The sequence below is a fragment of the Pseudomonas sp. B37(2017) genome (genome assembly GCF_002112885.1).
In the GTDB taxonomy this organism is placed as follows: domain Bacteria; phylum Pseudomonadota; class Gammaproteobacteria; order Pseudomonadales; family Pseudomonadaceae; genus Aquipseudomonas; species Aquipseudomonas paraglycinae.
This window is the reverse complement of the sequence record NZ_NEIX01000009.1, coordinates 57,672-276,315: the sequence shown is the minus strand read 5'-3', so window position 1 is coordinate 276,315 and position 218,644 is coordinate 57,672. Positions and strand designations below refer to the sequence as shown.

At 61.4% G+C, this 218,644-nt stretch carries 173 protein-coding genes, 2 tRNA genes, 2 pseudogenes and 1 riboswitch (1 of these 178 running past the window's edge); of the genes and pseudogenes, 74 read left to right on the top strand and 103 right to left on the bottom strand.

Translation table 11 applies throughout. The features are described 5' to 3' along the window. Positions 1-252: 252 nt before the first annotated feature. Positions 253-1,380, top strand: a complete 1,128-nt coding sequence (locus CAF90_RS22330; RefSeq protein ID WP_085608515.1) for an AGE family epimerase/isomerase — start codon at positions 253-255, stop codon at positions 1,378-1,380. A 38-nt stretch (positions 1,381-1,418) separates the two neighbouring features. On the opposite strand, the gene CAF90_RS22325 is transcribed toward CAF90_RS22330, so the two are convergent. From CAF90_RS22325 to CAF90_RS22280, 9 genes are all read right to left on the bottom strand, one after another. Beyond that, complete coding sequence (locus CAF90_RS22325) at positions 1,419-2,324, bottom strand: cation diffusion facilitator family transporter (protein WP_085608514.1); 906 nt, start codon at positions 2,322-2,324, stop codon at positions 1,419-1,421. A gap of 129 nt (positions 2,325-2,453) precedes the next feature. Then, positions 2,454-3,218 (bottom strand): SDR family oxidoreductase, encoded by a 765-nt coding sequence (locus CAF90_RS22320; protein ID WP_007950653.1) that lies wholly within the window; start codon positions 3,216-3,218, stop codon positions 2,454-2,456. A 739-nt stretch (positions 3,219-3,957) separates the two neighbouring features. Then, positions 3,958-4,674: an ABC transporter ATP-binding protein gene (locus CAF90_RS22310; RefSeq protein ID WP_007950655.1), complete on the bottom strand. Its 717-nt coding sequence runs from the start codon at positions 4,672-4,674 to the stop codon at positions 3,958-3,960. Then, the gene (locus tag CAF90_RS22305) at positions 4,671-5,543 is read right to left on the bottom strand and encodes an ATP-binding cassette domain-containing protein (RefSeq protein WP_007950657.1); all 873 of its coding nucleotides are present in this window, start codon (positions 5,541-5,543) and stop codon (positions 4,671-4,673) included. The genes CAF90_RS22310 and CAF90_RS22305 overlap by 4 nt, the downstream gene beginning before the upstream one ends. Then, positions 5,540-6,841: a high-affinity branched-chain amino acid ABC transporter permease LivM gene (gene livM / locus CAF90_RS22300; RefSeq protein ID WP_085608513.1), complete on the bottom strand. Its 1,302-nt coding sequence runs from the start codon at positions 6,839-6,841 to the stop codon at positions 5,540-5,542. The genes CAF90_RS22305 and livM overlap by 4 nt, the downstream gene beginning before the upstream one ends. Positions 6,842-6,844: 3 nt before the next feature. Beyond that, positions 6,845-7,759, bottom strand: a complete 915-nt coding sequence (locus tag CAF90_RS22295; RefSeq protein WP_007915894.1) for a branched-chain amino acid ABC transporter permease — start codon at positions 7,757-7,759, stop codon at positions 6,845-6,847. A gap of 229 nt (positions 7,760-7,988) precedes the next feature. Beyond that, entirely contained in the window at positions 7,989-9,122 is a 1,134-nt protein-coding gene (locus CAF90_RS22290; protein WP_011332206.1) for an ABC transporter substrate-binding protein, read from the bottom strand. 364 nt (positions 9,123-9,486) lie between these two features. Then, complete coding sequence (locus tag CAF90_RS22285) at positions 9,487-10,770, bottom strand: FAD-binding oxidoreductase (RefSeq protein ID WP_085608512.1); 1,284 nt, start codon at positions 10,768-10,770, stop codon at positions 9,487-9,489. 165 nt (positions 10,771-10,935) lie between these two features. Then, positions 10,936-12,426, bottom strand: a complete 1,491-nt coding sequence (locus CAF90_RS22280) for an aldehyde dehydrogenase family protein (protein WP_085608511.1) — start codon at positions 12,424-12,426, stop codon at positions 10,936-10,938. 161 nt (positions 12,427-12,587) lie between these two features. On the opposite strand from CAF90_RS22280, the gene CAF90_RS22275 reads away from it, so the two are divergent. The 3 genes from CAF90_RS22275 to nadE all read left to right on the top strand — a co-directional run bounded on the left by CAF90_RS22275 (position 12,588) and on the right by nadE (position 15,656). Further along, positions 12,588-13,493 (top strand): LysR family transcriptional regulator, encoded by a 906-nt coding sequence (locus CAF90_RS22275; RefSeq protein ID WP_007950669.1) that lies wholly within the window; start codon positions 12,588-12,590, stop codon positions 13,491-13,493. A gap of 107 nt (positions 13,494-13,600) precedes the next feature. Then, a complete protein-coding gene (gene pncB, locus CAF90_RS22270; protein WP_085608510.1) occupies positions 13,601-14,824 on the top strand; it encodes a nicotinate phosphoribosyltransferase in 1,224 nt (407 codons plus the stop codon). A gap of 4 nt (positions 14,825-14,828) precedes the next feature. Then, a complete protein-coding gene (gene nadE, locus CAF90_RS22265; protein WP_007950678.1) occupies positions 14,829-15,656 on the top strand; it encodes an ammonia-dependent NAD(+) synthetase in 828 nt (275 codons plus the stop codon). Positions 15,657-15,711: 55 nt separating this feature from the next. Here the strand turns inward: nadE and azu are convergent, their stop codons facing one another. Further along, positions 15,712-16,158 (bottom strand): azurin, encoded by a 447-nt coding sequence (gene azu / locus CAF90_RS22260; protein WP_064593127.1) that lies wholly within the window; start codon positions 16,156-16,158, stop codon positions 15,712-15,714. Between the two features lie 341 nt (positions 16,159-16,499). On the opposite strand from azu, the gene CAF90_RS22255 reads away from it, so the two are divergent. Then, positions 16,500-17,087 (top strand): TIGR00730 family Rossman fold protein, encoded by a 588-nt coding sequence (locus tag CAF90_RS22255; RefSeq protein ID WP_039766689.1) that lies wholly within the window; start codon positions 16,500-16,502, stop codon positions 17,085-17,087. A 68-nt stretch (positions 17,088-17,155) separates the two neighbouring features. Next, positions 17,156-17,335, top strand: coding sequence for a hypothetical protein (locus CAF90_RS22250; protein ID WP_007950694.1), 180 nt, complete (start codon positions 17,156-17,158; stop codon positions 17,333-17,335). Between the two features lie 128 nt (positions 17,336-17,463). Here CAF90_RS22250 and CAF90_RS22245 read toward each other — a convergent pair whose 3' ends face one another. The 11 genes from CAF90_RS22245 to rnr all read right to left on the bottom strand — a co-directional run bounded on the left by CAF90_RS22245 (position 17,464) and on the right by rnr (position 34,261). After that, positions 17,464-18,357, bottom strand: a complete 894-nt coding sequence (locus CAF90_RS22245; RefSeq protein ID WP_085608509.1) for a transglutaminase family protein — start codon at positions 18,355-18,357, stop codon at positions 17,464-17,466. Next, positions 18,357-20,843, bottom strand: coding sequence for a circularly permuted type 2 ATP-grasp protein (locus CAF90_RS22240; protein ID WP_085608508.1), 2,487 nt, complete (start codon positions 20,841-20,843; stop codon positions 18,357-18,359). The genes CAF90_RS22245 and CAF90_RS22240 overlap by 1 nt, the downstream gene beginning before the upstream one ends. Before the next feature lie 88 nt (positions 20,844-20,931). Then, complete coding sequence (locus tag CAF90_RS22235) at positions 20,932-24,207, bottom strand: DUF2126 domain-containing protein (RefSeq protein ID WP_085608507.1); 3,276 nt, start codon at positions 24,205-24,207, stop codon at positions 20,932-20,934. A gap of 335 nt (positions 24,208-24,542) precedes the next feature. After that, positions 24,543-26,846, bottom strand: a complete 2,304-nt coding sequence (locus CAF90_RS22230) for a YgiQ family radical SAM protein (RefSeq protein ID WP_085608506.1) — start codon at positions 26,844-26,846, stop codon at positions 24,543-24,545. Between the two features lie 112 nt (positions 26,847-26,958). Beyond that, on the bottom strand, positions 26,959-28,356 hold the full coding sequence (gene dnaB, locus CAF90_RS22225) for a replicative DNA helicase (protein ID WP_007950700.1): 1,398 nt from the start codon (positions 28,354-28,356) through the stop codon (positions 26,959-26,961). Positions 28,357-28,476: 120 nt separating this feature from the next. Further along, positions 28,477-28,923: a 50S ribosomal protein L9 gene (gene rplI / locus CAF90_RS22220; RefSeq protein ID WP_003186385.1), complete on the bottom strand. Its 447-nt coding sequence runs from the start codon at positions 28,921-28,923 to the stop codon at positions 28,477-28,479. 19 nt (positions 28,924-28,942) lie between these two features. Continuing rightward, positions 28,943-29,833, bottom strand: a complete 891-nt coding sequence (locus tag CAF90_RS22215) for a hypothetical protein (RefSeq protein ID WP_085608505.1) — start codon at positions 29,831-29,833, stop codon at positions 28,943-28,945. A gap of 36 nt (positions 29,834-29,869) precedes the next feature. Then, on the bottom strand, positions 29,870-30,100 hold the full coding sequence (gene rpsR, locus CAF90_RS22210; protein WP_002551829.1) for a 30S ribosomal protein S18: 231 nt from the start codon (positions 30,098-30,100) through the stop codon (positions 29,870-29,872). Positions 30,101-30,128: 28 nt separating this feature from the next. After that, complete coding sequence (gene rpsF / locus CAF90_RS22205) at positions 30,129-30,557, bottom strand: 30S ribosomal protein S6 (RefSeq protein WP_007950702.1); 429 nt, start codon at positions 30,555-30,557, stop codon at positions 30,129-30,131. A gap of 309 nt (positions 30,558-30,866) precedes the next feature. Then, on the bottom strand, positions 30,867-31,634 hold the full coding sequence (gene rlmB, locus CAF90_RS22200; RefSeq protein ID WP_085608504.1) for a 23S rRNA (guanosine(2251)-2'-O)-methyltransferase RlmB: 768 nt from the start codon (positions 31,632-31,634) through the stop codon (positions 30,867-30,869). After that, positions 31,631-34,261 (bottom strand): ribonuclease R, encoded by a 2,631-nt coding sequence (rnr, locus tag CAF90_RS22195; RefSeq protein WP_085608503.1) that lies wholly within the window; start codon positions 34,259-34,261, stop codon positions 31,631-31,633. The genes rlmB and rnr overlap by 4 nt, the downstream gene beginning before the upstream one ends. Before the next feature lie 225 nt (positions 34,262-34,486). Here rnr and CAF90_RS22190 point away from each other — a divergent pair. From CAF90_RS22190 to CAF90_RS22175, 4 genes are all read left to right on the top strand, one after another. Further along, positions 34,487-34,573, top strand: a tRNA-Leu gene (locus CAF90_RS22190). Between the two features lie 182 nt (positions 34,574-34,755). Continuing rightward, positions 34,756-34,842 (top strand) — tRNA-Leu (locus CAF90_RS22185). Between the two features lie 192 nt (positions 34,843-35,034). Further along, a complete protein-coding gene (locus tag CAF90_RS22180; protein WP_085608502.1) occupies positions 35,035-36,045 on the top strand; it encodes an extracellular solute-binding protein in 1,011 nt (336 codons plus the stop codon). Then, entirely contained in the window at positions 36,045-37,610 is a 1,566-nt protein-coding gene (locus CAF90_RS22175; RefSeq protein ID WP_085608501.1) for an iron ABC transporter permease, read from the top strand. The genes CAF90_RS22180 and CAF90_RS22175 overlap by 1 nt, the downstream gene beginning before the upstream one ends. A gap of 41 nt (positions 37,611-37,651) precedes the next feature. On the opposite strand, the gene CAF90_RS29985 is transcribed toward CAF90_RS22175, so the two are convergent. The 13 genes and pseudogenes from CAF90_RS29985 to CAF90_RS22115 all read right to left on the bottom strand — a co-directional run bounded on the left by CAF90_RS29985 (position 37,652) and on the right by CAF90_RS22115 (position 52,644). Further along, positions 37,652-38,356: a methyl-accepting chemotaxis protein gene (locus CAF90_RS29985; protein WP_371856503.1), complete on the bottom strand. Its 705-nt coding sequence runs from the start codon at positions 38,354-38,356 to the stop codon at positions 37,652-37,654. Between the two features lie 201 nt (positions 38,357-38,557). Then, a pseudogene (locus tag CAF90_RS29980) lies at positions 38,558-38,611 on the bottom strand (hypothetical protein); the annotation flags it as partial. A 1,115-nt stretch (positions 38,612-39,726) separates the two neighbouring features. Further along, positions 39,727-41,016: an adenylosuccinate synthase gene (locus CAF90_RS22165; protein WP_007950715.1), complete on the bottom strand. Its 1,290-nt coding sequence runs from the start codon at positions 41,014-41,016 to the stop codon at positions 39,727-39,729. 54 nt (positions 41,017-41,070) lie between these two features. Beyond that, the gene (locus CAF90_RS22160; RefSeq protein ID WP_007950716.1) at positions 41,071-42,258 is read right to left on the bottom strand and encodes an ATP phosphoribosyltransferase regulatory subunit; all 1,188 of its coding nucleotides are present in this window, start codon (positions 42,256-42,258) and stop codon (positions 41,071-41,073) included. A gap of 313 nt (positions 42,259-42,571) precedes the next feature. Continuing rightward, on the bottom strand, positions 42,572-43,441 hold the full coding sequence (gene hflC, locus CAF90_RS22155; RefSeq protein ID WP_007950723.1) for a protease modulator HflC: 870 nt from the start codon (positions 43,439-43,441) through the stop codon (positions 42,572-42,574). Continuing rightward, entirely contained in the window at positions 43,441-44,610 is a 1,170-nt protein-coding gene (hflK, locus tag CAF90_RS22150) for an FtsH protease activity modulator HflK (protein WP_085608500.1), read from the bottom strand. Before hflK ends, hflC begins: the two co-directional genes overlap by 1 nt. Positions 44,611-44,706: 96 nt before the next feature. Next, positions 44,707-46,008: a ribosome rescue GTPase HflX gene (hflX, locus tag CAF90_RS22145; protein WP_007950725.1), complete on the bottom strand. Its 1,302-nt coding sequence runs from the start codon at positions 46,006-46,008 to the stop codon at positions 44,707-44,709. 12 nt (positions 46,009-46,020) lie between these two features. Then, positions 46,021-46,281 (bottom strand): RNA chaperone Hfq, encoded by a 261-nt coding sequence (gene hfq / locus CAF90_RS22140; protein ID WP_007902656.1) that lies wholly within the window; start codon positions 46,279-46,281, stop codon positions 46,021-46,023. A 93-nt stretch (positions 46,282-46,374) separates the two neighbouring features. Further along, positions 46,375-47,346, bottom strand: a complete 972-nt coding sequence (gene miaA, locus CAF90_RS22135; RefSeq protein WP_085608499.1) for a tRNA (adenosine(37)-N6)-dimethylallyltransferase MiaA — start codon at positions 47,344-47,346, stop codon at positions 46,375-46,377. Beyond that, positions 47,346-49,253, bottom strand: coding sequence for a DNA mismatch repair endonuclease MutL (gene mutL, locus CAF90_RS22130; RefSeq protein ID WP_085608498.1), 1,908 nt, complete (start codon positions 49,251-49,253; stop codon positions 47,346-47,348). Before mutL ends, miaA begins: the two co-directional genes overlap by 1 nt. Then, positions 49,250-50,635: an N-acetylmuramoyl-L-alanine amidase gene (locus CAF90_RS22125; RefSeq protein WP_371915873.1), complete on the bottom strand. Its 1,386-nt coding sequence runs from the start codon at positions 50,633-50,635 to the stop codon at positions 49,250-49,252. The genes mutL and CAF90_RS22125 overlap by 4 nt, the downstream gene beginning before the upstream one ends. Positions 50,636-50,686: 51 nt before the next feature. Beyond that, a complete protein-coding gene (gene tsaE, locus CAF90_RS22120) occupies positions 50,687-51,157 on the bottom strand; it encodes a tRNA (adenosine(37)-N6)-threonylcarbamoyltransferase complex ATPase subunit type 1 TsaE (protein WP_007950729.1) in 471 nt (156 codons plus the stop codon). Further along, positions 51,145-52,644 (bottom strand): NAD(P)H-hydrate dehydratase, encoded by a 1,500-nt coding sequence (locus CAF90_RS22115; RefSeq protein ID WP_085608497.1) that lies wholly within the window; start codon positions 52,642-52,644, stop codon positions 51,145-51,147. Before CAF90_RS22115 ends, tsaE begins: the two co-directional genes overlap by 13 nt. A gap of 63 nt (positions 52,645-52,707) precedes the next feature. Between CAF90_RS22115 and queG the strand changes: the two genes are divergently transcribed. Further along, entirely contained in the window at positions 52,708-53,778 is a 1,071-nt protein-coding gene (gene queG / locus CAF90_RS22110; RefSeq protein WP_085608496.1) for a tRNA epoxyqueuosine(34) reductase QueG, read from the top strand. Positions 53,779-53,787: 9 nt separating this feature from the next. Here queG and CAF90_RS22105 read toward each other — a convergent pair whose 3' ends face one another. The 5 genes from CAF90_RS22105 to orn all read right to left on the bottom strand — a co-directional run bounded on the left by CAF90_RS22105 (position 53,788) and on the right by orn (position 63,168). Then, positions 53,788-55,278 carry a leucine-rich repeat domain-containing protein gene (locus CAF90_RS22105; protein ID WP_085608495.1) on the bottom strand — a complete coding sequence of 497 codons (1,491 nt, stop codon included), beginning with the start codon at positions 55,276-55,278 and terminating at the stop codon, positions 53,788-53,790. Between the two features lie 338 nt (positions 55,279-55,616). Next, entirely contained in the window at positions 55,617-60,380 is a 4,764-nt protein-coding gene (locus CAF90_RS22100; protein WP_256578507.1) for an RHS repeat-associated core domain-containing protein, read from the bottom strand. A gap of 241 nt (positions 60,381-60,621) precedes the next feature. Beyond that, positions 60,622-61,632 carry a hypothetical protein gene (locus CAF90_RS22095; protein ID WP_085608494.1) on the bottom strand — a complete coding sequence of 337 codons (1,011 nt, stop codon included), beginning with the start codon at positions 61,630-61,632 and terminating at the stop codon, positions 60,622-60,624. A 298-nt stretch (positions 61,633-61,930) separates the two neighbouring features. Then, positions 61,931-62,542, bottom strand: a complete 612-nt coding sequence (locus tag CAF90_RS22090; protein WP_064593093.1) for a trimeric intracellular cation channel family protein — start codon at positions 62,540-62,542, stop codon at positions 61,931-61,933. A gap of 83 nt (positions 62,543-62,625) precedes the next feature. Further along, positions 62,626-63,168 carry an oligoribonuclease gene (orn, locus tag CAF90_RS22085; protein WP_085608493.1) on the bottom strand — a complete coding sequence of 181 codons (543 nt, stop codon included), beginning with the start codon at positions 63,166-63,168 and terminating at the stop codon, positions 62,626-62,628. 107 nt (positions 63,169-63,275) lie between these two features. Here orn and rsgA point away from each other — a divergent pair, with 107 nt between their 5' ends. Continuing rightward, entirely contained in the window at positions 63,276-64,307 is a 1,032-nt protein-coding gene (rsgA, locus tag CAF90_RS22080; RefSeq protein ID WP_085608492.1) for a small ribosomal subunit biogenesis GTPase RsgA, read from the top strand. 56 nt (positions 64,308-64,363) lie between these two features. On the opposite strand, the gene motB is transcribed toward rsgA, so the two are convergent. After that, positions 64,364-65,431, bottom strand: a complete 1,068-nt coding sequence (gene motB / locus CAF90_RS22075; RefSeq protein ID WP_085608491.1) for a flagellar motor protein MotB — start codon at positions 65,429-65,431, stop codon at positions 64,364-64,366. A gap of 3 nt (positions 65,432-65,434) precedes the next feature. Further along, complete coding sequence (motA, locus tag CAF90_RS22070) at positions 65,435-66,286, bottom strand: flagellar motor stator protein MotA (protein ID WP_007952169.1); 852 nt, start codon at positions 66,284-66,286, stop codon at positions 65,435-65,437. A gap of 166 nt (positions 66,287-66,452) precedes the next feature. Here motA and CAF90_RS22065 point away from each other — a divergent pair, with 166 nt between their 5' ends. The 3 genes from CAF90_RS22065 to asd are packed head-to-tail and all read left to right on the top strand — an operon-like array spanning position 66,453 to position 69,725. Continuing rightward, entirely contained in the window at positions 66,453-67,991 is a 1,539-nt protein-coding gene (locus tag CAF90_RS22065; RefSeq protein WP_085608490.1) for an HDOD domain-containing protein, read from the top strand. A gap of 39 nt (positions 67,992-68,030) precedes the next feature. Further along, the gene (locus CAF90_RS22060) at positions 68,031-68,846 is read left to right on the top strand and encodes a rhodanese-like domain-containing protein (RefSeq protein WP_064379082.1); all 816 of its coding nucleotides are present in this window, start codon (positions 68,031-68,033) and stop codon (positions 68,844-68,846) included. Between the two features lie 18 nt (positions 68,847-68,864). Next, on the top strand, positions 68,865-69,725 hold the full coding sequence (gene asd / locus CAF90_RS22055; RefSeq protein ID WP_007952166.1) for an archaetidylserine decarboxylase: 861 nt from the start codon (positions 68,865-68,867) through the stop codon (positions 69,723-69,725). A 60-nt stretch (positions 69,726-69,785) separates the two neighbouring features. Here the strand turns inward: asd and CAF90_RS22050 are convergent, their stop codons facing one another. Continuing rightward, the gene (locus CAF90_RS22050) at positions 69,786-70,187 is read right to left on the bottom strand and encodes a hypothetical protein (RefSeq protein WP_011332171.1); all 402 of its coding nucleotides are present in this window, start codon (positions 70,185-70,187) and stop codon (positions 69,786-69,788) included. 221 nt (positions 70,188-70,408) lie between these two features. Here CAF90_RS22050 and CAF90_RS22045 point away from each other — a divergent pair, with 221 nt between their 5' ends. Continuing rightward, entirely contained in the window at positions 70,409-72,163 is a 1,755-nt protein-coding gene (locus CAF90_RS22045) for a molecular chaperone (RefSeq protein WP_085608489.1), read from the top strand. 118 nt (positions 72,164-72,281) lie between these two features. On the opposite strand, the gene serB is transcribed toward CAF90_RS22045, so the two are convergent. Further along, positions 72,282-73,496 carry a phosphoserine phosphatase SerB gene (gene serB / locus CAF90_RS22040; protein ID WP_085608488.1) on the bottom strand — a complete coding sequence of 405 codons (1,215 nt, stop codon included), beginning with the start codon at positions 73,494-73,496 and terminating at the stop codon, positions 72,282-72,284. 134 nt (positions 73,497-73,630) lie between these two features. On the opposite strand from serB, the gene CAF90_RS22035 reads away from it, so the two are divergent. Beyond that, positions 73,631-75,139 (top strand): AhpA/YtjB family protein, encoded by a 1,509-nt coding sequence (locus tag CAF90_RS22035; RefSeq protein WP_085608487.1) that lies wholly within the window; start codon positions 73,631-73,633, stop codon positions 75,137-75,139. A gap of 380 nt (positions 75,140-75,519) precedes the next feature. Here the strand turns inward: CAF90_RS22035 and CAF90_RS22030 are convergent, their stop codons facing one another. From CAF90_RS22030 to CAF90_RS22005, 6 genes are all read right to left on the bottom strand, one after another. Beyond that, positions 75,520-76,230, bottom strand: coding sequence for a membrane integrity-associated transporter subunit PqiC (locus tag CAF90_RS22030; RefSeq protein WP_007952202.1), 711 nt, complete (start codon positions 76,228-76,230; stop codon positions 75,520-75,522). Between the two features lie 177 nt (positions 76,231-76,407). Continuing rightward, on the bottom strand, positions 76,408-78,672 hold the full coding sequence (gene parC / locus CAF90_RS22025; protein ID WP_085608486.1) for a DNA topoisomerase IV subunit A: 2,265 nt from the start codon (positions 78,670-78,672) through the stop codon (positions 76,408-76,410). A gap of 7 nt (positions 78,673-78,679) precedes the next feature. Continuing rightward, on the bottom strand, positions 78,680-79,204 hold the full coding sequence (locus CAF90_RS22020; RefSeq protein WP_085608485.1) for a TIGR02281 family clan AA aspartic protease: 525 nt from the start codon (positions 79,202-79,204) through the stop codon (positions 78,680-78,682). Continuing rightward, the gene (locus CAF90_RS22015) at positions 79,201-80,190 is read right to left on the bottom strand and encodes an esterase-like activity of phytase family protein (RefSeq protein WP_085608484.1); all 990 of its coding nucleotides are present in this window, start codon (positions 80,188-80,190) and stop codon (positions 79,201-79,203) included. The genes CAF90_RS22020 and CAF90_RS22015 overlap by 4 nt, the downstream gene beginning before the upstream one ends. Then, positions 80,190-82,097, bottom strand: a complete 1,908-nt coding sequence (parE, locus tag CAF90_RS22010) for a DNA topoisomerase IV subunit B (protein WP_085608483.1) — start codon at positions 82,095-82,097, stop codon at positions 80,190-80,192. Before parE ends, CAF90_RS22015 begins: the two co-directional genes overlap by 1 nt. Before the next feature lie 42 nt (positions 82,098-82,139). Next, complete coding sequence (locus CAF90_RS22005) at positions 82,140-82,748, bottom strand: YqiA/YcfP family alpha/beta fold hydrolase (RefSeq protein ID WP_085608482.1); 609 nt, start codon at positions 82,746-82,748, stop codon at positions 82,140-82,142. A gap of 220 nt (positions 82,749-82,968) precedes the next feature. Here CAF90_RS22005 and CAF90_RS22000 point away from each other — a divergent pair, with 220 nt between their 5' ends. Beyond that, positions 82,969-84,066, top strand: coding sequence for a type IV toxin-antitoxin system AbiEi family antitoxin (locus tag CAF90_RS22000; protein WP_085608481.1), 1,098 nt, complete (start codon positions 82,969-82,971; stop codon positions 84,064-84,066). Positions 84,067-84,068: 2 nt separating this feature from the next. Further along, positions 84,069-84,968 carry a hypothetical protein gene (locus CAF90_RS21995; protein ID WP_085608480.1) on the top strand — a complete coding sequence of 300 codons (900 nt, stop codon included), beginning with the start codon at positions 84,069-84,071 and terminating at the stop codon, positions 84,966-84,968. Positions 84,969-84,992: 24 nt separating this feature from the next. On the opposite strand, the gene cpdA is transcribed toward CAF90_RS21995, so the two are convergent. From cpdA to CAF90_RS21980, 3 genes are all read right to left on the bottom strand, one after another. After that, positions 84,993-85,808: a 3',5'-cyclic-AMP phosphodiesterase gene (cpdA, locus tag CAF90_RS21990; protein ID WP_085608479.1), complete on the bottom strand. Its 816-nt coding sequence runs from the start codon at positions 85,806-85,808 to the stop codon at positions 84,993-84,995. Positions 85,809-85,913: 105 nt separating this feature from the next. After that, positions 85,914-86,366 (bottom strand): DUF1249 domain-containing protein, encoded by a 453-nt coding sequence (locus tag CAF90_RS21985; protein ID WP_007952222.1) that lies wholly within the window; start codon positions 86,364-86,366, stop codon positions 85,914-85,916. Beyond that, complete coding sequence (locus CAF90_RS21980; protein ID WP_007952223.1) at positions 86,357-86,974, bottom strand: NUDIX domain-containing protein; 618 nt, start codon at positions 86,972-86,974, stop codon at positions 86,357-86,359. Before CAF90_RS21980 ends, CAF90_RS21985 begins: the two co-directional genes overlap by 10 nt. 221 nt (positions 86,975-87,195) lie before the next feature. Here CAF90_RS21980 and CAF90_RS21975 point away from each other — a divergent pair, with 221 nt between their 5' ends. Then, positions 87,196-87,942 carry an RsiV family protein gene (locus CAF90_RS21975; RefSeq protein ID WP_085608478.1) on the top strand — a complete coding sequence of 249 codons (747 nt, stop codon included), beginning with the start codon at positions 87,196-87,198 and terminating at the stop codon, positions 87,940-87,942. Here CAF90_RS21975 and cytX read toward each other — a convergent pair. Further along, positions 87,911-89,203 carry a putative hydroxymethylpyrimidine transporter CytX gene (cytX, locus tag CAF90_RS21970; protein WP_085608477.1) on the bottom strand — a complete coding sequence of 431 codons (1,293 nt, stop codon included), beginning with the start codon at positions 89,201-89,203 and terminating at the stop codon, positions 87,911-87,913. The genes CAF90_RS21975 and cytX overlap by 32 nt on opposite strands. Before the next feature lie 188 nt (positions 89,204-89,391). Then, a complete protein-coding gene (gene thiC, locus CAF90_RS21965; RefSeq protein WP_085608476.1) occupies positions 89,392-91,281 on the bottom strand; it encodes a phosphomethylpyrimidine synthase ThiC in 1,890 nt (629 codons plus the stop codon). 146 nt (positions 91,282-91,427) lie between these two features. Then, positions 91,428-91,533: riboswitch (TPP riboswitch) on the bottom strand. Positions 91,534-91,729: 196 nt separating this feature from the next. Between thiC and CAF90_RS21960 the strand changes: the two genes are divergently transcribed. Then, positions 91,730-93,163 (top strand): TolC family outer membrane protein, encoded by a 1,434-nt coding sequence (locus tag CAF90_RS21960; protein WP_085608475.1) that lies wholly within the window; start codon positions 91,730-91,732, stop codon positions 93,161-93,163. A gap of 31 nt (positions 93,164-93,194) precedes the next feature. On the opposite strand, the gene waaA is transcribed toward CAF90_RS21960, so the two are convergent. Further along, positions 93,195-94,475: a lipid IV(A) 3-deoxy-D-manno-octulosonic acid transferase gene (waaA, locus tag CAF90_RS21955; RefSeq protein WP_085608474.1), complete on the bottom strand. Its 1,281-nt coding sequence runs from the start codon at positions 94,473-94,475 to the stop codon at positions 93,195-93,197. Between the two features lie 11 nt (positions 94,476-94,486). Continuing rightward, positions 94,487-95,389 carry a LysR family transcriptional regulator gene (locus tag CAF90_RS21950; protein WP_007952236.1) on the bottom strand — a complete coding sequence of 301 codons (903 nt, stop codon included), beginning with the start codon at positions 95,387-95,389 and terminating at the stop codon, positions 94,487-94,489. A 102-nt stretch (positions 95,390-95,491) separates the two neighbouring features. Here CAF90_RS21950 and CAF90_RS21945 point away from each other — a divergent pair, with 102 nt between their 5' ends. The 4 genes from CAF90_RS21945 (at position 95,492) to CAF90_RS21930 (ending at position 98,938) form a co-directional block, all read left to right on the top strand. Beyond that, positions 95,492-95,824 (top strand): multidrug efflux SMR transporter, encoded by a 333-nt coding sequence (locus CAF90_RS21945; RefSeq protein WP_085608473.1) that lies wholly within the window; start codon positions 95,492-95,494, stop codon positions 95,822-95,824. A gap of 129 nt (positions 95,825-95,953) precedes the next feature. Beyond that, the gene (locus CAF90_RS21940; RefSeq protein ID WP_085608472.1) at positions 95,954-97,129 is read left to right on the top strand and encodes an FAD-binding oxidoreductase; all 1,176 of its coding nucleotides are present in this window, start codon (positions 95,954-95,956) and stop codon (positions 97,127-97,129) included. Further along, positions 97,126-97,938, top strand: coding sequence for an aldo/keto reductase (locus CAF90_RS21935; protein WP_085608471.1), 813 nt, complete (start codon positions 97,126-97,128; stop codon positions 97,936-97,938). Before CAF90_RS21940 ends, CAF90_RS21935 begins: the two co-directional genes overlap by 4 nt. 31 nt (positions 97,939-97,969) lie before the next feature. Further along, positions 97,970-98,938, top strand: coding sequence for a hypothetical protein (locus tag CAF90_RS21930; protein WP_007952240.1), 969 nt, complete (start codon positions 97,970-97,972; stop codon positions 98,936-98,938). 66 nt (positions 98,939-99,004) lie between these two features. On the opposite strand, the gene hldE is transcribed toward CAF90_RS21930, so the two are convergent. From hldE to msbA, 4 genes are all read right to left on the bottom strand, one after another. Then, positions 99,005-100,429: a bifunctional D-glycero-beta-D-manno-heptose-7-phosphate kinase/D-glycero-beta-D-manno-heptose 1-phosphate adenylyltransferase HldE gene (gene hldE, locus CAF90_RS21925; RefSeq protein WP_007952241.1), complete on the bottom strand. Its 1,425-nt coding sequence runs from the start codon at positions 100,427-100,429 to the stop codon at positions 99,005-99,007. A 102-nt stretch (positions 100,430-100,531) separates the two neighbouring features. After that, a complete protein-coding gene (cysC, locus tag CAF90_RS21920) occupies positions 100,532-101,143 on the bottom strand; it encodes an adenylyl-sulfate kinase (protein WP_007952244.1) in 612 nt (203 codons plus the stop codon). Continuing rightward, entirely contained in the window at positions 101,136-101,840 is a 705-nt protein-coding gene (locus CAF90_RS21915) for a sulfotransferase family 2 domain-containing protein (RefSeq protein ID WP_007952246.1), read from the bottom strand. Before CAF90_RS21915 ends, cysC begins: the two co-directional genes overlap by 8 nt. Before the next feature lie 165 nt (positions 101,841-102,005). Further along, complete coding sequence (msbA, locus tag CAF90_RS21910; RefSeq protein ID WP_007952248.1) at positions 102,006-103,808, bottom strand: lipid A export permease/ATP-binding protein MsbA; 1,803 nt, start codon at positions 103,806-103,808, stop codon at positions 102,006-102,008. Between the two features lie 154 nt (positions 103,809-103,962). On the opposite strand from msbA, the gene CAF90_RS21905 reads away from it, so the two are divergent. Both CAF90_RS21905 and CAF90_RS21900 read left to right on the top strand, forming a co-directional pair. Next, positions 103,963-105,825, top strand: a complete 1,863-nt coding sequence (locus CAF90_RS21905) for a bifunctional O-antigen ligase/aminoglycoside phosphotransferase family protein (RefSeq protein WP_085608470.1) — start codon at positions 103,963-103,965, stop codon at positions 105,823-105,825. Positions 105,826-105,827: 2 nt separating this feature from the next. Beyond that, positions 105,828-107,051 carry an acyltransferase gene (locus CAF90_RS21900; RefSeq protein ID WP_085608469.1) on the top strand — a complete coding sequence of 408 codons (1,224 nt, stop codon included), beginning with the start codon at positions 105,828-105,830 and terminating at the stop codon, positions 107,049-107,051. 4 nt (positions 107,052-107,055) lie between these two features. Here the strand turns inward: CAF90_RS21900 and CAF90_RS21895 are convergent, their stop codons facing one another. The 16 genes from CAF90_RS21895 to glnE form a co-directional block, all read right to left on the bottom strand. Next, positions 107,056-107,679 (bottom strand): CatB-related O-acetyltransferase, encoded by a 624-nt coding sequence (locus CAF90_RS21895; protein ID WP_085608468.1) that lies wholly within the window; start codon positions 107,677-107,679, stop codon positions 107,056-107,058. Between the two features lie 3 nt (positions 107,680-107,682). Then, a complete protein-coding gene (locus tag CAF90_RS21890; RefSeq protein WP_218191707.1) occupies positions 107,683-108,603 on the bottom strand; it encodes a glycosyltransferase in 921 nt (306 codons plus the stop codon). Positions 108,604-108,617: 14 nt separating this feature from the next. Beyond that, the gene (locus tag CAF90_RS21885) at positions 108,618-109,772 is read right to left on the bottom strand and encodes a glycosyltransferase (RefSeq protein WP_085608467.1); all 1,155 of its coding nucleotides are present in this window, start codon (positions 109,770-109,772) and stop codon (positions 108,618-108,620) included. Continuing rightward, entirely contained in the window at positions 109,769-111,205 is a 1,437-nt protein-coding gene (locus CAF90_RS21880; protein WP_085608466.1) for a PIG-L family deacetylase, read from the bottom strand. Before CAF90_RS21880 ends, CAF90_RS21885 begins: the two co-directional genes overlap by 4 nt. Before the next feature lie 8 nt (positions 111,206-111,213). Next, positions 111,214-112,110, bottom strand: a complete 897-nt coding sequence (locus tag CAF90_RS21875) for an antimicrobial resistance protein Mig-14 (RefSeq protein WP_007952259.1) — start codon at positions 112,108-112,110, stop codon at positions 111,214-111,216. After that, on the bottom strand, positions 112,110-113,240 hold the full coding sequence (locus tag CAF90_RS21870; protein WP_085608465.1) for a glycosyltransferase: 1,131 nt from the start codon (positions 113,238-113,240) through the stop codon (positions 112,110-112,112). The genes CAF90_RS21875 and CAF90_RS21870 overlap by 1 nt, the downstream gene beginning before the upstream one ends. After that, entirely contained in the window at positions 113,224-114,981 is a 1,758-nt protein-coding gene (locus tag CAF90_RS21865; RefSeq protein WP_085608464.1) for a carbamoyltransferase, read from the bottom strand. Before CAF90_RS21865 ends, CAF90_RS21870 begins: the two co-directional genes overlap by 17 nt. 172 nt (positions 114,982-115,153) lie before the next feature. Continuing rightward, a complete protein-coding gene (locus tag CAF90_RS21860; RefSeq protein WP_085608463.1) occupies positions 115,154-115,489 on the bottom strand; it encodes a YceK/YidQ family lipoprotein in 336 nt (111 codons plus the stop codon). A gap of 159 nt (positions 115,490-115,648) precedes the next feature. Continuing rightward, on the bottom strand, positions 115,649-117,100 hold the full coding sequence (locus CAF90_RS21855; protein WP_085608462.1) for a lipopolysaccharide kinase InaA family protein: 1,452 nt from the start codon (positions 117,098-117,100) through the stop codon (positions 115,649-115,651). After that, a complete protein-coding gene (locus CAF90_RS21850; RefSeq protein ID WP_007952279.1) occupies positions 117,100-117,852 on the bottom strand; it encodes a lipopolysaccharide kinase InaA family protein in 753 nt (250 codons plus the stop codon). The genes CAF90_RS21855 and CAF90_RS21850 overlap by 1 nt, the downstream gene beginning before the upstream one ends. After that, on the bottom strand, positions 117,849-118,583 hold the full coding sequence (locus CAF90_RS21845; protein WP_007952281.1) for a lipopolysaccharide kinase InaA family protein: 735 nt from the start codon (positions 118,581-118,583) through the stop codon (positions 117,849-117,851). Before CAF90_RS21845 ends, CAF90_RS21850 begins: the two co-directional genes overlap by 4 nt. After that, positions 118,583-119,389, bottom strand: a complete 807-nt coding sequence (gene rfaP, locus CAF90_RS21840; protein ID WP_085608461.1) for a lipopolysaccharide core heptose(I) kinase RfaP — start codon at positions 119,387-119,389, stop codon at positions 118,583-118,585. The genes CAF90_RS21845 and rfaP overlap by 1 nt, the downstream gene beginning before the upstream one ends. Continuing rightward, positions 119,390-120,511, bottom strand: a complete 1,122-nt coding sequence (locus CAF90_RS21835; RefSeq protein ID WP_007952285.1) for a glycosyltransferase family 4 protein — start codon at positions 120,509-120,511, stop codon at positions 119,390-119,392. Next, positions 120,511-121,572, bottom strand: a complete 1,062-nt coding sequence (waaC, locus tag CAF90_RS21830; RefSeq protein ID WP_085608460.1) for a lipopolysaccharide heptosyltransferase I — start codon at positions 121,570-121,572, stop codon at positions 120,511-120,513. The genes CAF90_RS21835 and waaC overlap by 1 nt, the downstream gene beginning before the upstream one ends. A gap of 1 nt (position 121,573) precedes the next feature. Beyond that, positions 121,574-122,608 (bottom strand): lipopolysaccharide heptosyltransferase II, encoded by a 1,035-nt coding sequence (gene waaF, locus CAF90_RS21825; RefSeq protein ID WP_039766536.1) that lies wholly within the window; start codon positions 122,606-122,608, stop codon positions 121,574-121,576. A 51-nt stretch (positions 122,609-122,659) separates the two neighbouring features. Next, a complete protein-coding gene (glnE, locus tag CAF90_RS21820; RefSeq protein ID WP_085608459.1) occupies positions 122,660-125,599 on the bottom strand; it encodes a bifunctional [glutamate--ammonia ligase]-adenylyl-L-tyrosine phosphorylase/[glutamate--ammonia-ligase] adenylyltransferase in 2,940 nt (979 codons plus the stop codon). A gap of 384 nt (positions 125,600-125,983) precedes the next feature. Here glnE and aceE point away from each other — a divergent pair, with 384 nt between their 5' ends. The 5 genes from aceE (at position 125,984) to msrA (ending at position 135,987) form a co-directional block, all read left to right on the top strand. After that, positions 125,984-128,629, top strand: a complete 2,646-nt coding sequence (gene aceE / locus CAF90_RS21815) for a pyruvate dehydrogenase (acetyl-transferring), homodimeric type (protein ID WP_007952295.1) — start codon at positions 125,984-125,986, stop codon at positions 128,627-128,629. Positions 128,630-128,640: 11 nt separating this feature from the next. Next, complete coding sequence (gene aceF / locus CAF90_RS21810; RefSeq protein WP_085608458.1) at positions 128,641-130,605, top strand: dihydrolipoyllysine-residue acetyltransferase; 1,965 nt, start codon at positions 128,641-128,643, stop codon at positions 130,603-130,605. Positions 130,606-130,883: 278 nt separating this feature from the next. Continuing rightward, positions 130,884-132,281 carry an alkaline phosphatase D family protein gene (locus CAF90_RS21805; RefSeq protein ID WP_085608457.1) on the top strand — a complete coding sequence of 466 codons (1,398 nt, stop codon included), beginning with the start codon at positions 130,884-130,886 and terminating at the stop codon, positions 132,279-132,281. Between the two features lie 238 nt (positions 132,282-132,519). Further along, positions 132,520-135,216, top strand: coding sequence for a bifunctional diguanylate cyclase/phosphodiesterase (locus CAF90_RS21800; protein WP_085608456.1), 2,697 nt, complete (start codon positions 132,520-132,522; stop codon positions 135,214-135,216). 105 nt (positions 135,217-135,321) lie between these two features. Further along, positions 135,322-135,987: a peptide-methionine (S)-S-oxide reductase MsrA gene (gene msrA / locus CAF90_RS21795; protein ID WP_007952303.1), complete on the top strand. Its 666-nt coding sequence runs from the start codon at positions 135,322-135,324 to the stop codon at positions 135,985-135,987. Positions 135,988-136,051: 64 nt separating this feature from the next. Here msrA and CAF90_RS21790 read toward each other — a convergent pair whose 3' ends face one another. The 5 genes from CAF90_RS21790 to putP form a co-directional block, all read right to left on the bottom strand. Beyond that, positions 136,052-136,891, bottom strand: a complete 840-nt coding sequence (locus tag CAF90_RS21790; RefSeq protein WP_007952304.1) for a 23S rRNA (adenine(2030)-N(6))-methyltransferase RlmJ — start codon at positions 136,889-136,891, stop codon at positions 136,052-136,054. A 240-nt stretch (positions 136,892-137,131) separates the two neighbouring features. Next, positions 137,132-137,452, bottom strand: coding sequence for a hypothetical protein (locus CAF90_RS21785; RefSeq protein ID WP_085608455.1), 321 nt, complete (start codon positions 137,450-137,452; stop codon positions 137,132-137,134). Between the two features lie 331 nt (positions 137,453-137,783). Beyond that, positions 137,784-138,491 (bottom strand): DUF4123 domain-containing protein, encoded by a 708-nt coding sequence (locus CAF90_RS21780; protein ID WP_085608454.1) that lies wholly within the window; start codon positions 138,489-138,491, stop codon positions 137,784-137,786. Then, the gene (locus tag CAF90_RS21775) at positions 138,481-140,496 is read right to left on the bottom strand and encodes a type VI secretion system tip protein VgrG (RefSeq protein ID WP_085608453.1); all 2,016 of its coding nucleotides are present in this window, start codon (positions 140,494-140,496) and stop codon (positions 138,481-138,483) included. The genes CAF90_RS21780 and CAF90_RS21775 overlap by 11 nt, the downstream gene beginning before the upstream one ends. A 228-nt stretch (positions 140,497-140,724) precedes the next feature. Beyond that, positions 140,725-142,209, bottom strand: coding sequence for a sodium/proline symporter PutP (gene putP, locus CAF90_RS21770; protein WP_085608452.1), 1,485 nt, complete (start codon positions 142,207-142,209; stop codon positions 140,725-140,727). A 457-nt stretch (positions 142,210-142,666) separates the two neighbouring features. Here putP and putA point away from each other — a divergent pair, with 457 nt between their 5' ends. Further along, positions 142,667-146,620 carry a trifunctional transcriptional regulator/proline dehydrogenase/L-glutamate gamma-semialdehyde dehydrogenase gene (putA, locus tag CAF90_RS21765; protein WP_085608451.1) on the top strand — a complete coding sequence of 1,318 codons (3,954 nt, stop codon included), beginning with the start codon at positions 142,667-142,669 and terminating at the stop codon, positions 146,618-146,620. 296 nt (positions 146,621-146,916) lie between these two features. Then, positions 146,917-148,719 carry an acyl-CoA dehydrogenase gene (locus CAF90_RS21760; RefSeq protein WP_085608450.1) on the top strand — a complete coding sequence of 601 codons (1,803 nt, stop codon included), beginning with the start codon at positions 146,917-146,919 and terminating at the stop codon, positions 148,717-148,719. Between the two features lie 122 nt (positions 148,720-148,841). Here the strand turns inward: CAF90_RS21760 and CAF90_RS21755 are convergent, their stop codons facing one another. The 3 genes from CAF90_RS21755 to CAF90_RS21745 form a co-directional block, all read right to left on the bottom strand. Then, the gene (locus tag CAF90_RS21755) at positions 148,842-150,779 is read right to left on the bottom strand and encodes a methyl-accepting chemotaxis protein (protein WP_085608449.1); all 1,938 of its coding nucleotides are present in this window, start codon (positions 150,777-150,779) and stop codon (positions 148,842-148,844) included. Positions 150,780-150,879: 100 nt separating this feature from the next. Next, entirely contained in the window at positions 150,880-151,182 is a 303-nt protein-coding gene (locus CAF90_RS21750) for a cell division protein ZapA (RefSeq protein WP_007952314.1), read from the bottom strand. Beyond that, entirely contained in the window at positions 151,179-151,409 is a 231-nt protein-coding gene (locus tag CAF90_RS21745; protein ID WP_007952320.1) for a hypothetical protein, read from the bottom strand. The genes CAF90_RS21750 and CAF90_RS21745 overlap by 4 nt, the downstream gene beginning before the upstream one ends. A gap of 172 nt (positions 151,410-151,581) precedes the next feature. On the opposite strand from CAF90_RS21745, the pseudogene CAF90_RS29975 reads away from it, so the two are divergent. The 6 genes and pseudogenes from CAF90_RS29975 to trxC form a co-directional block, all read left to right on the top strand. Then, positions 151,582-152,460: pseudogene (locus tag CAF90_RS29975) on the top strand (MCP four helix bundle domain-containing protein); the annotation flags it as partial. Next, complete coding sequence (locus tag CAF90_RS29970; protein WP_371850982.1) at positions 152,443-153,315, top strand: methyl-accepting chemotaxis protein; 873 nt, start codon at positions 152,443-152,445, stop codon at positions 153,313-153,315. The pseudogene CAF90_RS29975 and the gene CAF90_RS29970, both read left to right, overlap by 18 nt. A gap of 262 nt (positions 153,316-153,577) precedes the next feature. Next, positions 153,578-155,320: a potassium/proton antiporter gene (locus CAF90_RS21730; protein ID WP_085608446.1), complete on the top strand. Its 1,743-nt coding sequence runs from the start codon at positions 153,578-153,580 to the stop codon at positions 155,318-155,320. Between the two features lie 34 nt (positions 155,321-155,354). Continuing rightward, positions 155,355-158,708: a mechanosensitive channel MscK gene (gene mscK / locus CAF90_RS21725; protein WP_085608445.1), complete on the top strand. Its 3,354-nt coding sequence runs from the start codon at positions 155,355-155,357 to the stop codon at positions 158,706-158,708. 48 nt (positions 158,709-158,756) lie between these two features. Then, the gene (gene selO, locus CAF90_RS21720) at positions 158,757-160,220 is read left to right on the top strand and encodes a protein adenylyltransferase SelO (protein ID WP_085608444.1); all 1,464 of its coding nucleotides are present in this window, start codon (positions 158,757-158,759) and stop codon (positions 160,218-160,220) included. 449 nt (positions 160,221-160,669) lie between these two features. After that, positions 160,670-161,104, top strand: a complete 435-nt coding sequence (gene trxC / locus CAF90_RS21710) for a thioredoxin TrxC (protein WP_064592954.1) — start codon at positions 160,670-160,672, stop codon at positions 161,102-161,104. A gap of 7 nt (positions 161,105-161,111) precedes the next feature. Here the strand turns inward: trxC and CAF90_RS21705 are convergent, their stop codons facing one another. Beyond that, positions 161,112-161,882: a ParA family protein gene (locus tag CAF90_RS21705; RefSeq protein WP_085608442.1), complete on the bottom strand. Its 771-nt coding sequence runs from the start codon at positions 161,880-161,882 to the stop codon at positions 161,112-161,114. Positions 161,883-162,251: 369 nt separating this feature from the next. Between CAF90_RS21705 and CAF90_RS21700 the strand changes: the two genes are divergently transcribed. The 21 genes from CAF90_RS21700 to CAF90_RS21600 are packed head-to-tail and all read left to right on the top strand — an operon-like array spanning position 162,252 to position 180,702. Beyond that, positions 162,252-162,977 carry a beta-ketoacyl synthase chain length factor gene (locus CAF90_RS21700; protein WP_085608441.1) on the top strand — a complete coding sequence of 242 codons (726 nt, stop codon included), beginning with the start codon at positions 162,252-162,254 and terminating at the stop codon, positions 162,975-162,977. Next, the gene (locus CAF90_RS21695; RefSeq protein ID WP_007952342.1) at positions 162,953-163,762 is read left to right on the top strand and encodes a 1-acyl-sn-glycerol-3-phosphate acyltransferase; all 810 of its coding nucleotides are present in this window, start codon (positions 162,953-162,955) and stop codon (positions 163,760-163,762) included. The genes CAF90_RS21700 and CAF90_RS21695 overlap by 25 nt, the downstream gene beginning before the upstream one ends. Beyond that, positions 163,743-164,003, top strand: a complete 261-nt coding sequence (locus CAF90_RS21690) for a phosphopantetheine-binding protein (RefSeq protein ID WP_007952344.1) — start codon at positions 163,743-163,745, stop codon at positions 164,001-164,003. The genes CAF90_RS21695 and CAF90_RS21690 overlap by 20 nt, the downstream gene beginning before the upstream one ends. A 9-nt stretch (positions 164,004-164,012) precedes the next feature. Continuing rightward, positions 164,013-164,267, top strand: a complete 255-nt coding sequence (locus CAF90_RS21685; RefSeq protein ID WP_007947135.1) for an acyl carrier protein — start codon at positions 164,013-164,015, stop codon at positions 164,265-164,267. After that, the gene (locus CAF90_RS21680) at positions 164,264-164,809 is read left to right on the top strand and encodes a hypothetical protein (RefSeq protein WP_085608440.1); all 546 of its coding nucleotides are present in this window, start codon (positions 164,264-164,266) and stop codon (positions 164,807-164,809) included. Before CAF90_RS21685 ends, CAF90_RS21680 begins: the two co-directional genes overlap by 4 nt. Next, a complete protein-coding gene (locus CAF90_RS21675; RefSeq protein WP_085608439.1) occupies positions 164,806-166,485 on the top strand; it encodes an acyl-CoA synthetase family protein in 1,680 nt (559 codons plus the stop codon). The genes CAF90_RS21680 and CAF90_RS21675 overlap by 4 nt, the downstream gene beginning before the upstream one ends. Continuing rightward, a complete protein-coding gene (locus tag CAF90_RS21670; protein ID WP_085608438.1) occupies positions 166,478-167,212 on the top strand; it encodes a glycosyltransferase family 2 protein in 735 nt (244 codons plus the stop codon). The genes CAF90_RS21675 and CAF90_RS21670 overlap by 8 nt, the downstream gene beginning before the upstream one ends. Next, on the top strand, positions 167,209-168,156 hold the full coding sequence (locus CAF90_RS21665; protein WP_085608437.1) for a glycosyl transferase: 948 nt from the start codon (positions 167,209-167,211) through the stop codon (positions 168,154-168,156). Before CAF90_RS21670 ends, CAF90_RS21665 begins: the two co-directional genes overlap by 4 nt. Beyond that, positions 168,137-169,681, top strand: coding sequence for a histidine ammonia-lyase (gene hutH, locus CAF90_RS21660; RefSeq protein ID WP_011332101.1), 1,545 nt, complete (start codon positions 168,137-168,139; stop codon positions 169,679-169,681). Before CAF90_RS21665 ends, hutH begins: the two co-directional genes overlap by 20 nt. Then, on the top strand, positions 169,674-170,099 hold the full coding sequence (locus CAF90_RS21655; protein WP_085608436.1) for a thioesterase family protein: 426 nt from the start codon (positions 169,674-169,676) through the stop codon (positions 170,097-170,099). The genes hutH and CAF90_RS21655 overlap by 8 nt, the downstream gene beginning before the upstream one ends. After that, positions 170,096-170,698: an outer membrane lipoprotein carrier protein LolA gene (locus tag CAF90_RS21650; RefSeq protein ID WP_085608435.1), complete on the top strand. Its 603-nt coding sequence runs from the start codon at positions 170,096-170,098 to the stop codon at positions 170,696-170,698. The genes CAF90_RS21655 and CAF90_RS21650 overlap by 4 nt, the downstream gene beginning before the upstream one ends. Continuing rightward, positions 170,682-173,021 carry an MMPL family transporter gene (locus tag CAF90_RS21645; RefSeq protein ID WP_085608434.1) on the top strand — a complete coding sequence of 780 codons (2,340 nt, stop codon included), beginning with the start codon at positions 170,682-170,684 and terminating at the stop codon, positions 173,019-173,021. Before CAF90_RS21650 ends, CAF90_RS21645 begins: the two co-directional genes overlap by 17 nt. Continuing rightward, positions 173,018-174,178 carry a sodium:proton antiporter gene (locus tag CAF90_RS21640; RefSeq protein WP_085608433.1) on the top strand — a complete coding sequence of 387 codons (1,161 nt, stop codon included), beginning with the start codon at positions 173,018-173,020 and terminating at the stop codon, positions 174,176-174,178. The genes CAF90_RS21645 and CAF90_RS21640 overlap by 4 nt, the downstream gene beginning before the upstream one ends. Further along, on the top strand, positions 174,165-175,412 hold the full coding sequence (locus CAF90_RS21635) for an NAD(P)/FAD-dependent oxidoreductase (RefSeq protein ID WP_085608432.1): 1,248 nt from the start codon (positions 174,165-174,167) through the stop codon (positions 175,410-175,412). The genes CAF90_RS21640 and CAF90_RS21635 overlap by 14 nt, the downstream gene beginning before the upstream one ends. Next, on the top strand, positions 175,409-176,134 hold the full coding sequence (locus CAF90_RS21630; RefSeq protein WP_085608431.1) for a class I SAM-dependent methyltransferase: 726 nt from the start codon (positions 175,409-175,411) through the stop codon (positions 176,132-176,134). The genes CAF90_RS21635 and CAF90_RS21630 overlap by 4 nt, the downstream gene beginning before the upstream one ends. After that, positions 176,134-176,616, top strand: coding sequence for a hypothetical protein (locus CAF90_RS21625; RefSeq protein WP_085608430.1), 483 nt, complete (start codon positions 176,134-176,136; stop codon positions 176,614-176,616). The genes CAF90_RS21630 and CAF90_RS21625 overlap by 1 nt, the downstream gene beginning before the upstream one ends. Then, the gene (locus CAF90_RS21620) at positions 176,613-177,809 is read left to right on the top strand and encodes a beta-ketoacyl-[acyl-carrier-protein] synthase family protein (RefSeq protein WP_085608429.1); all 1,197 of its coding nucleotides are present in this window, start codon (positions 176,613-176,615) and stop codon (positions 177,807-177,809) included. The genes CAF90_RS21625 and CAF90_RS21620 overlap by 4 nt, the downstream gene beginning before the upstream one ends. After that, complete coding sequence (locus tag CAF90_RS21615; RefSeq protein ID WP_007952360.1) at positions 177,806-178,285, top strand: hotdog family protein; 480 nt, start codon at positions 177,806-177,808, stop codon at positions 178,283-178,285. The genes CAF90_RS21620 and CAF90_RS21615 overlap by 4 nt, the downstream gene beginning before the upstream one ends. Continuing rightward, a complete protein-coding gene (locus CAF90_RS21610) occupies positions 178,278-179,006 on the top strand; it encodes a 3-ketoacyl-ACP reductase FabG2 (protein ID WP_085608428.1) in 729 nt (242 codons plus the stop codon). The genes CAF90_RS21615 and CAF90_RS21610 overlap by 8 nt, the downstream gene beginning before the upstream one ends. Further along, complete coding sequence (locus tag CAF90_RS21605) at positions 179,006-180,241, top strand: beta-ketoacyl-ACP synthase (protein ID WP_085608427.1); 1,236 nt, start codon at positions 179,006-179,008, stop codon at positions 180,239-180,241. Before CAF90_RS21610 ends, CAF90_RS21605 begins: the two co-directional genes overlap by 1 nt. Before the next feature lie 20 nt (positions 180,242-180,261). Continuing rightward, positions 180,262-180,702, top strand: a complete 441-nt coding sequence (locus CAF90_RS21600; RefSeq protein WP_085608426.1) for an excinuclease — start codon at positions 180,262-180,264, stop codon at positions 180,700-180,702. A 48-nt stretch (positions 180,703-180,750) separates the two neighbouring features. Here the strand turns inward: CAF90_RS21600 and CAF90_RS21595 are convergent, their stop codons facing one another. After that, positions 180,751-181,038, bottom strand: coding sequence for an addiction module antidote protein (locus tag CAF90_RS21595; protein ID WP_011332089.1), 288 nt, complete (start codon positions 181,036-181,038; stop codon positions 180,751-180,753). Continuing rightward, positions 181,035-181,340: a type II toxin-antitoxin system RelE/ParE family toxin gene (locus CAF90_RS21590; RefSeq protein ID WP_085608425.1), complete on the bottom strand. Its 306-nt coding sequence runs from the start codon at positions 181,338-181,340 to the stop codon at positions 181,035-181,037. Before CAF90_RS21590 ends, CAF90_RS21595 begins: the two co-directional genes overlap by 4 nt. Before the next feature lie 118 nt (positions 181,341-181,458). Between CAF90_RS21590 and CAF90_RS21585 the strand changes: the two genes are divergently transcribed. Next, positions 181,459-181,896 (top strand): excinuclease, encoded by a 438-nt coding sequence (locus CAF90_RS21585; protein WP_085608424.1) that lies wholly within the window; start codon positions 181,459-181,461, stop codon positions 181,894-181,896. A 42-nt stretch (positions 181,897-181,938) separates the two neighbouring features. Here CAF90_RS21585 and CAF90_RS21580 read toward each other — a convergent pair whose 3' ends face one another. Further along, positions 181,939-182,382, bottom strand: a complete 444-nt coding sequence (locus CAF90_RS21580; RefSeq protein WP_085608423.1) for a DUF2846 domain-containing protein — start codon at positions 182,380-182,382, stop codon at positions 181,939-181,941. A gap of 67 nt (positions 182,383-182,449) precedes the next feature. After that, complete coding sequence (locus tag CAF90_RS21575) at positions 182,450-183,343, bottom strand: LysR family transcriptional regulator (RefSeq protein WP_085608422.1); 894 nt, start codon at positions 183,341-183,343, stop codon at positions 182,450-182,452. A gap of 118 nt (positions 183,344-183,461) precedes the next feature. Between CAF90_RS21575 and CAF90_RS21570 the strand changes: the two genes are divergently transcribed. From CAF90_RS21570 to CAF90_RS21560, 3 genes are all read left to right on the top strand, one after another. Further along, positions 183,462-184,739, top strand: a complete 1,278-nt coding sequence (locus tag CAF90_RS21570) for an MFS transporter (RefSeq protein ID WP_085608421.1) — start codon at positions 183,462-183,464, stop codon at positions 184,737-184,739. 78 nt (positions 184,740-184,817) lie between these two features. Beyond that, positions 184,818-186,089 (top strand): AAA family ATPase, encoded by a 1,272-nt coding sequence (locus CAF90_RS21565; protein WP_085608420.1) that lies wholly within the window; start codon positions 184,818-184,820, stop codon positions 186,087-186,089. Beyond that, positions 186,086-186,730 carry a retron system putative HNH endonuclease gene (locus tag CAF90_RS21560; protein WP_085608419.1) on the top strand — a complete coding sequence of 215 codons (645 nt, stop codon included), beginning with the start codon at positions 186,086-186,088 and terminating at the stop codon, positions 186,728-186,730. The genes CAF90_RS21565 and CAF90_RS21560 overlap by 4 nt, the downstream gene beginning before the upstream one ends. Before the next feature lie 71 nt (positions 186,731-186,801). On the opposite strand, the gene hemE is transcribed toward CAF90_RS21560, so the two are convergent. The 11 genes from hemE to CAF90_RS21500 all read right to left on the bottom strand — a co-directional run bounded on the left by hemE (position 186,802) and on the right by CAF90_RS21500 (position 202,621). After that, on the bottom strand, positions 186,802-187,869 hold the full coding sequence (hemE, locus tag CAF90_RS21555) for a uroporphyrinogen decarboxylase (RefSeq protein ID WP_007952372.1): 1,068 nt from the start codon (positions 187,867-187,869) through the stop codon (positions 186,802-186,804). Between the two features lie 253 nt (positions 187,870-188,122). Continuing rightward, positions 188,123-189,541: an FAD-dependent oxidoreductase gene (locus CAF90_RS21550; protein WP_007909438.1), complete on the bottom strand. Its 1,419-nt coding sequence runs from the start codon at positions 189,539-189,541 to the stop codon at positions 188,123-188,125. A gap of 33 nt (positions 189,542-189,574) precedes the next feature. Beyond that, on the bottom strand, positions 189,575-194,020 hold the full coding sequence (gene gltB / locus CAF90_RS21545; RefSeq protein WP_085608418.1) for a glutamate synthase large subunit: 4,446 nt from the start codon (positions 194,018-194,020) through the stop codon (positions 189,575-189,577). Between the two features lie 350 nt (positions 194,021-194,370). After that, complete coding sequence (locus CAF90_RS21535) at positions 194,371-195,972, bottom strand: AAA family ATPase (protein WP_085608417.1); 1,602 nt, start codon at positions 195,970-195,972, stop codon at positions 194,371-194,373. A 10-nt stretch (positions 195,973-195,982) separates the two neighbouring features. Continuing rightward, a complete protein-coding gene (aroB, locus tag CAF90_RS21530; protein ID WP_085608416.1) occupies positions 195,983-197,083 on the bottom strand; it encodes a 3-dehydroquinate synthase in 1,101 nt (366 codons plus the stop codon). Positions 197,084-197,233: 150 nt separating this feature from the next. Further along, positions 197,234-197,752, bottom strand: a complete 519-nt coding sequence (aroK, locus tag CAF90_RS21525) for a shikimate kinase AroK (RefSeq protein ID WP_045121685.1) — start codon at positions 197,750-197,752, stop codon at positions 197,234-197,236. Positions 197,753-197,756: 4 nt separating this feature from the next. Then, positions 197,757-199,835 carry a type IV pilus secretin PilQ gene (gene pilQ, locus CAF90_RS21520; protein WP_085608415.1) on the bottom strand — a complete coding sequence of 693 codons (2,079 nt, stop codon included), beginning with the start codon at positions 199,833-199,835 and terminating at the stop codon, positions 197,757-197,759. Between the two features lie 14 nt (positions 199,836-199,849). Continuing rightward, positions 199,850-200,374, bottom strand: coding sequence for a pilus assembly protein PilP (locus CAF90_RS21515; RefSeq protein ID WP_085608414.1), 525 nt, complete (start codon positions 200,372-200,374; stop codon positions 199,850-199,852). Further along, the gene (pilO, locus tag CAF90_RS21510) at positions 200,371-200,994 is read right to left on the bottom strand and encodes a type 4a pilus biogenesis protein PilO (protein ID WP_085608413.1); all 624 of its coding nucleotides are present in this window, start codon (positions 200,992-200,994) and stop codon (positions 200,371-200,373) included. The genes CAF90_RS21515 and pilO overlap by 4 nt, the downstream gene beginning before the upstream one ends. Next, a complete protein-coding gene (locus CAF90_RS21505; protein ID WP_007952387.1) occupies positions 200,991-201,557 on the bottom strand; it encodes a PilN domain-containing protein in 567 nt (188 codons plus the stop codon). Before CAF90_RS21505 ends, pilO begins: the two co-directional genes overlap by 4 nt. Next, entirely contained in the window at positions 201,557-202,621 is a 1,065-nt protein-coding gene (locus tag CAF90_RS21500; protein ID WP_007952389.1) for a pilus assembly protein PilM, read from the bottom strand. The genes CAF90_RS21505 and CAF90_RS21500 overlap by 1 nt, the downstream gene beginning before the upstream one ends. Before the next feature lie 220 nt (positions 202,622-202,841). On the opposite strand from CAF90_RS21500, the gene CAF90_RS21495 reads away from it, so the two are divergent. Further along, positions 202,842-205,286, top strand: a complete 2,445-nt coding sequence (locus tag CAF90_RS21495; protein ID WP_371915874.1) for a penicillin-binding protein 1A — start codon at positions 202,842-202,844, stop codon at positions 205,284-205,286. A gap of 270 nt (positions 205,287-205,556) precedes the next feature. Here the strand turns inward: CAF90_RS21495 and CAF90_RS21490 are convergent, their stop codons facing one another. The 3 genes from CAF90_RS21490 to rpmE form a co-directional block, all read right to left on the bottom strand. After that, positions 205,557-206,825, bottom strand: a complete 1,269-nt coding sequence (locus CAF90_RS21490) for a malic enzyme-like NAD(P)-binding protein (protein ID WP_085608411.1) — start codon at positions 206,823-206,825, stop codon at positions 205,557-205,559. Between the two features lie 184 nt (positions 206,826-207,009). Then, entirely contained in the window at positions 207,010-207,792 is a 783-nt protein-coding gene (locus CAF90_RS21485) for a thermonuclease family protein (RefSeq protein ID WP_085608410.1), read from the bottom strand. 41 nt (positions 207,793-207,833) lie between these two features. After that, on the bottom strand, positions 207,834-208,052 hold the full coding sequence (gene rpmE / locus CAF90_RS21480) for a 50S ribosomal protein L31 (RefSeq protein ID WP_007952398.1): 219 nt from the start codon (positions 208,050-208,052) through the stop codon (positions 207,834-207,836). Between the two features lie 180 nt (positions 208,053-208,232). Between rpmE and CAF90_RS21475 the strand changes: the two genes are divergently transcribed. The 8 genes from CAF90_RS21475 to phaZ form a co-directional block, all read left to right on the top strand. Further along, a complete protein-coding gene (locus CAF90_RS21475; protein ID WP_085608409.1) occupies positions 208,233-210,452 on the top strand; it encodes a primosomal protein N' in 2,220 nt (739 codons plus the stop codon). 210 nt (positions 210,453-210,662) lie between these two features. Beyond that, positions 210,663-212,399: an arginine--tRNA ligase gene (gene argS, locus CAF90_RS21470; RefSeq protein ID WP_007952402.1), complete on the top strand. Its 1,737-nt coding sequence runs from the start codon at positions 210,663-210,665 to the stop codon at positions 212,397-212,399. A 1-nt stretch (position 212,400) separates the two neighbouring features. Beyond that, positions 212,401-213,117: an SPOR domain-containing protein gene (locus CAF90_RS21465; protein WP_011332070.1), complete on the top strand. Its 717-nt coding sequence runs from the start codon at positions 212,401-212,403 to the stop codon at positions 213,115-213,117. Between the two features lie 234 nt (positions 213,118-213,351). Further along, positions 213,352-213,882, top strand: coding sequence for an ATP-dependent protease subunit HslV (hslV, locus tag CAF90_RS21455; protein WP_003196958.1), 531 nt, complete (start codon positions 213,352-213,354; stop codon positions 213,880-213,882). Positions 213,883-213,937: 55 nt separating this feature from the next. Beyond that, the gene (gene hslU / locus CAF90_RS21450) at positions 213,938-215,275 is read left to right on the top strand and encodes an ATP-dependent protease ATPase subunit HslU (RefSeq protein WP_007952406.1); all 1,338 of its coding nucleotides are present in this window, start codon (positions 213,938-213,940) and stop codon (positions 215,273-215,275) included. Between the two features lie 76 nt (positions 215,276-215,351). Continuing rightward, positions 215,352-215,729, top strand: a complete 378-nt coding sequence (locus CAF90_RS21445) for a gamma-butyrobetaine hydroxylase-like domain-containing protein (RefSeq protein ID WP_011332068.1) — start codon at positions 215,352-215,354, stop codon at positions 215,727-215,729. Positions 215,730-215,987: 258 nt separating this feature from the next. Next, on the top strand, positions 215,988-217,667 hold the full coding sequence (gene phaC / locus CAF90_RS21440) for a class II poly(R)-hydroxyalkanoic acid synthase (protein WP_085608407.1): 1,680 nt from the start codon (positions 215,988-215,990) through the stop codon (positions 217,665-217,667). A gap of 155 nt (positions 217,668-217,822) precedes the next feature. Continuing rightward, positions 217,823-218,644: the 5' portion of a poly(3-hydroxyalkanoate) depolymerase gene (gene phaZ / locus CAF90_RS21435; protein WP_007952412.1), read on the top strand. The gene runs 33 nt beyond the window's last position; the window shows 822 of its 855 coding nt (coding positions 1-822); it begins with the start codon at positions 217,823-217,825; its stop codon lies off the right edge, out of view.

Sequence of the window (218,644 nt, the reverse complement as noted above, 5' to 3'; positions counted from 1 at the left end):
TCGCCTGCATGCGGATACTACTGATCAGACTAAATGCCATGCTGCGTGACGGCACCGAATGGCGGTGACGAATGGCAGGGTTAAGACAGTTGCTCCCACAGTTGTTCTGTGTTGTTCACAAGTATTGTGTTCGGCGTGACCATTGTGGGAGCGGGCTTGCTCGCGAAGGCGGACTGACAGACACCGCGTCTCTAAAGGCCGCCGCTCTGCTACCATGTCGCGCAATCGCCCCTGCCGTGACGACGTCCGCCCATGCCCCACGCTTCCCGCTCCACCTCCCTGCCTGAACTGACCGCCCTGTTCGGCGAAGTGCAACAGCACTTTCTGAACGTGATCGTGCCCCTCTGGCAAGGACCGGGCTGGAACGCCGACATGGCGTTGCCTTACGAGGCGCTGGACGCCGCGCATCAGCCGCTGCCACCGCAGCGCTACCGGGCGATGGCCTGCGCACGGCAGCTGTACCTGTTTTCCAGTCTGATCGGGGTTGTGGATAACGCCGAAGCCCGCGCGGCTGCTTTGTTTCGTTCCCTGCAACGGCACTTCCACGATGCCGAACACGGCGGCTGGTTCTACAGCATCGATCCGCAGGGCAAACCGCTGGATCAGCGCAAGGACCTCTACACCCACGCCTTCATCCTGTTCGCCTGCGCCCACTATTGGGACAAGTCTCGCGAACCGTTGGTGGAATCGACGCTCAACGCTGCGCTGGAAGTTATCGGTCGGCGGTTCGCCACCGGTGACGGTCTCTACGAAGCCTGCCTCGACCGCGACTGGATCACGCTGGAAACCGGCCCGTTGCAAAACCCGCTGATGCACCTGGCCGAAGCCTTCCTGGCCACGTTGGCCGTGCGCGAAGATCCCCAGACCCAGCAGGCGCTGAGCGAGTTATGCACAGCCATGCACAAGCGCTTCATTGAACCGCAACAGGGCGTGTTGATGGAAAAGCCGCTGGGGGCTGTGGATAACTGGTTTGAGCCAGGGCATCAGTTTGAATGGTATTTCCTGCTCGAATCCTCGCCGCTGTTGCGCGGGTCGAAGCTGCACGCGGCACTGGATCGTGCGTTTGCCTTCACCGAACAACAGGGCGTAGAAGCCGACACCGGTGCGGTGCTGGCCATGCTCGATCCGCAAGGACACGGGAAGGATTCGACCCAGCGTATCTGGGCCCAGGCCGAATACCTGCGGGCCCTGACGTTGCGTCCGGGCAGTGAAAGCGCGGTGTTGCGCCAGTTGCAGGCGCTGCAACAGCGTTTCCTGCATGTCGGCGGCTGGCACGAGTGCCGTGACGATCAGGGTGAGGTCAGCCGCAAGGACATGCCGTCGACCACGCCGTATCACCTGGCGACCTGCTATCGCGGCATCGCCGACTATCTGAGCTGACAGCTGTGGCGAGGGAGCAGGCTGCCTCGCCGCAAACATCAGGCAATCCACTTCCTGTCGCCGGTGAAGCTGATGGTCAGCCAGCGCGCCGCGTCCGGTTTGCCCAGCTTCGCGGAAATCTCCTCGCGCAGCACATCCAGCTGGCCGACGCTCTGCAGCCGGTAATCCGCCGGCAACACCACATGAATCTCGATGAATCGCGCCCGCCCGTGCTTCTGCACGTAGGACACGTAGTCGTCGAAATCATGCTCGACCTTCGCGGCGTCCATCACCTGGCGCACCTGATCGTCCAGCGTGTCCGGCGCAATGCCGAGCACGTCCCGCAGCGCCGGGCCGAGGATCTTGAACGCCGGCGGCAGCATGGTCAGAGCCAGCACGATGAGAATCAGCGGGTCGACGAACTTCGCCCACTCGCCATAACCCTGGGACTTGAGCAGCAACGCCGCGAGGAAACTGATCAACAGGCCCACCGACAACATCGCGTCCACCAGCCAGCTGATGTTGTCGAACTGGATCAGGCTCGACTTGAGCTTGCGATTGCGGTGGCGGACGTAGAAGAAGTAGGCGAACTCGACAACGGTGAACACCGCCGCGTAGATGATCACCAGCCCCAGTTCGATCTCACGACCGCCATTGATGATGCCGAACACACCGTTGAGAAACGCGTAGATCGCGATCAGCAGCAGGAAACTGCCCTCGATCAAAAGTACCATCGGCTCCAGATGCCAGAAACCGAACTGGAAGCGCTGGTTGCTTTGCTTGGCGATCAGCTTCGCGGTGATCAGCATCAGAACTTTGATGAAGGTTGCGATCAGCGAAAAAAAGCCATCGAACAGGATGGACTGGGAACCCGAAACAAAACCGGTGGCGATCCCGGCGATCGACACGGCCAACATCAGGATGGTCGATTGTTTGAGCAGCGACTGCTCACCTCGGTTACTCACTTTGACTCCTCGAAAACCTTGAAAACCGCTGGGTGCGGTGGGGTTGTTGAGGAGTGAGTCTACCTTACTGCCAGAATTTGGCCGATTTGCCCTCTTCGCCAGCCGGCTGGCGAAGAGGGCAAAATCGCATCAAGCCTTGTTACGCTCGATGGCAAAACCGGCCCAGGTCTGGCTCACCGGCATCAGCTCAAGGCTGTTGATGTTGATGTGCGCCGGCGCATTCAGCACCCAGAAAATCGTCTCGGCGATGTCCTGCGGCTGGATCGGCTCGGCACCGGCGTAGGTCGCGTCGTAACGCGCCTGATCGCCGGCGAAACGCACCAGCGAGAACTCGCTCTCGCACAGGCCCGGCTCGATGTTGCTGACCCGCACGCCAGTGCCCTGCAGGTCGCACCGCAGGTTCAGCGAGAACTGCTTCACGAACGCCTTGGTAGCGCCGTAAACGTGGCTGCCCGGGTACGGATAGTTACCGGCGATGGAACCGAGGTTGACGATGCCGGCGCCACGACCGTGGGCGATCAGGCGTGGCAGCAGCAGACGAGTGCTGTACATCAGGCCTTTGACGTTGGTGTCGACCATGGTGTCCCAATCGTCGAGGTCGCACTTCGGTGCAGGGTCCACGCCCAGCGCCAGCCCGGCGTTGTTGATCAGGCCGCGCAGTTTGGCGAACGACGGCGGCAGGTTGGCAATCGCCTCCTCCATCGCCTTGCGATCACGCACGTCCAGCACCAGGCCATGCACTTCGGTCTGCTTCGACAGCTCGGCGCACAGCGCGTTGAGGCGTTCTTCACGACGACCGGTCAGCACCAGTTTCCAGCCGGCCTCGGCGAAACGACGGGCACAGGCTTCACCAAAACCGGAGGTCGCGCCGGTGATAAACAGGGTGTTGGACATCGTGTTCTCCTTGCTTCGGCCGCCGGGGCAGCCATTGGAATAGAAAATCAGCGGGCAGCATGCCCGGCCCCGCTTTAACCGGCAACCACCGAATCCTGCTCATTAATTGATCAACGGCCGCTACGCCATACACACCGTGGCCTGCAGCCATGTGCACGCACGTTATCCACAAGCCCTTCCACAGTTTCCGGGGGCAAGTGGAAAAGCGCAAAGCCGCGCCACACAAGGCTTTGCGGGCGATCTGGAAAGTTTTTTGCTTGACCCTGAACAACCAGTTGTGCCGGGCAGGGCATTTTGCACGACCGGGCGGTCATGGCCATGATTGCGCGAGGCCAGCAATTACGGCCCTTAGCCGAGTCTTTCCAGAGTTTAATCACAGACTTATCCACAGGATTGACCACAGCGATCCGCGCCTTTTTGCGCCCCCATAAAAAGGTTGACAAACAGGCCTGCCCCTCAGCAAAAACATACTGTTCAAAAAATAACCACAGCGCTGCAAGCCACGGATTCAAAGGCTTTCAGCCAGCTACACCCACGTTATTCACAGCCAGCTCCACAGCAAACGGGGACAAGTCAAAACTGTGGAAAAACAGCCATTTGCAGCGGCTTTATGTCGCGCTTTGGCAGGTTGAGGATTTTGTTTTCCACAATTTCCTAAAAGCACCCGTTTTCAGTGAACGAGCAGACACAAAAAAGCCCCGACACTCACGCTTCGGGGCTTGTGGACAACTTCAAACGATCAGTGACCGCCGAGGTAAGCGTTACGCACCTCCTCGTTCACCAGCAGCTCCTTGCCGGTGCCCGTCAGGCGGATCTCGCCGTTGACCATCACGTACGCCCGGTCGGACAGTTTCAACGCATGGTTGGCGTTCTGCTCGACGAGGAAAATGGTCATGCCGGTTTTCGCCAGTTCCCGCAGGGTGGCGAAGATCTGTTTCACCACGATCGGCGCCAGGCCCAGGCTCGGCTCATCCAGCAGCAACAGCTTGGGCCGGCTCATCAGCGCCCGGGCGATGGCGAGCATCTGCTGCTCGCCGCCGGACATGGTCATCGCGCGCTGCGTGCGGCGCTCTTCGAGCCGCGGGAACAGCTCGAACATGCGCTGCATGTCTTCCTTGGCGTACTTGTCGCCGATCGGAATGGTGCCCATCAGCAGGTTTTCCTCGACGGTCATGTCGGGAAATACCCGCCGCCCTTCCGGCGACTGCGCGATGCCGTTGGAGGCGATGTAGTGCGATGACTTGTGGGTAATGTCCACGCCCTGATAGAGGATCTGCCCGCCCGCCGCCCGTGGCTGGCCGAAGATCGACATCAGCAGGGTGGATTTGCCGGCACCGTTGGAGCCGATCAGGCTGACGGTTTCCCCTTCGTTGATCTGCAGCGAAACGCCTTTGAGGGCCTGGATCGGGCCGTAGAACACGTCCAGATCCTTGAGTTCGAGGATGGGTTGCGTCATACGACTTCCTCTTCGTCGGCGCCCAGGTAGGCAGCGATCACTTTCGGATCGTTACGAATGGCATCCGGTCCGCCCTCGGCGATGACGATGCCGTGGTCCAGCACCACGATGTGATCGGAAATGCTCATTACCATGCCCATGTCGTGTTCGATCAGCACCACGGTCAGATCGTGCTCGTCGCGCAGCAGCCGGATCATCGCGCTCAGCGCTTCGGTTTCCTGAGGGTTGAGGCCGGCGGCCGGTTCGTCGAGGCAGATGATCTGCGGCCGCGTGCACATGGCCCGGGCGATTTCCAGACGGCGTTGCTGGCCGTAGGACAGTTCACCGGCCAGACGGTTGGCGCAGTCCACCAGATCCACCACTTCCAGCCAGTAGAACGCGCAGTCCAGCGCGTCGCTTTCAGCCTTGCGATAGCCCTTGGTGTTGAGGATGCCGGCCAGCATGTTGCGGTTGACCCACATGTGCTGGGCCACCAGCAGGTTTTCCAGCACCGACATTTCCTTGAACAGGCGAATGTTCTGGAACGTCCGGGCCAGGCCCGCGCGGTTCACCAAGTGGGTGCCGCCGAACATCTTGTAATACAGACGGCTGGCAAAGTTTTTCGGCGAGACGAAGTCGGTCGGTTTGAACGACTCGCCCAGCAGCTGGATGACGTTGGTCTGCTGGCCGCGCACGTTGAGTTCGATCTTGCCGCCGGAGGCTTTATAGAAACCGGTCAGGCAGTTGAACACCGTGGTCTTGCCGGCGCCGTTGGGGCCGATCAGGGCGAAGATCGAGTTGCGTTTGACCTTCAGGCTGACGTCGCTCAAGGCCTTGATGCCACCGAAGTGCATCATCAGTTTTTCAACAGAGAGTACGACTTCACTCATGGCGCAGTCCTCTCATAGTGAATGGCACCTTTGCGTGGAGTGACCCCGGTACGGCTGATGCGAATCAGCCCGCGAGGTCGCCAGATCATCATCAACACCATCAGGATCCCGAACAGCAGCACGCGGTATTCGGCGAAGCCGCGCAGCAGTTCCGGAGCGACGGTCAGCACGAACGCTGCGATCACCACACCGATGGTCGAGCCCATGCCGCCGAGCACCACGATGGCGAGGATCAGCGCCGATTCGAAGAAGGTGAACGAGGTCGGGTTGACGAAGCCTTGGTAGGTGGCGAAGAACACACCCGCCAGACCCGCCGTGGACGCACCGATGGTGAACGCCGAGAGCTTGACCAGCACATGGTTCAGGCCCATCGAGCGGCAGGCGATTTCGTCTTCACGCAGGGCTTCCCAGGCGCGGCCGACCGGCATCTTCACCAGACGATGCTTGATGTACAGCACCGCCAGCACCACCAGGAACAGCACCGCATAGATGAAGTAATACTTCACGTCCGGGTTGTAGGCGATGCCAAAGAACTCGTGAAACGGTACCCCGCCATCCTTCGCACGCTTGCCGAACTCCAGACCGAAGAAGGTCGGCAGTGGCGCCGGCATGCCGTTCGGGCCGCCGGTCAGGGACAGCCAGTTGTTGAGCACCAGACGAATGATTTCACCGAAGCCCAGGGTCACGATCGCCAGGTAGTCGCCGTGCAGGCGCAGCACCGGGAAACCGAGGATGCAACCGGCAAGGCCAGCAGTGATCGCCGCCAGCGGCAGCACGGTCCAGAAGCCCAGCCCGAGGTACTGATATCCGAGCGCCAGACCGTAGGCGCCGATGGCGTAGAACGCCACGTAACCCAGGTCGAGCAGGCCGGCCAGACCTACCACGATGTTCAGGCCCAGACCCAGCAGCACGTAGATCAGTCCGAGGATGACCACGCCCAGCAGGTAGGAGTTGGAGAAGAAAGGCAACGCCACGGCGATGGCGATCATCAGCGGGATGATCCAGCGCAGACGCGATTTGTAGTCCGGGGCCAGCACATGCACGCCGGAACCGGTGCTCTCGAATCCGTCGAGAATGCGCAGGCCCTTGGGGGTTTGCAGGAACAGACTGAGGGCAAACCGGCCGGCCATGACGATGGCAATGATCCATGCCACGCGGGTCGGTTCGAGGTTGAAGCTGTAGCCATCGAGTACCACGCCGACGATCGGCCCGAACACGATCAGGGCGATCAGACCGGCGAGAATCGCCTCAACCAGGCTTTTTTTGACATCAATGGATTTTGTAATGGTTGAAGACATCGCTTACACCTTCGACACAAGAGGACGGCCCAGCAGGCCTTGAGGCCGGAAGACCAGAACAAGTACGAGCAGCGAGAAGCTGAACACGTCTTTGTAGTCGGAGTTGACCAGACCCGAGAACAGCGACTCGGATATCCCGAGGATGATCCCGCCGAGCATGGCGCCAGGCAGCGAACCGATCCCGCCCAGTACTGCCGCAGTAAATGCCTTGATGCCGATGATGAAGCCGGCATAGAAGTCGAAGGTGCCGTAGTTCATGGTGATCAGCACGCCGGCCAACGCCGCCATGGCCGCACCGATGATGAACACGTAGGAAATGACCCGGTCGGTGTTGATGCCGAGGATCGAAGCCATTTTGCGGTCTTGCTGGGTCGCACGGCACATGCGCCCGAGTTTGGTGTACTTGATGACGTAGGTCAGCAGGCCCATGCCGACGAATGCGGCCACCAGGATGAAGACTTTGGTGTAGGTCAGTTGCACGAAGCCGGTACCGACTTCGACACGCCATGCACCGGTCAGCAGCGTGGGTACGCCCTGTTGTTTGGCGCCCTGGGCGATCTGTGCGTAGTTTTGCAGAATCAGGGAGATGCCGATGGCGCTGATCAACGGTGCCAGTCGGGTGGAGTTGCGCAGGGGTTTGTAAGCGACTCGCTCGATGACCCAGCCATACACCGCCGTGATCACGATGGTGAATATCAGGGTGCCAAGCATCAGCAGCGGGAAGGATTCAATACCGAAGTAAGCCAGCAGAGCCAGACTGATTGCCGCCAGGTAAGCGGAAATCATGTAAACCTCGCCGTGGGCGAAGTTGATCATGCCGATGATGCCGTAGACCATTGTGTAGCCGATGGCGATCAGGCCATAGACCGACCCGAGGGTCAGGCCGTTGACCAGTTGCTGCAGGAAAATACCATCCATAACGCAATCTCACGCAGTGAGAACCTGCACACCCTGGGGCGCGCGGTTCTTCTAGGAAAAATACAGATTTACGTCGGAGCAATGTCAGACAGGAAACCGCAGCCCCCTTGTGGGAGCTGGCTTGCCAGCGATAGCGGTAGAACATTCAACAAAGTTGTCGACTGTCAGGCCGTCATCGCGGGCAAGCCCGCTCCCACAGGGAATGTGGCGTCCGGTTGATCAGGTGCCGTTATTTCTGTTTTTCCAGCTGGTGATATTTGCCATCCTTGTCCCACTGGTAGACCACGTAGTCGGAGACCTTCAGGTCGCCTTTGGAGTCCCAGGTCTTCTCGCCCATGACGGTCTTGACCGGGTTTTTCTTCAGCCAGGCAGCGGCCTCCTCGCCCTTGTTCGACTTGGCGCCGTTGAAGGCGGCGGCCAGGGCCTGAACCGATGCATAGGCGTACAGGGTGTAGCCTTCAGGCTCGGTGCCAGCCTTGCGGAACGCATCTACCACAGTCTTGCTGTCTGGCAGCAGGCGCGGGTCGGCACCAAACGTCATCAGCACGCCGTCGACGAATTGCGGGCCACCGGCGGTGGTCACCAGTTCGTCGGTCACGATGCCGTCATCGGACATGAACTTGACGTCTTTCAGGCCTTGCTCACGCAGTTGGCGAACCAGCGGGCCGGCTTCCGGGTGCAGGCCACCGAAGTAGACAACATCGGCGCCGGCGCCACGGATCTTGGTGACGATGGTGCTGAAGTCTTTTTCACCACGGGTCAGACCTTCGTACAGCACCGGCTTCACGCCGCGTTTTTCCAGTTGAGCCTTGGTCGCATCGGCCAGACCCTGACCGTAGGTGTCCTTGTCGTGCAGCACGACGACCTTCTTGCCCTTGAGCACGTCGACGATGTAGTCGCCGGCCACAATGCCTTGCTGGTCGTCACGGCCGCACATACGGAACATGGCGCTCAGGCCGCGCTCGGTCACTTGCGGGTTGGTGGAACCCGGGGTGATCGCGATGATGCCGGCTTCGTCGTAGATCTCCGACGCAGGAATGGTGGAGGACGAGCAGAAGTGGCCGACCACACCGGCGACTTTCTGGTTGGTGAGGTCCTTGGCGACCGTCACCGCCTGTTTCGGCTCGCAGGCGTCATCGCCCTTGACCAGGACGATTTTCTCCCCGTTGACGCCGCCCGCCGCGTTGACCGCGTCGGCCGCCGCTTGTGCCCCTTTCATGTACTGTTCGCCAAATGCCGCGTTGGCGCCCGTCATCGGACCCGCCACACCGATTTTCACATCAGCTTGTGCAAACGCAGAAACACCCAGCGCAGTAGCCACTGCGAGGGCCAGAAAGCCTTTCTTGTAAAACGTCTGGGACATGAGGTGGTGCTCCAAGGTTTTTTTTAGTTGGCACTGCGACTTCACTTGAATGCTCAGAGCAAGGGCCGTGCCATCGGTTTTTTATTCTTCAAAAAGTCGCTGCTTTCTTGTTATTTCGACTGTTTCGTTCCCATTTTCATTGGGCGTGCAACCGTCTAAACCGCGGAAGGTGAAACCAATTATTTTTTCAGGCGCAACCCGCACGCGCCATCATTGCAACCGCGGCGCCAAACGACGTGCAACCAGCCTGTAACAGCCCGCGTCACCGAACTGCACACTGCTGGTGCGGGACTGCTACAACCCGCACCATTACAGGCTAGTCGCTACGCGCAAAAGCGCCGCGTTACGCAACAATTTTCAACACTCAAATGACGATCCGCAGGCACTGGCCCGCGTGATACAGCGAGAACCCGGCCTCGTACAGGCAACTGCGCAAGCCCACACCCGCCAGTGGCTGCATCGGTGCGAAGGGAATCGGCAACGCCTGAGGATTTCCGTTACACAGGTAATCGACGAAGGCCTTGCCGACCACGGTGCCGGTGGTCACGCCACGGCCGTTGTAACCGGTGACGGCCACCAGTCCGGGCGCCGGTTCAAACAGGCGCATCAGGTGATCGGGAGTGAAGGCGATGCGCCCGGTCCAGGTGCATTCCCACTCCACGGGTTTGAGGTTGGGGAAGTAATGCTGCTGCACCCGGTCGGCCCAGGCCTTGAGGAACCAGGTCGGTTTCTGATTGCCGTTGCCGAGGCTGCCCAGCAGCAGGCGACCGTCCTTGTCGCGGCGGATGCTGCTCAACACCTGACGGGTATCCCAAGAGCCCTGCCCGCCCGGGAGGATTTCCTGAGCGGCGTCTTCGGTGAGCGGCACCGAGGCGACCTGATAGTAGTAACCGGGGAAGAAGTTGCGCTTGAGTTCGGTCCAGTCGCCTTCGGTGTAGGCGTTGGAGGCGATCACCACTTGTTCGGCGAGCACCGCACCCTGCTCGGTCTGCACCGACCATTTCTGCCCCTGGCGCTCAAGACGCGCGACCGGAGAGTGATCGAACATCTGCCCGCCGAGGCCGATCACAGCGTTGGCCAGCCCGGTGACATAAGCCATCGGATTGAGCGTACCGGCACGCCGGTCGAGCAAAGCGGCGGCAATCTTCTGTGTACCGGTCGCCTGTTCACAGGCCTTGCCGGTCAACAGTTCGACCGGTGCACCGCGGCGTTTCCACTGTTCTTCGCGACTGCGCAGATCCGCCTCGCCCTTGGCGTTGTGCGCCATGTGCAGGGTGCCTTCGCGGCGCAACTGGCAATCGATGTTGTATTTATCCACAAGGCTGAACACCAGCGCCGGCGCCGCACCGAGCATGCGGTTGAGCTGACTGCCGACCGCCTCGCCGAAGCCGGCCTCGATCTCGTCCGGCGCAATCCACATCCCGGCGTTGACCAGCCCGACGTTGCGCCCGGAGCCACCATGCCCGGCGCGATGGGCTTCGAGCACGCAGACGCTTTTGCCCTTCTCCAACAGATGCAGCGCCGCCGACAGCCCGGTAAACCCGGCGCCGATCACGCAGACATCGACTTTGACCTCGCCCCTGAGCGCCGTGTTATCCGGTCGTTGCGGCGTGAGTTTTTCCCACAGACATTCTTCGCGTAACGGCATTGCCAGACTCCAACAGAAACCTGCCAAACACACCTAAAAGATCGTTCCCACGCTCTGCGTGGGAACGCAGTCAGGGACGCTCTGCGTCCCGAAAGCGAACGCGGAGCGTTCGGTGCAGCATTCCCACGCAGAGCGTGGGAACGATCAATAGCTTTGAGAAAACTGTCAGTCGAAGGTAATGCCCTGCGCCAGCGGCAACTCCAGCGAGTAGTTCACGGTGTTGGTCTGCCGGCGCATGTACGCGCGCCATGCATCCGAGCCCGACTCACGACCGCCACCGGTTTCTTTTTCACCGCCAAACGCGCCGCCGATCTCAGCGCCGCTCGGGCCGATGTTGACGTTGGCGATGCCGCAGTCACTGCCGACCGCCGACATGAATTTCTCGGCCTCGCGCACATCGGTGGTGAAGATGCACGACGACAAACCTTGCGGCACGGCGTTGTTCAGGCGCAGCGCCTCTTCGAAATCGCTGTAACCGACCACGTACAGGATCGGAGCGAAAGTCTCGCTGCACACCACGTCACTCTGCTCCGGCATTTCAACAATGGCCGGCGCCACGTAGTAGGCATTCGGGAATTGATCTTCCAGTTGGCGCTTGCCGCCGAACACCCGACCGCCCTCGCTCAGCGCCTGCTCCAGCGCGTCCTGCATGTTTTCGAAGCTGTGCTTGTCGATCAGCGGGCCGATCAGGTTGCCTTCCAGCGGGTGACCGATACGGACTTTGGAGTACGCAGCTTTGAGGCGGGTGACGATCTCTTCTTTCACCGATTCATGGGCAATCAGGCGACGCAACGTGGTGCAACGCTGGCCGGCGGTACCGACGGCGCTGAACAGGATGGCGCGCACGGCCATGTCCAGATCGGCGCTCGGGCCGAGGATCATTGCGTTGTTGCCGCCCAGTTCGAGAATGCTGCGGGCAAAGCGGGCGGCGACTTTCGGCGCCACTTCGCGGCCCATTCGGGTGCTGCCAGTGGCGCTGATCAGCGCGACACGCGGGTCATCGACCAGCGCTTCGCCGGCATCGCGACCGCCGATGATCACCTGGCTCAGGTGCGCCGGGGCGTCGCTGAAATTCTTCAGTACGCGCTCGAACAGCGCCTGACAGGCCAGCGCGGTCAGCGGGGTTTTCTCCGACGGTTTCCACACCACCGGGTTGCCGCAGACCAGCGCCAGCGTGGTGTTCCACGCCCACACTGCGACCGGGAAGTTGAACGCGCTGATCACGCCGACCACACCCAGTGGGTGCCAGGTTTCACGCATGTGGTGGCCCGGGCGCTCGGAGGCGATGGTCAAACCGTAAAGCTGGCGGGACAGGCCGACGGCGAAGTCACAGATGTCGATCATCTCCTGCACTTCACCGAGGCCTTCCTGGGTGATCTTGCCCGCTTCCCAGGACACCAGTTCGCCGAGTTCGGTCTTGTATTCCCGCAGCACTTCGCCGAACTGACGCACCAGTTCGCCGCGACGTGGGGCCGGCACCTTGCGCCAATGTTCGAACGCATGATCTGCGCGACTGATGTGCTGCTCGACTTCAGCCGGGCCTTCCCAGTTCACGGCGCCGATGCGGCTGCCGTCGATGGGCGAATGTACCGGCACTTTGCCGTTCTGGTACAGGGCCGGGTTCACACCTAGACGATCAAGCAATGCGGCAACCATGGGTCACTCCTCAAGCAAAAAACTGAATGTGTGCGGGCGCGTTTTCACGACCGGGCAGACCTTTAGTTGTAGCGTCAGGAAGGCTGTGCAACAAACGACCTTTACGCGAGATATCATTCCGTTTATTCATGCTGCGCAGAAAGACAAGAAAAGGATCGCCCATGCTGAACAAACGCCACTTGCCGTCGATCACCGCGTTGCAGTGCTTCGAGGCCGTGACCCGGCACCTGAGTTTCACCCGGGCCGCCGAGGAACTGAACCTGACCCAGAGCGCTGTCAGCAAACAGGTGGCGCAGCTCGAAGAATTGCTGCAGCACTTGTTGTTTCGTCGGGTACGCCGCCGTTTGCAGATGACCCCGGCCGGCGATCTGTACCTGGTGGAAGTCAGAAAAATCCTGACCCAGGTCGAGATGTCGACCCATTACCTGCGTTCCTACGGCGGCGAAACCGAAGTCCTGCGCGTCTCCACGCCCTCGACCTTCGGCGCCCGCTGGCTGGTGCCGCGCCTCAAGGGCTGGCGCCTGCGTCATCCATCGATTCATCTGGATCTGTGCAACGAGCAAGAGGCCGATGACCTGCTGCAAGGTCGCAGCGACCTGGCGTTCTATTTCGGCCAGGGTTCACGCCCCGGCACCGAATGCCTGAAGCTGTTCGGCGAAGAGCTGGTGCCGGTCTGCGCGCCGAGCAGCCTGCCGGACACTCCGTTGACTGATCCAACGCAACTCACCGATCTGGTCCTGCTGCAGAATGCTTCGCGCCCGCAAGCGTGGCACGACTGGTTCGACAGCCAGGGCTACCAGACCGAACACAGCTACCACGGCCCGCGTTTCGAAACCTTTTATATGTGCATCCGCGCCGCGCAGGTCGGCTGCGGCGTCGCCCTGTTGCCGAGGTTTCTGGTGGAAGAGGAATTGGCCGACGGCAAACTGGTCATTCCCTGGCAGCATGCAATGCCCAGCACCGATGCCTATTACCTGGCCTACCCGGAACACGCGGCAGAAGTGCCCAAGGTGCGGGATTTCGTGAAGTGGATGCTGGAGCAGATCGACAGTCCTGATGCGGTCTGAGGCGCTGCGCCGGGATAAAAATCGCTGGCAATCCCCACCCCGGATATGCGCCACTAGCGCCATTGATTGATACCGCGCCAACGCGCGGCCCGTCTGGAGACCCCGTTATGAGCGAGAGTGTGTTTGCCGATCGCATCGTGCAGAACCTGCTCGACACCGACTTCTACAAACTGACGATGATGCAGGCGGTGCTGCACAACTACCCCAACGTCGAAGTCGAATGGGAGTTCCGTTGCCGTAACAGTGAAGATCTGCGCCCGTATCTGGCGGAGATCCGCTTCCAGGTCGAGCGTCTGGCCGAGTTGAGCCTGAGCGCCGATCAGTTGAGCTTTCTCGAGCGCATCTCGTTCCTCAAGCCGGATTTCCTGCGCTTCCTCGGTCTGTTCCGCTTCAACCTGCGCTACCTGCACACCGGCATCGAGAACGGCGAGCTGTTCATCCGCCTGCGCGGGCCGTGGCTGCATGTGATCCTGTTTGAAGTGCCGCTGCTGGCGATCGTCAGCGAAGTGCGCAACCGCTATCGCTACCGTGAAACAGTGCTGGAACAGGCCCGCGAACAGCTTTACCGCAAGTTCGACTGGCTGACGGCCAACGCCTCGGCCGATGAATTATCTGAACTGCAAGTAGCCGATTTCGGCACGCGCCGACGGTTTTCCTACCGCGTGCAGGAAGAAGTGGTGAACGTGCTCAAGCACGATTTCCCCGGGCGTTTCGTCGGCACCAGCAACGTGCACCTGTCCCGCGAACTGGACATGAAACCGCTGGGCACCATGGCCCACGAATGGATCATGGCGCACCAGCAACTCGGCCCGCGACTGATCGACAGCCAGATCGCCGCCCTCGATTGCTGGGTTCGCGAGTATCGCGGCTTGCTGGGGATCGCCCTGACCGACTGCATCACCACCGACGCGTTCCTCGGCGACTTCGATCTGTTCTTCGCCAAGCTGTTCGACGGTTTGCGCCATGACTCCGGAGATCCGGTGCAGTGGGGCGAAAAATGCATCGCCCACTATCACAAGCTCGGCATCGACCCGATGAGCAAGACCCTGGTCTTCTCCGACAGCCTGACGCTGCCCAAGTCGCTGGAGATCTTCCGGGCGCTGCGCGGCCGGATCAATGTCAGCTTCGGCATCGGCACCAACCTGACCTGTGACATTCCGGGTGTCGAACCGATGAGCATCGTGCTTAAAATGACCGCCTGCAACGGCCAACCGGTGGCGAAGATCTCCGACGAGCCGGGCAAGACCCACTGCAAAGACCCGAATTTCGTCGCCTATTTGCGACACGTTTTCCAGGTTCCTGCCGTTTCCAGCCTTTCTAGCAAGGAGTGAATTCATGCAAGCCGTACAGCGTGAGATTGCTGAACAGCTCAACGTTCAGCCGCCGTTCGCCGATTACCAGGCCCTCGAAGCGGAAGTCGCCCGACGCATCACCTTCATCCAGGATTGCCTGACCAGTTCCGGGCTCAAGACCCTGGTGCTGGGCATCAGCGGCGGGGTCGATTCGCTGACCGCAGGGCTGCTGGCCCAGCGCGCCATGCGTGAACTGCGCGAGCGCACCGGCGACGAGGCCTACAAGTTCATCGCCGTGCGCCTGCCGTACGACGTGCAGTTCGACGAACACGACGCCCAGGCCTCGGTGGACTTCATCGCCCCGGACGAGCGCCACACCGTCAACATCGGCCCGGCAGTGAAATCCCTGGCCAGCGAAGTCGCAGCCTTCGAAGGCAAGCATGCGGTGTCGGTGGATTTCGTGCTCGGCAACACCAAGGCGCGGATGCGCATGGTCGCCCAGTACACCATCGCCGGCGCGGCTCACGGCCTGGTGATCGGCACCGACCACGCGGCGGAAGCGGTGATGGGTTTCTTCACCAAGTTCGGTGACGGCGCCTGCGACCTGGCCCCGCTCAGCGGTCTGGTGAAAAACCAGGTCCGGGCCATCGCCCGCAGCTTCGGCGCACCGGAATCGCTGGTGGAAAAAGTGCCGACGGCGGATCTGGAAGACCTTTCGCCAGGCAAGCCGGACGAGGCGTCCCACGGCGTGACCTACGCCGAGATCGACGCTTTCCTGCACGGCGAGCCGGTGCGTCAGGAGGCGTTCGACATCATCGTCAACACCTACAAAAAGACCCATCACAAACGGGTCATGCCGTTTGCGCCTTGAATCCAGGGCATAAAAAAAGCGTCCTTCGGGACGCTTTTTTTTGACCTTGTGTTGCTTACTTCAGGGTCACGGTGCCTTTCATCATCGAGATGTGGCCCGGGAACGAGCAGAAGAAGCCGTACTTCTCGTCAGCCTTGAGCTTGGACACGTCGAAGGTCACCGAGTCGGTTTCCTTGGCGCCGATGATCTTGGTGTGAGCGATAACGCGCTCGTCACCGTCCTTCAGGTAGTTCTTGTCGATGCCGGCGGCCAGGCCGTCGGTGGCGATCGGCTGCATGTCGGCTTCTTTGCTGATCACCAGGTTATGGCCCATGACGTTCTTCGGCAGGCTGCCGGAGTGGGTCAGCTCGACGGTGAAGGTCTTGCAGCTCTTGTCGATTTCGATGGCCTTGGTGTTGAAGGACATCTGGTCGGTGGAATCAACGGTGGTTTTGCACTCGGCAGCCATCAATTGGCTGCTGGCCAGCGCCAGCAGGGATACCGCAACAACTTTGGAAAACATGGTGAATCTCCAAGGCAGGGTTAACAAAAACACGAATGGTTGGAAGACTGCCTGAAATCTTCGCAAGTTCCTATGACTTGAGTCAAAAATTGTATACAACTTTCAGGCTATGACACTCATCGAAACAATCTAACAGCCAGACGATTGGCCGGGCCGTATCTTCAGGGCTCAACACTCACCTGGAGTATCCGTCATGTCCTTCAACAGCCTGTTGTGCAGTCTGCTCGCCGCCTACGCCTGTGGTGCCAGCGGCACCTATGAAACCCCGAAACGCGAAGTCTAGCCCTTGGATCAAGGCGTGCCAGCCATTACCCTGTGACCGATTGACCCAGGAGGAAGGCATGTCTCTCACATCCGTTTGTGTATTTTGCGGTGCCAACGCTGGCACCACCCCGGCGTACACCGAAGCCGCGATCGCCCTCGGCACGGCTATCGCCGAGCGTAAGCTGACGCTGGTCTACGGCGGTGGCGCCGTCGGCCTGATGGGGATTGTCGCCGACGCCGCGCTGGCGGCCGGTGGCGAAGTGATCGGCATCATCCCGCAGAGCCTGATGGACAAGGAAATCGGTCACAAGAGCCTGACGCGTCTGGAAGTGGTCGACGGCATGCACGCGCGCAAGGCGCGGATGGCTGAACTCAGCGATGCGTTCATCGCCCTGCCCGGTGGCCTTGGCACCCTGGAGGAGCTGTTCGAAGTCTGGACCTGGGGCCAGCTCGGCTACCACGGCAAGCCGCTGGGCCTGCTGGAAGTGAACGGTTTCTACAGCAAACTCACTGCATTTCTCGATCACATCGTCGGCGAAGGCTTCGTTCGTGCGCCGCACCGTGACATGCTGCAAGTGAGTGAATCGCCGCAAACGCTGCTCGAAGCCCTCGACAACTGGAAGCCCACCGTCACCCCAAAATGGGTCGACCAGAAACCCGGTTAACCGCCGGGCACCGATACAGGGCAGAATACGCGCCGCTCAACCTCACCTTCGACCCCAGAGGATCGCCCATGGCCAAACCCAATTACTCCTTCGCCAAACGTCAACGTGATCTGGCCAAGGAACAGAAGAAAGAGGAAAAGCTTCAGCGCAAGAAACAGATGGCTGAAGAAGCGGCACTGAACCCTGATGGTGAAGTGGCGACCGATGATGATGTTGAGGCACCGAAAGACCAGGCACCCGACGCCTGAGCAACACTGCAGGACCACTGAACACAATCCCTGTGGGAGCGGGCTTGCTCGCGAAAGCGTCGTGACATTCACTATGGATGTGACTGACAAATTGCTTTCGCGAGCAAGCCCGCTCCCACATTTGATCTTCACTCCTCCAAGGGCAACACGGTGACGCGGACTTCCGGGTCGTGATTGCCACCACCCAGAATCACCCCGCGCAACGGCGAGACATCGGAAAAATCCCGGCCCCAGGCCAGGGTGATGTGCTCCAGTGCCGGCTGCACGTTGTTTGTCGGATCAAAATCCACCCAGCCCAGCACCGGGCAAAACACCGAAACCCAGGCATGGGACGCATCGGCGCCGATCAACCGTGGCTGCCCCGGTGGCGGTTGAGTCAGCAAGTAGCCGCTGACGTAACGCGCCGCCAACCCGCGTGATCGCACGCAGGCGAGCATCAGGTGCGCGAAGTCCTGACAGACCCCGCGTCGGCGCTCGAGCACTTCCACCAGCGGCGTCGCGACCTGTGTCGCTTCGGCATCGAAGGTGAATTCGCTGAAGATCTTCTGCATCAGGGCCTGCACACCCAACATCAACGGTCTGCCGGCCGGGAAACAACTTTCCGAGAACTCGACGAAACTGCGTTTCAGATGCACGTAAGGCGACTGGAATCGATAGCGACAGGCCTCCAGCAACGAGGCGGACAGCGGCTGGCTGCTGTAGGTCAGCGCGTTACGGGTCAGTTCCCAGGCCGGTGACTGATGGAAATCCACCACGGGCCGCGCCAGCACTTCGACCGTCAGCCGTGCGTTGACCTGCAACTCATCGTGAGGCCGTTCGAAAGCCAGGCGAGTCAGCGGATTGCCGAAGACATCCTGCTCGTCACGGCGGGTGGTCGGCTCTGGACTGATCAGCAGTTGCTGCTCGGTGCAGCGCTGCCACTCGCATTCGCGCGGCCACAGATGCGCCAGTTGCTGGGCCAGGGACACCGGACTGTTGTAGCGATAGCAGGTGTCGTGAAGGATCTGGTAATGGGCGCTCATCAGACGGACACCGTGCGCTGGCTGACATCATCGACATGGGCGAAATGGCGCAGGGCCAGACGATCCGACACCTGACTGCTGGCGTCGGCGATTTCCTGCAGCAAGTCCGCCAGACCGTCGAGGGCCGCGCGCACGCTGGATTCACCGAACAGCGGATTCTCCAGACAGCTCAGGTCGAAACGCGCCAGACGCTCGACCAGCGGCGGCAACCCCACCTCCCTCGGCACACCGAAATCATCATTCAGCCGCTTGAGGGTGCGGGTCACCAGTTTCAACTGGAACAGCACCGCATGAGGGTTCTGCTCGTCCAGCAGCAACAGGTCGAGTACCGGAATCAACTGCGCCACCGCCAGATAACGCGAGCGATAGGTGATGCTGCTGTTACCCAGCTCCAGCAACCATTCAAGCCCCGCTTGATCGAACGCCCCGGCGCCACGCAGGAAACCCGCGAGGCTGCTGCTGAGAAATTGCAGGCGCTCGATCCGCCGGCCGATCATCAGGAAGCGCCAGCCTTCGTCGCGGGTCATGTCGTCGAGGGCAAACCCGGACAACGCCGCCAGCGACATCACCAACCGGTTGAGAAAATCCAGCAGCTCGCCGAAATCCGGCTCGTCGGTGTCCAGCTCCGAAGCCTCTCGCTGCAACTCCACCAGCGCCTGCCAGTTTTCCCGGGACAGCTTGCCGCGCACTTGCGATGCCGCCCACTGCAAGCGTTGCAGGTTGGAACGCAGGCTGAACGACCAGTCCTCGCCGAGCAGTGCCGCGAGCAAACGCTCCGGCAGCTCACCCTCATCCGGCAGCAGCATCAGCCGCTCGCCCAGATCCACGGCGGCCTGCAAGGCTTGCGGGTCATCGCCGTCGACGTAACGCGCGAGCATGATGCGCAACAGCCGCGCGCTGTCGTCGCAACGCTCGCAGTAACGTCCGAACCAGAACAGGTTTTCCACCACCCGCGACGGCAGATACGGATCACGGCGCACCAGATCGGGCACGCCGATGTTGCGCTGGGCTTTCCACTGCTCACCGCTCGGCGGTCGATCCCCCAGCACCCAGGTGTCTTTGCTCGCGCCACCGCGCTGCATCGACACCACTTCGGCATCGGCTTCCGCGGCGACCCGGGTCAGGCCACCGGGCAGCACCCGATAACCATCGTGACTGGCCACTGCGTACATGCGCATGCCGATTGCCCGGGGTTGCAGTTGCCCGTCCTCGGGCTGCCAGATCGGCGCCTGGGACAACTGGGCGAGTTCTTGCGCGACATAGGCATAAGGGCGGGCCTGCATGCGCGCGGCGAGACTTTCACGCTGTTTTTCGCTCAGATCCCGACCAAACACCGGCGCAAAACTTTGCGACGGGAACGCCGGTTTGATCAACAGCTCAGGCAGTTTCTCCAGGGCCTGGGCCAACACCGGCGCTTCGCCGCACCACCACGTGGCGATGGACGGCAGGATCAGCTCTTCGCCGAACAGGTACTGATTGATCTTCGGCAGGAAGCCCAGCAGCCCCGGTGACTCCAGCACGCCGCTGCCCAGGGCGTTGGCCACCAGCACCCGTCCCTGACGTACCACCTCCAGCAATCCCGGAACGCCGAGCGCCGAATCCGTGCGCAGCTCCAGCGGATCACAGAAGTCATCGTCGAGCCGACGCATGATCGCGTGCACCCGGCGCAGGCCGCTGAGGGTTTTCAGGTAGACCGTGGCATCACGCACTGTCAGGTCGCCGCCCTCCACCAGCGGATAACCGAGCTGGCGGGCGAGATAGAGATGCTCGAAATAGCTTTCGTTGAAACGACCTGGGGTCAGCAACACCACCAGGGGCGCGTCATCGTCGCAGGGGGCCTGACGGGCCAGGGTTTCCTGCAAGGTGCGGAAGAAGCCGGCCAGGTGCTGCACTTTCAGATCCCGATACAACTCGGGGAAGGCGCGGGACACGATAGTGCGGTTTTCCAGCGCATAACCGGCGCCCGATGGCGCCTGGGTACGATCCGCCGTCACCCACCAGCGCCCGTCCGGCGTGCGCGCCAGATCCACGGCGTACAGATGCAGAAAGGCCCCGTCCGGTGGCGCAATGCCCTGACAGGGCCAGAGAAAGTTGTTGTGACCGAACACCAGCTCCGCCGGCAGCAGCCCTTCGCTGATCAGCCGCTGCGGGCCGTACAGGTCCGCCAGCACCGCATTGAGCAGCCGCGCACGCTGGGCAATCCCGGCCGACAGCTGTTGCCACTCATCGGCGGCGATTACGTGGGGCAACAGATCCAGCTCCCATGGACGGTCCGCGCCCTTGGGGTCGGCATAGACGTTGTAGGTGACGCCGTTTTCCTGGATCTGCCGGGTCAGCAACGCCTGACGCTGCACCAGTTGCGCCGGGGTGCTGCGCTGCAATTGGTCGACCAGTCGCCGCCAGTGCGGGCGCACCGCCCCGCTGTCGTCGAGCAGTTCGTGATAGGTGCCCGCTGTCAGCGGGTAGCGGTCAAGCAGGTCAGGCATGGAAAGCTCGGCAGCCGGCAAGGAGCGGTCAGACTAACGCAGGCACATGACGCCCGGATATACGAAAAATCCGGGCGTCGTGCCTGATTCAGAAACGTCGTAAATCGAGTGTCATCGGTAGTTCGTCGTTCGCTTCGACATTGGGTATCGGAAGTTTCCCCGGCGTATGTCCGATGCGGAAGAAACGCGCCATGCGTCGACTCTCCGCTTCGTTGGCGTTGACCGGCAGCGTCTCGTAATTGCGCCCGCCCGGGTGCGCGACGTGGTACTGGCAACCGCCCAGCGAGCGCTGCATCCAGGTATCAAGCAAGTCGAACACCAGCGGTGCATGCACCGGGATCGTCGGTTGCAGGCAGTTGGCCGGTTGCCACGCGCGGAAACGCACGCCGGCGACAAACTCGCCCACCCGCCCGCTCGGTTGCAACGGCACCGGGATGCCATTGCAGGTCAGCAGATAACGCTGCGGCGGCAGCCCCGTAAGCTTGACCTGCAATCGCTCCAGCGATGAGTCGACGTAGCGCACCGTACCGCCCGCCGCGCCCTCCTCGCCCAGCACATGCCAGGGTTCAAGGGCCTGACGCAATTCCAGCTCGATACCGTTGACGGCGTAGTCGCCGACCTTGGGGAAACGAAACTCAAGATGCGCCGCGAACCATTCGGCGCGCAGTGGATAACCGGCGTTGTTGAGTTCGACGATGACGTCGGCAAAGTCCTGCTCGATAAAATGCGGCAGCAGGAAGCGGTCGTGCAGTTCCGTGCCCCAGCGCACCAGTTTCGGCGGCGCATAAGGCTCGCGCCAGAACCGCGCCACCAGCGCCCGCAACAACAGCTGCTGAGCCAGGCTCATGCGCGCATGGGGCGGCATCTCGAACGCGCGCAACTCCAGCAGACCGAGGCGCCCGGTGGCGCCATCCGGTGAATACAGCTTGTCGATGCAGAACTCGGCGCGGTGGGTGTTGCCGGTGACGTCGATCAGCAGATTGCGCAACAGCCGATCCACCAGCCATGGCGCGCACTCTTCTCCCGGCGCCGGCATCTGCGCGAAAGCGATTTCCAGCTCATACAGCGCATCGTTGCGCGCTTCATCGACTCGTGGCGCCTGAGAGGTCGGGCCGATGAACAGGCCGGAAAACAGGTAGGACAGCGAAGGATGGTTGTGCCAGTAGCTGATCAGGCTGCGCAGCAGGTCCGGACGGCGCAGAAACGGTGAATCGCCCGGTGTCGCACCGCCGAGCACGAAGTGGTTGCCGCCACCGGTGCCGGTGTGTCGACCGTCGACCATGAATTTCTCGGTGGACAGTCGGGTCTGGCGCGCTTCTTCATACAGAAATTCGGTGCGCTCGACCAACTCGTCCCAAGTCGCCGACGGCTGCACGTTGACCTCGATCACGCCGGGATCCGGGGTGATGCGGAAATTGCTCAGGCGCGGATCGCTCGGCGGCTCGTAGCCTTCCAGCAACACCGGACAGTGCAGCTCCTCGGCGGTGGCTTCGATGGCGGCCACCAGCTCCAGATAATCCTCGACCCGCTCCAGCGGCGGCATGAACAGGTACAACCGGCCTTCCCTGGCCTCGGCGCAGAACGCGGTGCGGGTCAGCCAGTCGGCGGACTCGTCGATCTTCGGCACACGCTCGTCCGCCAGAGCGGGCTCGCCGTGTTCGTTGAGCTGCGATGTTTCGGGCAGTTCGGGGAAGTCCTGATTCGGATCGTTCGGATGAATGAACGGATACTCTGCCGCTTTCACCCAGGGCTGCGAACCCAATGGAAGACGATAGCCGAGCGGCGAATCCCCCGGCACCAGCCGGCAATGCTCATCGCGCAGATACCAGCGCCCGCTCTGCCATTGATCGCCCTTGGCGGTGCGCGCCAGCGGCAGCACCTGGCCGATGACCTTGTCCAGCCCCTGACTGAACACCTTGCGCAGTCGCGCACGTTCCAGCGGTTCCTCCAGGCGCGAGTCTTCGGCGCTGACGTTGCCCGGCAAGGCGCCTTCGCGCCAGAGGTAGTAGAAATTGTCTTCGTAGGCCGGGATTACGAAGCGTGTCGGCAGTTTCAGGCGTTCGGCGACACTCGCCAGAAAGCGCCCGGCCAGTTCACCCGTGGCGCCGTAATCCTGCTGCTCATCGGCGATCAACGCGTTGTTGTGCCAGATCGGCACGCCGTCGCGGCGCCAGTAGCAATTCAGCGACCAGCGCGGCAGTTGCTCGCCCGGATACCACTTGCCCTGGCCGAAATGCACCAGCCCTTTGGGCGCGTAATGCTTGCGCATGCGCTGGAACAGTTCGGCGGAGAGCCGGCGCTTGTCCGGGCCCAGCGCAGCGGTATTCCATTCGGCACCGTCGGGGTCGTCGATGGACACGAAGGTCGGTTCGCCGCCCATGGTCAGGCGCACGTCGCCTTCCAGCAGGTCGGCATCGATCTGCCGGCCCAGCGCCTGGATCGCCAGCCATTGCTCATCGGTGTAGGGCTTGGTGACCCGGGGTGCTTCCCAGATCCGCTCCACGGACATTTCGTGGCTGAACTCGCATTCGCAAGGCTCCACCAGACCGCTGATCGGCGCCGCCGAGGACGGATCGGGACTGCAGGCCAGCGGGATATGCCCTTCACCGGCGAACAACCCCGACGTTGCATCAAGGCCGATCCAGCCGGCGCCGGGCAAATACACCTCGCACCAGGCGTGCAGGTCGGTGAAGTCCACTTCGGTGCCGGACGGGCCGTCGAGGCTTTTCACGTCAGCGGTCAGTTGAATCAGATAACCGGAGACGAAACGCGCCGCCAGTCCGAGATTGCGCAGCAGTTGCACCAGCAGCCACGCCGAATCACGGCAGGAACCGGAGGCGTGTTCAAGGGTGTGTTCCGGGGTTTGTACGCCCGGCTCCATGCGAATCAGGTAATTGATGTCTTCGCTCAGACGCTGGTTGAGCGCCACCAGGAAATCCACGGCCGGCAGCGGCGTACGGTCGATGGCGTCCAGATAGGCCTTGAATTTCGGCGTCAGCGGCAGGGTTTCGAGGTACGGCGCCAACTCCTTGCGTTCATCGGCGGCGTAGGCGAAGGGGATTTTCTCGGCGTAGGGTTCGAGGAAAAAGTCGAACGGGTTGAACACCGCCATTTCGGCCAGCAAATCGACCTCGATCCGCAGTTCGGCGGTTTTTTCGGGGAACACCAGCCGTGCGAGGTAGTTGCCCTGAGGGTCCTGCTGCCAGTTGATGAAGTGCTGCTCGGGAGAGACTTTCAGTGAATAAGACAGAATCCGCGTGCGGCTGTGGGCAGCCGGGCGCAGCCGCACGATCTGCGGGCCGAGTTCGACAGCGCGGTCATAGCGGTAATGCGTGACGTGATGCAATGCGACATGAATCGACACGGCGTGCCTCCTGCGAGCCCAAGCGTATTCGAAAGCGCGCAAGACTTATGCCATGCAGAGGCTTGGGCGCTTTCCCGGAATGCTTAGGGCAGTACAGCACCAAAATCGGGCGATGCGGTGAAATGGTTTGGCACAGTTGCACGCAAATGTTGCGAAGAGCCCCTTCCCCTGACCCTCTCCCGTGATCGTTCCCACGCTCCTGCGTGGGAATGCAGCCCGTGACGCTCTGCGTCACTGGACGCGGAGCGTCCCTAGAGGCATTCCCACGCAGAGCGTGGGAACGATCAGCAAAACGCCAACCCGAAGGTTGGCGTTCTGTTCAGCTCAAGTGCGTTTTAGCGCGGTACGACCGGCTTGCGTGCCGGTTTCGGCCCTTTGCCTTTCGCGGCTTCCTTGCGCTCCTTGGCGGCCTGCTGGTTGCGGGCGAATGCCGCGGCCTTGGCCTGTTCACGCTTGTCCCAAGGATTGCCGCCGTCGCTGGCGCGTGGAGGCAGACCGGTGTGCTGGGTGAGGATCTTGGTGGTCTTCTCTTTCGCGACCTTGTGGCTGCCAGCCGGTGTCGAGTTCTTGCGACGGGCACTCTGGTAGCTGTCGGTGGCCGGCTGGTGCAGCGGGATCAACTGGTTCTTGCCCGGCCCGATCAGGTCGGCGCGGCCCATGCGGGTCAGCGCTTCACGCAGCATCGGCCAGCCTTTCGGGTCGTGATAACGCAAGAACGCCTTGTGCAGACGACGCTGCTCCTCGCTCTTGACGATGGTCACGCCGTCGCTCTTGTAGGTGACCTTGCGCAGCGGGTTCTTGCCGGAGTGGTACATCGCGGTGGCGGTGGCCATCGGCGACGGATAGAACGCCTGCACCTGGTCGGCACGGAAGCCGTTGCCCTTGAGCCACAGGGCCAGGTTCATCATGTCTTCATCGGTGGTGCCCGGGTGCGCGGCGATGAAGTACGGAATCAGGTACTGCTCTTTCCCGGCTTCCTTGGTGTACTTCTCGAACATGCGCTTGAAGCGATCGTAGGTGCCGATCCCCGGCTTCATCATCTGGTTGAGCGGACCTTCCTCGGTGTGTTCCGGGGCGATCTTCAGGTAACCACCGACGTGATGGGTCACCAGTTCCTTGACGTACTCCGGCGACTCGACCGCGAGGTCGTAACGCAGGCCGGAGGCGATCAAAATCTTCTTCACACCCGGCAAGGCACGGGCGCTGCGATACAGCTGAATCAGCGACGAGTGGTCGGTGTTCAGGTTCGGGCAGATGCCCGGGAACACGCACGATGGCTTGCGGCACGCGGATTCGATTTCCGGGCTCTTGCAGGCGATGCGGTACATGTTCGCGGTCGGGCCGCCGAGGTCGGAAATGACGCCGGTGAAACCCGGCACCTTGTCGCGGATCTCTTCGATTTCGCGAATGATCGACTCTTCGGAACGGTTCTGGATGATCCGGCCTTCGTGCTCGGTGATCGAGCAGAAGGTGCAGCCACCGAAGCAGCCACGCATGATGTTCACCGAGAAACGGATCATGTCGTAGGCCGGGATCTTTTCCTTGCCGTACGCAGGGTGCGGAACACGTGCGTAAGGCATGCCGAACACGTAGTCCATTTCTTCAGTGGTCATCGGAATCGGCGGCGGGTTGAACCAGACGTCGATCTCGCCATGCTTCTGCACCAGCGCACGGGCGTTGCCCGGGTTGGTTTCCAGGTGCAGCACGCGGTTGGCGTGGGCGTACAGAACCGGGTCGTTACGCACCTTTTCCATCGACGGCAGGCGAATCACGGTCTTGTCGCGGGTCATTTTCGGGCTGGCCAGGATCTGCACGACCTTGGCTTCTTCCGGATCGTCAATCGGGCCCTTCTCCTGCTCGATCGCGCAAGCCTGAGTGTCCTGGGTGTTGACGTACGGGTTGATGATCTTGTCGATCTTGCCCGGACGGTCGATGCGCGTGGAGTCGACTTCGTACCAGCCCGCCGGCGTGTCGCGACGGATGAACGCGGTGCCGCGCACATCGGTGATGTCTTCGATCTTGTGACCGTAGGACAGACGCTGGGCGACTTCGACAATCGCCCGCTCGGCGTTGCCGTACAGCAGGATGTCGGCGCTGGCGTCGATCAGGATCGAGTTGCGCACGCGATCCTGCCAGTAGTCGTAGTGGGCGATGCGGCGCAGGGATGCTTCGATGCCGCCGAGCACGATCGGCACGTGCTTGTAGGCTTCCTTGCAGCGCTGGCTGTAAACCAGGCTCGCGCGGTCCGGACGTTTGCCGGCCATGCCACCCGGGGTGTAGGCGTCGTCGGAACGGATTTTCTTGTCCGCGGTGTAGCGGTTGATCATCGAGTCCATGTTGCCGGCCGCGACGCCGAAGAACAGGTTCGGCTCGCCAAGCTTCATGAAGTCGTCTTTGGACTGCCAGTTCGGCTGCGCGATGATCCCGACGCGGAAGCCTTGCGACTCCAGCAGCCGGCCGATGATCGCCATGCCGAACGACGGGTGATCGACGTAGGCATCTCCCGTGACAATGATGATGTCGCAGGAATCCCAGCCAAGCTGATCCATCTCCTCCCTGCTCATCGGCAGGAATGGCGCCGGCCCGAAACATTCGGCCCAGTATTTTGGATAGTCAAATAACGGCTTGGCTGCTTGCATGTCGATGACCGGTGTTGAGGTGCAAAATCGCGGGCGCGGAATATAGCACAAAAAATGACCAATTCCGACGGCTGTGGTCGGAAATATCAGGGGCGTTCAGACGACGACAGACTTACTCGTCGTCGTCGAAGTTATAGCTGCCCGGCGCGAGGTTTTCGAAGCGGGTGTACTTGCCGATGAAGGCCAGGCGGATGAAGCCGATCGGGCCGTTCCGCTGCTTGCCGATGATGATCTCGGCGATGCCCTTGTGTTCGGTTTCCGGGTGATACACCTCGTCCCGGTACACGAACATGATCACGTCGGCGTCCTGCTCGATCGCTCCGGATTCCCGCAAGTCGGAGTTCACCGGACGCTTGTTGGGACGTTGTTCCAGGGAGCGGTTGAGCTGCGACAGGGCGACTACCGGGCAGTTGAATTCCTTGGCCAGGGCTTTCAGGGATCGGGAGATCTCGGAAATCTCGTTGGTCCGGTTGTCACCGCTGGAACCCGGGATCTGCATCAGCTGCAGGTAGTCGATCATGATCAGGCCGATGTCGCCGTGCTCGCGCACCAGACGCCGGGTCCGGGCGCGCATTTCCGACGGGCTGATGCCGGCGGTGTCATCAATGAACAGCTTGCGGTCGTTGAGCAAGTTGACCGCTGAGGTCAGGCGCGGCCAGTCGTCGTCTTCCAACTGGCCGGAACGCACCTTGGTCTGGTCGATACGACCGAGGGACGACAGCATACGCATGATCAGCGATTCACCTGGCATCTCGAGGGAGTACACCAGCACCACCTTGTCGCTGCGCAACACGGCGTTTTCCACCAGGTTCATCGCAAAGGTGGTCTTACCCATCGACGGACGGCCGGCGACGATGATCAGGTCGGCCGGTTGCAGGCCGCTGGTCTTCTCGTCGAGGTCGGTGTAGCCGGTGGACAGGCCGGTGATCGAGTCGGCGGTGTTGAACAGGGTGTCGATGCGGTCGATGGCCTTGGTCAACAGGTCATTCACGCCCACCGGGCCGCCGGTTTTTGGCCGGGCCTCGGCAATCGCGAAGATCTGCCGCTCGGCTTCGTCGAGGATTTCCTCGGCGGTGCGACCTTCGGGGTTGAAGGCGCTGTCGGCAATCTCGGTGCTGATACCGATCAACTGACGCAACGTCGCACGCTGGCGGACGATCTGCGCATAGGCCTTGATGTTGGCGACGGATGGCGTGTTTTTCGCCAGCTCGCCAAGGTAACCGAGGCCGCCGACCTGCGAGGTCTGACCTTCCTTGTCCAGTTGCTCGGCAAGGGTCACGACGTCGATCGGCATGTTCTGATCGGCCAGTTTGGCGATCGCACGGAAAATCAGACGGTGGTCATGTCGGTAGAAATCGCCGTCGGAGACTTGATCGAGCACGCGTTCCCAGGCGTTGTTGTCCAGCATCAGACCACCGAGCACGGCCTGTTCGGCCTCGATGGAATGCGGCGGCACCTTCAGCGCGGCGGTTTGCAGATCGTATTGCTCGGGAGCGGAGATTTCGTTCATGGCCACTTTTTAATCAGGAAAAGCAGGGAGTGCAGAAAGACAAAGGGCACGACCTGTAAACAGGATCGTGCCCGATGTTAACCGTCTGACGGACAAGCCGCCAGTCGATCAGGGTGTTGCTTAAGCTGCTACCACGACAACGCGTACGGTGGCTTCAACTTCGGCGTGCAGGTGCACAGCCACGTCGAATTCACCCACGTTGCGGATGGTGCCGTTCGGCAGACGAACTTCGCTTTTCGCAACTTCAACGCCGGAGGCGGTCAGTGCGTCAGCGATGTCGTGAGTACCGATCGAACCGAACAGCTTGCCTTCGTCGCCAGCGGTGGCAGTGATGGTCACTTCCAGCTCGGCCAGTTGGGCAGCACGGCTTTCAGCCGATGCTTTACGGTCTGCGGCGGCTTTTTCCAGCTCAGCGCGACGCTCTTCGAACGCAGCCAGGTTGGCAGCGGTCGCAGCGGTGGCTTTGCCGAAAGGCAGCAGGTAGTTACGGCCGTAACCGGCCTTAACGTTTACTTTGTCGCCCAGGTTGCCCAGGTTGGCGATTTTTTCCAGAAGGATCAGTTGCATGTGGAAATCCTCTTAACTTTTAACCTTCACCGTTCGCGTTATCGGTGTCTTTCGACACCCGACCGCGAAAATCAATCAGGCTGTCGACAATGGCCAGAACCACGAGCAACGGATAGATCAGCTGCATGAACAGCAACAGCGTCACGTACAACCCCACCAGCCAGAAACCGGCCAGTCGCCTTTGCGCCACCAGCCCGTGAATCAGGGCCAGCCCGGCGAACACCAGCGGTACACTGCACAACGGCGTCAACATGGCCATCTGTGCACCGAGATTCGGGCCCAGAAGCATCAACGCCAGCAGTAACATCGCCGGCCCCAGCGGGATCCGGATGGCGCGAAACTCGCGACCAAAACCACCCGGGTTGTACAACAACGCCTGCCAGTAACGCCCGACAATCAGGCTCAGCACGCTGACGATCTGCAACAAAGCCGCAATCAGGCCGGTCAGGACCGGTGCGATCAGCGACGCGAAACGCGCCTGCTCGTCTACCGACAACTGTTGGTAGGCATCACCGAGAAGCGCGGGCATGACCTTTACCAAGGCCTGCGCCAGCATCTCGATCTGGGGCGCAAACGCCGCCCCGAGCACCACTGAAAACACCAGCCCCATGGCTACGCTGACCAGCAGCGTACGGACCCAGGACTCGCTTGCGCGCAACACCAGCGCAAGCCCCGAAGAACCCAGCAGCACGAGAAGTGCCCTTGGGTCATCGGCATACAACCACCAGATCAATGCCGGCAGCAGTCCCAGCGACACGACGCCCAGGGCGTCGGTCAATCCGCGCCGCAGAAGCACCAGGCTCCCGGCGGCAGCACCCAACCAATACAACAACGGCAATGTTGCAAACCCGGCCACTACGAGAGTGGCCTGCATACGGCCGCGCATGATGAACTCAGCTAAGGCACGCATGCATTCAATCCTTTGCTACTTGTCGACTGCCCGGTCTCAGCGGCCGTGGCTGTCGGTGTAGGCCAGCAGGGCCAGGAAGCGGGCGCGCTTGATAGCGGTGGCCAGCTGACGCTGATAACGAGCTTTGGTACCGGTGATGCGGCTTGGAACGATTTTGCCGGTCTCGGATACGTAGGCTTTCAGAGTGTTGAGATCTTTGTAATCGATCTCCTTCACGTCTTCAGCGGTGAAGCGGCAGAATTTACGACGACGGAAGAAACGTGCCATTTGATAGGCTCCTTAAAAGGTCCGTGGATTACTCGTCAGCGTTATCGCTGTTGTCGCTGTCGCTATCGCTGTCATCGCCATCGGCGCTGCCATCGTGCTCAGGACGTTCGCGACGCTCACGGCGCTCACTGCGGTTTTCTTCAGCCTTGAGCATCTCGGACTGGCCGGTAACGGCTTCGTCGCGACGGATGACCAGGTTACGGATCACAGCATCGTTGTAGCGGAAGTTGTCTTCCAGCTCGGCCAGGGCCTTGCCGGTGCACTCAACGTTCAGCATCACGTAGTGAGCCTTGTGAACATTGTTGATTGCGTAGGCCAGTTGACGACGGCCCCAGTCTTCCAGACGGTGGATTTTGCCGCCGTCTTCTTCGATCAGCTTGGTGTAACGCTCAACCATGCCGCCGACTTGCTCGCTCTGGTCAGGGTGGACCAGAAAGATGATTTCGTAATGACGCATGAATGCTCCTTACGGGTTGTAGCCTGCCGCTCAAAAACGGTCAGACAAGGAGTGAATGACACTTATGGACTTGCTGGCGCGGGGCACATGCATGCCTGCCGCCACAGCAAGGGGCGCAATTGTAGAGAAGGGACTGAAGAGGTGCAAGGCAATTGGTGATTATTTGAACAGTCACCAAAATTTTGCCCCGCCATAAAACGCTGTGGGAGCGAGCTTGCTCGCGAAGGGGATACATCAGGCAACATTTTTGTCGACTGACACTCCGCTTTCGCGAGCAAGCCCGCTCCCACATTTGAATCGGCGTAAGGCTTAAGCCTTTTTGACAGTCGCCTTGGCCTTGGCGCCGCGCTGGCGCTGGGCTTCGAACAGGCACACGCCGGTCGCAACAGAAACGTTGAGACTGCTGACGCTACCGGCCATCGGCAGGTGCACCAGGTAATCGCAATGCTCACGGGTCAGGCGACGCATGCCTTTGCCTTCGGCGCCCATGATCAGGATGGTCGGGCCGGTCAGATCCTGGTCATAGATGCTGACCTCGGCCTCACCCGCCGTGCCGACGATCCACAGACCACGCTGCTGGAGCTTTTCCAGGGTGCGCGCAAGGTTGGTGACGGCCACCAGCGGAATCACTTCCGCCGCGCCGCAAGCCACTTTACGCACCACAGGTGTCAGGGTGGCCGACTTGTCTTTTGGCACAATGACCGCCAGCGCACCGGCAGCATCCGCCGAACGCAGGCAGGCGCCCAGGTTATGCGGGTCGGTCACGCCGTCGAGCACCAGCAACAGCGGCGCGCCTTCGGTGCGATCGAGCAGCTCGTCGAGCATCGCTTCACCCCAGACCTGGCTCGGACTGACGTCCGCCACCACGCCCTGGTGCACGCCTTCGACCCAGGCGTCCATTTCGCGGCGCTCGGCCTGACCGATCTGGACCCGGTTTTCGTTGGCCAGTTCGATCAGCGTCTGCACGCGCGGATCGTTGCGGCTTTCAGCCAGCCAGATCTGCTTGACGCGTTTAGGGTGGTGACGCAGCAACGCTTCTACCGCGTGAACGCCGTAGATTTTTTCCAACTGACTCATGACTTCGCCTTCGGTTTACGCGCCCCGCCACTTTTGGCTGGAGCGGAACCCGCTTTCGGCGGGCCTTTACGGTGTTTGCTCGGTTTGGCTGGCTTGCCGCCGGAGGCCTTTTCAGGCGCCGACCGTCCGGTCTTTCCCCCGGACGCCGCTTTACCACCGTTTTTGGCGTCGGCCAGCAAGGCCTTCTTCATTTCACGGCTTTTGCGCAGTTCGGCGTTTTTCGCCACGGCATCGCTTGGACGATAAGCCTCGGAAACCTTTTCCTTGGCCGGGCGACGGCTGGCGGTTTTTGCCGGAGCCTTTTCTTCCACAACCTTCGCTGCTGGAGCGGCTGTCTCGGCGCCACGCTTCTTGCGGCCGATCGGCGCGCTGATGGTTTTTTCAGCCATCTCGAAGTCGATCTTGCGCTCGTCGAGATCGACGCGCATGACGCGCACTTCAACGGTATCGCCAAGACGGAAGCTGCGACCGGTGCGCTCGCCCGCCAGGCGGTGGTGCACAGGGTCGAAGTGGTAGTAGTCGCCCGGCAGTGCGGTGACGTGCACCAGACCTTCGACGTAGATATCGGTCAGTTCGACGAACAGCCCGAAACCGGTCACGGCAGTGATCACGCCCGGGAACGATTCGCCCACGCGGTCCTTCATGAACTCGCACTTGAGCCAGTTCACCACGTCGCGGGTCGCTTCGTCGGCGCGGCGCTCGCTCATCGAGCACTGCTCGCCGAGCTGCTCCAGCGCTGCTTCGTCGTACGGATAGATGCGCGCCTTCGGAATGGTCATCGCACCGGCACGACGAACGTGCGGGGTGTCTTGTTTCGAATGGATCACGCTGCGGATCGCCCGGTGCGTGAGCAAGTCCGGGTAACGACGGATCGGCGAGGTGAAGTGGGTATAGGCTTCGTAATTCAGGCCGAAGTGGCCTTCGTTCTGAGCGCTGTACACCGCCTGGCTCAGGGAGCGCAGCATCACGGTCTGGATCAGGTGGAAATCCGGACGGTCCTTGATGCTGGCCAGCAGGGCCTGATAGTCCTTCGGCGACGGACCATCCTTGCCTTTGTGCAGGGACAGGCCGAGCTCACCGAGGAACGCACGCAGTTTTTCCAGACGCTCCGGTGGCGGGCCGTCGTGGACGCGGTACAACGCAGGGATTTCGTGCTTCTTCAGGAATTCGGCAGTGGCCACGTTGGCCGCCAGCATGCATTCCTCGATCAGCTTGTGCGCGTCGTTACGGGTGGTCGGACGGATTTCGGCAATCTTGCGCTCGGAACCGAAGATGATCCGGGTTTCCTGAGTTTCGAAATCGATCGCGCCGCGCACGTGACGGGCAGCCAGTAATACCTTGTACAGCGCGTATAGCTGCTTGAGGTGCGGCAAGACGTCGGTGTATTCACCGCGCAGCTTGCGACCTTCGGTAGCCTTCGGCGTTTCCAGCATCGCGCTGACCTTGTTGTAGGTCAGACGAGCGTGGGAATGGATCACCGCTTCATAGAAGCAGTAGTCGGTCATTTCGCCGGACTTGGAGATGGTCATCTCGCAAACCATGGCCAGACGATCGACATGCGGGTTCAGCGAGCACAGGCCGTTGGAGAGCTGCTCCGGCAGCATCGGCACCACGCGCTCGGGGAAGTACACCGAGTTGCCGCGCACCTGGGCTTCGTTGTCCAGGGCCGAACCGATCTTCACGTAGCTGGAAACGTCGGCAATCGCCACGTACAACTTCCAGCCGCCGGAGAACAGGCGCAGCTTGCCTGGCTTGGCTTCGCAGTAGACCGCGTCGTCGAAGTCGCGGGCATCTTCGCCGTCGATGGTGACGAACGGCAGATGGCGCAGGTCGACGCGCTTCTCTTTGTCTTTCTCTTCGACTTCCGGCTTGAGCTTGCCGGCTTCCTTCAGAACGGCTTCAGGCCAGACGTGCGGAATGTCGTAGGTGCGCAGGGCGACATCGATTTCCATGCCCGGCGCCATGTAGTTGCCGACGACTTCGATCACGTCACCTTGCGGCTGGAAGCGCGGAGTCGGCCAGTGGGTGATTTTCACCTCGACGAACTGACCGATCTGGGCGTTGGCGTTGCGGCCCGGGGTAACCAGCACTTCCTGCTGGATCTTCGGGTTGTCCGCAACGACGAAGCCGATACCGCCTTCTTCGAAGTAACGGCCGACGATGCTTTCGTGGGCACGGGACACCACTTCGACGATCACGCCTTCGCGACGACCACGACGATCCAGGCCGGACACACGGGCCAGGGCACGGTCGCCATCGAACACCAGACGCATTTGCGCCGGACTCATGAACAGGTCGTCGGAGCCGTCATCCGGCACCAGGAAGCCGAAGCCGTCGCGGTGACCACTGATGCGACCGAGGATCAGGTCGAGCTTGTCCACCGGCGCATACGTGCCACGGCGGGTGTAGATCAGTTGAGCGTCGCGCTCCATGGCGCGCAGGCGGCGGCGCAGGGCTTCGATCTGGTCTTCTGTGGTCAGACCAAACTCTTCGACCAGTTGCTCGCGGGCAGCAGGCGAACCCCGATCAGCAAGGTGCTGAAGGATCAGTTCGCGGCTGGGAATAGGGTTTTCATATTTTTCCGCTTCACGAGCGGCCTCGGGATCGAGGGACTGCCAATCGGCCATTAGAGAGTTTTCACCTTGTCTATATGCGGGTTAGTTTGGCATAGGCGCCATCAAACGGGAAATTTCCGACTATATAAGGCGCGTCTGGAGCCTTGTATCGACGCCTGGAGGGCGTTTTGAACACCGCTGGTAAAAAAAATCATTTTTTTTGCTGGCAGGGGTTTACAGTTAAAAAGGCGCTCCGTATAGTGCGCGCCATCGACGACGTACACACGTTGACGAGATGCCCAGGTGGTGAAATTGGTAGACACGCCAGCTTCAGGTGCTGGTGACCTTACGGTCGTGGAAGTTCGAGTCTTCTCCTGGGCACCAATTTAGAGTTTGAGACTAGATCAGTTTCAAGACTCACACAAAAACCCGCGAAAGCGGGTTTTTTGCATTCTGCGCCCAGGATTTTTTCTGAAATTGATTTATTAAAATCAAATCAGGGGTTTACAGATCAAAAGGCGCTCCGTATAGTGCGCCACATCAACAGCGGCAACGCTGAAGATGAAGCCCAGATGGTGAAATTGGTAGACACGCCAGCTTCAGGTGCTGGTGACCTTACGGTCGTGGAAGTTCGAGTCTTCTTCTGGGCACCAATTCAAATTCAAGGTCACGATCTTGAATCTCACAAAAACCCGCGAAAGCGGGTTTTTGCGTTTCCGGGGTTTGGAAAAGTCTGAGCCCCAACGCCTACCAGACCCACCTCCTCCCCGCAAGGCGCACTTGAGAAACAATATCGTTTATCATTGTTGCAAGTTTTTGCAATGCGACAGTGAGGAACCCTGCGAATGATGTTTCGAAATACCCTGCGCCGCGGCTTGACCTTCACCCTGCTCGGCCTGGCACTCGCCACTCCCCTCACCCAGGCTGCCGACGCAGTTTCCCTGACTCTCTATAACGGTCAACACAAGGAAGTCGGCGACGCGATCGCCAAAGCCTTCGAAGCCAAGACCGGCATTCACGTCAATGTACGCAAGGGCAGCAGCAATCAGCTGGCCAGCCAGATCATCGAAGAAGGCGACCGCTCCCCCGCCGACGTCATCTACACCGAAGAATCCCCGCCGCTGAACAACCTCGGCGAGCAAGGCCTGCTGGCCAAGGCCGACGACGCGACCCTGGCTGTTCTGCCGAAAGAATACGTCGCCGGCAACGGCACGTGGATCGGCGTTACCGCCCGGGTTCGCGTGGTGGCTTTCAACCCGAAACTGATCGACGAAAAGGACCTGCCGAAATCGGTGCTGGATTTCGCCGACCCGCAGTGGCAAGGCAAGGTCGGTTTCGTACCGACCAGCGGCGCGTTCCAGGAACAGGCTGTCGCCATCATCAAAAAACACGGCCGCGAAGCCGCCGAAGAATGGCTGACCGGTCTGCGTGCCTTCGGCAAGACCTATAGCAACAACATGGTCGCCCTCAAGGCTGTGGAAAACGGCGAAGTCGCCACCGTGTTGGTGAACAACTATTACTGGTTCGCCCTGCAACGGGAAAAAGGCCAGCTTGATTCGAAACTGCATTACTTCACCGGCGGTGACGTTGGCGGCCTGATCACCGTGTCCAGCGCAGCCGTGCTGAAATCCAGCAAACATCCAAAAGAAGCCCAGCAATTCCTCGCCTACATGGCCAGCGAAGAAGGCCAGCGCGTGATCACCCAGACCACCGCCGAATACCCGCTGCACAAAGGCATGGAATCGGATCGCGGCCTCAAGCCTTTCAGTGAACTGGAAGCGCCGGACGTCACGCCGGCCGATCTGGGTAATGCCGAGGAAGCGCTGGAGCTGGAACGCGAAGTTGGCCTGAACTGATGACCGCATCGTTATCCGCCCCCGCTACACGCGGGGGTTACGTGCCACGGCGCAAGCGGCCGTCGATCTGGCTGATGCTGCCGGTGTTGTTGCTGGTGGTCATGAGCCTGTTGCCGCTGGCCTACGTCGGGCTCAAAGCCTGGCAGGCGGGCTGGTCCGAGGCGCTGCACTTGCTGTGGCGCCCGTATGTGTTCGGCCTGCTGCGCAATACGCTAGCGCTGATGGTTGGCGTAACCGTGACCTGTGGCCTGATCGGCCTGTCGCTGGCGTGGTTGCTGGAGCGCAGCAATCTGCCGGGCCGACGGCTGTGGGGCGTGATTCTTTGCCTGCCGTTCGCGGTGCCGGCATTTGTCAGCAGCTTCACCTGGGTTTCGCTCAGTGCGCAGTTCGAAGGACTCGGCGGGGCGATCCTGGTGATGAGCCTGTCGAAGTACCCGCTGATCTTTCTGCCAGTGGCCGCCACACTGCGCAATCTTGATCCCTCCCTTGAAGAGTCGGCTCGCACACTGGGACAGAATCGCTGGGGCGTGTTTTTCCGCGTCACCCTGCCCCTGCTCCGGCCTTCGCTGCTGGCCGGCTCGTTGCTGATCGCATTGCACATGCTCGTGGAGTTCGGCGCACTGTCGATCATTGGTCTGCAAACCTTCACCACCGCGATCTATCAGCAATTCGAACTGGAATTCAGCAATGCCAACGCGGCAATGCTGTCGGCAGTGTTGCTGGCGCTGTGCCTGATGCTGTTGTGGCTGGAGTTGCGCGTGCGCGGCAAGGGCCGTCATGTGCGCACTGGCCAGGGAGCGGCGCGTCGGGCTGAACAAGTGCGACTCGGGCCTTGGACGATTGCCGGTCAGCTGTATTGCCTGATGCTGGCGATTGTCGGCAGCGGGATTCCGCTGGGCATGCTGGCCTACTGGCTCGCCGTGGGGTCGTCAGCAGCCTTCCCGGTGGCAGCAATCACCGAAGCATTGCTGTCGTCACTGGCACTATCGCTGGGTGGCGCGGGATTGTGTCTGGTACTGGCGGTGCCGGTCGGGTTGCTGGTGGTGCGCTACAAAGGCCAATTGGCGATCTGGGCCGAGCGCTTGCCCTATCTGCTGCACGCCCTGCCGGGATTAGTGATCGCCCTGACGCTGGTGTATTTCGCCCTGCATTACGTGCCGGCGCTGTACCAGACCTCCGCGCTATTGCTGATCGCTTATGCGCTGCTGTTTCTGCCGCTGGCTCAGGCGCCGATCCGCACGGCTTTGAACAAGGCCGCACCGCAACTCGAAGAAGCCGCCCGCACGCTGGGCGCCTCTTCGTTCACGGCGTTCTGCCGAGTGACCCTGCCGATTATCTTTCCGGCACTTGGCGCGGCGTTTGCGCTGGTGTTTCTGGATGCCATGAAAGAACTGACGGCGACGCTGCTTCTGAGCCCGACCGGGCTCAACACATTGGCGACCGAAGTCTGGGCGCACACCGCGAATGTCGAGTTCGCAGCGGCGGCGCCTTATGCGGCGTTGTTGATTGTGGTGTCCGGGCTGCCGGTGTATCTGCTGACGACCCGAATGTATTTGAGCCGATAAAAAAATCGCAGCCGAGGCTGCGATTTTTTTTGCCCGGACTATCAGGCCCGGAACTGCCCCAGACTCGCCTTGAGCTGCGCCGCCAGACCATCCAGCACCTTGCCGCTGGCCGTGGTCTCGACCACCGCCTGGGCGGCTTTCTCGGCCTGGGCATGAATCGTCTCGACCCGCCCACGTACAGCCTGCGCGCCTTGCGCCTGATGCGCCGCTGCCTGAGTCGCCAGGCCAATCGCCGCATGCACCTGCTCGACCGACGCCTGCACCGACTGCTGCAACCGCGCACTGTCACGCAGCACCAGCAAACCTTCGCTGGCCTGACGCCCGGCCTGGCCGATCGCTTCCACCGCCTCACGGGCACCCTGCTGCAAGGCCACGATGTGCGCCTGAATGTCGCCGGTGGAGCTTTGGGTCTTGCTCGCCAACGCGCGGACTTCATCCGCCACCACTGCAAACCCGCGACCGGTCTCGCCGGCCCGGGCCGCTTCGATGGCCGCGTTGAGCGCCAGCAGGTTGGTCTGCTCGGCGATGCCGTGAATCACGGTCAGCACCACTTCGATCTGCTCGCTCTGCTGCGCCAGCCGTTCGATAACTTTCGCCCCGGTATCGACCTGCCCCGCCAGCGCCTCGATCAGACTGCCGACCTTGGCCGAGGTGCGAGTGTTCTCGTCAGTGGCCTGGCGAATATCCACCACCTGCTTCAGCGCCGCCTGCATCGCATGACTTTCCGATTGCGCTTCGTCGGCCATTTGCGAAAGCGCCCGCAGGCTTTCGGCCACTTCATCACGCTGCATCCCGGCCGCAGCATCGGCACCGGCGTTGCGCAGGGTCATGGCGCCGATTTCCAGACCGGTACGCTGAGCCACATCCCCGGCCTCGCGCACGATCGGCTGCAACTTGTCCACAAAGCGGTTGACCGCCGACGCCATGTCGCCGATTTCGTCCTTGCTGTTGATCTGCACGCGCTTGGTCAGATCGCCCTCGCCTGCTGCCAGATCATCCATGGCGGCGTTGAGCATTTTCAGGCGATTGACCACTCGATGACCGAGCACCACCGCCAGCAGCAACAGCACGCCGGCACCGACCAGCGCCAGGCCCATGCCGATACGCCAACGCAGGGTTGCTGCTGCGTCCTGCACGGTACTGGTGGTGTTGGCCTTCATTTCGGCAGCCGTGGATTGCGCCGATTGCAGGCGCGCACGCATGGCGGTGGCACTGTCGGCAGCGGCGCCCTTGAGGCTGTCGCCGACCAGTTGATCGCTGCTGGCAATCAACGCCGTGAAGCGCTGATCGAGCGCCGCCAGATCGGTTTCAACCGAGGCGGTCGAGACGCCCATCAGCACCTTGCCGATTTCCACGCCATTGGGATTGATCGAGGCTTCGAGGTAGTAGACCGACGGATCGTTCTTCGCCGCATCCAGCACTTTATCCAGCGCCCGCTCACCCTGGCCTTTTTCCAAAAGGGCCTTGTTGATCGGGTTTTCGCGGTTGAGGTAGCGGGTCAGATGTTGGCCGGTGGCGTCGTCATACACCACGAAAAGCACGTTGGGATTGCGCTGGGCCCGGCGGGCGAACTCGGACAGGGTCGGCACGTCGCTGTCCCACATGGCGCGAGGCGCCACCGAGGCCAGCAACTGGGCCATGTCATTGGCCGAATCCTTCAGGTCTTTTTCCAGAGTCGCACGCAGCTGCGCCTGCTCTTCCTTCAGACGCGAGGAAAGGCCGGCGGTAAGACGCTGACGAGTACTTGAGGAGAGGTTGTCGAGGCTCGACGTGACTTCGCGCCCGGCCTGCTCCAGCTCACCGGACAACTTCTGGCTGTCGGCGCCCAGGCGAGTGCCGAGATCGGCTTCCAGTGCGGTGACGGTGCTCCGCGTCAGGGCGACGGCCACCAGCACTTGCACCAAAAGGGCGATACCAAGGGTAACGAACACAGGCCGCAACAAACGGCTTTGTAACAGTGAGAGAACGGCTGACACTTTGAATCCCTCTACTTCTGACGCCATTAATTTGATGGCACTCTTGTAGACAGAATCACAGCAAAGGTCATGCCGTCCAACAGGCATAAACGACAAAGGCCCCGATGAAGGGGCCTTTGTGTTTTTACATCAACGACTTATCAAGCGAACGGATGGCGCAGAACGATGGTTTCGTTGCGGTCCGGGCCCGTCGAAATAATGTCGATCGGCGCGCCGATCAACTCTTCAACGCGTTTGATGTAGGCACGAGCGTTAGCCGGCAGCTCTTCCAGGGTTTTGGCACCCACGGTCGATTCGGTCCAGCCTGGCACTTCTTCGTACACAGGCTGCAGACCTACGTAGCTGTCAGCGTCAGTCGGGGCAACAGCGTTGCCTTGTGCATCCTTGTAGCCGGTGCAGATGTTTATGGTTTCCAGACCGTCGAGTACGTCCAGCTTGGTCAGGCAGATGCCCGAGATGCTGTTCACATCGATAGCGCGACGCAGGATAACGGCGTCGAACCAGCCGCAACGACGGGCACGGCCGGTGGTAGCACCGAACTCGTGACCTTGCTTGGCCAGGTGCGCACCGACTTCGTCGAACAGCTCGGTCGGGAATGGACCCGAACCTACGCGAGTGGTGTAAGCCTTGGTGATGCCCAGGATGTAATCCAGGAACATCGGGCCAACGCCCGAACCGGTCGCAACGCCACCCGCGGTGGTGTTGGAGCTGGTCACGTACGGATAGGTACCGTGGTCGATGTCGAGCAACGAACCCTGGGCGCCTTCGAACATGATGTCTTTGCCGGCGCGACGCAGGTCGTGCAGCTCGGCAGTCACGTCCAGCATCAGCGGCTTGAGCAGCTCGGCGTATTCCTTGCACTCGGCCAGAGTCTTTTCGTACTCGATGGCAGGCTCTTTGTAGTAACCGACCAGCATGAAGTTGTGGTAGTCCACCAGTTCACGCAGCTTGTCTTCAAAGCGCGGCATGTTGAGCAGGTCGCCAACACGCAGGCCACGACGTGCAACCTTGTCTTCGTAAGCCGGGCCGATGCCGCGACCGGTCGTACCGATCTTCAGCTCGCCGCGGGCCTTTTCACGGGCCTGGTCCAGCGCCACGTGGAAGGACAGGATCAGCGGGCAGGAAGGGCTGATGCGCAGGCGCTCGCGCACCGGTACGCCTTTCTCTTCCAGCTTGGTGATCTCGCGCAGCAGGGCGTCAGGTGCAACCACCACGCCGTTGCCGATCAGGCACTGCACGCCTTCGCGCAGCACGCCCGACGGGATCAGGTGCAAGACGGTTTTTTCACCGTCGATCACCAGAGTGTGACCGGCGTTGTGGCCACCCTGGTAGCGCACTACGGCGGCAGCATGTTCGGTCAGCAGATCAACGATCTTGCCTTTGCCCTCATCACCCCATTGGGTGCCCAGGACTACGACATTCTTACCCATAACACTTGTCCTCATTCGCGCAAACTTGGTGCCGGCGTCAGCCGGCAGGAAAACTCAAGAAGCCAGTGGCGATACTTGCCAAAGCCCGTTCTGCTGGATCAATTGCCGGTCGCAGTCCGCATCACGGGCGGCGGCCAAAGGTTGTCCAGGCAACGCCTGAACGACACGCTGACCCTCACTGCGCAACTGGCAAACCTGCTGCCAGAGTGCCGCATCCGTACTGTCAGGCATCCAGATACCGCCAGACGGTAGCTCGATCTCAGCACGCCCCAGGGTCACCAGGGTTTTCAAATCGGTGGAGAAGCCGGTGGCCGGACGGGCGCGACCGAAGTCGGCGCCGATGTCGTCGTAGCGACCGCCCTGGGCGATGGACTGGCCAACACCCGGCACGAACACCGCGAACACCACACCGGTGTGGTAGTGATAACCGCGCAGCTCGCCGAGGTCGAAGTACAGCGGCAGCTCCGGGAAACGCACCGACAGACGCTCGGCAATCGCCAGCAAGTCTTCCAGTGCCGCCAGTACCGGGGCCGGCGCATTGGCCAGACGCTCGCGGGCAGCGGTCAGTACTTCACGACCGCCGCACAGGTCGACCAGCGCACGCAGCATGCCGGACAGATCGGCCGGCAGGCCTTCGGTCAAGGTAATGACCTCGTCGATGGCCTTGCGTTGCAACGCATCGAACAACTGCTGCTCGACTTCACCCGACAGGCCGGCCGCCTGGGCCAGACCGCGGTAGATGCCGACATGTCCGAGGTCCATGTGCACGTCCGGCACGTCGGCCAGTTGCAGCATGGCCAGCATCAGGCTGATGACTTCGACGTCGCTGCTCGGGCTGGCATCGCCGTACAACTCGGCGCCCAACTGGATCGGGCTGCGCGAGGACGACAAGGCACGCGGCTGGGCATGCAGCACACTGCCGGCGTAGCACAGACGGCTCGGGCCTTCGCGACGCAGGGTGTGCGCATCGATGCGCGCCACTTGCGGCGTGATGTCGGCACGGAAACCCATCTGCCGGCCCGATTGCGGGTCGATGACCTTGAAGGTACGCAGATCCAGGTCCTGGCCCGCGCCGGTCAGCAGGGATTCCAGATACTCGATATGGGGAGTCACGACAAACTCGTAACCCCAGCTCTGGAACAGATCCAACACCTGACGACGCGCGACTTCAATGCGCGCCGCTTCCGGTGGCAGTACTTCTTCGATGCCATCTGGCAGCAGCCAGCGGTCTACCGTTGCCATTACGCCATTCCCCTTAGATCCGGGCGGCCAGCCCGAGGGCGAGCCTTGAGTGAAGCAGAAAATGACCGGCCCGTTCAAAACGCACGCGCATGAACGACGCGGCGAAAGGCCTGTTACCGGCTTCGCCCATCACTTTCCTCGAAAAACTGTCGGGCCATTCAACCCGATCTTCTGCAACAAAAACAGCAATCAAACGTGCAGACGCAAAAAAGCCGGGAATTTCCCGGCTGCCGCATCATACACACGTTTTCCCAAAGGATCACCCCGCCCGAGGTTTTAGCCGCCGGGCGGAATGATTCAGGTCAACGTCGTATCAAGGCTTGGACTTTTCCAGGTAACGGAAGAAGTCGCTGCTTGGGTCGAGGACCAGGACGTCGGATTTGTTCGCGAAGCTTTCACGGTAGGCACGCAGGCTACGGTAGAAACCGTAGAACTCCTGATCCTGACCGTAGGCCTTGGAGTAGATCGCAGCGGCCTGGGCGTCGCCGTCACCGCGAATCTCTTCGGATTCACGATAGGCTTCAGCCAGCAGCACGCGGCGTTGACGATCGGCGTCGGCACGGATGCCTTCGGCCAGCTCGTTACCCTTGGCGCGGTGCTCGCGAGCTTCACGCTCACGCTCGGTGCTCATACGCTCGAACACGCTGCGGTTCACTTCTTTCGGCAGATCGATGGCCTTGACCCGGACATCGACCACTTCGATACCCAGCTCTTTTTCCGCCATCTTGTTCAGCGACGCGGTGATGTCAGCCATCAGCGCATCGCGCTCACCGGACACCACTTCGTGCAGGGTGCGCTTACCGAACTGGTCACGCAGGCCCGATTCCAGACGACGGGACAGACGCTCGTCGGCGATCTGCTTGAGGCCGGACGTTGCGGTGTAGAAGCGCTCGGCATCTTTCACGCGCCACTTGGCGTAGGCATCGACCATCACGGCTTTCTTTTCCAGCGTCAGGAAGCGTTGTGTCGGTGCGTCCAGCGTCATCAGACGTGCGTCGAATTTACGCACCTGGTTAACGTAAGGAACCTTCACGTGCAGACCCGGCTGAACGTCAGCCTGAACCACGCGACCGAATTGCAGCAACACCGCGCGCTCGGTCTGAGCAACGATGTAGAAGCAGTTCCAGCCAACCAGTACCACAACAACGCCAACGATCAGGGCGATCAGCGATTTATTGCTCATCAGCGGGTCTCCCTTGTACGCGACTGCGGCAGGTCAGTGACATGCGGCGCAGCATCCGTGTTGTTGCTGACGGCAGCCGAACCGGTGACCGGTGCATTGCTGCCCGAACTGTTCTGAATCATCTTGTCCAGCGGCAGGTAAAGCAGGTTGCTCTGGCCGTTCTTGTTGCCGGTCACGAGTACCTTGCTGGTGCTGCTGAAGACTTCCTGCATGGTGTCCAGGTACAGACGCTGGCGAGTGACCTCGGGCGCCTTGCGATACTCGGCGACCAGTTTGGTGAAGCGATCTGCCTCACCCTTGGCGCGCGAGACCGTTTCGTCACGGTAACCGTTGGCATCTTCGAGGATGCGCTGTGCCTGACCACGGGCTTCCGGCACCACGCCGTTGGCGTAGGTTTCAGCCTGGTTGCGCGAACGCTGCTCGTCTTCACGGGCGCGGATCACGTCATCGAAGGCTTCCTGCACTTCACGCGGTGCCGCTGCGCTCTGTACGTTGACCTGGGTGACGGTGATACCGGTGCGATAGGTATCGAGGAAACGTTGCAGACGCTCCTTGATCTCGCTGGCCATCAGCTCACGACCTTCGGTCAGCACCTGGTCCATCGCGGTGGAACCCACCACATGGCGCAGCGCACTGTCGGTCGCGTGTTGCAGGCTGATTTCCGGCTGGTCGACGTTCAGCACGAAGTCCTGCAGGTTGCTGATCTTGTACTGCACGGTCAGCGGCACTTCGACGATGTTCTCGTCTTCGGTCAGCATCTGGCCCTGCTTGGTGTAGGCACGCTCACGCGTGACGTTCTCCATGTACTTCTTGTCGATCGGCGGGAAGTAGATGTTCAGGCCGGGACCGACAGTCTCGTAGTACTTGCCGAAGCGCAGCACCACGGCCTGCTCCTGCTCGTCCACGACGTACACCGCGCTGTACAGCCAGACGGCCGCCAGCACGACCAGGCCGATGCCGAGCAGGCCGCCGAAGCCGCCGCTCTTGCCCGAGCCACCACCGTCATCACCGCGTTTTTTTCCACCACCGAACAACCCGTTCAGGCTTTCCTGCAGCTTTCGGAAGGCCTCGTCGAGATCCGGCGGTCCCTTGCGGTCGCCGTTGTTGCGACGCTTGCCACCCCAAGGATCCTGATTGTTCGAGTTGCCACCCGGCTCATTCCAAGCCATAGCGCTCTCCATCTGATAAAGCAAAGACGCACCCACGGCGCGCCGACCAATGCTACAGAATGCCTGCCGTTGCGGCACAACCGCTTTGCCAGGCTTTTATTGCAAAGTGTGTTGCTCGATGAACTCCGTCGGCACAACGCCTTCACGACTCACCAGTCGATTGAGCTCCGAGCGTGGCAATCGAACGGCCAGCAAGCTGACCCCTTCTTCGTCGTGTTCTTCTTTCTGTACCGCGCCCAGTTCGAAGAACTGCGCACGCAGACGCGCGAACCGCTGAGGCAGGCGCAAGGTTCCTACGAACAGGTCACTGCCCAACAACTCGGCAATCGCCTGCTCGAGCAATTCCAGACCGGTGCCATCACGCGCCGACAGCCAGACCCGCTGGGGCTTGCCGTTTTCATCGCGCTGGATTTGTGGCTCAACGCCTTCAAGCAAATCGAGTTTGTTATAGACCTCGAGGATCGGCAAGTCCTGGGCACCGATCTCGCCCAGCACCACCATCACCTGCTCGATCTGCAACATGCGATCCGGTTCGGCCGCATCGATCACGTGCAACAGCAGGTCGGAGTTGCTCGACTCTTCGAGCGTAGACCGAAATGCCTCGACCAGTTTGTGCGGCAAGTGGCGGATGAAACCCACCGTGTCGGCCAGGACAATCGGCCCCAGATCGTCCAGATCCAGACGGCGCAGGGTCGGGTCGAGCGTGGCGAACAGCTGGTCAGCCGCGTACACGTCGGACTTGGTCACGTTATTGAACAGCGTGGACTTGCCGGCGTTGGTGTATCCCACCAGAGACACGGTAGGGATATCCGCACGCGAGCGGCCGCGACGCGACTGTTCGCGCTGGCTGCGCACTTTTTCCAGCCGGCCCTTGATCTGGCGCAGGCGTACCCGCAGCAGTCGCCGGTCGGTTTCGAGCTGGGTTTCACCCGGGCCGCGCATGCCGATACCACCACCTTGACGCTCAAGGTGAGTCCAGCCGCGAACCAGCCGGGTGCTCATGTGGTCAAGCTGGGCCAGTTCTACCTGGAGCTTGCCCTCATGGGTACGGGCGCGTTGGGCGAAAATATCGAGAATCAGACCGGTACGGTCGATCACGCGACACTCGAAAACACGTTCGAGGTTACGTTCCTGACTGGGCGTAAGGACGTGATTGAAGATCACCAGATCGGCTTCTTCGGCGTGGACCAGGTCGCGCAATTCCTCGACCTTGCCGCTGCCAATCAGGTATTTGGCGGTTGGCCGATGACGCGGCACGTTAAAAAACGCAACGGTCTCGGCGCCAGCCGAATTTGCCAGTTCCTGAAACTCCTGCGGATCTTCGCGCGCCTCAGGGTCCTGTCCATCCAAGTGAACGAGGATGACTCGTTCACCACCACCGTGGCGCTCAAAGAACAAAGGAGACTCCTATCAGGCGTTACCTGGCTCAGCGTCACCTGCTTCGGATTCGGTTGCGCTTGGCAGACGAATTGGACGAACCGGCACGACTGTAGAGATAGCGTGTTTGTAAACCATCTGGCTGACGGTGTTCTTCAGCAGGATAACGAACTGGTCGAACGACTCGATCGTGCCTTGCAGTTTGATCCCGTTCACCAGGTAGATGGAAACCCCCACTTTCTCTTTACGTAAAGTATTCAAGTAAGGGTCTTGTAGCGAATGCCCTTTTGACATGTGCCGCACTCCTTTAAGGATTCAATATAAAAAATAGGTAAACAGATGGCTTTTGCCGCCACACCCCCAAGGATAGACGGCAATTGCAAGGACTCAGCTCAATATGGAGATCGTCCCAAGGTATTTCAAGGCGCGTGGCAGATTGTCGCAATCCAGACTGTCGAGCCAGTGTAAATCTTTCCAGCTGCGCAGCCAGGTGAACTGGCGTTTGGCCAATTGGCGCGTGGCGATGATGCCCCGCTCATGCATCTCGGCCGACGTCAGCTTGCCATCCAGGAAGTCCCAGACCTGGCGGTAGCCTACAGCACGTATAGACGGCAACCCGGCATGCAGGTCACTTCTATTACGCAGGGCTACGACCTCGTCGATGAATCCCTGTTCCAGCATATTTGTGAATCTTTGTTTAATGCGCTCGTGCAGTACCTGCCGATTAGTTGGAGCAATCGCCAGGTTCGCGACAGTATAGGGCAATTGTTGCAGTCCCGATGCGGCCGCTTCGGTACTTTGTACAGATTGTTTCAGCCGCAGTTCAGTCATGCTCTGACCGCTGACCCGGTAAACTTCCAGCGCACGACTCAGTCGTTGTGGATCGTTCGGATGGATGCGTGCCGCCGACTCCGGATCGATTGCCGCCAGCTGATCGTGCAGGGCTTGCCAGCCAAGGCGTGCGGCCTCTTCTTCAATCTGCGCGCGAACCTCGGGATCGGCCGCCGGCATGTCCGCCAGACCGTCGATCAAAGCCTTGTAATAGAGCATCGTGCCGCCCACCAGCAGCGGAATTTTTCCACGCGCGGTGATCTCGGCCATGGCCTCCAGTGCATCGCGGCGGAAATCCGCTGCCGAATAGGCTTCGGCCGGGTCGAGAATGTCGATCAACCGGTGCGGAAACTCGGCCAGCAGTTCTTTGGACGGTTTGGCGGTGCCGATGTCCATGCCGCGATAGACCAGCGCCGAATCGACGCTGATCAGCTCGCACGGCAGCACCTTGGTCAGCTCGATGGCCAGGTCGGTCTTGCCCGCAGCGGTCGGGCCCATCAGGAAAATCGCTGGAGGAAGCTGGCTCATCAACGACCGCGCAGAAACAGTTTGTCCAGATCGTCCAGGCCCAATTGGGTCCAGGTCGGCCGGCCATGGTTGCATTGACCGCTGCGCTCGGTGTTTTCCATGTCACGCAGCAGGCCGTTCATTTCCGGCAGGGCCAGGCGCCGGTTGGCGCGGATCGCGCCGTGGCAGGCCATGGTGCCGAGCAGTTCGTTCAGATGCGCCTGGATCCGGTCGCTGGTGCCGTATTCCATCAAGTCCGACAGCACATCGCCGACCAGACGGTTGGCTTCGGCCTGTTTGAGCAGGGCCGGGATCTGCCGGATGGCCAGGGTTTCCGGGCCAAGGCGCTGCAATTCAAAACCGAGGCGCTGGAACCAAGCTGCATGTTCTTCAGCGCAATCAGCCTCGCGCTGACTGACCGCCAGCGACTCCGGCACCAGCAGCGGCTGACCGCTCAGGCCTTCGCTGGCCATGGCGACTTTCAGACGTTCGTACATGATGCGCTCGTGAGCGGCGTGCATGTCCACCAAAACCAGGCCTTGGGCGTTCTCGGACAGAATGTAGATGCCCTTGAGCTGCGCCAGCGCGTAGCCAAGCGGCGGAATGTCTTCCTGACCGGCCGGCAGCGCATTGGCGTTCGCTTCGGGCAGCGGCGCAAAAAACTCGCGGTACGCAGCCTGCGCCTCGGCTACCGGCACGGTCGATTGCGGACGCGGCGTGTATTGATATTGATAAGCGCCGCCAGCGCTGGCACCCGACGAGGTATTGAACGCCGGTTGCGCCTGCGGCTGCTCCAGCAGCGCATTGGCCGCCAGACGCATTTCGCCCTGCGGACCGAATTCACCAGCTTCAAGGCCGGTTGGCCGGACGATCGCGGTAGTGACCGATCCGGCAAGCTGATCTTCCGGTCGCACATCGCCGAGGGCACGGTGCAAGGTGCCATACAGGAAGTCATGCACCATGCGTCCGTCACGGAAACGCACTTCGTGTTTGGTCGGGTGCACGTTGACGTCGACCGCTGCCGGATCGACCTCGAAAAACAGCGCGAACGTCGGATGCCGGCCGTTGAACAGCACATCGCGATAAGCCTGACGCACCGCGTGAGCCACCAGTTTGTCACGCACCGCACGGCCGTTGACGAAGAAATACTGCAAGTCCGCCTGACTGCGGTTGAAGGTCGGCAGACCGACCCAGCCCCACAAATGCAGGCCATTGCGCTCGATCTCGATCGGCAGCGCTTGTTCGAGGAAACCCGAACCGCAGATCGCCGCCACACGCCGGGCGCGGGCTGCATCATCGTGGGCCTCGTGCAGGCTGAGGATGGTCTTGCCGTTGTGGCGCAGGTGGAAGGCCACGTCAAAACGCGCCAGCGCCAGACGCTTGATCACTTCTTGCAGGTGATCGAATTCGGTTTTTTCGGTCTTGAGGAATTTGCGGCGTGCCGGGGTGTTGAAGAACAGGTCACGGACTTCCACCGAGGTGCCGACCGGGTGCGCCGCCGGCTGCACGCGGGGCGCCATGTCGCGGCCTTCGGTCTCGACCTGCCAGGCCTGAACGGCATCGCGGGTGCGCGAGGTCAGGGTCAGACGTGCCACGGAGCTGATCGATGCCAAAGCCTCGCCCCGGAAACCCAGGCTCATTACTTGCTCAAGGTCTTCCAGGTTGCGGATCTTGCTGGTGGCGTGACGCGCCAGGGCCAGCGGCAGGTCATCGGCGGAAATACCGCTGCCGTCGTCACGCACTCGCAGCAGTTTGACGCCGCCCTGCTCGACATCGACGTCGATACGTTTGGCGCCGGAGTCGAGGCTGTTTTCCAGCAGCTCCTTGATCACCGAGGCCGGGCGTTCGACCACCTCACCGGCGGCGATCTGGTTCGCCAGCCGCGGGCTGAGCAGTTCGATGCGCGCAGCGTTCAGGACCTGATTCATTCTTTGGACGCCAGTTCGGTGCCGGGAATGGTCAGGTGCTGACCGACTTTCAGATCATCGCTTTTCAGATTGTTGGCACTGCGCAGCGTGGCCGGCGAGATCTGATACCGCACGGCGATCATCGCCACGGTCTCACCCGGGCCGACCCGGTGATCACGCGGCCCCTGAGCGATCTTGCCCGAATCACGCAGCCAGGCGATGTAGGTGCCCGGTGGTGGATTCTGCTGGAAAAACTGGCGCACGCCGCTGCTGATCGAACGCGCCAGCGCCTGCTGGTGGCTCGCTGCCGAAAGCTTGTTCGCTTCGTTGGCGTTGGAGATGAAGCCGGTTTCCACCAGGATCGACGGGATGTCCGGCGACTTCAGCACCATGAACCCGGCCTGCTCCACGCGCTGCTTGTGCAGCGGAGTGACCCGGCCAATGTTAGTCAGGACTTTCTGGCCGACGTTGAGGCTGGAGGTCAGCGAGGCGGTCATCGACAGGTCGAGCAGAACGCCGGCCAGCATCCGGTCCTTGTCGTCGAGGCTGACGTTGCCGGCACCGCCGATCAGGTCGGAACGGTTTTCGCTGTCGGCCAGCCAACGGGCGGTTTCCGAGGTGGCACCACGGTCGGACAGGGCGAACACCGACGCACCGAACGCCGCCGCAGACGGCGCGGCGTCAGCGTGGATCGAGACAAACAGGTCGGCGCCTTTCTTGCGGGCAATCTCGGTACGGCCGCGCAGCGGGATGAAATAGTCGCCAGTACGGGTCAGTTCGGCGCGGAAGCCTTTCATGCCGTTGACCTGACGCTGCAATTCACGGGCGATCTGCAGTACCACGTCTTTCTCGCGCTGACCGCGAGAACCGGACGCACCCGGGTCTTCGCCACCGTGGCCGGCGTCGATGACCACAATGATGTCGCGCTTGCCGGCCGGGGCCGGAGGCAACTTGATCGCAGGCTCGGCCGGGGTGACCGGCACCGCAGGCACGGTCGCAACCGTTGGGGTCGGCGCAGGCGTCGGCGCTGGTGCGGCGTCAGCCGGGTTGTCGAACAGGTCGACGACCAGACGGTTGCCGTACTGCGCATTCGGCGCCAGCGAGAAGCTTTTCGGGGTGACGGCTTTTTTCAGGTCGATGACCACCCGCAGGTCGGTCGGCGTGCGTTGGGCCGAGCGCATGGCGGTGATCGGCGTGTTGGCGGTCTGCACATTCAGCGGCGCGCCGAGGGTGGCGCCGTTGATGTCGATCACCAGACGATCCGGCGCGGTCAGCGTAAAGACGCTGTGCTGCACCGGGCCTGTCAGGTCGAACACCAGTCGCGTGTTGTCCGGCGCCCGCCACAGGCGCACGCTGTTGACCTTCGTCTCGGCCACAGCGTTGACGGTTACTGCCATCAACATCAGTCCAGCGGCAGCCACCAACGCGCGAAAGCGCATACCTAACCCCATCATTCAATTGGTTTCCAATGCCAAAGCGGCACACCAGGCCTCGCCGCGCGAGCCCTGGGATAAAATGGTCAGCGAACGTCCGCTGTCTTGCGGGCTAATGGTAATGGTCAGGTCAGGCTTTGGCAAAAAGCCTGCACCTTTATCGGGCCATTCGATCAGGCACAGGGCGTCGTCTTCGAAATAGTCGCGGATGCCGAGAAACTCCAGCTCCTCCGGATCGACCAGACGATACAGGTCGAAGTGAAACGCCCGGACGTCACCGATCTCGTAGGGCTCGACCAGGGTGAAGGTCGGACTTTTCACCGCCCCCACGTGCCCCAGACCGCGAATGATGCCCCGCGACAGCGTGGTTTTGCCCATCCCGAGATTGCCTTCGAGAAAGATCAGGCCATGGCCCTGGGTGATACGGGCGATGCGTGCGCCAAAGTCGCTCATGGCCTGTTCATCGGCCAGGTACAGGGTTACTTCAGACACGGTGCATGCTCCTCCAACAACTGACGAATGGCTGGAATCAGATCACTGGCCGCCAGCCCACGGCCGAATTTACCTTGTTGCAGACCGGCGTTGGCGTGCAGCCAGACCGCCAGACACGCGGCATCGAAACCGTCCATGCCCTGGGCCAGCAGCGCGCCGATCAGACCGGCCAATACATCGCCAAGACCGGCAGTAGCCATGGCCGGATGGCCTTGATGACACAGCGCCAGACGACCATCGGGATGAGCAATCAGACTGCCTGCACCCTTGAGCACCACCACCGCTGTATATTTTTTGCTCAATGCCAGCGCCGCCGCCGGACGATCGGCCTGCACGTCGGCGGTGCTGATCCCCAGCAGCCGCGCCGCCTCACCCGGATGCGGCGTGATCACGCAATCCTTGGGCAGACTGACGAAACCGGAGGCCAACAGGTTCAGCGCATCGGCATCCCACACCTGCGGCAGCGAGGCATTGGCAGCAGCCGACAGCAGCGCCCTTCCCCAACCGGCCTGACCCAGCCCCGGCCCGACCACCAGCACGGACACCTTTTCCAGCAGCCCCATCAATTGATTGGCCGAAGAAGTGCCCAGCACCATGGCTTCCGGCACCCGGCTTAGCGCCGCCGGCACATGTTCCGGACGAGTCGCCAGCGACACCATACCGGCGCCACTGCGCAAAGCGCTTTCGGTGCTCAACAGAATCGCCCCGCCAAAGCCGTGATCGCCGCCGATCAGCAGCACATGGCCGAAACGCCCCTTGTGCGCCGCCGGCGCGCGAGTAGCCAAACGCGGCAGGTTAACCGCGCTGAGCCGTTGAGCGGTGGCAGGAATGTCACTGAAGTTTTCGGCCGAGGCCTGCAGATCGTTAAACAGCAGTTCGCCGACATGATCCGCGGCCGCGCCCGTGAACAGCCCGAGTTTCAGGCCGATGAATGTCACGGTGAGGTCAGCGTGCACTGCATCACCCAGCGCATGACCGGTATCGGCGCACAATCCAGAAGGGATATCGACCGCCACCACCGGCAGTCCGCTGGCATTGATCGCCGCAATCGCAGCGGCGTAAGGCTCACGCACCTCGCCGCTCAGGCCGGTGCCGAGCAACGCGTCAACGACGATGCCGCGCAACTCGCAGGACAGATCCCACGGGGCAATCGAGACGCCGTCGGCTACGGCTTCGGCGTGCGCCACGGCGGCATCGCCCTTCAAACGCTGCGGCTCGCCGACAGCCAGCACCTGAACCTGCCAACCCGCACGGTGGGCCAGCGCCGCCACCAGATAACCATCGCCGGCGTTGTTGCCGTGCCCGGCCAGCACCGTCATTTCATTCGCGGCCGGCCATTGCCGCACCAGTGCGCGCCACGTCGCATGGGCGGCACGCTGCATCAATTCGAAGCCCGGCGTGCCGGCGGCGATCAGCCGTGCGTCGAGTTCGCGCACCTGTGCGGCACGGTACAGCGCGTCGGGTAATTGATCTTTAGTGTGCGGCATGCGTCTTCGGGCTCCGATGTCTGGCAGAATTATACGCACCTCAGCTCCGGTTTCTCTCGCCTCATGTCCGCCATCACCACAGATCTGCCTGCCCTCGCCCAATCCATCAAGGACTGGGGCCGCGAGCTGGGCTTCCAGCAAGTCGGCATCAGCGGTCTGGATCTGGCCGAGCATGAGCAGCACCTGCAACGCTGGCTCGAGGCCGGCTACCACGGCGAAATGGAGTATATGGGCGCTCACGGCAGCAAACGCTCGCACCCAGAAGAGCTGGTGCCGGGCACCTTGCGCGTGGTGTCGCTGCGCATGGACTACCTGCCGGGCGACACGCAAATGGCGCAATTGCTGGCGAAACCGGAAAAGGCCTATATCTCCCGTTATGCCTTGGGCCGCGATTATCACAAGTTGATCCGTAAACGCGTTCAACAACTGGCGGACAGGATTCAATCCGAGATCGGCCCGTTCGGCTTCCGCGCCTTCGTCGACAGCGCCCCGGTGCTGGAAAAGGCCATCGCCGAACAGGCCGGGCTGGGCTGGATCGGCAAAAACACCCTGGTGCTGAACCGCAAGGCCGGCAGTTACTTCTTTCTCAGCGAACTGTTCGTCGACCTGCCCCTGCCGGTGGATGAACCCCACAGCACCGAGCATTGCGGACGCTGCACCGCGTGCCTCGACATCTGCCCGACCAATGCCTTCGTCGGCCCGTATGTGCTGGACGCGCGACGTTGTATTTCCTACCTGACCATCGAACTGAAGAACGCCATCCCCGAAGACCTGCGACCGCTGATCGGTAACCGGGTGTTCGGCTGCGACGACTGCCAGATCTGCTGCCCGTGGAACCGCTTCGCCCGCCCGTCCGGCGAAAGCGATTTCAAGCCACGGCACAATCTGGACAACGCCGAACTGGCCGAGCTGTTCTTGTGGGATGAAGACAAATTCCTCAGCAGCACCGAGGGTTCGCCGCTGCGCCGTGCCGGTTATGAACGCTGGCTGCGCAATCTGGCGGTGGGGCTGGGAAATGCGCCCTCAACGATTCCGGTGCTGGAAGCATTGCAGGCGCGACGGGATCATCCGTCAGAGTTGGTTAGAGAACATGTCGAATGGGCACTGCGCCAGCATCTGGATAAAAAGCCGTAAAGCTTTCCTTCACGAGCTCTCCACACCACTGTCCTCACCCTCGAATGCTGCAATTTGTGGCTGCATCTGGACTTCTCCATCAACTTGAATCAGGACTTTCCTGTCCAGGCCAGCGGCCTCCATATAGACACTGACTCGCTGCAGCGTAGCCTCATCCAGCGGATTGTTTCGAAAGTTGAAATTGACTTGCCGAACATCCGGCACCTCGAAGAGTTCGTCTGGCAAGTGTGCAATTTCGTTATTGCGCAGATCGGCAAATGCCAGACTTTCGCTTTCAAATAGCCCGACAGGCACCTCGTTCAGCCCTGTATCCGAGAGATAAAGACTGTCCAGGCGCCTCATGAATCTGAGATCGGGCGACAGTCCGAGCGGGTTGTTGCTCAAGTCCAACAGTGTCAGTTGTTCAATGTGGGCAAGGCCTTCAACGCTGGCTTCGCTGAGCCGTATGTCACAGTTGTCCAAGGTCAGCGTCACCAGTTCCCTCATCTGGTACACCTCAGCGGGAAACGATTTCAACGCAAAGCCGGACAGGGTGAGATACCGCACACATGGAAAACTCGCGAGAAAGGTGCTGTCTTCCAACGGGGCAGTGCTGGTCAGACTCAACTCGCGAACATGGCTGAAATCCGCCGACAAACGAGGCAGGCTGCCAAGTACATCGAGATCGTAATCCAGCGTCGATGGAGTGTACGGATTGGCGCTGGTTGCCTTCCGGGACCAATTGTCCTGAAGCTCCTGAGCAAAACGCTCTCGGCTTGCTGTCTGCGCAGCAATTTCGGTATTTGTCAGAGGCAAACCCGTGACCGGGTGCCGGGACGGCACCTGCCCGGTCCACGCGCCAAGATCCTTCACCAGAGTGAAGTGTTGCGCTTCCAGCCGGGCCACTGCCAGCAGCGGATCACCCGTCAATCGCTCGCGGTGCATGGAAGTCCGAGCATCCTGGGCCATGGTCGGAAACAACGTTGCCAGACGCTCATCTACACTGCGCGCCAGCCCCGACGGGGCATCGCCTCGATCCAACGGGCTCCCTGATGCTATAGGGTGCCAGTACCTGCCCTCGGCGTCCGGCTCCATCAGCGGACCGGAAGCCTTGAGTTCTCTGGCGACCGTGGCGCGAAAAAGACCGCTTTCGGCATCCCGAACCACTTGTACGAAATGATCGTCGGAAACAGCCACATACTGGCGGTGTTTGAACTCACGAACGCCCTGCGCATCGACCTCGCCGAGATTTTTTCGGGCGGGCACCCGGTAGTCCGCGAAAGAAGTGGGCGAGGCAACTCCCGCCACTTCATTAATCGCGAAAAGCTCCACGCTCGGCCTGGGATTGGTTATCTGCGCCGTCGTGACAGGATCCGGCAGGAAAAGAGACGGTAGCGGATCCGGGCGATGCGGCAGGGCTGAGGGGGGAGAATCCCCGCTGGGCACCCGATGAGAACCATCGGCAGCGGAGTCATTTATTTTGCTGGAGCCAGGTTTGATCCTGGGTGATTTGTCAGCCATGAAACTCTCATCCTTGAGATTGGGTTGCACTGATAACGGAGTTCTACGCGAACCGTATCGAACGCGCAGGTCAGTCAGCCAAACCTGAATTGTCTGGCCCTCGAGAAAACCATCATACCGCTGCGCTTGCTGCGGGCTGTCGTATGTATGTCTACCGCATGAGCCTGCATGCCCAGACCGCCACCCCGCGGCGCGTTGACTGCCTGACCAGAAAATGAAAAGGCGCCTTCAGCGATTCCTGCTGGAACCGTTGAAGGCGCGACCGGATCATTCCTCAGAATATGTCCGGCAAAAGCACGAGTGAGCGTTGCTCTCCCGGCCATGGCATGCCACGCCCATCAAGCGCCTCTCACGGTATGACCAAACGCATGCATGGTCACCGTACGGGTGTCATGGTTCGCAAAGAAAAACAGGCGCGTGGCCTGGTTAAGTCTGATTTCTGTGTAACCCGTGTCATTGAAGTAACCTGGGTCGCGGAGTTGACGCGGATTGGGAGACTTGAAAGGGACCATCTCATTGTAATAAGTCTTGCCCCCAAGCCCATTGGCAGCTTCGCTTGGAGACTTTCCTGCGTCCTTGATTGCATCCTTGAAACGGAAGAATTTATCCCTTGAAATGTCATCAAGCTCTTCAAAACCGGGAATGGCGCCTCTTCCTGTTTTTTGCCCATCCACCGTCCCCCTGAAGCCCTGGGTCTTGTATGTCCATTTTCGTGCCCCCGCACTCGTTCCTGAAGTGCTTCGCCCCCCCATTCCACTCGCCATGGCTCTGGCGGCCTCGCGCGGATTGTTGCTCAATCCTGACTTGAAAGCCCCCGCCAACCTGCTGGCACCTCTGATAGCCTGACCCGCCAGCCCGGCGCCAAGAGATGCCAACCCAAGCCCCAGGCTGATGTAACCCAGAATGTCGCCAGCCGAAGATTGCGGATCCAGTTCATGCGCCAACTCGCTGGCAATGGCCGTAACGCCCGAGGCGACTCCCAGTCCCACGGCCAGTAATGCCAATGGCGTGGCCGCCCCCAGTGTCGCGATACTTGCAATACTCCCGATAAACCCCAGCGCAATCCCGGCAATCGACTGCCAGGAAACATGCCCCGTGGGATCCACTCGGTTAACCGGATCGCCAAGGCAATACGCGTAAGCATTCAAGCCGCCTGCATCGAGCGGGCTCAGGCTGTCCGGGCTGATGAAGCGCATCAGTGTCGGGCTGTAGGCCCGGTAACCATTGCCCAGCAGATACAGACCGGTGACCTCATCCAGTTGCTCGCCATTGAAACCCGCCTGACTGAACAGGCCTCCCTCGACAGGCCGATGCCCGTAGGGACTGTAGGCGCTGTCGAGCGATTGTTCGCCATGCGAGCGACTCAGCACGCTCTGCTGCTGATCAGCCCCGAAAAGCCGAATGCCCGCACCCGCTCCCAGTTGCTGCTGTCCCAATATCAGACGGCCGTGTCGCAGGACACTGCGTGATTCAGGACCACTGATTTCGCTGCTCACTTTGCCGTGGTGATAAAAGCGCTGCACCGCCGACTTTCCGGATTGCGACAGCTCGACCAGCCGATCGAAGCCGTCGTATCGGTAACCACGCAGGACCTCCCCACGTGAATCGATAACCTGAGTCAGGCGGCCAAACGTGTCGTAGGCCAGAGTACGGCCCTTATCGTCCTTGATCATCCGGCCGTTGGCGTCGTATTCCAGGGTGACCGGTGCCGGATAGTCGGCATGAGAATGTTGAACCCCGACCAACTGGGCCGGATCCTGTTCGCTGAAACTGAACGTCGTCACGTTGACACCCAGAGGGAACGTGGTTTGCAGGGCGAGAATGTTATCCAGCGCATCGAACGTGAATGTTTGCTGGATAATTTCCTTGCCATAAGGGTCTCGCGGTCGCTGGAGCCCTTCACAGTCGTACTGGATGACTCGCCCGCGTGCGTCGTAAGAGAACCGCTCATCGCGCAACACCATGAAGCCGCGTCTGAGAACCTTCTGCGCCAGCTTGCCCGCCACGGTGTAACTGGAGCTCAGTGTTTGCGAGGGCAATCCGTTGACTTCGAAACGGCGGGTCAGCTCACGACCGATATCATCGTAGGTCAGGTGCGTGAAGATATGATGCCCGGACAGGGTATCCCGGGTTTCGATCCGCTCAAGCAAACCAGCCTTGCCATAGAAATATCGAGTTTCCACCGGACCTTGCCTGTGCAAGGTTTCGCGCCCCCAGATGTCGTACTCGGTTTTGTGCCGCGTGCCCACCACGTCCACGTATTCCAGAGGGCGCCCCGCCAGCGAGTAGGTTTGGGAGGTCGTCTGGCGCCGTTCGGCAAAGCGGGTTGTTTCCGACTTCAGGCGCCCGGAAGGAAAGTATTCGAACAGATTCTCACGTCCTTGCTCGACGCAACTTTCCATTCTGCCGTTTCGTTCATCGTAGGTGAAACGGGTAAGCCCTCCGCCTCCTGTTAGCGCTTTGCGCTCAGTCAAGGCGCCACCCGGACCCGATGAATAAACAAACTCGGTCGTTTCCCCTGCCGCACTCGTGTGCGATGCGGGCTGAGTCTTGCCGGCCGAATAAACCGCAACCGACTTGCGCCCGCCCACCGAATGCTCTGTCAGCCGGTTCAAACCATCGAAGACCTGCTGCCCCAACAGTTTCCCGGCGACCCTGATGGCGACCGGCAATGCCTCGGAGCTATGGACGGCAAACTCGGTCTGTACCGCATGCCCGTCAGGCAAAACACTGCGAAACAGACGATCGTACGCATCGTACTCATAACTGGTCTTGTTCCCCGCCGGATCGGTTTGACTGATGGTGCGCCCCAATCCGTCGTACTCAAAGACGGTTTTGCCCAGGCTTTGCGCCTTGAGGTCGAAGACTTCAAGGCTGTCCGGCTTGCCGAAGGCATTGAAGACAGTGACGGTTTTACCCAGGCCTTGCTGCCAATGCTTGCGCTGGCGCTTCACCGGATCGAACTCGTTGTACTCGACTCGTCCGTCGGCATGGCGAGTCTCCTTGACCTGACCCCAGTTATCGTAAAACAGCTGCGACTTCACAGGGCGCGCAACACCGTCCCACCAATCGGTGCGGGTCTGCTCAGTCAATCGTCCGACCTGATCATGGAGCGCGGCATAGAACACTCGCATTGGAAATGCACCTGCCGGATCCGGGTTGTCACAATCCATTTCTTCAACGCCGATGACCCTCCCCAACGCGTCGTAGGTAACTTTTTGCATACCTCCCGACGGATCGGTCAGAACCACCGTGGCCGGCACGTCTACCTTGGCCGTTTCGTGACGCCATTGGTACGACGCGACATGCGCCGTGCCAGAGACAAGCGTCTTGCGGACACGACGCCCGAGCTTGTCGTATTCGAATGTAACCACACTGTCGTCGGCATCGCGCTCTGACAGCGCCAAACCGCTCAGGGTGGAAAGCGTTTGCTCGGTCGAACTCGCGGTACCGTCGAAACCCTGCAAGGTTGTCTTCAGCCTCAGGGAGAAATCGTCAGTCGCGTAGGCATAGTTGATACAAGTCGTCGTGCCGTTACGGGTGACCTTCTGCTGCTTCAAGAGGCCGTGTGTAAGCGGGTTGTCCGGCGTTTCCAGATAAGTCAGCGCAATGGTCGAACGATGGACTTCGCGATCTGCGACCCACTCGAAGAAGTTTTCCTCGACAGGCACCACACTGGCCAGCGTCCCTCCCTCGAGCATGGGGAGTAAGGCATAGCGGTAACGTGTGACGGTGGACGCACCGCCACCCGTCGCGGGGGCCACGGTTTTCTGCTTCAGGAAGCGGACAAACTCCAGCGGATCTGCCGGACAATCCGGAGTCTGGGTCGCCGGATAGTATTCAAACTGCGTTGTCACCCCGTCCACCCCAACCTGTTTGAGCAGGTTGCCGATGGCATCGTATTCAGTGACAGAGGTCTCGGAACGCTTCTCTTTTGTCGTCAGGTCCTCGTAAGTCAGGGTCTGGACTTGAGGCATCCGGAACTGCGCAGGTTGCTGAGTGAAAGGTAGCTTTACGTCACAGTAATATCGGGTTGAAACCGACGTTTGCGCATTACCGCAAGTGGTCACCTCGGAAATCAACAAATGGAACTTGTTGTAGGTTCGCTTGATGCGGGTGTGGACTGTGCTCCCGACAATCAGCCGCTCTTCGCTGGAATACTGATAGCCCCCCACGGCGCGGAAAAGAGGATCGCCATCGTCCTGGGGATCCGCTGCAACGCCGTGCCCAAGGTAATTATGGTCCGAGTAGGTGTAAATCTTGCTGACCTTCGGTTGCCCGTGTCTGGCGTAGATATCGTGGGCAATGACGCACGGCAGGCTTTGATCGCCCTCGACGGTCGGGAAGAGATGGCCGACTTCCTTGTAGCGAATGTTTTCCACGGCACCCAAGGGCGATTCAACTCGGGTCAGATAACCGTCTGCGTACTGCAGTTTCCAGCCCCCACCTTCCGGCAAATCGATGGCGTTGACCTGATCGTTTCTGAGCGTCAGAGCAAACTCAGCGCTGGAGGGCGTATCCGGATGCCGGGTCAGAATCACCCTTGTGTCTTTGCGGGCGATCTTGAGCAACGTTCTTTGGAAGTCGCTGATCTCGATCAGCATCGGCTGCTCACTGAACGTCCTGTACTTCAGGGAAATACTCACGCCATTGGCTGCGAATATCGTCTCGGGAACCGCGATGTTAGTCGCCCCATGGACCCTGAGCACTTCACGTCGACCATCCTTGTATCGGATCTCGTATCGTCCATCAGCAGTTTTCAGAACCTTGGCACTTTCCAGCTTCATTTCCTTGAAATGCAAGGTTCCCCGCGACTCCACAGCTTTGTAGCTCTCGCCGCTGGAAAACGTCATGACTCTGCTGCGCAAGTCATAACGGGTGATCGACAATGACCAGCCAGCGCCATAACCGGCACTGTGTGAATTCAAGGGATTGAAATTCAGCGCAAGATTGAATGAAGGGCCGTTGAGATCGACGGACTGAATAGACCCAAGGGATAACGAACAGGTATAAACGCCGGTTCTGGGATCGACCCCGCCGGCTACAAAATCACCAAAATTGAAAGCATTCGAATGCACGGATTCCGGAGAGTGGTTACTCATAAATAACATCCTGTCATTTGTTTCAAAATCGAATCAATTACGCACAATAAAGAACCGCTTTTCCGCAATCATTTAAAACTGCGAAAAAACGGCTGCATTAACCGTAAAACAAATCGGGCGACATCAGATGTGCGCGCTGCCACGCTCACCATCAACCAATACAGGAGTCGACACCGTTGTATTTTTAATCGGCAAGGTCTCGACGAAAAGAACTCAAGCAGTGACTGCACTCGCCGCGGACTTATCCCCGCTCCAGAAAGAACTCACGCTTTTCAGAGTCGGTCCGAATGGCCAACTTGTGCTCCGTGCCATATTGATCGATTGCGACAAACGGAAACACGCCATCGGCGCTGGAATCTGCCGCAGTGTACGCAAACTCGGAAAGCGCCTGCACGATGGTCAACTCGCCGTGACGATCATTGACTATCACGACATACTCTTTGGTCTTTGACGAAGAATCCAGAGCGTGATCTCGAAATGTATAATTCACAAAAGTATTGTCATTAACAGGTAGCGCCACAGTGATATCAGTCTTGTTCGGCCTTACCATGACTCCCTTCAGATAGTTGGTTTTCCACGCATGTACCCAGTTACCATAGGCAAACATGACATCATCCGTACCTTTTGAAGCAACCCAGTCCACCAGATTGATCTGCTGTCCCTGATAAACAAGTCCGAGATAGTAGTTCCAGATCCGGTTTCCCGGCTCCTCATTGCCGCGCCTGGTGGAAGTCCAGCGAAACTGGTCGACCGAATAGGTAACCGGCACCTGAGCGTCCAAAGTGACACTGCTGTCCTGAAAACCGGAAAGACCGGTTGCATTGCTTCGGATAGTCACTCCGCTCAAAAAAACGCTTGCCGCGATTTGCGTCGAGCCGCTACCCGAGGACGATACCCAGAATGTGCGCACTTGCGGATGGATACCGTTATCCGGCTCATCCTTAATCACTGGCGCTTCCAGCGTATATCGACCTTGATCGATACTGGCACTCCAGCCGTCGCGCAAGGCTCTCCCAGTGTTGTAGTGAATAAGTTCAACCGTATTCGTGACTTCTTCTGGAACCAGAGTGCGATCCCCGTTTTCATCATAACCTGACACCAGCACCTGAACCTTTACTTGCATGCGGCCGTTGCCGTACAGCACTTTATTTCGCGCGGATGAGGAAGAATTCAACTTCACTTTCAAGTCAATACTGTCCAGTCTTCCAGGACCGGCCAACTGATTTCCTGATACTTCGTTAAGCTCACTCATACTTTTACTCCTTGTGCTTGATGTCATTCCATACCTCGCAAAGCAAAAACGAAGCAAGCCATGAATAACATGCAACCCCAAACCGGCAAAAAGTTAAGTGTAAGAACCTGTAGCTAAAACCAATACAGAATCGGCAATTCTAAAAAAGCGGCCATATTAACTTCGAGATACATTCATCATAAAATGTAAATCCAAAGAAAAAAGCTCACGAAGAACGTAACGCGGCCGCCTCGGACAATCCAGATAGCAAAGAAGTCATTTGCTGGCAGACCAGCTATGGGTTCATTTGCGCAAGGTTTCAATGCTCGTCGTTATAGACGAACTTTGGCATTTCCCAATGAAAACGAATCGCCAGCAGGCGCAACAGGAAGCCACCAAACAGCGTGATCAGAATCGCCTGCTCGCTGGGCACGTTCAGGAACAGACAGAGCATGTAGCACCACGCCGCAGCGAACGAGACGCTGGCGTACAGTTCGCGACGGAAGATCAACGGGATGTCGTTGCAGAAGATATCGCGCAGGATGCCGCCGAATACCCCGGTGATCACGCCGCTGACCGAGGCCACCAGCATGCCGTGGCCCATTTCCAGGGCAGTCATGCAGCCGATCAGGGTGAATGCCACCAGACCGACCGCGTCGAGCACCAGAAACAGCGAACGCAGGTGACGCATCCAGCGTGCGGTAAACACAGTGATCATCGCCGCGACAGTCGTCAGCACCAGGTACTCCGGGTGTTTGACCCAGGTCAGCGGATAATGCCCGAGCAGCACATCGCGCACCGAACCGCCGCCCAATGCCGTGACGCAGGCGATCAGCACCACGCCGAACCAGTCCATGCCGCGACGGCCCGCAGACAGGGCGCCGGTCATGGCTTCGGCAGTAATGGCGACGAGGTAGAGCATCAGCAACATGGTGGCGATCCTGGCAGGAAGGCGCGCAGTCTACTCACTTCGCCGAGGCACCAAAAGAGGGCACCTCGGCGTGGGTGCCGATCTCAGAACTTGATGAAATGCTTGCGGTAGTGCTGCAGCTCGGCGATGGATTCGCGGATGTCGTCCAGCGCCAGGTGGGTGCTGCCCTTCTTGAAGCTGTCGCGTACGTCCGGCGCCCAGCGCGCGGCCAGTTCCTTGAGCGTGGAAACGTCGAGGTTGCGGTAGTGGAAGTAGCTTTCCAGCGACTTCATGTGGGTATAAAGGAAGCGGCGATCCTGGCAGATGCTATTGCCACAGATCGGCGACTTGCCCTTCGGCACCCACTGTTCGAGGAAGGCGATGGTTTCGGCTTCGGCCTCGGCCATGCTCACGCGGCTTTCACGCACGCGCTGGGTCAGGCCCGAGTTGCCGTGAGTGCGGGTGTTCCACTCGTCCATGCGGGCGAGGACTTCGTCGCTGTGGTGAATGGCGATCACCGGGCCTTCGGCCAGGGTGTTCAGGTCACTGTCGGTGACGATGGTGGCCATTTCGATGATCACGTCGTTTTCCGGATCCAGACCGGTCATTTCGAGGTCGATCCAGATCAGATTCTGCGGGTTTTGCATATTTCGGCTCCTGAGCAATGCTGCGCAGTTTAGCCTAGGCAGCCTGCCGGGCGTGCTAAACTCGCGGCCGTTTTACCTAATCGCTGCATTCTTCAGACGGAACACCCATGGCCAAACGCCAACTCAATCGTCGTCAAAACTGGCGCATCGAAAAGATTCAGGGCGAGCGCGCCGCCCGCGCCGCCAAACGCGAGTCCTCGGCTGTCGAGGCGCTCGAAGGCGGCGATCTGGGCCCGGAACAGCACGGCCTGGTGATCGCCCACTTCGGCGTGCAGGTCGAGGTCGAGGCCGTTGACGGCGAACTGGCCGGCCAGGTCTTCCGCTGCCACTTGCGGGCCAACCTGCCAGCGCTGGTGACCGGCGACCAGGTGGTCTGGCGCGCCGGCAACCAGGGCATCGGCGTGATCGTCGCGCAACTGCCGCGCACTACTGAACTCTGCCGCCCGGACAGCCGTGGCCAGCTCAAACCGGTGGCCGCCAACGTCGACATGATCGTCATCGTCTTCGCCCCGCTTCCCGAGCCTCATGCGAACCTGATCGACCGTTATCTGGTCGCGGCGGAGCACGCGGGCATCCGCCCGTTGCTGCTGCTGAACAAATTCGACCTGATCGACGATCAGAACGCCCCGGCGCTGAATGCCCTGCTGGCGGTCTATCGCACGCTGGGTTACCCGGTGCTGGAAGTCTCAGCGCACCACGGCAACGGCATGGAGCAATTGCAGCAACAGCTCGACGGGCGCATCAGCGTGTTCGTCGGCCAGTCCGGTGTCGGCAAGTCGTCGCTGGTCAACAGCCTGCTGCCGGAAGTCGAAACCCGCGTCGGCCCGCTGTCCGAGCTGTCCGGCCAGGGCACGCACACCACGACCACCGCACGCCTGTTCCACTTCCCCGGCGGCGGCGAACTGATCGACTCCCCGGGCATCCGTGAATTCGGCCTCGGCCACGTCAGCCGCGCCGACGTCGAAGCCGGTTTCATCGAGTTCAACGACCTGCTCGGCACCTGCCGCTTCCGCGACTGCAAACACGACCGCGAACCGGGATGCGCACTGCTCAAGGCCCTGGAAGACGGCCGCGTGCAGCAGCAGCGAATGAACAGCTACCGCTCGATCATCGCCAGTTTGCCGGAAAACGGCTACTGAACCATTAAGTAGCCAGACACAAAAAAGCCGCGATCATCTCGCGGCTTTTTTGTGGGTCACTGTTTCGGCGCGGGAGCCGGTGCAGCAGGCGCCGGGGCTGGTGCCGCTGCACCCGGTTCCGTCGGTTTCGGCAGCGGGTCGTCGAACAGGTTCAGCCGTTCGCGCAACTCGTGGGCCGGTACCGGCTGCTGATCCGCCGGCAAGGCGTTCGGGTCGACCGGGGTGGCCGGCGCGGCGCCGTTCTGGCCTTGATCTGCCGGTTGCGACGGGTCGGCACCTTGCGAACCTTCGATGGCCGCCTGGGCCTTCTTGGTCAGCACCACGATGTCGATGCGGCGGTTGACCGGGTTGAACGGGTTCTCCTTGTCGAACAGCGCCGACGAGGCGTAACCAACAACCCGCGCCACTTGAGCATCCGGATAACTGCCTGCCACCAGTGCACGCCGGGCGGCGTTGGCACGGTTGGCCGAAAGCTCCCAGTTGCCGAAGTCGCCATTGCCCACGTAAGGCTTGGCATCGGTGTGACCGCTGATGCTGATCTTGTTCGGCACCGCTTTGATGGTGTCGGCCATGGCCAGCAGGATGTCTTCGAAGTACGGTTTCAGGCGTGCAGAACCGGAGTCGAACATCGGCCGGTTCTCGGCGTCCATGATCTGGATGCGCAAGCCGTTCGGCGTGATCTCGAACAGGATCTGGTCCTTGAATTTCTGCAGTTGCGGGTTCTCGTCGACCTTGTTCTGCAGTTCTTGCAGCAGCAGTTCCAGGCGTTCCTTCTCGACCTGCTCGGCCATGCCTTCAACCTGTTCGGTGTCGACCGTGACCTTGTCCGGCTGCGGCTGCGACTTCACTTCAGGGTTGAGGGTGTTTTCCGGCGCGAGGGTCGGCGTACCGCCCAGATCGATGATGTACGGCGTGCCGCTCTCGGAGAAACCGACCGGGTCCTTGAAGTAACCGGCGATGGCGATCTTCTGTTCCGGGGTCGCGGTGGACAGCAGCCACAACACCAGGAAGAACGCCATCATCGCCGTCGCGAAGTCGGCGAAGGCGATCTTCCACGCTCCGCCGTGATGCCCGCCGGCGATGCGCTTGACGCGCTTGATGATTATCGGCTGGTTATTTTCCATGACTTAACGACCGCGAACGGCTTGTTCCAGCTCGGCAAAGCTTGGACGGTGAGCCGGGTACAGAACCTTGCGACCGAACTCGACAGCCAGCGACGGCGGCATACCGGAAGCCGAAGCCACCAGCGAAGCCTTGATGGCTTCGTAGACGTTCAGCTCTTCCTTGGCATCGTGCGCCAGGGAGTGCGCCAGCGGGCCGAAGAAACCGTACGCCGCGAGAATACCGAAGAAGGTACCCACGAGTGCCGCACCTACGTGCAGACCGATGGACTTCTGATCGCCTTCACCCAAGGAGGCCATGGTCACCACGATACCCAGTACCGCCGCGACGATACCGAAACCCGGCATGGCGTCGGCGATGCCGTTCACCGCGTGGGACGGATGCTCGAGGTCTTCCTTCAGGCTGTACAGTTCCATGTCGAACAGGCCTTCCAGCTCGTGGGGAGCCATGTTGCCGGAGGACATGATGCGCAGGTAATCGCAGATGAACGCAGTCATGCGTTCGTCTTTCAGGACCGCCGGGTACTTGGCGAAGATCGGGCTCGCGGCGGCGTCTTCGATGTCGCCTTCGATGGCCATCATGCCTTCGCGGCGGCTCTTGTTGAGGATCTCGTAGATCAGGCCCAGCACTTCCAGATAGAACGTGTGGCTGAAACGCGAACTGAACATGCTCAGGGATTTCTTGAGCACGTGCATCGTCATGTAGCCGGGGTTGGCCTGCAGGAATGCACCGAGTGCAGCACCGCCGATGATCATCACCTCGAAGGGCTGGATCAGAGCGGCAATCTTGCCGTGGGAGAGCACGTATCCGCCGAGCACGCTCGCGAATACGACGATGATGCCGATAATTTTAGCCATAGGTAGAAAGTACTTATTTAAGTCGGGTTCAAGGTCATATTCGGAAGTTAAAAAATCTCTTCTTCTACTTATCGGCAAAACTGCGCCAGACTATAGCCAGTTCAGGCGAAAAGCCAATTTAGCCCATGCCGGGCGCGTCTACAGTCAGTGAATATCTCGTCCAGACATGGCTAATGAAACGAACGTCCCACACGTAAAACCGACCACACTCGATGGCTGGGTGAAGCTGCTCGACAGCGTTCGCCTGCCGGTGCCGCAAGATGCCCATGACCGGGTCTGCCGGGCGATTCGCGATGACCGCAGCTCGCTGCGCGACATCGCCGACCTGATGCAGGACAGTCCGGCGCTGGCCCTGAGCATCATCCGCGAAGCCAACCGCCACACCCACGGCAACATGACCGCGCCTGCGGAAAACCTCGAAGTGGCGATCAATCGTCTCGGCCTTGGCCGTACCGAAGAACTGCTCGCTCGCCTGCCCGCCGAACCTGCCGCACAAATCCCCCAGGCCCTGCGCCAGTTGCAGATGATCAGCCAGCACGCCACGCAACAGGCTAACGGTTTTTTTGCCAGTCGCCTGGCGCGACTGTGGCAGGACATTCATTGGGGCAGCCTGCTGTTTCTGTCGCCGCTGTGGCCGTTGGCGCTGACCTTTCCCAAATTGCTTGAAGAGTGGGAAGTCCGGGTTATCCACAAGGGTGAATCCGCCCGTGCAGTAGAGAAGCAATTGTTCGGCGTACGCCTGCTGAAAATCGGCGAAGCGCTGGTCGAAGCCTGGCGTCTGCCGATCTGGGTGCAGCAAGGTTATCGGCTGCTGCTGACCGAGCAGCGCGAACTGGTCAAGGTCCTGCGTATTGCCCGCGACGTCGATCATCCGTTGCGCCAGCAAAACCGCCTCGACGACGACCCGACCCTGCGCCGCTGGCTCAACCAGCCGGCCAACACCGTGCTGCTGGCCAACGGCCTGGCACTCTCGGCGCAACAGGCCTGGGACAGTCCGCACAGTGAGCGCTGGCAATTCCTGACCAGCCTCTACCTGCAAATCTCGATGGACGAGGTGCAACAGCAGCTGCACCAACAGGCCGCCGTCAGCGCTCGCCATCATTCCATGCCGGACCTGTGGCACCCGGCGGTTTCGCTGCTGTGGCCGTGGGGCACCCGTCGCCTGCCCGCCGGAATGCTCCCGGCTGCGGCGCCTTCCGCTGAAGACCTGACCCAGTGGCGCCGGCAATGCGCCGAGTTGCTGGCTGTGCCAAGCCGCTTCACCAATGCCATGAGCCTGACCGTCGCCGCCCGCGATGCGCTGGTCGCCAGCGGTATGCGCCGGGTGATGATCCTGATGGCCGACCGCAGCCACGCCAATCTGCGCGTCCATCAAACCTCGGGGCTGCCGAAGGAAGCCGCTGCGCTCAATTTCGTCGTCAGCCAGAGTTCGGTGCTGCAACGCTTGCTCGCGCAGCAGGCGCAAGTACGCATCACCCCGGACAACAACGCCCAGTTTTCCGCCCTGCTGCCGCCCTCGCTGCGCACGCTGTTCCGTGGCGAACATCTATTCCTGCGCTCGCTGGTGAACAACGGCCGGGTGATCATGATCGTGGTCGCCGACCAGGGTGGCGGGCCGTTCGCCGACATCACCGTGCAAGCCTTCGGCAAAACCGCGCAGTGCATCGAGAAAGCCCTGCACAGTTTTAGCCAGCGCGGCCAATGACAGCTACAATCCTTCCCCTTTGTGCTCTGGAGACCTCACATGTCTGATTTCTCTGGCCTGGCCCTGGTGATCGAGCCGAGCGACCTGCTGCCGCGCCTCGAATCCCGCGATCTGATTCTGGTGGATCTGACCAGTGCCGCCCGCTACGCCGAGGGACATATTCCCGGCGCACGTTTTGTTGATCCGAAACGCACCCAGCTGGGTCAGGCGCCGGCTCCGGGCCTGTTGCCGAGCAAGGAAAAACTCGAAGAACTGTTCGGTGAGCTGGGCCATCGCAAAGACGCGGTCTACGTGGTCTATGACGACGAAGGCGGTGGCTGGGCCGGGCGCTTCATCTGGCTGCTCGACGTGATCGGTCACGACAAGTATCACTACCTCGACGGCGGTCTGCCGGCGTGGCTGGCGGAAGGTTCGCCGATGTCGATCCAGATTCCTCCGGCGGCGGGCGGCCCGGTTGCCCTGACGCTGCACGAGGAACCGACCGCCACCCGCGAATACCTGCAAAGCCGTCTCGGCGCCGCTGACCTGGCAATCTGGGACGCTCGCGGGCCGCTGGAGTACTCCGGCGAGAAAGTCCTGGCGGCCAAGGGCGGACACATCCCCGGCGCGGTCAATTTCGAATGGACGGCGGGCATGGATCAGGCGCGCCAGTTGCGCATCCGTACCGACATGCCGCAGATCCTCGAAAACCTCGGGATCACCAAAGACAAAGAAATCATTACCCACTGCCAGACCCATCACCGGTCCGGTTTCACTTATCTGGTGGCCAAGGCCCTCGGTTATCCGCGGGTCAAGGGCTACGCCGGTTCCTGGGGCGAATGGGGCAACCACCCCGACACCCCCGTCGAGCTTTAAGGATTTTTAAGGACAGTCATGAAAGAGCGTTTGTTTATCATCAGCCAGTACCTGCTGCCGCATCACTTGCTGTCGCGCCTGGCCGGCTGCGTCGCCGAGTGCCGCGTGCGCTGGTTCAAGAATGCCTTCACCACCTGGTTCGCCAAGCGTTATCAGGTGGACATGTCGCAGGCACTGGTTGAAGACGTCACCGCTTACGAGCACTTCAACGCCTTCTTCACCCGCGCCCTGAAAGACGGCGCACGCCCGCTGGATCAGACCCCGGGCGCGATCCTCAGCCCGGCCGACGGTGCGATCAGCCAGCTCGGCCCGATCGAACACGGTCGCATCTTCCAGGCCAAGGGCCACAGCTTCAGCGTGCTGGAACTGCTGGGTGGCGACGCGGCCAATGCGGCGCCGTTCATGGGCGGTGAATTCGCGACTGTTTACCTGTCGCCAAAGGACTACCACCGCGTGCACATGCCGCTGGCCGGCACCCTGCGCGAAATGGTCTACATCCCGGGCCGGATCTTCTCGGTCAACCAGACAACCGCGGAAAACGTTCCGGAGCTGTTTGCCCGCAACGAGCGCGTGGCGTGCATCTTCGACACCGAGCGCGGGCCGATGGCCGTGGTATTGGTGGGCGCGATGATCGTGGCATCGATCGAAACCGTGTGGGCCGGTCTGGTCACGCCGCCGAAGCGCGAGCTGAAAACCTTCCGTTACGACGAAGCCGCCCGTGCGCCGATTCATCTGGAAAAAGGCGCGGAACTGGGGCGCTTCAAGCTGGGTTCGACCGCGATCGTGCTGTTCGGGCCGGATCAGGTGAAATGGGTTGAAGAATTGAAAGCCGGCTCGCCGGTACAGATGGGTCAGGCCCTGGCACTGTCCAACGCCTGAACCTGTTGATCCGCCCTTTCGCACGTCTGCGAAGGGGCGGACACGACCTGAGTGGCGCCGTTACTCTATCTGCCCACGGAAGCCGATCGGCCCTTCGTTGGCGTAGGTATTGGTGCCGCTGAGGTTTTTCCCTCCGTCACTGGACGTGACGCTCAACGCGATAACGTTCTGGTTATCCCGCCCGCCGATCACCCACTTGCCACCTGGATGCCACGGGGCATCGTTGCCACCCCACTGGTTTTCGACGTTGTACTGGTTCTGGCCAGTGCGCTGAGCCTTGAAGCCAATAGGGCCTTCGCCGGCGTAGGTCATGGTGCCGGTGAAGCTTTTGCCACCGTCGCCGGACTTGATCTCGATCGCGACGACGTTCTGGTTGTCCCGCGCGCCCAGCACCCAGGTTCCACCCGGATGCCAAGGTGCCGAACTACCGCCCCATTGATTTGCCACTGCGTATTTAGACATGAACCTCATCTCCTTGAAGTTTTTCAGAGACCTGCCCGACGTTGCGGCAAGCCGTGCAACCGTGCGTTTCCGATCGCACGCCTGAGAGCCTAGTAGCGCCTGCCGAAATGGCACCAGGCCAGCAGACCAACGGTAAAAAAGCCTGACAATCGCCTGCGAAACAGAGCACAACTGCTAGAGTTTTTGGCATTGCCCTATTCGCCGCCGGAGCTTGTCACGGCATGAGTGAGCCACGATCCCAACCGAAACTGAGTGCCCCGACGCCCACGCAGTTGCGCCTGTCTTTCTGTGAAGCCACCCCGCGCGACCTCAAGCGCTGGATCGCCGGCCTGCCCAAGGCCAACATCGGCGAAACCGCGCGCCTGCTGTATCAAGGCCTCGGCGAACTCAATCAACTGCTGACCCCCAGCGACAATCGCCTGCATCTGCTGGAACTGTTACGCCCCGAGGTTTACTTCGTCTGCCAGCACCTGGAACGGCATTTTCTGCATCAGGCGATCATGCTCGATGAGCGCTCACGCAAGATCAGCAACCTGTGCCAGGCCCTGCAAAGTCAGCTGGCCATCGGTTACAAACAGATCATTGCGCGGATCGCGCCCAAGTATTCCCGGGATCGCGCAGCGCTTGTGAGCGAAGCGCTGCAACGGGCGACTCATGCGTTGAAAGGGCAACTGGTTCGCGCCACGCAGCTGTACAGCGCCGCACCGGAACAGCTGTGGTTCGAACTGCATCAATTGTTTCGCTGTGCCTGCGAGCTGCAACTGCAACATCGCCGGGTGCGCGACGACCTTGCCAGCCTGACCGGCGAGCTGAGTGTCGAACAGACCTACCTTGCGGCCCTGCTGCTGGGCAGCGCCCGTTGCAATCAGTTGCGCCAGAACCAGATCGCGCGTCTGGCCCAAGTAGTGGAACCATGGAGTGCGTGGCTGAAACTGCATCCCGCCCATCCGGGCGAAGGGTTGTTCGCGGTTTCGGCAGAGATCGACGCCGGCCCGCGCTACCGCTCCCAATTCCGTAGCGAGCAACAAGCCAGTCTGCTCGGTTTCGATCCGCAACCGCTGGTGAATGCCATCGAGGCCCACCTGCTGCATCAGGATGCGACCTCGCCGCTGCCCGTGCCGTCCGGCCTGACCCTCGACACCCTGCAACACCTGCACGCCACCTGGGGCGAAGCCGCCGAACGCAGCTTCAAGCGCACCGTCGGCCAGGGCAACCTGACCGTGTGTGTCGGCATGAGCGCCCTGCACTTCTACCTTGGCGGCGAGCGCACCTTCAGCGAACTGCTCAAGCACCCCGGGGCCCGTGCGGCGAATTTCAGCCGCGCGGTGGTTCAGGGCGAAAAGGACAGCTGGAGCCAGGCGTTCGATGCCGCACCACAGAGCACGTCCGATGAATTGTTGCCCTACGAGGAAATCCGCTACGAACCGCTGATCGACGATGAAGGCGACGCCGACAGTCCGCCGCATTACCCGACCTATGCCTTGCCGGTGATCAACCACAGCCCCGGCGGTTATTGCCTTGCTTGGCCAAAGGACGTACCGGCCGAATTGCAGGCTGGGGAAATGGTCGGGATTCAGGACAGCCTCAACCAGGGCTGGAGCATTGCCGTGGTGCGCTGGATCCGCCAGGTGCGCGGCGCCGGCACGCAAATGGGCATCGAACTGGTGGCGCCCCATGCCCGGCCGTGCGGGTTGCAACTGGTGCGTTCGCGGGATGATCACAGCCAGTATCTGCGCGGTTTGCTGTTGCCGGAGATCAGTGCGATCGATTTGCCGGCGACATTACTCGCGCCACGGCTGCCGTTTCAGGAAGGCAATAAAGTGCTGATCAACACCCAGGGCGAAGAGCACCGCGCCGGGCTGGATCGGCGGGTGGCCAGCACTCACAGTTTCAATCAGTTTGCCTATCGCTCGCTGGAGGCGGCCAGGAATGGCGGGAGCGAGGAGGATTTCGACTCGTTGTGGAAGTCCCTTTGAGTGGAGTCTGATAATCCGGGGCGCCCCCTTCGCGAGCAAGCCCGCTCCCACATTTGAAATGCATTCCAATGTGGGAGCGGGCTTGCTCGCGAAGGGGGCAGCTCAGGCGGCAGAGCTTTCAGAGCTGCCCGTCGCGATCCCGGAAGCCCAGCAGGTACAGCACGCCATCCAGACCGAGGGTCGAGATCGCCTGCTTCGCCGACTGCTTGACCAGCGGCTTGGCGCGGAACGCCACGCCCAGACCGGCAATCGCCAGCATCGGCAGGTCATTGGCGCCGTCGCCCACGGCGATGGTCTGCTCCAGACGCAAACCTTCTTTTTCAGCCAACTGCTTCAGCAGATCGGCCTTGCGCTGGGCATCGACGATCGGCTCGATCGCCACGCCGGTGCACTTGCCGTCGACCACTTCCAGTTCGTTGGCGAACACGTAGTCGATGCCGAGTTTGGCCTGCAACTGTTTGGCGAAGTAGGTGAAGCCGCCCGACAGGATCGCGGTCTTGTAGCCCAGACGCTTGAGTTCGGCGAACAGGGATTCGGCACCCTCGGTCAGACGCAGGGAGGCGCCGATCGAGTCGAGCACGCTGACATCCAGCCCCTTGAGCAGCGCCAGACGCTCTTTGAAGCTGGCGCGAAAATCCAGCTCGCCGGCCATTGCCCGCTCGGTGATTTCCGAAACCTGATCGCCGACGCCGGCGGCTTTCGCCAGCTCGTCGATGACTTCGGCTTCGATCAGGGTCGAGTCCATGTCGAACACCGCCAGACGACGGTTGCGACGGAACAGCGAATCTTCCTGGAAGGCGATGTCGACGTTCAGTTCCTGAGCCACGCTGAGGAACTCGGCGCGCAGCGCCTGCGGGTCGGCCGCTTCGCCACGCACGGAGAACTCGATGCAGCCCTTACCCTTGTCAGCCGGGGTGTCCAGCGGCATGCGACCCGACAGACGGTCGATATGGTCGATGTTCAGGCCGTATTTGGCGGTGATCGAGCTCACGGCCTGCAACTGGCCGGCGGTGACCTTGCGGGTCAGCAGGGTAACGATGTGGCGTTTCTTGCCCTGATTGCCCACCCATTGCTGGTAATCCTCTTCGGACACCGGGGTGAAGCGCACCTGCTGGTCGAGCTCATAGCCCTTGAACAGGATGTCCTTGAGCACCGACTTGCCTTGCTCGGAGTCGGGGATTTCCACGAGGATGCCGAACGACAGCATGTCGTGGATCACCGCCTGACCGATGTCGAGGATATTCACACCACCCTGGGCCAGAACACCGGTAATGGCCGCTGTCAGACCCGGACGGTCGACTCCCGTGATGTTAATCAGGACGATTTCGCGCAACGCGCACCCCCGCAACTGGAAAAAAACCGCATTCTACCCACTTTCAGTGACCATCGGGCACCGCCAGCGCTTTGCCGGTCTAGGGCCTGTCGCTATACTGCGCGTCAACTTCACGGACAAAAGAGCCGAGCTCAGTGAACCGGCCCACGCCAGTTAAAACCGATAACTTCTTCCTGCTGATCTTCCGTGCACTGCGCCACCGCCGTGTACCGATTGCATTGCGCATTGCCAGCCATAACGTGATCCTGGTCGCCCTGGCCCTGGTGATCTATGCCTGCGTGATGGGCCTGCAGTTCAAGCAGGCCATGCACGAGCAGGCCGATGCGCTGGGCGAAAGCCTGACCACGCAGACCGCCACCTCCGCCACCGAGCTGCTGGTGTCCAACGACATCCTCAGCCTCAACGTGCTGCTCAACAACCTGACCAAGAACAAGCTGGTGGCCCACGCCGCCATCTACAGCGTGGACAACCGCATCCTCGCCGAGTCCGGTCAGCGGCCCAAGCACGGCCTGCTCGGCGAAGCCGAGGGCATGTACGAGAGCAAGATCACCTTCCAGGACGTGACCGCCGGGCAACTGCGCATCAGCCTGGACATGGATCAGTTCCAGCAGCCGATGACCATCAGCCTGCAAAGCATGGGCATCCTGAGTGCGATCCTGCTGGCACTGTCCCTGGCCCTGAGCCTGCGTCTGGGCCGGCACATTTCCACGCCGCTGCTGCAATTGCGTGTGTGGCTGCGCCGGATCGACGAATACACGCCGGGGATCGAGCGTCAGGACGAGATCGGTGATCTTGCCCGCCAGTTGCACGCCAACTATGCCCCGGAGCCGGCTGAACCGGAGCCCGAGCCGGAACCCGAGTTCGAGGACGACGAGCCGGAATTCGAAGTGCGCAACCTGCGTGATCCGAGTTTCGACGAGAGCCGCCCGATGGCCGCGCAGAAGCCTGCGCCACGCCATGTGGTCAGCACCGTTGAAGACGACGATGACGAAGACCCGTTCGCCGATCTGCGTGACGAATCGCTGGACGAAGCAGCGCAACCGGCAGTGCGCCGACCGACCCCAAGCGTGCCGCAACATACGGCGGTGCTGGCGGTGCAACTGGGTTCGCAGGAACAACTTCGCCGTTTGCCGCGCGCACGTCTGGAAGAGTTGCAGGATCGCTATCGCGACTGCCTGGAACAGGCCGCGTCGCTGTATCAGGGCGAAATCGAAACCCTGAACGACGGCAGTACGCTGATGCTGTTCCACACCGAAGACAGCGGCGACGATTACCTGACCAACGCCATCTGCTGCGGCGAGCTGCTGCGGGCGCTGGGCCACCAGTTGCAGATCGAAGTCGCCGACAGCGGCATCACCCTGCAATTGCAGCTGGGCCTGACCCTCGGCGATGAGCTGTTTGGTCTGAGCCAGATCGACTTGTTGCTGACCGACTCCGCCCAGGACGCCCTGGCCCTGTCGCAACACAGCCGCAACCTGCTGCTGGTGGAACGCAAGATCGGTGACGACGCGCTGATCCGCCAGCGTGCGCGGATCCGGCCGATTGCCAGCCCTGAGGGGGCTTGTTGTGTGGAGCGGTTGATGGAGCCTTATCCGTCGATGCTTGAGCGGCAGCTGGCGCGGATGCATGAGCGTCGGGCTTAAGCCTTAGACCAGTTACAACGAAGCCCGCAGACGAGTGATTGCCTGCGGGCTTTTTTGTGCGTGGCGTTTTCTTGATCGCGCCTGGCCTTGAGAGCCCCCTCACCCTAGCCCTCTCCCATAGGGAGAGGGGACCGATCGGGGGATGCTCGGGATCTACGCCGACCTGAGCGTGCTGTGCCGAATCCATAATCGTAATACCGCACTGCGCAAAATCCATTATCGCCAAGATCTTTCAGGTCGATGTATGACGCCAGACACCTCGGTCGGCTCCCTCTCCCTCCGGGAGAGGGCTGGGGTGAGGGAGCTTTTGATCTTCTACTCAGAACCCCAGACACAACAAAGCCCGCACAAGGCGGGCTCTGTTCTGACTCGTTCCAGCCTTAGAAGCGGAACACTTCCATATCCGTTCGAATCGGCGAAGCCATCGGGATCTTCGGCTGCTTCTCGGCTTCCGCCGCCGGTGCTGCCGGTTTCGGTGCCGGTTTGCGCGGCGCCTCGGCGACCGGTGGCTGATTGGCCAACGGCTTGAGCGCTACCGACAGCTGCTCCGCCAGACGCTGCAACAACACGCCTTGCGCCTGCACCTGCGCGGCGGTAGTGCCGGCATGCTGTTCCTGCAGATGAACAATGCGGTTATCGCGCACCTGACCACGGCGGTCGATCAGGCGCCATTGCGCGTCGAGGATCGCCGGTTGCGACTGACCCGAGTCCAGACGCGTAATGGTCAACAGCACCTGCACGTCCGGGGTGAAGCCCACGGTGGCCGGCGCCAGCACGACGCGCTGACTGTCGAGGTGACCTGCGACCTGACGCAACAGCAACTGATCGATGTCCGAAGACAGGCTGCCAGCCCAGCGGCCATCGACCGAGGCTTGCAGGCTGCCGTCCGGTTGACGCTGCAACAGGGTTTCCCGTTGCAGGTAATCGGCAACGATCACAGGGCCCAGCAAAACTGCCATGCCTGAGCTTTGCGCAGGCTGAGCCGGACTTCCGCTGTCCAGCTGATACAGCGACACCGGCTGGTGAACGCTGCAACCCGCCAGGCCAAGAACGCCGGCGAGCAGGAAAATAAGGGGGCGCAGAGAAGTCATCATCCCGTCCAGGTGGCCGCCACAAGGCTGACCACAGTGAAAATACTCAACAAATATGAAGAACGCTCGGCCACGCCGGCGCTTGGAAAGGCCATATCATCCGTGAATATGCGTTCCGACTCCAGCGCCAAAGCGCCGATCTACGGGTTAAATCGTAGATCCGGCGCTCTAGGACGCTTAATTGAGGTTTTCGACGAGCAGCGCATCCACCCGCTGGAAGCCACGTGGCAGTTTGTTACCACGACGTCCACGTTCACCTTTGTAGTGTTCGAGGTCGTCGGCTTTCAGCGACAAGGTGCGTTTTCCGGCCTGCAGCACCAAAGTGGCGCCTTCCGGAAGAACGGCGATGTCCGTGACATATTCTTCGCGACTGGCCACACGCTCACCGGAAATACCGATGATCTTGTTGCCTTTGCCCTTCCCTAATTGTGGCAGATCGCTGATCTTGAAGATCAGCAGGCGACCCTCGGTCGTCACCGAGGCCAGCCAGTTGTGCTCGCGGTCGGCGACCGGACGCGGCGCGATCACCTTGGCGTTGTTCGGCAGGCTCAACAGGGCCTTGCCGGCCTTGTTCTTGGCTTGCAGGTCTTCGCCTTTCACCACAAAACCGTAGCCGGCATCGGAGGCGATCACGTACAGCGAGTCCTCTTCAGGCATCAGCACGCATTCGAACGTGGCGCCCGGCGGCGGCGTCAGGCGACCGGTCAACGGCTCGCCCTGGCCCCGTGCCGATGGCAGGGTGTGGGTGGCCAGCGAATAACTGCGACCCGTGGAGTCGATGACCACAGCGGACTGGTTCGAACGCCCCGCCGCCGAGGTCTTGAAGCCGTCGCCAGCCTTGTACGACAGGCCGGTCGCATCGATCTCGTGGCCCTTGGCCGAACGGATCCAGCCTTTTTCCGACAGCACAACAGTCACTTTCTCGTTCGGCAGCAGATCGTGCTCGGTCAGCGCCTTGGCTTCAGCGCGCTCGACGATTGGCGACCGACGGTCATCGCCGTAGGTTTCAGCATCTTTCAGCAGCTCGCTGCGAACCAGCTTCTTCAGCTTGGCTTCGCTGCTCAACAGGGCTTGCAGCTTGGCTTGTTCCTTGAGCAGTTCGTCCTGCTCGTCGCGCAGCTTCATCTCTTCCAGTCGCGCCAACTGACGCAGACGGGTGTCGAGGATGTAGTCAGCCTGGATTTCGCTGAGGTCAAAACGCTCGATCAGCCTGGCTTTCGGATGCTCCTCGGTACGGATGATGTGGATCACTTCATCCAGGTTGAGGTAAGCGATCAACAAACCGTCCAACAGGTGCAGGCGACGCTCGACCTTGTCGAGGCGGAATTGCAGGCGGCGACGCACGGTCAGCACGCGGAATTCCAGCCACTCCACCAGCAACGCACGGAGGTTTTTCAGCTGCGGCTTGCCGTCCAGACCGATGATGTTGACGTTGACCCGGTAGGTCGACTCCAGCTCGGTGCTCGCGAACAGGTGCTGCATCAGCGCTTCGTGATCGACGCGGCTGTTGACCGGGATGATCACGATGCGGCACGGGTTTTCGTGGTCGGATTCGTCGCGAAGATCGGCGATCTGCGGCGCTTTCGACGGTTTGGCCTGCATCAGCGCGGCGATCTGCTCCAGCACCTTGGCCCCGGAGACCTGGTGGGGAAGCGCGGTAACGATGATGTCGCCGTCCTCGACGTGGTACACGGCGCGCATGCGCACCGAGCCCTTGCCGGTTTCGTACATTTTCAGCAGGTCGGCGCGCGGGGTGATGATTTCCGCTTCGGTCGGGTAGTCCGGGCCCTGGATGTGTTCGCAGAGCTGTTCGACCGTGGCTTTCGGCTCGTCGAGCAGGCGCACGCACGCAGTGGCAACTTCGCGCAGGTTGTGCGGCGGCACGTCGGTGGCCATGCCCACGGCAATACCGGTGGTGCCGTTAAGCAGGATGTTCGGCAAACGTGCCGGCAACACCAGCGGTTCCTGCAGGGTGCCGTCGAAGTTCGGGCCCCAGTCCGCGGTGCCCTGGCCCAGTTCGCTGAGCAGCACTTCGGAATAACGCGACAGCCGCGCTTCGGTGTAACGCATGGCGGCGAAGGACTTGGGATCATCCGGCGCACCCCAGTTACCCTGGCCGTCCACCAGCGTGTAGCGATAGCTGAACGGCTGGGCCATCAGCACCATCGCCTCGTAGCACGCCGAGTCGCCGTGCGGGTGGAACTTGCCGAGCACGTCGCCGACGGTACGCGCCGACTTCTTGTGCTTGGAATCGGCATCCAGCCCCAGCTCGCTCATGGCGTAGACGATACGCCGCTGTACCGGTTTCAGACCGTCGCCGATATGCGGCAGGGCACGGTCCATGATCACGTACATGGAGTAGTTGAGGTAGGCATTTTCGGTGAAGTCAGCCAGCGACCGGCGTTCTACGCCATCTAAGCTGTCTGCAAGGTTGTCGCTCATGCGGGCCTCATCGGTTCGTTGTCTGGCGCAGCAGCATGGTGCCGCCGCGCTGAGTAAATTCAAGTTTGTTCAGGGCGCTCATGCCGAGCAGCACCTGATCGCCATGCAACCCCGGCGCCACCAGTGCGCGGACGTCCCGCAGCACGATGTCGCCCAGTTGCAGGCGGTCGATACGGGTGCGATAGCCCTGGCTCAGGCCATTGGCCGTGCTCAGGGTCACACCGAAACCTTCTTCCAGCCGGAGGTTTTTCGCCACCTCGGCCGGGATTGCCACGTCGGTCGCGCCGGTGTCGAGCATGAACTCCACCGGCCGACCGTTGATCAGGCCGCTGGCGACAAAATGTCCCTGGGCGTTGCCGATCAGTTTCACTTCGATAAAACCATTGCCCTGCTGCGAAGCCACTTCCACATTGGGATTGCGCTGGCGTTCTTCCCACTGGCCGAAAAACCGCGTGGCCAGAAACAGCGCCGCGCACCACGCCAGAATCATCAGCACCCGACCGGTGCGTTTGCCCGGTGGTTGCTGGCTCATGGCTTGGCGCTCCAGCCACCCTCAGGCGCGGCGAAACGCCAGATGATCGGGCGAACCTCGCCATCGGCGCGCGGGCCAAAATTGTTGTCGACGCCGATCCATGCACCTTGAGCATCGACCACCAGTGCCTCTTCCAGCCCGAAGTTCTGCTCGTAACGACGATTGGCCTGCAACAGCTCGGCCGCATATGACCAGCAGAGCTCGACCTTGGCCGTCTGCGCATCGCGTCGACAGATCTGGTACGCGTTGCGCTCAAGGGTAAACAGCTTGCCGTTGAACAGGGAGATATCGGAAAAATCCCGATTGACCGGACGGGCTTTCGGGAACTGTGGCGGCTGCATTTCCATCCCGCCTTCGCTGAGCAGCACGCAGCGACCGTCACAATCCCACACTGTCTGCTGGCGCTTGATCAGCAACAAGCCACGGCTTTGCCGCTCGGCAGCCAGCCACATCTGATCGCCCGCCGGGTTGATCGCCAGGCCTTCGAATATCGCGTTGAATTGCAGCAGCATCCCGCTGGCCCGCGCCTCGCGAACCATCATCGGCGAGATTTTCAGCCACGACGACGGCCCCTGCGGCGGCACTTGCAGCACGGCCGCGTGGGCTTCGCTGACGATGTAGCGGTTGCCGGCGCTGTCGCAGCTGATGCCTTCGAAATCCAGATCGCCGCCCCGAATGAACGACGCCGCCCAGGTGCGCGAACTGATGCCCCACGGCAAGCCGCTGTCCGGCACTTTCGGCGGATCGATGCGCACGGCCGTGGCCTGCCAGACCCGGTCGCGGATATCGAGACGGTAGATCTGATCATCGTCGCGGTCCGAAACCGTCCACAGGTCATTGCCGCACAAGGCCAGCCCCGACAGGTTGCCGCCGCGCATGCCTTCGACCGGGTGTTCGGCGAGCACGCGCAGCTCTTGCACAGGCTCTGCCGACACCGTCATCGAACCCAGCAGCAACGCACCCGCCAAGGCCCAGCCAAACCGCATCAGGCCAGAACCTCGGCGAGGTTGCCCTTGGATTCAAGCCAGGTCTTGCGGTCGCCGGCGCGTTTCTTCGCCAGCAGCATGTCCATCATTTCCGAGGTCTCGGCGAAGTCGTCCCCGAGGGTCAACTGCACCAGACGGCGGGTGTTCGGGTCCATGGTGGTTTCACGCAGCTGCGGCGGGTTCATTTCACCCAGACCTTTGAATCGGGTGACCTGCGGCTTGCCGCGTTTCTTCTCGGCCACCAGACGGTCAAGGATCCCGTCGCGCTCGGCGTCGTCCAGGGCGTAGAAAATCTCTTTGCCCAGGTCGATGCGGTACAGCGGCGGCATCGCCACGTAGACGTGACCGGCATCCACCAGCGGGCGGAAATGCTGGACGAACAAGGCGCACAACAATGTTGCGATGTGCAGACCGTCGGAGTCGGCGTCGGCGAGGATGCAGATCTTGCCGTAGCGCAGCTGGCTCATGTCCTCGGCGCCCGGATCGACACCGATGGCCACGGCAATGTTGTGCACCTCCTGACTGGCCAGCACTTCGCTGCCGTCGACTTCCCAGGTGTTGAGGATCTTGCCGCGCAACGGCAGGATCGCCTGGAATTCCTTGTCCCGCGCCTGCTTGGCAGAACCGCCGGCGGAATCACCTTCCACCAGGAACAGCTCGGAACGCATCGGATCCTGCCCGGCGCAATCGGCCAGCTTGCCCGGCAATGCCGGCCCCTGGGTGATGCGTTTGCGCTCGACCTTTTTGCTCGCTTTCAGGCGACGGCCGGCGTTGCTGATTGCCAGTTCGGCCAGCGCCAGACCGGTTTCAGGATTGGCGTTGAGCCACAGGCTGAACGCGTCCTTGACCACACCGGAAACGAAAGCCGCTGCTTCACGAGACGACAGACGCTCCTTGGTCTGGCCGGAGAATTGCGGCTCCTGCATCTTCATCGACAGGACGAAAGCAATGCGCTCCCAAACGTCTTCCGGCGCCAGCTTCACGCCGCGCGGCAGCAGGCTGCGGAATTCGCAGAACTCGCGCATCGCGTCGAGCAGGCCCTGACGCAGACCGTTGACGTGGGTGCCGCCCTGCTCCGTCGGGATCAGGTTGACGTAGCTTTCAGTGACCGAAGTGCCGCCCTCCGGCAGCCACAACAGGGCCCACTCGACCGCTTCCTTGGTGCCGGCCAGGTTGCCGCAGAACGGCGCGTCCGGCAGGCGCTCGAATTCGCTCACCGCGTCTACCAGGTAGGAGCGCAGGCCATCTTCGTAATGCCACTCGACCTTTTCGCCGGTGCCTTTGTCTTCGAAGCTGATCAACAGCCCCGGGCACAGAACGGCTTTGGCCTTGAGTACGTGCTTGAGGCGGCTGATGGAGAATTTCGGCGAATCGAAGTACTTCGGATCCGGCGCGAAATACACGCTGGTCCCGGTATTGCGCTTGCCGACGGTGCCGATCACTTGCAGATCGGTGGCCTTGAAGCCGTCGGCGAAGGTCATTTCGTATTCGTTGCCGTCACGTTTGACCCGCACCCGTACCTGGGTCGACAAGGCGTTGACCACCGAAATACCCACCCCGTGCAGACCGCCGGAGAACTGGTAGTTCTTGTTGGAAAACTTGCCGCCCGCATGGAGCTTGGTGAGGATCAGTTCGACGCCCGAAACGCCCTCTTCCGGGTGGATGTCGACCGGCATGCCACGGCCGTCGTCGCAGACTTCCAGCGAGTGATCGGCGTGGAGGATGACCTGGATCGATTTGGCGTGGCCGGCCAGGGCTTCGTCGACGCTGTTGTCGATGACTTCCTGGGCAAGGTGGTTCGGCCGACTGGTGTCGGTGTACATGCCGGGGCGTTTGCGCACCGGGTCGAGGCCCGAGAGGACTTCGATGGCGTCGGCGTTATAGGAGCTAGCGCTGGGAGTGGCCATAGGGTCTCGTCGTCAGTGATTCAATGAAAATGGGGCAAGACTTCACAGTGCGGTGAAATCGATTGCCTGATAGGTATCGGCGCCAATCCCGGCAAAGCTGAGCAATGCCGGCAATTGTGTAACAAATCCTTGGAAACTGTGATCGCCGCCGGCCTGGATGCGCAAGGCACAGGCCCGGTAATACTGCTGGGCAAGGCGATAATCCAGCGTTTCATCCCCGGTCTGCAACCATACCTGATAACGCTGCGGATCCTGCGGCGCCGGCACTTCCAGCTCGGCCAGAGCCGTCACGTGGTCGTGGGTCAGCTCCCAGGTTTCGTCGGTGTACAGGTTTTTCTGGGTGCCCAGGTATCCGTCGAACATCCGGTGCGGACTGACGGCCGGGTTGACCAGCAGGGCTTTCAGGCCATGGCGCTCGGCCAGGTGAGTCGCATAGTAGCCGCCGAGCGAGCTTCCCACCAGCAATGGCCGGCCGAGTTCGGCGATTGCCTGTTCCAGCTGACCGATGGCTTGGCGCGGGTGGTGATGCAGCGCCGGCACACGCAGTTGATCGCTCAAACCCAGCCGCTCCATTACCTCGACCAGCTGACAGGCCTTTTTCGAGGCCGGCGCACTGTTGAAACCATGGATATAGAGAATCGAACCGGACATTTGAGCTCCCTGGGCGTCGGCTGAAGATAGCGGAGTTTACAGGGAGTCTTGGTGGGTTGGGCCAGCTGTCCATTCGTTATCAAAAATAGCCTTGTTAGCTGATCAGATAACAAAGCAAAATTTGATAACAAATAAGGAACTTTCGTTGTTTATCCGTACTGATAACCTATTCTGCATCGATAACCTTGGCTGATCACCCCCGAAAAAATTGGGATCAAGCATGCAAAACAAAGTATCTGATCATCACGAAAAGAGCCTGCTGGCCGGTTTCGTTTCGGCGCTTGAGGAAGCGACCGGTGTTTCGGTCATACGCATCTGCGAGCAGGCTCAAAGCGAAGGAAGCGTGCTGGATGCCGTAGTAGAAGCCACTGCATCTGAAGAACAGTGGCATGTCCCGATCGAGATTCTGAACGAAGGCTATCCCCGCGATGTTCGAGATGCGGCGTGGACACTGGAGGGTTATCGCGCCCGGCTTCGCGCAAATGCTCATGAAAAAAACGTGATACCCATGGTTATTGCGAAACACCTGAGCAAAGGTGCCCGCGAAGAGTTGAAAGTAAGAAACATCGGTTACTACGACTCAAGCGGCTCCATGCATCTACGCCATGATCGGTGGCTGATCCACATCGAGCGCCCTTACGCAGGCAAAAAAGAGGTGGGCACCTTCTCTCTCTTCAGCCGCTCCAGAGAGAAAGTGATACACGCTCTTCTCCACCTGAAGGGAGACTGGTTCACCGGCTATCAGCTTGCTGAGGCATCTGAAACATCCGTCTACTCGGTCTCCGTTGTACTCAAGGAGCTCGAAAAACTCGAATGGCTGGTTACATCCGACGGACGCGGCCGGGACCAGCGCCGTAAACTCAGCCAACCGGGAAAGCTGCTCGACGCCTGGGCTGCCGCCCGCCAGAAATCCAAAGAAACGAAATCTCGCTGGTATCTATTCTCCTCGAGCCCTGAAAATCTCCTCACTCAAGTCTCGCTGACGGCGATGAAGTCAGGCATCCCGGACGACTGGGCAGTGACGGGGGCGACTGCTGCAAACGCACTATCACCTCTTTTGACCGGAGTCGATGTCGCCGAGATCGCAATCCCTTCGGAGTCCGTCAGCGATTTTGTGGCAGCTTTGGCACTGAAACCCGCCGAGAAAGGCTCGAACATCGTACTGATTGAGCGCAGCGGCGCAGAAATGCTGTTCCGCCAAAAGCATGAGGGAACATGGTTTGCCAGCCCCTTTATTCAATACATCGACCTGCTGAATGGTCGCGGAAGAAACAAGGAACTGGCCGCCCGGTTTCGTGCAGACATTCTAAGGATCTGATGATGGCTGTGGCCCCCAAGCCTAAAACCGCTGACGGCTACTCCAGCGACCATACCAATGCTTGCGAGCAGGTTCTCGTCACGCTGCTGGGCGCATTCGGAACCCTTAAAGCAACGATTCGACTGGTTGGCGGCCTCGTCCCGCGTTACCTCACGCCCGAAGCGCCTCCGAACATTCCGCCACATGCAGGCACATCGGATGTAGACGTGGTCCTCAACCTTCAAGTGATCGCCGAGGGCGGAGGCTATGCATCATTGGCCCAGCAGTTGGCCGAACGGGGCTTTGAACGCTTCACGGAAGACAATGGGTGGGCATCCGCCTGGCGCTGGCAACGGCGTATTTCCGACCGGCATGTTGTACTCGTCGAGTTTCTCAGAGGCGCTATCGAGCAAAAACCGTTCTCGACGATATCCATCGATGGTGAAGAGGTTTCCGCCCTCGCTATAGAGCATGCGGAAATCACTCATGACTGGTTCGAAGAAAAACGCGTGACCGCAACGCTGCTGGATGGCAAAGGCATTGCGATTGAAGATGTCCGGTATGCGGATCTGGTAGCGTTCATCATCCTCAAGGCGCTTGCATTCGACAGCCGTGGAGAACCCAAGGACGCAGGCGATCTGATTCACGTCATGCAATACGCCGGCCCTGCGCAATACATATCCGATCAGTTCGTGATCAAGCTCCAAAGTGGCAAACATGCTGATGCTCTGGAAGCAGGCCTGGACGCTCTGCAAAGAAAATTTGCGGAAGGAAATGGTGTGGAAGGATACCTTTTGACCGGCCCGGTGCTGTATGGCCAGTTCATCTACGGCAACGATGAGGAAACTTCAGAGCAGCGCATTCGAGCCCAACGATATGCAGCCGGTCTCGTGACGCAAGTGCTTCGATTGATCCGCACCTGAGGTGAACCCGCACGGACGAAGAAATCAGTAACCGTCGGAGCCGTAATCAACCTGAAAATCGAAACCCGTGACACGCTCTACACCGGTCTCGATCCGCCCATCCGGCAGCAATCGCAACCAGCGATACCCCGGTGCCTGTTCGCCGACCTTGAAGTCTTCGCTGCCTGGCTCGAACTGAATGCAGGTCGACGGCGACGCCATCAGCCTTACGCCGTTGCGTTCGCGGTCGATCTCCTGATGGACATGTCCCCACAGCACCGCACGGGCCTGCGGGAAACGGTCGAGCACTTCGAAAAACGCCTCGGGATTGCGCAAGCCGATCGGCTCCATCCAGGCGCAACCGATCGACACGGGATGATGGTGGAAGCACACCAGATGATGGCGATCCGGCGCTTCGCTCAGGGAGCGGGCGAGCAATTGCAGTTGGTCATCCTGCAAATACCCCGGCACCGATCCGGGCACCGCCGAATCGAGCAGGGTCACGCGCCAGTTGCCGACATCCACCACGGACTCCAGCAGCGCGCTCTTCACAGTCGCCTGAGCCATGATCTGCGGTTCGTCGTGGTTACCGGGGATCCAGCGGGCCGGCGCATCGATCTGTGCCGTCATCTGCCGGAATTGCTGGTAGGACTCCAGCGTACCGTCCTGGGACAGGTCGCCGCTGGCAACGATCAGGTCGATCCGCGGTTGCTGTTCGAGCACCAGCTCGATGACTTTTTGCAGGCTCTCGCGGGTGTTCATGCCCAGCAGCGTTCCGTCCGCCTCGGCGAACAGATGACTGTCAGAGAGTTGCACCAGCAACGCCGTGTCGGCGGTGGTCAAAGTCGATACGCTCGGCAAGGCGTTCTCCCCCGGGATCGCGGGACTGGATAGGTGCGGCAATTATGCGGGGGGACAGCGCAAAGAGAAACCGGCGAACCGGACGCAGTTCACAACTTGCGGCGGTTATCGGACCGCCGCGTATTCGTGTCCGCACGCCAGGCAATGACTCAGCCATTCGCCCAGGAACAGATTGAGCTGGGCCTTTTCGTCCGGCTGATGCATGGCCGCATTCGGGTAAGGATAGACGCCGCGAAAACGTCGCGCATGCTCGGCGCTGATCACCTCGGCCATGCGCGCGTCGTGATAGACCTGCACTTCCAGTTGCGGCACCGGCAGCCACGGCAGGCTGTGTTCCTGACGCACTTGCAGGGTCGTGGTGTACGGACAGGCCTGCAGCACTTCCAGGGTCAGCACGCCGAGCATCTGGTCGCCCTGGGTCACGGCGATGCGCCGTGCCTCCGGGTCGCTGCGCATGTCCGGCAACAGTCGCATCAGGCGCGCGTAGTTCGCCTCGCAGGCGGCTTGCAGGCCCACGAGGTCGACGCGGTAGCGATCGCGCAGCTTGTTTACGACCATAGCCCCCTCACTTCGGCGCGATTGAGCGCCAGCCACTGCAAGGCGATGATGCTCGCCGCATTGGCAATCCGTCCGTCACGTACGGCCTGCAAGGCATCTTCAAAAGCCCAGACCGTGACGCGAATATCTTCAGCTTCTTCCTCCAGCCCATGCAGGCCGCCCGCGCCTTCGGTGCTGCAACGCCCCAGATACAAATGCACGAATTCGTTGCTGCCGCCCGGCGATGGAAAGTATTTGGTCATCGGCCACAGGGCCTTGATGTCCAGCCCAGCTTCCTCCTGTGCCTCGCGGTGAGCAACTTCTTCCGGCTGTTCGTCCTTGTCGATCAGACCGGCGACCAGTTCCACCAGCCAAGGGTTGTCCGCCTTGCCCAGAGCGCCGACGCGAAACTGCTCGATCAGCACCACTTCGTCGCGCTGCGGATCGTAGGGCAGCATGCACACCGCATCGTGGCGCACGAACACTTCACGATTGATTTCGCGGCTCATGCCACCGGCGAACAGTTCGTGGCGCAAGTGCAGACGGTCGAGCTTGTAGAAGCCCTTGTAGCACTGCTCGCGTCGCACGATATCGACGGCGGTCGGAATGGCTTTGGCAAAATCGGTCATGAGCATCCTCTTTACTGCAAATCCAATACGAGGCGCCTTACCTGCGACCTCGACTTCGCGCCATCCTAACGCGCCCGTGACGTTTGATGCAGCCCCTTTACTGTCAGCGGGATGGACGGTGGAGGCGAAACCCACTCTAATTAGCTTAGTGGCGAACTGACCGCTTCGTTGAGAGTCGAAGCGGTAACTTTTTGCCTTCCCCTGCTTCAGAAAGGACGCCCATGTCGCTTTTCAAAATCGCCTCCGTGGCCGCCATCGCCCTGACCCTGGGCGCTTGCGCCAGTCTGTTCCAGCCCAACTACCGCACGCCGCTGGAAACCACCCGCGACGCCTCGGAAACGCTGAAACCCGGTTGCTCCAACCCGGACTGCCCGCTGGTGAACATCGATACGTTGCGCTTCCCGGCAGAACCGGCGCTGGACGGCATCATCGAAAAACGCCTGCTGCAAATGACCCGCACCGCACCGAACGCGCCGGTGGCGCCGACGCTGGCAGCGTATCGCGAGCAGTTCCTGGCCAACGCCGGCCCGCGCAACAGCAGCTATTTGCAGGCGAAAGTACGCGAGCAGCATGACGGTCTGGTGATCATCGAAACCTCGAGCTACCTGGACACCGGCGGTGCCCACGGTACGCCGGGACGCGGTTTCATCAACTATTCGCGTCAGCAGCACAAGGTGCTGACCCTGTCGGACATGCTGCTGCCGGGTCAGGAAGAGGCGTTCTGGAAAGCCGCGCAGGTGGCGCACAACAGCTGGCTGATCAGCACCAAGCTCGATCAGGAACCGGAGTTCGTGAAGAGCTGGCCATTCGTCAAAACCCCGAACGTGGCGCTGACCTACGGCGGCGTGATCCTCAAGTACGACGTGACCACCATCGCGCCGTATGCGCTGGGCCACGTCGAACTGAAGATCCCTTACCCGCGCCTGAACGGCATTCTCAAACCCGAGCTGTTTCCCGGCCGTAACTGAAAGCCCGACCGAGCACGAGTTGCAGCAGCCCTGCCAGCACCAGCGCCGGCAGGGTCGCACCGACATCCGGATACAGATTGGCCAGCAAGTGATAGGTGCTGATGCCACCCAGCCAGGCCAATAGTGCCGGCCAGCGCAACGCGGCGGACGCCACCTGGGCACTGCGCTTGCGCAGGATGAAGTGATCCACCAGCACCACGCCGAACAGCGGCGCAAACACCGAACCGATCAGCAGCAGGAAGTTCTGGTATTGCGCCAATGGCGCAAGCAAGGCGATCAGGGTGCAGATCACGCCGATGGCCAGCGCCAGATGCTCGACTTTCAGGCGCAACAGAATCCCGCTGGAAACCGCGGCCGAGTGAATATCGGCGAAAGCGTTTTCCGACTCGTCCAGCAAAATCAGCAACAGCGGAATGCCCAGACCTGCGCCGGCCAGCGCCAGCAGCAGCGCGTTGACTTCACCGCTCGGCGCGAAGGCCAGGGTGTAGGCCACGCCGAGGCTCATCAGCCAGAAGTTGCCGATGAAGAAACCGATTGCCGTGCCGCCGAATACGTTCTTCGCCCGCTGGCCGAAACGCGAGTAGTCGGCGATCAGTGGCAGCCACGAAAGCGGCATCGCAATCGCAATGTCGAAGCCCACGGCGAGCGGCATCGAGCCATCCCCGGCCTGTGCCCACAAGGCGGCGAGGTCAGCCTTGGCGAACAGGTTCCAGGTCAGCCAGATGCACGCGGCCAGAATCAGCCAGATGCCCCACTTGCGTAGAATCTTGCGCACAAACGTCAATGGCCCGCTGACCGCGAGCAAGGTCGCCAGCGCACCAAAGCACAAAGTCCACAGCATCGGACTGGCCCACAGCGAACCTTCGCTGAACGCACGGGTGCCGAGCAGGCTGGCCGCATCGCGCATGACGATGATTTCGAACGAACCCCAACCGATCAGTTGCAGCAGGTTGAGCAGCGCCGGCAGGCTCGCGCCTTTACTGCCGAGGCTGAGTTTCAGCGCGGCCATCGACGACAGGCCGGTGTCGCTGCCGATCACGCCGACGGCGGCCAGCAACAGGACGCCGACCAGGGTGCCGAGGAAGATCGCCAGCAGCGATCCCGACAGGCCCAGCCCCGGCGCCAGCAGCGCACCGGTCTGCAAAACCATCAGGCCGATGCCGAGGGAAAACCACAGGGAAAACAGATCGCGACCGCCGAACACACGCTGGTTGGCGGGCACGGCGAGGTCGGGGGAATAAGTACCGGGTTGAATGCTCAAGGGTGTTATCTCGGAGGAGTATTTTTTGTCATTGAGATCTTTGGCACCAGTTCTGACGCCTTCGCGAGCAAGCCCGCTCCCACATTCAAATCCCGCTGTTCACAAAATTTGTGTTCACAGGAGATCCAGTGTGGGAGCGGGCTTGCTCGCGAAGAGGCCAGCACAGACGCCGCAGAATTCAGGTCAGATCAAACTTTCTTGTACAGCTGACTGCCTTCCTTCTTGAACCGCTCGGCCTGTTCCGCCAGGCCCTGGGCGACGTCCACGTCGACCGCGTCGATCCGCTGGTTGGCTGCGTATTCGCGGACTTCCTGAGTGATCTTCATCGAGCAGAATTTCGGCCCGCACATCGAACAGAAATGCGCGACCTTCGCCGAATCCTTCGGCAGGGTTTCATCGTGATACGAACGGGCGGTGTCCGGATCCAGACCGAGGTTGAACTGGTCTTCCCAACGGAATTCGAACCGCGCCTTGCTCAAGGCGTTGTCGCGGATCTGCGCGCCCGGATGCCCCTTGGCCAAGTCCGCTGCGTGAGCGGCGATCTTGTAGGTGATGATCCCGGTCTTCACGTCATCCTTGTTCGGCAGACCCAGGTGCTCCTTCGGCGTCACGTAGCAGAGCATCGCGCAACCGAACCAGCCGATCATCGCCGCACCGATACCGGAGGTGATGTGGTCGTAGCCCGGCGCAATGTCGGTGGTCAGCGGGCCGAGGGTATAGAACGGCGCCTCGTCGCAGCACTCCAGTTGCTTGTCCATGTTCTCTTTGATCAACTGCATCGGCACGTGGCCCGGGCCTTCGATCATGCATTGCACGTCGTGCTTCCAGGCGATCTTGGTCAGCTCGCCGAGGGTTTCCAGTTCGCCGAATTGCGCTTCGTCGTTGGCGTCGGCAATCGAGCCCGGACGCAGGCCGTCGCCCAGCGAGAAGCTGACGTCGTAGGCCTTCATGATTTCGCAGATTTCGTCGAAGTGGGTGTAGAGGAAGTTCTCTTTGTGGTGCGCCAGGCACCACTTGGCCATGATCGAACCGCCACGGGAGACGATGCCGGTCACGCGCTTGGCGGTCAGCGGCACGTAGCGCAGCAACACGCCGGCGTGGATGGTGAAGTAGTCGACGCCCTGCTCCGCCTGCTCGATCAGCGTGTCGCGGAACAGCTCCCAGGTCAGGTCTTCGGCCACGCCGTTGACCTTTTCCAGCGCCTGATAAATCGGCACGGTGCCGATCGGCACTGGCGAGTTACGGATGATCCATTCGCGGGTTTCGTGGATGTGTTTGCCGGTGGACAAGTCCATCACGGTGTCCGAGCCCCAGCGAATGCCCCAGGTCAGTTTCGCCACTTCTTCTTCGATGGACGAACCCAGCGCGCTGTTGCCGATATTGCCGTTGATCTTCACCAGGAAGTTACGGCCGATGATCATCGGCTCCAGTTCGACGTGGTTGATGTTGGCCGGAATGATTGCGCGGCCACGGGCGATTTCTTCGCGCACGAACTCAGGAGTGATTTCTTTCGGGATGCTCGCGCCGAAGCTGTGGCCGGCGTGCTGCTGCTTCAACAGACCGGCAGCGCGGGCCTCTTGCAGCTTCATGTTTTCGCGGATGGCGACGTATTCCATCTCGGCGGTGATGATGCCTTTGCGCGCGTAGTGCATCTGGCTGACGTTGGCCCCGGCCTTGGCGCGGCGCGGGTTGTTGACGTGGGCGAAGCGCAGCTTGGTCAGCTCCGGATCGGCCAGACGCTCCTGGCCGAAGTTCGAGCTCAGGCCTGGCAGGCGCTCGGTGTCGCCACGGTCGTCGATCCACGCCGAACGCACGTCGCCCAAGCCTTTGCGCACGTCGATCACCACATTCGGATCGGTGTAAGGGCCGGAGGTGTCGTAGACGGTGACCGGCGCGTTGATTTCGCCGCCGAAGTCGGTCGGGGTCACATCGAGGGTGATTTCGCGCATCGGCACGCGGATGTCCGGGCGGGAGCCCTGAACGTAGACTTTTTGCGAACGGGTGAACGGCTTAACCGACTGCTCGTCGACCTTGGCCGAGTCACTCAGGTTGATCGCGTTTTTAGATTTTGTAGTCATCACGGGCTCTCCAGACAGCATCCAGGCAGTGGATTGTCGGAGCAGAACCTGAAAGGCACGGACGCACCAGGACTGGTGCTGTGCATCGTCGTCGAGCGTTCGATTGTCGAACAATATCCCGGACGAAGCACAAGAGGACTCGCCGGGTGACGAGAAATCTTGTTCCCTACGCAGGCGCTAACCTGATCAGGTTCAACGGGATCCGAAATTATTCGATCTCAGCCTCATAGCAAGGCACCCCGACAAGAACCCGGCCAGTCTAGACACAACCGGCAAAGAACGCCAACACCGCTGCAAACACCATGATGAATGGCGCAATTGGCAGATTGTTGCCTGCCGCCTGCGCAACTACACTCGCTACGCCATGCTGCGCCTTGACGCTGCATGGGCCGCGCCTTACCTTTGGCGCCCGGATTATTTCCATAATATTCATGCTAGGGATCGCCTCATGCTGCGCAAACTCTCACTGGCTGTTGCCGTGTCTTGTGCGTCCACCGCCACGGTCTGGGCAGCAGAAGCGCCTTTATCGACCAAGACTGATCTGGTCAGCGTCTATCAGGAAGCGGTCGATAACAACGCCGACCTGGCCGCCGCCCGCGCCCAGTACGGCGCGCAGAAAGAAGTCGTGCCCCAGGCCCGCGCCGGGCTGCTGCCGAACTTGTCCGGTGGCGCCCAGGTCGCCAATGTGCGCACCGACATCGATCAGCCGTCGGCCGTCGCCAACCGCAGCGCCCAGTCGTATCAGGCGACCTTGGCGCAACCGCTGTTCCGCGCCGATCGCTGGTTCCAGTACCAGGCCGCCAAGGACGTCAACGAGCAGGCCGCGCTGCAACTCTCGGCCACCGAGCAGAACCTGATCCTGCAGACCGCCGAAAGCTACTTCAACGTGCTGCGCAGCCAGGACAACCTGGCCTCGACCAAGGCCGAGGAAGCCGCGTTCAAGCGCCAGCTCGACCAGTCCAACGAGCGCTTCGATGTGGGCCTGTCGGACAAGACCGACGTGCTGCAATCGCAAGCCAGTTACGACACCGCGCGGGCCAACCGGATCGTCGCCCAGCGTCAGGTCGATGATGCGTTCGAAGCGCTGATCACCCTGACCAACCGTCAGTACAACTCGATCCAGGGCATCGTCCACACGTTGCCGATCCTGCCGCCGGCGCCGAACGACGCCAAGGCCTGGGTCGATACCGCCGCGAAACAGAACCTCAATCTGCTGGCCAGCAACTACGCGGTCAGCTCCGCCGAACAGACCTTGAAACAACGCAAGGCCGGCCACCTGCCGACCCTCGACGCCGTGGCGAAGTACGAGAAAGGCGACAACGATTCGTTTGGCTTCAGCAACCCGAATGCTTTCGGCACGCCGTATGGCGGCAACGTCGAACAACGCACCCTGGCGTTGCAGGTGAACATCCCGATCTACAGCGGCGGGCTGACCAGTTCCCAGGTGCGCCAGTCTTACGCGCAACTGGATCAGACCGAACAGCAACGTGAAGGCCTGCGCCGGCAGATCGTCGAGAACACCCGCAACCTGCACCGCGCGGTGAACACCGACGTCGAGCAGGTACAGGCGCGCCGCCAGTCGATCATCTCCAACCAGAGCGCGGTGGAAGCCACGGAAATCGGTTATCAGGTGGGGACGCGCAACATCGTCGACGTACTCGACGCCCAGCGTCAGCTGTACACCTCGGTGCGCAACTACAACAACACCCGCTACGACTACATCCTCGACAACCTGCGCCTGAAGCAGGCGGCGGGGACGTTGAACCCGGGTGACTTGCAGGATCTGACGCGTTATTTGAAAGCTGACTACAACCCGGACAAGGATTTCCTGCCACCGGATCTGGCCAAGGCTGCCGAAGCCCAGCTCAAGGCCCGGCCTTAAACAAAAAACGCAGCCCTGAGGCTGCGTTTTTTTATGGGCGGTCGATCAACCTTCCCAGGCCATCGAGCAAACGTTGCAACGCGCCCTGATTGCGGCGCATCACACTCAGCCCGGCTTCTGCCATGCGCTGTGCATCGCGCGGCAGTTCGAACAGACGCTGCACTTCTGTCGCCAGACCTTCGGCGTCATCGACCTCGGCCAACGCCCCGGCGCTGCGCAATTGCGCGGCGATGTCGAGGAAGTTGAACAGGTGCGGGCCGCTGATCACCGGTTTCGCCAGCGCTGCCGGCTCCAGCAAGTTGTGGCCGCCGTTGGGCACCAGACTGCCGCCGACGAACGCGCTGTCGGCCAGGGCATAGAGAAACAGCAATTCGCCCATGGTGTCGCCGAGCAGCACCGAAGTCTGTGCATCGACGCTTGCGCCAGTGGACCGACGCACCGTGGCAAAACCTTCACGCTGGCACAACTCGAACACCGAGTTGAAACGCTCCGGGTGACGCGGCACCAGAATCAGCAGCGCATCGGGATGGTTGGCCAGCAAACGACGGTGAGCGTTCAGCACCACCTCGTCTTCGCCTTCATGGGTGCTGGCGGCGATCCACACCGGGCGCTCCAGCGCCTGCCATTGGCCGCGCAGTTCAGCAGCGCGTTGCAGCAGTTGCGGGTCGATGGTCAGGTCGAACTTGATCGAGCCGGTGACTTCGACTGTCTCCGCACGCGCACCGAGATCGCGGAAGCGCTGGGCTTCGGCCTCGGTCTGCACGGCGAACAGACTCATCTCGGCGAGCATCGGCGCGGTCAGTTTGCTGAATCGGCCATAGCCTTTGGCCGAACGTTCGGATAGGCGCCCGTTGGCCAGCGCCACCGGAATCCCGCGTTTGGCGCATTGGTGAATGTGGTTGGGCCACAGTTCGGTTTCCATGATCACCGCCAGTTTCGGCTGCACGCGATCCAGAAAACGCGCCGCCGCGCAGGGCAAATCGTAAGGCAAGTAGCAATGCTGGATGCGCGGCTCGTTGGCGAACAGCGCTTGAATGCGTTCCGAACCGGTCGGCGTCATGCAGGTCACGGTGATTGGCAGCTGTGGATAACGTTGCAGCAGCGCGCGAATCATCGGCGCGGCGGCGATGCTTTCGCCCACCGACACGGCGTGAACCCAGATGCCCCCAGGTTGCAGCGTCGGCATGCCGTAGGAGAAACGTTCGCCAATCCGTTTGGCATACGCCGGCGCCTTGCGCGAACGCAGCCACAGCCGAATCGCCACCAATGGCAGCCCCAGGTAAAACAGCGCGGTGTAGAGAGTTCTATTCATGGCGGCGGAGTTTATCGGCTTTTGCCGCCGATCGCCCGCAGGTGTATGGCAAATCGCTCCGCCAGCCAACGGGCGGCCGGCCCGAGGGGTTCGTCGCGGCGCCAGACCAGTTCCACCACCAGCGCCGGCGGCGTCCATTCGCTGTCGAGTTCCACCATCAAACCTTGATACGCCGAGTACTGCACCACGTGGCGTGGCAGCCAGGCCCAGCCGAGGTCACGCACCAGCCATTCGGCCATCACGTAGAAACTGTCGGCGCGCCACACCTGTGGACTGGCCGGTTCGCTGCCGGGATAGACGCTGGTCTGAGTCGACATTAGCAATTGCCGATGCTGAGCAAGCTGCTGGCAGTTGACCCGGGATTGCGCTGCCAGCGGATGATTGACACCGCAGACCGTGACCATTTCCACGCTGCCCAGCACCCGACGCTCCAGCGCTTCGGGGATTTCGTCGTGATAGAACAGCAGCCCGAGATCGGCCCGACGCTCCACCAGTTTGCGCGAGACTTCACCCTGGGCGGCGCTGGTCAGTTGCACCTCCAGACTCGGAAACTGCTCGGCCAGCGCGCCGAAGCTTTCCACCAGCGCCTGATAAGGCATCGCCTCGTCCTGGGCCACCCGCAGTTGCGCTTCCTGCCCGCGCATCATGGCCACGGCCCGACCGTTCAGGCGCTCGCACTGGCGCAACACTTCACGCGCCTCTTCAAGCAAAGCTTCACCCGTTTCGGTAAGACTCGGCTGGCGACCACTGCTACGCTCGAACAGACTGACACCGAGGTCGTCCTCGAGCATGGCAATCGCGCTGCTGATCGCCGACTGCGCCTTGCGTTGCTGACGCGCCACGGCGGAAAACGAACGCTGTTCAGCCACCGCGACAAACACCCGCAATTGCTCCAGATTCCACTGCATGCTCATCGGCCAACCCATCTTGTAAACAGATAGGTAATGACTTTACCCCATCTGGTGAATCACTAGAATGCCGCCTCAGAAAGCAACGCTACACACGAGGATTTGAACATGAACGCTTACGTCTACCTGGCCATCGCCATCTGTGCCGAAGTGATCGCGACCGTTTCGATGAAAGCCGTCAAAGGTTTCAGCACGCCTTTGCCACTGGTGCTGGTCATCGTCGGCTACGCCATCGCGTTCTGGATGCTGACCCTGGTGGTGCGCAGCGTGCCGGTGGGCGTGGCCTACGCGGTGTGGGCCGGCATGGGCATCGTGATGGTCAGCGTCGCGGCGCTTTTCATTTATGGGCAGAAGCTGGATGTCCCGGCAATGCTCGGGATGGCGCTGATCGTGCTCGGCGTGGTGGTGATTCAGCTGTTCTCGAAAACCGCCGGCCATTAATCCTGACCTAAGCCCTTGCAGGCAATCGTGCCGGCAAGGGCTCATGCCTTCCCTCTGTTGATCATCGACAAATCCCCTTTTCCCCGAGTCTGTATACTGCGCCCTCGTCTTGAACACTGAGGTCGTTGCATGCCATCTCCAATTTCCACCGACGTGCTGATTGTCGGCGCGGGTGTCGCCGGTCTCTGGCTGAACGCGCGCCTGCGTCGCCAGGGTTTCTCGACCGTGCTGGTGGAAAGCGCCAGCCTCGGCGGCGGGCAGAGCGTGAAGTCCCAGGGCATCATTCACGGCGGCGCCAAGTACGCGTTGCACGGTGCGCTGACCGGCGCCTCGGAAGCCATCGCCGACATGCCGCGCCGCTGGCGTGAAGCCCTGGCCGGTAACGGCGAACTGGATCTGAGCGGCGTGCGCCTGCTGTCCGAAGCCCATTACCTCTGGTCGCCGGGCACCCTGGCCGGCAACCTCACCAGTTTCTTCGCCAGCAAAGCGGTGCGTGGCCGGGTCGATCAGGTCAAGGGCGATCAACTGCCGCCGGCCCTGCAAGACAAACGCTTCAAGGGCAAGGTCTACCGCCTCGCCGAACTGGTGATCGATGTACCGAGCCTGATCCAGCGTCTGGCCGACCTGTCGGGCGACGGTCTGCTGGCCGGCCAGACCATCGAGCCGCTGCTGGAAAGCGGCGTGCTGGTTGGCCTGAAAGTCGATGGCCGCGAGATCCGCGCCCAGCGCATCGTGCTCAGTGCCGGTGCCGGTACCGCCGACCTGCTGACTGCTTTGGGCCTGACTCATCCGGCCATGCAACGCCGGCCACTGCACATGATCATCGCCAAGGGCCCGGGCCTGAAGCCGCTGTACGCGCACTGCCTCGGTGGCGGCACCAAGCCGCGCATCACCGTGACCACCCACCCGGCCGCCGACGGTCAGTGGGTCTGGTATCTGGGCGGCGACATTGCCGAATCCGAAGGCGTGGCCCGTGAGCCGGCCGAACAGATCGCCACCGCCCAGAAAGAACTCGGTCAGCTATTGCCATGGATCGACCTGAGCACCGTGCAATGGGCGACCCTGCGCGTCGATCGCGCCGAACCACTGCAAACCGGCCTGACCCGTCCGGACAACGCCTTCCTCGCTGAAGAAGGTCGCCTGCTGGTGGGCTGGCCAACCAAACTGGCCCTGGCGCCGGACTTCGCTGACCGGGTGATCGCGTCCCTGCAACGCGACGGCATCCAGCCGAGCCACTCGGCTCCGCTACCAGAATTGCCAAAACCACCGATGGGCGTTCCCGCCTGGGAGCAACTGCTGCCATGAGCCTGCCGACCCTGCACGATCTGCATCGCCCGCTGGGCAGCACCGGCCTGCTGGTTTCGCCGCTGGGCCTGGGCACCGTCAAACTCGGTCGCGACCAGGGCGTGAAATACCCCAACGGCTTCCAGATCCCCGACGACGATGCCGCGCGCATGCTGCTCAAACAGGCGCGGGAGCTGGGTATCAATCTGATCGACACCGCCCCGGCCTACGGCCGCAGCGAAGAACGCCTCGGCCCGCTGCTGCGCGGTCAGCGTCAGGACTGGGTGATCGTCAGCAAGGTCGGCGAAGAATTTGTCGACGGCCAGTCGACCCACGACTTCAGCGCCGCTCACACACGAATGTCGGTGGAGCGCAGCCTGCAAAGTCTTGAAACCGATTTTATTGACCTGGTGCTGGTGCACTCCGACGGTAACGATCTGGCGATCCTCAACGACAGCGAAGTCTACGCAACCCTCGCGGCACTCAAGGCCGAGGGCAAGATTCGCGGCTTCGGCTTTTCCGGCAAAACCGTCGACGGTGGCCTCAAAGCACTGGAGCAAGGCGACTGCGCGATGGTCACCTACAATCTGAACGAACAAAACGAGAAGGCGGTCATTGACTATGCTGCTGCCCACGGCAAAGCCATTCTGGTGAAGAAGGCCCTGGCCAGCGGTCATGTGTGCCTGAGTCCCGGCGTGGATCCGGTACGCGCCAGCTTCGAGTTGCTGTTCGCCCAGCCCGGCGTGGCCAGTGCCATCGTCGGGACAATCAATCCGCTGCACCTCGCCCATAACGTTGCGACCGTTGCCCAGGTCCTTCGTGGTCACTGACGCCGCCTCGCGGCCTTAAGCAGGAGCCGACATGCCGCGTACGCTCATCAGAAAGAACCCGAGCAACTTCAAGACGCTGCCGCTGTTCGTCGAAGCCACGCCGGAAGGCCTGACCTACCAGAGCGTGGGCATGCCGCTGAATTTCGCCCAGACCCTGCAGCGGCGCAAACCGGTCAGCGTGGCCGACGCCGAGCGGTTTGCGCTGGAGCTGGCCAACCTCGGCGTCTCGGTACGCCTGACCCTGCACTGGCAGAATCGCGATTACTGGGTGCTGGTGCGCCAGCGTCGGCAGGATCGCGGCGATGTGGTGCTCAAGTTGATTTCCGGTTACGTACCAGCCCATGAGCTGAACATTCCGCTGCACACGGCGATCCAGGAGATTGCCGAAGAGTGCCTGCTGGAAACCCCGGAAGGCTGGCTCGGCGGGCGCTTCAACGACACCTGGCTGCCGGCGCCGTACGCCTCGGCGCTGCATTATCGCGAGGCCCTGCCCTTTCGCCTGACGCCGCTGTCCGGTTCGGCCCGGCCGGTGCGCTGCGCCAATCTGCAATTGCTCGAACGGCCGAGGGCCTACGTGCATTTGCCGACCGCGTCGCTGCAATTGATCTACGACTTGCGGCTGGACGTGCCCAAGGAAGCCAAGAACCTCAGCCTGTTTCATGTCGATGAACGGCTGGAAGGCGATCAACTGGTCGCCCGGCTCGACCGCAAACGCCCCGATCTGTACTTGATGCCGTTGCAGGACGGCGAACCGCTGCCCGAGCTGTACACGCTGAAGAAAGGTCAGTTGTACCCGGCGGGCACTCGCGGCCTGTACCTGGCGGAAAGTTTCGCCCGGCAGGACGGCTGGCTGGTGCGCGATGAGCGGATTCGCTGGAAGGACTGGCTGCGCCAGCAGGGTTTGACCCCGCCGCCCAAGGACACGGGGCTGGCACGGTTGCGCGGCAAGGCGAAGCAACTGCTGAAGAAGATCGTGCCGCGCAAGAAAGTGAACTCCTGAACGGCAAAAGACCGCGCCTGCGAGTGACTCCAGAGAGTCGTCGCAGGCGCGGTCTTCATGTTTGCATCACTCGGACTTGCGGATTTTTTCCACAATCGCCGTGGTCGAGCTGTTTTCCACCAGCCCCAGCACTTTAACGGTGCCACCGTAGGCTTTGACGATATCGGCGCCGACCACTTGATCGATACCGTAATCGCCGCCCTTCACCAGCACGTCCGGCTTGACCTCGCGCAGCAGGTTTTCCGGGGTGCCCTCGGCGAAGCTGATCACCCAGTCCACCGCACCGAGACCGGCGAGAACCGCCATGCGCCGGTCAACGCTGTTGATCGGCCGGCCCGGCCCTTTCAGGCGGCTGACCGAGGCGTCGTCGTTGATCGCGACGATCAGGCGATCGCCCTGGGCCCGCGCCTGCTCGAGGTAGGTCACGTGGCCGGCGTGCAGGATGTCGAAGCAGCCGTTGGTGAACACGATCTTCTCATTGTGCGCCCGGGCATCGGCGACTGCCAGCAGCAGTTGCTCCAGACCCAGCACGCCACGCTCGGAACCTTCTTCACGCTGAATGGCGCGACGCAGTTCCGGGGCGCTGATCGCCGCGGTACCCAGCTTGCCGACCACGATGCCCGCCGCCAGGTTGGCCAGCGCTACCGCGTGCGGCAGTTCTTCGCCAGCGGCAATCGCAGCCGCCAGAGTGGAAATCACTGTGTCGCCGGCACCGGTCACATCGAACACTTCACGGGCCCGCGCAGGCAAATGCAGCGCCGGATGATCCGGACGCAGCAGGGTCATGCCGTGTTCGCCACGGGTCACCAGCAGTGCGCCGAGATCCAGGTCGTGCATCAGCGTCGCGCCCTTGGTCACCAGCTCGTGCTCATCGGCGCAGCCGCCGACGATGGCCTCGAATTCGCTGAGGTTCGGGGTGATCAGGCTTGCGCCACGGTAGATCGAAAAATCCTTGCCCTTCGGGTCGGCCAGCACCGGAATGCCTTTGGCACGCGCGGCCTGGATCAGCGCCTGATGGTTTTTCAGGGCGCCTTTGCCGTAGTCGGACAGCACCAGCACCTTGATGCCTTCGAGCAGATCATCGACCTGCGCGCCGAGGGCCAGTGCGTCGGTGGCGAACGGTTCTTCGAAGTCGATACGCAGCAATTGCTGGTGCCGGCTCATGACCCGCAGCTTGACGATGGTCGGCTGGTGCGCGATGCGCTGGAACAAGGCTCGCACGCCCGCACCCTTGAGGCTGTTGCTCAGGCTGTCGGCGGCTTCGTCGTCACCGGTCACACCGACCAGCGACGCCGGCGCACCCAGCGCGGCAATGTTCAAGGCAACGTTGGCGGCACCGCCCGGGCGGTCTTCGATTTGCTCGACTTTAACGACAGGAACCGGCGCCTCAGGGGAAATCCGTGAGGTACCACCATGCCAGTAACGGTCGAGCATGACATCGCCGACCACCAAGACAGGGGCTTGATCGAATCGCGGCATGGACAACTTCATGGAGCAACCCACATACAAAATGAACAGGGGCGCGATATTAACACAGGGTTGGCGAAGGCTTGTGCGGCGGCTGCAACAGGATGAAACAGCTGGCTTTTTTGCTCATTTTTTAAGCAGAAAAGCCGCCAACCGCTCACAGGCCTCGCTCGGCTCGACCGCTTCCGTGTCGATCCGGCACTCCGCCGCCAACGGCGCCTCGTAAGGGCTGTCGATGCCAGTGAAATGCTGGATACGACCCTGGCGCACCGCCTGATACAAACCTTTCGGATCACGGCGCTCGCACACCGTGAGCGAAGTGCTCACATGCACTTCGATGAAGTCGCCCTCGGCAAACAGTTGCCGCGCAGCATCCCGCTCGGCCCGAAACGGCGAGATCGCCGCGACGATGACGATCAGCCCCGCATCAACCATCAGCCGGGCGACTTCCGCCATGCGCCGGATGTTTTCCCGGCGACCGGCATCGTCCATGCCCAGGTCCCGGCACAGACCATTGCGCACGTTGTCGCCATCGAGCAGAAAGGTGTGCAACCCGAATTGATGCAGATGCAGCTCCAGCGAATTGGCCAGGGTCGACTTGCCGGCGCCGGACAACCCGGTCAGCCACAGGCAACGCGGCCGCTGTCCCTTGAGCGCGGCTCGCGCCTGGCGGGACAGCGCAAGGCTGTAGGGGCTGATGGCAGGCCGTGTCACCAGACTGTGCAGCGCCTCATTCATAACCGAGCAACTCGTAGTCGCGCTGATAGGCCCGACGCACCAGCCGACGGGTTCGCGCCGAGCAGAACTCCCGCGCCTTCAGCGGTTGGCGCTGGCGGGAGCTGTTGACGTGCGGCAGCTGACAAACCATCCCCAAACGGTCGCAAACCTGTTTGAAATCCTGTTCCAGATGTTCCTGGTAACCGATGAAGTCCAGGGCCAGATGACCCAGTGAATCGGTGAGAAAGTCGGTCTGTGCGGCAAAGTGCAGCTGCCGCGAGATCGTCTCCGGATGCAGCCAGCGTGCGACAAAATCGTCGAAATCCCGATATTGCCGAACCATCTGCTGAGCGGCGTGATCGCGCCCGCCCAAGGTGTTGCCATGCAAAAAGGCGTAAGCCGAATAGGCGCGCTCCAGCGGGTCGCGCACAAAGGCAAATTTGTAGGCCGCGGCATATTGCTCGGGAAATTGCTCTTCGTACCAGTACAACGGCAAGTGTCCGGGACGCCAGCCGTCGAACATCGCCGCGCACAAGCTGCTGCCGGCGCATTTGGGCACGTGGATAAACAGACAGTCGCGCTGCTCGAAGGCGGCAGGAAAGGCCAGACTGGCCGACATCGACTTGTTCACCACTTGCCGGTCGACCACCGACAGGCGCCCCAGCAGAAAGGCCCGCTGCGGCTTGGGCAGCAATTTCCAGAGATAACGTTGCAGCATGCCAGCACCCGCGCGAAGAGGATGGCCCCTTCGATTTGAAGTCAGAGTTCGTTCAGGAACCTTAACAAGCGCGATGGCCGGTTTTATGCCGGTTTGGTCAAGAAGGGTAAAGGACTGGATACAAATCGCCGGGCGCATTGCGCGCCCGGCGTTTTCGAGGCGGGATCAGGCGATGTCTTCGGCCGGGGCGTCGAGGCCCATGGCGTTGAGACGCGCGTAGTAGCCGTTCTGTGCCAGCAGGTCGTCGTGGGTGCCGCGCTCGACGATCCGGCCCTGATCCATGACCAGAATCAGATCGGCCTTCTCGATGGTCGACAGGCGGTGAGCAATTACCAGCGTGGTACGGCCCTTCATCACTTGATCCAGTGCGGCCTGGATGTGCCGCTCGGACTCGGTGTCGAGAGCCGAGGTGGCCTCGTCGAGAATCAGCAGCGGCGCGTTCTTGAGCAAGGCACGGGCAATCGCCAGACGCTGGCGCTGGCCGCCGGAGAGCAGCACGCCGTTCTCGCCGACCTGGGTGTCCAGGCCTTGGGGCAGCTGCGAAATGAAGTCCATCGCGTAGGCATCACGCGCGGCTTTCTCGATGTCTTCGCGCGGTGCCCCGGCCAGATCGCCATAGGCGATGTTGTTGGCCACGGTGTCGCTGAACAGCGTGACGTGCTGGGTCACCTGGGCGATGTGGCGGCGCAGGTTGAGCAGCTTGTACTGCTCGACTTCCACACCGTCGATCAGGATCTCGCCCTTGTCGTGGTGATAGAAGCGCGGAATCAGGTTGGCGAGGGTCGACTTGCCGCTGCCCGAACGCCCCACCAGCGCCACCATTTGCCCCGGCTCGGCCGAGAAGCTGATGTCGTCGAGTACCTGACGCTCGGTGCCCGGGTAGGTGAAGCTCAGGTTGCGCACATCGAGGCGACCGCTGACCGAGTCACGCTCGACCGTGCCGGTATCGACTTCCGGTTCGACGTCCAGTTGCTCGAAAATGCTTTCGGCACCGGCCACGCCCTTCTGGATGGTCGAACTGACTTCGGACAACTGACGGATCGGCTTGGGCAACAAACCGGCCAGAGTGATGTAGGCCACCATGTCGCCCGCCGAAGCGTCACCGCGCAGGAACAGCACCAGGAACATCAGCACCGCCATGGCGCTGTAGATCACCAGTTGCAGCATCGGCGTGTAGATCGCGCCGGTGCGGGTCATGCGCAGTTGCTTGTCGGTGTTGCTCTGGCTGGCGTCGAGAAAGCGTTTCTCCTCGTAGGCTTCACCACCGAAGCTGCGCACAACGCGATAGCCCTGGATGGTTTCCGAGGCGACGTGGGTCACATCGCCCATGGCCAGTTGGATCTTCTTGCTCTGCTTGCGGAATTTCTTGCTCGCGGTGCGCACCATCACGGCGATCAGCGGCAGGATCGCGACCATCACCAGCGTCAGCTTCCAGTTCATGAACAGCAGGGAGGCGAACAGGAAGATCACCGTCATGCCTTCACGGATTACGACCTTGATCGCATCTGTTGCCGCCCCCGTGACCATCGTCACGTTGAAGGTGATACGCGAAATCAGGTGACCGGAGTTATGCTTGTCGAAATAACGGTTGGGCAGGACCAGCAGATTGTTGAACAACTGCACCCGCAGGTCGTGCACCAGGCCCAGGGAAACCTTGGCCAGGAAATAGTTGCCCAGATAAGATCCCAGACCCTGCCACGCAGCGATCAGGATGATCAGCAGCGGTACGGCCTGCAACAGTTGCAGATCGCGCAGGTAAGGCACGGTGGGAAACAGCACCGCCTCGGGATTGGACAGACCGTCGACAAAGTACTTGAGGATGTAGCCGAGCATCGGCTGGGTCGAGGCAAAAATCAGAAAACCGACGATGCTGATCAGGAACAGACTGATGTACGGCCGGACATAGCCGAGCAGGCGGAAGTAGATTTTCAAGCTCGAAGGGCTTGCGGCGGGACTGGAGTCGGTCATATCACGCGAAAGTCGATAAAAAGGACGCTGACTTTAGCACAGCTTCTTCAGGGTTCTGGCAATCGGGCAAAGGCTGTTATTGTTAGGCATCTTTTTCAGCATCAAATAGCCATCATCGAAATGGCCGATCAACTTCAGGATTGAATTTCTCAGCATGCAACTTCGCGGCTTCAGCAGTACGTCCAATCGAATTTTCGATTTCATTAGTCTGTGGATACTCCCCGCCGGCTACTTCCTGCTCTTGTGCGCACTGTTTTTCCTGCCGGGTCGCAGCCTGCATCACAAACTGTTTTACGGCTTGTTCAGCATTCCGACGCTGATCTCCATCTGCTTGCGCCCGCGGGCGTTCAAGGAGTTGCTCCAGGAGCCACTGATCATCGCACTGCTGCTGTTCGTCGCCTGGGCGCTGCTCAGCCTGTGCTGGGGACCGGGGGATGAACCGATCGGCGGTATGTTCAAGCCGCCGCTGCACACCTTGCTGTTGTTCGCCGGCTGCTACCTGCTGGTGCGCTATCGCAACGATATCCTCCAGCCCTTGCTGTTCACGGCGGCACTGGTTGCGCTAGTGGCCACCAGTGTCTTCCTGATCCATTTTGCCCGCACCTATGAGCCCGGGATGCGCCTGGTCGGTGGTGGCGCCTTCGACAACCCGCTGCTCAGTTCTCATCTGTTCGGTTTCTTTTGTGCCTACTGGCTCAGCATCAGCATGACCTGCAAGCGTCGCCAGCTGCTCTGGCTCAGTATGCCGGCGATGGCGATCATGTTCGCGGCGGTGATCGGCACCGGTTCCAGAACCCCGCTGGTCGCCCTGACCGCGGCGGCACTCTGGCTGTGCTTCATCTGCTGGAACCGTCGTTCGCTGCTGCTGCTGGGCGCGCTGGCCACCAGCGGTGCGGTGGTCATGGCCGTGTTTTCGCAAATGATCATCGAACGTGGCGACTCCTATCGCTTCGAAATCTGGCAACTGGCCTTGAACAAGATTTCCGATCATCCGTGGATCGGCCACGGCTATAACGCCAACCTGTCGATCGATCCCGGTGTCGGATACAACTTTCAGGAGCCGCACAGTTTTGCGCTGGGTGTCCTCTATTACGTCGGCCTGCTGGGCCTGCTGCCGTGGTTGTTCTTCCTCGCCTGGGGACTGCTGAGCAGTTGGCGCCAGCGTGTACAGCCCTTGCTGATCATCGCCTCGACCCTGCTGGTATTCGGTATCGGTGCGGGACTGACCGAGGGTGGCGGCATCCTTTCGCGGCCCAAGGAGCACTGGTTCCTGCTGTGGATACCGCTGGCACTGATTGCCGCACTGAGCATTAACCTGCGTGCCCGCCGCCTGCTGGACAGGCCGGTGGTAAAACGCTCGGCAGCCGACATGCAGCAGCTGAGCCAAAATGCCCGGATCATCGAAGAAGACGGCCTGGGGCCCAAAGTTCTGCGCCTGGAAGATGGCAGTTTCCTGAAACTATTCCGCCGTCGCCGCTGGTACACCTCCGGCACCTTCAATCCCTACTCCGAGCGATTTGCCGTGAACAGCGAGCAATTGCGCAGGGCAGGCATCCCGACCCCGGAGATACTGGGTCTTTATCGTCTCGAAGACGGCAGCAGCGCCGTTCATTATTCGCCTTTGCCGGGCCATACCCTGCGTCAGGTGCTGCAAGGCATCACGGCTCCCGCAGTACGCCAGGCCCTGGTGGAACGCTTTGGCAAGTTCATGGCCCAACTGCATGAACAGGGCGTGTATTTCCGCTCGTTGCACCTGGGCAACGTACTGGTGCTGGAGGATGGCGAATTCGGATTGATCGATCTGGCCGACCTGCGCATCTATCCGTCGCCCCTGAGCCTTTCATTGCGCCAACGCAACTTGCGTCACATGCAGCGCTACACGGAAGACAAGCGCTGGCTGTTCGAGGATCACTTCGATGCCCTGCTCCAGGGTTATTCGGTGACGGCCTCCAAAGCTGCGGTCGACAATCTGCACCGGCAGGTGCAACAGGGAGGTCGCCCGGTCCGGGCCCATTGATCATGACGGATACAAACCCAGTCTATGCCGCGATAGCGTATCTGATTGCTATCGCGACTTCGGCTCTGCTCCTTCGCCTGCTACCCAAAGCGGCCACGCATCTGCAACATGCCGGCGAAAGCCGCTATGGCAGTATTGACGGCCTGCGTGGCTACCTGGCTTTTGGCGTATTCATCCATCACGCCATCATCACCTGGTTTTACCTGCGTACCGGTGTGATCGACTTTCCGCCCAGCAACTTCTACTCGCAACTGGGTCAGGCCAGCGTTGCGCTGTTTTTCATGATCACCGGTTTTCTGTTCTGGAGTCGTCTGCTCAAACAGGGCCGTGATCACGACTGGCAGGCCTTTGCGGTGTCACGGGTATTTCGGCTTTACCCACTGTATCTGCCGCTGATGCTGATCGTGTTTGTCACGGTGTTCTACCTGCAAGGCTGGGAACTGAAGGATTCCGGTACACAACTGGCCGGGCAGATACTGGCCTGGCTGACCTTCGACCGACCTGACATCAATCAGTACCCGCAGAGCGGGATGTTGATTTCCAACGTGACCTGGACGCTGGCCTATGAGGTGTTTTTCTACCTGGCACTGCCGCTGCTGGGGCTGGTGTTCATCTATCGTGGACACTGGCTGCAAGTGGTGCTCTGCCTGATCGGGATCTACACCCTGTATCAGGTGGTCGGTTGGGAACATTCGCTGAAAAAGCACTTCCTGGCGAGTTTTCTGGGAGGGATTGCCGCAGCCTACTGGGTGCGTCGCCCGCAGCTGGCGGCATGGGGTCAGACACGTCTCGCCACCGTAATAGCCCTGCTGGCTCTGGTCCTGGTGATGACGCTGTACAAACGCGCCTTCAACCTGATGCCGTTGCTGCTGTTGACCGTGTTCTTCCTGATCGTGGCCTCGGGCAATCCGCTGTTTGGCGCCCTGCGCCTGCGCAGTGTCCGCTGGCTGGGAGAGATCAGCTACAGCACCTACCTGCTACACGGTTATGTGCTCTGGATCATGGTGCAGCAACTGCCGCACTTCATACCCTTCAACCCGCAAAACCCGATCCTCTATCTGCTGTTGATGGCCGTGTGCAGTTGCCTGCTGATCGTCATCGCCAGCCTGACATTCCTGTACATCGAAAAACCGGGCATTGAAGCGGGCAGGACATTTCTGCAGTGGTTGCGCCAGAAAAGGTCCGGGTCGAAGAAGCTGGCCGAGAAAGCCGTTCAGGATCGCTGAGCAGCTATGTCGATCGACGCTGTCGGGCGTAACTGAGGAATCCCTCGACGTCATCGCTGCACAGCGTGCCGGCCAGCCCGTTCAATTCGGCTTCCGGCCAGTCCCACCAGGCACTCTGCAACAGCTGGTGACGCTGTTCCTCGGGGAACCGCCAACGCAGGAACTTCGCGGGATTGCCCCCCATGACCGCGTAGGGTTCGACATCCCGCGTAACCAGCGCACCCGCCGCGATGATTGCACCGCTGCCGACAGTGACGCCCGACAGGATCGTGCAACCGGAACACAGCCAGACATCGTTGCCGATGGTCACGTCACCATGGGTGCCGCTGTAATCGCTGATGTGGGCCGCCTCCGGCAGCATCGCCGGAAACGGAAACGTGGTCACCCAGTCGGCACGGTGATGCCCACCGAGAAAAATCTGCACGCCTTCGGCAATCGAACAATAGGCGCCGATGTTCAGCGTCGAGCCTTCCTTCCAGTCATGCACCAGCGGCAAGCCATAACTGCCCCGACCGAAACCATAGTCAGGGTAGGCCTGCCGGAATCGCGCCGTGCCGCGTTCGATCTTCGGCAATTTGCGAATAGCCCGTTTCGCGCGTCGCTCGCGCCAGCGCTGAATCCAGCCCACGGCTCAGTCTTTTTCCAACGGTGAAAACAGCAACCGGCCCAATCCGCGCCAGGTCTTCTTGTTCCAGGCCTTGAACGGGATTTGCGCCAGCAGCTCCCGCGCCAGTTTGCGGTCACGGTTGGCGGTTTTCAGGAACATCGAGTTGAGCGACTTGTACCGGACTTCGTCGTACAGCGGATGATCGCTGAACAGCGCGTAGGTGCGCAGGATGTTCTCGATCATGAAACGGTGATTCTTGTAGGAGTTGGTGGCGTGCTTGCGGTAGCGCGCCATCACCACGTTCAGGCCATCGATGAAGTACCCGGCGCGGGTGATTTTCAGCTCGATGTACAGATCCTCAAGACGAATCGTCGGGTCGAACCCGCCCACCTTGTCCAGAGCCTCACGACGGATCATCAGGGTCGGTGCCGGCGGATACGGCTTGCGTTCCAGGAACATGTCATCGAAATCCGCGCGACGGAACGGCACGTCCCGGCGCTGACGCTTTTCCGGGTAGAGATTGCCGTCGGCGTCCATCAGCTCGATGTTGCCGGCGCAGATGCCCACTTCCGGTTTGCCGTCCATGTAAGCGACCTGAGTGGCGATCCGGTCGGGGTACATGATGTCGTCGGAGCCGAACGGCACGATCAGGCTGCCGTTGGCCCGCGCGATCGCGCCGTTGAGCGTATTGGTCAGGCCCTGGTTCTGCTGCACCCGGAAATCGAAACCGTGCTTTTCCTGCAAGGCCTGGATGCGCTCGACGCTGTCGTCCTTCGAGCCGTCGTCGACCACCAGCAGCTCGATGTTCTGGTAACTCTGATTGATGACGCTGAGGATGCTTTCCTCGATGTAAGGGCCATGGTTATAGGAGGCGATGATGACGGTGACGAGAGGTTGCTCACCGCTCACGGCTGCGGACTCGCTGATGGCTCTTTCTTCGCTCATGGCTCTTTCTTCGCTCACGGCTGTTCCTTGCGGGCCTGCTCCAGGCCGGAGTCGATCAGGTTCAGGTATTCCTGGCGGAAGACCTCGATGTCGTGCTGCTCCTGCAAATAACGATAGGCCTGCTCGCCCTTGGCCTTGAGCTCGTCATCCGACAGCGCGAGGTAGGTGTCCAGCGCCGCAACCAGGCTCGGTACGTCCCTGGGCGTGATCGACAAGCCACCGGCACCTTCGATCAGCGGCAGCATGGCCGGCACGTTCGAGGCGATCACCGGCAGATGCCCGCTCATGCCTTCCAGCAAGGCCAGGCCCAGGCCTTCGGCCAGCGACGGCATGGTCCAGATATCGAACGCGCGTACGTATTGCAGGGCGTTTTCCTTGAAGCCCAGCAGGTGCGCCCGGCCGCTCAGGCCCAACTGTTCGATCTCGGCGGCCAGCGGCGCCTGCAGGCGCCCGGCACCGATGATTGCCAGCTGGGTGTTCGGGTATTTGTCTTTGAGTTGGGCGAAAGCCTGCAACAGGTAAGTGTGGCCCTTGACCGATACCAGTCGCCCCAGCGCCCCGATCAGCCGCACCTTCGGGTCGATGCCCAGCAACTCGCGAGCGCGTTCGCGACTGTGCTGCAAACCTTCGGCCTGCTCGATGTCGATGGCGTTGGTGATTGCGTACGTGTTCTGGTCAGTGAAACCGCAATCGCAATCCAGCAAATACTGTTTGACCGCCGGCGACACGCCGACAAAGCGCCAGTGCCGATCGATCAGGCGCTGAGTCTGGCGACGACGGTAGAAGCGGTCGTACTCGCCGAAACCGTGGGAAATGCCGATGCACAGCGGTACTTTCAACCAGCGGTTGAGCGTCAGCATCATGTTCACCGGTTTGAAGCGGTTGCAGATCACCACATCGAACTTTTCCCGGCGGCAGAACTTGTACAGCTGCCACATCGCCCGCAGGCGCATGCCCTTCAGGGACTTGTCGGAAAACTCGAAATACACCGAACGGTCGGCCCGGCTGACGGCTTCGCCCGGCCCTGGCTTGCCGCGCAGGAAAGCGGCGGTCACTTCGTAACGATCGGTCGGCAGCGCCTTGACGATTTGCTCGGCGAGGTCGGCGAAATCATGGGATTTGACGTTGTAGTCGGGCTGCAGCTGCAACACCTTTGACCGTTGACTCATAAATCTCCCCGGTTGACGCCCGTTTCGCCCTGTTTGAGTAGCCAGAACAGCTCCTGGCGCCTGACCGCTTTTCTGAAAAATTCGTTCTCGCCGTAGACCGACGGCATCCGACCGGCCAGCAGTCGCTGAAACAGCCGGCGCAGGCGACGCTTGAACGGGGCCGGTGGCTGCAGGTCATGCATCATGCCCAGCGCCATGGCCTTGTCCCGTTGCAATTCGATCGACAGCGGCAGGCACAGCGGCTGCATCGCCACGCCTGCTTCGAACGCCGGCGGCAAGGCAATGCCCTGCCCACTGTCGCCCATCGGCCAGCGGTCATTGTCGTGCAAGTGATTGGCGTAACCGAGCAGGGTCGGTTGGTAATCGAGACCGCGCAAGGCTTCCAGCACCGCTTCCTGGGCGCAGATATGGTCGGGATGCGGATCCAGCGTCGGGTGCGGCAACACGATCACATCCGGGCGCGCGCGGGCCAGTACGTCACGCAGGTCGGCCAGCAGGTTGTTCCAGGTCGGCGCGCCGTCGGCATCGCCGGGCAAGGCAAACGGATTCAGCTGACGAAACATCCGCGTGTCGTTCAGATCGGCTTCCCGCGAGCCAATCGGTTGATTTGGCGCAGCCTGCATCGCCGCCAGTTGCAGGCAGAAATAACCGAGCTGCACGCAGTGCTCCTGCGGCACGCCGGCCCAGCGCGGCACGGCAAGACTGTCCCAGGCACGCAAGCGCCCCTTGAGCCGTGCAGCCTCGACCTTGTTCAGGCCCATCTGTTGATAATGTTCGGCTTCGATCTCGCCGGCGGTCAGGGTCACGATCCAGGCTTCTTTGGCCTGGCTGTAGAGACCGTAGGCGGCCAGTTCGGCATCGTCGGCGTGCGGCGCGATCACCATCACCCGCTGCTGGCGGTAGTCCGGTTGTTCCAGCGCCCGCAGCACCGGCTCGCCGGACACCCGGCAAAAGCGCCCGCGCAGACGCAACTGGCCTTGTGACAAGGCCTGCGCCTGACCGCTGAGGTTCAGATAACGCAGACCGTTAACGCCGCGTTCGAACGTCTGCGCATCGGGATGGGTGCCACCGGCCAACTCGACCCGAGGATCGAAGAAGCGTCCCAGAAAGCTGCTTTTGACCTTCACGGCGAGGATCAGCGTGGCGTCGTCCACCAGCATCACGCCCTCGTCGAGGCGCAGTTGCTCACCGTTCAAATGCACTTTTGGCTGCGGTGTGAACGGCGGAAAGCTGTATTGGTAATCGTCTTTCGGCGAGTAGAACAGGTGATCGGCGAACCACGCTTCGTGAGCGATCCAGCCAATCACCGCCAGCACCAGCGGCAACCACCAGGCCACCAGCACGCCGAGGGCGATCAATACGATCAGTGCGATCAACAGGCCGATGCGTTTATTGCGCCGGTGACGCTTGAGCAGTTGCTGTTTGCGGCTCATGGGCTGACTCATACGGTGAAGACCGGCACAGGATTGCACCAGCGATCCTTGTATTCACGGTCGGCGCGACCGAAGGAAAAGCGCAGCGGCTTGTCCAGTGCCCGAGCGTGCTCCCAGGCAGATTGCGTATTGAGGAAACTCAGGACGCTGCCGGGGCTGAATTCACGGGTTTCAGGATCGACACCACCGTTGATGTACTCGACGCTGATCCACTCAGGCGCTTCGACGCGATACACCAGTTGAATGGCGATCGGTGCGTCGTTGAGGAAGATCACCGAGCCGATCAACAGCTCGCGCAACAGCTCGATGACTTCGGCCATGCGTGCTGCGCCGGTGGCCGGGAACCCCCAGCGGCGCTGGAACAGGTCGCAATAAATGGCTGCCAGTTCGGCACTGGAAAAATCGCTGACCGGCCGCACCACCCCGCCCGCCTCTTCCAGCAGGCGCAGTTCGCGGCGCTGGTTGTAGCGAAACTTCTTCGACAGCTCTTCGGGAGTGCGGGCCATGGCCAGTTGTTCGGTCTGCAACTTGAGGCCGCTGAAGCGGTTTTCGTTGAGCGCCGACAGGTAGCGCCCGCGATGGCGCAGCGGGGCCTGGGCATCGGCGGCGGCCGGCAGGATCAGCTCGGCGTTGCCGAGGTCGAACAGGCCTTTCTTGCCGTTGCGCTTGAGCACGTCCTTGGACAAGGCCAGGTCGCGGCCCCAGGTCGGGATCGCGGCTTTGATTTCGCCCTGCTGTTCCCAGGCCAGATAGCGCACCGGGATGCCGGCCAGATTCGCCAGACGCTCAACGACCATGGGATGAGTCGCGACGCTGCCGCCGAAACGTTGCCAGGCCTGTGCATAAGTTGAGGCGTCAACGGGCGACCAGCCACGTTCGCGCCAGCCTTGAAATCGGTTGAGCATCAGCCCCTCGGTGCCAGATCGGTAACTTGCGGCAAATGCCAGAAGGTGTCGCGTACGGCGCGGTCGGAGAAGCGCTCGCGCAGGCGTTCGAACATCATCTCCGCGCATTGGCGACGCTGCTGCTCGTCCATACCGGCCAGATGTTTCAGGCCCTGGGCCAGATGCTCGGCATCGCCCAGCGGGAACAGAATGCCCACGCCTTCGACCACTTCCTTCGCCCCGCCACACGCCGTGGCCAGCAACGGCACGCCGGCGGCCATGGCCTCCAGCAGCACCATGCCAAACGGTTCGTGGTCGGAGCTCAAGGCAAACACATCGAACGCGCGGAAGTAATTGCGCGCGTCCGGCACCTGGCCGAGGAACAGCACGCGATCACCGACGCCCAGCTCGCGGGCCTGCGCCTTGAGTTCATCCTCGAGACGACCCTTGCCGAGAATCACCAGTTGGCTGTTGGCCGGCAAACCGGGCAATGCCGCGGCAAAACCGTGCAGCAGCGTGGCCTGATCCTTGTCCGGGTGCAGGCGACCGACGTTGCCGACAATGAACGCATCCGCCGACAGACCGAGGGTCTCGCGGGCTTCACGGGCGGACACCTGACTCATCTGCAACGCCGAGACATCGATGCGGTTGTAAAGGGTCTGGATGCGCGCCGCGGGCCATTTCGGCAGGCAACGACGCATGTCGTCGCGCACCGCATCGGACACGCCTAGCAGGCTCAGACGCTTGCGGAAAATCTGCGCAAAGAGTTTGCGCGAACCACGTTTGTAATCGCCGAACGCGTGGTGCACGCCAATCACCGGCAGCGAAGTGCCGAGCAAGGCGATGTAGATCGGCTTGAAGCGATGGGCGATGCAGAAACTGAAATTGCGTGAAGCGGCGATCTTGCGCAGATCGCCGATGGCGCCCAGCTTCAGGCCACGAATGGCCTTGGAGCTGTATTCCATGAACAACACTTCATCGGAGGCGCAGGCCGCGGCCACCTCGCTATCGGCAGCCCCGGTCAGAAAGACCGTGGTGACCCGATAACCGGTGCCCGCGAACAGGCTGGCGTACTGCCGCGCGCAGTCGAGGAACGGCCCGTCATAGCCGTGACAGAACTGCAGCACATGGCGTTCAGCCGAGCGTGTCATAAGCGTTTGCGCCTTCTTTGACCACCAGGATGTCTTCCATGATCAGGTACTGCAGATCCGAGCCGAAGAACATGTTCAGGGCATCGGTCGGCGAGCAGATCATCGGCTCACCACGGCGGTTGAGCGAGGTGTTCAGGGACACGCCGTTGCCGGTCAGCACTTCCAGCGCCTTCATCATGTCGTAGTAGCGCGGGTTGTATTCGCGCTTGAGCACCTGGGCCCGGGACGTACCGTCTTCATGGACGACTTCCGGCACGCGGGTCTTCCACTCTTCCGCCACTTCGAAGGTGAAGGTCATGAACGGCGCCGGGTGATCGATCTTGATCATCTGTGGCGCAACGGTGTCGAGCATCGACGGGCAGAAAGGCCTCCAGCGCTCGCGGAACTTGATCTGGTGGTTGATCCGGTCAGCCACGCCAGCCACGCTCGGGCAGCCGATGATCGAACGACCGCCCAGTGCACGCGGACCGAACTCCATGCGGCCCTGGAACCAGGCCACCGGGTTGCCATCGACCATGATCCTGGCGATCTGCTCCGGCATGTTGTCGAGCTTGCGCCAGGTCGGCTTGTTCTCGTGACGGGCGCACGCGGCGATCACGTCTTCGTTGCTGTACGACGGGCCGAGGTAGACGTGTTCCATCTTCTCGACCGGCACGCCACGGGCGTTGGACACATAGGCCGCTGCGCCAACCGCCGTACCGGCGTCGCCGGAAGCAGGCTGTACGAACAGCTCCTTGACGTCGTCGCGGGCAATGATTTTCTGGTTGAGCTTGACGTTCAACGCACAGCCACCGGCGTAGGCCAGCTTGCCGGTTTCCTTGAGCACATCGCCCAGGTAGTAGTCGATCATCTGCAGCGCGATTTTTTCGAACAGCGCCTGAATGCTGGCGGCGTAGTGGATGTACGGCTCGTCGGCGATATCGCCTTCGCGCTTCGGACCCAGCCACTCGATCAGCTTCGGCGAGAAGTAGTAACCCTTGCCCTTCTCTTTATAGCGACGCAGGCCGATCACGTTGGCGTAGTCGGTGTTGATCACCAGTTCGCCGTTCTCGAACGAGGCCAGACGCGAGAAATCGTATTTGCTGGCGTCGCCGTACGGCGCCATGCCCATGACCTTGAACTCGCCGTCCAGCATGTCGAAACCGAGGAACTCGGTGATCGCGCCGTACAGGCCGCCGAGGGAGTCCGGATCGAAGAATTCCTTGATCTTGTGGATCTTGCCGTTTTCGCCGTAACCGAAGAAGGTCGTGGCGTACTCACCCTTGCCGTCGATGCCGAGGATCGCGGTTTTCTCTTTGAAACCCGAGCAGTGGTAGGCGCTGGAAGCGTGGGCCAGGTGGTGTTCAACCGGCTCGATCTTGATTTTCTTCGGATCGAAGCCCAGTTGCTCCAGGCACCAGACGATCTTGTTGCGATAGCGCTTGTAGCGACGGTTGCCCATCAGGATCGCGTCGAGTGCGCGGTCCGGGGCGTACCAGTAACGCTTGGCGTACTGCCAGCGAGCCTTGCCGAAAATGCTGATCGGGGCGAACGGAATCGCGACCACGTCAACGTCGGACGGCTTGATGCCTGCCTGCTCCAGGCAGAACTTCGCCGATTCGTAGGGCATGCGGTTCTTTGCATGTTTATCGCGTACGAAGCGCTCTTCCTCAGCCGCCGCGACCAGCTTGCCGTCGATGTACAAGGCTGCTGAAGGATCATGGCTAAGGGCGCCGGACAGGCCAAGAATCGTCAATGCCACAGGGGTCTAGCCTCTTTAGTCTGCATTCAGGCGCGATGCGCCTTGAAAAATGATGTGCCCTCGCACCGGGCGAGAGACAGCTAAAGGGCGGGATTATAGCGTAAACGTGGCGGGAATGACCCTGTGCGAATTGCCCCATGTCGTTCAACCCACAGAACCCTTGTCCATGGGCCTATCCACGGCCTGGTCGCCAATAAACACTGATATTCCCGTCCACTGCCTGGCGATAGATCGTGTACGGCAGGAGCGCCGTGTCGAAGACGCCGGACAGGGTCAGGTCGAGCAGGACGACCGGCACCAGAATGCCAGTAGGATCGGGCGGCGCGTGCAGCAGGCAGAAATCGTGGGCGAGCCCGCTGTAGATGCGCGGAATCGACTGACAGTAGGTCTTCTGTTTACGCAGGCCGCGCGTGGCGTCTTCATCGTCCTGCAACACCGTGACGGCGGTGCCGCAGCCGGACAGTGCCAGGGAAAATGCGCCGATCGTGATAGCGTTTTTGATGCTCAAGGTTTGCCCTCCGGGAACGTCGGGGCAAACTAGCATCGGGGTTTTGCGGGGGGCAGTTCATGGGTTCCGGGAAGGCCGTAGGACAAGTCACAAGGATTTGTCGCCACAACCCTCACCCCGATTCAACTGCAGAAACGTCTTACGCGCTGGCGAAAATAATCACGCAGCGCCCACTACATCCTTGGGCAAACGCTGATCAATCACCTGATACAGCGCACTGCTCTCAGGCCAGTTGCGCATGAACCGCGCGCGATCCCGGGCATAGGCCGGGGCGAAGCTGCCCACCGAGCCGTGCTGGCACATCGAGTCCAGATCGATCAAGGCCCAGCGGTCTTCTTGCCAGAACAGGTTATGGCCTTTGAAGTCGCCATGGCTGATGCGTTCGGCGATCAACCGTGCAAACAGCTGATCCAGTGCCTGCAATTCGCTTTCAGGCGCTTCACCGCTTTCAACATATGGCGCAAAGCGCTCGATGATGTCCGGCCCCGCCAAGTGTTCGGTGATCAGATAGGCCTTGCTGCGCAGCCAGAAAAACCGGGTTTCCAGCACCGCCAGAGGTTTGGGCGTGGCAATGCCGAGGAACGCCAGGCGATTGCCTTCGCGCCAGGAATGCCAGGCGCGGCTTGGACGCCAGAAGCGCTTCAGCCAATGGGCAAAATTCTTGATGTTGTAACGCTTGATCACCAGAGGACGCCCGGCAACCTCGACCTTGCCGACACTGGCCGCGCCGCCGGTCTTGTACAAATGGCCCTGATCGAGCAAGGCATCGGCCTGTTCCAGCACCGGCAGCATCGCGGGCTCTTCCTCGCGGCGGATCGACCGCAGACCGAACGCGCCGCGCTTGACGCTGAACAGCGTGCATTCACGACCGACCTTGATCAGGTAATCCTTCAAGCGCCAGGCGCGCACCTTGTCGATCTGCTTTTGCAGGGCTTCCAGCGGCAGCGCGTGTTCGCTGTTGCTCAGCAGGTAATACACCAGCAATTCTTCGGTGAACGGCTCGAGCGATTTGGGCAACTGGGCGAAGAACACCCCGAGGTTTTCCAGCACTTTGTGCCGGGACAACGGCTGGCCGGCATTTTCTGCACAGATGCCGGCGCCATCGATCAGATACAGCTGACCACCGTGGCGCAGCAGGTTGTCCAGGTGCAGGTCTTCCTGCCACAGGCCTTTGCCGTGCAATTGACCGATGGCGCCAAGCGCTTCGGCCAGCACCGCCGACTGTTCGTCAGCCAGCACCGGCAAGGATTCGACCTTGTTCCAGGCATCGCCCAGGCTTTCGGCGCCTTCGAGGAACTCGAACAGCAGCCAGCCACCCTCGCCGTCCTTCAAGCCATCGGCCAGCAGCAACGGCGTGGTCATGCCCTGGGCGGCGAGCAGTTTCACGCCCTCCAGTTCACGCTGAAAATGCCGCGCTGCCTTGCTGCCGACCAGCAATTTGGCCAGCACCGGACGCCCGCGCCACACACCGGCACCGACATAACGCTGCCCCGGCAACACCCGCAACAGGCTGAGCAACTGCAAATCGGCAGCGCCCGCCGCATCGGCCAGCGAAACCGTCAGAGGCAGACTCGGCGTACGCCCGGCATTTTTCAGGTCGGACAGCTGCATCAGCGGGTCTCCTTGCGACTGCGCCGCGCGGTCAGCCGCGTGACCCAGCTATCGACCAGCGAACTGTCCGTCGATTGATCGAGATACGCCGCCAGCAGCTCACGCAATTGCGCTTCGCTCCACTCCGGCGCACGGCGCAGCAGCGGCTCCAGATCCTTGACCCGGTCACGCATACCGAACAGCAACGGCCGAGTCTTCTCCAGGTCGATCAACTGGGCCTGATAGCCGTCGCCCTCGGCACGCAGGAAAATGTGTTTTGGATAGAAGCAGCCGTGCACCTGGCGCATGCCGTGAAGATGGCGCGCCAGCAGGCCGCAGGACTTGAGAATCGCCGATTGCTGCGCGGCATCGAGGTCCGACCAGCGCTGCAACAGCGAATCGAGATCGTCCCAGCCGTCCAGCGCCCGGGTCAGCAGGATCGCACGGACTTCGCCGTTGACCTTGCGCTCACCGAAGAACGCCGCCTGCAACGCCGGAATGCCGAGCTTGTTGTAACGACTGATGTTGCGAAATTCCCGGGCGAACGTCGGCTCGCCGAAGGGCGCGTGCAGGGTGCGGGTCAGGTAATTGCACTGGCGCTTGAGGTAATAGCCATGCCCTTCCAGATCCAGACGAAACACGCTGCTCCAGCCGCCGCCATCGGTGTTGGGCTCATCCACGGCGTCGAGCTGCTTGGACCACAGCGCATCGAACGTGCCGAGACCGTGGCGCTCCAGCAGCGCACGGTCTTCAGCGGCCAGAAAATCAGTCATTCGCGTCCCTCGAAAAATCTCACCACGTGGCGAATACGTTGCTTGTCGGCGGCATTCAGCCGATCACGTCCACGGTATTGCAGGTAAAAGCGCAGGCGCTGGGTGTTCGACAGGTGATACTTGGCCACCTTGTCGAGGCAGGCCAGATCCTTGGTGATCCGATACTTGAGCCAGAAACCGCGCCAGAAATCGCCGTTCGGGCAGTCGATCAGAAACAGCTGCGCCTGATCGTCGATCAGCAAATTGCGCCACTTCAGATCGTTATGGGTGAAGCGGTGGTCGTGCATGACACGCGTATAAGCAGCCAGCTGCCGACTGACGCCGTCGACCCAGGCACGATCCTTGAGCTTGGGATCGTTGCGCTCGGCCAGCGCCGACAAGTCTTCGGTGCGCGGCAGTTCACGGGTGATCATCGCCCCGCGATCGTAGGCCATGCCGTTGCGCTCCAGCCCCCACGCCACCACTTCGGCGGTGGGAATGCCCCACTTGGCGAAGCGTTTGAGGTTCTGCCATTCCATCTTCACCCGGGGCTTGCCCAGATAACGCCGCAGGCCCTTGCCGGCACCGGTGTAGCGCTTGACGTAATAGTTGACGCCGTTGAGTTGCACGCGAATGACTTCGGACAATGGATCGCGAGTCAGGCGCTCGCCCTGAAGGGCAAATACCGCTTCGAGGCTACCGAAATACTGCGCAAGTTCACTGTACTCAGGCTCCAGATTCCAACCCGCCATCAGAGCGCATCCCCGTACCGTTGCTTGCGCGCGTAGAGCTTGTTTGCCTTGCCTTCGAGCCAGCTCAGCAACGGCGCTTCTTCAGCCAGGATCTGGCGCAGCGGTTGCTGGAAGTAACCTTTAAGGAAGCGCAGCTTGTCGCGGCGGGTCAGGCCGATGTCCAGTGCGGAAAAGTACAGCGCCGCCAGATCCTTGTTGCGCCAGCGCTGAGTGATCGCCGGGCGGGTCTGGGCGCGGTGCAGGTCGATCACCGAGAGTTTGAAATCTTCTGGCGTGACCGGTTTGTCGGTGTGCAGCAGGAAGTGGCAGATGTAGCAGTCGCGGTGATTGACCCCGGCGCGGTGCATCATGCCGGTCATGCGCGCGACCTCGGCGATCAGCGCCCGCTTGAGTTTCGGCTGCGGCGGTTGCTTGACCCAGTCGATGCTGAAGTCTTCGAGACTGATGGTCGGCGCCAGCTCTTCGGTAACGATGAACGAATGCTGATCCGCCGGGTTGCTGCCCTTCTCGCCGTAAGCGACGGCGGTCATGGTCGGCACGCCGACTTCCTGCAAACGCTGGATGGCTTTCCACTCCTGGCCCGCACCGAGCACCGGCAGCTTGGCTGTCAGCAGGTTCTTGAAGATCTCGCCCCAACCGATGCCCCGGTGAATCTTGACGAAAAAGCCATTGCCGTCGACTTCCGTGCGCAACGTCCGGCGGGCTTCCAGCTCGCGGTACACCTCGCCCTGCAAGCCCTCGACTTCCACGAATGCATCGCGGCCAGCCCACAGGCTCTTGAACGGTTCAGCCAGCATCAACTTCATTTATGCGTGCTCCGCCAGAATCACATCGGCCGCGTGCTGCGGCATGCTGTAGAGGTCGGCCGTCTCGGCGAAGGCCAGACCGTTGCGGCTCCAGGCCGCCCGTGCAGCGTCGTCGTTCAACATGTCAGTCAGGTATTGCGTCAGTTGCGCCTGATCGAACGGTTCGTCCAGCACTCGCCCGGCGTCGGCCTCGGCGATGTAATGGGCGTAACCGCAGACCGCGCTGACCAGCACCGGCAACCCGGCGACCAGCGCTTCAAGCAGCACCGTACCGGTGTTTTCGTTGTACGCCGGGTGGATCAACAGATCGGCGCCGAGCAGGAAACGCGGGATATCGCTGCGCCCCTTGAGGAACGTCACGTTGTCGCCCAGGCCCAGCGTCGCACTCTGCATCTGGAACAATTTGGGGTCATCCTGGCCGATTACAAACAGCCGGGTGCGTTTCTTCAGCTCGGCGGGCAATGCGGCCAGCGCTTTCAGGCTGCGATCGACGCCCTTGGTCTTGAACCCGGAACCGATCTGCACCAGCAGCAGTTCGTCGTCCTTCAGATTGAATTCGGCGCGGAAACCAGCGCGAATCTCGTCGGCATCCGCAGGGCGGCGACGGTCCTGGGCAATGCCCGGCGGCAGCAGGTGGAAGCGTTCCAGCGGTGTGTCGTAATGCTTGATGAACAGCGGCTGCTGCACTTCGGAAATCATCAGCACTTCGGTCTTCGCGTCTTTGGCGAACACTGCACGCTCGTATTCGGCGAAGTGGCGGTAGCGGCCCCAGCGGCGATACAGCGAGTTGCGCAGGTTCTGCGCCTTGTCTTCGAAGCAGCCGTCGGCGGCGTAGTAGACGTCCAGCCCCGGCATCTTGTTGAAGCCGATCAGGCGATCCACCGGGCGCTTGGCCAGGTCCGCTTCCATCCACGCGCTGAGCTTTTCATTGCGCCGATGATTGAAGAACGCCTTGACCGGCGCCACCAGCACTTCGAAACCGGGCGGCACGTCGCCTTCCCAGATCAGGGTGTAGACGCGGATCTGGTGCCCGCGCTTCTGGCATTCGAGGGCGATGCGCATGAAATCGCGCTGCAAGCCACCGAACGGGAAATATTTGTACAGGACAAAAGCCAATTGCATCAGCGCAGCTCCTCAGCCATCAACAACGTGCTCAGTCGGCTGGCAACACGCTCGGGATTCAGACGCGTGAAGCACAGGGGCCACTCGCGTTTCAGGTCAAACTGACGGGCATCCTGCGCGGTCGGTTGATACGTACATTTCTTTTGCAGGCACGGCGCGCACGGGAAATCGCTGCCGAGGTGAATCTGCAGCTTGCCGTAGGCGCCGGTCAGGCCCGGATTGGTCGGGCCGAACAGGGAAATCGTCGGCACATCCAGTGCCGCAGCCAGATGGCCGAGACCGGTGTCCACCGCGACGCAGGCCTGGGCGCCGGCCAGCACCTTGCCGACCCCGGCCAGGTTCAGCTTCGGCAGCACTTCGGCGTGTTTGAAACCGGCGGCGATGCGCTCGGCCCGGGCCTTCTCCAGCGGGCTGCCCCACGGCAGCTTGATCCCGACGCCGAGGTAGCCGACCCGCTCGGTCAGCTCGCGCCAGTAGGCTTCCGGCCAGTGCTTGGTGTCCCAGGTGGTGCCGTGGAGGAACACCACGTAGGCATTTTTGCGCGGCAGTTCGACCAGACGCTCGACGTTGAGGCCGTAATCGCCCAGGCCTTTGGGCAAGTCATAACCCAAGGCGATAGCGAACAATTGGCGCACACGCTCGACAGCATGCTGACCTCGGGCCACCGCCAGTTTGCGGTCATAAAAGCGCGCGGCGATCGGCTCGCGGGCCGAGCCCTTGTCGAGACCGGCCAGCGGGGCTTTGACGTAGCGGGTCAGCCAGGCGCTTTTCAGCAGGCCCTGAGCGTCGATCACCAGATCATATTTATTCGCCCGAACGGATTGCTTGAAGCGCTTCCATTCGCCGCTGGTGATGGTTTTCCAGATGTTTTTGCGCCAGCGGCGGATCGCCACCGGAATCACTTTGCCTACGGCCGGGTGCCAGGTCGGAATCTCGGCGAAACCTTCTTCCACCACCCAGTCGAACTTGATCCCGGGAATCGCCCGGGCGGCGTCGGTCAGCGCCGGCAACGCGTGAATCACGTCGCCCAGCGATGAAGTCTTGATCAGCAATACCCGCAAGTTAATGAACCTCGACCACAGAGCCCTGCAAACGCTGCAAGGCATCGTTGACCGCGTCCGGCATCAGCTGGCGCAGACAGTTGTAATGGCCGAAACGGCAAGTGCGGTCGAAGCAAGGGCTGCAATCGAGGCCCAGACGGACGATTTCCACATGCTCGGCCAGCGGCGGGGTGAAACCCGGCGAGGTCGAACCGTAGACCGCCACCAACGGGCGATTCAGCGCAGCGGCCACGTGCATCAGGCCGGAATCGTTGGAGACCACCGAATCGGCGCAGGACATCAGGTCGATGGCCTCGGCCAGCGAGGTGCCGCCGCTGAGGTTCACGGACTCTTCACGCAGGCCCGGAATCAGCCGCGCGCGAATGTCTTCGCCGACCGCGTGATCGTTCTTCGAGCCGAACAGCCAGACCTGCCAGCCTTCGCGGATACGCGCCTCGGCGACCTTGGCGTAATGCTCGGACGGCCAGCGTTTGGCTTCACCGAATTCGGCGCCGGGGCACAACACCAGCACCGGACGGTCGAGGGTCAGACCGAACTTGGCCAATGCGGCCTCGCGGGTCACCGGATCGATTTGCAGACTCGGGCGCGGATAAGGTTTCGGCAGCTCGGCGTTCGGCTCGTAGGCCAACGCCATGAAACGCTCGATCATCAGTGGATAACGTTCTTTATCCAGCGTGCGCACGTCATTGAGCAGGCCGTAGCGGAATTCGCCGCGCCAGCCGGTGCGTTTCGGGATGCCGGCGAAGAACGGCACCAGCGCCGACTTCAGCGAGTTCGGCAGCAGGATCGCCTGGTCGTACTGGCCGGCCAGGGATTTGCCGATCCGCCGACGGGTCGCCAGCTCCAGCGCGCCGTGGCCGAGCGGGAAGCTCAAGGCCTTGCGCACTTCGGGCATGCGTTCGAGGATCGGCCGGCTCCACTCGGGGGCCAGCACGTCGATTTCGCACTGCGGGTGGCGCTGCTTGAGACACTGAAACAGTGTCTGCGCCATCACCATGTCACCGACCCAACTGGGCCCAACGATCAGAATATTCATGTGGTTTCCATAAACGAACCGGGGAGGCTTTACGCCTCCCCGTCTCGAGAATCAGCTTAGCCCCAGCTCACGCCAGATCCGCATCACCTGCCGCCGTTCGTCCGCGAACTGATCGCCCGGTATCACCCCGGCGTCCTTCTGCAAGGCCTGCCGGTGGGCGGCGGAACGATAGGCCTTGTAGGCCTCACGCAACAGGCTGGCGTCTTCGGCAGGCATCAGCCCTTCGTGCTCCAGCTCTTCCAGAATGCGGATATTGTCCGTCCAGCGCAGCAACGGCGGGTGGGTTTGCGACCACGCCAGAGCCGCGTATTGCACCATAAATTCAATATCGACGATACCTCCGGCGTCCTGCTTGAGGTCGAACGGCGCCGTGGCCTCGAAGGCATTCGCCCCGGTACCGGCGGCGGTGCTCTTGCTGCCGAGGTTGTCGCGCATCTTGGCGCGCATCTCACTCACTTCCTGTTGCAGTTTCGCCAGATCCCGCGCCTTGCCCAGCACCTGGGCCCGGACGTTCTCGAACGCCTGGCCGACATCCTTGCTGCCCACCAGCACCCGCGCCCGCACCAGCGCCTGATGTTCCCAGGTCCAGGCTTCATTTTCCTGATAGCGCGCAAACGCGCCGAGCGAACTGACCAACAGCCCGGACGCCCCGGACGGTCGCAGGCGCATGTCCACTTCGTACAGCTGACCGGAGTTGGTCTGCGCCGTCAGCAAGTGAATGATCCGCTGGCCGAGCCGGGTGAAGAACTGCGTGCCATCGATCGGTTTCGGGCCATCGGTTTCGGCCTGCTGGTCGCCATCGTGGATGAACACCAGATCCAGATCCGAACCATGCCCCAACTCGATCCCGCCGACTTTCCCATAACCGACAATGATGAAGCCGGGATCGCACAGCGTGCCATCGGTGCGCAGCGGCGTGCCGTACTTGGCCACGGTCTGGCGCCAGGCCAGGGCCAGCACTTGTTCCAGAATCGCTTCGGCCAGCCAGGTCAGGTAATCGCTGACTTTCATCAATGGCAGGCTGCCGGCGATTTCCGAGGCGGCGACGCGCAAGCGATGCGCCAGTTTGAAATGGCGCAGCGCTTCCATCTGTTGTTCGAGGTCGTCTTCCGGGATCCGCGTCAGGCGCTCGCGCAACTCGGCGGCCAGTTCCGGCGCCAGCGGCGGCTTGAACAACCGGCCTTCGTTGAGCAGTTCATCGAGCAGCAGCGGGAAACGGGTGATCTGCTCGGCGATCCACGGACTGGCGGCGCACAGCGTCAGCAAACGCCGCAGCGCGCCGGGGTTTTCCGTCAGCAGCACCAAATAAGCCGAGCGCCGGGCTACCGCTTCGACCAGCGGCAACACCCGCTCAAGCACCAGATCGGGATTTTCATGCTCCACCGCCTGGGCGAGCAGACGCGGAATAAAGGCATCGAGACGCTCGCGCCCCAGACGCTGCATCGCCCGCAACTGCGGGCTGGCACGCAGGCTCGCCAGTGCCTTCAAGGCCTTGGTCGCGTCAGCGAAACCGCCCTCTTCCAACTGGCGACAGGCCGCTTCCTCGTCCTGAGCCTCTTCCCACAGCGGCAGCCATTCACCGCCGACCACCACTTCGCTCTCGACGCCTTCATCCTCATCGGGATCGGCGATCACTTGCGCAAAGTGCCACGCCACCCGGCCGCGCCAGAACATCAGCTTCTCGTGGAATGCCTCCCAGTCGTGGAAACCGAGCATGAATGCGATACGCGCCTGATCCTGAGCGCTGTCCGGCAGCATCTGGGTCTGGCGGTCGGCAATCGCCTGAATCGCGTGTTCGGTGTAACGCAGGAACTCGTAACCTTCGCGCAGTTCGCTGATCACCGCCGGCGGCAGATAGCCCTGCCCTTCGAGCGTGCTCAACACCTTTAATAGAGGGCGCTGTTGCAGACTCAGGTCGCGACCGCCGTGAATCAGTTGAAAGGCTTGGGCGATGAACTCGACTTCGCGGATACCGCCCGAGCCCAGCTTGATGTTGTCGGCCATGCCTTTGCGCCGCACTTCCTGCTGGATCAACTGCTTCATGGTGCGCAGTGCTTCGATCGCCGAGAAGTCCAGATAGCGCCGGTAAACGAACGGCCGCAGCATTTCCTGCAACTGCTCGCCCGCCACCTGATCGCCGGCCACCACCCGCGATTTGATCATCGCGTAGCGTTCCCAGTCGCGGCCCTGATCCTGGTAATACTGCTCCAGCGCATTGAAGCTCAGCACCAGCGCGCCGGACGAGCCGTACGGGCGCAGGCGCATGTCGACGCGGAACACGAAGCCGTCGACGGTGATAGGGTCGAGGGCCTTGATCAGGCGCTGGCCGAGGCGGATGAAGAATTCCTGGTTATCCAGCGGGCGCTTCACGCCGACGGTTTCGCCGCCCTCGGGGTAGGCGAAGATCAGGTCGATGTCCGAAGAGAGGTTCAGCTCGACCGCGCCGAGCTTGCCCATGCCGAGGATGACCATTTGCTGCGGTTCGCCGCTGCGCCGGCCGGTCGGCGTGCCGAACTGGTCGCAATGGCGACGGTACAACCATTGATAGGCCTGATCGATGCTGGCGTCGGCCATGTCCGAGAGATCGCGGCAGGTCTGCACCAGATCGGCCTGGCGGTTGAGGTCGCGCCAGATGATGCGAACCTGATGCCGGGTGCGCTGACGACGCAGGGCCCGGCCCAGTTCATCTTCGGTCTGGGCGAGGCTGACGGCGGCGGCGATCTGCCCGCACAACTCACCTTTGGCGAACGGCCGGTCCAGTTCGCCGGACTGCACCAGCGACAACAACATCAAAGGGTCACGAACGCTCTGTTCAATGACGAAATCGCTGGCGGCGCTGACGCGGGCGAACTGCGCCCAGCGTTCCGGCGTCCAGGACGAGAAGCCGTGATCGTCTTCCAGTTGACCGACGGCCGCACGGAACGACTGCTCCGATCGGCTGACCAACGGCAGGAGAATGGCGGGCAGTTCGGCAAGCGCGGGCAGGGTCATGGTCTATCCTTGATCGGCGTGTAAATGGCCGCTTGTAGTGATGATCGAAAAACCGCTACGCGAAGGACTGTCGAACAAAAGTGAGAAATAGCTGAAATTTCTTTTTCTTTGGCAGCCAGCATCAAACTTTCACCTTTTTCGGATGACTAAAGACCAACCTTAACGATTATTCTCACAACGCAGTCGGAGGCCACAAGCCTTTCATCTGTAGTTTTACTACTCGTCTATACATTCGAAAGGCTGAAATGCCGGATGATTTGTAGTAAAACTACACGCCGCCGGAACAACCTGTCGGCAATCCAAGAATTTTAAATCGTCTGCCCACAAGGCCAGTCGCAAACTCAGGCAACCGATTCTGGAAGCCTTTCCGCCCTGGAGCAAGCCATGCAAGACCTCGATCCCGTCGAAACCCAGGAATGGCTGGACGCCCTGGAATCGGTTCTCGACAAAGAAGGCGAAGACCGTGCTCACTATCTGATGACCCGTATGGGTGAACTGGCGACCCGCAGCGGTTCGCAGCTCCCTTACGCCATCACCACGCCTTACCGCAACACGATCCCCGTTACCCACGAAGCACGCATGCCTGGCGACCTGTTCATGGAACGCCGCATTCGCTCGCTGGTACGCTGGAACGCGATGGCCATGGTAATGCGTACGAACCTGAAAGATTCTGACCTGGGTGGTCACATCTCCAGCTTCGCTTCCAGTGCGACCCTGTACGACATCGGCTTCAACTACTTCTTCCAGGCCCCGACCGACGAACACGGCGGCGACCTGATCTACTTCCAGGGCCACACCTCGCCAGGCGTTTACGCCCGTGCATTCATGGAAGGCCGCATCACCGAAGACCAGATGAACAACTTCCGCCAGGAAGTCGACGGTCAGGGCCTGTCGTCCTACCCGCACCCTTGGCTGATGCCTGACTTCTGGCAGTTCCCGACCGTTTCGATGGGTCTGGGCCCGATCCAGGCGATCTACCAGGCTCGCTTCATGAAGTACCTGGAACACCGCGGTTTCATCCAGCCAGGCAAACAGAAAGTCTGGTGCTTCCTGGGCGACGGCGAGTGTGACGAGCCGGAATCCCTGGGCGCCATCTCCCTGGCCGGCCGCGAGAAGCTGGACAACCTGATCTTCGTCATCAACTGCAACCTGCAGCGCCTCGACGGCCCGGTTCGCGGCAACGGCAAGATCATCCAGGAACTCGAAGGCGTGTTCCGCGGTGCTCAGTGGAACGTGACCAAAGTCATCTGGGGCCGTTTCTGGGACCCACTGCTGGCCAAGGACGTCGACGGCATCCTGCAACGTCGCATGGACGAAGTCATCGACGGCGAGTACCAGAACTACAAAGCCAAAGACGGCGCGTTCGTGCGTGAACACTTCTTCAACACGCCTGAACTCAAGGCGATGGTTGCTGATCTGTCCGACGACGAGATCTGGAAACTCAACCGTGGCGGCCACGACCCGTACAAGGTCTACGCGGCGTACCACGAAGCGGTCAACCACAAAGAACAACCGACCGTCATCCTGGCCAAGACCATCAAGGGTTACGGTACCGGTGCGGGCGAAGCGAAGAACACCGCGCACAACACCAAGAAAGTCGACGTCGACAGCCTGAAGCTGTTCCGCGACCGCTTCGACATCCCGGTGAAAGACGAAGAGCTGGAAAACCTGCCGTTCTTCAAGCCGGAGCCAAACAGCGCCGAAGCCCGTTACCTGGCCGAGCGTCGCTCTGCACTGGGCGGTTTCGTGCCTCAGCGTCGCGCACAGAGCTTCAGCGTACCGACTCCGGACCTGGACACCCTCAAGGCGATCCTCGACGGTTCCGGCGACCGTGAAATTTCCACCACCATGGCCTTCGTGCGGATCCTCGCGCAACTGGTCAAGGACAAGGAAATCGGCCCGCGCATCGTTCCGATCATCCCGGACGAAGCCCGTACCTTCGGTATGGAAGGCATGTTCCGTCAGCTGGGCATCTACTCGTCCGTCGGCCAGCTCTACGAGCCAGTCGATAAAGACCAGGTGATGTTCTACAAGGAAGACCAGAAAGGTCAGATCCTTGAAGAAGGCATCAACGAAGCAGGCGCCATGAGCTCCTTCATCGCTGCCGGTACTTCGTACTCCAGCCACAACCAGCCAATGCTGCCGTTCTACATCTTCTACTCGATGTTCGGCTTCCAGCGTATCGGCGATCTGGCCTGGGCCGCTGGCGACAGCCGCACCCGTGGCTTCCTGATCGGCGGCACCGCCGGCCGTACCACCCTGAACGGTGAAGGCCTGCAGCACGAAGACGGTCACAGCCACCTGCTGGCTGCCACCATCCCGAACTGCCGCACCTACGATCCGACCTACGGCTACGAGCTGGCGGTGATCATTCAGGACGGCATGAAAAAGATGACCGAAGAGCAACAGGACATCTTCTATTACATCACCGTGATGAACGAGTCCTACCAGCAGCCAGCCATGCCGGCCGGTGCCGAAGAAGGCATCAAGAAAGGCATGTACCTGCTGGAAGAAGACACCCGCGATGCGGCGCACCACGTACAGCTGATGGGCTCCGGCACCATCCTGCGTGAAGTCCGTGAAGCGGCGAAGATCCTGCGTGAAGAGTTCAACATCGGCGCCGATGTGTGGAGCGTCACCAGCTTCAACGAACTGCGTCGCGACGGCCTGGCCGTAGAGCGCAGCAACCGTCTGAAACCTGGCCAGAAGCCTCAGCGCAGCTACGTTGAAGAGTGCCTGAGCGGCCGTAAAGGTCCGGTCATCGCTTCTACCGACTACATGAAACTGTTCGCCGAGCAGATCCGTCAGTGGGTACCGTCCAAGGAATTCAAAGTCCTGGGCACCGACGGTTTCGGCCGCAGCGACAGCCGCAAGAAACTGCGTCATTTCTTCGAAGTCGACCGTCATTTCGTGGTGTTGGCAGCCCTGGAAGCACTGGCTGACCGTGGTGATATCGAACCTAAAGTCGTGGCCGAGGCCATTACCAAGTTCGGCATCGACCCGGAAAAACGCAACCCACTGGACTGCTGAGGAGAAACTCTGTGAGCGAACTCATTCGCGTACCTGACATCGGCAGCGGTGAAGGTGAAGTAATCGAACTGTTTGTGAAGGTCGGCGACCGTATCGAAGCCGACCAGAGCATCCTGACTCTGGAATCGGACAAGGCCAGCATGGAAGTGCCGGCCCCGAAAGCCGGCGTCATCAAGAGCCTGAAAGTGAAGCTGGGCGATCGCCTGAAAGAAGGCGACGAACTGCTGGAGCTGGAAGTCGAGGGCGCCGCGCAAGCGGCCCCTGCTCCGGCTGCTGCCCCTGCCGCCAAGGCCGAAGCTGCACCGGCTGCCGCTCCTGCACCGGCTGCACCAGCTGCTGCCCCTGCTGCCGCTTCGGTTCAGCAAGTGCACGTGCCGGACATCGGTTCGTCGGGCAAGGCCCAGATCATCGAGATCCAGGTCAAGGTCGGCGACACCGTCGAGGCTGATCAGTCGCTGATCACCCTGGAATCCGACAAGGCGAGCATGGAAATCCCGTCGCCTGCCGCTGGCGTGGTCAAGGCCATCAGCGTCAAGTTGAACGACGAAGTCGGCACGGGCGACCTGATCCTCGATCTGGAAGTGGCGGGTGCTGCGGCTCCTGCTGCGGCCGCTCCGGCCCAGGCTGCTGCTCCGGCCGCTGCCGCTGCACCAGCACCGGCCGCCGCGCCAGCTGCACCGGTTGCCGACAGCGTTCAGGACATCCACGTTCCGGACATCGGTTCGGCCGGCAAGGCCAAGATCATCGAAGTGCTGGTCAAGGCTGGCGACAGCGTTGAAGCCGACCAGTCGCTGATCACCCTGGAATCCGACAAGGCGAGCATGGAAATCCCGTCGCCTGCCGCTGGCGTGGTGGAAAGCGTTTCCATCAAGCTGGACGACGAAGTCGGCACCGGCGACCTGATCCTCAAGCTGAAAGTCAAAGGCGCCGCTCCGGCTGCTGCCCCGGCTCCAGCTGCCGCTGCTGCTCCGAGCGCTCCGGCACCAGCCGCTGCTGCTCCGGCTGCCGCTGCACCTGCTGCTGCCGCTCCAGTTGCTGCGCCAGCCAAGCCTGGTGCGAAAGTTCACGCCGGCCCTGCCGTGCGTCAACTGGCTCGCGAGTTCGGCGTCGAGCTGAGCGCTGTCGGCGCCAGCGGTCCGCACGGTCGCATCCTGAAAGAAGACGTGCAGGTTTACGTCAAAGCCATGATGCAGAAGGCCAAGGAAGCACCGGCCGCTGCTGCTGGCGCAACCGGTGGCGCGGGCATCCCGCCGATTCCGGTCGTCGACTTCAGCCGTTTCGGCGAAATCGAAGAAGTGCCGATGACCCGCCTGATGCAGGTCGGCGCCGCCAACCTGCACCGCAGCTGGCTGAACGTGCCGCACGTAACGCAATTCGACTCGGCGGATATCACCGAGCTGGAAGCGTTCCGCACCGCACAGAAAGCCGTCGCAGAGAAGGCCGGCGTGAAGCTGACCATCCTGCCGCTGCTGCTCAAGTCCTGCGCACACCTGCTCAAGGAACTGCCGGACTTCAACAGCTCGCTGGCACCAAGCGGCAAGGCGATCATCCGCAAGAAATACGTGAACATCGGCTTCGCCGTCGACACCCCGGATGGCCTGCTCGTACCGGTCATCAAGAACGTCGACCAGAAGAGCCTGCTGCAACTGGCCGCCGAGGCCGCTTCCCTGGCTGAAAAAGCCCGGACCAAGAAGCTCTCGTCGGACGAGATGCAAGGCGCCTGCTTCACCATTTCCAGCCTCGGCCACATTGGCGGTACCGGCTTCACGCCGATCGTCAACGCGCCGGAAGTGGCGATCCTCGGTGTTTCCAAGGCAACCATCCAGCCAGTCTGGGACGGCAAAGCCTTCCAGCCGAAACTGATGCTGCCTCTGTCGCTGTCCTACGATCACCGTGTGATCAACGGCGCCGCTGCTGCACGCTTCACCAAGCGTCTGAGCGACCTGCTGGCGGACATCCGCACCATCCTGCTGTAAAGCGCTCGGCCCTCCGGCAACGGAGGGCCGACCGTGTTCCACGTTTTCGAGCGCCACACGCTCGTACCTCAACCCCGTCAGTTTGGCGGGGCTTTTTTTTGCCTGAAATAACGTTCGCCTGCACTTTTCCCACAACTTGCGCTGATATAGGCCACGACTTTAGTCCACTTCAAATCGATATTTTTCAGCGACAGGCAACTAACCTTGGCGCATCAAAGTTGCACCGAAAAGCCAGGCAACTTTATCAATCACCAACACTTATTCGAATGGATTCGAACATGCTGAAACCTACTGTCGGCCCGATCGTTGGCCACACAACAACTAATCAGGCGCGAATTTTCATTCGTGGCGGACTGCAACATAACGCTGCCGTATTTGCCGGCATCCGTTACCGGATATTGGATTCGCAACAATGGCAGACGGGCCAGTTTGTAAAACTGGATTCAACCCGCGACATGACTGAAGTGCTGGTGCTCGATCATTTGCAAGCCGACACCGAGTACGAATACCAGACCGGCTGGTTCAGCCCGATGAGTCCCGTCCACACTATCCACAGCGTGGCGGAGCTGCCGCTGCAATGGCCACGGGATATCTATCGCCTGCGCACCCGCAGCAGCCAGCTTTTGCAGCCGCGCGCCTACATCCTTGGTTCCTGTCGCTACCTGCGCATGACCTCCGGCATCCCGGTGCTTCCGCATCTGGGCGACCGGATCTTCGCGTCCATCAGCCAACTGATCGAAGGCGCGCAACCGGCGATCAGCGCAATCATGATGTGTGGCGATCAGATCTACGCGGACGATCTGAACCTGTTCGCCCCGGACCGTGACTATGACGACTTCATTGCAAAGTACCGTGCGGCGTTTTCCCTGCCCAATATCCGACGACTGATGTCGGAGACTTCGACTTACATGATTCTTGATGATCATGAAATAGAAGATAACTGGCCAATGAACGCCCACGAGTCCGATGAAACACTGTTTAGCAATGCGATGAAGGCTTACGAACTCTATCAAGCCAGTCATAGCCCTGCTTATTCATCAACAACTAACGGCACAATCGACTGCACTTCACTGAAGCACTACTGGTATCAATTCAGCGACGGCGATATCGAATGGTTTGTGACGGACAGTCGAACTCGCCGCGACTTGTCGAACAACAACCGTCGCATCCTCGATGAACAACAGGAACAGGCCTTGTGCACGTGGCTGGTCGAAAGCACGGCACGGGTCAAGTTCGTGGTCACCAGCGTCATGTTCTACCCCGACCGCAAAATGAACGGCGATGATGCCTGGGCGGGCTTCCCCGAACAGCGCCTGCGCTTGCTGGAAACCATTCGCCAACATCGGCTCAGGAACGTCGTGTTCATTTCCGGCGATGTGCATGGTTCGCTGACCAGTCGCCTGAGCCACAGCGAAGACCCGGACTTTGAAGTACACACCGTCGTGTCTTCACCGCTGAGCAACAGCAAACTGCTGCCCTACGCCACCGCCGCGACCTTCACCCTCGACCAGCCGCTGGCGCAGACCGAGGCAGGCGAATACCGGCACGCGCTGACCAGCCAGGTCATCAGCCAGGACAACTTTGCGCACATGGTGGTCGAGGCCGGGCGGATCCAGGTCAACTATCACGACCGGGATGGCAGGCACCTGCAATCCATCGATATTCCGTTGCGATGAATCCAGCGGCACGACCGTTCCGGATGCCCGAAGGCTCTGGAACGGCCATCTCCACGGTTGATAGCATTAGTTTCCGGCAAGTGCTGGAGAAATGTTCACTGCAGCCGACATATTCTTATAGCACTTGGCCTTCATGTCTCTTGTCAGTCGGTGCCGCAATGATGCAACCTTGCCGCAGGCAACAGTAAAGAGGGCGAGAGCCCGGCGCGTTCAGCAAATTTCCAAGCGAGTTCCCTTCATGAAGAGCCAACCCGATGCCGCCAGCCGTATGGTGGCCGAGGTAGTGACGCAGTTGCCTGTGCCCTCGCGGCTCGGCATGCTGCGTTTCGAGCGCCTGAATGAAGCCAGCTGGGCGATGCTGTTTCTCGATCCCAACTGTGAACGCCAGTTCGGCCAGCCTGCCGTCGAACTCTGCGCTTTGGTCGGCTCGCCCTACGCCAGCCTGATGGAGCCCGAAGCGCGCTATCAGTTGCACGACGCGATCCAGCAACAACTCGGCGAAAGCCCGCATTATCTGGTGCGCTACACCCTGCACACCGCCGCCGGCGCGCTGAGCATTCTTGAACTCGGCGAAGCCTACAGACAGCACAACCGCCACTTGCTGCGCGGTTACCTGCTGGCGGTCGACAACGTGTTCGACGAAGCACCGACGCTGCCGTCAGTCGACCTGGAAACCCAGAATTCACGCCTGCAAATCGCCCTTGAGCTCAATCAGCGTGCCCAGCAGGAACAACTGCAGCATCTGGAGCGGGTGCGCGCCCAGCAGGACCTGATCCTGCTGCTGGCCCGCCAGCGCTACAGCAGCCAGAACTCCCTGCAAGAAGCCGCCGAACTGATTACCCGTTGCGCCTGCGATATCTATGAAATCGACTGCGCCAGCCTGTGGAATCTCGAAGGCCAGAAACTGGTGCCGATCTCGGCGTACCACCGCGCCACCCAGGAATACATCCTGCCGGACGTGATCGACGTCAGCGGCTTCCCCGATTACATGGAAGCCCTGCACGGCAGCCGCGCCATCGACGCGCACAATGCGATGCGCGACCCGCGTACCCGGGAAATGGCCGAAGCCCTGCGCCCGCGTGACGTCAACGCCATGCTCGACGCCAGCATCCGCGTCGACGGCCAGGTGGTCGGCGTGTTGTGTCTGGAGCAGACCGGCGTCACCCGCGCCTGGCAGTCCGACGAAATCGCCTTTGCCGGTGAACTCGCCGACCAGTTCGCCCAAGTCATCAACAATCACAACCGCCGCACTGCCACCAGCGCGCTGCACCTGTTCCAGCGCGCGGTCGAGCAGAGTGCCAACGCCTTTTTGCTGGTCAACTGCGACGGCGTGGTCGAGTACGTCAACCCGAGCTTCACCGCGATCACCCAGTACACCACCGAGGAAGTCCACGGCCAGCGCCTGTCGGAGTTGCCAGCCCTGGAAAACTTAAGCGAGCTGCTGTTCGACGCGCCCTCGGCGCTGGCCAAGAGCAACAGCTGGCAGGGCGAGTTCAAGAGCCGCCGCAAGAACCTCGAACCCTACTGGGGCCAACTGTCGATCTCCAAGGTCTACGGCGACAACCGTGAGCTGACGCATTACATCGGCATCTACGAAGACATCACCCAGACCAAGCTGGCGCAGCAGCGCATCGAGCGCCTGGCGTACACCGACAACCTGACCAACCTCGGCAACCGGCCTGCATTTATCCGCAACCTGGATGAACGCTTCGCCCGGGATAGCGATACCCCGATCAGCCTGCTGCTGGTGGACATCGACAACTTCAAGCGGATCAACGACAGCCTCGGCCACCAGACCGGCGACAAACTGTTGATCAGCCTGGCCCGGCGCCTGCGCAACAGCCTGAGCCCGAGCGGCAGCCTGGCGCGGTTCGCCAGTAATGAATTCGCGGTGTTGCTCGACAACACCGACCTTGAAGCCGGGCAGCAGATCGCCAGCCAGCTGCTGATGACCCTCGACAAACCGATGTTCGTCGACAACCAGTTGATCAGCGTCACCGGCTCCGTGGGCCTGGCCTGCGCGCCGCTGCACGGCCGCGACCCGCAGACCCTGATGCGCAACGCCGGTCTGGCCCTGCACAAGGCCAAGGCCAACGGCAAACATCAGGTCCAGGTGTTCACCGAAGCGCTGAACGCCGAGGCCAGCTACAAACTGTTCGTCGAGAACAACCTGCGCCGCGCCCTGACCCAGAACGAACTGGATGTGTTCTACCAGCCGAAGCTGTGCCTGCGCAGCGGTCGCCTGCTCGGCATGGAAGCATTGCTGCGCTGGAACCACCCGGAGCGCGGCATGATCCGCCCGGACCAATTCATCAGCGTCGCCGAGGAAACCGGCCTGATCATTCCGATCGGCAAGTGGATCGCCCGCCAGGCCTGCCGCATGAGCAAGGCGCTGACCGCCGCCGGCATGGGCAATCTGCAAGTGGCGATCAACCTGTCGCCCAAGCAGTTCTCCGACCCGGATCTGGTGGCCTCGATCGCCAACATCCTCAAGGAAGAAGCGCTGCCGGCCAATCTGCTGGAGCTGGAACTGACCGAAGGCCTGCTGCTGGAAGCCACTGAAGACACCCACTTGCAGCTCGACCAGCTCAAGCGTCTGGGCCTGACCCTGGCGATGGACGACTTCGGCACCGGTTACTCGTCGCTCAGTTACCTGAAGAAATTCCCGATCGACATCATCAAGATCGATCGCAGCTTCATCCATGAAATCCCGGACAACCAGGACGACATGGAAATCACCTCCGCCGTGATCGCCATGGCCCACAACCTGAAACTCAAGGTCGTGGCCGAAGGCATCGAGACCGCCGAGCAGCTGGCGTTCCTGCGCCGACACCGCTGCGACGTCGGCCAGGGCTACCTGTTCGACCGGCCGATTCCGGGCGGCGAGCTGATCCAGGCGCTCAAGCGCTACCCGCGCGGCCCGCTCTGCCTGTAAACCCCAAGACAGTACCCGCACATTTTGCCTAGTGATTAACCGGGCATCATTGGGCACACTGGCGGTCAGACTTTTTACATCCCATCCTGACTGAGAGGAACGATCATGGTTCTGCGCTCGGAAATTCTGGTGAACAAAAACGTGCTACCGACAAAAGAACAAGCTCTGCCTGGCCGCGAAACCGCAATGACCCTGCCTGAAAAGCACTTCGTGTTCGAAGACACGCCGCTGCTCGGCCCGTTTTTCGAAGACGTCGATTTCGCGATCTTCGGCCTGGGCTGCTTCTGGGGGGCAGAACGCCGCTTCTGGCAGCGCGAAGGCGTGGTCAGCACCGTGGTCGGCTACGCTGGCGGTTACACGCCGAACCCGACCTACGAAGAAGTCTGCTCGGGCCTGACCGGCCACGCTGAAGTGGTGCTGGTGGTGTATGACAAGGCCAAGGTCAGCTACGAAGAGCTGCTGGCGATGTTCTGGGAACTGCACAACCCGACGCAGGGCATGCGCCAGGGCAATGACATCGGCACTCAGTACCGCTCGGTGATTTACGCGACCCATCCGGAGCAACTGGATGCGGCGCTGAAGAGCAAGGCTGTCTATCAGGCTGAGCTGTCGAAGGCGGGTCTGGGTGAAATCAGTACCGAAATCGAACAGGCACCGACCGTTTACTTCGCCGAGACTTATCACCAGCAGTATCTGGCGAAAAATCCGGAAGGCTACTGCGGGATTGGCGGCACGGGTGTTTGCATGCCACCGAGTCTGGCGGGTAACTGACCGCGTCGTCTGACCGCGACCACTGATCGTTCCCACGCTCCGCGTGGGAACGATCACTCAGTGATCAGCTCTCGGCGATCAACCAATCCATCTGCCATCCACCCTGGGTCTGACCCAACTTCTTGGACAGCCACGGCAGCAGCTCACGCAATTCTTCCTCCAGCCCCCACGGCGGATTGGCAATCGCCAGGCCCGAGCCGTTCAGGCTGTTCGGCGTGTCCAGCGGATGCACCAGCAGCTCGACCCGCAGCAACTTCGGCGCACCGGTGCCGGCCAGATCCTGATAGAAACGACGCAGCGCACGCTGATCCTTCACCGGATACCAGATCGCCGCCACGGTCTGACGCATCCGGCCGATGGCCTCTTTCATCGACGCCGCACAGCGCTGCATTTCATCGAGCTGTTCGAACGGCGGATCAATCAGCATCACCGCGCGTTTCTCCTGCACCGGCAACATCGCACGGGCCACATGCCAGCCCTCGCCCAGATGCACTTTCACCCGACGATCACCGGCCATGTTGTCCTTGAGCAGGACGCCGTCTTCGGGGTGCTTTTCGTTGAGCATCACCCGATCCTGCGGTCGGGTCAGACGCCGCGCCAGCTCGGGCGACCCCGGGTAATAGCGCAACTGGCCATCCGGGTTCATCTCGTGCAGCACTTTCATATAGTCCGCGGTCAGCGCCGGCAGATCCGGCTGATCCCACAAGCGCGCGATGCCTTCCAGGTACTCGCCGGTACGATTCGCCTGATCGCCCTGCAGGTCATACAGACCGATGCCGGCGTGGCTGTCGAGATAGGCAAACGGCTGCTCCTTGCGCGACATCAGGGCGATGAGGCGGGTCAAGGTCAGGTGTTTGAACACATCGGCGTGATTGCCGGCATGGAAGGCGTGACGATAATTCATGGCTGCTCCTGCGAGGGCCGTGAAGTTTACCTTTTACCGGGCGGCAAGTCAGGGGCTCGCAGCTGAGTGGCGTGCCGCTGCACTAATGATCGTTCCCACGCTCTGCGTGGGAATGCAGCCCGTGACGCTCCGCGTCGCATGGGGTATCAGCCACAATTGCGGTGGACGCCTGGAACGCGGAGCGTGCCTGGAGGCATTCCCACGCAGACGATTCGACGCCTCGACGTGGGAACGATCGAGTCAGGACGGTATGGCGTGTAGGCGCTTGCCAATCACATCCAAGACATCACAGCCGTCGCGCAACGGAATCACGCAGAGTTGGGCGAAGTCGCTCAGGATGACCGAGTCGCACTCGACCGAGCCGCGCATGCACATGTTTTCCAGGACCTGGATTACCGCGCGGATGCGGTAGTTGGCTGCATCCATCAGGATGTCGAGCGGGGCATGGGTGTCGATGAACAACGTGGGCATATCGTTGCAGTTGCTGGTCAGCGCCATGAGGCGGTTGTTGGGGTGAGGGATGAATGGTTCGTAGGGTGGATCTGGATGAAGCGTGCTCATTGTTTAATCCTCTGGTAGTGAAAGAGGCGCACACCGTTTCCCTCCTACAGGATTGGGTGGCAGCCATGCGCGGGGTAGGAGGACTGAGACCAGAGCACTCAGCCACGCCGAAGCGTGCCCGCGCATAACCGCCGCAAAGGATCTTACGGTCGAGCGAAGACTGCCGCAAATCGGGCAACGACGCTTATGCACTGCTCTGAAATCAGGGCTCCTACGCCCTGTCTCCACACTTGCAGAGACAGCCAAAGACTATCCCCGCACCACCGCGCCCACCAGTTCACGCAAACCGCCGCAACTCGCAGGAAACGTCCGAAGCCTTTGCCCGGAAATTTCACTCTGACTCGTCCCGCAAGTAGTCCAGCAACGCCGAAGCCGACGATTCGTCCGACGCCGAAACCTCAAAAAACCTGACAACCTTGCAGCGCAAGACATCGGCGGGAAATGCCTCGAACGACGCCGGCTGCTCCTCGCTCAACCACTGCAAGGCGTTGTTGATCCGGGCATCACCGCCGAATTGCGCAAGCAGCTTTTGCGGCACCGACCACCAAGGAAACTCCCGCCCCGAGCCCCTCGCCCTGCCCCCGATCTCGACGACCTGACCGTTGATCAATCCTCGCGTGAGGACCGGCAGCAATTGGCCGGCATCCACTTCGAACGACTCAAGGATCGGCAACAAAAACCGCCCATCCCAAAACCGGAAGAACACCGCTTTCCCGTCCGGCATCAGCACCTGGGTCAAACTGCGAAAGTGCTCGACCACCGCCTCAAACCCTGCCGAAGAAACCGCCAGCCAACCCCAGTCACGAGACTCCGTGGTCGCCACCCAATCCAGAAACTCACTGCCTACGTCGACGATTCCCACGTAGGGCATCACCGCATCCCACTCGGCATAGATCGTTTCCGCCCAGACCGGTTTCGGCATCTGCGCTTTCAGCGGCCAAGCCTTCAGCGGATCCACCGCACTGGCGCTACTGAAAATCGCGAACACCTGCTCCGACGGCTTCAGCGGCACATCCTTCAACCATTGATCAGGCTGCACAGACACCGTCCTTGCAGCGCTCGCATTCTTCGCAGAACGGTGCGTCTCCTTTAAGGCTCATGATTTGCGCGGCAGTCAGAATCGCAGCCGGTGCTGCCACCAGTTTTTCCGGCAACCCCGGCACTGTCGGTGCCGCGCTCATCGCCGCCATCGGCGCACCACCCACCACAATCGGCACGCTGCTGAAGATCCCGCTGGGGCCGATGTTGATCCACTGCCCGCCGGCCTGGATCGTCGCGCTCGCCCCGCCGTCGATCACCACCTGCTGGCCGGCGCTGACGTGAAATTGCGCATTGGCGCTGAACGTCTGGTTGTTCACGCGGATATTACGGTCGCCGGTCACAGTGAGGTGGTCGTCCTGCTTCACTTCGGTCTGACGCTGACCGTGGGTGATGCGCTGCTCGTCGGCTTTCAGCTCATGCTTGGCGAGACCGGTAACGACAACGCTGCGCTGGTTATCCACCTGCACCTGCTGGTCATTCAACACATGTTGCGTCCAGTTTCGCTGGGCGCGCAGGTAGATTTCCTCGGCGCCCTTGCGATCCTCGATGCGCAATTCGTTGTAACCGCCACCGCCCGGACTACTCTGGCTACGAAAAACACTGCGGGTCTTGTCGGCCGGCAGATCCAGCGGCACCGGCGTGGCGGCGTTCGGCAGGCACCCCATGACCAGAGGCTTGTCGGCATCCGAATCGATAAACCCCACCAGCACTTCCATGCCGACCCGTGGTATCAGCACGCTGCCATAACGGTCATGGGCCCAACCGCTTGCGACCCGCAACCAACAACTGGAATGCTCGTTGAGTTCGCCGTCGCGGTCCCAGGCCAGTTGCACCTTGACCCGGCCGTACTCGTCGCAATGGATTTCACTGTCTTGCGGGCCGGTGACTACGGCTGGCTGATAGCCAAGCATCCGTGGTTTTTCCGGGCCCATCGGCGGGCGGAAAAAAACGTCCCACGGCGTGGCAAGAAAGGTATTACGGTAACCCTGGAATTCATCACCGTCGCTGGTCACCGATTCCTCCAGCACTTGCGGCTGTCGGCCATGGTGCTCGAGAGAGGTCAGCAGCCAGAGGTCATTCAAATCCTGGCGCGGATGCTCGGCCAGTTGCAGGAAATGTCCGCTGACCAAAGCAGATTGATCGCTGCGCCCCTCGGCCTGACGGTAGTCGGCGACATGCCGCTCAAGGGTGCGCTGGGCCAGTTGCTTGCCGGTTTCGCGCTCGGTGAACTGGCCGGGAAAGTGGTAATCCTCCAGCACCGGGCGCTGTTCGCTTTCGGCGCGACTTTGCAGCGCCAGCCGGGGTTTGCTGAAGTCGTAATCACGTCGGGTGACCACGCTGGTGCGGGTTTCCACCCGAACGGTGAAGCGCTTGATCGCCGGTGCCGCCGCAGCCATGCCGCTGCCCGGCAGGTACAGCGTCGGCTCGGCCAGACGCGGGAACACCGTTTGATCGTCACCGAACACCAACAGATGCCCGTCCGAGCTGTGCTGAAAGTGGAAGTGAATGCCGACTTCGGCACACAGCCGCTGGATGAACGCCAGATCGCTCTCGGCGTACTGCACGCAGTATTCACGCGGCGGGTAATCGCTGCCGAGGCGAAATTCGAAGGCGTCGCGCAGGATCGCGTGATCCTTGAGGATCTGCGTCACGATCTGCGGAACGCTTTGGTGCTGGAAAATTCGCTGGTTGATCCGATGACCAAGGTAGGCCAGACGCGGAACGAGGCTGACGTGATAGCGAGTCAGACGCTTGCCGGAATCCCCCTGCCCGACCCGATAGATCTGACCGTGGATACCGGAACCGTCTTCATCAAAACTCAGAAACGCCTGACAGTGCAGCAGGCTTTCAAGATCCAGATCCGGCCGTTCACTGACCAGCTCCAGGTCAAAGCGAAAGGGTTGGCTGATGGCTTCCTTGCCCGTGAACTCAAGGACTTTGAGGTCAAACTGGGCGCCTTCGACGGTCAACGTGAAACGCGGTTGATTGGCAGGCGCGAACATCCGATGTCTCTCTGCAGATTGAGGGCGGGCGATTCTGCATGAGGGGCAAGGGGTGCAGGTTGGGTGACTGAAAAATCAGATTTCCCCTACTTGAAACTACGATCTCCCCTTCAAAAATCAGCGCATTCGACTACAGACTTTGCCTTCAGATAAATCGCAGGCAATAAAAAACGGCCCGCTTCCGGGTAGGAAACGGGCCGTTTTCTTGTGAGCCTCAGCTCATTTCCATCACTTGTTCAGATGGAAATCTTTCTCGGCCGCTTCAAAACGCTGAACCATGCCGGCGCTCGGCTGGCCCATCAGGCTGACGAAGTAGATCGCCAGGCTGGCGAAGATGAAGCCCGGGATGATTTCGTACAGACCCAGCAGCTCGAAGTGCTTCCACACGATCACGGTGATCGCGCCGACCAGAATGCCGGCCAGTGCGCCGTCACGGGTCATCTTCTTCCAGATCACCGAGATCAGCACGACCGGACCGAAGGCTGCACCGAAGCCGGCCCAGGCGTAGGACACCAGACCCAGCACGCGGTTGTCCGGGTTGGCAGCCATCGCGATGGCGATCAGTGCAACCAGCAGCACCATGGCGCGACCGACCCACACCAGCTCGACTTGCGAGGCGGATTTACGCAGGAAAGTCTTGTAGAAGTCTTCGGTCAGGGCGCTCGAGCACACCAGCAACTGGCAGCTCAGGGTGCTCATTACCGCCGCCAGAATGGCCGACAGCAGCACACCGGCGATCCACGGGTTGAACAGCAACTTGGCCAGTTCGATGAACACACGCTCGTGGTTCTCGGTCACTGGACCTGCGACTTCCGGGTGCGCCGAGAAGTAAGCGATACCGAAGAAGCCCACGGCCACGGTGCCGCCCAGGCACAGGATCATCCAGGTCATGGAGATGCGACGGGCGTTGGCGATGGATTTCACCGAGTCGGCGGCCATGAAGCGCGCCAGGATGTGCGGCTGGCCGAAGTAGCCCAGGCCCCAGCCCATCAGCGAGATGATGCCGATGAAGGTGGTGTTTTTCAGCATGTCGAAGTTGCCTGGATCTTGCGCTTCGATGGCCAGGAACGTGGTATCGACGCCGCCGGTGGCCAGCAGCACGATGATCGGCGTCAGCAGCAGGGCGAAGATCATCAGGGTGGCTTGTACGGTGTCGGTCCAGCTCACCGCGAGGAAACCGCCGACGAAGGTGTAGGCAATTGTCGCCGCAGCACCGGCCCACAGCGCTGTCTCGTAGGACATGCCGAAGGTGCTTTCGAACAAACGGGCACCGGCAACGATGCCGGAAGCGCAGTAGATGGTGAAGAACACCAGAATTACTACCGCCGAAATGATGCGCAGCAGACCGCTTTTGTCTTCGAAACGGCTGGCGAAGTAGTCCGGCAGGGTCAGCGCATCACCGTTGTGTTCGGTTTGAACACGCAGACGACCGGCGACGAACAGCCAGTTCAGGTAGGCACCGACGATCAGGCCGATGGCGATCCAGCTTTCGGACAGGCCGGACATGTAGATGGCGCCCGGCAGGCCCATCAGCAACCAGCCGCTCATGTCGGAGGCGCCGGCGGACAATGCGGTCACCACGCTGCCCAGGCTGCGGCCGCCCAGAATATAGTCGGAAAGGTTGTTGGTGGAGCGATAGGCCATGAAGCCGATCAGCACCATTGCTGCGATGTAGATCACGAACGTGATCAGGGTTGGATTGCTTGCGCTCATTACGTACGTGCCCTGGCTTTGTTTTTATGTAGCGGCGGCGGTTGCACCATTTGCAGACCGAGGTCTGACAGACGATTCGCACGGCCGCGCATTTATGACCAATGTTTCCCCAGGAAAGCCATTGGCCGGTACACCGGGTTTTCCCCGGTTGCACCTTGGGCGCGAATCCTATTCAACAAACTAAAACAGGTGCAACCAGTTTCTTGAGAATTAGTTGCACCTAATCGGAATTATCCCGAAAAGGCGGTTTTTTGCTCCCTTTTAGCGCAGTCAGGGGCCTTTGCTAGAAGCAAAAGCACCAAGCAGGAGCGGCACTTTCGTACCAGAAATTATTTCCTGACGAGTTGCCGAATATTCCGACAAAAAAGGGTTGCACCCGGTTGCACCTCTTTCGGCTCGCGGCTAATCTTGCCGCCAGCTGTTGTCGCGCAACTGCGGCACCTATGAGGATAAAAATATGGCTACCACCACCCTTGGGGTCAAACTTGACGACCCGACCCGCGAGCGCCTGAAGGCCGCCGCAACCTCGATTGATCGCACACCGCACTGGCTGATCAAGCAGGCAATTTTCAATTACCTGGAAAAACTCGAGGGTGGTGCAACCCTGACCGAGCTGGACGGTTTGACCGCCAAGGACGCCGACGACGCGGGCGAAGTCCACACCGATCACGCTCACCAATGCTTCCTTGAATTCGCCGAAAGCATCCTGCCGCAATCGGTTTTGCGCGCCTCGATCACCGCTGCTTACCGTCGCCCTGAGCCGGAAGTCGTGCCGATGCTGATCGAGCAGGCTCGCCTGCCGGCGCCGATGGCCGAAGCCACCAACAAACTCGCCGCAACCATCGCGGAAAAACTGCGTAACCAGAAGAGTGCCGGCGGTCGTGCAGGCATTGTTCAGGGCCTGCTGCAGGAATTTTCCCTGTCGTCCCAGGAAGGCGTGGCACTGATGTGCCTGGCCGAAGCGCTGCTGCGTATCCCGGACAAGGGCACTCGCGATGCACTGATCCGCGACAAGATCAGCACCGGCAACTGGCAGCCGCACCTGGGCAACAGCCCGTCGCTATTCGTCAACGCGGCGACCTGGGGCTTGCTGCTGACCGGCAAACTGGTCTCCACCCACAACGAAGCCGGCCTGACTTCGTCCCTGAGCCGCATCATCGGCAAGAGCGGCGAGCCGATGATCCGCAAGGGCGTCGACATGGCCATGCGCCTGATGGGCGAGCAGTTCGTGACCGGCGAAACCATCGCCGAAGCACTGGCCAACGCGAGCAAGTTCGAAGCCAAGGGCTTCCGTTATTCCTACGACATGCTCGGTGAAGCGGCGCTGACCGAACACGACGCCCAGAAGTACCTGGCCTCGTACGAACAAGCCATTCACTCGATCGGCAAAGCCTCCCACGGCCGTGGGATTTATGAAGGCCCGGGCATCTCGATCAAACTGTCGGCCCTGCACCCGCGTTATAGCCGCGCCCAGTACGAGCGCGTGATGGATGAGCTGTACCCGCGTCTGCTGTCGCTGACCCTGCTGGCCAAGCAATACGACATCGGCCTGAACATCGACGCCGAAGAAGCCGACCGCCTGGAGCTGTCGCTGGATCTGCTCGAGCGCCTGTGCTTCGAGCCGCAACTGACCGGCTGGAACGGCATCGGTTTCGTGATCCAGGCCTACCAGAAGCGTTGCCCGTACGTGATCGATTACGTGATCGACCTGGCTCGCCGCAGCCGTCATCGCCTGATGATCCGTCTGGTGAAAGGCGCGTACTGGGACAGCGAAATCAAGCGCGCCCAGGTCGAAGGCCTGGAAGGCTATCCGGTCTACACCCGCAAGGTGTACACCGACGTTTCCTACATCGCCTGCGCCCGCAAACTGCTGTCGGTACCGGAAGTCATCTACCCGCAGTTCGCCACGCACAACGCCCACACCCTGTCGGCGATTTATCACATTGCCGGTCAGAACTATTACCCGGGTCAGTACGAATTCCAGTGCCTGCACGGCATGGGCGAACCGTTGTACGAGCAGGTTGTAGGCAAAGTTTCCGAAGGCAAGCTGAACCGTCCGTGCCGTGTGTACGCTCCGGTCGGCACCCACGAAACCCTGCTGGCGTACCTCGTACGTCGCCTGCTGGAAAACGGCGCTAACACTTCGTTCGTCAACCGCATCGCCGACCAGTCGATTTCGATCCAGGAACTGGTGGCTGATCCAGTTGCGCAGATCGAGCAGATGGCGACCGTGGAAGGTGGTTTCGGCCTGCCGCACCCGCGCATTCCGCTGCCGCGTGATTTGTATGGTTCCGAGCGCGCCAACTCCAGCGGCATCGACATGGCCAACGAACATCGTCTGGCCTCGCTGTCCTGCGCCCTTCTGGCGACCGCCCACAACAACTGGAAAGCCGCGCCGATGCTCGGTTGCGCCTCCAGCAACGAAGCGCCGGCACCGGTGTTGAACCCGTCCGATCTGCGTGACGTGGTCGGCCACGTGCAGGAAGCCACCGTTGAAGACGTCGACAACGCCATTCAATGCGCCCTGAACGCCGCACCGATCTGGCAGGCCACCCCACCCGCCGAACGCGCCGCGATTCTGGAACGTGCCGCTGATTTGATGGAAGGCGAGATCCAGCCGCTGATGGGCCTGCTGGCCCGCGAAGCCGGCAAGACCTTCGCCAACGCCATCGCCGAAGTCCGCGAAGCCGTCGACTTCCTGCGTTACTACGCGGTGCAGGCACGCAACGATTTCAGCAACGACGCCCACCGCCCAATGGGCCCGGTGGTCTGCATCAGCCCGTGGAACTTCCCGCTGGCGATCTTCAGCGGTCAAGTCGCCGCCGCACTGGCCGCCGGTAACCCGGTGCTGGCCAAACCGGCCGAACAGACTCCTCTGGTGGCTGCACAAGCCGTGCGTCTGATGCTCGAAGCCGGGATTCCGGAAGGCGTGTTGCAACTGCTGCCGGGTCGCGGTGAAACCGTCGGCGCCGGTCTGGTGGGCGATGAGCGCGTCAAAGGCGTGATGTTCACCGGTTCCACCGAAGTCGCCCGTCTGCTGCAACGCAACATCGCCGGTCGCCTCGACAACCAGGGCCGTCCGATTCCGCTGATCGCCGAAACCGGCGGCCAGAACGCGATGATCGTCGACTCTTCGGCACTGACCGAACAGGTGGTGATCGACGTGGTGTCGTCGGCCTTCGACAGCGCCGGTCAGCGTTGCTCGGCTCTGCGCGTCCTGTGCTTGCAGGAAGATTCCGCAGATCGCGTCATCGAAATGCTCAAAGGCGCGATGGCTGAAAGCCGTCTCGGCAACCCGGAGCGCCTGTCCGTGGACATCGGCCCGGTGATCGACGCCGAAGCCAAGGCCGGTATCGAGAAGCACATCCAGGGCATGCGCGACAAAGGTCGCAACGTGTACCAGGTGGCCATCGCCGATACCGAGGAAGTCAAACGCGGCACCTTCGTCATGCCGACCCTGATCGAGCTGGAAAGCTTCGATGAGCTGCAACGCGAGATCTTCGGCCCGGTGCTGCACGTGGTGCGCTACAAGCGTAAAGAGATCGACCAGTTGATCGCCCAGATCAACGCCTCCGGTTACGGCCTGACCCTCGGCGTGCACACCCGCATCGACGAGACCATCGCCAAGGTGATCGACAACGTCAACGCCGGTAACGTCTACGTCAACCGCAACATCGTGGGTGCCGTGGTCGGCGTCCAGCCGTTCGGTGGTGAAGGCCTGTCGGGTACTGGCCCTAAAGCCGGTGGCCCGCTGTACCTGTACCGTCTGCTGTCGACGCGTCCTACCGATGCCATCGAACAGTCCTTCGCTCGCGGTGATGCTGCCGTGGCACCGGACGTTCGTCTGCGCGACGCCATGAGCAAACCGCTCACCGCCCTGAAAGCCTGGGCCGACAGCAACAAGTTCGCCGACCTGAGCACCCTGTGCGTGCAGTACGCAGCGCAGTCGCAAAGCGGTATCACCCGCGTGCTGGCCGGCCCGACCGGCGAGAGGAACAGCTACGCGATCCTGCCGCGCGAGCACGTGCTGTGCCTGGCGGACATCGAAGGTGATCTGCTGACCCAACTCGCTGCGGTATTGGCGGTGGGCGGTTCGGCGGTCTGGCCGGAATCCGACACCAGCAAGGCATTGTTCGCACGCCTGCCGAAGGAGATTCAGGCGCGGATCAAACTGGTTTCCGACTGGAACAAGGACGACGTGGTGTTCGATGCGGTTCTGCATCACGGCCATTCCGACCAGTTGCGTGCGGTCTGCCAGCAGATCGCCAAACGTGCCGGCGCCATCGTTGGAGTTCAGGGCCTGTCCCAGGGCGAGACCAACATTGCGCTTGAGCGCCTGGTGATCGAGCGCGCGCTGAGCGTCAACACTGCGGCAGCGGGCGGTAACGCCAGCCTGATGACCATCGGTTAATCAGCGACTCCGCCGCTGATCGTTCCCACGCTCTGCGTGGGAATGCCTCAAGGGACGCTCCGCGTTCCAGCCACGCTGCCGATTTCAAGCCTGGCACCGATGGGACGCAGAGCGTCCGGGGCTGCATTCCCACGCAGAGCGTGGGAACGATCAACAACGATCAGCACAGGAACATAGAAATGGGCGCCCTCACCGGCGCCCATTTTTTTGGCCTCTCCATCACCGTTATCAATCTTCCTGTTCAGCCTTTATTCGCACGCCTAGACTCGGCCCATTCCAAAAAAAGGTAGGCCGCCATGTCCGAGACGCTGCTCAGTTCCCGCAATCTGGCTTTCGAGCTGTACGAGGTCCTCGATGCCGAGGGCCTGACCCGGCGCGAGCGGTTTGCCGAGCACAACCGCGAAACCTTCGATGCTGCCATTGGCACGGCGCGCAACATCGCCGAAAAGTACTTCGCACCGCACAACCGCAAGGGCGACGAGAACGAGCCGCGCTACGAGAACGGTCAGGCGATTCTGATTCCCGAAGTGAAACCGGCGGTGGATGCCTTCCTCGAAGCCGGATTCCTCAACGCGGCGCGCAGTTTCGACGCCGGCGGCATGCAACTTCCTACACTGTTGTCCCAGGCCTGCTTCGCCCACTTCCAGTCAGCCAACGCGGCGTCGACCTCATACCCGTTCCTGACCATGGGCGCCGCCAACCTGATCGAAAGTTTCGGCACCGAAGAGCAGAAGCAGCGCTTCCTGCAACCGATGATCGACGGCCGCTTCTTCGGCACCATGGCCCTGACCGAACCCCATGCCGGCTCGTCACTGTCGGATATTCGTACACGCGCAGAGCCTGCGTCCGACGGCACTTACCGCCTCAAGGGCAACAAGATCTTCATTTCCGGCGGCGATCACCCGCTCTCGGAAAACATCGTGCACATGGTGCTGGCCAAGCTGCCGGACGCTCCGGCCGGGGTGAAGGGGATTTCGCTGTTTATCGTGCCGAAGTTTCTGGTCAACGATGACGGCAGTCTGGGCAAGCGCAACGACGTGTTGCTGGCCGGGCTGTTCCACAAGATGGGCTGGCGCGGCACGACGTCCACGGCGCTGAACTTCGGCGATAACGGCGAGTGCGTCGGCTATCTGGTAGGCAAGCCGCATCACGGCTTGAGCTATATGTTCCAGATGATGAACGAGGCGCGGATCGGCGTCGGCATGGGCGCGGTGATGCTTGGTTATGCCGGTTACCTGTACTCGCTGGAATACGCTCGCGAACGTCCGCAGGGCCGGGTGCCGGACAGCAAGGACCCGACGACGGCGCCGGTGGCGATCATTCAGCACGCCGATGTCAGACGCATGCTGCTGACGCAGAAATCCTACGTCGAAGGTGCTTTCGATCTCGGTCTGTATGCGGCACGGCTGTTCGATGACACCACCACGCTGGAAACCGAGGCCGAGCGCAAACAGGCCCATGAACTGCTGGATTTGCTGACGCCGATCGTCAAATCCTGGCCATCGGAGTTCTGCCTGAAAGCCAACGAACTGGCGATCCAGATTCTCGGTGGCCACGGTTACACTCGCGAATACCCGGTGGAGCAGTACTACCGCGACAACCGCCTGAACCCGATCCACGAAGGCACTCACGGCATTCAGTCGCTGGACTTGCTCGGGCGCAAACTGGCGCAGAACGGTGGCGCCGGGCTCAAGCAGCTGATTCGACTGATCGCCGACACCGCCGAGCACGCGGTGGCGTACGAATCGTTGACTGCATTGCGTGAGCCGCTGGAAAAACTGGTGGCGCGCCTGCAGAGCGTGACCATCGGCCTGCTGACCGATCTGGCTCAAGGCAAGGTCAACAGCAGTCTGGCGAATTCGGCGTTGTACCTGAAAGTGTTCGGGCACACGGTGATTGGCTGGCGCTGGCTGGAGCAGGCGATTCGCGCCGAGGAAGGGTTGGCCAAGGGGAATGTGGCGGATGCCGACTTCTATAAGGGCAAGTTGCAGGCGGCGCGGTATTTTCTGACGTGGGAAGTGCCGGGGTGCCAACATGAGCTGACGTTGCTGGAGGCGCGGGATGATACGTGTCTGGCAATGCAGGATGCGTGGTTCTGATCCCACGGTGATCGTTCCCACGCTCCGCGTGGGAATGCCTCCTGTGACGCTCTGCGTCACGATCTTGAGAGGACGCGGAGCGTCCGGGGCTGCATTCCCACGCAGAGCGTGGGAACGATCAATCAAGATAGTTTGAACCCACCCATCTGCCGCGCCAGATCATCCGCCAACCGCTGCAACATCTGACAATCCTCACGACAAGCCCGAACCTCCCCCGCCGTCGCCCGGGCCAGATCGGAAATCCCCTGCACGTTACGATTGATCTCCTCGGTCACCGCCGACTGCTCCTCGGTCGCCGTCGCCACCTGATGGTTCATGTCGCTGATGCGCTCGACCTGCCCGGTGATCGCGGTCAAAGAAGCTCCGGTACGCTGGCTGGATTCAACCCCAGTCCCCGTCGCGGCCTGCCCGGTGCGCATCGATGAAACCGCATTCTCCGCCCCCTGCTTGAGGCTGCCGATCATCTGCTGGATCTCGTCGGTAGACGCCTGAGTACGACGCGCCAAAGTGCGCACTTCATCCGCCACCACCGCAAAACCACGCCCCATGTCCCCGGCCCGCGCCGCTTCAATCGCCGCGTTCAACGCCAAAAGGTTGGTCTGCTCGGACACCCCGCGAATCACCGCCAGCACCTGATCGATCGACGCCACCTGATGCGCTAGCTCACCCACCGCGCCCGCCGCGACGCCGATTTCATCGGACATGCTTTCTATATGGCGAATCGAGCCCCCGACCACTTCCCGCGCCTGCATCGCTTCATCACGAGCGGTTTGTGAGGCGAGCGCGGCATTGCCGGCGTTCTGGGCGATTTCCTGCACGGTCAGGCCCATTTCGTGGACGGCGGTGGCGACCATGTCGGTCATTTCCTGCTGACGACCTGAGCGCTCGGCGGTGTTATCCACAACCCGGGCCACCTGGCCGACGGCAACACGCAGACGCTCGCTGGTGGTCAGCACTTCGCCGATCATTCCGCGCTGGCTATCAAGGAAACGGTTGAAGCCCCGAGCGAGGTCGCCCAACTCATCCGCGCGGCTGGAATCTAACCGATGGGTCAAATCTCCACCACCGCTACCGATTGCTACCAGCGCAGCTGTTACCTGACGAATCGGTCGCACCAATCCCTGAGCCAGCCAGATCACCAGCGCCAGGCAAACCAGTGCCACCGCCAGACCGATGCCGCTGCTCATCCACATCGCCCGGCGGGCTTCGGCGTAGATCTGCGACTGTGGCACTTCGGCCACCAGGGTCCAGCCGAGGTCGCGCAAAGGCAGGCTGAAGGCGAGGAAGTCTTCGCCATCGCGCTGGAAGCTGCTGTTGGTTGCCACTTTATGGCCCATGACCGCTTGTGCTGCCGAGCCGCCGATCTGCTCGCTCAAGGTGCGCTTGCCGCTGAACTGCGCCTCGGGATGGACCTGGATCAAACCGTCGGAACGCACGAGATAGACCTTCCCGCGCTCGCCGAAGCTGAAGTTGTGGATCAGCTCCGACAGCTCTTTCATGCTCAACCCGAGCCCCGCGACACCGACCACTTTGCCGGCCTGCTCGACCTTCAAATCGATGAACAGCGCCAGCTCTCCGGTCGCCCCGTCGTTGTCGATGTTCAGGGTTCGCGGCTGGTTGCTGTCGAGGAAAGAGTAAAACCACGCATCGGCCGGTTTGGATCGGCTGAGGGTGCGATCCAGGCCTTTTTCGGTGATGTAATGATTGGATTCGGTGCCGATGATCAGCGCGGTAAACGCCTTGTGTTCGGCGCGGATGCCTTCCAGATACTGCGCAAAGCCCGCCGTTTTGGCGGAGTCTTCACCATTGGCCAGCCAGTCGCGGACCATCGTGTTACTGGCGATGTCCTTGGCGGCGGTAAGGGGTTGAACGAGGATTCGTTCGATGTCGTTGCGCGTCGCTTCGATGCTCGACGGCAGCGCCTGTTCGACCAGATAGCTCTGGGCGAGGCGGTTGACCACCAGGGTATAAATGCCAACCACGATCAGAATGCTGACCAGCAGGGCGGTGCCCATGCCGAGGATCAGCTGCCATTGAATACTGCGACGCCAGAACTGCATGGAGCACCCCCAAAGAATAAGAGGCTGAAACACTGCAACAGCCGTGCCGATTGTATACAACGCAATCGACAATCTTATTCTTTGGTTGTGCGCAATCCCATCAACCCTGATTGATGGTCTTGGCGATGGTCTCGACCGTGGCGCTGACTTGCTCTTGGTAACGCTCGAGTTCTTCCTGATGCTGTTTCTTCATTTCAATCTGCTGCGAGCACAGATTCATCGCCGCCAGCACCAGCAGGCGGTCGCCGATCAGCGTCGGGTATTTGCGCTTGGTGTCGGCCAGTGCGGCCTTGAGCATCAATGCGGCGTCCAGCAGGGTCTGTTCTTCCCCGGCCGGTGCCTTGATCGAATAGTCCTCCCCCATGATGGAGATGACTTTTACCCCTGCTGTGCCGTGGTTCATGCGCTGACAGGGCCTGCGTTGACGCGATCAACCAGGGCCTGGATGCGCGCGGCGGTGGCGCCGTGCTTTTCTTCCTGTTCCATCAGGCTCAGTTGCAGGCTTTCGTTTTCATCCTTGGCCTGGGCCAGTTCCGTGGACAGGGTCTGGTTGGTTTCCGACAGGGTCTGGTTCTGTTGCACCAGGTCGCTGACGAGCTGTTCCAATTGGCTGAGGGATGCTTCCAACATTTTGATCTTCCAGGGCTTTTTCAAAGGGCGCGTACGATAAAGAAAAGTCGTCGTTGACGCCAGGGTTAAACCGGCGCAAGGCCTTGATTTTCCTGGCGGCTCGACCGTTCTTGCGAGTGTTAGAGACTGTCATCTGCCGATCTGGTTCCTGCACTTCGTCGCTTGCGTGCGGATGCGACAAATACGCACATGGACTAAAGAGTTCATTCGCCTGACCGATAAGTCACCCAACAGCAGTCTCAGCCCGCACGGATGCGGCCCTTCCCTGGTATCCGCCTCCATGTCCCTTCGTAATATGAACATCGCCCCCCGGGCGTTCACCGGCTTCGCCTTGATCGGCGGCCTGATGCTGATTCTCGGCGTGTTCGCCCTGAATCAGATGAGCAAGATCCGCGCAGCAGGCGAAGACATCGCCACGGCCAGCGTGCCTTCGATCAAAGCCCTCGACGAATTCACCCAGTTGACCCTGCGCCTGCGCGTGCTGTCGTATCGGTTGCTGATCAACCGTGAGCCAGACGTCCAGCAAAAAACCATCGAGCTGTTCGATTTGCGCAACCGGCAGATCACCGACGCGCAACGCGCCTACGAGCCGCTGATCGATGGCCCGCAAGAACGCGCGGCTTATGATCAGTACGTGCAGTTGCTGGCGCAGTACCGCCAGCTCGAAGACCGGATGAAGACTCTGTCGCGCAACAATCAGGTCGACGAACTGCGGCAGATGCTCAACACCGATTTGCTCGCCAATTCCGAAGCGGTGAATACCGCTCTCGCGCGCTTGCTGGAGATCAACACCCAACAGATCGCCGAGACCAATCAGGGCGCCACTGATCAGTATTCGATGTCGTTTAATCTGGTCGTGACCCTGTTAATCATCGCCACCGGCCTGACTTTGTTGTTCGCCTGGCTGTTGACCAGCAGCATTACCAAACCAATTGCCAAGGCACTGGATGCGGCGGAAACCATCGCCGAAGGCAACCTGACCCAGCCGATTCACGTTGACGGCACCGACGAAGCCGGGCGCCTGCTGGCGGCCATGGCCAAGATGCAATCGAAGCTGCGCGACACCCTGCAGCGGATTTCCGGCTCGGCCACCCAACTGGCCTCCGCCGCCGAAGAGCTGAACAGCGTCACCGACGAAAGCGCCCGTGGGCTGACCCAGCAGAACAACGAAATCGAACAGGCCGCCACCGCGGTCAACGAGATGACCAGCGCCGTGGAAGAAGTCGCGCGCAACGCCGTCAGCACCTCGGAAGCCTCGAAGAACGCCACCACCTCTGCCGGCGACGGGCGCGATCTGGTGCAGGAAACCGTCAGCGCCATCGAACGCATGAGCGCCGACGTGCAGAGCACCGCGACCCTGATCGGCGACCTGGCCAACGAATCCCGCGACATCGGCAAGGTACTGGACGTGATCCGTGGCCTGGCTGACCAGACCAACCTGCTGGCACTGAACGCTGCGATTGAAGCGGCCCGTGCCGGTGAAGCCGGCCGTGGTTTTGCTGTGGTGGCTGACGAAGTCCGTGCCCTGGCGCACCGCACCCAGCAGTCGACCAGCGAGATCGAGCGCATGATCGGCAGCATCCAGAGCGGCACCGAACACGCCGTGGACTCGATGCGCAACAGCACCGAGCGCGCCGAGTCGACCCTGAACATCGCCCGTGGCGCCGGTCTGTCGCTGGACACGATCAACACGGCCATCGTCGAAATCAACGAGCGCAACCTGGTGATCGCCAGCGCTGCTGAAGAACAGGCACAAGTGGCGCGGGAAGTGGATCGCAACCTGGTGAACATCCGCGATCTGTCGGTGCAATCGGCGACCGGCGCGAATCAGACCAGTGCGGCGAGTAACGAGCTGTCGCGATTGGCGCTGGATCTGAACAATATGGTTGGGCGGTTTAGCCTCTGAGATAGAAGCCCCCTTTTGATCATTCTCACATCGAGAGGTTGATCGTTCCCACGCTCCGCGTGGGAATGCAGCCCGGGACGCTCCGCGTCCCAAAAGCGGACGCAGAGCGTCCATTGAGGCGTTCCCACGCGGAGCGTGGGAACGATCGCCTCCTCTGGTGCAAAAGCTTTTTGACAGCATCACATTTCAACAGGTTAGAATCGCTGGCACGCAGACTGCATGGTCAGTTTGTGCCCGTCTTTCCGCTTCTGGAGTACTGCCTTTGAATGCGACGACCATCAACAGCCTGTTCTTGATCGGCGCGTTGCTGGTAGGCGCAAGCATTCTTGTCAGCTCCCTTTCTTCCCGTCTCGGCATCCCGATTCTGGTGATCATCCTCGCGGTCGGCATGACTGCCGGGGTCGATGGCGGCGGCATCATTTTCGATAACTACCCGACGGCCTACCTGGTCGGCAACCTCGCACTGGCAGTGATCCTGCTCGACGGCGGCTTGCGCACCCGGGTGTCCAGTTTCCGCGTGGCCTTGTGGCCGGCATTGTCACTTGCGACGGTCGGGGTACTCATCACCACCGGCCTCACCGGCATGGCCGCCGCGTGGCTGTTCGACCTCAATCTGATTCAAGGCCTGCTGATCGGCGCCATCGTCGGCTCCACGGACGCCGCGGCGGTGTTCTCGCTGCTTGGCGGCAAGGGCCTGAACGAGCGGGTGACCGCCAGCCTGGAAATCGAATCCGGCAGCAACGACCCGATGGCGGTGTTCCTCACCGTGACCCTGATCGACATGCTCGCCAGCGGCCAGACCGGCCTGCACTGGAGCCTGCTGACCCACCTGATCCGCGAGTTCGGCATCGGTGGCGTGATCGGTCTGGGCGGTGGCTGGCTGATGCTGCAACTGGTCAACCGGATCAATCTCGCCGCCGGCCTGTATCCGATTCTGGTGATCGCCGGCGGTCTGGTGGTGTTTGCCCTGACCAACGCCCTGCACGGCAGCGGCTTCCTCGCCGTGTACCTGTGCGGTCTGGTGATCGGCAACCGGCCGGTGCGCAGCCGCCACGGCATCCTGCACATGCTCGACGGCATGGCGTGGCTGGCGCAGATCGGCATGTTCCTGGTGCTGGGTTTGCTGGTCACTCCGCATGATTTGCTGCCGATCGCCGTGCCTGCCCTGGGTCTGGCGCTGTGGATGATCCTGTTCGCCCGGCCACTGTCGGTGCTGGTCGGGCTGCTGCCGTTCAAGGCCTTCCACGGTCGCGAGAAAGCCTTCATTTCCTGGGTCGGCCTGCGTGGCGCGGTACCGATCATTCTGGCGGTGTTCCCGCTGATGGCCGGGCTGCCGGATGCACAGCTGTACTTCAACCTCGCCTTCTTTATCGTGCTGGTGTCGCTGCTGGTGCAGGGCACGAGCCTGCCGTGGGTGGCCAAGCTGCTCAAGGTGACAGTACCGCCGGAGCCGGCGCCGATTTCCCGCGCCGCCCTCGAAGTGCACGTCACCAGCGAGTGGGAGCTGTTCGTTTACAAGCTCGGCGCGGAAAAATGGTGCATCGGTTCGCCCCTCCGCGAACTGAAAATGCCCGAAGGCACACGTATCGCTGCCCTGTTTCGCGGCCAGCAACTGCTCCATCCGTCGGGTAGTACGGTGCTGGAAGTCGATGATTTGCTGTGTGTTATCGGCCATGAACACAACCTTCCGGCCCTCGGAAAACTGTTCAGCCAGGCGCCGCAACGCGGCCTCGATCTGCGCTTCTTCGGCGACTTCGTACTCGAAGGAGACGCCCAGCTCAAAGCGGTTGCCGCCCTGTACGGCCTGCCCGCCGAAGGCATCGATCCGGACATGACCCTGGGCCACTTCATTGCCCAGAAAGTCGGCGGTGCACCGATCGTTGGCGACCAGGTGGAATGGAACAACACCCACTGGACGGTTGCGGTCATGGACGGGAACAAGATCGGCAAAGTGGGCGTCAGATTCCCCGAAGGAAGTCGCCCGGGCCCCGGACTCTTCCTCTAAACTGCGTCCACTCTCACTTGCTTGACCGGTCTCTATGCCTACCCTGCGCTCCTTTTTCCTCGCGGCCCTGTTGGGCCTGAGTCTTTCCGTCGGCCCGCTGCAAGCCGCCGAACCACCGTCCAGCGACGCCGTGCAGGCCAGCCTGGACAAGCTCACCGACAGCAAGCTGCCCGAGGCCGACAAGAAGGCCCTGCAGACGGTCCTGCAAAACACGCTGAACCAGCTCAACAACCGGCGTGACTACGAGCAGAAGCTGATCGACCTCAAGCAGCAGTTGGCAACTGCGCCGAAGCAGACCATCGAGAATTCGCGCGAACTGACCCGCCTCAAGGCCAGCGCCGTGGTACCGGTGGCGCAGCGCTTCCCCAAGGAAAACATCCAGCAGCTGGAGCAGATGCTCACCGAGCGCTCGACCCAGCAAAGCGATCTGCAAAAGGCCCTGGCCGACGCCAACAGCCTGATCATCACCGCCCAGACCCGTCCCGAGCGCGCCCAGGCCGAGATTTCCAGCAGCCAGACGCGCATCCAGCAGATCAACAACATCCTCAAGACTGGCAAAGACGCTGGCAAAACCGTCAGCGCCGAGCAGCGCGACCTGCTCAACGCCGAACTGGCGGCGCTCAATGCGCTGATCCCGCTGCGCCGTCAGGAACTGGCCGGCAACAACCAGTTGCAGGATCTGGGCAACAGTCAGCATGACCTGCTCTCGGAGAAATCCGACCGCCTGGATCGCGAGATTCAGGAGCTGCAAACCCTGATCAACCAGAAGCGTCTGACCCTGTCGCAGGAAACCGTGACGCAGCAGTCGATCGAGGCTCAGAAGTCCGGCAGCAGCACCCTGCTCGCCACGGAAAGCGCGGCCAACCTCAAGCTCTCCGACTACCTGCTCAAGAGCACTGACCGACTCAACGAACTGACCCAACAGAACCTGCAGACCAAGCAGCAGCTGGACAGCGTGACCCAGAGCGATTCGGCCCTCGACGAGCAGATCAACGTGCTCAAGGGCAGCCTGCTGCTGTCGAAGATTCTCTATAAACAGAAACAGGCGCTGCCGCGCCTCAAGGTCGACCGCGACCTGGCGGACCAGATCGCCGACATTCGCCTGTACCAGTTCGAAATCAACCAGCAGCGCGAACAGCTGAGCAATCCGGCGACCTACGTCGACAACCTGCTGTCCACCCAGCCGCCCGAGCAAGCCACGCCACAGCTGCGCAAGAGTCTGCTGGAGCTCGCCAACACTCGCGTCGATCTGCTGGAACGGCTGAGTCGCGAACTGAGCGCGATGCTCAACGAATCGATCACCCTGCAACTGAACCAGAAACAACTGCTGAGCACCGCGCAAAGCCTGCGCGCGACCCTCGACGAGCAGATGTTCTGGATTCCGAGCAACAAGCCGCTGGACACCGAATGGATGCGCGGCGTGCCGGAGCGCCTGAAGCGTCAGATCGACACCTTGCCGCTGGCCTCGAGCTTCAGCGAACTGACCGACGGCCTGACCCAGCGACCGCTGTTGTTCCTGCCGCTGGCATTGCTGATCGGCGCGCTGCTGTGGCGCCGCAAGCAGTTGTATTCGCGCCTGAACAAGGTTCACCAGGACATCGGCCACTTCAAGCGTGACAGCCAGTGGCACACGCCGCAGGCGATCCTGATCAACATTCTGTTGGCGATGCCGGTGGCGCTGGGCCTGGCCTTGTGCGGGCTGGCGTTGCAGATCGACGCACGGGGGCAGAACGCGAACATGGGCGCGGCGCTGCTGCAAATGGCCCAGGCGTGGCTGGTGTTCTACACCGCCTACCGGATCCTCGCGCCGGGCGGCGTGGCTGAACTGCACTTCCGCTGGGAAAAGCCGCAGGTCGAATTCCTGCAAGGCTGGGTGCGTCGCCTCGGACTGGTGGTCATGGCGCTGGTGGCCGTGGTGGCGGTCGCCGAGCTGCAACCGGCGGCGCTGGCCGACGATGTGTTGGGCATGCCGGTGGTGCTGACCTGCTACGCCCTGATGGCATGGCTGCTCAGCCGCCTGCTGATCAGCAGCCCGACCCACGAAAACGCCTCGCTGTTCCGCAAGGCCGTGGGTGTGATGTTCACCCTGCTGCCTATCGCGCTGTTCGTCGCCGTGTGCTTCGGCTACTACTACACCGCGCTGAAGCTCAGTGACCGCTTGATCAACACGTTGTACCTGCTGATGTTCTGGCTGGTGATCGAAGCCACCTTCGTCCGTGGTCTCGCGGTCGCGGCACGTCGTCTGGCTTACCAGCGCGCCCTGGCCAAACGTCAGGCCGCGAAGGAAGCCGGCGACGGCGAAGCGGTGATTGAAGAGCCGACCCTGGACATCGAAAAGGTCAACGAACAGTCCCTGCGCCTGATCCGTCTGGCGCTGCTCGGCGGTTTCATCGCCGCGCTGTACTGGGTCTGGGCCGACCTGATCACGGTGTTCTCGTACCTCGACAACATCACCCTCTACGAATACACCAGCGGTACCGGCGCCAACATGAGCATGGTGCCGATCAGCATCGGCGACATGCTCGGCGCGCTGATCATCATCGGCATCACCTTTGCGCTCGCCCGCAACTTGCCGGGTCTGCTTGAAGTGTTTGTGCTGTCGAAACTCAATCTGGCCCAGGGCAGTGCCTACGCGACCACGACGCTGCTGTCGTACGTGATCGCCGGGGTCGGTTTCGTCTCGACCCTGTCGACCCTCGGCGTGAGCTGGGACAAGTTGCAATGGCTGGTGGCGGCGCTGTCGGTGGGCCTCGGTTTCGGCATGCAGGAGATCTTCGCGAACTTCATCTCCGGCATCATGATCCTGTTCGAGCGCCCGGTGCGGATCGGCGACACCATCACCATCGGCAACCTGTCGGGCACGGTGAGCAAGATCCGCATCCGCGCCACGACCATCACCGACTTCGACCGCAAGGACATCATTGTCCCGAACAAGACGTTCATCACCGGGCAACTGATCAACTGGTCGCTGACCGACACCATCACCCGGGTGACCCTGAAACTGGGCGTCGATTACGGTTCGGATCTGGATCTGGTCAAGGAACTGCTGCTCAAAGCCGCCCGGGAAAACCCGCGCGTGCTCAAGGAACCCGAGCCGCACGTGTACTTCCTCAACTTCGGCGAAAGCACCCTCGACCACGAATTGCGCATGCATGTGCGTGATCTCGGCGACCGCAACCCGGTACTCGATGAGGTCAACCGCTTCATCAACCGCGAGTTCAAGAAGCAGCACATCAACATCTCGTTCCGCCAGATGGAGGTTTACCTGAAGAACCTGCATGGCCAGGAATACAAGATGGTGCCGATCGAGCCGGAAACCAAAACCATCGTGCCGGTCAGCGACGACCAGAAACCGTTACAGGAACCGCCGCCGGCCAAACTCGACTAACCCGGCTAATCCCAGCAGAATGCTCGGACATTCTGCTGGAGCCGGTCCTTGAAAGCCCTCGACGAACTGACCTTCGACAACCGCTTCGCCCGCCTGGGCGATGCGTTCTCGGCCCACGTGCTGCCCGAACCGATCGACAATCCGCGACTGGTCGTGGCCAGCCCTGCGGCCCTGGCGCTGCTGGATCTGGATCCAGCAGTGGCCGACACCCAGGAATTTGCCGAGCTGTTCGGCGGCCACAAGCTGTGGGCCGACGCCGAGCCTCGGGCGATGGTCTATTCCGGGCATCAGTTCGGCGGTTACACCCCGCAGCTGGGCGACGGTCGCGGGCTGTTGCTGGGCGAGGTCTACAACACGGCCGGCGAGCACTGGGACTTGCATCTGAAGGGCGCCGGGCAGACGCCGTTCTCGCGCATGGGCGACGGTCGCGCGGTGCTGCGCTCCTCGATCCGCGAGTTTCTCGCGTCCGAAGCGCTGCATGCGCTGAACATCCCGTCTTCACGCGCCGCCTGCGTGATCGGCTCCGACACTCCAGTGTGGCGTGAGAAACAGGAGCGCGCCGCGATGGTGCTGCGCCTGGCGCCGAGCCACATCCGTTTCGGCCATTTCGAATATTTCTATTACACCAAGCGTCCCGAACAGCAGAAGCTGCTCGGCGAACACGTGTTGGCGATGCACTACCCCGAATGCCTGGAACAGCCGGAACCGTATCTGGCGATGTTCCGCGAGATCGTCGAGCGCAACGCCGAATTGATCGCCAAATGGCAGGCCTACGGCTTCTGCCACGGCGTGATGAACACCGACAACATGTCGATCCTCGGCATCACCTTCGACTTCGGCCCGTTCGCCTTCCTCGACGATTTCGACGCGAACTTCATCTGCAACCACTCCGACGATCAGGGCCGCTACTCGTTCAGCAATCAGGTGCCGGTCGGCCAGTGGAACCTCAGCGCCCTGGCCCAAGCCCTGACGCCGTTCATCAGCGTCGAAGCCCTGCGCGAAACCCTCGGCCTGTACCTGCCGCTGTTCCAGGCCCATTACCTCGACCTGATGCGCCGCCGCTTCGGCTTCACTACCGCCGAGGACGACGACCAGCAACTGCTGGAGCAACTGCTGCAACTGATGCAGAACAGCGGCGTCGACTACACGCTGTTCTTCCGCCACCTGGGCGAACAGTCAGCCGAACAGGCCGTCGCTCGCTTGCGCGATGACTTCGTGGATATCAAGGGTTTCGATGCCTGGGGCGAGCGCTATGTCGCCCGAGTCGCACGCGATGGTGCAAGCGATCAAGAACAGCGCCGCGCGCGGATGCATGCGGTGAATCCGCTGTACATCCTGCGCAACTATCTGGCGCAGAAAGCGATTGATGCTGCCGAGCAGGGTGACTATTCAGAAGTGCGCCGGTTGCATGCGGTGCTGAGCAATCCATTCGAAGAACAACCTGGAATGGAGAGTTACGCGGAACGGCCGCCGGAGTGGGGCAAGCATCTGGAGATCAGTTGTTCGTCTTGAGGCCGTTTCCAACTTCCAAATGCTCAAGACGATCGATGTAACTGGCTATAAGCGTCGAGATGGCGGCCTATCATTTCGACCAAACCCATGAGCGGGTGTGATTCGTCCGCTCCAGCCATGCCTCTCAGCTCCTTAACTGATTCGACCAAAAAATTGTATTCCTCCTCTGACTCTGGCCGTTTAAGGACAGGTGCGACGTGAATCCAGTGCTCAATAGCCAACTCAACTATTCCGCTCATTTTTGCCCCTTGCGTTGGTTCCCAGCGAATTACCAGGACGCCCGGATTCACTCTATGTCGTGAGCAGAAGGAGAAAAATCAGCCGAAACGACACTTTATGTAGGAGACATCTTCGATTACTGAAGGTAACTGCTGTCAGATTTCGCCTTGATAAATACCTCGCACGACTCCAGATTTGTTGTACGAACTGCCTAATTCACCGAGCTGATCATGACCGACCCACTCCTCATCCCCTGCCCCTCCTGCAACGGCCTCAACCGCATCCCCGCCGAGCGCCTCAACGACCACCCGAAGTGCGGGCGCTGCAAGTCCGAGGTGCTGTTGAACAAGCCGTTTGAGCTCAAGCAAGGCGATTACGCCAGTCAGATCAAGGGTGATCTGCCGTTGCTGGTGGACGTGTGGGCGGACTGGTGCGGGCCGTGCAAGTCGTTTGCGCCGGTGTTCGAGCAAGCGGCTGCGCAGTTGGCGGGCAAGTGCCGGCTGGCCAAGCTGGACAGCGAGGCCAATCAGCAGTTGTCGGCGCAGTTGGGGATTCGTTCGATTCCGAGCCTGATTCTGTTCCGCAACGGCCGGGAAGTCGCCCGTCAGAGCGGGGCCTTCCCGTTGCCGCAGTTGATGGCCTGGCTGCGTAGCCAGGGCATCTGACAAGGCTTCAGGCGTCTTCGAGCAGGTTATGCAGCTCGACGAACTGCTGCGTCAGCTTGTGCCGTGGGTCGAGGTGGATCAGCGGCGTGTTGGCCTGATGGGATTCGCGCATGCGCACTGAACTGGCGAGGTAGACCGGCAGTACCGGCAGGCCCTCGGCGATCAGTTCGTCGAGGATCTGCTGCGGCAGGCTGGCCCGGGCCTGGAACTGGTTGACCACAATGCCTTCGACTTCCAGGCCTTCGTTGTGGTCTTCCTTCAACTCGTCGATCTCGGCGATCAGACCGTACAGGGCCTGACGCGAGAAGCTGTCGCAGTCGAAGGGAATCAATACCCGATCGGCGGCAATCAGGGCCGAGACCGCATAGAAATTCAGCGCCGGCGGCGTATCCAGATAGATCCGGTCGTAATCTTCCGACAGCTCGTCGAGCAGCTTTCGCAGCTTGTTGATCTTGTGTTTGGCCTCGAGCTTGGGCTGCAGGTCGGCCAGTTCGGCGGTGGCGGTGATGATGTGCAGGTTGTCGAAGGGCGTTTCGTAGATATCCGCCTGATTCCTTTTTGAGAACGGCCCGGAAGACAGGGTCTGTTTGAAGAAGTCGGCAATGCCCATCGGAATGTCGTCACCCGTGAGCCCGGTCAGATACTGAGTGGAATTGGCCTGGGCATCGAGGTCGACCAACAGCGTGCGATAACCTTCGCTGGCGCTTACCGCCGCCAGATTGCAGGCAATGCTGGATTTGCCCACGCCACCTTTCTGATTGAACACCACGCGCCGCATGACAAAACCTCCGTGTATCAAAGAATGACCGAGTGTAGTGGTGCCCGGTGCCGGTTCGCTACCTCGATGGACGCGGACTACAAAGTCAGGCGCCAATCTCCCAATGAATACGGCGCAAAGAGACCCGTTGATCGCCGATTCGCCTGACAGACAGACACCCGACAATCTGGATAATGGCCAAGTGACAGCTCTTGCCGCGTACCATTCGGTTCATTTCGTCGTTCAAAATGTAACCAGCATTTGCTACACACTCGTCGCACCGGGATAATGCGCGCCACCCGGCGCCACGCGCCATGCCATTTCAGGCTAAATCAGCTCAGCGGCGACGTTGGCGAAACCGCGTCAACTCAGCCCGCAGGGGCGGGATAAATGTCCGTGATCAACTTCAACATCGCCCAATGGCGCGCCTGGGCTCCCGGGCTCGACAGTGTGGAAGCCTGGCAAGCCTGGAGCCGACAACCGGTCGTGCTCGAAAGCAGCGATGCCGCACCCGATGTTTCGTTTCTGCCGGCCATGCAGCGCCGTCGTCTAAGCCGTCTGGCGCGGATGGCATTCAGTGTCGGCTGGCCGCTGGCCGACGGTCGGGAAAATCTGCCGCTGGTGTTTGTCTCCCGGCACGGCGAAACCCCGCGCACCTTTGAAATCCTCAGCGATCTGGCCAACGAACAGCCGCTGTCGCCGACCCAGTTCAGCCTGTCGGTGCACAACGCGATCATCGGCCTGTGGTCGATCATGCGCGGCGAAACCAGCGAAATGACCGCGCTCGCCGCGGCCGGCGACGGCCTCGAACACGGCATGCTCGAAGCGGCGACGTTGTTGAACGAAGGGGCCCCCGCCGTGCTGCTGGTGATCACCGAGGAACAACCGCCCGAAGCCTATTCGACGTGGATCGACGACGTACCGTTTCCCTACGCGGTCGGGCTGTTGCTCACCCCCGGTACCGACTGGCGGCTGACCCTGAACAGCGCCCCCGAAGCACGGTCAAAAACGCAGTGGCCCCACGCACTGAATCTGCTGCGAACCCTGCTCGGTCAGCAACCCCATTGCCAACATGCCTGGAAGACTCGTCTATGGACCTGGCAACGCAACCTGTAATCGGAAAAAACCGCGACGCCTATTACTGGCGTCTGCTGGCCACCGCCACCAGCTTCGCCCTGTTCGGGCTGGGTGGCCTGTGCCTGCGCCTGCTGGTATTTCCATTGCTCGGCTGCCTGCCGGGCGATGCCAGGGTGCATCGCGAGCGGGCGCGCCAGACCGTCAGCCGGCTGTTCTGGTTTTTCGTCCGGTTCATGGCCCGTACCGGCGTGCTGACCTACGACATTCAGGGCGCCGAACGTCTCGGCCGTCCGGGGCAGATGATCATCGCCAACCACCCGTCGCTGATCGATGTGGTGTTCCTGATCGGTCTGGTGCGCCGGGCCAACTGCGTGGTGAAGAAAAGCCTGTGGGAAAACCCCTTCACCCGTGGCCCGCTGCGCAGCACCGAATACATCAGCAACGACGGCAGCATGGACATGCTCGACGCTGCCGCCGGTGCCCTGCAGAGCGGGCAGACCCTGATCATTTTCCCCGAAGGCACCCGCACCCAACCGGGACAGGCGCCGGCCTTTCATCGGGGTGCGGCGGCCATCGCATTGCGCGGTGCGAAAATCGTCACCCCGGTGGTCATCCACGTCAGCCCGACCACCCTGACCAAGGCCGAACCCTGGTATCGCATTCCCAGTCGCCGCGTGCACTTCAGTTTTCGCGTCGGGGCCGATATAGACCCACAGACTTTCGCCGCGCAGGGCCCCGCGCCTCAGGCTTCGCGCAAGCTCAACGACTATTTGCACCAATTCTTTATCAAGGAGCTCGCCGAAGATGAGCGATCTAAACCGTGACATCAAAGAGCTGATCATCGACGCCCTGGGCCTCGAAGACATCAGCGCAGAGGACATCGGCGACGACCAGACGCTGTTCGGCGAAGGCCTGGGCCTGGATTCCGTCGACGCCCTGGAGCTCGGCCTGGCGATCCAGAAAAAGTACGGCATCAAGATCGACGCCGACGCCAAGGACACCCGTAACCATTTCTCCAACGTGGCGAGCCTTGCGGCGTTCGTCACGGCAAAACAGGCAGCTTGAGACCGGACCATGCAAACTCGTGACGACATCTTCAACACCCTGCGCGATGCCCTGGTCGAGCTGTTCGAACTGGACCCGGCCCGCGTGAGCCTGGAATCCAACCTGTATCAGGATCTGGAAATCGACAGCATCGACGCGGTCGACCTGATCGATCACATCAAACGCCAGACCGGCAAGAAAATCGCCGCCGAGGAATTCAAGTCGGTACGCACCGTCAGTGACGTGGTCGAGGCGGTCTACCGTCTGGTTCAACCGGCCGCATGAGCCGACTGATCGGCCTCGGCCTGCTGCTGGCAGGCCTGCTGTATCCCTTTGCGGTGTATTTCGGCATGGAGCATTTCGCACCATGGCAGTTCGGCCTGCTGCTGGGCGGCCTGTGGCTGGCCCGGGCGCTGACCGGCGAACGCAAGCCCGGCAGTTTGTGGATGGCCTGCGTGGCGATCGTGTTCTGCCTGCTGCTGGCGGTGTTCGACAGCACTTTGCTGTTGCGTTGGTACCCGGTGCTGATCAGCGGCTTCATGCTGGTGCTGTTCAGCCTGAGCCTGAAATACGGCCCGCCGATGGTCGAGCGTCTGGCTCGCCTGCGTGAACCGCAACTGCCGCCCAAGGCGATTCGTTACACCCGCCAGGTCACCGTGGCCTGGAGCGTGTTTTTCTTTTGCAACGGTTTGTGCGCCGCCCTGCTGACACTGTGGGCGCCGCTGAACTGGTGGATGTTGTACACCGGCCTGATCTCCTACGGATTGATCGGCCTGATGTTTGCCATTGAATGGCTGATACGACAACGGGTAAGAGGTCGCCCATGAACTGGATAAAACTTGAGCAGCTGTTGCTCAAGGATCTGCCGCAGCGCGCAATCACCGTCGTGCCGGCACTCGATCACGCAAACCTGCGCGAACAGGCCCTGAGTCTGGCGGCAGGTCTGCAAGCGCGCGGCGTACAACGTCTGGCGGTGCATCTGGAAGATGCCGCCGACCTGGCCGTCGCCCTGCTCGGCGCCTGGCGCGCGGGCGTCAGCGTATTGCTGCCTTCGGATCTGCAAGCGCAGACCCGCCAGCGTTGGTCGAACGACGTCGATCTGTGGCTGACCGATCAGGCCGATGACGCCCGCCTGAGCGATGTGCTGCAACCTCCCCTGCCCGCTGCCGAACTGGATCTCGACCAGTGCCGCCTGAGCCTGTGCACCTCCGGCTCCAGCGGCGAGCCCAAGCGCATCGACAAATCCCTGCGCCAACTGGCCAACGAAGTCGAAGCCCTTGAGCAACTGTGGGGCGCGGATCTCGGTGAGGCCTGCATTCTTGGCAGCGTCGCCACCCAGCACATCTACGGCTTGCTGTTCCGCGTGCTGTGGCCGCTGTGCGCCGGGCGTCCGTTCCTGCGCAAGCAACTGGCCTTCCCGGAAGACCTGCAACGCGCCAGCCGCGAGCACCCGGCCTTCGCCTGGGTCGCCAGTCCGGCGCTGCTCAAACGCATGGGCGACAACCTCGACTGGCCAGCGCTGAGTGCTGTGCGCCGGGTGTTTTCGTCCGGTGGCGCACTGCCGGCAGACGCCGCGCAAAGCCTGCATCAACGCCTGGGACAGTGGCCGACAGAAATCCTCGGCAGCTCGGAAACCGGTGGTATCGCCTGGCGTCAGGGCGAACCGTTGTGGCAGCCGTTTGCCGGCGTCGAGTTGAGCCAGGACAGCGACGGCGCCCTGCTGATCGCTTCGCCTTACCTGCCCGCCGGGCATGTCGAACACACCGCCGATGCGGCGCGCATTCAGGCCGATGGCCGCTTTGAATTGCGCGGGCGACTCGACCGGATCGTCAAACTCGAAGAAAAACGCATATCCCTGCCGATGCTTGAACAAGCGCTGGTGGCCCACGACTGGGTCGCCGAAGCGCGTCTGGGCGTGGTGCAGGAAAATCGCGCGTCCCTCGGCGCCCTGCTGGTACTCAGCGAATCCGGCCTGTTTGCCCTGCGCGAACACGGTCGGCGAAGCCTGACCGAAACCCTGCGCCGTCATCTCGGCGATCATTGCGAAGCCCTGGCCCTGCCCCGCCGCTGGCGCCTGTTGCGGCAATTGCCGCTGACCTCGCAGGGCAAGTTGCCTCAAGCCGACGTCGAAGCCTTGCTGCTGGCACCACGGCCGAAGGCACCGGAAATCCTGGAGCAGGCCGAAGCCGAAGGCGAATGGAACCTGCAATTGAGCGTTCCGCCGGACCTGGCCTACTTCAGCGGCCACTTCCCCAAGGCCCCGGTGCTGCCCGGCGTGGTGCAGGTCGAATGGGCACTGAATCTGGGTCGGCAACTGCTGAACCTGCCCGGCGCGTTCGCCGGCATGGAAGTGCTGAAATTCCAGCAACTGGTGCGCCCCGGCGATGAAATCCAGTTGCACCTGCGTTTCGACCCGGAGCGCGGCAAGTTGTATTTCGCCTATCGCAACGACACGGCCACCTGCTCCAGCGGGCGGATTCTGCTGGGGACTGGCGATGCATAATCCTTGCGCCGTGATCCCGGTCTACAACCACGAAACCGCTATCGGCACGGTGGTCGACGCTCTGCTCGCTCAGGATCTGCCGTGCATTCTGGTGGACGATGCCAGCAGCAAATCCTGCGCAGCGGTGCTCGACGCGCTGGCCGAGCGCGAGCGGGTTCATCTGGTGCGCCTCACTGCCAATCAGGGCAAGGGCGGCGCGGTGATGACCGGCCTGCGTGAAGCAGCGCGGCTCGGCTTCAGCCATGCGTTGCAGGTCGACGCCGACGGTCAGCATGACTTGCAGGATGTCGCGCGGTTCATCGAAGAATCCCGCGCTCACCCCAAGTCGCTGATCTGCGGTTATCCGCTGTACGACGCCAGTGTGCCCAAAGGCCGTTTGTATGCGCGTTACCTGACCCACGTGATGGTGTGGATCAACACCTTGTCGCTGCAGATTCGCGATTCGATGTGCGGCTTCCGCGTGTATCCGCTGGAACCGACGCTGGGCGTGATCGACTCGGCGCGGATCGGCAAGCGCATGGATTTCGACTCGGACATTCTGGTGCGTCTGGCGTGGCGCAATCAGCCGATGCGCTGGTTGCAGACCAGCGTGCATTACCCGCTGGACGGCGTGTCGCACTTTCGCCTGTTCCACGACAACGTGCTGATCTCGAGCATGCACACACGCCTGTTCTTCGGCATGTTGCTGCGCCTGCCCGCGATCCTCTGGCGACGGTGGCGCGCATGACGGTCGAGACCGACAAGAAGCACTGGGCCGACCGCGAAGAGCGCGGCAGTTTCCTGCTGATGAAATTCACCGCGTTCGCCGCCAAGGTTCTTGGCCGACGCCTGCTGAGCCCGTTGCTGTACGGCATCGTTCTGTACTTTTTCCTGTTCGGCCGCACCGCCCGGCGCAGTGCCTGGCAGTATCAGCACCGCCTCGCTGAATGGAGCGATCGCCACGAATTGCGTCCGACCCGCTGGCGGGTATTCCGCCAGTTCATGGCATTCGCCGATTCGCTGCTCGACAAGCTCGACGTGTGGAACGGCAAGCTGAAGATCGAGCAGATCGAAATCATCGACCCGGCGCTGTTGCGCAATCAGTTGCGCGGCAGTCGCGGGCAAATGCTGGTGGGCGCGCATCTGGGCAACCTCGAAGTTTGCCGGGCGCTGGCGGAGCTGGGCGAGAAAGTCACGATGAACGTCCTCGTGCACACCAAGCACGCCGAGCAATTCAATCGCCTGCTGGGCGAGGCCGGGGCGACCAACCTGCGACTGATCCAGGTCAGCGAGCTGGATCCGGTGATCATGCTGCAACTGCACGAACGGCTGGAGCGCGGCGAGTGGCTGGCGATTGCCGGCGACCGCGTGCCGCTGCACGGCGGGCGCAGCGTGACCGTGGACTTTCTCGGCCACCCGGCGCCGTTCCCGCAAGGGCCGTGGCTGCTGGCCGGCCTGCTGAAATGCCCGGTCAATCTGCTGATGTGCCTCAAGCAGCCTGACGGTCACTATCGCCTGACCCTCGAGCCGTTCGCCGATGCCGTGATGTGGTCACGCCGCGAGCGCGAACAGGTCATTCATCAGTGGGCCACCCGCTATGCGCAACGCCTGAGTCACTATTGCCTCGAAGCACCGTGCCAATGGTTCAACTTTTACCCATTCTGGAAAACCGATGACAACGCCAACTCCTGAGCCGGTCACCTTCGGCGAACGCCCTTTGCGCATCGAAGACGTGCTGGCCCTGGCCAACCGTCAGGCGCCCGTGCAGTTGCAGAGCGACGCGCCTTATCGCGAACGCATCGCCAAGGGCGCGCGGTTCCTCGATTCGCTGCTGGACAAGGAAGGCGTGATCTACGGCGTAACCACCGGTTACGGCGATTCCTGCGTGGTTGCGGTGCCGTTGCATCACGTCGAGGCGCTGCCGCGTCATCTCTACACGTTCCACGGCTGCGGGCTGGGCAAACTGCTCGATGCCCAGGCCACCCGCGCAGTGCTGGCGGCGCGTTTGCAGTCGTTGTGCCACGGCGTGTCCGGGGTGCGCATCGAGCTGTTGGAACGTCTGCATGCCTTCCTTGAACACGACATTTTGCCGCTGATCCCCGAAGAGGGTTCGGTAGGCGCCAGCGGCGATCTGACGCCGCTTTCCTACGTCGCTGCGACTCTGTCCGGCGAGCGTGAAGTGATGTTCCGTGGCGAGCGTCGCCAGGCTGCCGACGTGCATCGTGAACTGGGCTGGACACCGTTGGTACTGCGCCCGAAAGAAGCGCTGGCACTGATGAACGGCACCGCCGTGATGACCGGTCTCGCCTGCCTGGCGTACGCCCGCGCCGATTACCTGCTGCAGCTGGCCACCCGCATCACCGCGCTGAACGTGGTGGCGCTGCAAGGCAATCCGGAACACTTCGACGAGCGCCTGTTCGCCGCCAAGCCGCATCCGGGTCAGATGCAGGTTGCCGCGTGGCTGCGCAAGGATCTGGCGATCGACGCGCCGACCGCGCCGCTGCACCGCTTGCAGGATCGTTACTCGCTACGCTGTGCACCGCATGTGCTCGGCGTGCTGGCCGACAGCCTGAACTGGCTGCGCTCGTTCATCGAGACCGAACTCAACAGCGCCAACGACAACCCGATCATCGACGCCGAAGCCGAGCGCGTGCTGCACGGTGGGCACTTCTACGGCGGACACATCGCGTTCGCCATGGACAGCCTGAAAAACCTCGTGGCCAACGTCGCCGACCTGCTCGACCGACAACTCGCGCTGCTGGTGGACGAGCGTTACAACCACGGTTTGCCGAGCAACCTGTCCGGCGCCAGCGCCGACCGCGCGATGCTCAACCACGGCTTCAAGGCCGTGCAGATCGGTGCCAGCGCGTGGACTGCCGAAGCGTTGAAAAACACCATGCCGGCCAGCGTGTTCTCGCGTTCCACCGAGTGCCACAACCAGGACAAGGTGAGCATGGGCACCATCGCCGCCCGCGACGCCATTCGTGTGCTGGAGCTGACCGAACAGGTCGCCGCCGCCACGCTGCTGGCGGCCAATCAAGGCGTGTGGCTGCGTGGTCGCGATGAAGACGCGCGTCCGCTGCCACCGTCGCTGGCCGCCATGCATGAACAACTGGCCCAGGACTTCCCGCCGGTGATCGAAGACCGCGCCCTGGAAGGCGAATTGCGCCTGTGTCTGCAACGCATCGCCGAACAACACTGGAGGCTGCATGCGTAGTGCCGGAGTGCTTCACGCCGATACGGAAATCCTCGTGCCGTTCTTTGACGTCGACACCATGCACGTCGTCTGGCACGGCCATTACGTGAAATACCTGGAAGTGGCACGTTGCGCACTGCTCGACAAGATCGGCCACAACTACAACCAGATGGTCGACTCGGGCTATGCCTGGCCGGTGATCGACCTGCAACTGCGCTACGTGCGCGGCGCGGTGTTCGGCCAAAGGCTGAACGTGCGCGCCAGTCTGGTGGAGTGGGAAAACCGCCTGAAGATTAACTACCTGATCACCGACGCCCAGACCGGCGAACGCCTGACCCGCGCCAGCTCGGTGCAGGTCGCCGTCGAGATGAGCAGCCGCGAGATGCAACTGGCCTCGCCGAAAGTCTTCACCGATGCCGTGGAAAGGATGCTGCGATGAATGTGTGGTTGAAATCCCTTGGGGCCCTGGCGCTGCTGACGCTGTCGTCGCTGGCCAACGCCTTCGACCTGCAACAGTTGAGCGAGCAACTGGCGAAACCGGACGTGATCCACGGCCAGTTCACTCAGGAAAAGCACCTGCGCGCCCTGCCCCAACCGCTGATCAGCAAGGGCAGCTTCGTGCTGGCGAAAAACCACGGCTTGCTGTGGCTGCTGAAAACCCCGCTGCAACAGGATTACCGCATCAGCGCCAAAGGCATCGCCCGACGTGATGCCACCGGCTGGCAACTGCTGCCGAACAAGAGCGCCGGGGCCGAGCAGAACCGTCTGTTCCTCGCCGTACTGCAAGGCGACAGCAGCGGTCTGCAACGGGATTTCGAACTGGCCCTGAGCGGCGATGCGCAGAAATGGCAACTGACCCTGACCCCGCGCTCGGTGCTGCTCAAGCAGGTCTTCAACCAGATCAACATCAGCGGCGGCGCGTTGGTGAACACCATCGAACTGCTGGAAACCCAGGGCGACAGCACCGTGCTGCGCATGCAGGACAGCACCGCCGGCCAACCTCTGAGCGACGCGGAGCAACATGACTTTGCCGAGTGAACGCAGGCTGCCCTGGCTGTTCCTGATCCTGCAGCTGGCCGTCGTCGCACTGGGCGCCTGGCAGTGGCGCGATGGTGCGCCGCTGTCGGCCAACCTGATGGAACTGGTGCCCGGCACCCATCCGGATGCCCTCGAACTGCGCGCCGAACAACGCATGCAGGAACCGCTCAACCGCGACATGCTGGTGCTGGTCGGCCACGCCGATCGCCAGCAAGCCGTCGCTATGGCCCAGACCCTCGGCGAGCAATGGCAGGCCAGCGGGCTGTTCGAAAAAGTGCAGTGGAACCTGCAAGCCGACCTGCCGGCCCTGCGCACGCAACTGCTGCAAGGGCGGCTGGCGATGCTCTCGACGGATGACCGGCAACTGCTGACCGAACATCCCGACGCCTTTATCCAGCAACGGGTGCAGGCGCTGTTCGATCCGTTCACCGGATTCAGCCTGGTACCGAGTCAGGACGACTGGCTGGGCCTGACCGGGCGCATCCAGAACAGCCAGCCGCAACATGGCGCGGTGCAACTGGACATCGGCAGCGGCGCGTTGATCGCCGACGCCGACGGCAAGAGCTGGGTGCTGCTGCGCGCACGCACCACCGGCAGCGCCTTCGACATGAATCAACCGCTGCAAGTCGCCGCCCTGTTGCAACACAGCCGTGAACAAGCAGCTCGCGCCGACGTACAACTGCTGGCCGCCAGCGGCCTGCTGTACGCCGCCAACGGTCAGCAGCAGGCGACCCGGGAAATGACTTGGGTCGGCGGTGGCGCCACGGTCGGCATCCTGTTGCTGTTGCTGCTCGCCTTCCGCCGCTGGCGGGTGCTGCTGGCGTTCATTCCGGTGCTGGTCGGCATGCTGTTCGGTGCGGTGGCCTGTGTTGCGCTGTTCGGGCACATGCACGTGATGACGCTGGTGCTCGGTTCCAGCCTGATCGGCGTGGCGGTGGATTACCCGCTGCACTACCTGTCCAAGAGCTGGAGCCTCAAGCCTTGGCACAGCTGGCCGGCGTTGCGCCTGACCCTGTCCGGGCTGACGTTGAGCCTGATCACCAGCGCCATTGGTTATCTGGCACTGGCCTGGACGCCCTTCCCGGCGCTGACCCAGATCGCGGTGTTCTCCGCCGCCGGTTTGCTCGGCGCCTACCTGTCGGCGGTGTGCCTGCTGCCGGCGCTGCTGAAGAACGTCGAACTGCGCCCGGCGCAATGGCCGCTGCAACTGGCCGAACGTCTGGTGCGGTTGCGGGAAACCCTGCTCGAGCACGTCAGGACGCCGGTGTTGCTGGCCCTGCTGATCGCCTTCTGCGTCGGTGGCCTGCTGCAACTGGAGAGCAAGAACGACATTCGCCAGTGGGTCGGCGCGCCGCAACGCCTGACCGATGAAGCGCAGACCATCGCGCGGATTACCGGCTATCAGCCGACCAGCCAGTTCTTCCTGGTGCGCGCCGCCGATCAGCAGCAATTGCTGGAACGGCAAGCGGCCCTGAGCGAGCGGCTGGATCAACTGGTCAACCTCGACAAGTTGCAGGGTTATCTGGCACTCAATCAACTGGTCAGCCCGCCGGCTCAGCAGCAACAGGTTCGCGAAGCGCTGAGCAAGTTGCCGCAGTTCTGGCAGCCGTTGCTGGAGGTCGGCGTGCCGCTGGCGGCGCTGCAAACCGAACTGCAACAGTTGCAGACCCTGCCCGCCGAAGACATCGATGCGGCACTGGCCGGTCCGCTCGGCGAGCCCTACCGCACGTTGTGGCTCGGGCCGACCGAGGATGGCGTGGCGGCAATGGTCAGCCTGCAAGGCCTGAACAATCCGTCGCTGCTGCGGGTGCAGGCACTGGACCTGCCGGGCGTGATGCTGGTGGACCGGCTCGGTGATCTGAACAAGGTATTCGCCCAGACCCAGATCAGCGCCGCTGAACTGAAGCTCGCGTCCTGCGTGTTGATCGTGCTGGTGCTGATGCTGCCGTTCGGTCTCGGTGGCGCGCTGCGGATCGTCGCCCTGCCGCTGCTTGCTGCGCTGTGCAGCCTCGCCAGCCTGGGCTGGCTCGGTCAGCCGCTGACCCTGTTCAGCCTGTTCGGCCTGCTGCTGGTAACGGCGATCAGCGTCGACTACGCAATCCTCATGCGCGAGCAGGTCGGCGGCGCGGCCGTGAGCCTGCTTGGCACCTTGCTGGCGGCCGCCACCACCTGGCTGTCGTTCGGCCTGCTGGCGGTGTCGAGCACGCCGGCGGTGAGCAACTTCGGTCTGTCGGTGAGCCTCGGGCTGGCGTTCAGCTTCATGCTCGCGCCGTGGGCCGGGCGTCAGGCCCACGCGGTTGCCGTCACGGAGCCTTCAGCATGATGGTGGTGATTTTCTGGCTGATGGCCCTGGCGCTGTTTTTCGTCGCCACCCGGGTCGGCCGGCACTTCGGGCTGATCCCGATCGTCAGTCAATTGCTGCTGGCGAGCTTCGGTCTGCCGCTGCTGATGTACTTCTGGATCGAACCGGGCTGGCAACTCAACGGCGCCGAACTGATCGCGCCGGGCTGGCTGAAAAACCTCTACAGCCTGAGCTTTGCCCTGTTGCTGGGGCACATCCTCAGCGACGTGATCGACCTGCGTCTGGACCGTCAGAGCGTGAAGATCGCCCTGCCGAGTTTCGCCGTGCCCTTCACTTGCGGCCTGGCGACGGCGTACTGGCTGTTGCCGGCGCTGCCGTGGATCAACTCGCTGGCGATCGGTCTGGTGTTCGCCATCACCGCGATCCCGGTGTTGTATCTGTACCTGCGCCACATCGACTACCCGCCCGCCGCCACCCGGCGTCTGGTGCAGACCGCGATCCTGATCGACCTGACCTGCTGGACGCTGTTCGGCCTCGCTCAGGGCAGCCTGCACCTGAGCAGTCTGATGCTGCCGCTGGGGATGGCCTGCGTGCCGGTGCTGCTGCGGGTGTCCGGCATACGCCGGCCATTGACCTACAGCCTTGGTTTTTTTGCGCTATTGGTGCTGGCCGAACACTACAAACTCAACGCACTGATTTTCGGCATCGGTTATCTGCTGTGCATGGCCGCGCTCAAGGTGCCGCTGGTATTGCCGCTGCCGGCGCACCGGATGAACCGCTTGCAGACCTGGGTCGCGATTCCGCTGATCCTCACTTTCGGCATCGTCCAGATCGACGTACACAGCGCCCTCGCCAGCCTCGGCGCCGTGCAATGGGCGGCGCTGCTGCTGTTGCCGATCGCCAGCAAAATCCTGGGCAACTGGCTCGGCCTCGGCTGGGCCGGCGCGTCGTTCGCAGGCGCCAGTCGCTGGCGCGAAAGCGTGCTGCTGAACATTCGCGGCTTGAGCGAAATCGTTTTTCTCAACCTGCTGTTGCAACAACAGCTCATCAGTCCGGCGCTGTACTTTGCGCTAATGCTGATGGGTCTGATCGCGACGCTGTTGCCGGCCTTCATCGGCCTGCACCGGGCGTCACTGAACCCTATTGCCGTACCCAGGAGCTCGCGTGCCAATCGTTGAAATGGAATCCCGTCAGGTCGTGATCATCGGCGCCGGCCCCTCCGGCGCCATTGCCGCCGCACTGCTCAAGCGCAAGGGGCACGACGTGCTGGTGATCGAGCGCCAGCATTTCCCGAGGTTCTCCATCGGTGAAAGCCTGCTCTGCCATTGCCTGGATTTCGTCGAAGAAGCCGGCATGCTCGAAGCGGTAAATGCCGCCGGGTTCCAGCGCAAGAACGGTGCGGCGTTCGCCTGGGGCGAGCGCTACAGCGCCTTCGATTTTGGTGACACCTTCACCGCCGGCAAGCCCACGACCCTACAGGTGCAACGCGCCGACTTCGACAAGTTGCTGGCCGATCAGGCGGCGTTGCAGGGCGCGGAAATCCGCTACGGCGACGCGATTGTCAGCGTCGATTTCGAACGCCCGCGACCGCAGCTGAATGTGCGCCGCGAAGACGGCAGCGAGTACCGCGTCGAAGCTGGCTTTGTCCTCGATGCCAGCGGTTACGGCCGCGTGCTGTCGCGTCTGCTCGACTTGGAAGCACCATCGAACTTCCCGGTTCGCCAGGCCGTTTTCACCCACGTTGAAGACCATATCGATCACCCCGGTTTCGACCGCGAGAAGATCCTCATCACCACTCACCCGCAGCACCGCGATATCTGGTTCTGGTCGATCCCGTTCAGCAACGGTCGCTGCTCCGTCGGCGTGGTGGCTGCCGCTGAACATTTCGCGGGCCGCGATACCGACCTCGACGCCTGCCTGCGCGGGTTCATCGCCGAAACCCCGAGCCTGGCCAAGGTGCTGAACAACGCCGTGTGGGACACCCCGGCGCGCACTCTCGGCGGCTATGCGGCCAACGTCAAAACCCTGCACGGCCCGGGCTTCGCGCTGCTGGGTAACGCGGCCGAATTTCTCGACCCGGTGTTCTCCTCCGGCGTGACCATTGCCATGCGTTCGGCGAGCATGGCCGCCGGTGTGCTGCATCGGCAGTTGCAGGGCGAAACGGTGGACTGGCAACGGGAGTTCGCCGAGCCGCTGAAACGCGGGGTCGACACGTTCCGCTGCTACGTCGAAGGCTGGTACGCCGGCACTTTCCAGGACGTGATTTTCCACGAGCAAGGCTCACCGGAAATCCGCCGCATGATCTGCTCGATCCTCGCCGGCTACGCCTGGGACGAACGCAACCCGTTCGTCAGTGAAGCGCGCCGCCGGCTGAAGACGATCTCCGAACTCTGTGCAAGGGACGACACATGAATTACCTGAGTGACAACTACGTCGAGGAAACCCGCTTCGGTTTCTGGTTCCTGCGCAGCCACACCTGGCAGCACCATGTGCTGCGCGTGGCGATCAATGATTTGCGAGGGTTGTTCAGCGAATCGTTGCCGGCCAGTCCGGTGCTGCTGGATGCCGGCTGTGGCCAGGGCAAGTCGTTCGGTCACCTGCGCCAGACCTTCGCGCCACAGCGCCTGATCGGCATCGATGCCGATCCGCACAGCCTGGAATTGAGCGCCGCCGAGGCCGCGCGTCAGGGCTTCGACGTCGAGCTGATCGGCAGCGACTGCGCGACGCTCAATGTGCCGGACGCCAGCGTCGACCTGCTGTTCTGTCACCAGACCTTCCATCATCTGGTGGAGCAGGAAAAAGCCCTCGCCGAGTTCTATCGGGTGCTCAAGCCGGGCGGTTATCTGCTGTTCGCCGAGTCCACCGAGGCTTACATTGATACGTGGGTGATTCGCTGGCTGTTCCGCCATCCGATGCACGTGCAAAAGAGCGCGGCGCAGTACCTGGAGATGATTCGCCAGCAGGGTTTCGAGTTTGCCGAACAGAACGTTTCGTACCCGTACCTGTGGTGGAGCCGGTCGAAGGATTTCGGTCTGCTCGAGCGTTTTGGTCTGCGCCAGCCCAAGCCCTTTGGCCAGCGGGAAGAAACCCTGGTCAACGTGGTGGCCCGCAAACCCTTGAACGAGGCTGTCTGATGTTGCGTGTTCTGCTGCTCGCCTGCGTCTTGCTGCTCGGTGCCTGCGCCAGTCAGGCGCCGCTGCCGGCCGGCAACCCGAGCCTGCCGCTGCCGATGCAACTGCATATCGAACGTCACCTGGCCGGGCAACAGCAAGACTGGTTGTTGGTGATCCAGCGCGAAGGACCCGGCATCCGCTGGTCGATGATGGATCCGCTGGGCATTCCCCAGGCGCGTCAGCAACTGATCGACGGGCATTGGCAGGCCGACGGCCTGCTGCCGCCCAACCCGGAAGCCCGGGAGCTGTTCGCCGCGCTGCTGTTCGCCCTGACCCCGGCGGGCGAGCTGTCGCGCAACTATCCCGACGCGGAGCAACAGGGCGGCCAACGTTCCCTGCCGGCGCGCTGGGACATCCGTTACACCCGACCCTTGAGCTTCGAATTGAACCTGCCACAAGGCCCGCACTATCGCGTAACGCCACTCGGTGAACCGACGTCATGACCGCCTACCTCAATGCCCTCGGCGTGATCTGCGCCCTGGGGCGCGACAAGCAAGCCGTGGCACGCAACCTGTTTGCCGGCGACTGCTCGGGCATGCGCCGCGAGTCCGGCTGGGTGCCGGAGCGCGAACTGCCGGTGGCCGCCGTGCACGGTGATCTGGCGCCGATTCCCGAGGCGCTGGCCGACCAGCGCAGCCGCAACAATCAACTGTTGCTGGAAGCCGCGTTGCAGATTCGCGATGACATCGAGCAGGCGATCCAGACGTACGGGCGCGAGCGCATCGGCGTGGTACTCGGCACCAGCACTTCCGGTATCGACGAGGCCAGTCGCGGCCTGGCGCACTACATTCGCGACCACCAGTTCCCGACCGATTACGACTACCGGCAACAGGAACTCGGCGCCCCGGCGAATTTCCTCGCCGACTGGCTGCAACTGAGCGGCCCGACCTATGTGATTTCCACCGCCTGCACCTCCAGCGCACGCGCGCTGATGAGCGCCCGACGCCTGCTCGATCTAGGCCTGTGCGACGCCGTGCTGTGCGGCGGTGTCGACAGCCTGTGCAAACTGACCCTCAACGGTTTCAGTGCGCTGGAAGCGGTGTCCGACGAGCGCTGTAATCCGTTTTCCGCCAACCGCAACGGCATCAACATCGGCGAAGCGGCGGTGCTGTTCGTGATGAGCAAAGCACGCGGCGCAGGGCCGGGCATCGCCCTGCTCGGCGCTGGCGCCAGCTCCGACGCGCACCATATTTCCGCACCGGAACCGAGCGGCCGTGGCGCACTGCAATCGATGCAAAAAGCCCTCGATCAAGCCCACCTGCAAGCCGGCGACATCAGCTACCTGAACCTGCACGGCACCGCGACCCAGCACAACGACGCCATGGAAAGCCTGGCCGTCGCCGCACTGTTTGCCGAAGGCGTGCCGTGTTCCTCGACCAAACCGATGACCGGCCACACCCTCGGCGCCGCCGGCGCACTGGAAGCGGCGTTCTGCTGGTTGAGCCTGAGTGCCGACAACCCCGACCACGCCTTGCCGCCGCACATCTGGGACGGCCAGGCCGACCCGGCATTGCCAGCGCTGAAGTGGGTGACCGCAAGCGAACGCCTGGCGTCCATTGCACCCCGCTACCTGATGAGCAACTCGTTTGCCTTCGGTGGCAATAACGTCAGCCTGATTATCGGAGACGCCCCATGACCCACTGGCCGCTCGCCGAACTGCTGCCCCACGCTGGCGACATGATCCTGATCGACCGGATCCTGAGCTTTGACGACGAACAGATCCACACCACCCTCACCGTCCGACCCGGCGGCCTGTTCAGCCTGCCCGACGGCAGCCTGCCGGCGTGGGTCGGCGTCGAGTTGATGGCGCAAAGCGTCGCCGCGTTCGCCGGGTGCCATGCGCGGCAAAAAGGCAACCCGGTGGAGCTGGGCTTTCTGCTCGGCACACGCAAGTTCGAATGCAATGTCGCGGCCTTTCCGGTTGGCAGCGAACTGACCATCCATGGCCTGCGCTCGCTGGAAGACGACAACGGCATGGGTGTATTCGAATGCCACATCAACGCGCCCGGCATCGAGGCCAGCGCCCGGCTGAACGTGTTCCGCCCGCCCCACGCGGCGGACTATCTAGAGCAATCCCGCAACGAAACAAACAAGGAGTCGAACGATGACTGAATCAATACTGGTCACCGGCTCCAGCCGTGGCATCGGCCGCGCCATCGCCCTGCGCCTGGCCAGTGCCGGCCACAATATCGTCCTGCATTGCCGCAGCGGCATGACGCAAGCGCAAGCGGTGAAAGCCGAAGTCGAAGCGCTCGGCCGCAACGCGCGCATCCTGCAATTCGACGTGGCGGATCGCGAAACCTGCAAAGCCATCCTCGAAGCCGACGTTGAAGCCCACGGCGCCTACTACGGCGTGGTGCTCAATGCCGGCCTGACCCGCGACGGCGCCTTTCCGGCCCTGAGCGACGATGACTGGGACGTGGTGCTGCGCACCAACCTCGACGGTTTCTACAACGTCCTGCACCCGGTGATGATGCCGATGATCCGCCGCCGTGCCGCTGGTCGCATCGTTTGCATCACCTCGGTCTCGGGGCTGATCGGCAACCGTGGCCAGGTCAATTACAGCGCGTCGAAAGCGGGCGTGATCGGCGCCGCGAAAGCCTTGGCGATCGAACTGGCCAAGCGCAAGATCACGGTCAATTGCGTCGCACCGGGCCTGATCGACACGGCGATGCTGGATGAAAACGTGCCGGTGGAAGAACTGCTGAAAATGATCCCCGCACAACGCATGGGCACGCCTGAAGAGGTGGCCGGTGCGGTGAATTTCCTGATGTCGGCGGAAGCGTCGTACATCACCCGCCAGGTGCTGGCGGTCAACGGAGGCTTGTGCTGATGAAGCGCGTCGTCGTCACCGGCATGGCCGGCATCACCTCGCTGGGCAGCGACTGGGAGACCATCGCCGGCAATTTCGCCGCCAACCGCAGCGGCATTCGCCGGATGGACGAGTGGGATCGCTTCAGCGAGCTCAACACCCGTCTGGCCGGGCCCATTGATGATTTCCAGGTGCCGGCGCACTGGACCCGCAAACAGCTACGCAGCATGGGCCGTGTTTCGCGGCTGGCCGTCGGCGCGGCGGAAAAAGCGCTGGCCGATGCCGGCCTGCTCGGCGACGAATCGATCAAGGACGGGCGCATGGGCGTGGCCTGTGGCTCGTCCACCGGCAGCACCGACGAGATCAAGGCGTTCGGCAACATGCTGCTCAACTCGGTGGCCGAGGGCCTCAACGCCAACTCCTATGTGCGGATGATGCCGCACACCACGGCGGCGAACATCAGCATCTTCTTCGGCCTCACCGGCCGCTTGATCCCGACCTCCAGCGCCTGCACCAGCGGCAGCCAGGGCATCGGTTACGCCTACGAGGCGATCAAGTTCGGTCGTCTGCCGCTGATGCTCGCCGGCGGCGCCGAAGAGCTGTGCCCGACCGAAGCCATGGTGTTCGACGCGCTGTACGCCACCAGTCTGAAAAACGATGCGCCACACACCTCGCCACGCCCGTACGACAAGGGCCGCGACGGCCTGGTGATCGGTGAAGGCGGCGGCATGCTGGTGCTTGAAGAACTGGAGCATGCCCTGGCACGCGGTGCGCACATTCACGCCGAAATCGTTGGTTTCGGCAGCAACGCCGACGGCCAGCACACCACCCGCCCCGAGCAAGTCACCATGCGCCGGGCAATGGAACTGGCACTGGAAGACGCAGGCCTCACGCCGGACGTCATCGGCTACGTCAACGGCCACGGCACCGCCACCGAACAGGGCGATGTCGCCGAAACCCTGGCAACCAGTGCCCTGTTCGGAGAACGCATGCCGATCAGCTCGCAAAAAAGCTTCCTGGGCCACACCCTCGGCGCCTGCGGGGCGCTGGAATCGTGGTTCAGCATCGAGATGCTCAACCGCGACCTGTACGTGCACACGCTCAATCTCGACGAGGTCGATCCGCACTGCGGCAAGCTCGACTATCTGCGCGGCGAGTTCCGCCAGATGAGCCACGAATACGTGATGAACAACAACTTCGCTTTCGGCGGGGTCAACACCTCGCTGATTTTCCGTCGCTGGCCCCAACCGAATTAATCCAGGTCAAGGAGACCTCCATGCACTTAAAGAAACTCGCTGCCACTCTGCTCATCTGCGCCTTGCCGGCCGTCAGCCAGGCCCGTGACACGGCGGTGTACCTGCCGTTCGACAAGGCCGTCGCCGAAGCGACCCGCACCGGCAAGATCGACGGCAGCGTGAAGTTCTATCTGGCGGGCAACGCCCCGGCCGGCAAAGTCACCGTCGTCAGCCCCGGCGCCGTGACCAACAAGAAGACCAACGCCTTCAACAAGACCGACCAGGAAGCCTGCGAGTGGGTCGTGCAATCGGCGATCATCAGCCTGCACCAGGCCGCGAAAAGCGCCGGCGCCAACGCGGTGACCAACATCGTCAGCTTCTACAAGAGCAATGAGCGCAAGGATGCGAAAACCTACGAATGCCACGCGGGCGCAATCATGGCCGGCGTAGCGTTGAAGGGCGATCTGGCGACGGTTCAGTAACGGCCGGAAACGACAAAGGGCGCCTTTCGGCGCCCTTTTCTATTCAGATCATGTGCTGGCATGCAACTTCAGCCCCAGCGCTTTCATGACTTTGAGGATCGTTCCAAATTCAGGATTTACCTCGCCTGACAGTGCGCGATAAAGACTTTCCCTTGATAGCCCCGCATCCCGCGCGACCTGGGTCATGCCACGCGCCCGAGCAATCGTGCCAAGTGCCTTGGCAATAAAAGCCGGGTCGTCACCCGCCTCTTCCATGCAGGCGTCCAGATAGTTGGCCATGTCCTCTTCTGTCTTGAGGTACTCGGCTGAGTCCCAACGAGTGAATTGTTCGGTCATGGGTATTGCTCCTGCCAGGATTCCGCGATGAGCCTGGCTTGCTTGATGTCTCGAGATTGACTGCTCTTGTCTCCACCACAAAGGAGGATGACCAGCTGACGACCTTGCTGCATGAAATAGACCCGATATCCCGGGCCATAGTCAATTCGGGCTTCGCTGATCCCTTCGCCAATGGCTTTGACATCACCGAAATTCCCATCAGCCATGCGATCAATTCGCACCTGAATACGCATCCTGGCGCGACTATCAACCAGCTTCACAAGCCAGCTCGAGAATGTGGAGCTTCGAAGTATCTCAGTCATGGCCGCAAGTGTAGCCGCTAAGCTACACGCACTCTACATGGACTTCTCTCTGTCCGATATACGGCGTCTACACTCGTCATACCCATGATTTGCTGCGCGTTACGTCAAGGAGATGACCATGCAAGCGAAAGACCTCATCGCCGCCGCCCTTTTCAGCCTGCTCCCCAGCGCCAGCCACGCCACCAATCTGATGTACATGCCGTTCGAAACAGTTGTGTCGGATGCAATGCGCGCCGGGCGGCTGGACGGCAGTGTGAAGTTTTATCTGGTCGGCAACGGGCCTCAGGGGACTCAGCGGTTGTTGCAGCGCGGCGTGGTCAGTGACTTGAAGACCAACGGTTTCAACAAGAGCGATCACGACTCCTGCGAGTGGGTGTTGCAGTCGAATCTGATTGCGCTGCAGGCCGAGGCCAAGCGTGTCGGGGCGAATGCGGTGACCAATATCGTCAGCTACTACGACCAGCATGTGCGCAAGGATCTGAACACTTATGAATGTCGGGCCGGGGTGTTTGTGACGCGGGTGGCGTTGAAGGGAGATCTGGTGCGGCTGCCCTGATGGGCAACGCCTCCACGACGGGCGTGAAGGCGTGCGAAATGCTTACTGAGCCTGGATCAGTTTGCTTTCATTGACGCCGGCGCGACCGGTCGTTTCATCGACCACTTGCAGGGCATTGCGCGCCTTGATGAAACCGACCTTCACTTCCTGCCAGACGAAATAGTTCTTGCCCGCTTCGGCCGAGAGTTTCAGCTCCGAATCGTTTTCTGCCGAGGACACCAGCGTCTGCTGACCTGCCGGTACCGACAGCATCAGATACGACTTGGCAACGGTTGCACCCACCGGTTTGCCATTGAGCGCGACAGGCATCTTCACGCCGGCACCCATGCTCTCGTTGCGGTAAACGTAGATGTGAGCCTTGTCCGGGCTGACCTGGAAGGTTTTAGCCTGAGCGTCTTGAGTATCGTCGGCCATTTTTACCGAAGCGCAACCTGTGCTGAGCGCGGCAACTACCAACAAAGCGGCGAAGCTGAACTGCTTGAACATCCCGTTTCTCCATAATTTGATGATCCAACCAGAGCGTATCGGCCGCTTCGGAGAAAACACCAACGCCTTAAACGTTCATCTTGCGCGTCAGCAGTTCGACAAACGCCTTGGCCATCGGTGACTTCTGGTCCTTGCGCTGCACCAGCCACACCGCCGTCACGGCCTCGGGATCGAGCAGCGGCCGGTAGACCACGCCGTCGATGCGCATCCGCTGATACGACGCCGGCATGACCGACACACCCAGACCTGCCGCCACCAGACCGATGATGGTCATGGCTTCGCCGGCCTCCTGGGCGAAGTGCGGGCTGAACCCAGCGTCGCGGGCCAGGCTGATCAGTTGCGAATACAGACCACTGCCGTAGCTGCGCGGGAAGAACACGAACGGCTCCAGAGCCAGCGCCGAGAGGAACAGCCCCTCTTCAGAGCCCTGTGCCAACGGATGTTTGGAGCTGAGCACCGCGACCAATGGCTCGCGCATCAGTTCGACCACGCTGAGCGAATCCGGCAGGCCCAGCGGGCGCATGATGCCGACTTCGATCGACTCGTCCACCAGCGCATCCGCTACTTGGGTGCTGCTCATTTCCCGTAGGTTCAGGTGCACGGCCGGGAAGCGCTGGCGGAAGGAAAAAATTGCCTGGGGAATGGTCGAGTTGAACGGCGCCGAAGAGGTGAAACCGATCTTCAACTCTCCCAGCTCGCCGAGTTGTGCACGGCGGGCCACGTCGGCCGCTTTATCGACCTGCGCCAGCACCAATCGCGCCTCTTCCAGAAACAGTCGCCCGGCCTCGCTGAGCTCGACCCGACGATTGGTACGCTCGAACAGTCGGGCGCCGACCTCCTGTTCCAGCGACTGAATCTGCTGGCTTAGCGGTGGCTGGGAGATACCCAGCACCTGTGCGGCGCGGCCGAAGTGCAGTTCTTCGGCGACGGCGATGAAGTAGCGCAAGTGGCGCAATTCCATGGACACCCCATTAGGTCGTTAAAGCTATCAAACAGGTCGAACAATATATTGGATAGAAACATTAGCCAGCTATATGATTTTTTCATTGCCTGCCTGCCCGCGCCCTCCGAGGTCTGATGTGAAAACTGCCGTCGCTCCACTGGCCCATGAAGTCCCGCCCGCCGCGGCGGACGATGTACTGACCGAACTGCAAGAGATCTACATCGAGAAAGGCACGCCCGCGTTCATGCGCACGGTGCTGGCGCTGTTCAGCGGCGGCTTCGCGACGTTTGCCCTGCTGTACTGCGTGCAGCCGATGATGCCGCTGCTGTCCCAGGAGTATTCGATCAACGCGGCGCAGAGCAGCCTGATCCTGTCGGTGGCCACCGGCATGCTGGCCTTCGGTCTGCTGATCACTGGCCCGATTTCCGATAGGGTCGGGCGTAAACCGGTGATGGTCGCCGCACTGTTTGCCGCAGCCCTGTGCACCATCGCCAGTTCGATGATGCCGAGCTGGCACGGCGTGCTGATCATGCGTGCGCTGATCGGACTGTCATTGAGCGGTCTGGCGGCGGTGGCAATGACGTACCTGAGCGAGGAAATCCATCCGCAGCACATCGGTCTGGCGATGGGTCTGTACATCGGTGGTAACGCGATTGGCGGCATGAGCGGGCGGTTGATCACCGGTGTGCTGATCGACTTCGTCAGCTGGCACACGGCGATGCTGGTGATCGGCGGGCTGGCGCTGATCGCGGCGGCGGTGTTCTGGAAGATCCTGCCGGAGTCGCGCAACTTCCGCTCCCGCTCGCTGCACCCGCGCAGCCTGCTCGACGGCTTCACCATGCACTTTCGCGATGCCGGCCTGCCGCTGCTGTTCCTTGAGGCGTTCGTGCTGATGGGCGCATTCGTCACCCTGTTCAACTACATCGGCTACCGCCTGCTGGCCGAGCCGTACCACATGGATCAGGTGTTCGTGGGACTGTTGTCGGTGGTGTACCTGTCAGGCATCTACAGCTCGGCGAAAATCGGTTCGCTGGCCGACAAACTGGGCCGCCGCAAAGTGCTGTGGGCCATCATCGCCCTGATGTTCGCTGGCCTCGCCCTGACGATGTTCACACCGCTGCCGTTGGTGATCATTGGCATGCTGATATTCACCTTCGGCTTCTTCGGCGCACACTCGGTGGCCAGCAGCTGGATCGGCCGCCGGGCGCTCAAGGCCAAGGGCCAGGCGTCGTCGCTGTACCTGTTCAGCTATTACGCTGGCTCGAGCATCGCCGGGACGGCGGGCGGGGTGTTCTGGCACATGGCAGGATGGAACGGGATTGGCCTGTTCATCGGCGCGCTGTTGCTGGTGGCGCTGTTGGTGGCGTTGAAGCTGGCGAAGTTGCCGCCGTTGGGTGGTGGCGAAAAGGTTTAGCCACAACTGCGCCCTAGCGGTAATCACGGGCCAAGGTACACTGACGGCATTCGCCTGCTTTGGTAAAGGGAAGCCAGAATGCGCCTGGACCGTCTCCACATTAAGAATTTTCGTTGCTACGAAGATGCCACGTTCGACTTTCAGCCGGGATTCAATCTGGTGGTGGGGGTTAATGGGAGCGGGAAGACTTCGTTGTTGCAGGCGGTGGCCGCTAGCTTTGAAGACTTCCCCACCTGCATGGCCTTTTACACCGACTCTCTGAGAGATAGCGATGCTCGCTTTGTCATCGACACCTACGATGGACGAGTTCGATTCGAGCGTAGATATCCAGTTTTGCTAGAGGCAAATGGACACATCTTCGACTGTCGTGCATGGTCGAAAATCAAACGACGCGCCGACGAGATTACTCATCCTGACTCGAACCTTGTAAACACGGTAAGAGGATACGTGGATGGCCTGAATCGAGATAAAAACCCTGACTTACCTTTATTAACGTTTTATCGTGGCAATAGAAGATGGGCAGTGAGCGACGTCTCTGCGGAGTACTCTGCCACTCAACAAATTTCACGGTTCGACGGATATAAAAATTGGAATGACTCCGCTGCCGATATTCGAGATTTTGAAAGTTGGGTCATCGGCAAAACCCTAGAACAGTTGCAGACCATCCATAGATCCTCCGGTGTCATGTCGATCTTCGATGATGAGCTGACCTGGATTAATACCGCCATAAAATACGCGTTGCCCGACTCAACCGGTCTTTATTACGACCTCCCGCTACGTAGCATCTTGGTGAATTTCGGAAACGACTCAGTCATTCCATTCAATGAACTGAGCGATGGCCAGCGTGGCTTGATTGCCCTTATTGCGGATATCGCCCGCCGCATGTGCATCCTCAACCCCCATATGGGCAAAGATGTCCTGAAGAACACCTCTGGCGTGGTGATCATCGACGAACTGGATATTCACCTTCACCCGGCCTGGCAACGCAGCATCGTGCCTGCATTGAGACAGGCTTTTCCCAAAGTCCAATTCATCGCCGCAAGCCATTCCCCACAAATCATCGGCAGCCTGAAACCTGAGGAAGTCATCGTGTTGCACAACGGGGATCCTACTCATCCGCGTGTCACCTACGGTCTGGATTCCAGCAGCGTGCTTGAAGAGGTAATGGGCGTTACGCAGCGCGAACCAGAGATCGAAGATCTGCTGTCCGAGCTTTTTTCCACGTTGGAAGACAACGACCTCGAAAAGGCAAAATCACAACTTGAGGCGCTGAAAAAGAAAGCCCCCGACCTACCGGAGTTCGCCGGCGCCGAAGCACTGATCAGGCGCAAGGAGATTCTCGGCAAATGAAGCGAGTGCTCAAAGGAACTGAACCCGCTTCATTTACAGATTGGAAAAACTCGGCGAACGACGAGTGGAGTCCAACTTACCCAACGCTACAAAACCCGCAAAAACGGGATTTGCATAATGCCCTGCTTAAGGAGCAAGGCTTCTTCTGCTGTTATTGCGGCCGGGAAATAGATGCCTCGACCAGCCATATCGAGCACTTCAGACCTCAAGAGCATTTCGAAGAGCTGGCGTTGGAGTTTCACAACCTTCATGCCTCCTGCCTGCGAGAAACCAAGCCCGGCAATCCGTTGCACTGCGGCCATAAGAAGGGCAACTGGTTCGACGAAAACCAACACATTTCTCCCACCGACGGGAATTGTGAACAGCGTTTCCGATATCTGCGAACCGGCGAAATCCAGCCAAAGAATTCTGACGACCTTCCCGCCACAAAGATGATCGAGGTACTGGCGTTAGACATTGCCTATCTCAAAAATCGACGTCAGGACACAATCCGCCGCCTCTTCGATGATGAGTTCGTCATGCACGTCAGCGAGGAAGAGCTTGAGCGGTTGGTGACGGCGATCAGAAATACCGCGATTCCCAATCAAAAACCCTTCGACCACATCATCGCCCGCTACGCCGAACAACTCCTCGGTCGCTAAACCCATCGCAAACAAAAACGCCCGGCACAAGCCGGGCGTTTTTGTTTTCTACCATTAGCGCTGAGCGCCGATTATTCGTGATACTGCGCCGACAACTCGTGCACCGCGCGCAGGAACGCGCCGGCGTGTTCCGGATCGACTTCCGGGGTGATGCCGTGGCCGAGGTTGAAGACGTGGCCGCTGCCCTTGCCGTAGCTGGCGAGGATGCGCCCGACTTCGGTGCGGATCGCTTCCGGCTTGGCGTAGAGCACGGTCGGGTCCATGTTGCCTTGCAGCGCGACCTTGTCACCCACGCGGGCGCGGGCGTTGCCGATGTCGCAGGTCCAATCCAGGCCCAGTGCGTCAGCGCCAGCGTCGGCGATGCTTTCCAGCCACAGGCCGCCGTTCTTGGTGAACAGGATCACCGGCACCTTGCGACCGTCGTGCTCGCGGATCAGGCCGCTGACGATTTTCTTCATGTAGGCTAGGGAGAACTCTTGGTACGCCGCCGCGGACAGGTTGCCGCCCCAGGTATCGAAGATCTGCACCGCTTGCGCGCCGGCCTGAATCTGGCCGTTCAGGTACGAAGTCACCGACTGCGCCAGCTTGTCCAACAGCAGGTGCATGGCTTGCGGGTTGTCGTAGAGCATTGCCTTGGTCTTGCGGAAGTCTTTCGACGAGCCGCCTTCGACCATGTACGTGGCGAGGGTCCACGGGCTGCCGGAGAAACCGATCAGCGGCACGCGGCCGTTCAGTTCGCGCCGGATGGTACTGACCGCGTCCATCACGTAGCCGAGGTCTTTGTGCGGATCCGGGATCGGCAGGGCTTCGATGTCGGCCAGGGTGCTGACGACTTTCTTAAAGCGCGGACCTTCACCGGTCTCGAAGTACAGGCCCTGGCCCATGGCATCGGGAATGGTGAGGATGTCGGAGAACAGGATCGCCGCGTCCAGTTGCGGATAGCGGTCCAGCGGTTGCAGCGTGACTTCGCAGGCGAATTCCGGATTCATGCACAGGCTCATGAAATCACCGGCCTGGGCGCGGCTGGCGCGGTATTCCGGCAGGTAGCGGCCGGCCTGGCGCATCATCCACACAGGGGTGACGTCTACGGGTTGCTTGAGCAGGGCGCGGAGGAAACGGTCGTTCTTCAGGGCAGTCATGTCGGCATCCGGAAAAAAAGTGCGGGCATTTTCTCAGAGCGCGACGCAAAAGGCACGGATGCAGGTCAGCCTTTTGTCTATCGGGTCAATTTGTCGCGCTGGAAATGCGCTATCAGCAACACTGAGAAACAACTGTGGGAGCGAGCTTGCTCGCGAAGAGGGCTTCACATACAACATTGCTGTTGGCTGATCCACCGCTTTCGCGAGCAAGCTCGCTCCCACAGGGTTATTGCTTTTGGCTCAGGATCCGGGTTTAGACGCCCAGGTAATCCAGGATCCCTTCAGCCGCATTGCGGCCTTCGAAGATCGCCGTCACCACCAGGTCGGAACCGCGCACCATGTCGCCACCGGCGAAGATTTTCGGGTTGCTGGTCTGGTGCTTGTACTGACCCTGCTCGGGCGCAACGACGCGGCCCTGGCTGTCGGTCTGGATTTCGAACTGCTCGAACCATGGCGCCGGGCTTGGACGGAAACCGAAAGCGATGACCACGGCGTCAGCCGGGATGATCTCTTCGGAGCCCGGGATCGGCTCGGGGCTGCGACGGCCACGGGCGTCCGGCTCGCCGAGACGGGTCTCGACCACTTTCACGCCTTCGACCTTGTCCTCGCCAACGATGGCGATCGGCTGGCGGTTGTAGAGGAATTTCACGCCTTCTTCCTTGGCGTTCTTCACCTCTTTGCGCGAGCCGGGCATGTTCGCTTCGTCACGACGATAGGCGCAGGTCACCGACTTGGCGCCCTGGCGGATCGACGTGCGGTTGCAGTCCATCGCCGTGTCGCCGCCCCCAAGAACCACGACCTTCTTGCCTTTCATGTCGACGAAATCTTCCGGCGACTTTTCAAAGCCCAGGTTGCGGTTGACGTTGGCGATCAGGAAGTCCAGCGCGTCATAAACGCCCGGCAGGTCCTCACCGGCAAAACCGCCCTTCATGTAGGTGTAGGTGCCCATGCCCATGAACACGGCATCGTACTCGGCGAGCAGTTGCTCCATGGTCACGTCCTTGCCGACCTCGGTGTTGAGACGGAATTCGATGCCCATGCCGGTGAAGACTTCGCGGCGATTGCTCAGCACGGTCTTTTCGAGCTTGAACTCGGGGATGCCGAAGGTCAGCAGACCACCGATTTCCGGGTTCTTGTCGAACACCACCGGGGTCACGCCGCCGCGCACCAGCACGTCGGCACAACCGAGGCCCGCCGGGCCTGCGCCGATGATCGCGACACGCTTGCCGGTCGGTTTGACCTTGGACATGTCCGGGCGCCAGCCCATGGCGAACGCGGTGTCGGTGATGTACTTCTCGACCGAACCGATGGTCACCGCGCCGAAGCCGTCGTTGAGGGTGCAGGCACCCTCGCACAGACGATCCTGCGGACACACCCGGCCGCAGACTTCCGGCAGGGTGTTGGTCTGGTGCGACAGCTCGGCGGCCTGGAGGATGTTGCCCTCGGCCACCAGCTTCAGCCAGTTCGGAATGAAGTTGTGCACCGGGCACTTCCATTCGCAATACGGGTTGCCGCAACCCAGGCAGCGGTGGGCCTGGTCGGCCGACTGCTGGGGTTTGAACGGTTCGTAGATTTCCACGAACTCTTTCTTGCGTTGACGCAACAGTTTCTTCTTCGGATCCTTGCGCCCGACATCGATGAACTGGAAGTCGTTATTCAGACGTTCAGCCATTGTTAAAACCTCATCAAACTCTTCAGGCGCATATCACTGCGGGTTGGCACGGGTGCTGGAAAGCAACGACTTCAGGTTGGCAGCCTTCGGCTTGACCAGCCAGAAACGACGCAGGTAGTCATCGAGGTTCTCGGCGAGCTCACGACCCCACTCGCTGTCGGTTTCCGCGACGTACTCGTTCAGCACGTTCTGCAGGTGGCTGCGATAGGCTTCCATCGCCTCGCCGCTGATCCGCTGGATTTCCACCAGTTCGTGGTTGACCCGGTCAACGAAGGTGTTGTCCTGGTCGAGCACGTAGGCGAAACCGCCGGTCATGCCAGAGCCGAAGTTGTAACCGGTCTTGCCCAGAACGCAGACAAAACCACCGGTCATGTACTCACAGCAGTGATCGCCAGTGCCTTCCACAACCGTGTGGGCACCGGAGTTGCGCACGGCGAAACGCTCGCCTGCGGTGCCGGCGGCGAACAGCTTGCCGCCCGTGGCGCCGTACAGGCAGGTGTTGCCGATGATGGCGCTTTCCTGAGTCTTATAAACGCTGCCCTTCGGCGGCACGATGGTCAGCTTGCCACCGGTCATGCCTTTGCCGACGTAGTCGTTGGCATCGCCTTCCAGGTACATGTTCAGACCGCCGGCGTTCCACACGCCGAAGCTCTGACCCGCAGTGCCCTTGAAGCGGAAGGTGATTGGCGCTTTGGCCATGCCCTGGTTGCCGTGCTTGCGCGCGATTTCGCCGGAGATCCGTGCGCCGATCGAACGGTCGCAGTTGCAGATATCCAGATCGAATTCGGCGCCGCTGAGGTCGTTGATCGCCGACGTCGCCATCTCGACCATTTTCTCGGCCAGCAGGCCCTGGTCGAAGGGCGGGTTGCGCTCGACGCCGCAGAACTGAGGCTTGTCCGCCGGGATGTGGTCGCTGCCCAGCAGCGGGGTCAGATCCAGGTGATGCTGCTTGGCGGTCTGGCCTTCGAGGATTTCCAGCAGATCGGTGCGGCCGATCAGCTCTTCGAGGGAACGCACGCCCAGCTTGGCCAGCCACTCACGGGTTTCTTCGGCGACGTAGGTGAAGAAATTCACCACCATGTCGACGGTGCCGATGTAGTGATCCTTGCGCAGCTTCTCGTTCTGGGTCGCAACGCCGGTGGCGCAGTTGTTCAGGTGGCAGATACGCAGGTATTTGCAGCCCAGCGCGATCATTGGCGCGGTACCGAAGCCGAAGCTTTCAGCGCCGAGGATGGCTGCCTTGATCACGTCGAGGCCGGTTTTCAGGCCGCCGTCGGTCTGGACCCGGACCTTGCCGCGCAGGTCGTTGCCGCGCAGGGTCTGGTGGGTTTCGGCTAGGCCGAGTTCCCACGGTGCACCCGCGTATTTGATCGAGGTCAGCGGCGAAGCACCGGTGCCACCGTCGTAACCGGAGATAGTGATCAAGTCCGCATAGGCCTTGGCCACACCGGCGGCGATGGTGCCGACGCCTGCTTCAGCCACGAGTTTCACCGAGACCAGCGCCTTCGGGTTGACCTGTTTCAGGTCGAAGATCAGCTGCGACAAGTCTTCGATGGAATAGATGTCGTGGTGCGGCGGTGGCGAAATCAGGGTCACGCCCGGTACTGCGTAACGCAGTTTGGCGATCAACCCGTTCACTTTACCGCCCGGCAGTTGCCCGCCCTCGCCCGGCTTGGCGCCCTGGGCGACCTTGATTTGCAGCACTTCGGCGTTGACCAGGTATTCCGGGGTCACGCCGAAACGGCCGGTCGCAACCTGCTTGATTTTCGAGCTCTTGATGGTGCCGTAGCGTGCCGGGTCTTCGCCGCCTTCGCCGGAGTTGGAACGCGCACCGAGGCGGTTCATGGCTTCGGCCAGGGCTTCGTGAGCTTCCGGCGACAGGGCGCCCAGCGAGATACCGGCGGAGTCGAAGCGCTTGAGCACCGATTCCAGCGGTTCGATTTCACTGATGTCCAGCGGCGTATCGAGGGTCTTGACCTTGAACAGGTCGCGGATCATCGACACCGGACGGTTGTCCACCAGCGAGGTGTATTCCTTGAATTTGGCGTAGTCGCCCTGCTGCACGGCGGCTTGCAGGGTGTTGACCACGTCCGGGTTGTACGCGTGATATTCGCCACCGTGGACGAACTTCAGCAGACCGCCCTGCTGGATCGGCTTGCGCGGACTCCAGGCTTCGGTGGCCAGTGCTTTCTGCTCGGCTTCGATGTCGACGAAACGCGCACCCTTGATGCGGCTCGGCACGCCACGGAAGCTCAGCTCGCAAACTTCCTCGGACAGGCCGATGGCTTCGAACAACTGAGCACCGCGATACGACGCGATGGTCGAAATGCCCATCTTCGACAGGATCTTCAACAGGCCTTTGGTGATGCCTTTACGGTAGTTCTTGAACACCTCGTAAAGGTCGCCCAGTACTTCACCGGTCCGGATCAGGTCGCCCAGCACTTCGTACGCGAGGAACGGATAGACCGCCGAGGCGCCGAAGCCGATCAGCACCGCGAAGTGATGCGGATCGCGTGCGGTGGCGGTTTCAACCAGGATGTTGGAGTCGCAGCGCAGGCCTTTTTCGGTCAGACGGTGGTGCACCGCGCCGGTGGCGAGCGAAGCGTGGATCGGCAGTTTGCCCGGCGCGATATGACGGTCGCTCAGAACGATCTGGGTACGACCGGCACGCACGGCTTCTTCAGCCTGATCGGCGACGTTGCGGATCGCCGCTTCGAGGCCGACGCTTTCGTCGTAGTTGAGGTCGATGATCTGCCGCTCGAAACCCGGGCGGTCGAGGTTCATCAGCGAACGCCACTTGGCCGGGGAAATGACCGGCGAGCTGAGGATCACGCGCGACGCGTGCTCCGGCGATTCCTGGAAGATGTTGCGCTCGGCACCGAGGCAGATTTCCAGCGACATCACGATCGCTTCACGCAGCGGGTCGATCGGCGGATTGGTCACCTGGGCGAACTGCTGACGGAAATAGTCGTACGGCGTGCGCACGCGCTGGGACAGCACGGCCATCGGCGTATCGTCGCCCATCGAGCCAACGGCTTCGTAGCCTTGTTCGCCAAGCGGACGCAGTACCTGATCGCGCTCTTCGAACGTGACCTGATACATCTTCATGTATTGCTTGAGCTGATCGACGTCGTAGAAAGCCGAACCGTGATCGTTGTCTTCCATGGTCGCCTGAATGCGCAGGGCATTCTTGCGCAGCCATTGCTTGTACGGATGACGGGATTTGAGACGGTTGTCGATCGCGTCGGTGTCGAGGATCTGCCCGGTTTCGGTGTCCACGGCGAAGATCTGGCCAGGGCCGACACGGCCTTTGGCAATCACGTCTTCAGGCTTGTAGTCCCATACGCCGATTTCCGACGCGAGGGTGATGAAACCGTTGGTGGTGGTGACCCAGCGCGCCGGGCGCAGACCGTTACGGTCGAGCAGGCACACCGCGTAGCGACCGTCGGTCATTACCACGCCGGCCGGGCCGTCCCACGGTTCCATGTGCATCGAGTTGTACTCGTAGAACGCACGCAGATCCGGGTCCATGGTTTCGACGTTCTGCCACGCTGGCGGAATGATCATCCGCACGCCACGGAACAGATCGATGCCGCCGGTGACCATCAGCTCAAGCATGTTGTCCATGCTCGAGGAGTCGGAACCGACACGGTTGACCAGCGGGCCGAGTTCTTCCAGATCCATCAGATCGTTGGTGAACTTGGTGCGACGGGCCTGGGCCCAGTTGCGGTTGCCGGTGATGGTGTTGATCTCGCCGTTGTGGGCGAGGAAGCGGAATGGCTGAGCCAGCGGCCATTTCGGCAGGGTGTTGGTGGAGAAGCGCTGGTGGAACACGCAGATCGCGGTTTGCAGGCGCTGGTCACCCAGGTCCGGATAGAACGCGGCCAGGTCGGCCGGCATCATCAGGCCTTTATAGATGATGGTCTTGTGGGAAAAGCTGCAGATGTAGTGGTCGGTGTCGGCAGCGTTTGCCACGGACGAACGACGACGGGCGCTGAACAGCTTGACCGCCATGTCCTGATCGCTCAGGCCTTCGCCGCCGATGTACACCTGTTCGATCTGTGGCAGGCGCTCAAGGGCCAGGCGGCCGAGGACGCTGGTGTCGATTGGCACTTTGCGCCAGCCGATCAGTTGCAGGCCTTCGGCCAGGATCTCGCGGTTCATGTTCTCGCGAGCGGCTTCGGCCTTGGCCGGATCCTGATTGAAGAAGACCATGCCCACCGCATATTGCTTGGGCAGCTCGACGCTGAAGGTTTCCTGGGCAATGGCACGCAGGAACGCGTCGGGCTTTTGAATCAGCAGACCGCAACCGTCACCGGTCTTGCCGTCGGCATTAATCCCACCGCGGTGGGTCATGCAGGTCAGGGCCTCGATGGCCGTTTGCAAAAGGGTATGACTGGGTTCGCCCTGCATATGGGCTATCAGGCCGAAACCGCAGTTATCCTTGAATTCATCTGGTTGGTACAGACCTGCTTTCATAGACACTTTCTCACCAGGCTGCCTCTTTTCGAGGCAAATTTCTTTTCAATTCAACCACTTGCATCTCGCGCCGAACGTACGCCGGCTTAGCGGGGGCAAAAGGGTGGTCATTGTACACAGCGACACAGAGGCTCACAAATTTGACGACGAAATGTCGCAAATTCATGTCGCATTTGTGAAAGGTTTAAAGCGATCTGCTGTGCTAGTCAAAACTTTTTTAATTTTGACCGCAACGACTCAAAGACTACTGTGACGCAGACACCACAAGGCACGCGACCCGTAAGGGCGGCGCGCACTTGTAGAAATTTTGAGGTGCTTGGAGAGGCGGCCTGGGTAAGGCCGCCGAATCTTCAGCGAGTTGTTGCCAGTTCCTGTTGGACGCTGGCGACAGTGCGAGGCCAAGGTTTACCAGCCTGAACCTTCGCTGGCAAGGCCTTGATGGCAGAAACGGCTGCATCACGATTGGCGAAGTTGCCGTAGGTGATCACGTAGAGAGGCTTGCCGTTGAGGACTTTCTTGAAATAACGATACTCGCCGCCCTGCTCCTTGACGAAGCTTTGCGCGGTCGCTTCGGAGCTGGTGCCGAGGATCTGCACCACGTAGTTGCTGGTCGGCTGACCGGCGTACCAGCTGCCACCGGCGGCCTTGGCGACGGTGACCGGCTTCTCGGCAGGTTTCGCGGCGGCAACAGGCTTGGCAGGCGCCGGAGCCGGTTTGGCCGCTGGAGCGGCCGGAGCAGGCTTGGCGGTAGCGACCTGGGTCGGCGCCGGGGTCGGTTTGGCTGCCGGGACTGGAACCGGAACTGGCGTCGGCGCAGGGCCGGCCTGAACGCCCGCCGGTGGCGCGGTGGTGGTCACGGTCGGTGGCGTGTTGCTGGAGCCTTCGACCGGCACGCCGTCGTCGCCTTCAGTGATACCACCCGCGGCTTCAGCCAGCGGACCACGCATCACCGGCTGCGAGTTGCCGACCAGCGGCAGCGGCATCGGTTGGGTATTGCCGTTGAATTCGACGGACGGTGCGCCACCGGTCTGCGGCGTGCCCTGGCCCAGTGGCAGTTGCGCCTGCTCGTTGGCCGGCGCACCGGTGGTCGGTGCCTTGTTGCGACCCGGCATCAGCCAGGCGGCAGCGACCGCGACCACAACGACGGCGGAAATCGCCAATACGTGTTTCTTCGGCATGTTGAACCCCATACTTGGACGCTTGACCGCAGAGCGGCTGGCAATCATGACTTCGATCAGAGCATCGCGAGCGACCTGGTTGATGTTGCCGGGCCAACCCTCGGAGCTTTCGTGAATATCAGAGATCTGATCCGCGGTGAAAAGTTCGACCCCCCGGCCCGCGCCTTCGAGCCGCTGGTCGAGATACTCGCGGGTTTCTTCTTCGGTGTACGGCTGCAATTCGATGACGTGGAAGCGCTCTTCCTCAAGGTGCAAAGCCTCGAGCTGGGCGATCAGCGACGACTCACCGAACAGGAACACGTGCGGGCGGCCTTCCGGCGCGCCGGCGCCCAGCGCCATCAGCGCTTCAAGCGCGGACTCGTCGAGCTGCTCGGCATCGTCCACCAGCAGATAGACTTCCTGACCGGTCAGCGCCAGCTGCACGACCTGATCGAGGATCGCCCCGACTTCGGCCTGGGCCACGTCCAGCGCTTGGGCGATCTGGCGCAGCACACCGGCTGCATCGCCGGCGCCACGGGCGGAAACGACGACGCTCTGCACCGATTGCTTGTTGGTACTGGCAACCAGCGCCTGACGCAGCAGGGTCTTGCCGCTGCCCTGCGGGCCGGTGACCACCAGCAGCAACTGGCTGTAACGCGCCAGATGATGCAGCTGACCCAGCACCGGCTTGCGCTGGGCCGGGAAGAATTTGAAGCCCGGCACCCGCGGCGCGAAAGGGTCGTGACTTAACTGGAAATGGCCGAGGAACGCCTCGTCGGCATGCAAACTAGTCATCGGAATCTTATTAACCTTTAAGCTGAGCCAGAGCGCGGTAATCCGCTCCCAGCGTGGCCTGTAGAACCTCTTTCGGATAATCGTCGGTCACCACCGCTTCGCCCATACGGCGCAGCAGCACCAGGCGCAAGCGACCGTCGATCACTTTTTTGTCAATTGCCATGTGTTCAAGAAAATCGGCTTCGGTCATCTCTTCCGGCGGGATCACCGGCAGACCGGCACGCTGGAACAGGCGGATGCCGCGATCGCGCTCCTGCTCGCTGATCCAGCCCAGGCGCGCGGACATTTCCAGCGCCATTACGGTGCCAGCAGCGACCGCTTCGCCATGCAACCAGACACCATAGCCCATGTGGGTTTCGATGGCGTGGCCAAAGGTGTGGCCGAGATTGAGGGTGGCCCGTACGCCGGTTTCCTTCTCGTCGGCGCCGACCACCGCCGCCTTGGCAGCGCAGGAGCGCTCGATGGCGTAGGTCAGGGCCGTTTGATCCAGCGCACGCAGGGCGTCGACGTTTTCCTCAAGCCAGGTCAGGAACGGTTCGTCGCAGATCAGACCGTATTTGATGACTTCCGCCAGGCCGGCCGACAGCTCGCGCGCTGGCAGGGTTTTCAGGGACGCGGTATCGATCAGCACCACATTCGGCTGATAGAACGCGCCGACCATGTTCTTGCCCAGCGGATGGTTGATCCCGGTCTTGCCGCCCACCGACGAATCGACCTGGGACAGCAGCGTGGTAGGGATCTGAATGAAATCGACGCCGCGCTGGTAGCAGGCGGCCGCGAAACCGGCCATGTCGCCGATCACACCGCCGCCGAGGGCGATCACCGTGGTGCGGCGGTCATGACGAGCGGTCAGCAGGCCGTCGAAGATCAGTTGCAGGGTTTCCCAGTTCTTGAAGGCTTCGCCGTCGGGCAGCACCACGGAAACCACCGAGAACTGCGCCAGGCTGCGGGTCAGACGCTCGAGATAGAGCGGCGCAACGGTCTCGTTGGAGATGATTGCCACTTGCCGCCCGTGGATATGCGGGGCCAGCAGCTCAGCCTGGTCCAGTAATCCTTCGCCAATGTGAATCGGGTAGCTGCGCTCGCCTAGGTCGACCTTGAGTGTCTGCATGTGTCCCCACGATGAAGATGAAGCAGGCGTCCTGCCTGGAATTATCGAATGTTCACGGCATGTGCTGGTGTGACGCCACTCGCACGCCATCCGCCACAACCCTTGGCGGCCATTACAGGTCGCCGAGGATAGCGCATTTCGTGCGGCGCTTTAACGGGGCGGAAGTTGCTGCAGGCGGTCGAGAATATCGAGCACGACCATGCGCGGTGGCCGCTCGTCGGTTTCCACCACCAGATCGGCGATTTCCCGATAGAGCGGATCACGGATCGCCAGCAGATCGCGCAGGGTTTTCTCCGGATTGGCGGTGCGCAGCAACGGCCGGTTGCGGTCGCGGGAAGTGCGGCCGACCTGCTGCTCGACGGAGGCGTGCAGATACACCACCCGCCCGCCCTCGTGCAGGGCCTTGCGGTTGGCATCGCGCATCACGGCGCCGCCGCCGGTCGCCAGCACCACGCCGTCGAACGCGCACAGCTCGGCGATCATCGCCTGCTCACGATCACGAAAGCCGGGCTCGCCTTCCTTGTCGAAGATCCACGGAATATTGGCGCCCGTACGCAGTTCAATTTCCTTGTCGGAATCCTTGAACGGCAGGCGCAGCTCTTTGGCCAGTAATCGGCCGATGGTGCTTTTTCCAGCCCCCATCGGTCCTACAAGAATCAAATTTCGCACAGAATCAACGACTCACAGCAATCGCCTGGTTATTCATGATACGCGGAGTGAGAAATACCAGCAGCTCGGATTTTTTCTCCGAAACCACATCACGCCGGAAAAGGCGGCCAAGATACGGCACATCGCCAAGAAATGGCACCTTATCTACAACCTTGCTTTGAGTATTTGAGAAAACGCCCCCAATCACGATGGTCTCGCCGTCGTTCACCAGCACCTTGGCGTTGACCTCGTTTTTCTTGATCGGCGGTACATCCTGCACTTTGTTCAGGTAGTCCGGTTCGTCCTTGGTGACCTTGACCTCCATGATGATGCGGTTGTCCGGGGTGATCTGCGGCGTCACTTCCAGCGACAGCGACGCCTCCTTGAAGGACACCGACGTAGCGCCGCTGGAGCTGGCTTCCTGGTACGGAATCTCGGTGCCCTTGAGGATCTTCGCGGTCTCCTTGTCGGAGGTGACCACCTTGGGCTGCGAGACGATTTCGCCGTTGCCGGTCTTCTCCATCGCGGTCAGCTCGAGGTCGAGCAATACGTTGTCGGTGATGAACGCGATGCCGATCCCGGACGTATTGTTGACCGTGCCCATGTCGACGAACGGCGAGTTGGTGCTGGTGCTGCCCGGCGTACCAATGGTGGTCGACGAACCGTTGCTGACCCCGGAAGTGTTCCAGTTGCCCTTGTTCTGGATCGAACCGCCCCAGCGCACGCCCAGGCTCTTGTCGTAATCGACGTTGGCCTCGACGATCCGCGCCTCGATCATCACCTGACGCACCGGGATATCCAGCTGCGCCACGATCCGCCGCAGCTCGTCGAGGCGATCCTGGGTCTGGTAGGCAATGATGTTGTTGGTCCGCTCATCGACGGTGATCGAACCCCGCTCGTCGACCTTGGCCTCGGCGCTGGTGACCGACTGAAACAGCTTGGCGATGTCCGCAGCCTTGGCGTAGTTCACTTGCAGCAGCTCGCGGCGCAACGGCGCCAGTTCGGCGATCTGTTTCTGCGATTCCAGTTCCTGCCGTTCGCGGGCGGCGATTTCATCGGCCGGCGCCACCAGCAACACGTTGCCGACCTTGCGCTTGTCCAGGCCTTTGGTCTTGAGCACCAGATCCAGCGCCTGATCCCACGGTACGTTCTGCAGGCGCAAGGTGATTCCGCCCTGCACCGTATCGCTGGCCACCAGATTGAGGTTGGTGAAGTCGGCGATCAGTTGCAGCACCGAACGCACATCGATGTCCTGGAAGTTGAGAGAGAGCTTTTCGCCGTTATAGCTGTTGCGGTCGGCGTTGCGCTTTTGCAGGTCATCGACGGTCAACGGCCGGATGCTGACGGTCAGCTTGTTGTCGGCCTGGTAAGTGGAATAGTCGAACGTACCGTTGGGTTCGACGGTGATCGTCGCCCGATCACCACTGACACCAGCGTTGACGAACTGCACCGGGGTGGCGAAATCCTTGACGTCGAGGCGCACCCGCAGCGGTTCGGGCAATTGGGTACGGGCGAAATTGAGGATGATCTTGCCGTCGTGTTCCTGAATATCCGGTGCGATGGCTGGATCGGACAGGTCGATGACCACGTTGCCCTCGCCCGCCGTGCCACGCTGGAAATCCACACCGCGAATGGCTCTGGCGGTTGGCGCAAAGGTCCGGACCGGCGCTGCCGCAGTTGCTGCGCGCGGTGCACGAGCCGCCGGACGCGGGGCAGCGGCTTTGCTGCCTTGCCCGACCACCACGAATACCGCATTGCCTTCGACCCGGGTGTCGTAAGGCGCCAGTTGCGTCAGGCTGATGATGAGCCGCGTCCGGTTATTGGCCTCGACCACCGTGGCCGTGCGGGCATTGCCACTGCCCAGGTCACGGGTCTTGCTCGCCAACTGACTTGCGACACCCGGTAGATCGAGGGCGATCCGCGCCGGCGAATCGGTGGTGTAGCCCTTGGGCTGCGGAGGCGGGCCGTCGAATGACAGCTTCAGCTCGACCCGGTCGCCCGGCAGTGCCGCGACGTCCAGCGCCTTCAGATTGGCTGCCTGTACCATCGGTGAAAGCAGCGCCATCCATAGCGAAAAACCGAGGGTGGAAAAAATCCTGTTCATTATTCGACTTCCACTTATGAGTGCTCTTTCAAAGGAATGGTGCGCGGCCGCTCAAGCCAGGCGCCCTGGCCATCCGGAACGATTTCCACCACCTCGACCTGTGAAGCGCTGATCGCAACGATCCGCCCGTCGTTGCGCCCAAGGTAATCGCCGACCTTGAGCCGATGAACCCCGCCCGCCCCCCGCAGCAAAGCGAAGGAACCGGAGGCGTTGGCAATCGTGCCGACCATTTCAAACTGCTCGATGTTGAAACCTTCGAGGTATTGCTTGACCCGGTTGGGATCGGGCTTCACGTCGCGCGAGCCGTGTTTCTGCCCGGCCAGATCGACCCGCAGCTGACGTGAAAACGGACTGCGCAGGTTGGCGGCGCTGTAGGTGAATGTCGGGTAGGAGCGGAAGGTCGGGGTCGGCTCGATCTTGCCCGGCGGACGCAGGCGTTCTTCATTCATGTAGGCGTCGAGGTCACTGAAGTCATCGCCGCCACAGCCACCGAGCACCAACAACAATGCCGACAAGGCGATAAAACGGATCGGGCTCATTTCTGCAGCCCCTTGTCGTTGTAGCGGTAAGTCTTGGCCAGAATGCTCATGCGCAACTTCGGCCCGCCTTCGGGATTGGCTGGCGCCAGTTCGAAATCGTGCAGAGTGACGATCCGAGGCAACCCGGCCACGCCGCTTACGAAAGTCGCAAGGTCGTGATAGGCACCGGTTACGGTGATCTGGATGGGCAGTTCGATGTAGAACTGTTGGGTGACCTCCGGCAGCAGCTTGATCTCTTCGAATTCAAGACCGCTGCCCAGCCCGGTGCGCGTGATGTCTTCCAGCAACCCCGGCACTTCGGTGTCACTGGGCAATTGCCGCAACAGCACGCCGAACGAGTTTTCCATCTCTTTCATCTGCTGAGTGTACAGCTCCAGATTGGCCGCCATGCGCGCCTTGCTCGCGAATTGCTCCTTGAGGGTGACCTCCTCCTCACGCTTGAGCTCGAGCTGGTTCTCCAGGTCACTGATGAAAAAGTTATAGCCAAGCGCCAGAACCAACACCATCAACAGCCCGCCGGCCAGGCTTTTGACCACTGGCGGCCAGGAGCCGATGTTGCTGGTGTCCAGGTCGTTGAAATCGACATTGCGCAGGCTGTCCAGCCACTCGGACGGCTTCATTGGTCGTCCTCCTCGATCCGGGGTCGAGTCTGGCGAACGGTCAGCTGAAAGACGTTGGCCTGATCCACCTGGCCAGCGGTGGTGGCTTTCACTTCATTGAGGTTGGGCGCATCGAACCAGTCGGAGGCATCGAGATTGCGCATCAGGTCGGACACCCGATTGTTCGACTCCGCCGCGCCGCTGATCGACAGGGTCTTGCCGACCATTTTCACATCGGTGAAATACACCCCGTCGGGCAAGGTGCGCGCCAGCTGATCGAAAATCCGCCCGCTGATCTGCCGGTTGCCCTGCAAGTCCTGGATGATGCGCATGCGCTCCACCAGTTGCTGGCGGTGGGCCTTGAGTTCGCTGATCTGTTTGATCCGTTCGTCGACCACGGCGATCTGCTTGCCGATGTAGTCATTGCGCGCGACCTGCCGCGCGATGGCGGCGCTGATGATCTGGTCGGCAATGAGCACCGCCCCGACCGAACCGACCACCACGCCGGTCAAGGCCAGCAGGAAGCGTTTGCGCCGCTCTTCGCGACGCTCCTCGCGCCAGGGTAAAAGGTTGATCCGCGCCATCAGTCGAAACTCCTGAGCGCGAGCCCGCAGGCAATCATCAGGGCCGGCGCATCGCTCGCCAGGGCCCCGGCGTTGACCTTGCTGCTCAAGGCCATGTCGGAAAACGGGTTGGCCACCTGGGTCGGTGTGTTCAGGCGCTCTTCGATCAGCCGGTCGAGCCCGGGCACCGACGCCGTGCCGCCGGCCAGCAGAATGTGGTCGACGGCGTTGTACTGGCCGGAGGCGAAAAAGAACTGCAGGGAGCGCGACACCTGCTGCACCAGCGCCTCGCGAAACGGTTGCAGCACCTCGCTGACGTAGTCGTCCGGCAGGCCGCCCTGCTTCTTGGCGAGTCCCGCCTGTTCAAGGGTCAGGCCATAACGGCGCTGGATTTCCTCGGTCAGCTGTCGACCGCCGAACAGCTGTTCGCGGGTATAGATGATCCGGCCGTTGTGCAGGACGCTGAGGGTGGTCATGGTGGCGCCGATGTCGACCACGGCCACTGTCAGCCGGTCCTGGGACGCGGCCAGTTGCGTCGCCAGCAGGCCGAACGAGCGTTCCAGTGCGTAGGCTTCGACATCCACCACCCGCGCGGTCAGCCCGGCGAGGGCGAGCGCCGCTTCGCGGACTTCGACGTTTTCCTTTCGACAGGCGGCCAGCAGCACGTTGACCCGCTCGGGGTTGCGCGGCGAAACGCCCTGGACTTCGAAGTCGATGGCGACCTCGTCCAGCGGATAGGGAATGTATTGATCGGCCTCGATCTTGAGCTGGTTTTCCAGTTCGTCGTCCGACAGCCCGGCGTCCATCTCGATGACCTTGGTGATCACCGCAGAACCGGCCACCGCCACCGCCACGGTTTTCAGCCCGGTGCGCGCCTTGACCAGCACCCGGGACAGGGCCTGACCGACGCCCTCGAGCTCGGCGATGTTCTTTTCGACCACGGCACTCGCCGGCAACGGCTCCACCGCGTACGCCTCGACCCGGTAGCGCTCACCCTGACGGCTCAGCTCCAGCAGCTTCACCGATGTGGAGCTGATGTCGATCCCCAGTAACGTATTGGCCTTTTTATTGAAGAGTCCTAGCACTACCAATTCCCTATGACTATCCGTGAGTTACGGACTCTGTAATGCGCATTGCGTTCCCTCGCCCCGTCTTGACAGAAGCGCAAATGACGCCCCCAGCGGAAAAGTGCTTATAATGCCCAGCGATTTTTTCCGCTCTTTACTGCCGGCGCGGGTCGTTCTGTGTGTTTCCCGGAACCCTGTCGCCCAATTCATTCTTTGCCGTGGATGTCCAAAAGCCTTGATTCGTCTGCTGAAATTTTTCGGTTGGTCCATCGTCGCCGTTTTCTGCGGACTGCTTTTAGGTCTCAGCGGCGCGTTTCTTTACCTTAGTCCGGGTTTGCCATCTGTGGAGGCGCTGAGAAGCATTCAGTTGCAGATTCCACTGCGGGTCTACAGCAGCGACAACAAGTTGATCGCAGAATTTGGCGAAATGCGCCGCACACCGATCCGTTTCGCCGACATTCCCCCCAATTTCATCAACGCGTTACTAAGTGCTGAAGACGACAACTTCGCCAATCACTATGGCGTCGATCCGAGCAGCCTGATGCGTGCCGCGACCCAACTGGTCAAGAGCGGTCACATCCAGTCCGGCGGCAGCACCATCACCATGCAGGTGGCGAAGAACTTCTTCCTGACCAGCGAACGCAGCTTCTCGCGCAAGACCACCGAGATCCTCTTGGCCCTGCAGATCGAACGCCAGCTGACCAAGGACGAAATCCTTGAGCTGTACGTGAACAAGATCTATCTGGGCAACCGCGCCTACGGCATCGAGGCGGCGGCGCAGGTGTATTACGGCAAGTCGATCCGCGAAGTCAGCCTGGCGCAGATGGCGATGATCGCCGGCCTGCCGAAAGCCCCGTCGCGCTTCAACCCGCTGGCCAACCCGGCGCGCAGCAAGGAGCGTCGCGACTGGATCCTCGGCCGCATGTACAAGCTCGGCAAGATCACCGAGGCCGACTACACCGCCGCGATCAACGAGCCGCTGAACGCCAGCTATCACGTGCCGACCCCGGAAGTGAACGCACCGTACATCGCCGAGATGGCTCGCGCCGAAATGGTCGGCCGCTACGGCAGCGACGCCTATACCGAAGGTTTCCGCGTCACCACCACGGTGCCGAGCAACCTCCAGGAAATGGCCAACACCGCGCTGCACGAAGGCCTGATGACCTACGATCAGCGTCACGGCTACCGTGGCCCTGAATCACGTCTGCCGGGCAAGACCCGTGAAGCCTGGGCCACCGAACTGACCAAGCAACGCACCATCAGCAGCCTCGAGCCGGCCATCGTCACCCAGGTCGACAAGAACGGCCTGCAAGTGCTGACCCGCACCGGCGAAGAGCACGTGGCGTGGGACACCATGAAATGGGCCCGCCCGTTCCTCAATACCAACAGCATGGGCGCCAACCCGCGTCAGCCGTCGGATGTGGCACAGATCGGCGACCTGGTTCGCGTGCAGCGCCAGCCAAACAATTCGCTGAAGTTCAGCCAGATCCCACAGGCGCAAGGCGCGCTGGTGTCGCTGGATCCGCAGAACGGCGCGATCCGGTCGCTGGTCGGCGGCTTCGCCTTCGAGCAGAGCAACTACAACCGCGCGATGCAGGCCAAGCGTCAGCCGGGCTCGAGCTTCAAGCCGTTCGTCTACAGCGCCGCACTGGACAACGGCTACACCGCCGCCAGCCTGGTCAACGACGCGCCGATCGTGTTCGTCGACGAGTACCTGGACAAGGTCTGGCGTCCGAAGAACGACACCAACACCTTCCTCGGTCCGATCCGTCTGCGTGAGGCGCTGTACAAGTCGCGCAACCTGGTGTCGATCCGCCTGTTGCAGGCGATGGGCGTGGGCAAGACCATCGACTACATCACCCGCTTCGGCTTCAACAAGCAGGACCTGCCGCCAAACCTGTCCCTGGCGCTGGGCACCGCGACCCTGACGCCAATGGAGATCGCCACCGGCTGGAGCACCTTCGCCAACGGCGGCTACAAGATCACCCCGTACATCATCGACAAGATCGAAAGCCGCAACGGCGACACGCTGTTCGTCGCCAATCCGCCGACCGTACCGCAGGGCGGCGCGGCCACCGACGGTATCGCGGCCCCCGCTACCGAATCGTTTACCGTCAATGCAGCGCCGGTTCCGGGTGAAGCGCCGGGCAACGCCGCCGTGCCGCAAGCACCGGCAGTTGCCGAGCGCATCGTCGATGGCCGTACTACTTACATCCTCAACAGCATGTTGCAGGACGTGATCAAGCTCGGCACCGGTCGTCGCGCACTGGCTCTGGGCCGCAGCGACATCGCGGGCAAGACCGGTACCACCAACGAATCCAAGGATGCGTGGTTCTCCGGTTACAACGCCGATTACGTGACCACCGTGTGGACCGGTTTCGACCAGCCGGAAAGCCTCGGTCGCCGGGAGTTCGGCGGCACCGTGGCACTGCCGATCTGGATGAACTACATGGCCGCCGCGCTCAAGGACAAGCCACCGCATGTCCAGCCGGAGCCGGAAGGCATCCTCAGCCTGCGGGTGGACCCGGTCAGCGGTCGCGCGGCATCGCCGAGCACGCCGGGGGCCTACTTCGAGCTGTTCAAGGCTGAGGACACGCCGCCGTCGGTCAATGAAATCGGCAATGGCACCGTGCCGGGCAGTCCGCTGCCGGCGGATGAACAGGCGCCGATCGATCTGTTCTGATCCTGATCCTGAACCGCTAAAAAGCCCCGCCTTCGATTGAAGTGCGGGGCTTTTTATTACCTGTTCATTTTTGTGTTGTCTGGGCCGGCCTCTTCGCGGGCAAGCCCGCTCCCACAGTAACCGGGTGTACGCTCCATTTGTGAACGCCACAAAACCCTGTGGGAGCGGGCTTGCCCGCGAAGAGGCCCTTAAGATCACCCCAAAATCAACAGGCATAAAAAAGCCCCGACTCTCACGAGCCGGGGCTTTCGGTTGAAGCGCTACAACGACTTAGCCGCTGAACACGTCATCCACGCTTTTCAGCGGGTAGTTCTTCGGATACGGCAGGGTCGCCACACCAGTCTCGATCGCGGCCTTGGCCACGGCGTCGGAGATAACGGTGATCAGGCGCTTGTCCATTGGTTTCGGAATGATGTACTCACGACCGAATTCCAGGGAGATACCGCCGTAGGCGTCGCAGACTTCCTGAGGCACCGGCAGCTTGGCCAGTTCGCGCAGGGCGTTGGCGGCAGCGATCTTCATTTCTTCGTTGATGCGCTTGGCGCGAACGTCCAGGGCACCACGGAAGATGAACGGGAAGCCCAGTACGTTGTTGACCTGGTTCGGGTAGTCCGAACGGCCGGTGGCCATGATCACGTCGTTACGGGTGGCGTGAGCCAGTTCCGGGGAGATTTCCGGATCCGGGTTGGAGCAGGCGAAGACGATCGGGTTGGCCGCCATGCGCTTGAGTTGCTCGGCGCTCAGCAGGTTCGGGCCCGACAGGCCTACGAATACGTCAGCGCCTTCGATGGCGTCGTCCAGGGTGCGTTTCTCGGTAGGGTGAGCGAACACAGCCTTGTACTGGTTCAGGTCGTCACGGCCAGCGTGGATCACGCCAGTACGGTCAACCATGAAGATGTTCTCGACCTTGGCGCCCATACTCACCAGCAATTTCATGCAGGAGATGGCGGCTGCGCCAGCGCCCAGGCAGACGATCTTGGCGTCGGCCAGGGTTTTGCCAGCGATTTCCAGGGCGTTGATCATGCCCGCAGCGGTCACGATCGCGGTGCCGTGCTGGTCATCGTGGAATACCGGAATGTCGCACTGCTCGATCAGAGCGCGTTCGATCTCAAAGCACTCAGGCGCCTTGATGTCTTCCAGGTTGATGCCACCGAAGGTGATGGAAATGCGTTTTACGGTGTCGATGAAGGCTTGCGGGCTTTCGGAGTCGACTTCGATGTCGAAGACGTCGATGCCGGCGAAGCGCTTGAACAGCACGCCTTTACCTTCCATGACTGGCTTGGAAGCCAGTGGGCCGAGGTTACCCAGGCCCAGAATCGCGGTGCCATCGGAAATGACTGCAACCAGGTTGCCCTTGCCGGTGTACTTGTAGGCCAGTTCAGGATCGCGGGCGATCTCGCGCACTGGTTCAGCTACGCCGGGGCTGTAGGCCAGCGACAGGTCGCGGGCGGTAGCAGTGGCCTTGGTGAGCTCGACACTCAGCTTTCCTGGACGAGGATTGGCATGATATTCGAGAGCGGCAGTTTTCAGATCAGACATTTGGGCATTCCGCTTTTTACTGTTGGACAGACTGGTCAGCGAGGATACGCGCCTCGCAAAGTCCCCACAAGACTGCCCGGTCACCCCTGTCAAGCACCCTGCCCTACGACTTTGGGCCAAGAGCCACGGCGCACAAGGGCTAGACTGTTCACAATCGACAGAAAAAATGTCTACAACTTTTTATTCAGCGGGACGACTGAAGCATCGAAGTATCGGTCAGCGGCAACAGCCAGCGCGCCTGACCTGATTTCAGTCCACCGCGCCGGGAGCGGTCGACCACCCAGCCACGGGCCTCGATCTGCTTGCCCTTCAACGCCTGCAGAGACGTGGCGTCGAAGCGATCCAGTAGATTGGGTGCAACGCGCAGTACAACCTTGTCCTGCAACTCGATCCAGATTCCGCCGCGATTGCGTTGAACCTTGCTCACACGACCGCTGACCACGGCAAAACCAGAGCGCTCGATCTGCTCCGCTTTCAGTACAGGAGAGCGCTTCCACAGGCCCAGCCCGGCCTGTCGCGCGAGGCGTTCAGCGGCTTGCTGGCAATCGACAAGATCGACATTCGGCGCCACCGCGACCTGGAAACCGAGGCCATCGGCGAGCATCTGCGCTTCGAGGTTCTCACCCTTGGCGCTGAAAACATGGGCCAGCGTTCGCCCGTAACGGTCCTTGAACTCGACGCCGAGTCGCAGGCCTACCCGCCCGTCGCTCTCGGCGACCAAGGCTTCGAGGCGCTTGCGCGCCGCTACCGCAAACGGCTCGTCGCTGCGGCCCTGCTTGCCGAGCTCGGGCGTATTGAGGCCGATCATCCGCACATTGCGACCGTCGCTCAGGCGCAGGGTGTCGCCGTCGACCACCCGCTGCACCGTGGCGCTGTCCAGCCCGGCCGGCGCCGGGCAGAAGGCCTGGGCGGCGGAGAGCCAAATCGCGGACACAAAAAAGGCGCCCGCAAGGGACGCCTTTTTCATCAGACCGGAAAAGCCGCTGAGGTTTTCCAGAATGAAGGGCCTTAGGCCTTTTTCGCGCCGAAAGCACCGAAACGGTCGGCGAACTTCTGAACGCGACCACCGGTGTCCAGAGTCTTCTGCTTACCGGTGTAGAACGGGTGGCACTCGTTGCAAACGTCGATCGCCAGGGCTTTGCCGAAGGTCGAACGGGTTTCGAACTTGTTGCCGCAGCTGCAAGTTACTGCAACTTCTGGGTAATTCGGGTGGATATCGGCTTTCATGGTGTTTTCCTCAGCTGGCGTGCCGCCATCCAACACGATTGTTGAATACCGCACGTAATTAGGCCGCGGATTCTACCAGACAATCCCGATCACGCAAGCTGTCGCTGAGACCGACCGTCTGCTAGGCTCCCGGCCCAAACCTCATCCCCGCTGCTTGTTAGCTTCTTATCGAGATCCCGCGTGCCCGACGCCATTCTGCGCCTCGCCCTGCCTTCGCCCCTGCGCCGCCTGTTCGACTATCGGGCCCCGGCCGGCGTGCTGCGTTCGCAGTTGCAACCGGGCATGCGCCTGCGGGTGCCGTTCGGCCGGCGGGAGATGATCGGGATTCTGGTGGAAGTCACTGACACCAGCGAAGTGCCGGTGGAAAAGCTCAAACCGGCGCTGGCCCTGCTCGACGCCACCGCACCACTGCCGCCGGCGCTGTTCAAGCTGTGCCTGTGGACGGCGCAGTATTATCAGCACAGCCTCGGCGACACGCTGAGCTGGGCGTTGCCAGTGCTGCTGCGTCAGGGCGAATTGGCCGAGGCTCGTCAGGAGCGATTCTGGTCGGCGGCTCCCGGCGCCAGCCTCGATGACCCGCGCATCGCCCGCGCCCCGCGCCAGCGTGAAGCCCTGGCGACGCTGGCCCAACATCCCCACGGCGTCGCCCATCAGTTGCTGAGCAAACTGATGCTGAGCAAGGACAGCCTCGATCTGCTGCTGGCCAAGGATCTGGTGCAGGTCGAAGTGCGCCGCCACGCCCCCGGCGCGCGCCATGAACACTGGCTGGCCCAGCCGGAGCTGCCGCTCAACAGCGAACAGCGCGCCGCGTATGAGGCAATTCGCGCCGGGTTCGACAGTTATCACGCGTTCCTGCTGGCCGGGGTCACCGGCAGCGGCAAGACCGAAGTCTATTTGCAGCTGATCCGCGAAACCCTCGAGGCCGGCAAACAGGCGCTGGTGCTGATCCCGGAGATCAACCTCGGCCCGCAGACCCTCGCCCGCTTCGAACAACGCTTCAATGCGCGCATCGCCCTGCTGCACTCGGCGGTCAACGACCGTGATCGTCTGGACGCCTGGCTCGCCGCCCGTGACGGCGAGGCCGACATTATTATCGGCACCCGTTCGGCGCTGTTCACCCCGATGAAAAATCCGGGGCTGATCATCATCGACGAAGAACACGACGGCTCCTATAAACAGCAGGAAGGCCTGCGCTACCACGCGCGGGATCTGGCGCTGGTGCGCGCGCGGCAGGAAAACATCCCGATCGTGCTCGGCTCCGCGACCCCATCCCTGGAAAGCCTGCACAACGCCTACACCGGCCGTTACGGACTCCTACGCCTGAATGAACGTGCCGGCGGCGCCAAACAGCCACGTTTCCTGCGCCTGGATGTGAAAAGCCGTCCACTGGACAGCGGCATTTCCGGGCCGATGCAGCAAGCCATCGGCCAGACCCTCGCCGCCGGCCAGCAGGTATTGGTGTTCCTCAACCGTCGGGGTTTTGCCCCGACTCTGCTGTGCCACGATTGCGGCTGGATGTCCGAGTGCCAGCGCTGCGATGCGCGGATGACCGTGCACCAGCGCTACGGCGAATTGCGCTGCCACCACTGCGGTTACGTCGAGCGCGTACCCCGCCAATGCCCGAAGTGCAACAAGGTCGATCTGCGCCCCGTGGGCGCCGGTACCGAGCGGGCCGAGGAACGGCTGGCGATTCTGTTCCCGGACTATCCGGTGCTGCGCGTCGACCGTGACAGCACGTCGCGCAAGGACGCGATGAACCAGCTGTTCGCGACGATCCAGAAAGGCCAGCCTTGCATTCTGGTCGGCACGCAGATGTTGGCCAAGGGTCACCACTTCCCTCGGGTCACTCTGGTGTCGATCCTCGATGCCGACGGCGGGCTGTTCTCCGGCGACTTCCGCGCCAGCGAGCGCATGGCGCAGTTGATCGTGCAGGTTGCCGGCCGGGCCGGGCGGGCGGAAGAACCGGGCAAGGTGATCATCCAGACGCATCTGGCCGACCATCCTTTATTGGTGCAACTGACCGAGCAGGGTTACTTCGCCTTCGCCGAGCAGGCCCTGAGCGAACGCCGCGCCGCCGGACTGCCGCCGTTCGCCCACCTCGCCCTGCTGCGCGCCGAAGCGCACAAGCCGGGGCAGGCCGAAGGCTTTCTTGATGAGGCGTGCAGCGAGGCCGAGCGCTTGCTGGCCGAACAGAATCTGAGCGGCATTGAACTGCTGGGACCGGTGCCGGCACCGATGGAACGTCGGGCTGGCCGCTTCCGCGCGCAGCTGCTGTTGCAGGCCACGGCCCGGGCGCCGCTGCACCGATTGCTGGCGAGCTGGCTGCTGGTGCTGGAACAGATGCCGAGCGGCCGGGCGGTGCGCTGGTCGCTGGATGTCGATCCCGTCGACTTGTATTGATCTGACGCTCGCCTTCGCGAGCAAGCTCGCTCCCACAGGGAAATGTATTCCAGGGTGGGAGCGAGCCTGCTCGCGAAAGCAGTCTATTTGTCACCACACATCCACATCCTGCCTGCTAAGGTTGGCAAGCCCGTCTTCGCAACGGATAATGCCCAGTTTTTCCACCCGCGCATCGATGCGCCGCCGCGCTTGCGGTCGAAAGAGAAGACCATGAAAGACACCATTCGCCAGCTGATCCAACAAGCCCTCACCCAACTCGTCAACGAAGGTGTGTTGCCTGAAGGCCTGACGCCGGCGATCCAGGTGGAAAACGCCCGGGACAAGACCCACGGCGACTTCGCCAGCAACATCGCGATGATGCTGGCCAAGCCTGCGGGCATGAAACCGCGCGATCTGGCGGAAAAAATCATCGCCGCCCTGCCGGCTGACGAGAACGTCACCAAGGCCGAAATCGCCGGCCCAGGCTTCATCAACTTCTTCCAGAACACTCAGGCGCTGGCCTCGCGCCTCGACGCCGCACTGGCCGACGCTCACGTTGGCGTGCGCAAGGCCGGCCCGGCGCAACGCACCGTGGTCGACCTGTCGGCACCGAACCTGGCCAAAGAGATGCACGTCGGCCATTTGCGCTCGACCATCATCGGCGACGGCGTGGCGCGGGTACTCGAATTCCTCGGCGACACCGTCATCCGTCAGAACCACGTCGGCGACTGGGGCACCCAGTTCGGCATGCTGATGGCGTACCTGCAGGAAAACCCGATCACCAGCGACGAGCTGTCGGACCTGGAAAACTTCTACCGCGCCGCCAAGCAACGCTTCGACGAATCTCCGGAATTCGCCGACCGCGCCCGTGGCCTGGTGGTCAAGTTGCAGGCCGGCGACGCTGAATGCCTGGCGCTGTGGACCAAGTTCAAGGACATCTCGCTGTCGCACTGCCAGAAGATCTACGAACTGCTCAACGTCAAACTGACCATGGCCGACGTGATGGGCGAAAGCGCCTACAACGACGACCTGATCAACGTGGTCAACGACCTGAAAGCCGCCGGCATGCTGGTCGAAAGCAACGGCGCCCAGTGCGTGTTCCTCGACGAATTCAAGAACGCCGAAGGCGAGCCGCTGCCGGTGATCATCGTCAAGGCTGACGGCGGCTACCTGTACGCCACCACCGACCTGGCGGCCGTGCGTTATCGCAGCGGCAAGCTGAAGGCCGACCGTGCGCTGTACTTCGTCGACCAGCGTCAGGCCCTGCACTTCCAGCAAGTGTTCGCCGTCGCGCGCAAGGCCGGCTTCGTGACCCATCCGATGGAAATGGAGCACATGGGCTTCGGCACCATGAACGGCGCCGACGGCCGTCCGTTCAAGACCCGTGATGGCGGCACCGTAAAGCTGATCGACCTGCTGACCGAAGCGCAGGAACGTGCCTACAGCCTGGTGAAGGAAAAGAACCCGACACTGGCCGAAGACGAACTGCGCGCGATCGCCAAAGTGGTCGGCATCGGCGCGGTGAAGTACGCCGACCTGTCGAAGCACCGCACCAGCGACTACAGCTTCAACTTCGACCAGATGCTCAACCTCGAAGGCAACACCGCGCCATACCTGCTGTACGCCTACACCCGCGTGGCCGGCGTGTTCCGCAAACTGGACAAGGATTACAGCGAAGTCGACGGCCAGATCGTCCTCGAAGCGCCGCAGGAACACGACCTGGCAGCCAAACTGGCGCAGTTCGGCGAAGTGCTGAACAACGTTGCGGAAAAAGGCACGCCACACACCCTGTGCACCTACCTGTACGAGGTCGCCGGCTTGTTCTCCAGCTTCTACGAGAACTGCCCGATCCTCGCCGCAGAGACCCCGGCACAAATGCAAAGCCGTCTGCGCCTTGCCGCGCTGACCGGCCGTACCCTCAAGCAAGGCCTGGAACTGCTCGGCCTGGAAACCCTGGAGCGCATGTAAGTTGGCTGCCAAGAAAAAACCTGCACCCAAGCGTGGCGCCAGCCGTTACCAAGCTCCAGCGAAGCAGCCGATTCCGGGCTGGCTGTGGATGGCCATCGGCCTGACGGTCGGCGCGTTCATCGTGTTCCTGATGAAACTGGAGCCGGGCAAGGGCAGCGACACGGTCAAGCGCGAGAAGATCGAGCAACAGCAACAACAGAAAGCCACCAAGATCGCCGAGGCCAACAAGACCCCGCCGAGCCCGACGCAACCGGTGAAGCCGAAGTACGACTTCTACACCCTGCTGCCGGAATCGGAAGTCATCGTGCCGCCTGATGCCGTGCCGGAGAAAACCCTGCCGACGCCACAGGTGCCGGCGATCCCGACCACGCCGGTGACCCCGGCCGAAGCGGCGAAGATCGACACCGCACGCGCACAGGCTGCACTGGCCGGGATCACCCCGCCGCCAGCGCCGCCGGTGACCAAGGCTGCACCGGTGACCAAGTTCTTCCTGCAGGCCGGTTCGTTCCGCAAAGAGACGGATGCCGACAAGGTCCGCGCGCAGATCATTCTGCTCGGCCAGGCGGTCGCGGTTGAGTCAGGGACGGTCAAGGATGAAACCTGGTACCGCGTACTGGTCGGCCCGTTCAGCAACCGCGAACAACTGACCACCGCCCAGAAACAACTGGCGGGCGCCGGCTTCAGCAACCTGTTGTTACAACAACGCCAGAGCCGCTGATACCTCCCCACCGATCGTTCCCACGCTCTGCGTGGGAATGCAGCCCGGGACGCTCCGCGTCCCTTGCCGCAGGGACGCGGAGCGTCCATTGAGGCATTCCCACGCGGAGCGTGGGAACGATCATGTACAAAGCACCGCTCGTCCCCTCTCCCGCCCCGCAGTTGAAATCCTCTCCACCACCCCCATATGAATGGGCATAAGGCATTTTCGCCCCGCAGTGTGGAGACTCTTCCCTTGACCACCATCGTTTCAGTCCGCCGCCACGGCAAAGTCGTCATGGGCGGCGACGGCCAGGTTTCTCTCGGCAACACCGTGATGAAAGGCAACGCGAAGAAAGTTCGTCGCCTGTACCACGGCGAAGTCATCGCCGGTTTCGCCGGTGCCACCGCCGACGCCTTCACCCTGTTCGAACGTTTCGAAGGCCAGCTTGAAAAGCACCAGGGCCACCTGGTTCGCGCCGCCGTCGAACTCGCCAAAGAATGGCGCACCGACCGTTCCCTGAGCCGCCTCGAAGCGATGCTCGCGGTCGCCAACAAGGACGCATCCCTGATCATCACCGGCAACGGTGACGTGGTCGAACCCGAAGACGGCCTGATCGCCATGGGTTCCGGTGGCGCCTATGCGCAAGCCGCCGCCAGCGCCCTGCTGAAGAAGACCGACCTGTCGGCCCGCGAAATCGTCGAGACCGCTCTCGGCATCGCCGGCGACATCTGTGTATTCACCAACCACACCCAGACCATTGAGGAGCAGGATCTCGCTGAATAAGCCTGACGCGGCCCCTGTGCCACGGCTTGTTTCTGCTTGAGGACCGTCAATTATTATGTCCATGACTCCCCGCGAAATCGTCCATGAACTCAACCGCCACATCATCGGCCAGGACGATGCCAAGCGCGCCGTCGCGATTGCCCTGCGCAACCGCTGGCGCCGTATGCAGCTGCCTGAAGAGCTGCGCGTTGAAGTGACCCCGAAGAACATCCTGATGATCGGCCCGACCGGTGTCGGTAAAACCGAGATCGCCCGTCGCCTGGCCAAACTGGCCAACGCGCCGTTCATCAAGGTCGAAGCGACCAAGTTCACCGAAGTCGGCTACGTCGGCCGTGACGTCGAATCGATCATCCGTGATCTGGCCGACGCCGCGATCAAGATGCTGCGCGAGCAGGAAATGACCCGTGTTCGCCACCGTGCCGAAGACGCCGCCGAGGACCGAATCCTCGACGCCCTGCTACCACCGGCACGCATGGGCTTCAGCAACGAAGAAGCGCCGACCCAGGATTCCAACACTCGCCAACTGTTCCGCAAGCGCCTGCGCGAAGGTCAGCTGGACGACAAGGAAATCGAGATCGAGGTCGCCGAAATGGCCGGCATCGAAATCGCCACGCCTCCGGGCATGGAAGAAATGACCAACCAGTTGCAGAACCTGTTCGCCAACATGGGCAAGGGCAAGAAGAAGGCCCGCAAGCTCAAGGTCAAGGAAGCGCTGAAGCTGGTACGCGACGAAGAAGCCGGTCGCCTGGTCAACGAAGAAGAGTTGAAGGCCAAGGCCCTGGAAGCCGTCGAGCAGCACGGCATCGTGTTCATCGACGAGATCGACAAGGTCGCCAAGCGCGGCAATGTCGGCGGCGCCGATGTGTCCCGCGAAGGCGTGCAACGTGACCTGCTGCCGCTGATCGAAGGCTGCACCGTCAACACCAAGCTGGGCATGGTCAAGACCGACCACATCCTGTTCATCGCCTCTGGTGCGTTCCACCTGAGCAAGCCGAGCGATCTGGTGCCGGAGCTGCAAGGTCGTCTGCCGATCCGCGTCGAACTCAAGGCCCTGAGCCCGCAGGACTTCGAACGCATCCTCAGCGAACCGCACGCCTCGCTCACCGAGCAATACTGCGCGCTGCTGAAAACCGAAGGCCTGAACATCCAGTTCCAGCCGGAAGGCATCAAGCGTCTGGCGGAAATCGCCTGGCAGGTCAACGAGAAGACCGAGAACATCGGTGCCCGTCGCCTGCACACGCTGCTCGAGCGTCTGCTGGAAGAGGTGTCGTTCAGTGCCGGCGATCTGGCCAGCGCCCACGATGACAAGGCGATCCAGATCGACGCCGAATACGTCAACAGCCACCTGGGCGAATTGGCGCAGAACGAAGACCTGTCCCGTTATATCCTGTAAGCCATACTTACAGTGGTCGTGAAACTGTGGGAGCCATCGGCTCCCACAATTTTTTTCACCTGACGGAACGCCGGCAATGACCCAACTCCCCACCGACATCAAACTGCACAAAGCCTCGAAAACCCTGTCGCTCAAATACGCGTCCGGCGAGGAATACACCCTGCCCGCCGAATTCCTGCGCGTGCATTCCCCCTCCGCCGAGGTCCAGGGCCACGGCAAACCGATCCTGCAATTCGGCAAGCTGCACGTCGGCCTGACCAAGGTAGAACCGGCCGGTCAGTACGCACTGAAACTGACCTTCGATGACGGTCACGACAGCGGACTGTTCACCTGGGATTATCTGTACGAACTGGGGCGACGTCATGACGCACTCTGGGCGGATTATCTGGCCGAGCTCAAAGCCGCCGGCAAAACCCGCGACCCGGACCAGTCCGTCGTCAAGCTGATGCTCTAGTCCGCGCCTCGGACTGTTTAGAGGGCATTTTCTAGATTCATCTGTTTGAATGCTCCGCTAAAGCGGCCCGGGATCGGCTGCTTGCGAAAAAAATCAATCTCGGGTAACCAATGGAACTGGCAAGTTCCCTGCAGTGCTCTACGACTGTAAAGCAGCTATGCAGAATCAACGGTCACCCGAGCAGTAGTACCTGGCATTGGCTGTGGAACTGCACAGCAGAAAACCGGGTACTCGTCTCAGGACAATGGAGCGTCGTAGATGAGTAACAAGAATAACGATGATTTGAAGTACCAGGCCTCGGAGAACACCCTGGGGCTGAATCCTGTCGTTGGGCTTCGCGGAAAGGATCTGCTGGCCTCTGCTCGAATGGTGCTGACCCAGGCCATCAAACAACCGATCCATAGTGTCAAACACGTCACCCAGTTCGGCCTCGAACTGAAGAACGTGCTGTTCGGCAAATCCGACCTGCAACCGGCGGGCGATGACCGTCGCTTCGTCGATCCGGCGTGGAGTCAGAACCCGCTGTACAAACGTTATCTGCAGACCTATCTGGCGTGGCGCAAGGAACTCCATGCCTGGATCGACGACAGCAGTCTCTCGCCCAAGGACATCGCGCGCGGCCACTTCGTGATCAACCTGATGACCGAGGCCATGGCGCCGACCAACACGGCGGCCAACCCGGCGGCGGTCAAACGCTTCTTCGAGACCGGTGGCAAGAGCCTGCTCGACGGCCTCTCGCACCTGGCCAAGGATCTGGTACACAACGGCGGCATGCCGAGCCAGGTCAACATGGGCGCGTTCGAGGTCGGCAAGAGCCTGGGCGTGACCGAAGGCGCGGTGGTGTTTCGCAACGACGTGCTGGAGCTGATCCAGTACAAGCCGATCACTGAGCAAGTGCACGAGCGCCCGCTGCTCGTCGTGCCGCCGCAGATCAACAAGTTCTATGTATTCGACCTCAGCCCGGACAAGAGCCTGGCGCGCTTCTGCCTGCGCAACAATGTGCAGACCTTCATCGTCAGCTGGCGCAACCCGACCAAGGAACAGCGCGAGTGGGGCCTCTCGACCTACATCGAAGCCCTGAAGGAAGCGGTCGACGTGGTCACCGCGATCACCGGCAGCAAAGACGTCAACATGCTCGGCGCCTGCTCCGGCGGCATCACCTGCACCGCCCTGCTCGGCCACTACGCGGCGATCGGCGAGAACAAGGTGAACGCCCTGACCCTGCTGGTCAGCGTGCTCGATACAACGCTGGACAGCGACGTCGCGCTCTTCGTCGACGAGCAGACCCTGGAGACCGCCAAGCGCCATTCGTATCAGGCCGGCGTGCTCGAAGGCAAAGACATGGCCAAGGTCTTCGCCTGGATGCGCCCCAACGATCTGATCTGGAACTACTGGGTCAACAACTACCTGCTCGGCAACGAGCCGCCGGTGTTCGACATCCTGTTCTGGAACAACGATACGACTCGACTGCCGGCCGCGTTCCACGGCGACCTGATCGAGATGTTCAAAAACAACCCACTGATTCGCCCCAATGCACTGGAAGTGTGCGGCACGCCGATCGACCTCAAGCAGGTGACCGCCGACATCTTCTCGCTGGCCGGCACCAACGACCACATCACCCCGTGGAAGTCCTGCTACAAGTCGGCGCAGCTGTTTGGCGGCAAGGTGGAATTCGTGCTGTCCAGCAGCGGGCATATCCAGAGCATTCTGAACCCGCCGGGCAACCCGAAATCGCGCTACATGACCAGCGACGAAATGACCGCCAATGCCGATGACTGGCAGGAAAACTCGACCAAGCACGCCGACTCCTGGTGGCTGTACTGGCAGGCGTGGCAGGCTGCGCGGTCGGGCGAATTGAAGAAAGCGCCAACGAAACTCGGCAACAAGGCATTCCCGGCAGGTGAAGCCTCACCAGGCACTTACGTACACGAGCGGTAACTGACGCACCTCATTCCCCCTGTGGGAGCGGGCTTGCTCGCGAAAGCGGTTGATCAGCCAACATCAATGGCGACTGACACGACGCCTTCGCGAGCAAGCCCGCTCCCACAAGGGGTACGAGGTGATATTGAGATCGACCCACAGGGCCTTGAAGCATGCCGCACCCGTTCATCTTTCGAACTGTCGAGCTGGATGGCCAGACCATCCGCACGGCGGTCCGCCCCGGCAAGCCTCACTTGACGCCCTTGCTGATATTCAACGGCATCGGCGCCAACCTGGAGCTGGTGTTTCCTTTTGTCGCGGCGCTGGATCCGGACCTGGAGGTGATCGCCTTCGACGTGCCCGGTGTCGGTGGCTCCTCGACGCCGAGCCGACCGTATCGCTTTCCCGGGCTGGCGAAGCTCACCGCGCGGATGCTCGATTACCTCGACTACGGACAGGTCAACGTGATCGGCGTGTCCTGGGGTGGCGCACTGGCGCAACAGTTCGCCTACGACTATCCCGAGCGCTGCAAGAAGCTGGTGCTGGCGGCGACCGCTGCCGGTGCGGTGATGGTGCCGGGCAAGCCGAAAGTGCTGTGGATGATGGCCAGCCCACGGCGCTACATCCAGCCGTCCCATGTGATCCGCATCGCCCCGATGATCTACGGCGGCTCGTTCCGCCGCGACCCGACACTCGCCGCCAGCCACGCGGCCAAGGTGCGCTCGGCAGGCAAGCTCGGCTACTACTGGCAACTGTTCGCGGGCCTTGGCTGGACCAGCATTCACTGGCTGCACAAGATCCATCAGCCGACGCTGGTGCTGGCCGGTGATGACGATCCGCTGATCCCGCTGATCAACATGCGCATGCTCGCCTGGCGAATCCCCAACGCGCAGCTGCACATCATCGACGACGGGCATCTGTTCCTGATTACCCGGGCCGAGGCGGTGGCGCCAATCATCATGAAATTCCTCCAGGAGGAACGTCAGCGTGCGGTG

What these genes read in the sequence shown, in the direction of transcription:
- CAF90_RS22115 (WP_085608497.1), bottom strand. Translation starts at nt 52,644, where the DNA reads ATGCCGCACACTAAAGATCAATTACCCGACGCGCTGTACCGTGCCGCA.
- CAF90_RS21855 (WP_085608462.1), bottom strand. Translation starts at nt 117,100, where the DNA reads ATGCAGCTGTCCGACCTGAAAAATGCCGGGCGTACGCCGAGTCTGCCT.
- hslU (WP_007952406.1), top strand. Translation starts at nt 213,938, where the DNA reads ATGTCCATGACTCCCCGCGAAATCGTCCATGAACTCAACCGCCACATC.
- CAF90_RS22065 (WP_085608490.1), top strand. Translation starts at nt 66,453, where the DNA reads ATGGCTAATGAAACGAACGTCCCACACGTAAAACCGACCACACTCGAT.
- rplI (WP_003186385.1), bottom strand. Translation starts at nt 28,923, where the DNA reads ATGCAACTGATCCTTCTGGAAAAAATCGCCAACCTGGGCAACCTGGGC.
- msbA (WP_007952248.1), bottom strand. Translation starts at nt 103,808, where the DNA reads ATGACCGACTCCAGTCCCGCCGCAAGCCCTTCGAGCTTGAAAATCTAC.
- CAF90_RS22005 (WP_085608482.1), bottom strand. Translation starts at nt 82,748, where the DNA reads ATGTCCGGTTCGATTCTCTATATCCATGGTTTCAACAGTGCGCCGGCC.
- CAF90_RS21745 (WP_007952320.1), bottom strand. Translation starts at nt 151,409, where the DNA reads ATGTTGGAAGCATCCCTCAGCCAATTGGAACAGCTCGTCAGCGACCTG.
- rlmB (WP_085608504.1), bottom strand. Translation starts at nt 31,634, where the DNA reads ATGAGTCAGTTGGAAAAAATCTACGGCGTTCACGCGGTAGAAGCGTTG.
- CAF90_RS21690 (WP_007952344.1), top strand. Translation starts at nt 163,743, where the DNA reads ATGAGCGATCTAAACCGTGACATCAAAGAGCTGATCATCGACGCCCTG.
- CAF90_RS22275 (WP_007950669.1), top strand. Translation starts at nt 12,588, where the DNA reads ATGCTGAACAAACGCCACTTGCCGTCGATCACCGCGTTGCAGTGCTTC.
- asd (WP_007952166.1), top strand. Translation starts at nt 68,865, where the DNA reads ATGAAAGAGCGTTTGTTTATCATCAGCCAGTACCTGCTGCCGCATCAC.
- CAF90_RS22230 (WP_085608506.1), bottom strand. Translation starts at nt 26,846, where the DNA reads ATGCAAGCAGCCAAGCCGTTATTTGACTATCCAAAATACTGGGCCGAA.
- CAF90_RS21945 (WP_085608473.1), top strand. Translation starts at nt 95,492, where the DNA reads ATGAACGCTTACGTCTACCTGGCCATCGCCATCTGTGCCGAAGTGATC.
- CAF90_RS22320 (WP_007950653.1), bottom strand. Translation starts at nt 3,218, where the DNA reads ATGTCCAACACCCTGTTTATCACCGGCGCGACCTCCGGTTTTGGTGAA.
- dnaB (WP_007950700.1), bottom strand. Translation starts at nt 28,356, where the DNA reads ATGAACGAAATCTCCGCTCCCGAGCAATACGATCTGCAAACCGCCGCG.
- CAF90_RS21805 (WP_085608457.1), top strand. Translation starts at nt 130,884, where the DNA reads ATGCTGAAACCTACTGTCGGCCCGATCGTTGGCCACACAACAACTAAT.
- orn (WP_085608493.1), bottom strand. Translation starts at nt 63,168, where the DNA reads ATGCAAAACCCGCAGAATCTGATCTGGATCGACCTCGAAATGACCGGT.
- CAF90_RS21905 (WP_085608470.1), top strand. Translation starts at nt 103,963, where the DNA reads ATGCAACTTCGCGGCTTCAGCAGTACGTCCAATCGAATTTTCGATTTC.
- CAF90_RS22255 (WP_039766689.1), top strand. Translation starts at nt 16,500, where the DNA reads ATGTCTCTCACATCCGTTTGTGTATTTTGCGGTGCCAACGCTGGCACC.
- CAF90_RS22295 (WP_007915894.1), bottom strand. Translation starts at nt 7,759, where the DNA reads ATGGATGGTATTTTCCTGCAGCAACTGGTCAACGGCCTGACCCTCGGG.
- glnE (WP_085608459.1), bottom strand. Translation starts at nt 125,599, where the DNA reads ATGACCCTGCCCGCGCTTGCCGAACTGCCCGCCATTCTCCTGCCGTTG.
- CAF90_RS21665 (WP_085608437.1), top strand. Translation starts at nt 167,209, where the DNA reads ATGACGGTCGAGACCGACAAGAAGCACTGGGCCGACCGCGAAGAGCGC.
- CAF90_RS21785 (WP_085608455.1), bottom strand. Translation starts at nt 137,452, where the DNA reads ATGAGCACGCTTCATCCAGATCCACCCTACGAACCATTCATCCCTCAC.
- parC (WP_085608486.1), bottom strand. Translation starts at nt 78,672, where the DNA reads ATGAGCGACAACCTTGCAGACAGCTTAGATGGCGTAGAACGCCGGTCG.
- CAF90_RS22060 (WP_064379082.1), top strand. Translation starts at nt 68,031, where the DNA reads ATGTCTGATTTCTCTGGCCTGGCCCTGGTGATCGAGCCGAGCGACCTG.
- argS (WP_007952402.1), top strand. Translation starts at nt 210,663, where the DNA reads ATGAAAGACACCATTCGCCAGCTGATCCAACAAGCCCTCACCCAACTC.
- CAF90_RS21620 (WP_085608429.1), top strand. Translation starts at nt 176,613, where the DNA reads ATGACCGCCTACCTCAATGCCCTCGGCGTGATCTGCGCCCTGGGGCGC.
- CAF90_RS22180 (WP_085608502.1), top strand. Translation starts at nt 35,035, where the DNA reads ATGATGTTTCGAAATACCCTGCGCCGCGGCTTGACCTTCACCCTGCTC.
- CAF90_RS22280 (WP_085608511.1), bottom strand. Translation starts at nt 12,426, where the DNA reads ATGGTTGCCGCATTGCTTGATCGTCTAGGTGTGAACCCGGCCCTGTAC.
- CAF90_RS21760 (WP_085608450.1), top strand. Translation starts at nt 146,917, where the DNA reads ATGTCCGAGACGCTGCTCAGTTCCCGCAATCTGGCTTTCGAGCTGTAC.
- rfaP (WP_085608461.1), bottom strand. Translation starts at nt 119,389, where the DNA reads ATGAAGTTGATGCTGGCTGAACCGTTCAAGAGCCTGTGGGCTGGCCGC.
- CAF90_RS22285 (WP_085608512.1), bottom strand. Translation starts at nt 10,770, where the DNA reads ATGCCGTTACGCGAAGAATGTCTGTGGGAAAAACTCACGCCGCAACGA.
- CAF90_RS21585 (WP_085608424.1), top strand. Translation starts at nt 181,459, where the DNA reads ATGCAAGCGAAAGACCTCATCGCCGCCGCCCTTTTCAGCCTGCTCCCC.
- CAF90_RS21870 (WP_085608465.1), bottom strand. Translation starts at nt 113,240, where the DNA reads ATGACACGCTCGGCTGAACGCCATGTGCTGCAGTTCTGTCACGGCTAT.
- CAF90_RS21775 (WP_085608453.1), bottom strand. Translation starts at nt 140,496, where the DNA reads ATGTTCGCGCCTGCCAATCAACCGCGTTTCACGTTGACCGTCGAAGGC.
- waaF (WP_039766536.1), bottom strand. Translation starts at nt 122,608, where the DNA reads ATGAATATTCTGATCGTTGGGCCCAGTTGGGTCGGTGACATGGTGATG.
- CAF90_RS21670 (WP_085608438.1), top strand. Translation starts at nt 166,478, where the DNA reads ATGCATAATCCTTGCGCCGTGATCCCGGTCTACAACCACGAAACCGCT.
- CAF90_RS21890 (WP_218191707.1), bottom strand. Translation starts at nt 108,603, where the DNA reads ATGAGCGAAGAAAGAGCCATCAGCGAGTCCGCAGCCGTGAGCGGTGAG.
- CAF90_RS22045 (WP_085608489.1), top strand. Translation starts at nt 70,409, where the DNA reads ATGAGTGAGCCACGATCCCAACCGAAACTGAGTGCCCCGACGCCCACG.
- CAF90_RS21505 (WP_007952387.1), bottom strand. Translation starts at nt 201,557, where the DNA reads ATGGCGCGGATCAACCTTTTACCCTGGCGCGAGGAGCGTCGCGAAGAG.
- rsgA (WP_085608492.1), top strand. Translation starts at nt 63,276, where the DNA reads ATGGCCAAACGCCAACTCAATCGTCGTCAAAACTGGCGCATCGAAAAG.
- CAF90_RS21550 (WP_007909438.1), bottom strand. Translation starts at nt 189,541, where the DNA reads ATGGCTGAACGTCTGAATAACGACTTCCAGTTCATCGATGTCGGGCGC.
- gltB (WP_085608418.1), bottom strand. Translation starts at nt 194,020, where the DNA reads ATGAAAGCAGGTCTGTACCAACCAGATGAATTCAAGGATAACTGCGGT.
- CAF90_RS22000 (WP_085608481.1), top strand. Translation starts at nt 82,969, where the DNA reads ATGCAAAACAAAGTATCTGATCATCACGAAAAGAGCCTGCTGGCCGGT.
- CAF90_RS21615 (WP_007952360.1), top strand. Translation starts at nt 177,806, where the DNA reads ATGACCCACTGGCCGCTCGCCGAACTGCTGCCCCACGCTGGCGACATG.
- parE (WP_085608483.1), bottom strand. Translation starts at nt 82,097, where the DNA reads ATGGCCACTCCCAGCGCTAGCTCCTATAACGCCGACGCCATCGAAGTC.
- nadE (WP_007950678.1), top strand. Translation starts at nt 14,829, where the DNA reads ATGCAAGCCGTACAGCGTGAGATTGCTGAACAGCTCAACGTTCAGCCG.
- motA (WP_007952169.1), bottom strand. Translation starts at nt 66,286, where the DNA reads ATGGCTAAAATTATCGGCATCATCGTCGTATTCGCGAGCGTGCTCGGC.
- CAF90_RS21800 (WP_085608456.1), top strand. Translation starts at nt 132,520, where the DNA reads ATGAAGAGCCAACCCGATGCCGCCAGCCGTATGGTGGCCGAGGTAGTG.
- CAF90_RS21935 (WP_085608471.1), top strand. Translation starts at nt 97,126, where the DNA reads ATGAGCCTGCCGACCCTGCACGATCTGCATCGCCCGCTGGGCAGCACC.
- hflC (WP_007950723.1), bottom strand. Translation starts at nt 43,441, where the DNA reads ATGAGCAATAAATCGCTGATCGCCCTGATCGTTGGCGTTGTTGTGGTA.
- rpsR (WP_002551829.1), bottom strand. Translation starts at nt 30,100, where the DNA reads ATGGCACGTTTCTTCCGTCGTCGTAAATTCTGCCGCTTCACCGCTGAA.
- miaA (WP_085608499.1), bottom strand. Translation starts at nt 47,346, where the DNA reads ATGAGCCAGCTTCCTCCAGCGATTTTCCTGATGGGCCCGACCGCTGCG.
- CAF90_RS21640 (WP_085608433.1), top strand. Translation starts at nt 173,018, where the DNA reads ATGATGGTGGTGATTTTCTGGCTGATGGCCCTGGCGCTGTTTTTCGTC.
- aroB (WP_085608416.1), bottom strand. Translation starts at nt 197,083, where the DNA reads ATGCAGACACTCAAGGTCGACCTAGGCGAGCGCAGCTACCCGATTCAC.
- CAF90_RS21950 (WP_007952236.1), bottom strand. Translation starts at nt 95,389, where the DNA reads ATGAGCATGCAGTGGAATCTGGAGCAATTGCGGGTGTTTGTCGCGGTG.
- CAF90_RS21625 (WP_085608430.1), top strand. Translation starts at nt 176,134, where the DNA reads ATGTTGCGTGTTCTGCTGCTCGCCTGCGTCTTGCTGCTCGGTGCCTGC.
- putP (WP_085608452.1), bottom strand. Translation starts at nt 142,209, where the DNA reads ATGAGCGCAAGCAATCCAACCCTGATCACGTTCGTGATCTACATCGCA.
- CAF90_RS22165 (WP_007950715.1), bottom strand. Translation starts at nt 41,016, where the DNA reads ATGGGTAAGAATGTCGTAGTCCTGGGCACCCAATGGGGTGATGAGGGC.
- CAF90_RS22050 (WP_011332171.1), bottom strand. Translation starts at nt 70,187, where the DNA reads ATGTCTAAATACGCAGTGGCAAATCAATGGGGCGGTAGTTCGGCACCT.
- CAF90_RS21875 (WP_007952259.1), bottom strand. Translation starts at nt 112,110, where the DNA reads ATGCTCAACCGATTTCAAGGCTGGCGCGAACGTGGCTGGTCGCCCGTT.
- CAF90_RS21565 (WP_085608420.1), top strand. Translation starts at nt 184,818, where the DNA reads ATGCGCCTGGACCGTCTCCACATTAAGAATTTTCGTTGCTACGAAGAT.
- CAF90_RS21490 (WP_085608411.1), bottom strand. Translation starts at nt 206,825, where the DNA reads ATGTCTGATCTGAAAACTGCCGCTCTCGAATATCATGCCAATCCTCGT.
- CAF90_RS21915 (WP_007952246.1), bottom strand. Translation starts at nt 101,840, where the DNA reads ATGCTGCAACGTTATCTCTGGAAATTGCTGCCCAAGCCGCAGCGGGCC.
- CAF90_RS21705 (WP_085608442.1), bottom strand. Translation starts at nt 161,882, where the DNA reads ATGCGGCGCGTGGTGTTCAATCAGAAAGGTGGCGTGGGCAAATCCAGC.
- CAF90_RS22030 (WP_007952202.1), bottom strand. Translation starts at nt 76,230, where the DNA reads ATGACTTCTCTGCGCCCCCTTATTTTCCTGCTCGCCGGCGTTCTTGGC.
- CAF90_RS21580 (WP_085608423.1), bottom strand. Translation starts at nt 182,382, where the DNA reads ATGTTCAAGCAGTTCAGCTTCGCCGCTTTGTTGGTAGTTGCCGCGCTC.
- CAF90_RS21560 (WP_085608419.1), top strand. Translation starts at nt 186,086, where the DNA reads ATGAAGCGAGTGCTCAAAGGAACTGAACCCGCTTCATTTACAGATTGG.
- azu (WP_064593127.1), bottom strand. Translation starts at nt 16,158, where the DNA reads ATGTTTTCCAAAGTTGTTGCGGTATCCCTGCTGGCGCTGGCCAGCAGC.
- CAF90_RS21995 (WP_085608480.1), top strand. Translation starts at nt 84,069, where the DNA reads ATGGCTGTGGCCCCCAAGCCTAAAACCGCTGACGGCTACTCCAGCGAC.
- CAF90_RS22095 (WP_085608494.1), bottom strand. Translation starts at nt 61,632, where the DNA reads ATGAGTGAGCTTAACGAAGTATCAGGAAATCAGTTGGCCGGTCCTGGA.
- CAF90_RS21605 (WP_085608427.1), top strand. Translation starts at nt 179,006, where the DNA reads ATGAAGCGCGTCGTCGTCACCGGCATGGCCGGCATCACCTCGCTGGGC.
- CAF90_RS22015 (WP_085608484.1), bottom strand. Translation starts at nt 80,190, where the DNA reads ATGCGGTTTGGCTGGGCCTTGGCGGGTGCGTTGCTGCTGGGTTCGATG.
- CAF90_RS21645 (WP_085608434.1), top strand. Translation starts at nt 170,682, where the DNA reads ATGACTTTGCCGAGTGAACGCAGGCTGCCCTGGCTGTTCCTGATCCTG.
- CAF90_RS21515 (WP_085608414.1), bottom strand. Translation starts at nt 200,374, where the DNA reads ATGAGCCCGATCCGTTTTATCGCCTTGTCGGCATTGTTGTTGGTGCTC.
- hflK (WP_085608500.1), bottom strand. Translation starts at nt 44,610, where the DNA reads ATGGCTTGGAATGAGCCGGGTGGCAACTCGAACAATCAGGATCCTTGG.
- CAF90_RS22330 (WP_085608515.1), top strand. Translation starts at nt 253, where the DNA reads ATGCCCCACGCTTCCCGCTCCACCTCCCTGCCTGAACTGACCGCCCTG.
- hemE (WP_007952372.1), bottom strand. Translation starts at nt 187,869, where the DNA reads ATGACTGCCCTGAAGAACGACCGTTTCCTCCGCGCCCTGCTCAAGCAA.
- putA (WP_085608451.1), top strand. Translation starts at nt 142,667, where the DNA reads ATGGCTACCACCACCCTTGGGGTCAAACTTGACGACCCGACCCGCGAG.
- CAF90_RS21835 (WP_007952285.1), bottom strand. Translation starts at nt 120,511, where the DNA reads ATGCAATTGGCTTTTGTCCTGTACAAATATTTCCCGTTCGGTGGCTTG.
- mscK (WP_085608445.1), top strand. Translation starts at nt 155,355, where the DNA reads ATGCCTACCCTGCGCTCCTTTTTCCTCGCGGCCCTGTTGGGCCTGAGT.
- waaA (WP_085608474.1), bottom strand. Translation starts at nt 94,475, where the DNA reads ATGAATAGAACTCTCTACACCGCGCTGTTTTACCTGGGGCTGCCATTG.
- trxC (WP_064592954.1), top strand. Translation starts at nt 160,670, where the DNA reads ATGACCGACCCACTCCTCATCCCCTGCCCCTCCTGCAACGGCCTCAAC.
- CAF90_RS21940 (WP_085608472.1), top strand. Translation starts at nt 95,954, where the DNA reads ATGCCATCTCCAATTTCCACCGACGTGCTGATTGTCGGCGCGGGTGTC.
- msrA (WP_007952303.1), top strand. Translation starts at nt 135,322, where the DNA reads ATGGTTCTGCGCTCGGAAATTCTGGTGAACAAAAACGTGCTACCGACA.
- CAF90_RS29970 (WP_371850982.1), top strand. Translation starts at nt 152,443, where the DNA reads ATGGCCAAGATGCAATCGAAGCTGCGCGACACCCTGCAGCGGATTTCC.
- CAF90_RS22160 (WP_007950716.1), bottom strand. Translation starts at nt 42,258, where the DNA reads ATGGCAACGGTAGACCGCTGGCTGCTGCCAGATGGCATCGAAGAAGTA.
- CAF90_RS21845 (WP_007952281.1), bottom strand. Translation starts at nt 118,583, where the DNA reads ATGGCGGGTTGGAATCTGGAGCCTGAGTACAGTGAACTTGCGCAGTAT.
- CAF90_RS21650 (WP_085608435.1), top strand. Translation starts at nt 170,096, where the DNA reads ATGAATGTGTGGTTGAAATCCCTTGGGGCCCTGGCGCTGCTGACGCTG.
- pilQ (WP_085608415.1), bottom strand. Translation starts at nt 199,835, where the DNA reads ATGAACAGGATTTTTTCCACCCTCGGTTTTTCGCTATGGATGGCGCTG.
- CAF90_RS21445 (WP_011332068.1), top strand. Translation starts at nt 215,352, where the DNA reads ATGACCCAACTCCCCACCGACATCAAACTGCACAAAGCCTCGAAAACC.
- CAF90_RS21880 (WP_085608466.1), bottom strand. Translation starts at nt 111,205, where the DNA reads ATGAGCCGCAAACAGCAACTGCTCAAGCGTCACCGGCGCAATAAACGC.
- CAF90_RS21675 (WP_085608439.1), top strand. Translation starts at nt 164,806, where the DNA reads ATGAACTGGATAAAACTTGAGCAGCTGTTGCTCAAGGATCTGCCGCAG.
- CAF90_RS21685 (WP_007947135.1), top strand. Translation starts at nt 164,013, where the DNA reads ATGCAAACTCGTGACGACATCTTCAACACCCTGCGCGATGCCCTGGTC.
- CAF90_RS21610 (WP_085608428.1), top strand. Translation starts at nt 178,278, where the DNA reads ATGACTGAATCAATACTGGTCACCGGCTCCAGCCGTGGCATCGGCCGC.
- pncB (WP_085608510.1), top strand. Translation starts at nt 13,601, where the DNA reads ATGAGCGAGAGTGTGTTTGCCGATCGCATCGTGCAGAACCTGCTCGAC.
- CAF90_RS22100 (WP_256578507.1), bottom strand. Translation starts at nt 60,380, where the DNA reads ATGAGTAACCACTCTCCGGAATCCGTGCATTCGAATGCTTTCAATTTT.
- rnr (WP_085608503.1), bottom strand. Translation starts at nt 34,261, where the DNA reads ATGGCCGATTGGCAGTCCCTCGATCCCGAGGCCGCTCGTGAAGCGGAA.
- CAF90_RS21630 (WP_085608431.1), top strand. Translation starts at nt 175,409, where the DNA reads ATGAATTACCTGAGTGACAACTACGTCGAGGAAACCCGCTTCGGTTTC.
- hutH (WP_011332101.1), top strand. Translation starts at nt 168,137, where the DNA reads ATGACAACGCCAACTCCTGAGCCGGTCACCTTCGGCGAACGCCCTTTG.
- CAF90_RS22310 (WP_007950655.1), bottom strand. Translation starts at nt 4,674, where the DNA reads ATGACGCAACCCATCCTCGAACTCAAGGATCTGGACGTGTTCTACGGC.
- hldE (WP_007952241.1), bottom strand. Translation starts at nt 100,429, where the DNA reads ATGAAGTTGTCCATGCCGCGATTCGATCAAGCCCCTGTCTTGGTGGTC.
- phaC (WP_085608407.1), top strand. Translation starts at nt 215,988, where the DNA reads ATGAGTAACAAGAATAACGATGATTTGAAGTACCAGGCCTCGGAGAAC.
- CAF90_RS21590 (WP_085608425.1), bottom strand. Translation starts at nt 181,340, where the DNA reads ATGACTGAGATACTTCGAAGCTCCACATTCTCGAGCTGGCTTGTGAAG.
- CAF90_RS21985 (WP_007952222.1), bottom strand. Translation starts at nt 86,366, where the DNA reads ATGGTCGTAAACAAGCTGCGCGATCGCTACCGCGTCGACCTCGTGGGC.
- CAF90_RS21930 (WP_007952240.1), top strand. Translation starts at nt 97,970, where the DNA reads ATGCCGCGTACGCTCATCAGAAAGAACCCGAGCAACTTCAAGACGCTG.
- CAF90_RS22245 (WP_085608509.1), bottom strand. Translation starts at nt 18,357, where the DNA reads ATGAGCGCCCATTACCAGATCCTTCACGACACCTGCTATCGCTACAAC.
- aceE (WP_007952295.1), top strand. Translation starts at nt 125,984, where the DNA reads ATGCAAGACCTCGATCCCGTCGAAACCCAGGAATGGCTGGACGCCCTG.
- CAF90_RS22105 (WP_085608495.1), bottom strand. Translation starts at nt 55,278, where the DNA reads ATGGCTGACAAATCACCCAGGATCAAACCTGGCTCCAGCAAAATAAAT.
- cysC (WP_007952244.1), bottom strand. Translation starts at nt 101,143, where the DNA reads ATGAATGAGGCGCTGCACAGTCTGGTGACACGGCCTGCCATCAGCCCC.
- CAF90_RS21755 (WP_085608449.1), bottom strand. Translation starts at nt 150,779, where the DNA reads ATGCAGTTCTGGCGTCGCAGTATTCAATGGCAGCTGATCCTCGGCATG.
- livM (WP_085608513.1), bottom strand. Translation starts at nt 6,841, where the DNA reads ATGTCTTCAACCATTACAAAATCCATTGATGTCAAAAAAAGCCTGGTT.
- CAF90_RS21695 (WP_007952342.1), top strand. Translation starts at nt 162,953, where the DNA reads ATGGACCTGGCAACGCAACCTGTAATCGGAAAAAACCGCGACGCCTAT.
- CAF90_RS22175 (WP_085608501.1), top strand. Translation starts at nt 36,045, where the DNA reads ATGACCGCATCGTTATCCGCCCCCGCTACACGCGGGGGTTACGTGCCA.
- CAF90_RS21655 (WP_085608436.1), top strand. Translation starts at nt 169,674, where the DNA reads ATGCGTAGTGCCGGAGTGCTTCACGCCGATACGGAAATCCTCGTGCCG.
- CAF90_RS21600 (WP_085608426.1), top strand. Translation starts at nt 180,262, where the DNA reads ATGCACTTAAAGAAACTCGCTGCCACTCTGCTCATCTGCGCCTTGCCG.
- CAF90_RS21980 (WP_007952223.1), bottom strand. Translation starts at nt 86,974, where the DNA reads ATGACCGATTTTGCCAAAGCCATTCCGACCGCCGTCGATATCGTGCGA.
- rpmE (WP_007952398.1), bottom strand. Translation starts at nt 208,052, where the DNA reads ATGAAAGCCGATATCCACCCGAATTACCCAGAAGTTGCAGTAACTTGC.
- thiC (WP_085608476.1), bottom strand. Translation starts at nt 91,281, where the DNA reads ATGACTACAAAATCTAAAAACGCGATCAACCTGAGTGACTCGGCCAAG.
- CAF90_RS21680 (WP_085608440.1), top strand. Translation starts at nt 164,264, where the DNA reads ATGAGCCGACTGATCGGCCTCGGCCTGCTGCTGGCAGGCCTGCTGTAT.
- CAF90_RS22290 (WP_011332206.1), bottom strand. Translation starts at nt 9,122, where the DNA reads ATGTCCCAGACGTTTTACAAGAAAGGCTTTCTGGCCCTCGCAGTGGCT.
- CAF90_RS22125 (WP_371915873.1), bottom strand. Translation starts at nt 50,635, where the DNA reads ATGTTGATGGCAGTAACCGTCAACGCTGTGGCCGAGACGAAGGTCAAC.
- CAF90_RS21885 (WP_085608467.1), bottom strand. Translation starts at nt 109,772, where the DNA reads ATGAGTCAACGGTCAAAGGTGTTGCAGCTGCAGCCCGACTACAACGTC.
- pilO (WP_085608413.1), bottom strand. Translation starts at nt 200,994, where the DNA reads ATGAAGCCGTCCGAGTGGCTGGACAGCCTGCGCAATGTCGATTTCAAC.
- CAF90_RS21975 (WP_085608478.1), top strand. Translation starts at nt 87,196, where the DNA reads ATGTCGCTTTTCAAAATCGCCTCCGTGGCCGCCATCGCCCTGACCCTG.
- CAF90_RS21575 (WP_085608422.1), bottom strand. Translation starts at nt 183,343, where the DNA reads ATGGAATTGCGCCACTTGCGCTACTTCATCGCCGTCGCCGAAGAACTG.
- CAF90_RS21750 (WP_007952314.1), bottom strand. Translation starts at nt 151,182, where the DNA reads ATGAACCACGGCACAGCAGGGGTAAAAGTCATCTCCATCATGGGGGAG.
- CAF90_RS22090 (WP_064593093.1), bottom strand. Translation starts at nt 62,542, where the DNA reads ATGTTGCTGATGCTCTACCTCGTCGCCATTACTGCCGAAGCCATGACC.
- CAF90_RS22305 (WP_007950657.1), bottom strand. Translation starts at nt 5,543, where the DNA reads ATGAGTGAAGTCGTACTCTCTGTTGAAAAACTGATGATGCACTTCGGT.
- CAF90_RS22240 (WP_085608508.1), bottom strand. Translation starts at nt 20,843, where the DNA reads ATGCCTGACCTGCTTGACCGCTACCCGCTGACAGCGGGCACCTATCAC.
- CAF90_RS29985 (WP_371856503.1), bottom strand. Translation starts at nt 38,356, where the DNA reads ATGGCCGACGAAGCGCAATCGGAAAGTCATGCGATGCAGGCGGCGCTG.
- CAF90_RS22215 (WP_085608505.1), bottom strand. Translation starts at nt 29,833, where the DNA reads ATGCGTGCCTTAGCTGAGTTCATCATGCGCGGCCGTATGCAGGCCACT.
- queG (WP_085608496.1), top strand. Translation starts at nt 52,708, where the DNA reads ATGTCCGCCATCACCACAGATCTGCCTGCCCTCGCCCAATCCATCAAG.
- hfq (WP_007902656.1), bottom strand. Translation starts at nt 46,281, where the DNA reads ATGTCAAAAGGGCATTCGCTACAAGACCCTTACTTGAATACTTTACGT.
- CAF90_RS21960 (WP_085608475.1), top strand. Translation starts at nt 91,730, where the DNA reads ATGCTGCGCAAACTCTCACTGGCTGTTGCCGTGTCTTGTGCGTCCACC.
- CAF90_RS22250 (WP_007950694.1), top strand. Translation starts at nt 17,156, where the DNA reads ATGGCCAAACCCAATTACTCCTTCGCCAAACGTCAACGTGATCTGGCC.
- CAF90_RS21595 (WP_011332089.1), bottom strand. Translation starts at nt 181,038, where the DNA reads ATGACCGAACAATTCACTCGTTGGGACTCAGCCGAGTACCTCAAGACA.
- CAF90_RS21485 (WP_085608410.1), bottom strand. Translation starts at nt 207,792, where the DNA reads ATGAAAAAGGCGTCCCTTGCGGGCGCCTTTTTTGTGTCCGCGATTTGG.
- rpsF (WP_007950702.1), bottom strand. Translation starts at nt 30,557, where the DNA reads ATGCGTCATTACGAAATCATCTTTCTGGTCCACCCTGACCAGAGCGAG.
- CAF90_RS21790 (WP_007952304.1), bottom strand. Translation starts at nt 136,891, where the DNA reads ATGAATTATCGTCACGCCTTCCATGCCGGCAATCACGCCGATGTGTTC.
- mutL (WP_085608498.1), bottom strand. Translation starts at nt 49,253, where the DNA reads ATGAATCAGGTCCTGAACGCTGCGCGCATCGAACTGCTCAGCCCGCGG.
- motB (WP_085608491.1), bottom strand. Translation starts at nt 65,431, where the DNA reads ATGGAAAATAACCAGCCGATAATCATCAAGCGCGTCAAGCGCATCGCC.
- CAF90_RS22020 (WP_085608485.1), bottom strand. Translation starts at nt 79,204, where the DNA reads ATGAGCCAGCAACCACCGGGCAAACGCACCGGTCGGGTGCTGATGATT.
- CAF90_RS21900 (WP_085608469.1), top strand. Translation starts at nt 105,828, where the DNA reads ATGACGGATACAAACCCAGTCTATGCCGCGATAGCGTATCTGATTGCT.
- CAF90_RS21850 (WP_007952279.1), bottom strand. Translation starts at nt 117,852, where the DNA reads ATGACTGATTTTCTGGCCGCTGAAGACCGTGCGCTGCTGGAGCGCCAC.
- CAF90_RS21535 (WP_085608417.1), bottom strand. Translation starts at nt 195,972, where the DNA reads ATGACTAGTTTGCATGCCGACGAGGCGTTCCTCGGCCATTTCCAGTTA.
- CAF90_RS21700 (WP_085608441.1), top strand. Translation starts at nt 162,252, where the DNA reads ATGTCCGTGATCAACTTCAACATCGCCCAATGGCGCGCCTGGGCTCCC.